Source organism: Bradyrhizobium sp. CCBAU 11430, assembly GCF_028128855.1.
GTDB lineage: Bacteria > Pseudomonadota > Alphaproteobacteria > Rhizobiales > Xanthobacteraceae > Bradyrhizobium > Bradyrhizobium ottawaense.
The window spans coordinates 1-230,686 of the sequence record NZ_LBJV01000074.1 but is presented as its reverse complement, the minus strand read 5'-3'; the positions used below and the strand labels follow the sequence as shown (position 1 = coordinate 230,686).

The 230,686-nt window shown below is 64.8% G+C and carries 192 protein-coding genes and 1 pseudogene (1 of these 193 cut by a window edge); 74 read left to right on the top strand and 119 right to left on the bottom strand.

Translation table 11 applies throughout. The features are described 5' to 3' along the window. The 3 genes in view from XI04_RS37795 to XI04_RS37785 are tightly spaced (each overlapping or abutting the next) and all read right to left on the bottom strand, a layout consistent with a single transcriptional unit that may run on beyond the window. Positions 1 to 2,268, bottom strand: partial view of an error-prone DNA polymerase gene (locus tag XI04_RS37795; RefSeq protein ID WP_271609378.1) — the 5' portion only. The gene continues 1,113 nt to the left of window position 1, outside the view; 2,268 of the gene's 3,381 nt are visible here — the first part of the coding sequence; the start codon lies at positions 2,266 to 2,268; the stop codon falls past the left edge of the window. Next, positions 2,265 to 3,860, bottom strand: coding sequence for a Y-family DNA polymerase (locus tag XI04_RS37790; protein ID WP_271609377.1), 1,596 nt, complete (start codon positions 3,858 to 3,860; stop codon positions 2,265 to 2,267). The genes XI04_RS37795 and XI04_RS37790 overlap by 4 nt, the downstream gene beginning before the upstream one ends. Further along, entirely contained in the window at positions 3,757 to 4,545 is a 789-nt protein-coding gene (locus XI04_RS37785; RefSeq protein WP_038947799.1) for an ImuA family protein, read from the bottom strand. Before XI04_RS37785 ends, XI04_RS37790 begins: the two co-directional genes overlap by 104 nt. A gap of 163 nt (positions 4,546 to 4,708) precedes the next feature. On the opposite strand from XI04_RS37785, the gene XI04_RS37780 reads away from it, so the two are divergent. The 3 genes from XI04_RS37780 to XI04_RS37770 all read left to right on the top strand — a co-directional run bounded on the left by XI04_RS37780 (position 4,709) and on the right by XI04_RS37770 (position 9,113). Next, a complete protein-coding gene (locus XI04_RS37780; RefSeq protein ID WP_038971568.1) occupies positions 4,709 to 5,944 on the top strand; it encodes a putative DNA modification/repair radical SAM protein in 1,236 nt (411 codons plus the stop codon). Beyond that, positions 5,944 to 7,386 (top strand): UdgX family uracil-DNA binding protein, encoded by a 1,443-nt coding sequence (locus tag XI04_RS37775; protein ID WP_271609376.1) that lies wholly within the window; start codon positions 5,944 to 5,946, stop codon positions 7,384 to 7,386. The genes XI04_RS37780 and XI04_RS37775 overlap by 1 nt, the downstream gene beginning before the upstream one ends. Positions 7,387 to 7,484: 98 nt before the next feature. After that, entirely contained in the window at positions 7,485 to 9,113 is a 1,629-nt protein-coding gene (locus XI04_RS37770) for an inorganic phosphate transporter (RefSeq protein WP_028143199.1), read from the top strand. A 150-nt stretch (positions 9,114 to 9,263) separates the two neighbouring features. Here the strand turns inward: XI04_RS37770 and XI04_RS37765 are convergent, their stop codons facing one another. Continuing rightward, positions 9,264 to 10,433: a M20 aminoacylase family protein gene (locus tag XI04_RS37765; protein ID WP_038971549.1), complete on the bottom strand. Its 1,170-nt coding sequence runs from the start codon at positions 10,431 to 10,433 to the stop codon at positions 9,264 to 9,266. Between the two features lie 214 nt (positions 10,434 to 10,647). On the opposite strand from XI04_RS37765, the gene XI04_RS37760 reads away from it, so the two are divergent. The 6 genes from XI04_RS37760 (at position 10,648) to XI04_RS37735 (ending at position 16,064) form a co-directional block, all read left to right on the top strand. After that, a complete protein-coding gene (locus XI04_RS37760) occupies positions 10,648 to 12,267 on the top strand; it encodes a GMC family oxidoreductase (RefSeq protein ID WP_028143201.1) in 1,620 nt (539 codons plus the stop codon). 12 nt (positions 12,268 to 12,279) lie between these two features. Continuing rightward, positions 12,280 to 13,161 carry an alpha/beta fold hydrolase gene (locus XI04_RS37755; RefSeq protein ID WP_038947795.1) on the top strand — a complete coding sequence of 294 codons (882 nt, stop codon included), beginning with the start codon at positions 12,280 to 12,282 and terminating at the stop codon, positions 13,159 to 13,161. 192 nt (positions 13,162 to 13,353) lie between these two features. Beyond that, positions 13,354 to 14,298, top strand: a complete 945-nt coding sequence (locus XI04_RS37750; RefSeq protein ID WP_028143203.1) for a metallophosphoesterase family protein — start codon at positions 13,354 to 13,356, stop codon at positions 14,296 to 14,298. 14 nt (positions 14,299 to 14,312) lie between these two features. Continuing rightward, positions 14,313 to 14,648, top strand: a complete 336-nt coding sequence (locus XI04_RS37745; RefSeq protein WP_038971551.1) for a cupredoxin domain-containing protein — start codon at positions 14,313 to 14,315, stop codon at positions 14,646 to 14,648. Positions 14,649 to 14,751: 103 nt separating this feature from the next. Continuing rightward, complete coding sequence (locus XI04_RS37740) at positions 14,752 to 15,303, top strand: sigma-70 family RNA polymerase sigma factor (protein ID WP_028143205.1); 552 nt, start codon at positions 14,752 to 14,754, stop codon at positions 15,301 to 15,303. Further along, positions 15,300 to 16,064, top strand: coding sequence for an anti-sigma factor family protein (locus XI04_RS37735; RefSeq protein ID WP_271609374.1), 765 nt, complete (start codon positions 15,300 to 15,302; stop codon positions 16,062 to 16,064). The genes XI04_RS37740 and XI04_RS37735 overlap by 4 nt, the downstream gene beginning before the upstream one ends. Positions 16,065 to 16,219: 155 nt before the next feature. Here the strand turns inward: XI04_RS37735 and hpnO are convergent, their stop codons facing one another. Then, positions 16,220 to 17,611, bottom strand: a complete 1,392-nt coding sequence (gene hpnO, locus XI04_RS37730; protein WP_018315705.1) for an aminobacteriohopanetriol synthase HpnO — start codon at positions 17,609 to 17,611, stop codon at positions 16,220 to 16,222. Positions 17,612 to 17,752: 141 nt separating this feature from the next. Here hpnO and XI04_RS37725 point away from each other — a divergent pair, with 141 nt between their 5' ends. Further along, on the top strand, positions 17,753 to 18,391 hold the full coding sequence (locus XI04_RS37725; protein ID WP_028143207.1) for a DUF2147 domain-containing protein: 639 nt from the start codon (positions 17,753 to 17,755) through the stop codon (positions 18,389 to 18,391). Here the strand turns inward: XI04_RS37725 and XI04_RS37720 are convergent. Beyond that, entirely contained in the window at positions 18,359 to 20,947 is a 2,589-nt protein-coding gene (locus XI04_RS37720) for an MMPL family transporter (RefSeq protein WP_095424631.1), read from the bottom strand. The genes XI04_RS37725 and XI04_RS37720 overlap by 33 nt on opposite strands. Before the next feature lie 464 nt (positions 20,948 to 21,411). Between XI04_RS37720 and ispH the strand changes: the two genes are divergently transcribed. Then, complete coding sequence (gene ispH, locus XI04_RS37715) at positions 21,412 to 22,338, top strand: 4-hydroxy-3-methylbut-2-enyl diphosphate reductase (RefSeq protein WP_028143209.1); 927 nt, start codon at positions 21,412 to 21,414, stop codon at positions 22,336 to 22,338. Between the two features lie 36 nt (positions 22,339 to 22,374). Next, complete coding sequence (gene hpnH / locus XI04_RS37710) at positions 22,375 to 23,535, top strand: adenosyl-hopene transferase HpnH (protein WP_038971554.1); 1,161 nt, start codon at positions 22,375 to 22,377, stop codon at positions 23,533 to 23,535. 3,125 nt (positions 23,536 to 26,660) lie between these two features. Here the strand turns inward: hpnH and XI04_RS37705 are convergent. From XI04_RS37705 to XI04_RS37670, 8 genes are all read right to left on the bottom strand, one after another. Beyond that, positions 26,661 to 27,053, bottom strand: a complete 393-nt coding sequence (locus XI04_RS37705) for a type II toxin-antitoxin system VapC family toxin (protein ID WP_028143212.1) — start codon at positions 27,051 to 27,053, stop codon at positions 26,661 to 26,663. Continuing rightward, positions 27,040 to 27,315 (bottom strand): AbrB/MazE/SpoVT family DNA-binding domain-containing protein, encoded by a 276-nt coding sequence (locus XI04_RS37700; protein WP_028143213.1) that lies wholly within the window; start codon positions 27,313 to 27,315, stop codon positions 27,040 to 27,042. The genes XI04_RS37705 and XI04_RS37700 overlap by 14 nt, the downstream gene beginning before the upstream one ends. Positions 27,316 to 27,503: 188 nt before the next feature. After that, positions 27,504 to 28,253, bottom strand: coding sequence for a phosphorylase (locus XI04_RS37695; RefSeq protein WP_028143214.1), 750 nt, complete (start codon positions 28,251 to 28,253; stop codon positions 27,504 to 27,506). After that, positions 28,250 to 30,232, bottom strand: a complete 1,983-nt coding sequence (gene shc, locus XI04_RS37690) for a squalene--hopene cyclase (protein ID WP_271609372.1) — start codon at positions 30,230 to 30,232, stop codon at positions 28,250 to 28,252. The genes XI04_RS37695 and shc overlap by 4 nt, the downstream gene beginning before the upstream one ends. 51 nt (positions 30,233 to 30,283) lie before the next feature. Further along, positions 30,284 to 31,552 (bottom strand): hydroxysqualene dehydroxylase HpnE, encoded by a 1,269-nt coding sequence (gene hpnE, locus XI04_RS37685; RefSeq protein WP_038971559.1) that lies wholly within the window; start codon positions 31,550 to 31,552, stop codon positions 30,284 to 30,286. Beyond that, entirely contained in the window at positions 31,552 to 32,391 is an 840-nt protein-coding gene (hpnD, locus tag XI04_RS37680; RefSeq protein WP_038971560.1) for a presqualene diphosphate synthase HpnD, read from the bottom strand. Before hpnD ends, hpnE begins: the two co-directional genes overlap by 1 nt. Further along, a complete protein-coding gene (gene hpnC, locus XI04_RS37675; protein ID WP_271609371.1) occupies positions 32,381 to 33,265 on the bottom strand; it encodes a squalene synthase HpnC in 885 nt (294 codons plus the stop codon). Before hpnC ends, hpnD begins: the two co-directional genes overlap by 11 nt. Positions 33,266 to 33,458: 193 nt before the next feature. After that, a complete protein-coding gene (locus tag XI04_RS37670) occupies positions 33,459 to 33,692 on the bottom strand; it encodes a hypothetical protein (RefSeq protein WP_028143219.1) in 234 nt (77 codons plus the stop codon). A 459-nt stretch (positions 33,693 to 34,151) separates the two neighbouring features. Between XI04_RS37670 and XI04_RS37665 the strand changes: the two genes are divergently transcribed. Further along, complete coding sequence (locus tag XI04_RS37665) at positions 34,152 to 34,649, top strand: hypothetical protein (protein ID WP_028143220.1); 498 nt, start codon at positions 34,152 to 34,154, stop codon at positions 34,647 to 34,649. Between the two features lie 93 nt (positions 34,650 to 34,742). Beyond that, positions 34,743 to 35,576 (top strand): hypothetical protein, encoded by an 834-nt coding sequence (locus XI04_RS37660; protein ID WP_271609370.1) that lies wholly within the window; start codon positions 34,743 to 34,745, stop codon positions 35,574 to 35,576. A gap of 28 nt (positions 35,577 to 35,604) precedes the next feature. Here XI04_RS37660 and XI04_RS37655 read toward each other — a convergent pair whose 3' ends face one another. The 4 genes from XI04_RS37655 to XI04_RS37640 all read right to left on the bottom strand — a co-directional run bounded on the left by XI04_RS37655 (position 35,605) and on the right by XI04_RS37640 (position 42,091). Then, positions 35,605 to 37,971 carry an efflux RND transporter permease subunit gene (locus XI04_RS37655; RefSeq protein ID WP_028143222.1) on the bottom strand — a complete coding sequence of 789 codons (2,367 nt, stop codon included), beginning with the start codon at positions 37,969 to 37,971 and terminating at the stop codon, positions 35,605 to 35,607. A gap of 207 nt (positions 37,972 to 38,178) precedes the next feature. Continuing rightward, positions 38,179 to 38,964, bottom strand: a complete 786-nt coding sequence (eutC, locus tag XI04_RS37650; RefSeq protein WP_095424914.1) for an ethanolamine ammonia-lyase subunit EutC — start codon at positions 38,962 to 38,964, stop codon at positions 38,179 to 38,181. Between the two features lie 6 nt (positions 38,965 to 38,970). After that, positions 38,971 to 40,557 (bottom strand): B12-binding domain-containing radical SAM protein, encoded by a 1,587-nt coding sequence (locus XI04_RS37645; protein ID WP_271609369.1) that lies wholly within the window; start codon positions 40,555 to 40,557, stop codon positions 38,971 to 38,973. A 151-nt stretch (positions 40,558 to 40,708) separates the two neighbouring features. Next, a complete protein-coding gene (locus tag XI04_RS37640) occupies positions 40,709 to 42,091 on the bottom strand; it encodes an ethanolamine ammonia-lyase subunit EutB (RefSeq protein ID WP_212476226.1) in 1,383 nt (460 codons plus the stop codon). 222 nt (positions 42,092 to 42,313) lie between these two features. Between XI04_RS37640 and XI04_RS37635 the strand changes: the two genes are divergently transcribed. Beyond that, the gene (locus tag XI04_RS37635) at positions 42,314 to 44,053 is read left to right on the top strand and encodes a methyl-accepting chemotaxis protein (RefSeq protein WP_038947784.1); all 1,740 of its coding nucleotides are present in this window, start codon (positions 42,314 to 42,316) and stop codon (positions 44,051 to 44,053) included. A gap of 334 nt (positions 44,054 to 44,387) precedes the next feature. Then, positions 44,388 to 45,740: an epoxide hydrolase family protein gene (locus tag XI04_RS37630; RefSeq protein WP_271609368.1), complete on the top strand. Its 1,353-nt coding sequence runs from the start codon at positions 44,388 to 44,390 to the stop codon at positions 45,738 to 45,740. A 105-nt stretch (positions 45,741 to 45,845) separates the two neighbouring features. On the opposite strand, the gene XI04_RS37625 is transcribed toward XI04_RS37630, so the two are convergent. The 16 genes from XI04_RS37625 to hpaR form a co-directional block, all read right to left on the bottom strand. Continuing rightward, complete coding sequence (locus XI04_RS37625; protein WP_271609367.1) at positions 45,846 to 46,808, bottom strand: alpha/beta fold hydrolase; 963 nt, start codon at positions 46,806 to 46,808, stop codon at positions 45,846 to 45,848. A 139-nt stretch (positions 46,809 to 46,947) separates the two neighbouring features. Continuing rightward, the gene (locus XI04_RS37620) at positions 46,948 to 48,162 is read right to left on the bottom strand and encodes an acyl-CoA dehydrogenase family protein (protein ID WP_271609366.1); all 1,215 of its coding nucleotides are present in this window, start codon (positions 48,160 to 48,162) and stop codon (positions 46,948 to 46,950) included. Positions 48,163 to 48,336: 174 nt separating this feature from the next. After that, complete coding sequence (locus XI04_RS37615) at positions 48,337 to 49,548, bottom strand: ABC transporter substrate-binding protein (protein ID WP_271609365.1); 1,212 nt, start codon at positions 49,546 to 49,548, stop codon at positions 48,337 to 48,339. 111 nt (positions 49,549 to 49,659) lie between these two features. Next, positions 49,660 to 50,235 (bottom strand): HdeD family acid-resistance protein, encoded by a 576-nt coding sequence (locus XI04_RS37610; protein WP_026201537.1) that lies wholly within the window; start codon positions 50,233 to 50,235, stop codon positions 49,660 to 49,662. 128 nt (positions 50,236 to 50,363) lie between these two features. Beyond that, positions 50,364 to 51,887: an FAD-dependent oxidoreductase gene (locus XI04_RS37605; protein WP_271609364.1), complete on the bottom strand. Its 1,524-nt coding sequence runs from the start codon at positions 51,885 to 51,887 to the stop codon at positions 50,364 to 50,366. A gap of 27 nt (positions 51,888 to 51,914) precedes the next feature. Further along, the gene (gene folE, locus XI04_RS37600) at positions 51,915 to 52,541 is read right to left on the bottom strand and encodes a GTP cyclohydrolase I FolE (RefSeq protein WP_028143232.1); all 627 of its coding nucleotides are present in this window, start codon (positions 52,539 to 52,541) and stop codon (positions 51,915 to 51,917) included. 136 nt (positions 52,542 to 52,677) lie between these two features. After that, positions 52,678 to 53,568, bottom strand: coding sequence for an alpha/beta fold hydrolase (locus XI04_RS37595; protein ID WP_271623914.1), 891 nt, complete (start codon positions 53,566 to 53,568; stop codon positions 52,678 to 52,680). A 105-nt stretch (positions 53,569 to 53,673) separates the two neighbouring features. After that, positions 53,674 to 54,501, bottom strand: a complete 828-nt coding sequence (locus XI04_RS37590) for a hypothetical protein (RefSeq protein WP_028143234.1) — start codon at positions 54,499 to 54,501, stop codon at positions 53,674 to 53,676. A 215-nt stretch (positions 54,502 to 54,716) separates the two neighbouring features. Then, the gene (locus XI04_RS37585; RefSeq protein ID WP_212476214.1) at positions 54,717 to 55,595 is read right to left on the bottom strand and encodes a transglutaminase family protein; all 879 of its coding nucleotides are present in this window, start codon (positions 55,593 to 55,595) and stop codon (positions 54,717 to 54,719) included. Continuing rightward, on the bottom strand, positions 55,592 to 58,114 hold the full coding sequence (locus XI04_RS37580) for a circularly permuted type 2 ATP-grasp protein (protein WP_038947775.1): 2,523 nt from the start codon (positions 58,112 to 58,114) through the stop codon (positions 55,592 to 55,594). The genes XI04_RS37585 and XI04_RS37580 overlap by 4 nt, the downstream gene beginning before the upstream one ends. A 27-nt stretch (positions 58,115 to 58,141) precedes the next feature. Next, on the bottom strand, positions 58,142 to 61,411 hold the full coding sequence (locus XI04_RS37575; RefSeq protein ID WP_038971567.1) for a transglutaminase family protein: 3,270 nt from the start codon (positions 61,409 to 61,411) through the stop codon (positions 58,142 to 58,144). 276 nt (positions 61,412 to 61,687) lie between these two features. After that, positions 61,688 to 62,992, bottom strand: coding sequence for a methyl-accepting chemotaxis protein (locus tag XI04_RS37570; protein WP_271609363.1), 1,305 nt, complete (start codon positions 62,990 to 62,992; stop codon positions 61,688 to 61,690). Then, positions 62,970 to 63,533, bottom strand: a complete 564-nt coding sequence (locus tag XI04_RS37565; protein WP_240536380.1) for a PAS domain-containing protein — start codon at positions 63,531 to 63,533, stop codon at positions 62,970 to 62,972. Before XI04_RS37565 ends, XI04_RS37570 begins: the two co-directional genes overlap by 23 nt. Positions 63,534 to 63,716: 183 nt before the next feature. Beyond that, a complete protein-coding gene (locus tag XI04_RS37560) occupies positions 63,717 to 65,240 on the bottom strand; it encodes a UxaA family hydrolase (protein ID WP_028143240.1) in 1,524 nt (507 codons plus the stop codon). A gap of 162 nt (positions 65,241 to 65,402) precedes the next feature. Further along, the gene (locus XI04_RS37555; RefSeq protein ID WP_271609362.1) at positions 65,403 to 66,179 is read right to left on the bottom strand and encodes an HpcH/HpaI aldolase family protein; all 777 of its coding nucleotides are present in this window, start codon (positions 66,177 to 66,179) and stop codon (positions 65,403 to 65,405) included. 363 nt (positions 66,180 to 66,542) lie between these two features. Continuing rightward, positions 66,543 to 67,073, bottom strand: coding sequence for a homoprotocatechuate degradation operon regulator HpaR (gene hpaR / locus XI04_RS37550; protein ID WP_271609361.1), 531 nt, complete (start codon positions 67,071 to 67,073; stop codon positions 66,543 to 66,545). 111 nt (positions 67,074 to 67,184) lie between these two features. Between hpaR and hpaH the strand changes: the two genes are divergently transcribed. From hpaH to XI04_RS37520, 6 genes are all read left to right on the top strand, one after another. Next, the gene (gene hpaH / locus XI04_RS37545) at positions 67,185 to 67,991 is read left to right on the top strand and encodes a 2-oxo-hept-4-ene-1,7-dioate hydratase (RefSeq protein ID WP_038947769.1); all 807 of its coding nucleotides are present in this window, start codon (positions 67,185 to 67,187) and stop codon (positions 67,989 to 67,991) included. A gap of 30 nt (positions 67,992 to 68,021) precedes the next feature. After that, positions 68,022 to 68,420 (top strand): 5-carboxymethyl-2-hydroxymuconate Delta-isomerase, encoded by a 399-nt coding sequence (locus XI04_RS37540; RefSeq protein ID WP_038947767.1) that lies wholly within the window; start codon positions 68,022 to 68,024, stop codon positions 68,418 to 68,420. Beyond that, positions 68,413 to 69,951: a 5-carboxymethyl-2-hydroxymuconate semialdehyde dehydrogenase gene (gene hpaE / locus XI04_RS37535; RefSeq protein WP_038947766.1), complete on the top strand. Its 1,539-nt coding sequence runs from the start codon at positions 68,413 to 68,415 to the stop codon at positions 69,949 to 69,951. The genes XI04_RS37540 and hpaE overlap by 8 nt, the downstream gene beginning before the upstream one ends. A 120-nt stretch (positions 69,952 to 70,071) precedes the next feature. Then, positions 70,072 to 71,055, top strand: a complete 984-nt coding sequence (hpaD, locus tag XI04_RS37530) for a 3,4-dihydroxyphenylacetate 2,3-dioxygenase (RefSeq protein WP_271609360.1) — start codon at positions 70,072 to 70,074, stop codon at positions 71,053 to 71,055. Positions 71,056 to 71,229: 174 nt separating this feature from the next. Next, positions 71,230 to 72,099 (top strand): fumarylacetoacetate hydrolase family protein, encoded by an 870-nt coding sequence (locus XI04_RS37525; RefSeq protein WP_038947764.1) that lies wholly within the window; start codon positions 71,230 to 71,232, stop codon positions 72,097 to 72,099. Positions 72,100 to 72,117: 18 nt separating this feature from the next. Continuing rightward, the gene (locus tag XI04_RS37520; RefSeq protein WP_271609359.1) at positions 72,118 to 73,746 is read left to right on the top strand and encodes a thiamine pyrophosphate-dependent enzyme; all 1,629 of its coding nucleotides are present in this window, start codon (positions 72,118 to 72,120) and stop codon (positions 73,744 to 73,746) included. A gap of 107 nt (positions 73,747 to 73,853) precedes the next feature. Here XI04_RS37520 and alkB read toward each other — a convergent pair whose 3' ends face one another. The 4 genes from alkB to XI04_RS37500 all read right to left on the bottom strand — a co-directional run bounded on the left by alkB (position 73,854) and on the right by XI04_RS37500 (position 77,496). Continuing rightward, entirely contained in the window at positions 73,854 to 74,507 is a 654-nt protein-coding gene (gene alkB / locus XI04_RS37515; RefSeq protein WP_095424974.1) for a DNA oxidative demethylase AlkB, read from the bottom strand. 8 nt (positions 74,508 to 74,515) lie between these two features. Beyond that, a complete protein-coding gene (locus XI04_RS37510; RefSeq protein ID WP_271609358.1) occupies positions 74,516 to 75,262 on the bottom strand; it encodes a 2OG-Fe(II) oxygenase in 747 nt (248 codons plus the stop codon). Between the two features lie 205 nt (positions 75,263 to 75,467). After that, entirely contained in the window at positions 75,468 to 76,154 is a 687-nt protein-coding gene (locus XI04_RS37505) for a DUF2848 domain-containing protein (protein WP_038947760.1), read from the bottom strand. Then, the gene (locus XI04_RS37500) at positions 76,147 to 77,496 is read right to left on the bottom strand and encodes an amidase (protein WP_271609357.1); all 1,350 of its coding nucleotides are present in this window, start codon (positions 77,494 to 77,496) and stop codon (positions 76,147 to 76,149) included. The genes XI04_RS37505 and XI04_RS37500 overlap by 8 nt, the downstream gene beginning before the upstream one ends. A 192-nt stretch (positions 77,497 to 77,688) precedes the next feature. Between XI04_RS37500 and XI04_RS37495 the strand changes: the two genes are divergently transcribed. The 4 genes from XI04_RS37495 (at position 77,689) to XI04_RS37480 (ending at position 81,514) form a co-directional block, all read left to right on the top strand. Then, positions 77,689 to 78,102 (top strand): Zn-ribbon domain-containing OB-fold protein, encoded by a 414-nt coding sequence (locus XI04_RS37495; protein WP_027568974.1) that lies wholly within the window; start codon positions 77,689 to 77,691, stop codon positions 78,100 to 78,102. 3 nt (positions 78,103 to 78,105) lie between these two features. Further along, positions 78,106 to 79,245 (top strand): thiolase C-terminal domain-containing protein, encoded by a 1,140-nt coding sequence (locus tag XI04_RS37490; protein ID WP_271609356.1) that lies wholly within the window; start codon positions 78,106 to 78,108, stop codon positions 79,243 to 79,245. A gap of 125 nt (positions 79,246 to 79,370) precedes the next feature. After that, positions 79,371 to 80,285 carry an SDR family oxidoreductase gene (locus XI04_RS37485; protein WP_038947755.1) on the top strand — a complete coding sequence of 305 codons (915 nt, stop codon included), beginning with the start codon at positions 79,371 to 79,373 and terminating at the stop codon, positions 80,283 to 80,285. A 116-nt stretch (positions 80,286 to 80,401) separates the two neighbouring features. After that, positions 80,402 to 81,514, top strand: a complete 1,113-nt coding sequence (locus tag XI04_RS37480; protein WP_028143254.1) for an SMP-30/gluconolactonase/LRE family protein — start codon at positions 80,402 to 80,404, stop codon at positions 81,512 to 81,514. Positions 81,515 to 81,649: 135 nt separating this feature from the next. On the opposite strand, the gene ppc is transcribed toward XI04_RS37480, so the two are convergent. The 3 genes and pseudogenes from ppc to XI04_RS37465 form a co-directional block, all read right to left on the bottom strand. Next, positions 81,650 to 84,442, bottom strand: a complete 2,793-nt coding sequence (ppc, locus tag XI04_RS37475; RefSeq protein WP_028143255.1) for a phosphoenolpyruvate carboxylase — start codon at positions 84,440 to 84,442, stop codon at positions 81,650 to 81,652. A 460-nt stretch (positions 84,443 to 84,902) separates the two neighbouring features. Continuing rightward, the gene (locus XI04_RS37470; protein ID WP_271623913.1) at positions 84,903 to 85,994 is read right to left on the bottom strand and encodes a phosphatase PAP2 family protein; all 1,092 of its coding nucleotides are present in this window, start codon (positions 85,992 to 85,994) and stop codon (positions 84,903 to 84,905) included. A gap of 310 nt (positions 85,995 to 86,304) precedes the next feature. Further along, positions 86,305 to 86,474, bottom strand: a pseudogene (locus tag XI04_RS37465) (YccF domain-containing protein); the annotation flags it as partial. Positions 86,475 to 86,818: 344 nt separating this feature from the next. Between XI04_RS37465 and XI04_RS37460 the strand changes: the two are divergent. Next, positions 86,819 to 87,736: an NADP-dependent oxidoreductase gene (locus tag XI04_RS37460; RefSeq protein ID WP_271609354.1), complete on the top strand. Its 918-nt coding sequence runs from the start codon at positions 86,819 to 86,821 to the stop codon at positions 87,734 to 87,736. A gap of 80 nt (positions 87,737 to 87,816) precedes the next feature. On the opposite strand, the gene XI04_RS37455 is transcribed toward XI04_RS37460, so the two are convergent. From XI04_RS37455 to XI04_RS37435, 5 genes are all read right to left on the bottom strand, one after another. Further along, positions 87,817 to 88,221 (bottom strand): YccF domain-containing protein, encoded by a 405-nt coding sequence (locus tag XI04_RS37455; protein ID WP_018315647.1) that lies wholly within the window; start codon positions 88,219 to 88,221, stop codon positions 87,817 to 87,819. Between the two features lie 88 nt (positions 88,222 to 88,309). After that, positions 88,310 to 89,401, bottom strand: a complete 1,092-nt coding sequence (locus tag XI04_RS37450; protein ID WP_271609353.1) for a rhomboid family intramembrane serine protease — start codon at positions 89,399 to 89,401, stop codon at positions 88,310 to 88,312. 88 nt (positions 89,402 to 89,489) lie between these two features. Beyond that, entirely contained in the window at positions 89,490 to 90,284 is a 795-nt protein-coding gene (locus tag XI04_RS37445) for an enoyl-CoA hydratase/isomerase family protein (RefSeq protein WP_271609352.1), read from the bottom strand. A 137-nt stretch (positions 90,285 to 90,421) separates the two neighbouring features. After that, entirely contained in the window at positions 90,422 to 91,966 is a 1,545-nt protein-coding gene (locus tag XI04_RS37440) for an acyl-CoA synthetase (RefSeq protein ID WP_271609351.1), read from the bottom strand. A gap of 160 nt (positions 91,967 to 92,126) precedes the next feature. Continuing rightward, entirely contained in the window at positions 92,127 to 92,936 is an 810-nt protein-coding gene (locus XI04_RS37435; RefSeq protein WP_212253815.1) for a crotonase/enoyl-CoA hydratase family protein, read from the bottom strand. A gap of 116 nt (positions 92,937 to 93,052) precedes the next feature. On the opposite strand from XI04_RS37435, the gene XI04_RS37430 reads away from it, so the two are divergent. Together XI04_RS37430 and XI04_RS37425 are read left to right on the top strand one after the other, a co-directional pair. Then, entirely contained in the window at positions 93,053 to 93,925 is an 873-nt protein-coding gene (locus XI04_RS37430; protein ID WP_038947744.1) for an SDR family oxidoreductase, read from the top strand. 171 nt (positions 93,926 to 94,096) lie between these two features. Beyond that, the gene (locus XI04_RS37425; RefSeq protein ID WP_271609350.1) at positions 94,097 to 95,674 is read left to right on the top strand and encodes a fatty acid--CoA ligase; all 1,578 of its coding nucleotides are present in this window, start codon (positions 94,097 to 94,099) and stop codon (positions 95,672 to 95,674) included. A 165-nt stretch (positions 95,675 to 95,839) separates the two neighbouring features. On the opposite strand, the gene XI04_RS37420 is transcribed toward XI04_RS37425, so the two are convergent. Beyond that, positions 95,840 to 97,114: an acyl-CoA dehydrogenase family protein gene (locus XI04_RS37420; RefSeq protein ID WP_212429514.1), complete on the bottom strand. Its 1,275-nt coding sequence runs from the start codon at positions 97,112 to 97,114 to the stop codon at positions 95,840 to 95,842. Positions 97,115 to 97,327: 213 nt separating this feature from the next. On the opposite strand from XI04_RS37420, the gene XI04_RS37415 reads away from it, so the two are divergent. After that, positions 97,328 to 98,107 (top strand): enoyl-CoA hydratase-related protein, encoded by a 780-nt coding sequence (locus XI04_RS37415; protein WP_028143265.1) that lies wholly within the window; start codon positions 97,328 to 97,330, stop codon positions 98,105 to 98,107. A 130-nt stretch (positions 98,108 to 98,237) separates the two neighbouring features. On the opposite strand, the gene XI04_RS37410 is transcribed toward XI04_RS37415, so the two are convergent. The 3 genes from XI04_RS37410 to XI04_RS37400 are packed head-to-tail and all read right to left on the bottom strand — an operon-like array spanning position 98,238 to position 100,390. Beyond that, the gene (locus XI04_RS37410; RefSeq protein ID WP_028143266.1) at positions 98,238 to 98,615 is read right to left on the bottom strand and encodes a DUF6285 domain-containing protein; all 378 of its coding nucleotides are present in this window, start codon (positions 98,613 to 98,615) and stop codon (positions 98,238 to 98,240) included. 3 nt (positions 98,616 to 98,618) lie between these two features. After that, the gene (locus XI04_RS37405; protein WP_271609349.1) at positions 98,619 to 99,605 is read right to left on the bottom strand and encodes a phosphotransferase family protein; all 987 of its coding nucleotides are present in this window, start codon (positions 99,603 to 99,605) and stop codon (positions 98,619 to 98,621) included. Then, the gene (locus XI04_RS37400) at positions 99,602 to 100,390 is read right to left on the bottom strand and encodes an enoyl-CoA hydratase/isomerase (RefSeq protein ID WP_038947737.1); all 789 of its coding nucleotides are present in this window, start codon (positions 100,388 to 100,390) and stop codon (positions 99,602 to 99,604) included. Before XI04_RS37400 ends, XI04_RS37405 begins: the two co-directional genes overlap by 4 nt. A 179-nt stretch (positions 100,391 to 100,569) precedes the next feature. Here XI04_RS37400 and XI04_RS37395 point away from each other — a divergent pair, with 179 nt between their 5' ends. The 3 genes from XI04_RS37395 to XI04_RS37385 all read left to right on the top strand — a co-directional run bounded on the left by XI04_RS37395 (position 100,570) and on the right by XI04_RS37385 (position 103,478). Then, complete coding sequence (locus XI04_RS37395; protein WP_028143268.1) at positions 100,570 to 101,349, top strand: SDR family NAD(P)-dependent oxidoreductase; 780 nt, start codon at positions 100,570 to 100,572, stop codon at positions 101,347 to 101,349. Positions 101,350 to 101,480: 131 nt separating this feature from the next. Continuing rightward, entirely contained in the window at positions 101,481 to 101,861 is a 381-nt protein-coding gene (locus XI04_RS37390) for a VOC family protein (RefSeq protein WP_028143269.1), read from the top strand. 339 nt (positions 101,862 to 102,200) lie between these two features. Beyond that, a complete protein-coding gene (locus tag XI04_RS37385; protein ID WP_028143270.1) occupies positions 102,201 to 103,478 on the top strand; it encodes an acyl-CoA dehydrogenase family protein in 1,278 nt (425 codons plus the stop codon). A gap of 192 nt (positions 103,479 to 103,670) precedes the next feature. On the opposite strand, the gene yghU is transcribed toward XI04_RS37385, so the two are convergent. Then, the gene (yghU, locus tag XI04_RS37380; RefSeq protein ID WP_271609348.1) at positions 103,671 to 104,546 is read right to left on the bottom strand and encodes a glutathione-dependent disulfide-bond oxidoreductase; all 876 of its coding nucleotides are present in this window, start codon (positions 104,544 to 104,546) and stop codon (positions 103,671 to 103,673) included. A 387-nt stretch (positions 104,547 to 104,933) separates the two neighbouring features. Here yghU and XI04_RS37375 point away from each other — a divergent pair, with 387 nt between their 5' ends. Then, positions 104,934 to 106,067, top strand: coding sequence for a nitronate monooxygenase (locus XI04_RS37375; protein WP_271609347.1), 1,134 nt, complete (start codon positions 104,934 to 104,936; stop codon positions 106,065 to 106,067). Positions 106,068 to 106,206: 139 nt separating this feature from the next. Further along, positions 106,207 to 107,715, top strand: coding sequence for an acetyl-CoA acetyltransferase (locus tag XI04_RS37370; protein ID WP_038947734.1), 1,509 nt, complete (start codon positions 106,207 to 106,209; stop codon positions 107,713 to 107,715). Positions 107,716 to 107,862: 147 nt separating this feature from the next. Here the strand turns inward: XI04_RS37370 and XI04_RS37365 are convergent, their stop codons facing one another. The 9 genes from XI04_RS37365 to ltnD form a co-directional block, all read right to left on the bottom strand. After that, positions 107,863 to 109,059, bottom strand: coding sequence for an efflux RND transporter periplasmic adaptor subunit (locus XI04_RS37365; RefSeq protein WP_271609346.1), 1,197 nt, complete (start codon positions 109,057 to 109,059; stop codon positions 107,863 to 107,865). Next, entirely contained in the window at positions 109,046 to 112,225 is a 3,180-nt protein-coding gene (locus tag XI04_RS37360) for an efflux RND transporter permease subunit (RefSeq protein ID WP_271609345.1), read from the bottom strand. Before XI04_RS37360 ends, XI04_RS37365 begins: the two co-directional genes overlap by 14 nt. A gap of 168 nt (positions 112,226 to 112,393) precedes the next feature. After that, on the bottom strand, positions 112,394 to 114,490 hold the full coding sequence (locus XI04_RS37355; protein ID WP_244625830.1) for a methyl-accepting chemotaxis protein: 2,097 nt from the start codon (positions 114,488 to 114,490) through the stop codon (positions 112,394 to 112,396). A 194-nt stretch (positions 114,491 to 114,684) separates the two neighbouring features. Further along, on the bottom strand, positions 114,685 to 116,379 hold the full coding sequence (locus XI04_RS37350; protein WP_038947730.1) for a methyl-accepting chemotaxis protein: 1,695 nt from the start codon (positions 116,377 to 116,379) through the stop codon (positions 114,685 to 114,687). 240 nt (positions 116,380 to 116,619) lie between these two features. Then, positions 116,620 to 118,812, bottom strand: coding sequence for a methyl-accepting chemotaxis protein (locus XI04_RS37345; protein ID WP_271609344.1), 2,193 nt, complete (start codon positions 118,810 to 118,812; stop codon positions 116,620 to 116,622). 173 nt (positions 118,813 to 118,985) lie between these two features. After that, a complete protein-coding gene (locus tag XI04_RS37340; protein ID WP_028143383.1) occupies positions 118,986 to 120,677 on the bottom strand; it encodes a methyl-accepting chemotaxis protein in 1,692 nt (563 codons plus the stop codon). 168 nt (positions 120,678 to 120,845) lie between these two features. Beyond that, the gene (otnK, locus tag XI04_RS37335) at positions 120,846 to 122,120 is read right to left on the bottom strand and encodes a 3-oxo-tetronate kinase (protein WP_271609343.1); all 1,275 of its coding nucleotides are present in this window, start codon (positions 122,118 to 122,120) and stop codon (positions 120,846 to 120,848) included. Continuing rightward, positions 122,117 to 122,899: a 2-oxo-tetronate isomerase gene (gene otnI, locus XI04_RS37330; RefSeq protein WP_028143385.1), complete on the bottom strand. Its 783-nt coding sequence runs from the start codon at positions 122,897 to 122,899 to the stop codon at positions 122,117 to 122,119. Before otnI ends, otnK begins: the two co-directional genes overlap by 4 nt. A gap of 14 nt (positions 122,900 to 122,913) precedes the next feature. Next, positions 122,914 to 123,831, bottom strand: a complete 918-nt coding sequence (gene ltnD, locus XI04_RS37325; RefSeq protein ID WP_028143386.1) for an L-threonate dehydrogenase — start codon at positions 123,829 to 123,831, stop codon at positions 122,914 to 122,916. Positions 123,832 to 123,935: 104 nt separating this feature from the next. Between ltnD and otnC the strand changes: the two genes are divergently transcribed. Beyond that, positions 123,936 to 124,622, top strand: coding sequence for a 3-oxo-tetronate 4-phosphate decarboxylase (gene otnC / locus XI04_RS37320; protein ID WP_271592664.1), 687 nt, complete (start codon positions 123,936 to 123,938; stop codon positions 124,620 to 124,622). A gap of 165 nt (positions 124,623 to 124,787) precedes the next feature. Here the strand turns inward: otnC and XI04_RS37315 are convergent, their stop codons facing one another. From XI04_RS37315 to XI04_RS37290, 6 genes are all read right to left on the bottom strand, one after another. Continuing rightward, positions 124,788 to 125,492, bottom strand: coding sequence for an ABC transporter ATP-binding protein (locus tag XI04_RS37315; protein ID WP_028143388.1), 705 nt, complete (start codon positions 125,490 to 125,492; stop codon positions 124,788 to 124,790). Next, positions 125,476 to 126,207 (bottom strand): ABC transporter ATP-binding protein, encoded by a 732-nt coding sequence (locus tag XI04_RS37310; RefSeq protein ID WP_028143389.1) that lies wholly within the window; start codon positions 126,205 to 126,207, stop codon positions 125,476 to 125,478. The genes XI04_RS37315 and XI04_RS37310 overlap by 17 nt, the downstream gene beginning before the upstream one ends. Next, positions 126,204 to 127,187 carry a branched-chain amino acid ABC transporter permease gene (locus tag XI04_RS37305; RefSeq protein WP_028143390.1) on the bottom strand — a complete coding sequence of 328 codons (984 nt, stop codon included), beginning with the start codon at positions 127,185 to 127,187 and terminating at the stop codon, positions 126,204 to 126,206. The genes XI04_RS37310 and XI04_RS37305 overlap by 4 nt, the downstream gene beginning before the upstream one ends. Further along, entirely contained in the window at positions 127,187 to 128,020 is an 834-nt protein-coding gene (locus XI04_RS37300) for a branched-chain amino acid ABC transporter permease (protein ID WP_240536472.1), read from the bottom strand. The genes XI04_RS37305 and XI04_RS37300 overlap by 1 nt, the downstream gene beginning before the upstream one ends. A 195-nt stretch (positions 128,021 to 128,215) precedes the next feature. Beyond that, positions 128,216 to 129,460, bottom strand: a complete 1,245-nt coding sequence (locus XI04_RS37295) for an ABC transporter substrate-binding protein (protein ID WP_026201530.1) — start codon at positions 129,458 to 129,460, stop codon at positions 128,216 to 128,218. Between the two features lie 88 nt (positions 129,461 to 129,548). Further along, on the bottom strand, positions 129,549 to 130,364 hold the full coding sequence (locus tag XI04_RS37290) for a putative hydro-lyase (RefSeq protein ID WP_028143392.1): 816 nt from the start codon (positions 130,362 to 130,364) through the stop codon (positions 129,549 to 129,551). A gap of 119 nt (positions 130,365 to 130,483) precedes the next feature. Here XI04_RS37290 and XI04_RS37285 point away from each other — a divergent pair, with 119 nt between their 5' ends. The 4 genes from XI04_RS37285 (at position 130,484) to XI04_RS37270 (ending at position 134,924) form a co-directional block, all read left to right on the top strand. Next, a complete protein-coding gene (locus tag XI04_RS37285) occupies positions 130,484 to 131,401 on the top strand; it encodes a LysR family transcriptional regulator (RefSeq protein ID WP_018315615.1) in 918 nt (305 codons plus the stop codon). A gap of 123 nt (positions 131,402 to 131,524) precedes the next feature. After that, complete coding sequence (locus XI04_RS37280) at positions 131,525 to 132,775, top strand: Zn-dependent hydrolase (RefSeq protein WP_038972755.1); 1,251 nt, start codon at positions 131,525 to 131,527, stop codon at positions 132,773 to 132,775. 12 nt (positions 132,776 to 132,787) lie between these two features. After that, positions 132,788 to 133,699 carry an NAD(P)-dependent oxidoreductase gene (locus tag XI04_RS37275; protein WP_028143394.1) on the top strand — a complete coding sequence of 304 codons (912 nt, stop codon included), beginning with the start codon at positions 132,788 to 132,790 and terminating at the stop codon, positions 133,697 to 133,699. Between the two features lie 151 nt (positions 133,700 to 133,850). Further along, a complete protein-coding gene (locus XI04_RS37270) occupies positions 133,851 to 134,924 on the top strand; it encodes a malate/lactate/ureidoglycolate dehydrogenase (protein ID WP_028143395.1) in 1,074 nt (357 codons plus the stop codon). Between the two features lie 134 nt (positions 134,925 to 135,058). On the opposite strand, the gene XI04_RS37265 is transcribed toward XI04_RS37270, so the two are convergent. Further along, positions 135,059 to 136,132, bottom strand: coding sequence for a tartrate dehydrogenase (locus XI04_RS37265; protein WP_028143396.1), 1,074 nt, complete (start codon positions 136,130 to 136,132; stop codon positions 135,059 to 135,061). 154 nt (positions 136,133 to 136,286) lie between these two features. Here XI04_RS37265 and XI04_RS37260 point away from each other — a divergent pair, with 154 nt between their 5' ends. Continuing rightward, positions 136,287 to 137,063 (top strand): SDR family oxidoreductase, encoded by a 777-nt coding sequence (locus XI04_RS37260; protein WP_271609342.1) that lies wholly within the window; start codon positions 136,287 to 136,289, stop codon positions 137,061 to 137,063. Between the two features lie 138 nt (positions 137,064 to 137,201). Further along, complete coding sequence (locus tag XI04_RS37255; RefSeq protein WP_271609341.1) at positions 137,202 to 138,620, top strand: amidase; 1,419 nt, start codon at positions 137,202 to 137,204, stop codon at positions 138,618 to 138,620. A 153-nt stretch (positions 138,621 to 138,773) separates the two neighbouring features. On the opposite strand, the gene XI04_RS37250 is transcribed toward XI04_RS37255, so the two are convergent. Both XI04_RS37250 and XI04_RS37245 read right to left on the bottom strand, forming a co-directional pair. Then, a complete protein-coding gene (locus tag XI04_RS37250) occupies positions 138,774 to 139,880 on the bottom strand; it encodes an amino acid ABC transporter permease (protein WP_038947085.1) in 1,107 nt (368 codons plus the stop codon). A 2-nt stretch (positions 139,881 to 139,882) separates the two neighbouring features. Next, positions 139,883 to 141,067, bottom strand: coding sequence for an amino acid ABC transporter permease (locus XI04_RS37245; RefSeq protein ID WP_097669173.1), 1,185 nt, complete (start codon positions 141,065 to 141,067; stop codon positions 139,883 to 139,885). An 89-nt stretch (positions 141,068 to 141,156) separates the two neighbouring features. On the opposite strand from XI04_RS37245, the gene XI04_RS37240 reads away from it, so the two are divergent. The 4 genes from XI04_RS37240 (at position 141,157) to XI04_RS37225 (ending at position 145,199) form a co-directional block, all read left to right on the top strand. Further along, complete coding sequence (locus XI04_RS37240) at positions 141,157 to 142,029, top strand: MurR/RpiR family transcriptional regulator (protein ID WP_097669161.1); 873 nt, start codon at positions 141,157 to 141,159, stop codon at positions 142,027 to 142,029. A gap of 3 nt (positions 142,030 to 142,032) precedes the next feature. Beyond that, on the top strand, positions 142,033 to 143,382 hold the full coding sequence (locus XI04_RS37235; protein WP_097669162.1) for an aspartate aminotransferase family protein: 1,350 nt from the start codon (positions 142,033 to 142,035) through the stop codon (positions 143,380 to 143,382). Between the two features lie 10 nt (positions 143,383 to 143,392). Then, the gene (locus XI04_RS37230; RefSeq protein WP_028143403.1) at positions 143,393 to 144,406 is read left to right on the top strand and encodes an amino acid ABC transporter substrate-binding protein; all 1,014 of its coding nucleotides are present in this window, start codon (positions 143,393 to 143,395) and stop codon (positions 144,404 to 144,406) included. A 154-nt stretch (positions 144,407 to 144,560) separates the two neighbouring features. Beyond that, on the top strand, positions 144,561 to 145,199 hold the full coding sequence (locus XI04_RS37225) for an aspartate/glutamate racemase family protein (RefSeq protein WP_028143404.1): 639 nt from the start codon (positions 144,561 to 144,563) through the stop codon (positions 145,197 to 145,199). Here the strand turns inward: XI04_RS37225 and XI04_RS37220 are convergent. Next, positions 145,196 to 145,843, bottom strand: coding sequence for a TetR/AcrR family transcriptional regulator (locus tag XI04_RS37220; protein WP_038947080.1), 648 nt, complete (start codon positions 145,841 to 145,843; stop codon positions 145,196 to 145,198). The two genes, XI04_RS37225 and XI04_RS37220, sit on opposite strands and share 4 nt — an antisense overlap. Before the next feature lie 154 nt (positions 145,844 to 145,997). Between XI04_RS37220 and XI04_RS37215 the strand changes: the two genes are divergently transcribed. The 5 genes from XI04_RS37215 to XI04_RS37195 are packed head-to-tail and all read left to right on the top strand — an operon-like array spanning position 145,998 to position 150,750. Next, positions 145,998 to 146,207: a ferredoxin gene (locus XI04_RS37215; protein ID WP_028143406.1), complete on the top strand. Its 210-nt coding sequence runs from the start codon at positions 145,998 to 146,000 to the stop codon at positions 146,205 to 146,207. Between the two features lie 57 nt (positions 146,208 to 146,264). Further along, on the top strand, positions 146,265 to 147,485 hold the full coding sequence (locus tag XI04_RS37210) for a cytochrome P450 (protein ID WP_271609340.1): 1,221 nt from the start codon (positions 146,265 to 146,267) through the stop codon (positions 147,483 to 147,485). A gap of 28 nt (positions 147,486 to 147,513) precedes the next feature. Then, a complete protein-coding gene (locus tag XI04_RS37205) occupies positions 147,514 to 148,836 on the top strand; it encodes an MFS transporter (RefSeq protein ID WP_271592676.1) in 1,323 nt (440 codons plus the stop codon). A gap of 3 nt (positions 148,837 to 148,839) precedes the next feature. Beyond that, on the top strand, positions 148,840 to 149,499 hold the full coding sequence (locus XI04_RS37200; protein WP_271609339.1) for a sulfite oxidase-like oxidoreductase: 660 nt from the start codon (positions 148,840 to 148,842) through the stop codon (positions 149,497 to 149,499). Positions 149,500 to 149,526: 27 nt separating this feature from the next. Further along, positions 149,527 to 150,750, top strand: a complete 1,224-nt coding sequence (locus tag XI04_RS37195) for a bifunctional alpha/beta hydrolase/OsmC family protein (RefSeq protein ID WP_271609338.1) — start codon at positions 149,527 to 149,529, stop codon at positions 150,748 to 150,750. A gap of 10 nt (positions 150,751 to 150,760) precedes the next feature. Here the strand turns inward: XI04_RS37195 and pdxR are convergent, their stop codons facing one another. Then, a complete protein-coding gene (pdxR, locus tag XI04_RS37190) occupies positions 150,761 to 152,191 on the bottom strand; it encodes a MocR-like pyridoxine biosynthesis transcription factor PdxR (RefSeq protein ID WP_271609418.1) in 1,431 nt (476 codons plus the stop codon). A gap of 100 nt (positions 152,192 to 152,291) precedes the next feature. Here pdxR and XI04_RS37185 point away from each other — a divergent pair, with 100 nt between their 5' ends. Continuing rightward, a complete protein-coding gene (locus XI04_RS37185; protein WP_271609337.1) occupies positions 152,292 to 153,206 on the top strand; it encodes a DMT family transporter in 915 nt (304 codons plus the stop codon). Here the strand turns inward: XI04_RS37185 and XI04_RS37180 are convergent. From XI04_RS37180 to XI04_RS37105, 16 genes are all read right to left on the bottom strand, one after another. Next, positions 153,185 to 154,243, bottom strand: a complete 1,059-nt coding sequence (locus tag XI04_RS37180; RefSeq protein WP_271609336.1) for a YeeE/YedE family protein — start codon at positions 154,241 to 154,243, stop codon at positions 153,185 to 153,187. The two genes, XI04_RS37185 and XI04_RS37180, sit on opposite strands and share 22 nt — an antisense overlap. Before the next feature lie 2 nt (positions 154,244 to 154,245). Further along, positions 154,246 to 155,250: a quinone oxidoreductase family protein gene (locus XI04_RS37175; protein ID WP_271609335.1), complete on the bottom strand. Its 1,005-nt coding sequence runs from the start codon at positions 155,248 to 155,250 to the stop codon at positions 154,246 to 154,248. A gap of 77 nt (positions 155,251 to 155,327) precedes the next feature. Continuing rightward, a complete protein-coding gene (gene paaK, locus XI04_RS37170) occupies positions 155,328 to 156,659 on the bottom strand; it encodes a phenylacetate--CoA ligase PaaK (RefSeq protein ID WP_271609334.1) in 1,332 nt (443 codons plus the stop codon). Between the two features lie 38 nt (positions 156,660 to 156,697). After that, positions 156,698 to 157,147: a hydroxyphenylacetyl-CoA thioesterase PaaI gene (gene paaI, locus XI04_RS37165; protein WP_271609333.1), complete on the bottom strand. Its 450-nt coding sequence runs from the start codon at positions 157,145 to 157,147 to the stop codon at positions 156,698 to 156,700. 101 nt (positions 157,148 to 157,248) lie between these two features. Beyond that, positions 157,249 to 158,331 (bottom strand): 1,2-phenylacetyl-CoA epoxidase subunit PaaE, encoded by a 1,083-nt coding sequence (gene paaE / locus XI04_RS37160; protein ID WP_271609332.1) that lies wholly within the window; start codon positions 158,329 to 158,331, stop codon positions 157,249 to 157,251. 2 nt (positions 158,332 to 158,333) lie between these two features. Next, a complete protein-coding gene (paaD, locus tag XI04_RS37155) occupies positions 158,334 to 158,837 on the bottom strand; it encodes a 1,2-phenylacetyl-CoA epoxidase subunit PaaD (RefSeq protein WP_038947069.1) in 504 nt (167 codons plus the stop codon). Continuing rightward, on the bottom strand, positions 158,831 to 159,607 hold the full coding sequence (gene paaC / locus XI04_RS37150; RefSeq protein ID WP_028143419.1) for a 1,2-phenylacetyl-CoA epoxidase subunit PaaC: 777 nt from the start codon (positions 159,605 to 159,607) through the stop codon (positions 158,831 to 158,833). The genes paaD and paaC overlap by 7 nt, the downstream gene beginning before the upstream one ends. Continuing rightward, positions 159,607 to 159,894 carry a 1,2-phenylacetyl-CoA epoxidase subunit PaaB gene (paaB, locus tag XI04_RS37145; RefSeq protein WP_271623912.1) on the bottom strand — a complete coding sequence of 96 codons (288 nt, stop codon included), beginning with the start codon at positions 159,892 to 159,894 and terminating at the stop codon, positions 159,607 to 159,609. Before paaB ends, paaC begins: the two co-directional genes overlap by 1 nt. A gap of 10 nt (positions 159,895 to 159,904) precedes the next feature. Continuing rightward, entirely contained in the window at positions 159,905 to 160,897 is a 993-nt protein-coding gene (paaA, locus tag XI04_RS37140) for a 1,2-phenylacetyl-CoA epoxidase subunit PaaA (protein ID WP_271623911.1), read from the bottom strand. Positions 160,898 to 160,973: 76 nt separating this feature from the next. After that, positions 160,974 to 161,840 carry a phenylacetic acid degradation operon negative regulatory protein PaaX gene (gene paaX / locus XI04_RS37135; RefSeq protein ID WP_271592685.1) on the bottom strand — a complete coding sequence of 289 codons (867 nt, stop codon included), beginning with the start codon at positions 161,838 to 161,840 and terminating at the stop codon, positions 160,974 to 160,976. 311 nt (positions 161,841 to 162,151) lie between these two features. Then, positions 162,152 to 162,922 carry an esterase/lipase family protein gene (locus tag XI04_RS37130; RefSeq protein WP_271609330.1) on the bottom strand — a complete coding sequence of 257 codons (771 nt, stop codon included), beginning with the start codon at positions 162,920 to 162,922 and terminating at the stop codon, positions 162,152 to 162,154. A gap of 188 nt (positions 162,923 to 163,110) precedes the next feature. Next, positions 163,111 to 164,397, bottom strand: a complete 1,287-nt coding sequence (locus tag XI04_RS37125; RefSeq protein WP_038947065.1) for a DUF445 domain-containing protein — start codon at positions 164,395 to 164,397, stop codon at positions 163,111 to 163,113. A gap of 245 nt (positions 164,398 to 164,642) precedes the next feature. Next, complete coding sequence (locus tag XI04_RS37120; RefSeq protein ID WP_028143425.1) at positions 164,643 to 165,098, bottom strand: phasin; 456 nt, start codon at positions 165,096 to 165,098, stop codon at positions 164,643 to 164,645. Positions 165,099 to 165,322: 224 nt separating this feature from the next. Then, positions 165,323 to 165,916, bottom strand: coding sequence for a GNAT family N-acetyltransferase (locus XI04_RS37115; protein WP_161966493.1), 594 nt, complete (start codon positions 165,914 to 165,916; stop codon positions 165,323 to 165,325). Next, positions 165,913 to 166,995: a PHA/PHB synthase family protein gene (locus XI04_RS37110; protein ID WP_028143427.1), complete on the bottom strand. Its 1,083-nt coding sequence runs from the start codon at positions 166,993 to 166,995 to the stop codon at positions 165,913 to 165,915. The genes XI04_RS37115 and XI04_RS37110 overlap by 4 nt, the downstream gene beginning before the upstream one ends. Continuing rightward, positions 166,992 to 167,375, bottom strand: coding sequence for a hypothetical protein (locus XI04_RS37105; protein WP_038947063.1), 384 nt, complete (start codon positions 167,373 to 167,375; stop codon positions 166,992 to 166,994). The genes XI04_RS37110 and XI04_RS37105 overlap by 4 nt, the downstream gene beginning before the upstream one ends. A gap of 168 nt (positions 167,376 to 167,543) precedes the next feature. On the opposite strand from XI04_RS37105, the gene XI04_RS37100 reads away from it, so the two are divergent. Beyond that, complete coding sequence (locus XI04_RS37100; protein ID WP_028143429.1) at positions 167,544 to 168,458, top strand: alpha/beta fold hydrolase; 915 nt, start codon at positions 167,544 to 167,546, stop codon at positions 168,456 to 168,458. On the opposite strand, the gene XI04_RS37095 is transcribed toward XI04_RS37100, so the two are convergent. The 6 genes from XI04_RS37095 to XI04_RS37070 all read right to left on the bottom strand — a co-directional run bounded on the left by XI04_RS37095 (position 168,455) and on the right by XI04_RS37070 (position 176,291). After that, positions 168,455 to 169,129, bottom strand: coding sequence for a spermidine synthase (locus XI04_RS37095; RefSeq protein WP_271609329.1), 675 nt, complete (start codon positions 169,127 to 169,129; stop codon positions 168,455 to 168,457). The two genes, XI04_RS37100 and XI04_RS37095, sit on opposite strands and share 4 nt — an antisense overlap. Before the next feature lie 149 nt (positions 169,130 to 169,278). Further along, complete coding sequence (locus tag XI04_RS37090) at positions 169,279 to 172,515, bottom strand: bifunctional cytochrome P450/NADPH--P450 reductase (protein WP_095426352.1); 3,237 nt, start codon at positions 172,513 to 172,515, stop codon at positions 169,279 to 169,281. Positions 172,516 to 172,629: 114 nt separating this feature from the next. Beyond that, positions 172,630 to 173,625 carry an alpha/beta fold hydrolase gene (locus XI04_RS37085; RefSeq protein ID WP_028143432.1) on the bottom strand — a complete coding sequence of 332 codons (996 nt, stop codon included), beginning with the start codon at positions 173,623 to 173,625 and terminating at the stop codon, positions 172,630 to 172,632. Between the two features lie 10 nt (positions 173,626 to 173,635). After that, positions 173,636 to 175,186, bottom strand: coding sequence for a WS/DGAT/MGAT family O-acyltransferase (locus XI04_RS37080; protein WP_028143433.1), 1,551 nt, complete (start codon positions 175,184 to 175,186; stop codon positions 173,636 to 173,638). Positions 175,187 to 175,233: 47 nt separating this feature from the next. After that, entirely contained in the window at positions 175,234 to 176,034 is an 801-nt protein-coding gene (locus XI04_RS37075; protein WP_038947054.1) for an esterase/lipase family protein, read from the bottom strand. After that, positions 176,034 to 176,291 carry a DUF6489 family protein gene (locus tag XI04_RS37070; RefSeq protein WP_028135213.1) on the bottom strand — a complete coding sequence of 86 codons (258 nt, stop codon included), beginning with the start codon at positions 176,289 to 176,291 and terminating at the stop codon, positions 176,034 to 176,036. The genes XI04_RS37075 and XI04_RS37070 overlap by 1 nt, the downstream gene beginning before the upstream one ends. Before the next feature lie 305 nt (positions 176,292 to 176,596). Here XI04_RS37070 and XI04_RS37065 point away from each other — a divergent pair, with 305 nt between their 5' ends. The 12 genes from XI04_RS37065 to XI04_RS37010 all read left to right on the top strand — a co-directional run bounded on the left by XI04_RS37065 (position 176,597) and on the right by XI04_RS37010 (position 190,508). Then, entirely contained in the window at positions 176,597 to 178,192 is a 1,596-nt protein-coding gene (locus tag XI04_RS37065; RefSeq protein ID WP_038947053.1) for an ABC transporter substrate-binding protein, read from the top strand. A gap of 104 nt (positions 178,193 to 178,296) precedes the next feature. Then, on the top strand, positions 178,297 to 179,277 hold the full coding sequence (locus tag XI04_RS37060) for an ABC transporter permease (protein ID WP_026201522.1): 981 nt from the start codon (positions 178,297 to 178,299) through the stop codon (positions 179,275 to 179,277). 9 nt (positions 179,278 to 179,286) lie between these two features. Beyond that, positions 179,287 to 180,258 carry an ABC transporter permease gene (locus XI04_RS37055; RefSeq protein WP_028143436.1) on the top strand — a complete coding sequence of 324 codons (972 nt, stop codon included), beginning with the start codon at positions 179,287 to 179,289 and terminating at the stop codon, positions 180,256 to 180,258. A 28-nt stretch (positions 180,259 to 180,286) separates the two neighbouring features. Continuing rightward, positions 180,287 to 181,273, top strand: coding sequence for an ABC transporter ATP-binding protein (locus tag XI04_RS37050; RefSeq protein WP_028143437.1), 987 nt, complete (start codon positions 180,287 to 180,289; stop codon positions 181,271 to 181,273). Beyond that, entirely contained in the window at positions 181,270 to 182,259 is a 990-nt protein-coding gene (locus tag XI04_RS37045) for an ABC transporter ATP-binding protein (RefSeq protein WP_028143438.1), read from the top strand. The genes XI04_RS37050 and XI04_RS37045 overlap by 4 nt, the downstream gene beginning before the upstream one ends. An 81-nt stretch (positions 182,260 to 182,340) precedes the next feature. Continuing rightward, the gene (locus XI04_RS37040; protein ID WP_271623910.1) at positions 182,341 to 184,146 is read left to right on the top strand and encodes a gamma-glutamyltransferase family protein; all 1,806 of its coding nucleotides are present in this window, start codon (positions 182,341 to 182,343) and stop codon (positions 184,144 to 184,146) included. 9 nt (positions 184,147 to 184,155) lie between these two features. Then, complete coding sequence (locus XI04_RS37035; protein ID WP_271609326.1) at positions 184,156 to 184,866, top strand: DUF1028 domain-containing protein; 711 nt, start codon at positions 184,156 to 184,158, stop codon at positions 184,864 to 184,866. Next, the gene (locus XI04_RS37030) at positions 184,863 to 185,852 is read left to right on the top strand and encodes an ABC transporter ATP-binding protein (RefSeq protein ID WP_271623909.1); all 990 of its coding nucleotides are present in this window, start codon (positions 184,863 to 184,865) and stop codon (positions 185,850 to 185,852) included. The genes XI04_RS37035 and XI04_RS37030 overlap by 4 nt, the downstream gene beginning before the upstream one ends. A 175-nt stretch (positions 185,853 to 186,027) precedes the next feature. Continuing rightward, on the top strand, positions 186,028 to 187,137 hold the full coding sequence (locus XI04_RS37025; protein ID WP_271609324.1) for an ABC transporter ATP-binding protein: 1,110 nt from the start codon (positions 186,028 to 186,030) through the stop codon (positions 187,135 to 187,137). A gap of 22 nt (positions 187,138 to 187,159) precedes the next feature. Beyond that, positions 187,160 to 188,668, top strand: coding sequence for an ABC transporter substrate-binding protein (locus XI04_RS37020; protein ID WP_038947049.1), 1,509 nt, complete (start codon positions 187,160 to 187,162; stop codon positions 188,666 to 188,668). A 10-nt stretch (positions 188,669 to 188,678) separates the two neighbouring features. Beyond that, positions 188,679 to 189,620 carry an ABC transporter permease gene (locus tag XI04_RS37015; RefSeq protein ID WP_028143444.1) on the top strand — a complete coding sequence of 314 codons (942 nt, stop codon included), beginning with the start codon at positions 188,679 to 188,681 and terminating at the stop codon, positions 189,618 to 189,620. A 3-nt stretch (positions 189,621 to 189,623) separates the two neighbouring features. Next, positions 189,624 to 190,508, top strand: a complete 885-nt coding sequence (locus XI04_RS37010) for an ABC transporter permease (RefSeq protein WP_028143445.1) — start codon at positions 189,624 to 189,626, stop codon at positions 190,506 to 190,508. On the opposite strand, the gene cnbZ is transcribed toward XI04_RS37010, so the two are convergent. The 9 genes from cnbZ to XI04_RS36965 all read right to left on the bottom strand — a co-directional run bounded on the left by cnbZ (position 190,505) and on the right by XI04_RS36965 (position 201,965). After that, entirely contained in the window at positions 190,505 to 191,251 is a 747-nt protein-coding gene (gene cnbZ / locus XI04_RS37005; protein WP_271609322.1) for a 2-amino-5-chloromuconate deaminase CnbZ, read from the bottom strand. The two genes, XI04_RS37010 and cnbZ, sit on opposite strands and share 4 nt — an antisense overlap. A 9-nt stretch (positions 191,252 to 191,260) precedes the next feature. Further along, positions 191,261 to 192,511, bottom strand: a complete 1,251-nt coding sequence (locus XI04_RS37000; RefSeq protein ID WP_038947045.1) for an adenylate/guanylate cyclase domain-containing protein — start codon at positions 192,509 to 192,511, stop codon at positions 191,261 to 191,263. Continuing rightward, positions 192,508 to 192,897: a response regulator gene (locus tag XI04_RS36995; RefSeq protein WP_271609321.1), complete on the bottom strand. Its 390-nt coding sequence runs from the start codon at positions 192,895 to 192,897 to the stop codon at positions 192,508 to 192,510. Before XI04_RS36995 ends, XI04_RS37000 begins: the two co-directional genes overlap by 4 nt. Beyond that, positions 192,894 to 195,476, bottom strand: a complete 2,583-nt coding sequence (locus XI04_RS36990) for a sensor histidine kinase (protein ID WP_271623908.1) — start codon at positions 195,474 to 195,476, stop codon at positions 192,894 to 192,896. Before XI04_RS36990 ends, XI04_RS36995 begins: the two co-directional genes overlap by 4 nt. Positions 195,477 to 195,626: 150 nt before the next feature. Further along, positions 195,627 to 198,722 carry a MexW/MexI family multidrug efflux RND transporter permease subunit gene (locus XI04_RS36985; RefSeq protein ID WP_028143449.1) on the bottom strand — a complete coding sequence of 1,032 codons (3,096 nt, stop codon included), beginning with the start codon at positions 198,720 to 198,722 and terminating at the stop codon, positions 195,627 to 195,629. Between the two features lie 70 nt (positions 198,723 to 198,792). Further along, positions 198,793 to 199,986 carry an efflux RND transporter periplasmic adaptor subunit gene (locus XI04_RS36980; RefSeq protein ID WP_028143450.1) on the bottom strand — a complete coding sequence of 398 codons (1,194 nt, stop codon included), beginning with the start codon at positions 199,984 to 199,986 and terminating at the stop codon, positions 198,793 to 198,795. Position 199,987: 1 nt separating this feature from the next. Beyond that, positions 199,988 to 200,674 carry a TetR/AcrR family transcriptional regulator gene (locus tag XI04_RS36975; RefSeq protein WP_028143451.1) on the bottom strand — a complete coding sequence of 229 codons (687 nt, stop codon included), beginning with the start codon at positions 200,672 to 200,674 and terminating at the stop codon, positions 199,988 to 199,990. 161 nt (positions 200,675 to 200,835) lie between these two features. After that, positions 200,836 to 201,426 carry a thiamine pyrophosphate-dependent enzyme gene (locus tag XI04_RS36970; RefSeq protein ID WP_028143452.1) on the bottom strand — a complete coding sequence of 197 codons (591 nt, stop codon included), beginning with the start codon at positions 201,424 to 201,426 and terminating at the stop codon, positions 200,836 to 200,838. After that, complete coding sequence (locus tag XI04_RS36965) at positions 201,423 to 201,965, bottom strand: phosphonopyruvate decarboxylase (protein ID WP_028143453.1); 543 nt, start codon at positions 201,963 to 201,965, stop codon at positions 201,423 to 201,425. Before XI04_RS36965 ends, XI04_RS36970 begins: the two co-directional genes overlap by 4 nt. Positions 201,966 to 202,070: 105 nt before the next feature. Between XI04_RS36965 and XI04_RS36960 the strand changes: the two genes are divergently transcribed. The 3 genes from XI04_RS36960 (at position 202,071) to XI04_RS36950 (ending at position 206,655) form a co-directional block, all read left to right on the top strand. Next, positions 202,071 to 203,291: a cytochrome P450 gene (locus XI04_RS36960; RefSeq protein ID WP_212476111.1), complete on the top strand. Its 1,221-nt coding sequence runs from the start codon at positions 202,071 to 202,073 to the stop codon at positions 203,289 to 203,291. A gap of 193 nt (positions 203,292 to 203,484) precedes the next feature. Continuing rightward, positions 203,485 to 204,699 carry an ornithine--oxo-acid transaminase gene (gene rocD, locus XI04_RS36955; protein ID WP_271623907.1) on the top strand — a complete coding sequence of 405 codons (1,215 nt, stop codon included), beginning with the start codon at positions 203,485 to 203,487 and terminating at the stop codon, positions 204,697 to 204,699. A 585-nt stretch (positions 204,700 to 205,284) separates the two neighbouring features. Then, positions 205,285 to 206,655 carry a Spy/CpxP family protein refolding chaperone gene (locus XI04_RS36950; RefSeq protein WP_245448873.1) on the top strand — a complete coding sequence of 457 codons (1,371 nt, stop codon included), beginning with the start codon at positions 205,285 to 205,287 and terminating at the stop codon, positions 206,653 to 206,655. 190 nt (positions 206,656 to 206,845) lie between these two features. On the opposite strand, the gene XI04_RS36945 is transcribed toward XI04_RS36950, so the two are convergent. From XI04_RS36945 to XI04_RS36900, 10 genes are all read right to left on the bottom strand, one after another. Then, positions 206,846 to 207,019: a hypothetical protein gene (locus XI04_RS36945; RefSeq protein WP_162832241.1), complete on the bottom strand. Its 174-nt coding sequence runs from the start codon at positions 207,017 to 207,019 to the stop codon at positions 206,846 to 206,848. Positions 207,020 to 207,612: 593 nt separating this feature from the next. Next, positions 207,613 to 208,476 carry a sugar phosphate isomerase/epimerase family protein gene (locus XI04_RS36940; protein ID WP_271609318.1) on the bottom strand — a complete coding sequence of 288 codons (864 nt, stop codon included), beginning with the start codon at positions 208,474 to 208,476 and terminating at the stop codon, positions 207,613 to 207,615. Next, a complete protein-coding gene (locus XI04_RS36935; protein ID WP_271609317.1) occupies positions 208,476 to 209,666 on the bottom strand; it encodes a dihydrodipicolinate synthase family protein in 1,191 nt (396 codons plus the stop codon). The genes XI04_RS36940 and XI04_RS36935 overlap by 1 nt, the downstream gene beginning before the upstream one ends. 136 nt (positions 209,667 to 209,802) lie before the next feature. Further along, entirely contained in the window at positions 209,803 to 210,954 is a 1,152-nt protein-coding gene (locus XI04_RS36930) for a Gfo/Idh/MocA family protein (protein ID WP_271609316.1), read from the bottom strand. Continuing rightward, positions 210,951 to 212,348 carry a hypothetical protein gene (locus XI04_RS36925; protein ID WP_271609417.1) on the bottom strand — a complete coding sequence of 466 codons (1,398 nt, stop codon included), beginning with the start codon at positions 212,346 to 212,348 and terminating at the stop codon, positions 210,951 to 210,953. The genes XI04_RS36930 and XI04_RS36925 overlap by 4 nt, the downstream gene beginning before the upstream one ends. A gap of 130 nt (positions 212,349 to 212,478) precedes the next feature. Next, entirely contained in the window at positions 212,479 to 213,321 is an 843-nt protein-coding gene (locus XI04_RS36920; protein WP_028143461.1) for an ABC transporter ATP-binding protein, read from the bottom strand. A 151-nt stretch (positions 213,322 to 213,472) separates the two neighbouring features. After that, positions 213,473 to 214,465, bottom strand: coding sequence for an ABC transporter substrate-binding protein (locus XI04_RS36915; RefSeq protein ID WP_028143462.1), 993 nt, complete (start codon positions 214,463 to 214,465; stop codon positions 213,473 to 213,475). 54 nt (positions 214,466 to 214,519) lie between these two features. Then, positions 214,520 to 215,329 carry an ABC transporter permease gene (locus XI04_RS36910; protein ID WP_271609315.1) on the bottom strand — a complete coding sequence of 270 codons (810 nt, stop codon included), beginning with the start codon at positions 215,327 to 215,329 and terminating at the stop codon, positions 214,520 to 214,522. Positions 215,330 to 215,696: 367 nt separating this feature from the next. Further along, positions 215,697 to 216,404, bottom strand: coding sequence for a TetR/AcrR family transcriptional regulator (locus XI04_RS36905; RefSeq protein ID WP_173015882.1), 708 nt, complete (start codon positions 216,402 to 216,404; stop codon positions 215,697 to 215,699). A gap of 214 nt (positions 216,405 to 216,618) precedes the next feature. Further along, positions 216,619 to 217,467, bottom strand: coding sequence for a VOC family protein (locus tag XI04_RS36900; protein WP_028143465.1), 849 nt, complete (start codon positions 217,465 to 217,467; stop codon positions 216,619 to 216,621). A gap of 223 nt (positions 217,468 to 217,690) precedes the next feature. Between XI04_RS36900 and XI04_RS36895 the strand changes: the two genes are divergently transcribed. Together XI04_RS36895 and rbsK are read left to right on the top strand one after the other, a co-directional pair. Continuing rightward, complete coding sequence (locus XI04_RS36895; protein ID WP_028143466.1) at positions 217,691 to 218,584, top strand: sugar kinase; 894 nt, start codon at positions 217,691 to 217,693, stop codon at positions 218,582 to 218,584. Between the two features lie 6 nt (positions 218,585 to 218,590). After that, complete coding sequence (rbsK, locus tag XI04_RS36890) at positions 218,591 to 219,505, top strand: ribokinase (RefSeq protein WP_028143467.1); 915 nt, start codon at positions 218,591 to 218,593, stop codon at positions 219,503 to 219,505. On the opposite strand, the gene XI04_RS36885 is transcribed toward rbsK, so the two are convergent. Continuing rightward, positions 219,502 to 220,722: an NAD(P)/FAD-dependent oxidoreductase gene (locus XI04_RS36885; RefSeq protein WP_028143468.1), complete on the bottom strand. Its 1,221-nt coding sequence runs from the start codon at positions 220,720 to 220,722 to the stop codon at positions 219,502 to 219,504. The genes rbsK and XI04_RS36885 overlap by 4 nt on opposite strands. Before the next feature lie 227 nt (positions 220,723 to 220,949). Between XI04_RS36885 and XI04_RS36880 the strand changes: the two genes are divergently transcribed. Both XI04_RS36880 and XI04_RS36875 read left to right on the top strand, forming a co-directional pair. After that, positions 220,950 to 221,744 carry an enoyl-CoA hydratase/isomerase family protein gene (locus tag XI04_RS36880; protein ID WP_212476121.1) on the top strand — a complete coding sequence of 265 codons (795 nt, stop codon included), beginning with the start codon at positions 220,950 to 220,952 and terminating at the stop codon, positions 221,742 to 221,744. Next, positions 221,741 to 222,349, top strand: coding sequence for a histidine phosphatase family protein (locus tag XI04_RS36875; RefSeq protein WP_028143470.1), 609 nt, complete (start codon positions 221,741 to 221,743; stop codon positions 222,347 to 222,349). The genes XI04_RS36880 and XI04_RS36875 overlap by 4 nt, the downstream gene beginning before the upstream one ends. On the opposite strand, the gene XI04_RS36870 is transcribed toward XI04_RS36875, so the two are convergent. From XI04_RS36870 to XI04_RS36855, 4 genes are all read right to left on the bottom strand, one after another. Further along, entirely contained in the window at positions 222,309 to 223,649 is a 1,341-nt protein-coding gene (locus XI04_RS36870; protein ID WP_271609314.1) for a TRAP transporter large permease, read from the bottom strand. The genes XI04_RS36875 and XI04_RS36870 overlap by 41 nt on opposite strands. Continuing rightward, a complete protein-coding gene (locus XI04_RS36865) occupies positions 223,646 to 224,224 on the bottom strand; it encodes a TRAP transporter small permease (protein ID WP_038971864.1) in 579 nt (192 codons plus the stop codon). The genes XI04_RS36870 and XI04_RS36865 overlap by 4 nt, the downstream gene beginning before the upstream one ends. Positions 224,225 to 224,411: 187 nt before the next feature. After that, positions 224,412 to 225,419, bottom strand: coding sequence for a TRAP transporter substrate-binding protein (locus XI04_RS36860; protein ID WP_271609313.1), 1,008 nt, complete (start codon positions 225,417 to 225,419; stop codon positions 224,412 to 224,414). 55 nt (positions 225,420 to 225,474) lie between these two features. Continuing rightward, positions 225,475 to 227,190: an IlvD/Edd family dehydratase gene (locus XI04_RS36855; protein WP_271609416.1), complete on the bottom strand. Its 1,716-nt coding sequence runs from the start codon at positions 227,188 to 227,190 to the stop codon at positions 225,475 to 225,477. A gap of 174 nt (positions 227,191 to 227,364) precedes the next feature. Here XI04_RS36855 and XI04_RS36850 point away from each other — a divergent pair, with 174 nt between their 5' ends. Beyond that, positions 227,365 to 228,048 (top strand): GntR family transcriptional regulator, encoded by a 684-nt coding sequence (locus XI04_RS36850; RefSeq protein WP_271609312.1) that lies wholly within the window; start codon positions 227,365 to 227,367, stop codon positions 228,046 to 228,048. Between the two features lie 21 nt (positions 228,049 to 228,069). On the opposite strand, the gene XI04_RS36845 is transcribed toward XI04_RS36850, so the two are convergent. Next, positions 228,070 to 228,483, bottom strand: coding sequence for a hypothetical protein (locus XI04_RS36845; protein ID WP_212476123.1), 414 nt, complete (start codon positions 228,481 to 228,483; stop codon positions 228,070 to 228,072). A gap of 243 nt (positions 228,484 to 228,726) precedes the next feature. Further along, the gene (locus XI04_RS36840; RefSeq protein ID WP_271609311.1) at positions 228,727 to 229,551 is read right to left on the bottom strand and encodes an NAD-dependent epimerase/dehydratase family protein; all 825 of its coding nucleotides are present in this window, start codon (positions 229,549 to 229,551) and stop codon (positions 228,727 to 228,729) included. Positions 229,552 to 229,640: 89 nt separating this feature from the next. Between XI04_RS36840 and XI04_RS36835 the strand changes: the two genes are divergently transcribed. Next, the gene (locus XI04_RS36835) at positions 229,641 to 230,618 is read left to right on the top strand and encodes an SMP-30/gluconolactonase/LRE family protein (protein ID WP_038947019.1); all 978 of its coding nucleotides are present in this window, start codon (positions 229,641 to 229,643) and stop codon (positions 230,616 to 230,618) included. Positions 230,619 to 230,686: the final 68 nt, after the last annotated feature.

Here is a 230,686-nt window from a genome sequence, read left to right as displayed (position 1 = left end):
CGAGATGTAGACGAGCTGGGCGAAGCTCGCGGCGTGGCTCTCCGGGAAACCGTAGGAGCCAAAGCCCTTGATCTGGTCAAAGCAGCTTCTGGCAAAATTGGCATCGTAACCGCGCGCGACCATGTTGCCGATCAGCTTCTCCTCGTATTGGCCAATGGTGCCTACATTGCGGAAGGTTGCCATCGAGCGGCGCAGGCCGTTGGCTTCCTCGGACGTGAATTTTGCCGCCTCGATCGCGATGCGCATGGCCTGCTCCTGGAACAGAGGCACGCCCTTCGTCTTGTGCAGCACCTTGTAGAGTTCGTCCGCGGGACCATGCTCGGGCGATGGCGAGGGATAGGTCACCTTCTCCAGGCCGTTCCGCCGACGCAAATACGGATGCACCATGTCGCCCTGGATCGGACCCGGCCGCACGATCGCGACTTCGATGACGAGGTCGTAGAAGGTCCGCGGCTTCAGGCGCGGCAGCATGTTCATCTGGGCGCGGCTCTCGACCTGGAACACGCCGAGCGATTCCCCATCACACAGCATGTCGTAAACCTTGGGATCGTCCTGTGGAACGCTCGCCAGCACAAAACGCTCGCCTTTGTGGTCTGCGATCAGATCAAAACATTTCCGGATGCAGGTCAGCATGCCCAGCGCGAGCACGTCGACCTTCATCATGTTGAGCGCGTCGACGTCGTCCTTGTCCCACTCGATGAAGGTGCGGTCGTCCATCGCCGCGTTGCCGATGGGGACATAGGTGTCGAGCCGGTCCTGGGTCAGCACATAACCGCCGACATGCTGGGAGAGATGGCGGGGGAATTCGATCAACTCGGTTGCAAGCTCGACCGCAAGGTTGATCATGGGATTTTGCGGATCGAGCCCGGCCTGCCTGACCTGCATGTCGTTGAGGCCCTTGCCCCAACTGCCCCAGACGGTGTCGGCGAGCGCGGCGGTGACGTCCTCCGTCAGGCCCAGCGCCTTGCCGACGTCGCGGATGGCGCTGCGCGGGCGATAGTGGATGACCGTTGCGATGATCGCGGCACGATGGCGGCCGTAGCGGCGATAGACATACTGCATCACCTCCTCGCGCCGGGAATGCTCGAAATCGACGTCGATGTCAGGCGGCTCCAGCCGCTCCTTGGAGATGAAGCGCTCGAACAACAGATCGACCTTGGTCGGATCGACCGAGGTGATGCCGAGCACGTAGCACACGGCCGAGTTCGCTGCCGACCCCCGCCCCTGGCACAGGATGCTCTGGCTGCGCGCGTAATGCACGATGTCGTGCACGGTGAGGAAATAATGCGCGTATTTCAGCTCGGCGATCAGCGCGAGTTCTTTGTTCAACGTCGCGCGCAGCTTGTCGTCAATGTTCTCGATGCCGCCAAAGTATTTATCGACGCCCGCCCAGGTCAAATCCTCCAGATGCCCTTGCGCGGTCTTGCCCGGCGGCACCGGCTCATCCGGATACTGGTATTTGAGCTGGTCGAGCGAGAAGTCGATCTTCCCCGCAAAACGCATGGTCTCCGCGATCGCCTCGGGGACATCGCGGAACAGCCGCGCCATCTCCCTAGGTGTTTTCAGAAAACGCTCGGCGTTGGCTTCCAGCTTCCGTCCGACCGCCTCGATCGTGGTCTTTTCCCGGATGCAGGTCAGCACGTCCTGAAGCGGACGGCGGCCGGGATCGTGATAGAGCACTTCGTTGGTCGCGAGCAGCGGCACTTTTGCTTTGGCCGCGAGGTCATCGAGCCGTGCCAGGCGGCGCCGGTCGTCGCCGCGATAGATCAGGCTCGCTGCCAGCCACACGCCCTCGGCGCGGCTTGCCCTCAGCTTTGCAAGCACATCCAGCGCCTGCGCCGGCTCGAAGCGATGCGGCAACGTCAGGACCAAAAGCTGCCCCTCGGAGAATTCCAGGAGATCGGCGAAGGTGAGACGGCACTCGCCCTTCTCGATCCGCGTGATGTCGTCGCCGCGCTTGCCTTTGGTCAGGAGCTGGCACAGCCGGCCATAGGCGGCGCGGTCGCGCGGGTAGACAAAAATGTCGGGCGTGCCGTCGATGAAGACGATGCGCGCACCGATCAGCAGTTTCGGCTTGTGCAGCACCTTGTCATTGTCGAGCTCATTCCAGGCCCGCACCACGCCGGCGAGCGTGTTGTGGTCGGCGATTCCGACCGCGGGAATGCCGAGCTTGCTCGCCTGATGCACATAGGCGCGCGGATCCGAGCCGCCGCGCAGGAAGGAGAAATTGGTGGTGATGCCGATCTCGGCATAAGCGGGGCTATTCATGCGAAGAGACCGTGCACATACCAGCCGGGAGAAGCAGGCTCGCCGTCGCCGTCGAACACCTCCCCCTCGTAAAGTCCGTCGCGAAAAATCCAGAAGCGCAGGCCCTCGGCATCCTCGATGCGAAAGTAATCCCGGGTCAGCTGCTTGCCGTCCTGCCGCCACCATTCCATCGCGATACGCTCGGGTCCTTCCACCCGCACCACGGCATGCAGCGCGCGGCGCCAGGTGAACTGATGCGGCGGACCATCCGGCACGGCCGCGAATGGCACCTTGATCGGCTCCGGCTTGTCGAACAGCCTTAAGGGACGCAGCGGTGGCTCGCTTTCGGTCCGTGCCGGCCATTCGGCCTGCATGGCGGCGGCGAGATGATGCTGCGCCGGGGCGACCAGCACCGCACATTCGGGGATATGGGTATCCTCAGGCAGGTGCACGACGACGCGCTTTCCGCCGATGCGCGCGGCAATGCGGTCGATCAGGGCGGCAAGCTCGTCATTGTCGTGGACATGGGCGTCGAGATCGCGCTGCTCCTGCACCACGATCTCGGTGCGGCTCGCCGACAGGCGAACCATATCGAAGCCAAAACCGGGATCGAGGGGATCGGCGAGCGCATCGAGACGCTCGCGGAACAGCCGGTCGATCACCGCGCTTCGCGTCACCGGACGTCCGGTCTCGACCATGATCGCGCGCACCACGCCGTCGGTGCGGAAGAACGCGGCTTCCAGCCGGCGCGCGCCCTTGCCCTGCTTCTCCATGGAGGCAATCAGCGTGTCCGCCAGCCGCGACAGCGTCATCGCGATCATGGTGTCGGTCGCGATCGGCTCGGCGAAACGCTTCTCCACGATATAATCAGGCAGCGGTTTTCGCGGATTGATCGGCGCATCGCCCTGCCCCAGCGCATGCGCCAGCAGCGTGGAGAACCGCGCTCCGAACCGCGCCGTGATCTCGCTCGGCGAGCGCGTGGCGACGTCGCCGATGGTCTTGAGGCCGGCGCGGCGCAGGCCGGTGGTGATGGCCTCGCCCGCACCGAGCGCGGACACCGGAAACCGGCTGATCGCCTCCGCCTCGCCGCCATCGGCAACGATGGTGCCCGTGGTCTGCCGCGTCAGCGTGCGCGCGCAGACCGAGGTGCCGGCGATTGCCGCGCTGACGGCAAAGCCTTGTCGGCCGAGCGCCCGAACCAGCGCTTGCAACAGCGCAGCCTCGCCGCCGAACAGATGCGCACAGCCGGTGATGTCGAGGAACAGCCCGTGCGGCGGATCGAGCGCGACCAGCGGCGTGAAGCGGTCGCACCAGTCGGCGATGTCGCTAAGCGTCTTCGCATCGGCCGCGACATCGGCGTCGAACACGCGCAAATCCGGGCACATCGCCCGCGCATTGGCGAGCGGCTGACCTACGTACAGGCCGAGACGCTCGGCAGCCTCGTCCAGCGCATGGATCACCAGCGCATTGTTGTCCTTGATGACGACGATGCTCGGCTCATTATTGGTTTTACCCAGCCCGGAGCTGTTGAAGAACCGCTGGATCCGGTCGATGGGCAGGCGTGGCAGCCACAGGCTGAGAATACGTCGACGGTTCACTGAACTGGCACTCATCACAATTCCATTCCATGATCCACCGGCCGCAGGGGCCATGACGATTACGCAAGAGTTCGGCATCGAAGCGCGGCGCGCCCCATGCGTCCCACACCGACCCCGGCGGCGAATGCGCCGCGCGCAGCATCCACCTGGTCTCCGCCGTCGAAGGCAGCGGCTGCGCCGCCATCCGCAGCATCAGGCCGGTGACGCCGGAGCCTTGCGCGGCCAGCGTCAGCTTGCGGCTCGCCACGAGATCGAACTGCCTGGTTTCGCCCCAGAGCTCGAGCACGACGGCGCCCAGCGCATCGCAGGCGAGCGCATCGGCCGAGGTACGCAGCGCGCTCTCGACATCGGCGGCGCGCACCATCACCACGCGGCGCGGATCGAGGCCGAGCTCGGCGAGCCCGCTCATCGACAGCGCGCCTGCCTCTATCTCTGAAAAATCCTGCCGTACCCACAGCAGCGGCCGCTGCGCCGAGACGCGCCCGGCAAGCCCCATGACGAAGCCGGTCGCGGCCGTCCCCTGAGACCCAGTGCAAAACACCTCGTGGATCGCCGCGCGCGCGAGCCCGCCCTTCAGCGCGTTGTCGGCTTCGCTGTGACCGAGCGCGACGCGATCGTGCGGATGCACGACCGTCGCCGTCTCGATGCGCTCGATCTGGCCGCGCAAGGTCGCAAGCGCGCTTGTCCGTGCGCCGCTCATGCTCGCCGCTCCTTCAGGGGTGATTGCCGATGGCTCTCAAAAAGAGAACCAGCGGCTGGCTCATTTGTTCATGATATGTTCTAATATAAAGCTAACGGCGCGTAGAGAGTCAATCGAATTGGCGCGCAAGCGGATTCATGAGCTGAATCAAAGGGATTCCAAGATGGACGTACAACGCAAGCTGGAAATCCTGGCGGACGCCGCCAAATACGACGCGTCCTGCGCCTCCAGCGGCACGGAGAAGCGGGATTCCAGCGACGGCAAGGGCATGGGGTCGACCGCACCCGGCATGGGCATCTGCCATTCCTATGCGCCGGATGGACGCTGCATCTCGCTGCTCAAGGTGCTGCTGACCAACGCCTGCAATTACGATTGCCTCTATTGCGTCAACCGCGCCTCCTCCAACGTGCCGCGCGCCCGCTTCACCGTCGACGAGGTGGTGAAGCTCACGCTCGACTTCTACCGGCGCAATTACATCGAGGGTCTGTTTCTCTCCTCAGGCATCATCCGCAGCCCCGACTACACCATGGAGCAGGTCGTGAGCGTCGCGCGAAAGCTGCGCGAGGATCATCACTTCCGCGGCTATATCCATCTCAAGACCATTCCCGAGGCCGACGATGCGCTGATCGCGGAAGCCGGCAAATATGCCGATCGTCTCTCCATCAACATCGAGATGCCCGAGGAAACGAGCCTGCAGCAATTCGCGCCGGAGAAGGACGTGCGCGCGATCCGCCGCACCATGGGCCGGCTGCGGCTGAAGCTGGACGAGGCCGAGGAAGGCCGCAGCGCGAAGACCAAGGCAAAGCCGCAGCGCTTCGCGCCGGCGGGCCAAAGCACGCAGATGATCGTCGGTGCTGATGCAGCCTCCGACCACACCATTCTCCACACCAGCGCCAATCTCTACGGCGCCTACCGTCTGCGGCGCGTCTACTACTCCGCCTTCAGCCCGATCCCCGACGCCAGCCGCGCCTTGCCTCTGGTGCAGCCGCCGCTGCTGCGCGAGCACCGGCTCTACCAGGCCGACTGGCTGATGCGGTTCTACGGTTTCGACGTTGCGGAGATCGTCGACGACAGCGCGATGCTGCCACTCGACATCGATCCGAAGCTGGCCTGGGCGCTGCGTCATCGCGACCGCTTCCCGCTCGACGTCAACCGCGCCAGCCGCGAGGAGCTGCTGCGCGTGCCGGGCTTCGGCACCAAGGCGGTCGAGCGCATCATTGCAACACGGCGCACCACCACGATCCGCCTCGCCGATCTCGCCCGCCTGCACGTGCCCCGCAACAAGGCGCTGCCGTTCATCGTCCTCAGCGATCACCGGCCCTCGCCGCACCGTCTCGATGCCGCGGGGCTGATCGAACGGTTCAAGCCGAAAGCAACGCAACTGGGATTTGGCTTCTGATGCAGTACATCACCCTCGACACCGAAACCGATTTCGACGGCTGGCGCAAAGCCGCGCGCAGCCTCGTGCTTCATCACGTGCAGCCCACCGATGTCACCTGGACCGTGCAGGGCGGCGAGGCGGAGTTGTTCGCGCCGCAAGCACCGTCTCCGATCCTCGAGGCGAACGAAGGCACCTTCAACGTATCAGGCAAATTCGTCGAGCTAGCCCAGGCCGCAATCCTGCACCGCGATATCCAGCGCTTTGCGATCCTCTATCGCCTGCTCTGGCGGCTGAAGGACAACCACGATCTCATCGAGGTCGCGACCGACCCTGACGTCGCGCAGGTCACGGCGATGGCTCGCGCGGTCCATCGCGACGAGCACAAGATGCACGCCTTCGTCCGCTTCCGCGAGATCGGACGCGAGCGCGCAGCGCATTACGTCGCCTGGTTCGAGCCGGAGCATCACATCGTCGAGCTCGCCGCCCCGTTCTTCGCAAGACGCTTTGCCGACATGCCCTGGTCGATCCTGACGCCGGACCTCTGCGCACATTGGGACGGCCACGCGCTCGCGTTCACGCCGGGCGTCAGCAAGAGCGAAGCACCGCGCGAAGACCGGCTGGAGGAGACCTGGCGGCGCTATTACGCCAGCATCTTCAATCCGGCCCGGCTCAAGGTGAAGGCGATGCAGGCCGAGATGCCGAAGAAATATTGGAGGAACCTGCCCGAGGCCTCGATCATTAAGCCCTTGATCGAGGACGCCGAACGCATGACCGGCGCCATGATCGCCAATGCCGCAACCGATCCGCACAAGCCTCAGAAGCGGCCGGAGGCTCCGATGAAACGCAAGCCAGCTGCCGACGATCTCGAAGCGCTCCGCGCGGAGGCCGCGCATTGCCGCGCCTGCCATCTCTACAAGGACGCGACCCAGACCGTGTTCGGCGAGGGCCCGAGATCCGCCAACATCATGCTGGTCGGCGAGCAGCCCGGCGACAAGGAAGACCTCGCCGGCCATCCCTTCGTCGGCCCGGCCGGCCAGATGCTCGACCGTGCGCTGGAGGAGGCCGGTGTCGACCGCAAGAAGGTCTATGTCACCAACGCAGTGAAGCACTTCAAATTCGTGCCGCGCGGAAAGATCCGCCTGCACCAGAAGCCGAATACGCCGGAGATCAAAGCGTGCCGGCAATGGTTCGAACGGGAAGTTTCGGCAATCCAGCCTGATCTGATCGTGGCGATGGGCGCCACCGCCGCGCAAAGCGTGTTCGGCAAGATCACTCCGATCGGCAAGACCCGCGGCCGGCTCATCGACCTTCCCGACGGACGCAAGGCTTTGGTGACGGTGCACCCGTCCTATCTGCTGCGGCTGCCCGATCCGGAAGCCAAGGTTCTGGAATATCAGCGCTTTGTCGACGATTTGAAGATCGTGGCCGGCTTGCAGAAGAAAGCCGCGCGGGCCGCCTAAATATTGGCAGGAAAACGGTTTTCAACCGCCGCTTGTCATCCAGCCTTCAAATCCATCGCGGACAATACCCTTACTTCAAAGTTAAGGGGCGTCCAGACATGACCGATGTTGCATTCGACCGCGCGGTAGCCGATCCCGCGCCGATCCAGCCGGCCTCGCGGCCAAATCTCGACAAGGGCTTCAATCCGCTGACGATGATCCTGTTCTTCGGCATCCTCGCCGCGGGGCTGCTGTTCGTCGCCTACAGCATCTATGTCGACGTCAACGCGACCGGCGCACGCGTGACGAGCTACCTGCCCTACATCCTGTTGTTCGTCGCGCTCCTGATCGCGCTCGGCTTCGAATTCGTCAACGGCTTCCACGACACCGCCAATGCGGTGGCGACCGTGATCTACACCCATTCGCTGCCGGCCGAAGTCGCGGTGATGTGGTCGGGCTTCTTCAACTTCCTCGGCGTGCTCATGTCCTCCGGCGCGGTCGCCTTCGGCATCGTCTCGCTGCTGCCGGTCGAGCTGATCCTGCAGGTCGGCTCCAGCGCCGGCTTCGCGATGGTGTTCGCGCTGCTGATCGCCGCGATCCTGTGGAATCTCGGCACCTGGTTCTTCGGCCTGCCCGCCTCCTCCTCGCACACGCTGATCGGCTCGATCATCGGCGTCGGCGTCGCCAACGCCGTCATGCGCGGCCGCGACGGCACCTCGGGCGTGGACTGGACCAAGGCGACCGAGATCGGCTACGCGCTGCTGCTGTCGCCGCTGTTCGGCTTCATCTGCGCCGCGACGCTGCTGCTGCTGCTCAAGTTCATCGTGCGCAACCCGGCCCTGTATGCTGCGCCCGAAGGCAACAAGGCGCCGCCGCTCTGGATCCGCGGCCTGCTGATCGCGACCTGCACCGGCGTCAGCTTCGCGCACGGTTCGAACGACGGCCAGAAGGGCATGGGCCTGATCATGCTGATCCTGATCGGTACCGTGCCGACCGCCTACGCGCTCAACCGCGCACTGCCGGAATCCCAGGTCGCCCAGTTCCAGAAGGTCTCGGATGCCGCCTCCAAGGTGATCGCGGCCAAGGGTGCCGGTCACTCGATCATCGGCGATCCCCGTCCTGCGGTGACCCAGTACATCACCTCGCACCACATCAGCGAAGGCACCTACCCCTCGCTGTCGGTGCTGGTGAAGGATGTCGGCGACCAGGTCGCGAAATACGGCTCGCTCAACAAGGTGCCGGCGGAAGTGGTCGGCAACACCCGTAACGACATGTACCTGACCTCGGAAGCGATCCGCTTCCTGATGAAGGACAAGGAAAACGACCTCAACAAGGAAGAGGTCGCGACCTTGAACGCCTACAAGGGCGGGCTCGACAGCGCCACGAAGTTCATCCCGACCTGGGTGAAGGTCGCCGTCGCCATCGCGCTCGGCCTCGGCACCATGATCGGCTGGAAGCGCATCGTGATCACGGTCGGCGAGAAGATCGGCAAGAGCCATTTGACCTACGCACAAGGCGCCTCGGCCGAGCTGGTGGCCGCCGCTACGATCGGCGCCGCCGACGTGTTCGGCCTGCCGGTTTCGACCACGCATGTGCTGTCGTCGGGCGTCGCCGGCACCATGGCGGCCAACGGCTCGGGCTTGCAAATGGCGACCATCCGCAATTTGCTGATGGCCTGGGTGCTGACGCTGCCCTGCGCGATCATGCTGTCGGCCACGCTCTACGTGATCTTCTCGCGGATGTTCTGAGAAGAACGACACTCCATCAACGCGAATGGCCGGGCTTGTCCCGGCCATTTGCATTCCAGGTTGTCATTCCGGGGCGGTCCGCAGGACCGAACCCGGAATCTCGAGATCCCGGGTTCGCCTCTGCGAGGCGCCCCGGGATGACGTCGGTAGTTACGCCGCCAGCGATTCCTCGACCAGCTTCACCCAGTAGGACGTGCCGAACACGATCGCCTCGTCGTTGAAATTGTAGGCGGGGTGATGCAGGCCGGCGCTGTCGCCGTTGCCGCAGAAGATGAAGGCGCCGGGTCGCGCTTCCAGCATATAGGCGAAATCCTCGCCGCCCATCAGCGGCGGCATTTCGTGCACGTTGGCATCGCCAGCAACCTGCTTTGCAATGCGGCGCGCAACCTCGGTCTCCGCGGCGTGGTTGTTCACCACGGGGTAATTGCGGTGATAACGCAGGTCGATCTTCGCGCCGGTGATCTGCGCGACGCCCGCCACCACTTCATGCACGCGCTTCTCGACCAGCTTGCGCACCTCGGGCGAGAGCGTGCGGATGGTGCCCTTCAGTGTCGCGGTCTGCGGAATGACGTTGCGGGCGTTGCCGGCGTGGAATTCGCAAATCGAGATCACGGCCGATTCCAGCGGATCGACGCTGCGCGCGACGATCGACTGCAGCGCGGTAATCACCTGCGCACCGACCAGGACGGAATCCACGCATTTGTGCGGACGCGCAGCATGACCGCCGAGGCCCTCGATCATGATGTCGACCTCGTCGGTCGCCGCCATGATCGGGCCCGGCCGGATCGCGAACGAGCCGATCGGAATACCGGGGCCATTGTGCATGCCGTAGACCTGCTCGATGCCGAAGCGCTCCATCAGGCCGTCCTTGACCATGGCTGCGCCGCCGGCGCCGCCCTCCTCGGCGGGCTGGAAGATCACGACCGCATCGCCGGCGAAATTGCGGGTTTCGGCGAGGTAGCGGGCGGCCCCCAGCAGCATCGCGGTGTGGCCGTCATGGCCGCAGGCGTGCATCTTGCCCGGGGTCTTGGAGGCGTAAGGCAGGTTGGTCTGCTCCTCGACGGGCAGCGCATCCATGTCGGCGCGCAGGCCGATCGTCTTCAGCCCCTCGCCGGCCGGCTTGCTGCCCTTGATCACGCCGACCACGCCGGTCTGGCCGAGCCCGGTCACGACCTCGTCGCAGCCGAACTCACGCAGCCGGTCCGCAACGAATGCTGCAGTGCGATGAACATCGTACAGCAGCTCGGGATGCTCGTGGATGTCCCGGCGCCAGGCCTGAATATCGGGTTGAAGGTCGGCGACGCGGTTCACGATGGGCATGGAGGGTCTCGAGCTTTGTTGAAAATGCAGGACTGTCTACCATGCAAGCGCCAGTCCACCCAACTGCCGCGGGCCGAGGGTAACCCCTGTCCTCTCGTCATGGCCGGGCTTGGCGCCAGCTTGTCTTGGCCATCCACGTCTGACTATTAGGATAGAAAGTGCGTGGATGCCCGGGACAAGCCCGGACATGACGCGCTGGTTGGGTGGAAGCAGAATGCCGAGACGGCTCGAAGGTGAATTTGACTACATTGTCGTCGGGGCAGGTACGGCGGGCTGCATCGTCGCCAATCGGCTGTCGGCGGATCCCGGCAATCGCGTCCTCGTCCTCGAAGCTGGCGGCGACGACAACTGGATCTGGTTCCACATCCCGGTCGGCTATCTCTTTGCGATCGGCAATCCGCGCTCGGACTGGATGTTCAAGACCGAGGCCGAGCCCGGCCTGAACGGCCGCTCGCTCGCCTATCCCCGCGGCAAGGTGATCGGCGGCTGCTCGGCGATCAATGCCATGATCTCGATGCGCGGCCAGGCCGCCGATTATGATCACTGGCGGCAACTCGGCATGACCGGCTGGGGCTATGACGACGTGCTGCCGCTGTTCAAGAAGCTCGAGGATCACTTCCTCGGCGCCAGCGAGCATCACGGCGCCGGGGGCGGCTGGCGCATCGAGGCGCCGCGGCTGTCATGGGACGTTCTCGATGCCGTCGGCGATGCCGCCGAGGAGATGGGCATCAAGCGCATCCCGGATTTCAACACCGGCGACAATGAAGGCACCAGCTATTTCCACGTCAACCAGAAGCGCGGCCGGCGCTGGTCGTCGGCACGCGGCTTCCTCAAGCCCGCCTTGAGGCGCCCGAACCTGCGGCTCGAGAAGCATGTGCTGGTCGACCGCGTCATCATCGAGCGGGGCCGCGCCGTCGGCGTGCGCTTCATCCAGAACGGCGAGATGATCGAAGCGCGTGCGAAACGCGAAGTGATCCTGTCGGCCGGCTCGATCGGCTCGGTGCAGGTGCTGCATCGCTCCGGTATCGGCCCCGCCGACTGGCTGTCGCCGCTCGGCATCGACATCGTCATGGACAAGCCCGGTGTGGGGCGCAATCTGCAGGACCACCTCCAGCAGCGTGCGATCTACAAGGTCGAGGGCGTGCGCACGCTGAACGAGACCTATTACAATCTGTTCCGCCGCGGCCTGATGGGGCTCGACTACGCCTTCCGCCGCCGCGGTCCCCTGACCATGGCGCCGTCGCAGCTCGGCATCTTCACGCGCTCCGATGCGACACGCGCACGCGCCAACATCCAGTTCCACGTGCAACCGCTGTCGCTCGACAAGTTCGGTGATCCCCTGCACCGTTTCCCCGCCATCACGGTCAGCGCCTGCAATCTGCAGCCGACCTCGCGCGGCACCGTGCGGCTGCGTTCGGCGAGCCCTGACGAGAAGCCGATCATCGCGCCGAATTATCTGTCGACCGACGACGACCGCCAGGTCGGCGCCGACGCCATCCGCACCACGCGCCGCCTGATGCAGCAGAAGGCGCTGGCACGATATCGCCCGAGCGAATATCTGCCGGGTCCCTCCGTCGGCGATGACGACGCCTCGCTCGCAAAGGCTGCCGGCGATATCGGCACCACCATCTTCCACCCCGTCGGCACGGCGAAGATGGGCGCCGTGAGCGATCCGATGGCCGTGGTCGACGAGCGGCTGCGCTTCTATGGCCTCAGCGGCTTGCGCATTGTCGACGCCTCGATCATGCCGACCATCACGTCGGGCAACACCAACACGCCGACGGCGATGATCGCCGAGAAAGGCGCGGCGATGATCTTGGAGGATGCGAAGTAGCATCCTGTCGCCATGATCAATCCCCACCGCTTTTCAATCGGCCCGGCCGCCGCAGAGATCGCCATGCTGCAATGGGGCGAGAGCGGCAAGCCACCTGCCCTGCTCGTTCATGGCACTGGCTTCGTCGCCGACGTCTGGGACGAAGTCGCGCGCGAGCTTGCATCGACCTACACCGTCTATGCACTCGACCGCCGCGGCCACGGCGCCAGCCACAAGCCCGGCGCCTATCATTTCCTGGACTATGCGGAGGATGTTTGCCGGGTGGTCGATGCGATCGGCCTGCGAGACGTCTACGGCATCGGCCACAGTGCGGGCGCGACCGATCTCCTGCTCGCGGCAAAACTCTTGCCCGGACGCTTCACACGCCTGTTCGTGATGGAGCCGACCATCATGGACCCGCGCGCGGCGCGCGCCGGAGGGTTGGACGAGGAATCCTTATCGCGAGTAGAGGGCACGCTACGTCGACGCGCCGAGTTCGACAGTGCCGATGCCGTCTTCGAACGCTATCGCACCGCGCCAGCGTTTGCAGATTGGACCGTGACCTCGCTTCGAGCCTATGTGCGCCACGGCTTCGTGCCGCTGGAGAATGGCCGGGTGCGGCTCTGCTGTACACCGGAGACCGAGGCGGCGATCCTGCGCCCGATCTACGAAGCGATGGCGCAGGTTTACGTTGGCGATGCCCGCGGTAATCCGTTTGGGTTGCTCGCCGAGATCGACTGTCCCGTGCGCGTCACGACCGCTGCGAAGTCGGGGCCGATCTATTGGGAGATGGCGCGGCGCGCGGTGTCGCTGATTCCGCAGGTCAGCACGATGGTGTTCGAGGACGCCGGGCATTGTGTGGCGCAGGAAGCGCCCACGGCCGTGGTGGAGGCTGTGCGAGAATTCGCGAAGTAGGTCTCGTGCCCCGGCTCACCGCGTAACGTGAGGCCTTCCGGGTCCCGGCTCTGCAACGCATCACCAAGAGGTGCTGCGTTGCGTCCGGGACACGAGCCGCCCTCACGAAATCGTCATCACCTCCCGCGAATAAGTCCCCTCCTCCCCCAATCACCTCTCCGACGCCCAATTCCGGGCAAGCGGAGATGCGCGATGAGCGGACATGATCACGGCGACGACGGCGTCAGCCGCCGCAAGGTGCTGGAATGCATGACCTGGGCCGGCACCGGGGTGCTCTGGACGGTCACCGGCGGCGTGCCGCGCTCGCTCGGCATCATCGATTCCGCGCAGGCCGCGACCGCGGCCGTGCCCGGCATGAGCTTCCTCCAGATCAGCGACAGCCATGTCGGCTTCGACAAGCCGGCCAATCCCAACGCACTCGGCACGCTGGAGGAGGCTGTGGGCAAGATCAACGCGATGCCGGCCAAACCGTCCTTCATGATCCACACTGGCGACATCACCCATCTGTCCAAGGCCGCCGAATTCGACAATGCCGAGCGCATCATCTCGCAGAGCAAGCTCGACGTGCACTACGTACCGGGCGAACACGACTTCCTCGACGAGGAGGTGAAATTTTATCGCGAGCGTTACGGGCGCGGCACCAAGGGCCAGGGTTGGTACTCGTTCGACGCCGGCGGCGTGCACTTCATCGGCCTCGTCAACGTCGTCGACCTCAAGGCCGGGGGTCTTGGCAATCTCGGCGCCGAGCAGCTCGCCTGGCTCCAGGACGATCTGCGCGGCAAGTCGAAATCGACACCGATCGTGCTGTTCGCGCACATCCCGCTCTGGACCGTCTATCCGGAATGGGGCTGGGGCACCGAAGACGGCGGCCGCGCGCTGGAACAGGTGAAAGGCTTCGGCTCGGTCACCGTGCTGAACGGCCACATCCACCAGGTGATGCAGAAGGTCGAGGGTAACGTCACCTTCCACACCGCGCGCTCGACTGCTTTCCCGCAGCCAGCGCCGGGAGCTGCCCCCTCGCCCGGACCGATGAAGGTTGAGGACACAAAACTGCGCTCCATGCTCGGCGTTGCCAGCATCAACTTCAAGCAGAACGAGCAGCGGCTCGCGATCATCGACACGCCGCTCCAGGGCTAGGGTGGAAGCTGACAATGAAGACACTCAACCGCCGCGACTTCGGCGTCGATCTCGGACTTGCTCTGGCCGCGGCCATCCTGCTGCCCGCAACAAAGGCCCGTGCCGACGACATGGACATTCATATCGACAATTTCGTGTTCCAGCCGGCCGAGCTCAAGATCAAGACCGGCACCACCGTGACCTGGACCAACCGGGACGACATTCCGCACACCATCGTGTCGGCCGGCAAGTTCAGGTCCAAGACCCTGGACACCGACGACAAGTTCTCGTTCACCTTCATCAACGCGGGCGACTACAAATATTTTTGTTCGCTGCACCCGCACATGACGGGGATGATCAAGGTTGAGTAACGTCTCCAACCAAGGCATCAACGCCTTGCCCGGCCGGTGGTCCCACGCCGGCCGGGCTCCTGCGTCCCCGGCGACATCAGGCGAAACGGCAAAGCGAGCGGCGATGCCACCGACAAGCGACGATCCAGACAAGGCCCGGCGTTTTCGCGAAGCGGCGCTGCCCCATCTCGACGACGTCTACACGCTCGCGCGCTATCTGCTGCGCGACGCCTCCGATGCGGAAGATGCGGTGCAGGAGTGCTATCTGCGCGCGCTGAAGCACTTCGACAGCTATCGCGGGCCGGCGATGAAGCCATGGCTGTTCGCGATCCTGCGCAACGTCTGCAACGCAGAATACGCCCGTCGTGCGCACAGGCCCAGCGCGTTCGAGGATACGCCCGGCGCCGCCGAGCAGACGCCGATCTGGCAGGAGAGCGAGGCGAGCCCGGAGACCGAAGTGCTGCGCAGCCGCGATGCCGGCGCCATCCGCAAGCTGATCGAGGCGCTCGCCGAACCGTTCAAGGAAACCTTCGTGCTGCGCGAGATCAACAACCTGTCCTATCGTGAAATCGCAGAAGCCGTCGGCGCGCCCATCGGCACCGTGATGTCCCGCCTCGCTCGCGCCCGTGCCCTGCTGCGCGCGGCCTGGACGGCGGAAGAGGAGCAAGCGAAATGACCTGCGACGAAGCAAGGATCATGCTTCACGCGCTGCTGGACGGCGAGCTCGACGCCGGCCATGCGCGCGAGGTCGAAGCCCATATCGCGGGCTGCCCCGGGTGCGCTGCGGAATTGGCCGTACAGCGCGAAATGCAGCGCGTGCTTGCCGACACCAATTTGCGCTACGTCGCGCCCACCAGCCTGCGCAACAAGATCGAGGCCTCGCTGCCGAAGCCGCAGCCCCAGCCGAGCCGCCGCTCCGTGCTGCGCGGCTTTGCGATGGGCTCGGCGGTCTCCGCGCTCGCGGCAACCGGAATCGTCGCCATCGTGCTGCGCCAGGACGACCAGCAGCGCATCCTCTCGGAGGTCGTCTCCGCGCATCTGCGCTCGCTGCAGGCCGGCCACCTCACCGACGTGGTCTCGACCGACCAGCACACCGTCAAGCCGTGGTTCAACGGCAAGCTCGACGTCGCCCCGCCCGTGATCGACCTCACCGCGCAGGGTTTTACGCTGGTCGGAGGCCGGCTCGACTATATCGACGCCCGCGCCATCGGCGCCGTCGTCTACAAGCGTCGCCAGCACGTCATCAACCTGTTCGTGGCACAGACATCGAGCACCGAGCACCAGCCGCCGAAGACCCAGACCATGCAGGGCTTCAACTGCCGCCGCTGGGGCGAGCGCGGCCTGAACTTCTGGGCCGTCAGCGACATCGGCGCCGACGAGCTCGCCGAGTTCGTCGACAAGTTCGAGACAGCGATGAAGGCGAATGTGGAGGGATAGATCTTGCTACACCGTCATTGCGAGGAGCTCGCGACAAAATTGCGAAGCAATTTTGCGCTGGAGCGACGAAGCAATCCCCAGGTTGCCTTCGCAGAGACAGTCTGGATTGCTTCGCTTCGCTCGCAATGACGATTGCCGAAATGGCTCGGCCGAAGTCAGGCCGACCTTCGCACTGCGTTGTCCACCAACGTCTTGCCGAGCGACCAGATCGCGCCGGGGACCTTGTGGCTGCCGGCGATGACGTCGTCGAACGCCTTCTCGATCCAGCTGCAGTCTTCCTCGGTGATGGTGAGAGGCGGCAGCAGCTTGATGGTGTGGCTGCCGTGACCGGCGACCTGGGTCAGGATCTTGTGATCCTTGAACAGCGGCACGGTGATGAGCTGGCAGAACAGGCCCTTGTTGGCGGTCTCCAGCACGTTCCAGGAGGCGCGCAGCCGCAGCGATTTCGGCGGGCCGAACTCGACGCCGATCATCAGACCCTTGCCGCGCACTTCCTTCATCAGCTCATAGCCGGGCACCATGCGCGTCAGTGCGAGGCGCAGCTCGGCGCCGCGCTTGGCGGCAGACTCGATCAGCTTCTCGGATTCCATCACGTCCAGCGTGGCGATGCCCGCGGCCATCGCGAGGTCGTTCTTGGAGAAGGTGGAGCCGTGCACCACCGCGCGGTCCATCTGGTTGAAGATCTTGTCGAAGATGGCCTTGCGCGTCAGCACCGCGCCAACCGGCACGTGGCCACCCGACAGCGACTTCGACAGCAGCACCATGTCGGGCTCGACGTTCCAGTGCTCGACCGCGAGGAAACGGCCGGTGCGGCCCATGCCGGTCTGGATTTCGTCGGCGACGAACAGCGTGCCGTATTTCTTGCAGAGTGCGGCCGCGCCCGGCAGGAACTCGTCGGTGGGCATGTTGACGCCCTTGCCCTGGATCGGCTCGACCACGAAGGCTGCGACCTCACGCGAGGCAAGCGCCTTTTCCAGCGCGGCCAGATCGTTGAACGGGATCGAGGTGCAGCCGGGCAGCAGCGGCTCGAAGCCGGTGCGGAAATTCGAATCGCCCGTCAGCGACAGCGCGCCATAGGTCAGGCCATGATAGCCGTGGGCGCAGTAGACGATGCCCGGGCGGCCGGTGGCGCCGCGCGCGAACTTGATCGCAGCTTCGACGCATTCGGCGCCGGAATTGGCGAAGAACGCCTTGTCCAGATAGGGGACATATTTCAGCAGCCGCTCGGCGAGCACGCCGGCGAGCACGGAGACGTCGAACTGGACGAGGTTGGGCAGGTCGGCATCGAGCACGCTCTTGAGCGCGTCGCGCATGACCGGGTGATTGCGCCCGATCGCGAACACGCCAAAGCCGGACAGCAAGTCGAGATAGCGCGCGCCGTCGCGATCGTACAGATACTGCCCCTGCCCCTTCTGGAAGCCGACATCGTAGCCGATGGTCTTGAGGACCCGAACGAACTGCTCGTTCAGATACCGATTATGCAGGGTGCTGCGCTGGGCCTGACGGTCCGCGAAAAGCTCAGACATGTCTGGATTTGGGCTGTGCATCCGTTACATACTTCGGTTGAGGGCCGTCTCGTCAACTGAAAAGGGACCGTTACTGAAAACGGTCTGTGCGGCCTTTTGCCCTTTTTCGGACCATCTTCGCAAGCACAGCTTTAGCCCATGTTGCACTGCCAAGGAACTATCATGCGTTTAGCCCTTTACACCGGACTAATACTGGCTGGCGGTTACACCTGCCTGACCCCGGCGCTCGCCGCCGATCCCACCGGCGACTGGCGGGTTGCCGACGGCGTCGCCAACATTCGCGTCGCCCAATGCAATGGCAGCATGTGGGGCGCCGTTTCCTGGGAAAAGCAGCCCGGCGGCCGCGACGAGAACAATCCGGATGCCTCGAAAAAGACCAGGCCGACACTGGGCATGGCGACGCTGATCGACATGAAGAAGAAGCCCGGCGCCGATCAGTGGGAAGGGCAGGTCTACAACGCCAAGGACGGCCAGCTCTATAGCGCGACCATCACGCCGGCCGGTGCCGACCAGCTGGAAATCAAGGGCTGCGTAATGGGCTTCCTCTGCGGCGGCGAGACCTGGACGCGAGTCGGACCGCCGATCCCCTCGAGCACCGCCAATGCCATGGCCAAGGGCGCGCCCAAGTCCACCGGCGCGGCACCGAAGGCTCAGGGCACGATGGGCGCGACAGCGGCGCCTGCTCCGGCTGCGGCGGCCCCGAAGAGCGCCACCGCCCCCGCAAAGCCGAGTCAGAAGGGTTCCGCCGACCCGGTCGGCGACATCTGCCTACTCCCTGAGATTGCGGGGTTTGCCCATTAGGGCCGGCTGGAACAGCAACACGGCGGCGAGCGTCGTCACCAGCGAAAGTGCCAGCAGCTTGCCCATGCTGGACGTGCCGGGATGGCTCGACAGCCACAGGCTGCCGAACGCGGTCGCCGTCGTCAGTGCGCTGAAAAAGATCGCGCGCGTCAGGCTGGTCTGGAGCAGATTTGTCCTGCCCGAGCGCCAGGCCACGACATAATAGATCTTGAAGGCGACGCCCACGCCGAGCAGCAGCGGGAACGCGACGATGTTGGCGAAGTTGAGCGGCAGGCCGATCAACACGCAGATCTCGAGCGTCACCGCGCCGGCAACCAGGAGCGGCACCAGCGTCATCAGCACGTCGACGAAGCGGCGTAGCGTGATCCACAGCAAGAGGCCGATCACCAGCAGCGCGTAGATGCCGGCGTGGATGAATGCCTTCACCACGGTATCGCCGGATTTCAGGATCGAGACCGGCCCGCCGATCGCGGTCGGCTCGGCAACCAGCACCGCCGCCGCAAATCTGCGCAGCGTGTCGTTGTCGTTGGGATCGCCCTTGGGCAGCGCCTCGACGCGGATGATGCCGTCCTTGCTCTTCCAGGCGCTGACGAGATCGGATGGCAGTGAACTCAGGGTGACGGGCCCGGCCTGCATCGCGTTCCTGAGCTGGTCAAACACGACCTTCATCGGCGTGACGAACACGTCCTGCGCCTTGTTGCGCGTGGCCTCGTCGCCATTGGCGAGCTTTTCGAGCGCGTCTGCCAGACGGCGCGAGGCGATCGAGCCCGGCCCCTTCGCATCGCCCGCGGTCCGGCGCAGATTGTCGACCGAGGATTTCAGCGCCTCGACGTTTTCCTTGTCGGTCGGCGCCGCATCGATCTGATCAGGGTTGAGTGCGGGGTTCAGCACCTTGGCGCCCTGCGCGAGCAGCTTCAGCTTCGGCGGCTGATCCTGGGGCACGAAGCTGTTGAGCGACATCACCCGGAGCACCTCGGGGACTTTCTCGAGCTTCGCCTCGACCTGCCTTGCCTGCTCCTCGGACGTGGTCATCACGTTGATGGCATTGGCGCCGGTGTTGGGATCCTTGCGCAGGTCGAGGAAGGTCGCGATCGATTCCGCCCTCGGGTTGCGCAGGTTCATCGGATTGAAGTCGAACTTCATGAAATAGAGCAGCGGCAGGCCGGCGAGCGCCAGCAGCAGCGTGCCGCCCACGACCAGCACGCGGTGCTTCTCCAGAAAGTGATCGAGCGGCGCCAGGAAGGCGTAGCCGACCGGCTCCTTCTCGCCGGGCGGGTTCAGCAGCTTCAGCATGGCCGGCAGAACGGTGATCGAGGAGAGGAACGCCACCAGCATGCCGACGCCGGCGATCTGGCCGAGCTCAGCGATGCCCTTGTAGTCGGTCGGCATGAAGCAAAGGAAGCCGGCCGCGGTCGCCATCGCCGCGAGCGACAGCGGCACCGCCGAGCGCTTCGCCGCCAGCACCAGCGCGCCCGAAAGGTCGTTGTGCTTGAAGCGCTCCGAGCGGTAGCGGACGCTGTACTGGATGCCGAAATCGACGCCGAGGCCGACGAAGAGCACAGCGAACGCGATCGACAGCAGGTTGAACGATCCGACCATCATCAGGCCGGCCGCGGTCGTCAGCGCGAGGCCGACGAAGAGATTGACGAACACCGCGAAGATGATCTTCGCCGAATGCAGCGCCAGCCACAGGATCAGCAGCACGACGAGAACCGTGCCGACGCCGTTGACGACGGCGCCTTCCTGAACCGTGGCGTATTCCTCGTTGGCGATCGGGATTGGGCCGGTCAGCCGCACCCGCGCCTGGTATTTGGTCGGAAAATCGAGATCGGCCGCGGCCTTGCGGATCGCGTCGGTGGCATCCTTGCCGGGCTCCAGCGCGTTGTAGTCGAGGATCGGCTTGAACTCGATGAAGGCGCGCTTGTCCGAATCCTTCAGCGGCTCGTCGCTGACGAGCTCGCGCCAGGAGAAGCTCGCATTGCCCTTGTTGAGCACGGTCTCGACCGTCTGCGCGATCAGGTTGAACGGACGCTCGGTGTTGTCGAGCTTGATCTGGCCGCGCTTGACGCCGGCAAGTCCCGTCTCCAGCGCGCCGGTCAGGCCGCGGATCGAGGGATCGCCAGCCATGATCTCGATCAGGGGCGCTGCAGATTCGAATTGGCTGGTGATCTTGCCGACCTCTTCGGTCGGCAGGAACAACAGTCCGTTCTTTTCGAAGAACTCGCCGCTGCCGAGTTGCTGCAGAGACTGGAAGTTGGTCTTGTCGTCCTTCAGCCTGGCATAGAGCGCGTCGGCCGCTGCGCTCGTCATCTCCGGGGTCCGGGCCTCGACCACAGCGAGGATCGTTTCGTTTTGATCGAACGCCTTGTCGAACTGCTGGTCACGCTTGCGCCAGTCGAGATTCTGGGAAATCAGCGAATTGATGTCGGTGTTGATGGCGAAGTGGCGCGCAGCGTAATAGCCCGCTCCCACCGACAGCAGGAGCCCGAGAACGACGACGAGGGAGGCAAACCGGGTGCAGGCCCTGACGATGGCAACGACTACGCTTTGCAGCACTTCTTTTCTTTCTGCGGTTAACAGCTTTGCCGGAAACGCCCGCTGTTTATCGGAGTTCCCGGGCGAAACCTATTGCTGTTTTGAGAGGCTCTCGCCGCCAGAAGGTTCGAGGTAAACGGCGGAAGACCGTGGCAAAATCATGCGGGGCGATCGGTATAGCCGGGGAGTTGAGGCGGGAACGTGACCAAGGGCTGGTCACTGATGTCGATGGCTTGCATACACCCTCATCTCTACTATAATACCGTAAAATTGGCCTAGCGGGGAACCCGGGGCCATTCGGACTTTCCTTATCGCCGATTTTTTGACACAAAGTATTGCGCCTCCATGCGCCGGAGCCCCGACGGGGGTGGGTGGCTACCGCGTGCGCGGACCGATGGTGCGGATATTGCAACGCATTGGTCAGTATCGGGGTGCCGCCGGGAACTTGCGAAACGGATTGGTGCAACTTGCGTGATGGACGTCCAATGGAAGTTTATCTGGCGCAGCCGCGCGGCTTCTGCGCGGGCGTGGTGCGTGCGATCGAGATCGTGGAACGGGCGCTGGAGAAGTATGGCCCGCCCGTCTACGTGCGCCATGAGATCGTGCACAACAAATACGTCGTCGAGAGCCTGAAGAACAAAGGAGCCATCTTCGTCGAGGAGCTGTCCGAGGTCCCGCCGAAGGCGGTGACGGTCTTCAGCGCTCACGGCGTCGCCCGCAGCGTCGAGGAAGAGGCCGCCGCGCGCGACCTTCCCGTGCTCAATGCCACCTGCCCGCTGGTCACGAAAGTTCACAATCAGGGGAAGCGCTACATCACCAGGGGCCGCACACTCATCCTTATCGGCCATGCCGGCCACCCCGAGGTCGAGGGCACGATGGGCCAGGTTCCCGCCCCCGTGCTGCTTGTCCAAAGCGTTCAAGAGGTTACGGCCCTGACGCTGCCGGCCGATACGCCAGTGGCCTACATCACCCAGACCACCCTGTCGGTCGACGACACCAAGGATATCATCGCGGCCCTTCAGACCCGCTTTACAGATATTCAAGGTCCGGATATCCGGGATATCTGCTATGCGACACAGAACCGCCAATCTGCGGTAAGGGACTTGAGCAAGCTGGTCGACGTGATCTTGGTGGTGGGCGCTGCCAATAGCTCGAATTCGAACCGGCTTCGCGAAATCGGCACCGAAGCCGGCGTCGCGAGTTATTTGATTGCCGACGGCAGCGAGCTCAATCCGGAGTGGTTGAAGAATGCCAGGACTGTCGGCATCACGGCCGGCGCTTCGGCGCCCGAGGTACTCGTGGATGACGTGATCGAAGCGATGCGGCGGATCGGACCGGTCAAGGTCCAGGTACTGCCGGGCCGCGAGGAAAACATCGAATTCCGGCTTCCGGCCCAATTGGCTGCGAGCTGACCCACCCGAATTCCAAGCCCAGAAAGAAACTTTGTAATGGCTATCCCCTTCTTCAAGGAAATGCGTATCGGCGCCTATCTGCTCAAGCAGAAAATGCTTGGCCGCAAACGCTATCCGCTCGTGCTGATGCTGGAGCCGCTGTTCCGCTGCAACCTCGCCTGCGTCGGCTGCGGCAAGATCGATTATCCGGATGCGATCCTCAACCGCCGCATGACGGCGCAGGAGTGCTGGGACGCGGCCGACGAGTGCGGCGCGCCGATGGTCGCCATTCCCGGCGGCGAGCCGCTGATCCACAAGGAGATCGGCGAGATCGTGCGCGGCCTCGTTGAGCGCAAGAAGTTCGTCTCGCTCTGCACCAACGCGCTGCTGCTCGAGAAGAAGCTCGATCTGTTCGAGCCCTCCCCTTATCTGTTTTTCTCCGTGCATCTCGACGGCCTGAAGGACCACCACGACAAGGCGGTGTCGCAGAAGGGCGTGTTCGACCGCGCGGTGTCCGCGATCAAGGCGGCCAAGGCGCGCGGCTTCACCGTCAACGTCAACGCCACCATCTTCGACGGCCATCCGGCCGAGGAGATCGCGAAATTCCTGGACCTCACCGTCGAGCTCGGTGTCGGCGTCTCGATGTCGCCGGGCTACGCCTATGAGCGCGCGCCGGACCAGGAGCACTTCCTCAACCGCACCAAGACCAAGAAGCTGTTCCGCGACGTCTTCGCGATGGGCAAGGGCAAGAAGTGGAACTTCATGCATTCCGGCCTGTTCCTGGACTTCCTCGCCGGCAACCAGGAATACGAGTGCACGCCGTGGGGCATGCCCGCGCGCAACATCTTCGGCTGGCAGAAGCCCTGCTATCTGCTCGGTGAAGGCTACGCAAAAACCTTCAAGGAGCTGATGGACACCACCGACTGGGAAACCTACGGCACCGGCAAGTACGAGAAGTGCGCCGACTGTATGGCCCATTGCGGCTACGAGCCGACGGCGGCGACCGCCGCCCTCAACAACCCGCTGAAGGCGATGTGGGTGTCGCTGCGCGGCATCAGGACCTCCGGTCCGATGGCGCCGGAGATCGACATGAGCAAGCAGCGCCCGGCGCAGTACATCTTCTCGGCGGAAGTGCAGAAGCGCCTGTCGGAGATCCGCAAGGACGAGGCCGAGGCCGCGCAGGCGAAGGCCGCGCAGAAGGCTTCGACCGCGGCGTAAGCGGGACAATCAACTCTCACCACGAAGGCCCGGCCGCGATCGCGACCGGGCCTTCTCTTTTGTGGGTCGTTGTGCCGGCGGTCCGTGTCCCGGACGCACTGCAGCGCTCTTTGCGCTGCTGCGCAGAGCCGGGACCCAGCAGCCGCGTGCCGTGTCGATGCATGGGCCCCGGCTCTGCAGCGCATCGTCGAAGGGACGCTGCGCTGCGTCCGGGGCACGAGAGGAGATCGAGTCATTCTCCCTCGCCGTCATTGCGAGCGCAGCGAAGCAATCCAGAATCTTTCCGCGGAGACAGCCTGGATTGCTTCGCTGCGCTCGCAATGACGGAGTGTGCGGCAGCAGCTTGCTCTTGCCGTTCGCGCTCTCCATCGCAGACACACCTTCGCATTCCCGCGGCTTCTTTCGCCCGAGTTTTGCTGATCGTCGCCGCCCTCAACTGGACCAGAGGGCGCAGGGAAGGCCGGGCGCCGGCGGCACCCGCGGTCCGCGTGCATGGAAAACGCACACGGGGTGGACTACAGGTGTTGCCGGTCGCCCGGCCTTCCCTGCGCGGATGGTTTTAACGGTGTCCTTCGTGCTCTCCCCGGGGAGCGTTGCACTATTGCCCCCGTCACCTTGCAGCTGATCGATGTGCGCACCGGTTGGCCGCCACATCACCGCAAGCCTTGACGCCAGAACCCCGGGCGTCAGGACCACACGACTTCTCCGTCCGCGGACGGTTTGACCTGATCGCCGGGAGCTAGCGTGTGCTCGCCCCCGACGACGACCAAAACCGCTGTGACCACGCCGTTCGTCCCGCGTTGCGCATGACTCACGGTCGCCCGCCCTGTCATCGCCTCTCGCGCCGGCGCTGCCGCGTCCACCGCACCCCGGCCCGCATCTCGTGACGATCGCGAAGCGCCCCTATGGGAGGGCCGGGATAACCGCTCTATGCCACAAATCAGAAATTCGGGAAAGTGGAATATTTTTGCCGGAAGGGATTGACGGGCGTTCGCCTGTTTTGCCCGACGGGTCATTTTGACATCTGCCCTCTCCCTCGATCGTCCGGCGTCTGCAAAGATCAAAAAACAACCCCATGCAGAGTAGAACCGTAGCCCGGCATTGCATTTGCCGGCCGTCACCGTAATTGAGATACTCCTCGTCCATGGCGGCGGCGCTGAACCGACCCTACGTTCGCGCTTAGGTGATCACGGCATGGCTGCTGTGGAGGCGCGCGAGCGCACGGCGGAGCCCGTCGACGTCGGACGGCACCAGGATGAGGTACAGTTCGCCGTCCCAGCAGATCGCGATAGAGCGCATAGTAGCCGCCCTCGAAGAACGTGCGATGGCGACTGTTGCCACGCTGGGTGACATGAGATGGCCGGGAGTGACGTCACGGGCAAGACGAGCCAAGCCGCGGCAGCCGTCGGCGTCAATTAATGCACCGTCACCGCAATTCGTAATTACCGCGGGTTGGAAAACGTCGCCAATTCAGCGCTGCAGCGCAAGCCGATCAACGATCGCATACATCCACCAAAGAAGGGATGCCAAACGTTTATCCTCCTATTTGCCGAGCACCGGAGTTTTTTGCGTGTTCGCGAACTTTATGCTGATAGCACGTCAGCGGCGACTATTGGTGCGCCATCAATGCTGGAAGCGCTGGGACGCGAGAAAAGAGTCCACTCCTTGTCGTCAAGATTGTTTGCTGCTCACCCCAGCATAGTTTCCCGGCGCGCGGCCGTGGAAGCTCCAGTGACCATTATTGCGCCAAGTCTTTGGGGAGTGTTCTTCTTGGGCTATGTGATTGGCTTGAGTTAACCCCGCCATCATCGATTTGATTTGGAATCCTGGCGCTGTGACTGAGGTGGCTAAGCTGATGGCCAGCGACCTCGTACTGACAACAATAGGTGCGTCGATCATTCCATTGGGAATCACGGCGTGCGGGCTGTTGCTTTATCGTCTATTTAGAACCCCGCATGTTATGGCTCCGTCCAAATTCGTCTGGTTTGCGATGGGCGCTTGCCTAATCGCTTTTTTCTACTACTTCTTTGCTGGAGTTGCAGTTTACTTTAGCGGAGCGCCGCCATCCGTCGTTCTTATTTTCGAGGGGCTCGCTGTAATGTTTTTTGTTTGCTCCTATCTGATCGCACGACGTACTATATCGTTGCGCCCCGCCCCGACCGCACCGCTCGCTCCTTGGCTATTCTCTGCAGCGCAAGGAATGCAAGGAGCCTAGCCATCCTTCGATGAGACCGCTGGGCTTTACAGGAAGGTCGATAGTGCATCGGCGCGAACGAGATCTCGATTCCTGCCTTCCGTTTCGCTGGCATCTTCGATGATTGCGTCTTCAGTCTCGCGCTGCGTGTCGATGCGCAACGTTGGGCCGGCAGGTCTCTCATTCTTGGTGTTACATTGGATGTCATGGGCCGGCTCTCCTGATCGGCTACGCGCGTCGAGACGGTTCGTTCGTTGACACGTCGAGCAAAACACAGTCCAGTCATCGCCTCTCGCGCCGGCGCTGCCGCGTCCACCGCACTCCGGCCCGCATCGTGACGACCGCGAAGCGCCCTCTGGCAAGACACGGACAACCGCTTGATGCCATAAATCCGAAATTCGGAAAGTGGAATATTTTCGCGTGGAAGTAGAGACAGTATTTCGGTGTTTTGGCCGACGTCTCGCGTGGCCCCGGCCGGACATCAGCGCGATGGTTTTAGTAAAGGCTCGAACCATCCCGCGAACTCACCCTCGCGGCGGACCAGTCGCCATGTGGATCAAAAAGAAAAGCCCGATTGCGGATGGCGACCGCAATTACGGTGGCAGTGCACTAAATATATTCGTCTTCCTCCACAGACGGCTTTGGCCCGCGCTTGGCTGGTTTCAGGACGCGCCCCGTCTGGAGCTCGATGCGGGCGAGGAAGCGGTTATCTCCAAGCGGTCGGCCGATGCTCTCGCTGAACGCAGGGCGCCGAACAGATCGGCTTCCGGTTCGGTTGCCAGCAAATCGGCGAACTCCGGAAAACGATCGCGGATCGGCGCAAGCGCTGTGACGCCGTCGTCCTTGCCGCGCAAAGCGGACGGCGTCAATTTGGTGCACTGTCACCGTAATTGTTTGATTGCGCGAGCGATCAGTCGGACGATGGCCGCAACTACAGTGCTTCACGAACCCCTGCATGCCCCGCCGCTTTCGCCGCCTTGACGAGCTTGCGATCGAACGTGACGAAGGCGTCGCAATGTCCGGATCTCGTCAGATGCAGCGCATCGGCGAAATCCATTGCTCTCTCGGCAAGGTCCAGTGCCGCCGCGACCGTCGCGCCGTCCTCGACGGTCACGGTCGGAAGTCCTGCGAAGGCTCGAAGCGCACGCACGATGTCCGCGGCCTGATAGCCGTACGCGCTTCGCAGCACCCACTCGACTTCGAGCAGCACCGTGGCTGCGACGAAGACCCGTTCGCCGTCGATCAGGGCGCGGGCACGTGCGGATTGGGTGGCGTGATCTCCGGTCAGGTAGCGGACGATCAGGTTGGTATCAATCGCGATCATGCCGCCGCCTGGCTTCAGCAAGGACGCTTTCGTCCATTTCTTCGAGCGTCTTCGGCTTGCCGCGGTAAGCCAGGACCCCGAACACCTGTTCCGGTCGCGTCGCATCAAAGGCCGGCGCCGGCTTCAGCAGGACGCCCTCCGAAGTCTCCTCGACGGTAAGCCGCGTTCCCGCCTTCCACTCCCGCCGTCGGCGGACGGAGCTGGGAAGAATGACCTGGCCTTTGGTGGAAACGATCGTCGTGAGCTTGTCCCTGGCGGCCATTGCCCGACCTTTCCGATGTAAGACAAATGTAAGATAATCGCAGACGGGCCCACGTTCAAGCTGTCAGGTCGCGTGCGGAGGCCGCATCGAGTAGATCCTCCGCCTGTGACGACGATCTCGTGGTTCAAAAAAGAAAAGCCCGGTCGGGCGACCGGGCCTTTTCATTATTCTCGGCTCGAAGCCCCCGCTCAGGCCGCCTTCGACACCATTACCTCGCTCTCGATCAGCTCCGTGCCGATCAGATAATCCCGGCAGCCCCGCAGGCTCCGCAGCGCGCGGTTGAAGTCGATGCCGGTCGAGACCAGGGCATGCAGGGTCGCGGGATTGCGCACGATGCCGCGCAGCACGGCGGCGAGGTCGATCTGGCCGTTCGGCTTGATCGCGGCGCGGGCGAGCGCCGGCAGCGCGCGGTGGGCGGGGTCGCTGATGACGCGAACCGCGGCAAAGGGCAGCCCGGCTTCAGTGGCGTAGGCGGCCGCGATGTGGCTTTCCATGTCGACGGCAGAAGCCCCGGTCTCCGAATGCAGCGCCGCCTTGCAGGCGCGCTTGGTGACCACTTCCTCGGCACCGGCGAGGCTGCCACGCACCACGCGGCGGCGGCCCGAGGTCAGGCGGTCGATCAAATCGTCGCCGAGCGAGAGCCCTGCGGCCCAACGGGTATCGCCGTCGAGCACCTCGGTCGCCAGCACGACGTCGCCGGAGCGCAGGCTCGGGTCGAGCCCGCCGGCCACGCCGAACGAGATCACGCCGCGAATCGTCTCTGGATCCACCACCGTCAGCAGCGCCCGCAACTGGGTCGGGCTGCTGGATGAACAAATAACGGCCATTCCCGGCCCGGCTGCGATGCGGGCCTCCTGAACCAGTCCGGTCACGATCAGTATCGGCCGCGGGTCGATGGCATTACCCACGGTAAAATAGTCCCCCGTCCCCAAAGTCACATTCCGACCCCTACCACCCTGCTGTTGGTGTTCCGCAAGTTCCGATACCGCGCCAGTGCCCACAACGGAAAGAACTTTGGGTAACCATGATACCGCAGATAGAACACGCGGGGGAAGCCTGTGGCGGTGTACCGCTGCTCGTCCCACAGTCCTTTTTTGTTCTGTGTTGCAATCAGGTACTCCACCCCGCGGGCGACGGCCGGGTGATCAACCTCGCCTGCCGCCATCAGGGCAAGCAAGGCCCATGCCGTTTGCGAGGCGGTCGAGGGGGCGGCCTCCCATCCCCGGTAGTCCAGCCGGTAGCTGACGGCGTCCTCGCCCCAGCCGCCGTCCTCGTTCTGGATCGAGGCCAGCCAGCCGGCGGCCTTCCGAATCATGGGGTCCTTGCGGTCGACCCCGGCCATGTTGAGGGCGCAGAGCACCGACCAGGTTCCATAGATGAAGTTCATGCCCCAGCGGCCGTACCAGGAGCCCTCGGGGTGCTGGGTCTTCCGCAAATAGGCGACCCCGTCAGCCACGTGCTTGCTGGTCTTCTCGGTCTCGCCGAGCTGGGCCAGCATCGAGATGCAGCGCGCCGTGACGTCCTCGGTCGGCGGGTCGAGCAGCGCGCCGTGGTCCGAGAACGGGATGTTGTTGAGATAGTATTCGAGATTGTTGACGTCGAAGGCGGCCCAGCCGCCATCGTCGCTCTGCATCCCCTCGATCCACTCCCGTCCCCGGTCGATCGCGACGTCGTAGCCGGGCGCACCGTGCTCCCGGCGCATGCGGTCCATCGACATCACCACCACGGCGGTGTCGTCGAGATCGGGGTAATGCGCGTTGTTGTACTGGAAGGCCCAGCCGCCCGGACGCACGTCGGGCCGCTTCACGGCCCAGTCGCCCTTCACCTCGAGCTCCTGCTTCGGGATCAGCCAGTCGAGGCCCTGCTTGGCCGCCGGCACCGCCTTGTCGCCGCCAGCTTCCAGCAGCGCATGCGCCGTCAGCGTCGTGTCCCACACCGGCGAGACGCAGGGCTGGCAATAGGCCTCGTCGTCTTTGATCACGAGCAGCTTGTCGATGCCCCGGCGCGTGATCGCGCGCGGCGGGAAGTTCTCGTCCTTGCCGAGCGCGTCGTACATCATGACGATGTTGGCCATGGGCGGGTAGATCGCGCCCATGCCGTCCTCGCCGTTGAGCCGCTCCTCGGTGAAGGCGAGCGCCGCATCGATGGCGCGCTTGCGCAAGGCCTTCGGGAACATCGGCTCGATCACGCGCAGAATCGCGTCGAGCGACCGAAACAGCAGAAACCAGGCCATGCTCTGGTGCGGCGCCTTCGCCGTCATGCCGATCGAGCGGGGATCCTGCAGGAACAGCTCGTCGATGCCGACGCCCTTCGGGTTCTTCGCGCGCGGCTTCAGCGCTGCGAGCACCATCAACGGCACCATGGTGGTGCGCGCCCAGTATGAGATCTTGTTGAGGTGGAACGGCGACCAGAACGGCAGCAGCACGATCTCGATCGGCAGCACCGGCACCGCGCGCCAACTCACCACGCCGTACATCGCAAGCAGGAAGCGCGTGAAGACGTTGCTGTTGACGGCGCCGCCGCGCGCGTGGATCGCCTCGCGCGCGCGCACCATGTGCGGGGCGTCGACGGAATCGCCGATCATCTTCAGCGCGAAATAGGCCTTCACGCTGGCGCTCATGTCGAACTCGCCGTCATGCACCAGCGGCCAGCCGCCATGGGCGCCCTGAATGCGGCGCAGGTAATTGGCGATCTTGGCTTCGAGCACGGCATCGACCGGCTCGGCGAGATAGTGGCGCAACAGGACGTATTCGGCCGGAATCGTGCAGTCGGCCTCGAGCTCGAACACCCAATGGCCGTCCGCCTGCTGGAAGTCGAGGACGCCCTGCGTCGCCGATGCAATGCTCGATTCCAGGATGCCCGATTGCAAGATCCCCGATTGAAGGGCTTCGCGGCTGGTCGCGTTCACGGAATCCATCTCGCTCGATTGCTCCGATAGTCGATTGAAATTGGCCGGGACGTCTGCCCGTCAGGGCCGCTTTGCGGCGAGAACCAGATCGGCGGCGCGATCACCGGACCGGACCGATCCCTCGATGGTTGCAGGCAATCCCGTAGCAGTCCAATCACCCGCAAGGAACAGGTTTTTCAGCGCAGTGACCGGCCCCGGACGCAGGGCATTCTGCGCCGGCGTCGCCGCAAATGTGGCACGGCGCTCGCGCACGATCTGCCAAGGGGGCAATTGAGTGGACAGCTCGCCGGAAACGCCGCCGGCCTTGCAGACGTCGTTCCAGATCGTCTGCGCGAGTTCCTCACGCGGCATGTCGACCAGACGGTCGCTGTTGCTGATGGTCACCGAGAACCGGTTCGGGAACGCGAACAGCCACTCCACGACGCCGCCGATCACGCCGAGGATGGGCGCCGAAGCCGGCGGCGGTGTGATCCGGAAATGCGCATTCACGATGGCGCGATATTCGGTCGGCGTCTTCACGCCCGGCAGCAGGCTCGCAGCAGCCCGCGGCGGCACCGCCATCACGACGACGTCGCCCTCCCCGATCTGAACGACATCCTCGCCGCCGAAATTCAGCGCGCTGGCCTTGCCGTCAGTGCTGGTGAAGGACCGCAGCTCATGGCCGAGTTGAACGGTGTGGCCGCGCTCCTGCAGGAACTTCACGGCCGGCTCGATCAGAACGGCGCTAAGGCCGTCGCGCGCGATGAGGGGACGGCAGGCCTGTCCGCCGGCAAGCAGCGTCTCGCGCACGATGGCGCCGGCAAGCCCGGCCGAGCCCTCGGGCGGATCGACGTTGAGCGCCGCGAGCAGCAGCGGCTGCACCAGACGCTGATAGAGCACGCCTTCGCAAGGAATCGATTTGCCGACCAATGTGTCTTCCGACGCCCAGATCAGCGGCGCCAGCTTCAGATAATCGGTGAGGCCGGTGTCGGGCACGCGGCGGCCTTCGTCGAGCACCCAGGTCGGCAGACGACCATTGCCGAGATCGATCTGCCAGCGCTGCCCGGTCTTGATGTCGACGAAGGGAAACTGCGCACTGTCAGGGCCGACGAGGCCGGCCTCGCTGCCGATCGAACGCGCATAGGCGCGCGCATGGCTGTTGCCCGACAGCAGCAGATGATTGCCGTTGTCGATGGTGAGATTGGTGGCGCCGTCGAAATAGGAACGGCAACGGCCGCCGGCCTGCTGCGTCGCCTCGTGCACGGCGACCTTGAAGCCGGCATTGGCGAGCCGCACGGCGGCGGAGAGGCCGGAAATTCCGGCACCGATGATATGAGCTGTCTTTTGCATCAGATGAAAGCGTAGCGAAGCAGGATCAGGATACGTGTGACCTTCGACACACGCACCGGCTGGCGCGGCGCGTTGAAGCCGCGCGCAATCAGCAGATCCAGAATGGAATGATAGTATTTCGACATGATCCGCGGCGCGCGCACCGTGCGGCGCTTGTTGCGGTTCATGATCTCGTCCGACTTCTCGAAATGCGTCTTCGCACGCTGCGTCAGCGGCAGGCAGACCTTCGGCAGCGCGCGCTCGGCGATCACGCGGTTCGGATCGTCGGAGGTGATGCCGGCATGCAGCAGCGCCTCGCGCGGCAGATAGAGCCGGCCGAGGCCAGCGTCCTCGTCGATGTCGCGCAGGATATTGGTGAGCTGAAGCGCGCGGCCCAGATGATAGGCGAGCTGGATGCCGTCTTCCTCGGGCAGGCCGAACACCCGCACCGACAGCCGCCCCACCGCGCTGGCGACGCGATCGCAATACAGATCCAGCGTCGCCATGTCGGGCGCGCGGATGTCCTGCGGGACGTCCATCTCCATACCGTCGACGATGGCGAGGAAATCCTCGCGCTTGAGGCCGAAGGTCTTGACCGAGCCGACGTAGTCCTTCAGCCGCGGCGGCGGATTGCCCTGATAGAGCGCGTCGATGTCGTTGCGCCATTCCTGAAGCGCGGCGAGCCGCTCCGTGCGCGGACCGTCGGAATCGGCGATGTCGTCGACCTGGCGGCAGAAGCTGTAGATCTGGAACATCGCTTCGCGCTGGTCATGCGGCAGGATGCGCATCGCGGCGTAGAACGAGCTGCCGGATGCGGTCGAGCCATAATTGGCGCCGGGCGAGGTCGCCTCAAGCGTCATGTGCAGTCCCCGGTCTGGAAATGGCCTTGCGTCCAATTGCGCGGCGGCCGACCTCGCCGATCATTCCGGCAAGGCTGAAGATGAGCAGTTCGAATTTGTTCAGGTGCACCCGCTCGCGCAGGGGATCGCGCACCTTCAAGAGGCGCACGATACGGTCGGCATAGGCCTGGATCACCGCGACGTCGACGCCGAGGCGGAAATCCCGGATCTCCGCAGCGAGCGCCCTGCCCTCGTCGAGCAGCGCTTCATTGCGCACGGCCAGCGCCTGCAGGCAGGCCAGCATCGCCGGCGGCGACTGTGTCAGCCCGAGCTGCTCGACCGAAGCACCGTGTGCTGCCAGTGCATCGCGCGGCAGATAGACGCGGTTGAGCTCGCGAAAATCCTTGCCGCAATCCTGCAGGTGATTGTTGATCTGCAAGCCTGCACAGAGCGCATCCGATGCGGCCCAGGCCGAGGTGCTCTCGCCGTGGACATCGAGCATGAAGCGGCCGACGGGCATCGCCGAGTAACGGCAATAGTGGATGACCTCGTCCCAGTTCTCGTAGCGCAGCTTGGTCACGTCCATGCGGAAGGCGATGAGCACGTCGAGCGCATGGCGCGGCGCCATGCCGCGCTCGGCCAGTGCACGGCGCAAAATGACGGCCTCAGCCTGGGTGTCGCCCTTGCCGAGCAGCTCCGCCTCGAGCAGGTCGAGATAAGCGAGCTTCTGATCGGGCGGCAGGGTCGCGTGATCGGCAATGTCGTCGGCGGTGCGGACGAAATTGTAATACGCCAGGATCAGGGCGCGATGACGCGGATGAATGATCCAGGACGCGACGGGAAAATTCTCGTCGCGGTCACCTTTACCGGATCGCAATTCGCTCGCAGAGGTCATCGAGGGCTGGTTTACAATCGTTTGGACAGGAAGGGCTTCTTCGCTCGCGCGGGCTCATGCCGGCGATCCGCCGCGGCCCCCATATAGGGGAATACGGCCGCAAAACCAATCCTGTCTCTCGATGGCTGCCCTTCCGCGGATCGGGCCCGAAAAGGCGGCCCGAAGGCCGCCTTTTGTGGGCCAGTGGCCGAGCTTACTGGTTGTGGGTCTTCAGGACCTGGTCGCAGGCCTGCGAGATCTTGGCCCGGTTCTCCTTGAGGCAGGCCAGGATGGTGAAATCGCCCTGGTCGATGACCGGGCGGCAGAACTTCTGCACGTCGCGCGTGCAGGCCTTCTGCTCGGCGTCCGTGCCGCGCCCTGCCTGGGCAAAGGCCGCCGTCGAAAGGGATGCCGACAGCAGGGTGAGAGCGACGAGAAGCTTACGCATTGTATTCCTTCATTCTGACGGCAGAATCGCACCGGACCCGGACTGCACAGGGCGGAGGACCGGAACGGATTGTTCTGATGGCAAGTCGCCGCGACAGGTGCGGCCTCAGAGAAGGCACAAGCACTGGCAAATGCGGCCAAATTGGCGCCACGCCCACCAAATCAGGTCTTCCCTGCGCCTTCATTGGCAGATGTAAGAGATTGATACTACGTCATAATTCGGAAGCACTGCGTTTTACTGCATACCTGTTGCAGAGCTGCATCTGTCCGCCCCGCCTTTCCCGCCGGAAACACGCAGAAACACGGCAAATCGACCGGCCGGGTCTGGCGAGAGGCGTCGTGAACCGCCATCTCTGGCGGCCGGGCTTTGAACCTGACACTGGCTCGGAGCACTAAACTTTCGATGTGGCGAGACGTTATCACGCGTAAGCGGGCGTCGTTCCAAAACGGGATATTTGAGATGAAATTCTTTGGGCGATCTGGACTGGCAATCAAAGCGGCCGGCATCGGGGCGGCGCTGCTCTTCTCGGTTTCGGCAGGCCACGCTCAGTCGTCCGGCCCGTTTGCCGGTTTCGACGGCGCGTGGACCGGCACCGGCACGGTGTCGCTGTCCGACGGCTCCACCGAGCGGATTCGCTGCAAGGCCGACTACAAGGTCGCCGGCAGCGGCCTCAATTTGAAGCAGGCTCTGCACTGCGCCTCCGACAGCTACAAGTTCGACCTCACCAGCGACGTGACGAGCCAGGGCGAGCGCATCTCCGGAAATTGGAGCGAGTCCAGCCGCAACATCTTCGGCAATCTCCAGGGCACCGCCGGCGGTGGCCAGATCGACGTGTTCGTCGAGGCCAACGGCTTTGCCGCAAATCTGTCGCTGCGCACCAACGGCACCAAGCAGACGGTGCAGATCAGCTCAAAGGGCGAGATCCGCGGCGTCAACATCACGATGACGAAGGGCTGATTTCGTTCAGCGTGAATGGAATCATTAGCCCCCGGTTCTCGCGAGCCGGGGGCTTTTTGCTGGCATGAACTCACCCGGAACGGACTTGCCGAGATGGACCCGATACGCAGACATCTGCTCAAGGCCGCCGGGCTCTTCGTCGCCACTCGCGCCTTCGCCTATGATCAGCAGGGAGCGAACATGCAGCCTTCGTCCGTGAAGCCGCGTCACGTGCTCTGCTTCCTTGGAAAGAATGAAAGCCTGCTGCGACCGCCGAAGGCGGTGGCCGAGACGATCGCCGATTTAGGCTTCGAGATCGACCGCACCCATTCGCAAGCAAAGCCCGATCCGCACATGGAGCGGTCGTTCGGGGTGTGCTGGGACCGCGTCTTCCCGAAGGCATGGTCCGCATCCGACGAAGCGGCCGTGGCCAACCACAAATCAGTCCTCTACGTGCTGGGCCCGCCGATGGCTCAGCAGAAGACGGCCGCCTTTTCAGCCGCGGCCCTGCAGATCGTGGACGAGATGCTCGACGCGGGCGCCGTCGCGGCGAAGGGCGAGAGCGCCGGCGTCGCTCACGGCATCGCGCGGTGGCGAGGTCTCATGGATCAGGCGCGCAAGGGCGCCATAACCAGCCAGGGCCTCAGCATGACCCCCGCCGTCACCAGGGCCTGCCGCCTTGCCTTCGCCAAGCGCCCGCTCGCCGGTAACAGCTATTACGAGACCGTCGGCTATCACCTCGTCGGCCTACCGGAGGTTTACGTCGCGAAATCGCGCGGCAACGAATGGTCCGCGGTGATGGCGATGGAGGAGATCGCCAACGCCATGGCGGAGCGCGGCATCGAGGCGACGCTGCGCGAGCGCAAGCTCACGCTCTCGCACGAGCAGGACTACGCCGAGAGCGACTTCAAGTTCAATCCGTACGGGATCGTCCGGATCGAGGCGTGAGGCAGGGCAGCCTTAGCTGCCTCGCCGCTCAGATTGCCGGCTTGTCGGTCCCCTGCAGCTTGGCGTGCAGGTTGATCAGCCACATCGCCGTCGGCCGCAGGATGAAGAGGTCGGCGACCAAGGCCATCACCATCGAGAAGGCGCTGAGCCAGCCGAACAGCCGCAGCGATGGCAGGTCGGAGAACACGGTGACGACGAGGCCGCAGGCCAGCACCACCGTGGTCAGGATCAGCGCCGGGCCGACCAGCACGGTCGCGCGCTCCACCGCGAGCGCCGAGCCGACGCCCGGCTTGCTCTCGAGCCGGAGGCGGTTGAGGAAGTGGATGGTGGCGCTGAGGCCGAGACCGAACGAGACCGTAAGCGCGACGACGCTGGCGAATTGCAGGCCCTCGCCCATCGCCCACAGCACCGTTCCCGACATCACCACCGGGAAGATGCCCGGCAGGATGCAGGCGAACATCACCACCCAGGAGCGGAAGGCGAGGCCGATGAAGATCGCGACCAGCGCGAATTCGACGGTGAGCCCGCGGTTCAGCTTCTCGATCATGCTGGCCGAGTTGCGCGCCGCGATCGCGGCAAGGCCCGTCACCGCGACCTCGTAGCCCGGATGCTTCTTGCGGACGGCGTCGAGCTCGGCATCGAGCTTGTCGACGATCGGCAGGAGCTGGCTGGAATCCTTGTCCGGCACGCGGCCGGCGACCACGACCGCGTCCTGCTCGGCGTCAATGAAGCGCCGCACCAGATGCTCGGGAATTACGCTGACATATTCCTTCAGCGTCGCGACGTCGGCGCTGCCGGCCTTTTCCGCAAGCCAGCGGCGCAGGGTCTCGACCGACCAGACATTGCCGACACCGGCCGCCTTCTCCACGGTCGCATGCACGTCCGCGATGGTCTGCAGCGTCTCCGGCGAATAGAGCGATTCACCCTTGGGGAACTGGATCAGCACATTGACCGGGTTGGCGCCGGTGAGCTTGGCGTCGAGCCGGTTGCTGGCAGCGACCGCCTGACGCTTGTCCGGCACCTGGTCGGCAAGCCGGTAGCGCGGCTCCAGATTGGCGTAGATGACGCCGAGGCCGCCGACGAACAGCACTGCGATCAGGCTGAACAGGCCGGGCCGGCCCACCATCCGCACCGCGATCCAATAGCAGAAATTGCGCAGCGCCTGGACGCCGGCATCCGCACTCTGGAACTTGACCGCGAACGTCTTCTCGTTGCGCACGAGCAGCACGCCGAACACCGGCACCAGCGACAGCACCGCGACCAGCGCGATGATGGTGGCGGCGAGGCCCGCCTCGCCGAACTTGCGGATCAGGTCCGAGTTGGAGAACTGCAGCGCGATGAAGGAAATGCCGGCGGTGCCGTGCGTCAGCACGCAGGCCGGGCCCACCACCAGCACCGCGTTCTTGAACGCGGTGAACTTGTCCTGGCCCGCGATCAGCCGGTCGCGCGCGGCGAAGGTGAGCTGCATCGAGTCCGAGAAGCTGATGACCATGATGAGCGGCGTCATCACGTTCAGGAACATGTTGAGATTGAAATTGGCCCAGCCGAGCGCGCCGAGCGCCAACAGGATCGCGATCATCGGCGGAAACGCCGCGGCGACCATGAACGAGATCTTGCGGAAGAAGATGATGGCGATGATGCAGCCGGCGAGAATGCCGAGGATGTTGTAGGTCAGCCCGTCGCGTTCGACGGCATTGCGGATCTCAAGCTGCATGACCGGCACGCCCGAGAGCTGCACGTTGAGACCGGTGTCGCTGAGATCCTCCTTCATCAGGGCGCGGATGTCGCCCACGGTCTTGGTCAGCTTGCTGGACGCCACCACCTCCGGATCGAGCGACAGCACGATCAGCGCCAGCGTGCCGTCTTCCGACAACAGCTTGCCGCGGATGATCTCGTTGTTTTTGACGGTCTCGATGAACTTGTCGTAGTCGGCGCCCTCGGGCAGTTCGGCCGGAAACAGCGCCGCCGGCAGCTTGCCCGGTGCCGGCGCCTGGCGTGCCGAGAAGAGCGAGACCAACCCGCGCGTGCCTTCGACCAGTTGCAGGTCGGTGACGAAGTCGCGCAGCTTCTCCAGATTGTTCCGGGCCAGCAGGTTCTTGCCCTCGACCACGACGAGGACGTCGAATTCCTCGGCCGGGAACTTCTTCGTGACCTCTTCATATTGATGGAATTCGCGACTGTCGGAGCGAAACAGCTGCGACAGCGAATCGTCGATCTTGATCCGGTGGATGCCGAACACGGCTCCGACGATCAGGACGAGCAGGACGATGCAGGAGACGATCGGCGCCCGGACGGCGATCAGCCCGATGCGCTCCAGCCCGAAGGCGATCGAGGACGTAGGTCCCTGCTCGACCTTGTCGACATGAACCTCATTCTCGCTGTGCTTTTCGAGCATGCCTTATCCAGTTCCTAAATCGGCTCGGGCTGAGAGCTTATTGCGCCCCGCGAACGGCTTGAAAACGCCATACCAATGGGAGGCTTGCCCTTTGAAAATGCGCGGAAAATCGCCGCGAGGGGTTTAGCAGGTGAACCGGTCTTTTCGCAAGCAGGCGAAGTGTGGCCGAATCGATCAAGAAGTGGCGATCTGGGCCGGGGATGCCCGTCATTCGGGCAATGCCGTGCCAATTCGACGCGGCGCGCGGTCCGCGCTCTCGTCCTTCAGCGCCACGCCGCTGACCTGCCGGGCCAGCCCCTCGCGGACCAGCCAGGCGATCTTGAAGGCGCCCTCGTCGTAGCTCAACCCGGCGTGATGGATATTGGACACGCAATTTCGCTCGGCGTCGGTGCGGCCGGGCTTCGGCGCAAAGGTCAGATAAGCGCCGAGGCTATCGGGCGCCGACAGGCCCGGCCGCTCGCCGATCAGCATCAAGGCCATGCGCGCACCGAGAATGGCGCCGATCTCGTCGCCGAGCGCGACGCGCGCGCCTGACGCGACGACGACATGGCCGACCGCGACGTCGTCCCCTTCCGCGAGCAGCGGCAGCAGGCGCCTCACCAGGGCCACCGCATGGGCGTGGACCGCCGCCGCGGACAGGCCGTCGCCAATCACGAGCGCAAGCCGGCACGGCGCCGAGGCCGCTCGCGCCAAAACCTCGGCCGAGCCAGGGTCGAGCCGCCGTCCCAGATCCGGCCGCCGCAGATAGTCCCTGCGGTCGACCGCCTGGCTCCTCACCTCGGTGACGGCAAGCCCCAGCGCGCCGAGATCGGCGACCATACGCGCTGCATCGAAGGCGGCATGCACGGCATCGCGGGCGCGGGCATGATCGAGCGTGAAATCGAGCAGCGCCTTGGTCGGCACGCTAGCGCCGCTGCGCCCGAGCGCCACGCGCGCGGGCGTGAACGCCCGCAGATCGAGGGTCGGACGGCGCGGCAGGGCCGGATCAGACATGTCGCATCATTCGGCGGGAACGGCGGCCTCGCGCAGCCGGATCGAGTAATTCGAGGCGTTCTGCCTGCCGCTGGAGGCCGCGCGCGCAAAGGTGATGAGATGGTGCGCGATCAGGGTGCATCCGATCAGGCCTTCGACATCGCCGCGCTTGAGGCGCCCCAGCGCGAACTTCCAGAACACGCGCTTGTAGTCACCGAGCACGCCGACCTTCCAGAAGATGTTGCGCAGCATGACGAGGCCACGCCTGATGTTGGCCCAGGTCTTCATCTCGTCCGGGGTCGGCACCTTGAGGCGGTGAACATAAACGTGGTCGCATTGATACTGGAAGCGCGCGTAGACCTTCTCGGGCGCATATGCGACCGCCATCGCGTGCTTCCAGGACGCGACGACCTCGTCATAGGGCAGCAGGAAGTCGACGTTGGAATCGCGGCCGTCGTCTTCGACCAGGCGCCCCTCGCGCTCCAGCCGGTCCCACAGCGGCGTCTTCGGCAGCGCCTGAAGCAGGTTGATCGTGAGCAGCGGAATCCGGGACTCCTCGACGAAGCCGAGCAGCGCCTCAGACGTATTCGGCTTGTCGGTGTCGAGTCCCATGATGATGCCGGAGACGACCTCCATGCCGTAGGAGTTGATGGTGCGCACGCCCTCCAGGATCGGGACCATCATGTTGTGGTCCTTCTGCATCGCCTTCAGCGCGTCGGGATCGGGCGTCTCGATTCCGCAGAAGATGGTGATGAAATAGGCCTCGCGCATCTTCTCGAGGATCTCGGGCCGCTTGGCGATGTTGAGCGTCGCCTCGCAGGCGAGCCGCACCACGTAGCCGGTCCGCTTCTGCCATTCGATCAGATGCGGCAGCAGATCCAGCGCCGCCTTGCGGTTGCCGATGAAATTGTCGTCGACGAAATAGACCGTGTCCGTCATGCCGCATTCGCGCAGGCGGTCGAGCTCGGCGATGATCTGCTCCGGCGCTTTAAGGCGTGGATTGCGGCCGTAGAGGCCGGGGATGTCGCAGAACTCGCACTGATAGGGACAGCCGCTGGAATACTGGATGCTGCCGAGCATGTATTTCTTCACGTCGGCAAGCTCGTAGGCCGGGATCGGAAACTCCGTCATCGGCACGCGGTCCTTGGTGGTGAGCACCACCTGGCTTTCGGGGCGAGAGGCGTCGCGCGACAGGATCTCGATCAGCTGGTTGGTGGCATCGCCGAGCTCGCCGACATGGAGATAGTCGAAGGACGGATAATAGTCGGGACAGGCGCTGACGGAGGGACCGCCGAGCGCGACCGGCAGATCGAATTCATGAGCGCGGCGGCAGATGTCGTTCATCTGCTGGCGCTGGATGTGCATGCCGCTGACGAAGACCACCTCGGCCCACTCGAACTCCTCCCTGGTCGTGCGACGCAGGTTCTCGTCGACGAATTTGACCTGCCAATCCTGCGGCAGATAGGCCGAGATCAGCAGCAGCCCCTGCGGCGGCATGAAGGCACGGACACCATCGGTCAGGGGATAGGAATGCTCGAACGTCCCGAACGACGAGGTGTAGCGCGGAAACACACAGAGAATCCGCCGCGACGTTCCGTTACTTTCAGCTCGCATCAAAGCTCCCCCGCCACGCTCGATCTGGTTGCGGAAATAGCCAGCCAGACACATAGCGTAATGCCGTCGCCGGAATTTCTCAATATTGTGGCACAAGCATAATTCGGAGAGGGACCAATGGTTTCCTGAAGGCCTTAGGGAGCTTCCAGCCTCAGGCGATCAGCCGCGAGGCAAAATCGGGCAGCAGGCCTGCATCGCCGGCAAGACGGAAATCGGCGCCAGTAATCCCTGCCTGCACCAGCCAGTCGTCGAATTCCGGCGCGCGGCGCAGACCGAAGACGTCCCGGACATAGAGCGCGTCGTGAAAAGACGTCGACTGGTAGTTCAACATGACGTCGTCGGCGCCGGGGACACCCATGATGAAGGTGACGCCGGCGGCTGCGAGCAGCGTCAGCAGATTGTCCATGTCGTCCTGGTCCGCCTCGGCGTGATTGGTGTAGCAGATGTCGATCCCGAGCGGCAGGCCGAGCAATTTGCCGCAGAAATGATCCTCCAGCCCGGCGCGGATGATTTCCTTGCCATCATAGAGATATTCCGGGCCGATGAAGCCGACCACGCTGTTGACCAGCAGCGGGGCAAAGGCGCGGGCGACCGCATAGGCGCGCGCCTCGCAGGTCTGCTGGTCGACGCCGTGGTGGGCGCCCGCCGACAGCGCCGAGCCCTGGCCGGTCTCGAAATACATCACGTTCTGCCCGACCGTGCCGCGCCCCTGCGACAACCCGGCCTGCTGCGCCTCCTTCAGAAGCGCAAGGTCGATGCCGAAACTGCGATTGGCGGCCTCGGTGCCGGCGACCGACTGGAAGACAAGGTCGACCGGCGCGCCCTGCCCGATCAGCGCCAGCGTCGTCGTGACATGGGTCAGCACGCAAGCTTGCGTCGGGATCTTCAGCCGCGTGATGATCTCGTCGAGCAGTCGCAGCAATTGCGCGATGACGGCCGGATCGTCGCTCGCGGGATTGATGCCGATGCAGGCATCGCCGGCACCCAGCAGAATGCCGTCGAGGATCGAGGCGGTGATACCCCTGGCATCGTCGAAGGGATGGTTGGGCTGCAGCCGCGTGCTCATCCGCCCCTTCAGGCCGATGGTGTTGCGGAAGGCGGTGGTGACCTCGCATTTCCGCGCCGCCAGGATCAGATCCTGATTGCGCATCAGCTTCGACACTGCGGCTGCCATCTCCGGGGTGATGCCGCCCGCCAGCTTGCGCAGGATTTCGGGCGTTGCGGCATCCGACAGCAGCCAGTCGCGGAAGGCACCAACCGTCAGCGACGCCACCGGCGCGAAGGCCTTCGCGTCATGGCTGTCGATGACGAGGCGGGTGACCTCGTCGGCCTCGTAGGGAATCACGGCTTCCTGCAGGAATTGGCCGAGCGGGACGTCGGCGAGCGCCATCCGCGCCGCGATCATCTGCTCGGCGGTGTCGGCGGCGATCCCGGCCAGCCGGTCGCCGGAGCGCGGCGGCGTCGCCCTGGCAAGGAGGTCGCGCAGGTCCGGGAAGGTGTGGGTCGTTGCGTCGATGGTATGGCGGTAGACCAAGGGTCTCTCCGGGGTGCGTCGGCCGGTGGCCGACCTAAGACTATCCTGAAACTCTACCTTCGGATCAAGACGCTGAAATAACTTGCCTTTCCTACGACCAAGGACGGAGGCAGCCAACGGCCGTGTTAACGCCGCATCCATCTTCGTTCTGCATAGTTTTGCATCAAATTCGAACCACCCCGCTCACCGGCCGCTTCAGGCCATTCCGGGCCCCTGAACACCATGACATCAGACCGATCTGGGAATGCCGCCAAGCTGGCTGGCCGTTTCACGCTTGCCACCAAGCTCTATGCGATCTTCGCGCTGTTCGCGCTGCTGACGGCTGCGATCGCGATGCTGTCCGACTACAACAGCCGCCGCGGCGCCGACCTGACCAGCGCGATCGAGACGGCGAACGCCGCAGCTCTGAACGTCGAGCGCGTCAACTCGCTGGTCTATGCGGTCGTGATGGAATCGCGCGGCGTCTACATGTCGACCGAGCCCGCCGTGGTGAAGAAATACGGCGAGGGCCTGCTCAAGTTCAACGCCCAGATCCTCGACGTCGTGAAGCGCTGGGAGACCATCGTCAAAGCCGACGATGCCGAGCAATTCGCCACCTTCAAGAAGCGCATCGAGCAGTTCGTCGAGTTCCGCAAGGAACTGGTGCGCCGCGGCGTCGAGATCAATGCGGCCGCGGGCCGCGAATGGGGCGACAACGATGCCAACCGCACCGTGCGCTCGGCGCTGAACAAGGATCTCGAGGCGCTGTCCAAGGTCTATGCCGAGCGCGCCAAACAGATCGCGCGCGAGACGGAGACCAATCGCACCCTCTCCTTCGTCCTGACCTGCCTCGGCGGCGTGGCGCTGGCCCTGGTCGTGATCGGCATCGTCATCATCGCCCGCTCGGTCGCCCGGCCGCTCGCCGCGATCACCGCGACCATCAAGCAGGTCGCCGACGGCACCGAGGATGTCGTGGTGCCGCACTCCGACCGCGCCGACGAGATCGGCGCGCTGGCACGCGCGATCCAGGTCTTCCAGGAGGCCATGGGCCGCAACCGCAACCTCGCCGCGCAGGTCTCGCAGGGCTCCGCCGCGCGCGAGGAGCGCGCGCGCCACATCGAACAGTCCGTCGAGGAGTTTCGCGGGGCGATCGGCGCGATCATGCGCGGCCTCAGCGACAACGCCTCGGTCATGCGCGAGACCGCGCAGACCATCACGCGCGTCACCGCGGATGCCTCCAGCCGCGCCGGCACGGCGGCCAATGCCACCGAGCAGGCCTCGCACAACGTCACGGCGGTGGCCGGCGCGGCCGAGGAACTGTCGGCCTCGGTCGTCGAGATCGGCCGCCAGGTGCGGCAGAGCGCCGGCGCGGTCGAGCAGACCGGCCAGCGCACCGAGAAGTCGATCTCCGAGATCGAGAGCCTCGCCGCGGCGACGCAACGCATCGACGGCGTGCTCAATCTGATCCAGGCCATCGCCGAGCAGACCAATCTGCTGGCGCTGAACGCGACCATCGAGGCCGCGCGCGCCGGCGACGCCGGCCGCGGCTTTGCCGTGGTCGCTCATGAAGTGAAGACGCTCGCGGGCCAGACCGCCAAGGCCACCGCGGAGATCAGCGAGAACGTCTCGATGATCCAGGCCTCGACCCGCAACGCGGTCGATGCCGTGCGCGAGATCGGCGGCGCGGTGCGCGAGATCAACGAGGTCACCTCCGCAATCGCCGGCGCCATCGGCCAGCAGGACGCCGCCACGCGCGAGATCTCGTCCAACGCGCAAAGCGCGGCGCAGGGCAACGAGACGCTGGTCGCAAACATCACCTCGCTGCGCGACGCCATCGGCGAGACCGATACCGCCGCATCCTCGGTGTTGACGGCGGCGGGCAGCCTGACCGAGACCGCGGACACGCTGTCGCGCGAGGTGGAGAAGTTTTTCCAGAATTTGCGCGCGGGATCGGCGGACGGCCGCATCGCCAGAGCGGGATGATCAAGGCCGGATGATTGGCGCGTCCGCCGCTGCAGGGGCCGCGGCGAGCCTGCTCCAGACAAAAGTGCGAAAACAACCCCATGCACAGTAGACGGGGTCAGCACTATCAATGGCCTGGCGCGGCCTGCACGATGACTGCTGATTTTTCGAAGTCGTTCCCAAGCGGAAATGGACAGCGATGCTGAGCTTGTGCCCTTCGCCACGCCGGCGACGGCTCACAGCATCTAACAACGCCTAACGAGCTATCGGCCGGCCTCCACGCCATGTTGCAGAGCCAGACGAAGGAGTGTCCTGCCCCGCAGGCGCCGATCGCCTGAAGCCAGGAGGCACTCCGATGCCCATGTCATCCAATTTGCCATCCAATTCGTCATCCAAATCCGCAATCATCATCGACAGAGATCGACGCGCGCTTCTCGGCACCGCTGCGATTGGAATTGCAGCGGCGATCTCCGCGAGCGTGTTTTCCGTTCACGGCGCGCTGGCGGCCGACGAGAGCGTCATTCGCCCGTTCCGTATCGACATTCCCGAGCAGGATCTCGTCGAGCTCCGCCGTCGTGTGCTGGCGACACGCTGGCCCGACCGCGAGACCGTTTCCGATCAGTCGCAGGGCATCCCGCTGGCGAAGCTCCAGTCGCTCGTGCACTATTGGGGCACGGGCTACGACTGGCGGAAGATCGAAGCAAAGATGAACGCGCTTCCGCAATTCGTCACTGCTATCGACGGGATCGACATTCATTTCATCCATGTCCGCTCCAGACATCCCAATGCGCTCCCTGTCGTGATCACCCATGGCTGGCCGGGATCGGTGTTCGAGCAGCTCAAGGTGATCGATCCGCTCACGGATCCAACGGCCCATGGCGGACGGCCTGAGGACGCGTTCGACGTGGTGATCCCCTCGATGCCCGGCTACGGATTCTCCGGCAAGCCGCGCGATACCGGCTGGGGCCCCGAGCACACCGCGCGCATCTGGGCAGATCTCATGAAGCGGCTGGGTTACACCCATTACGTCGCCCAGGGCGGCGATTGGGGTTCGCCCGTCTCCAGCGCGATGGCGCGGCTGGCGCCGGCAGGCTTGCTCGGCATTCACATCAACTTGCCGGCGATCGTCCCGCCCGACATCGCCGCGATCCTCGCCGCCGGCGGGCCTGCCCCGGCGGGACTGTCCGAGAAGGAACGCACCGCGTTCGAAGCATTCAGCGCGGCTGCCAGGATGGGCAACCGGTCGTATGCGGTGATGATGGGAACGAGGCCGCAGACGGTCGGCTACGGCTTGACGGATTCTCCTGCGGGGCTGGCAGCCTGGATGCTCGGTCATCCAGGGTTCTCGCATTGGAATTACGATGGCACCGACCCCGAGAAGTCCCGCGACGAGGTGCTGGACGACATCACGCTCTACTGGCTGACGAACAGCGCGGTTTCGTCGGCGCGACTTTACTGGGAATACAGCGGGCGCAGTCCGGCTCTCGCCGCCCCCGAGAAGACCGCGGAGATCTCGCTTCCCGTGGCCATCACCGTCTTTCCCGGCGAGAGCTATCAAGCCCCGGAGACCTGGGCCCGGCGCGCCTATCGCAACCTGACCTACTTCCATGAGGTCGACAAAGGCGGTCATTTTGCGGCCTGGGAGCAGCCTGAGCTTTTCTCCGCGGAGCTGCGCGCCGCATTCAGGCCGCTTCGGCGCGCGAGCTGACGCACTCCTGCGCTTTGGCGCGCATGATGCAGCGGACGACGGGCGTCCGCTGCATCATCGCAGTTCGGCTGGACAGGCCGCCGATAGAAGCCAATCAGCTCGCCGTCATTTCCCGTCGAGGAAAGCACGCACCTTGCTCACGGTCTGCGCCGGCTGCTCTTCCATGATCCAATGTCCGGAGCCGGTGACGATACCACCGTCAACCTTCGTGCCGACTTCGCGCATGATCGCGGCCTGCTGATCGCCAAAGGACTTTTCAGCGCCAAGGGCGAGGATCGGCATGTTCAACTTGGTGCCGGCAAAAACCTTGTTGTCCTTGGCGTCTTTCCCGAACGCTGCGAACTGCTCGAAGGCGTAATGCATGTTGCCTGGCCGGGCGTAGAGTTTCGCATAATGGTTGCGGGTCGCTTCGTCGATTGCCTTGGGGTCGGCCGACAGCTCATTGTAGAACCGGTCGAGATAGATGCGCTCGCGGCCCTTGACCAGGCGGTCGACGTCAGGGCCGCGGAAGTTGAAATGCCACAGCATGGGGCTTTTCAGGATTTCGTCCCAGGGACCGATGCCGGGCAGCGGCGCGTCGATGACGACCCATTTGGTGATGCGGTCGGGATATTGCGCCGCGAGCGCATAGCCCACCATGTTGCCGATGTCGTGCGTCACCAGATCGGCTTTCTGGACGTTGAGCTTGTCCATGACCATGGCGATGTCGACGCCCTGGTTTTTCTTGTCGTAACCGGCTGCGGGTTGCGACGAAAGCCCCATACCGCGCAGGTCCGGAACGATCACGGTGTGGTCCTTGTAGAGTGCCTTGGCGAGCGGCGCCCACATGTCTCCGGTGTCGCCGAAGCCGTGCAGGAGCACGACCGCCGGTCCCTGTCCGCCAACGCGGACATGCAGGGTGACGCCGTTGACCGAGATGCGCTGGATTTTGAAATCCGCGGGAAAGGGCTCCACGGCGGCAAGCGCGGATGGGCCGCTGCAGATGATCAGGATCGTCAGGATAGAGGCGAAGATTGCCGCGATGGATCGCGCGCCGGACGTCCGGCGGCTCGGGGCGAAACTGCACATTGTTGACCTGCTCGCTCTTGTGCCGAGCGCAACAACGTCGGCAATGCACGCATTGAAGTGATCCCGTCATCCAAGCATACCATGCTACCTATGACCAGATACTTCCGCGCATTGGGCCAGTCCCGGAGAAACTGTCTGCCTATCCCATCACCCCGCCGCGCTTGATTAGCTCCTTGCCGACAGCAGCCAGATGCACCTGGTCCGGCCCGTCGCCGATGCGGATGAAGCGGGCGTAGACGTAAGCACGCGCCAGGAACGTGTCCTGCGAGACGCCGGCGGCGCCGTGGATCTGGATGGCGCGGTCCATGACACGGGCGGCCATGCTGGGCACCACGATCTTGGCCGCCGCGATCAGGTCGCGCGCGGCCTTGTTGCCTTCGCGGTCCATCTTGTCGGCGGCTTGCAGCGTCAAGAGCCGCGCCTGCGCGATCTCACAGAACGAGTTTGCGATGTCCTCGCGCACCGAGCCCTGCTCGGCAAGCGGCCTGCCGAAGGCCACGCGGGAGACTGATCGCTGGCACATCAATTCGAGCGCGCGCTGGGCGCAGCCGATCAGCCGCATGCAATGGTGGATGCGGCCGGGCCCGAGCCGCCCCTGCGCGATCTCGAAGCCGCGGCCCTCGCCGAGCAGCATGTTTTCCGCGGGCACGCGGACGTTCTCGTAGACGATCTCGGGATGGCCGACCGGCGCGTCGTCATAGCCGTAGGTCAACATATCGCGGACGATGCGCACGCCCGGCGTGTTCCTGGGCACCAGGATCATGGATTGCTGGCGGTGACGGTCGGGATCGTCGGGCGCGGTCTTGCCCATCACGATCAGGATCTCGCAATCCTCGTTCATCGCGCCTGATGTGAACCATTTGCGGCCGTTGATGACGTAATCGTCCCCATCGCGCATGATGGCGCACTGGATGTTGGTGGCATCGCTGGAGGCGACCTGCGGCTCGGTCATCGAGAAGCCGGAGCGGATGCGGCCCTCCAGCAGCGGCTTCAGCCAGCGCTCCTGCTGCGCCCTGGTGCCGTAGTTTGCGAGCACCTCCATGTTACCGACATCGGGCGCGGAGCAATTGAAGACCTCGGGTGCCCAGAGGATGCGGCCCATGATCTCCTTCACCGGCGCATATTCGAGATTGGTGAGACCGGGGCCGTGCTCGCCCGACAAGAACAGGTTCCAGAGCCCCTGCTCCCGCGCCAGCCGCTTCAGGTCCTGCAGGACGGCCGGCGTCCTGTAGCGCGCGGCCTCCGGCTTCACCTGCTCGTAATAGAGCTCCTCGACCGGCTCGACATGTGTCCGCATGAACTGCCGGACGCGCTCCTGGAGCTCCAGCGAACGGGCGGAGTGTTGAAAGTCCATTGGGTTCTCCTCTTCCCTTGTGGGAGAAGGTGGCGCGAAGCGCCGGATGAGGGGTTGTTTCAGCGAATGCCATTGTTAGAGGAGTGCGCGGAGATAGACCCCTCACCCGGCTTCGCTTCGCGAATCCACCCTCTCCCACAAGGGGAGAGGGTGCACCGTCTCTGCGGCTGCTCCTCACGTCCCCTTCAGCAGCTCACTCGCCACCACCCAGTCGTTGCCGTCGAACTGCAGCATGTAGCCGTCCTTGATCGGGCGGAAATCCTGCGGCGTGGTATTGAGCGTGATGCCGGGCATCAGCAGCGACAGCGGCACGCTCTTCAGGTTCGCCGCCTGCGCCATGATGTTCTCGCGCGTCAGATTGTCCTTGCACTGCTTCAGCAGCACCACCAATGCCTCGGCGACGGTGTAGCCGTAGAGGCCGGCGACGTTGTTGACGTCGGCATTGGGCAGGCGCTTCTTCATGAAGTCGATATAGGCCGTCATCGCCGGATCGTCCTTCGGCGTCTCGTCGAACGGCTTGAGCGCGCCGAGCGAGAGCACGCCCTTGCCGGCCTCGAGACCCGCAGGGACCATCACGGTCGCCTTGTTGGCGCAGCCGGAGGCGAGGAAGCGCGTCGGCTGCCAGCCGACCTCGTGGGCTTTCCTGATCGCCTGCGCGCAGGCGCGCGGCGTCACCGAATAGATCATGAAGACGTCGGCCTTGGTGTTCGCTAGCGTCAGCACCTGGGAATCGACGGTGGGATCCGCGACCTCGAAGCTCGAGGCCATCGCGATCGCCTTGTCGGCGTCGGCGCCGAGCGCCTCCTTGACGCCGCGAAGATATTCCTTGCCGGCATCGTCGTTCTGGTAGAGCACGGCGAAGCGCGCGTTCGGGTTCTTGGCGCGGGCATAGGCGACGTCGATCGCGGCCTCGCTGGTGTAGTTCGGCGCCCAGGGCAGCGCCATCGACCAGGGCATGTTGGCCGGATCGTTCCATTTCGAGGCCGAGCTGATCAGAAAGAGCTGCGGCACCTTGTTGCTGTTGAGATATTTTGCGATCGCCGAGCTCGGCGCCGTGCCCATGGTCGCGAAGATGAAGGCGACGCCGTCGCCTTCGACGAGCCGCCGCGCCGCCTCCATGGTCTTGGGCGGCGAGAACGCATCGTCCAGCGAGATCAAATTGAGCTTGCGGCCGCCAACCCCGCCCTTCTCGTTGACCTCGTCGAAATAGGCCGCGATCACCTTGCCCGTGATGCTGAGCGGCGAGGCCGGCCCGCTATAGGGCATGGTGTTGCCGATCTTGATCTCGGTGTCGCTGACGCCCGGACCGTAGGATTTTTGCGCGGAGACGGATGTGGACAGGCAGGCGGCAGCGAGCGCTGCGGCCAGGGCCAAGGCGGCTTTCATGGTTTCTCCCCGGTGATCTCCGCGCGAGGCGGCCGCGCGGCGTGCTGCTTTTGTCAGCGCGTCAGATCAGCGGAGTTCCGCAAGATGGTCTTGCGTCGAGTTGCTGATGGCTCAGCCGCGCCGCTTCAAGCTGAAGCCCAGGCTGATCCAGCCCGCTCCCGCCATGATCAGATCGATACCGAGGAACAGGCCGAGGATATAGACGCTGTTCACCGGCCAGCGCGCGACGATCAGCAGGCCGAGCAGCAGCGTGATGACGGCCGACAGCGCCACCCAGACCCACGGGCTCTCGCGCTTCATGCTGAAGGCGAGAAACAGCCTGACGGCGCCCGAGGCGATCAGCGAGGCGCCGAGAAACAACGTCAGCAGGACCGCCGCGAACAGCGGATTCTCGAAGGTCAGGAAGCCCGCGATCACGTAGAGCACGCCGAGCAAGGCCCAGATCAGGAACTTGCCCCAGCTCTTCATCTGGAACGCGCCGATGATCTCGGTGACGCCCGCGACGATCATCATGGCGCCGACCACGATCACGCTCGCCACCGTCGCCATCACCATGCTGCCGAGCGCAATGAAGCCGGCGATGAGATAGACGACGCCGAGCGCGACGATCCAGCCCCATTTGGCATGCAGCGCCGCGATGCCGGAGCCGAGACTTGGGTGATGTGACGTGTCCGAAGCACTGGTCATGACGGCCACTCCTGCTTGCGTAGCCCGGGGGCGCGCGCCAGAATAGCACGCATCGTGCCGGGACGACAGCCAGCAGAGCACCCGTACCGGCAGTAACATTGACGCAAATCAAGATCGACTGCGGCGCGTCAGCCGCGCGACCGCTCCATCTCGAGCTCGGCCTTGAGGTTGTCGAGATCGCGGTAGATCGACGCAACCGCCAGCACGCGGCCGTCCTTGCGGTACTTCAACAGGCAGTCCTTGCCTCCGATGCTGCCGTCGATCGCGATCTCGTCAAAGCTCTCGGCGTGGCCGACATAGTTGATCGGCACGTCGTAGTGTTGCGACCAGAAGAACGGCACCGCGTCGAAGCGCTCGCGCTTGCCGAGCATGTTGCGCGCCGCGGTCTGGCCCTGGCGTTCGGCAACGACCCAATGTTCGACGCGGATGGTTTGCCGGGAATGCGGATCGGGCCAGCGCGCGATGTCGCCGGCCGCGAAAATGCCGGCGACACTGGTCTCGAGATATTCGCTCACGCTGACACCGCGATCCGCCGCAAGCCCGGCGTGCTCGGCCAGCGCAAGGCGCGGCTTGACGCCGATGCCGACCACGACGAGGTCGGCTTCGATGACAGCTCCACTCTTCAGCGTGGCGCGGGTGCCGTCGAGCTTTTCGACTGTGTCCTTGAGATGAAAGATCACGCCGTTCTCTTCATGGAGCGACCGCACGAAGTCGCCCATCTCGGAGCCGAGCACCTTCTGCATCGGCCGCTCTTCCGGCGCGACCACGTGCACCTCGATCTTGCGTGCCCGCAAGGACGCCGCGACTTCGAGGCCGATGAAACTGGCGCCGATTACCAAAGCGCGCCTGGCACTCTCCGCGGCCTTGATGATGGCGCGGCTGTCGGCGACGGAGCGCAAGGTGTGGACATGCGGCTGGTCGGCGCCCGGGATCTGCAGTTTGACGGGCTCGGCGCCGGTCGCGAGCAGCAGCCGGTCGAACGGAAGCCTGTCGCCATTGCCGAGCGTGACGTTGCGCGTCTTCGCATCGATGGCGGAGACGTCGGTGTTGAGCCTGAGATCGATGCCCGCGTCCTGATAATAGTCCTGACCCCGCAGCGGCAGCCAATCCTCCGGTGCGTTGCCCGCGAGATAATCCTTGGAGAGGTTGGGCCGGTCGACCGGCATCGCGCCGTCATCGCTGAGCATGGTGATGGCGCCGGCAAAGCCCTCGCGCCGGAGCGTCTCGGCGGCCGCGAAGCCGGCTGGGCCGCCGCCGACGATGACGAATTTCTCCGGTGTCGGCGCGTTGCGATGAGCGGTCGACGGCTTTGGCGCCTCGCGCTTGCGCCGAACGATGATGTCGTCCCGATCGCGCGCGACCTCCCACACCGCCAGCGCGTTCAGGGCCGGCGGGCGGGTGGCTTCGCCCGTGCGCAAGGAGAAGCAGGCGTGATGCCAGGGGCAGCGGATGGTGTCTCCCACCACCAGGCCCTCGGCGAGCGGCCCGTGGTAATGGCTGCAGGCCGGCTCGATCGCAAAGATCTCGCTGCCGGCCTGCACCAGCAGGACGTCCTCCTCGCCGACATGACCGAGCAGTTTGCCATCCCTGAACGCGGTCAGCGACACGCCTTTGCTCAGGTCGGGTCCGCTCGGCTTGTTGTTCTCGGTCATGGCGCCGTCTCCTTGAGCAGTCGCGGGTCAATCGTCCGAATTGGCGAGCCCCAACAGTTCCTGGCGCGTCAGCGCATTGTCACGGAATACGCCCAGCATGCGGCTGGTGACGAGATCGGTCCCGGGCTTGTGCGCGCCGCGCGTCGTCATGCAGTGATGCGTCGCCTTGATGATGACGCCGACGCCTTCAGGCTTGAGCACGTCGTTGATGGTATTGGCGATCTGCGCGGTCATCTTCTCCTGGATCTGGAGGCGCTTCGCGTAGATGTCCACCACGCGCGCAAGCTTGCTGATGCCGACGACACGGCCCTGCGGGATATAGGCGACCCAGGCGCGGCCGACGATCGGCGCTATGTGGTGCTCGCAATGGCTCTCGAAGCGAACGCCGCGCAGCACGATCATCTCGTCATAGCCTTCGATCTCCTCGAAGGTCTTTTGCAGGATTTCCGTCGGATCCTGCGCATAGCCGGAAAAATACTCTTCGAAGGCACGTGCGACCCGGTCCGGCGTGTCACGCAGACCGTCGCGCGCGGGATCGTCACCGGCCCAACGGATCATGGTTCGGATCGCCTGCTCGACCTCCGGCCTGTCAGGCCGTTCGACCGGCGCCTGCGCCACCGCGACACGTTCCAGCTTGCGCACTTGTGACTTCATCGAGATCCTCCCCTGCAACGCGCCGCATACAGAAGCGGCTCCTCAGCTTGGACGGCTGCAGTCGCAAAAGGTTCCCAGGATCAGGAAAAATCGGAGGGATGGCAGACAAGCCGGCTGGCCGGGCGAGAAACGACCTTTATGAGGCCGCTTTCCGGACCTCGACCACCGCCTGCGCCCATTCGGCCGGCCGCTCCTGCGGCAGGTTATGGCCGGCATCGGCGAAGACACGCCGCTCGAATGGGCCCTCGAACTTGCGCGCGTGATGAGCGGTGCCGGGATTGACGCCGTCGCTGTCGCCGTCGATCGCGATGGTCGGGACGCGGATCGGCGGTTGGCCCGCGAGCTTCGCCTCGATCGCGGCATAGGCGGGGTCGCCCGCGACCAGCGCGTAGCGGTGGCGGTAGGAGTGGATCACGACATCGACGAAGTCAGGATTGTCGAACGACACCGCGCTCCGTTCGAACGTCGTGTCGTCGAACGCCCATTTCGGCGACCACATCGCCCAGAACTGGCGGGCAAAGCCACGCCGGTTGCGCTCCAGCGCGCGGCGGCCGCGCTCGTTGTGAAAGAGATATTGATACCAGAGTGCCGCCTCTTCCGGCGGCGAGGCCGGCTCCATGGCGCGGGCGATGTTCTGGATGTTGTAGGAGTTGCCGGAGACGAGGCCGACCACGCGCTCCGGATAGAGCGCAGAGACCACGCAGGCCGCGCGCCCGCCCCAGTCATAGCCGCCGACGACGGCACGCTTGATGCCGAGCGCGTCCATGAAGGCCAGCAGATCCGCGCCGAGCGCCGCCTGCTCGCCGGAGCGCGGCGTGTCCGCGAAGCGAAACCGCGTCGGCCCGTAGCCACGCAACCAGGGCACCAGCACCCGCGCGCCGGCTTCGGCAATGATCGGCGCGGTCTCGGCATAGGCGTTCACGTCATAGGGAAAGCCGTGGCCCATGATGCAGGGCCAGCCGTCGGGCGCACCGTATTCGCGATAGGCGATGTCGAGGATGTCCGTGGTGACGGTTTTTTGTTGCATGATTTGCTCACGGAGTTGTGCGGTCGTAGGCCGGATGAGCGAAGTGATATCCGGAATCTGGCGCGGCCGGCCACGGATGTCGCTACGCTTATCCGGGCTATAGGGCTATCTCTGCGGGCCTGATAGCGAGATGTCGCGCTCGGCGCGGAAGACATTGCTGTAGAGGTTGGCGATCCATTGCCGGCCGATCTCGGTCTTGTTGAGGTAACCGATCTCGGTCTGGATGTGCGGTGCGACGCTGTTCCAATAGAATTGTGGATAGCGGTTCACGATGTCGGCCGGTGAATCGTAGCCGAGCTGGCGATTGATGCCGACTTCCTCGAACTCGTAATAGAGCGCGTTGGCCTTGCGCAGATAGTTGGGATCGCCGAGCTGGCCGATGAAATCGGCAGCGCGCAGGATCGAGGCATCGACGTCATACTCATGGCCTTCCTGGGCCGGAAAGCGCGTTCCCTCGATAGCGCGGGCGATGCGTTCAGGATCGAGACCGGGAATGTGCTGCAGCCGCCGCGAGACATAGAGCTTCGAGCGGTCGACGTGATACATCATCAAGCTGGCGTCGGAGGCACCACGCGGCAACGAGATCTTGGTGTCGGCGGCATCGATGACGAAGCCGTCGATGTCATCCTCCTCGAACAGCCCGCGGACATAGCCGATATCGTGGGCGAGGCAGGCGATCAGGACATGGACGTAGTCCTCGGCCGTCAGGTGGGTATGGAGATTTCGGCCACTGAGGATCGAATGGCCCGCCAGCGTCACCAGCATCGTATGTTCGATATTATGGTAAAGGGCATCGCTGTTACCGATGCATTCCATCGCGGTGCGGGTTGCGCTCTCGACCATGCTTGCAGCGGTCTCGCCGTACCGACGCCGCATAAACGTACCCAGCAGCTTCTCCAGGGATTCAGCCGCCAGTCTCGGCAACGTCATCATGGATGCAGCCCCGCGTGTCGGTGGTGTACCATGTCAGCTCCCGAAGTCTCGTTCTTGTCCTCGACGCAACGACCCAGCATAGCCCATCTTGGGCCGAGTGACCAAACCCCCGGGAACGCGATTACGGAAATATGTTACCGTTGTGCTATGCAAGATCGCGGTTGCGGTGAAGGCGCGGCACACCCCGGCGGCGAGCCCGGCCGACGAGGCCGCGTTTATTCCACCATCACCACGTCCACGGCGACGCCGAGCTTCTGCTTCGGCGAGCCGACGATGATGCCGTCGACCGGCGAGACGTCCGAAAAGTCGCGCCCGACCGCAAGCACGATATGGTCGTTGGCAATCAGCAGATCGTTGGTCGGGTCGAAATCGACCCAGCCAAGCTCCGCCCCGCACCACAGCGACACCCAGGCATGGGTGGCATCGGCGCCTTGCAGGCGGGCCTGGCCCGGCGGCGGAATGGTGCGTAGGTAGCCGCTGACATAGGCCGCCGGCAGACCGAGCCCGCGCAGCCCTGCGATCATCACATGGGCAAAGTCCTGGCAGACGCCGTGTCGCTTGTCGAAGACCTCGTCCAGCGGCGTCGAGATCACCGTCGCCTTGGGGTCGTAGCGAAACTCGGCGCGGATGCGATGCATGAGATCGACCGCGCCCTCGAGGATGCCCGCGCCCGGCGCGAAGCTCATCCCCGCATAGGCGCTGACCGGACGCAGCACCGGCACCAGCGGGCTCGCGAAGACATAACCGACCGGCGAGGACGGCCCCAGGCTGGTCGCCTCGAAGGCGATGTCGCGGATGCTCTCCCAGCTCGGGCTGCCCGCATCGCGCGTCGGCGGCTTACGTGACACGGAGACACGCGAACGCGAGTCGATCCGCAAATTGCGATGCGCCGCTTCGATCACCACACTCTCCGTCAGAGTGCCGAAGAAATCGCGCCGGACGTGGCGCTCGGCGGGACGCGGGCGGATATCGACCTTGTGCGAGATCAGCTCCTGGCCGCCGCCGCTCCTCGGCTCCAGCCGCAGCGTGCAGCGGGCGAAGCTGACCGGATTCTCGTACTCGTAGGTGGTGACGTGACGGATGTCGTAGATCACGCCAGCCCCGTCAGCTTTTCCGGCCGGGCGGCATTGGGGCCGTGCGGGAAGTAGTGCTGACCGATAGCCTCGGCGAGGCTGAGCAGGTCCTGCTCCAGCGCGAACAGCGTCTTGACCTCGAGCTTCTCGGCCTCCGCGGTCGCCAGCATCGCCTGCATCGCCACCGCAAGGCGCTGCGGCTTCTCGATCAGGCCGTGCTCCTTCAGGCTCGGCAGCGCGGCGATGTGCTCGTTCAGCGTCGTCACCTGGAACGCCACCGAACGTGGATTGTAGCCGTCGAGCACGGCAAGGTCGCGCACCGGCGCCAGGATCGGCGCCAGCAGATAGCGCGAGCGATAGGTGATCTGGCAATCCACCAGCGTCAGCAGGATGTCGAGATCCTCATCGCCGGCCTCGTCATAGGCGAACTGGCGGGTGAAGCGCGTGGTGTTGATGGCGCGCTCGGTGCGGCGGCCGATGTCGAGAAAGCGCCAGCCGGCGGCGCGGTTCATGTTCTCCTGCGCCAGCCCTGCGAGGCTCGCGAGTTCCTGCAAGGTCAGCTCGGCCGCGCTCAGCACGCCGTCGTCGCCCTCGACCTGGTAGGCTAGGCGCTCGGCCATCTCGGTGATGACCTGCCAGGCATCGGGCGACAGCCGCTCGCGCAAGGAGGTCGCCGTGCGCTGCGCCGCGCGCACCAGCGACAGCGCCGAGCCGAAACGTTCCGCGCTCTGCAACGCTTCGGCGGTGATCCGCCCGGGCGCGGCGCGCGAGGTCTGCGAGATCGCGCCCCAGGCCACCAGCAGGCGCTGGATGCGTTCGCCAGATTGCAGCGAGGCCGCGGTGCCCTTGTTGGGCCCGCTCGGCGAGCCCAAAGCGCGCACCAGCCGCAGCGTCGCCTCGGCGCGTTCGAGATAGCGGCCGAGCCAGAACAGATTGTCGGCGGCGCGGCTCGGCAGCACGCCGGCGATGCGGCGGATGCGGACCTTGTCGGTCGCCGGCAGCAGCGTCGCGGTCGAGACCTGCTTGTCGGAGACCACCCAGACGTCGGCCGCGCGCGCGCCGTCGCCCATCGACACCGCGCGCGCATCCGGCTGCTCGGCGATGCGGCAGAAGCCGCCGGGCATGATGGCCCAGCCGTCGGGCGTCGCCGCCGCGAACACGCGCAGCACGAAGGGCCGCGGCGTGATCTGGCCCTGCTCCCACACCGGCATGGTCGACAGCCGCACCACCTCCTGGCCGACATAATCCATGCCGCGTGCGGCGATGGCGTCGATCAGGCGCTGGCGGTCGCTCGCATCCAGCTCGCTCGCGAGCACCGGTCCCGCGCTGTCGAAACCGGGCACGCCGCGCCGGTAGGCGCCTTCGATCGCGACCTCGTCGAGCCGCGACAGCACCTCCTCGCGCGCGCTGCGCTGGCCGCACCACCAGGTCGCGATGTGCGGCATCTTCAGCTCTTCGCCGAGCAGGCGGCGGCTGAGCGCCGGCAGGAAGCCGAGCAGCGCCCGCGCCTCCAGCACGCCCGAGCCCGGCATGTTGGCGACGACGACGCCGTCCTTGCGCAGCACGTCGATCAGGCCGGGCACGCCGAGATGCGAGGAGGCATCGAGCTCGAGCGGATCGAGCGAATTGGAATCGACCCGGCGCAAGAGCACGTCGAGCCGCTTCAGCCCGGCGACGGTTCGGATGTGGACGCGGTTGTCGCTGACCGCGAGATCGTCGCCCTCGACCAAGAGGAAGCCGAGATAGCGCGCCAACGTCGCATGCTCGAAATAGGTCTCGCTGAAGCTGCCGGGGGTGAGCACGCCGATCCGGGGCTCGTCGCGGTCGGCGCGCGCGCGCAGGCTGTCGCGAAACGCCTCGAAGAACGGCGCGACGCGCGGCACATTCATCGACTTGTAGAGGTCGGAGAAGGCGCGCGAGAGCACCAGACGGTTCTCCAGCGCGTAGCCCGCCCCCGACGGCGCCTGGGTGCGGTCGCCGAGCACCCACCAGCGGCCGTCGGGTCCGCGGCCGACGTCGGCGGCATAGATCGACAGATAGCGCCCGCCCGGCGGCGGCACGCCGCAGACGGGGCGGAGATATTCGGGACTGCCGGCAATCGCGGCCGCCGGCAGCGCGCCTTCCGCGACCAGCCGGCCCTCGCCATAGATGTCGCGCAGCACCAGTTCGAGCAGCTCGGCGCGCTGGGTGATGCCGGCGCAAAGCTGCTGCCAGTCGGCCTCGTCGATCAGGAGCGGCAGATGGCTGATCGACCACGGCCGGTCGGCGCTGTCGCCGGGCGCACGGTAGGTGACGCCGGCCTCGCGCAGATGGCGGTCGGCCATGCCGAAGCGACGCTCGATCTCGTCGGGCGCGAGCGCGCCGAAGGCATCGAAGAAGCGGCTCCAGACCGCACGCGGGGCGCCGTCGGGGCCCAGGAACTCGTCGGGGATGCCAGGCAAGCGGCGATAGTCGCGGACCCATTGGGCAAAGCGGCGCTGGCCCTCACGCTGGCCTTGCGCCCTACCCGCCTTGTCCTGCTCGGCTGCGCCCTCGCTCATGCGCCTCTCCCTGCCCCACCATCATACTCATTGCAGGAGCGGGGTCCGCAAGTCGAGGGTCAGCGGAAACTCATTTGTGCGTTCCTCGGGCGGCGGCTGGACCGGCCCCGGCGTATGGCCGTGGTCCTGGAAACGCGCCAGCCGCCGCGCCTCGGCCTCGTAGGTGTTGACCGGCTTGGTGTCGTAGCTGCGGCCGCCGGGATGGGCGACGTGGTAGACGCAGCCGCCGATCGAGCGGCCGTTCCAGGTATCAATGAGATCAAAGGTCAGGGGCGCATGCACCGGAATGGTCGGGTGCAGGCCGGAGGCCGGCTGCCAGGCCTTGAAGCGGACCCCGGCCACGGCCTCGGCGGAGCGGCCGGTCGAGGTCATCGGCAGGCGGCGGCCGTTGCAGGTGACGATGTGGCGGCCCTCGACAAAACCCTCCGCCTTGACCTGAAGCCGCTCGACCGATGAATCGACATAGCGCACGGTGCCGCCGGCCGAGCCCTCCTCGCCCAGCACGTGCCAGGGCTCCAGCGCCTGACGCAGCTCCAGCGTCACGCCGCCATGATGGACGCGGCCGAACGCGGGGAAGCGGAATTCGAGCTGGGCCAGATACCATTCCGGCTCGAACGGATAGCCGAACTGCTTCAGCTCGGTGAGAACGTCGAGAAAATCCTCCCAGATGAAATGCGGCAGCATGAAGCGGTCATGCAGCGCCGTGCCCCAGCGCACGAACTTGCCGGCCTGCGGCTCGCGCCACATCTTCGCGATCAGCGCGCGGATCAAGAGCTGCTGTGCCAGCGACATGCGCGGATCGGGCGGCATCTCGAGCGCGCGGAATTCGACGAGGCCGAGCCGGCCGGTCGAGCCCTCCGGCGAATAGAGCTTGTCGATGCAGATCTCGGCGCGATGGGTGTTGCCGGTGATGTCGACGAGCAGATGCCGGAACAGCCGGTCGACCAGCCATAGCGGCGTCTGGGTGCCCGGTGGCGGCACGTGCGCGAGCGCGATCTCGAGTTCGTAGATGCTGTCGTGGCGGGCTTCGTCGATGCGCGGCGCCTGGCTGGTCGGGCCGATGAACAGGCCGGAGAAGAAATAGGACAGCGACGGATGCCGCTGCCAGTGCAAGACCAGACTCTTGAGCAGATCAGGCCGGCGCAGGAACGGCGAGTCCTGCGGCGAGGAGCCGCCGACCACGACGTGGTTGCCCCCGCCGGTGCCGGTGTGGCGGCCGTCCACCAGGAAGCGGTTGGCACCGAGGCGAATCTTGGCGGCATCCTCATAGAGCCCGACGGTGATGTCGACCGCCTCACGCCAATTCCTTGCCGGCTGGACGTTGACCTCGATCACGCCGGGATCGGGCGTCACCTTGATGACCTCGACCCGCGGATCGAAGGGCGGCGGATAGCCCTCGACATGGACCTGGAGCTGCATCTCTTCCGCCGTGGCTTCGAGCGCCGCGATCAGCTCGAGATAGTCTTCGATCCGCTCGACCGGCGGCATGAAGGCGCAGAGCACGCCGTCGCGGACTTCGATCGACAGCGCAGTACGCACCGGAACAGACGTGTTGAGATGCTCGGGCTCGACCCGCGGCGGCGATTCCGGGCGCGCCGGAAGGCTGAACACCGGCAGCTTGCCGCGCGCCTCCATCGGATCCCGCTCGATAATGTAGGGATATTGATTGGGCGGGACGTAGCCGAGCGAGCCGAGCGGCAAGCGCAGGCCGAGAGGCGAATCGCCGGGCATCAGGAACAGATGATTGCGCCGGAGAGCCCAACGCTCGCTGCGCCAGCGCGGCGGCGCGTTCCAGCGCTGCACCGGCAGCACGAAGCCGCGCGGCGTGTTGAGGCCCTGCTCGAACACGCGCGCCATCCGCGCGCGCGCTTCCGGATCGGACAATTTGGAGTCGGACGGATCGACGTTGACGGGCAACTCGGCTTCCTTCTGGAGCCAGTAGGCAGTGTCCTCGTAAGCCGGGATGATGTAGCCGGGATCGAGCCCGAGCCGTGCCACCGTACCCTCCATGAAGGCCTCAGCATCCTTCGTCTCGGCGCGCCGCGGATTCCCGATCCTGGCGATCAGGTCGGCATTCTTCCAGATCGGCACCCCGTCCTTGCGCCAGTACAGGCCAAACGCCCAGCGCGGCAGGCTCTCGCCCGGATACCATTTGCCCTGGCCGTAATGCAGAAGGCCGCCGGACGCGAAGCGCGTGCGCAGGCGGCGGATCAGATCGTCGCCCAGCGCGCGCTTGGTCGGGCCGACGGCCTCCGTGTTCCACTCCGCAGCTTCGAGATCGTCGACCGAGACGAAGGTGGGCTCGCCCCCCATGGTGAGCCGCACGTCCTGCGCGGCGAGATCGCCGTCGACCTGCTCGCCGAGATCGTTGAGCCGCGCCCAGGATTCGTCGGAGAAAGGCTTGGTGATGCGCGGCGCCTCGCGGATGCGGCGCACGCTCATGTCGAAGGCGAACTCGACCTCGGCAAAGCCGGCGCTGCCGGAAATCGGCGCAGCCGAGCGGTAATGCGGCGTGGCGGCGACCGGGATGTGGCCCTCGCCCGCGAGCATGCCGGAGGTCGCGTCGAAACCGATCCAGCCGGCGCCGGGCAGATAGACCTCGGCCCAGGCGTGCAGGTCGGTGAAGTCGTTCTCCACTTCCGGCGGTCCCTCGATCGGATCAATGTCGGGGCGGATCTGGATGAGGTAGCCGGAGACGAACCGCGCCGCGAGCCCCAGATGCCGGAAGGTCTGGATCAGGAGCCAGGCGGAGTCGCGGCAGGATCCGGCGCCCGAGGCGAGCGTCTCCTCCGGCGTCTGCACGCCCGGCTCCATGCGGATGATGTAGCGGACCTTCTTCTGAAGTTCGCGATTGAGCTCAACCAGGAAGTTGACGGTGTTCGGAGCGTCCTGCGGGATCGAATCGAGATATTTCGCAAACAGGCGATCGGGCTTGATGGTCTCCAGATAAGGCGCCAGTTCGGTCTTCAGGTCGTTCGGATAGTCGAACGGAAAGCTGTCGGCATAGGGCTCGACGAAGAAGTCGAACGGGTTGACCACGGTCATCTGCGCCGTGAAGTCGACCTCGATCTTCAATTCGGTCGTCTTCTCCGGGAAGACGTAGCGGGCGAGCCAGTTGCCTTGCGGATCCTGCTGCCAGTTCACGAAATGGTTTGATGGCGTGACCTTGAGCGAATAGCTCATGATCGGCGTGCGCGTATGCGGCGCCGGCCGCAGGCGGATGGTCTGCGGGCCGACGTCGATCGGGCGATCGTATTTGTAGTGCGTGACGTGGTGTAATGCGACGTAGATCGACACGGGGTGCGATGCTCCAGCAGCTTTTTTGAGCAGAACACCTGATGTCAGCGCGATCAAGCACTAACAACGGGCAGAGCGTGCCTAGGAAGTATCCCGTCAGCCCGGCGGGCGAACTACGATGTCGGAGTTTGGCGCTCTGAACCTTCCGGCGTCATGGCCGGGCTTGTCCCGGCCATCCACGCCCTTCGCTGCAGTATCAAAGAACGTGGATGCCCGGGACAAGCCCGGGCATGACGACCTCTTGTGGGGCCACGCAATTACCCTCTTCACGCGGCCCTACGCCGCCGACGTCAGCCGCTGCAAGAACTGCGTCACCTCGCGCCGGAGCGTCTCGACTTCGCCGTGGACGCGTTCGGAGGCGCTGTTGACGCGGCTGGCGACGCGCCCCGTATCGGCGGCGGCTTCGCTGATGCCTGACACGTTGGAGGACACTTGCGAGGTGCCGACTGATGCTTCCTGGACGTTGCGGGCGATCTCGCGGGTCGCGGTGCCTTGCTGCTCGATCGAGGCAGCGATGCTTGCGGTGATACCGTCGATCTCTGCGATGGTCTGCGCAATCGCCTCGACGGCTGCGACCGAGTTGGTGGTCGATTGCTGCATCTCGCCGACCTTGGCGCTGATCTCCTCGGTGGCCTTGGCGGTCTGGTTGGCGAGGCTCTTGACCTCGGAGGCCACGACGGCGAAGCCGCGGCCGGCCTCGCCTGCCCGCGCCGCCTCGATCGTGGCGTTGAGGGCCAAAAGGTTGGTCTGCTCGGCAATTTCGCTGATCAGCTTGACGACGTCGCCGATCCGCAGCGCGGCATCCGCGAGGCTGCGAATCTCGCTGCCGGCACGATTGGCTTCGTCGACGGCGCGCCCGGTGCTCGTGGTCGAGCCGGCCACCTGGCGGCTGATCTCGGCGATCGAGGATGCGAGCTGTTCCGCGGCGCTCGCCACTGTCGCAACGTTGTTCGACGCCTGATCGGACGCACTGCGCATGCCGGAGGTCTGGCGGTTCGTCGTCTCCGCCGCTGCCGCCATCTGGCCGGCATCGGATTCGAGGTCGGTTGCGGCGCTCATCAGGCTGCCCGCGACTTCGTCGAGATGCGTGCCGAACTGCTTTGCGAGGCCGGCGATCTCGACCACGCGGCGACCGAGGCTGTCGGTGCCGGCATTGATGACGGTGGCCGAGCGGCGGAACGAGCCGGGCAATCCGCGCGCGAGGATCTTGCGGAAATACTTGCCGCGGCTGGCATAGTCCATCGATGCCGAAGCCTCGCGGACGAAGGCGTCGGCGATGTCGAGCATGTCGTTGACCGACTTCTGGATGGCGCCGATCCGGCCGGCCTGGCGCTCGCTCAGGATCCGCGCCTCGAGATCGCCGCGCGCCGCCTTGCGGCAGACATCGGCGACCTCATCGACGGCCACCGCCGTGCGATGCTGACACCAGAGCGCGTAGCCGAGCAGCAGGATCGCCGCGCCGAGCGGCGCTGCACTGATGATTCCGGTCCAGCCGAGCAGCGAGAGGACGAACGCGATGCTGGCGAGAAGGCACGCGACTGCGGTCGCTCCCTGCGCCTTAGAGAGAGAGCACAAATTCATCGTAACCGACACCGTTTTGCTTGAGCAGACCGACCATCATTTCGAAGCTCGCACGCATGCCGTCCTTGGCATTGGCGTGGCGCGCCTCTTCCGCGCAGAGCGCCTTGTAGATCGGTTTGATTTTCTCGACCGGCGCCGGATCGGGCCTGCGTCGATTGGAATGATAGCCGATGATGTTGCCGTGATCGTCGAGCGTCGGGGTGACATGGGCGAACACCCAATAGTGGGTGCCATCTCCCGCGAGATTGACGACGTAGGCGAAGATTTCCTGCTTGGCCTGGAGCGTATCCCACAGCAGCTTGAAGACGCAGCGCGGCATGTCGGGATGGCGGATCAGGCTGTGGGGCGCGCCCATCAGCTGCTTCCAGGGGTATTTCGCCATGCGGAGAAAGACGTCATTGGCGTAGGTGATGCGGCCTTTGAGATCGGTCTTCGATACAATCAGCTCCTCCTCACCGAGGAGATTTTCCACCCCCGTGGGACGTATCGCTTGCATCGGTTCGATCCTTAAAGGCCGGCCCACCACGCTGTGGAGCCGCATCGCCCCCTGTCTACGGCAACAGTGTTAATCAGGTGTAAGCCGCGGATCCCCAGCGAAGAAACCTCGCCTCCGTATCATTACGTAGCGAACGATCGGTGCAATTCGCGCAACCACACGCGCTACCCATCGGCCGCGCGTATCCCCCAATGACACGCAATTGCATGTGTGCTGCGCGAAGCGCCGCTACATCGTCGCGCCGAGCACCCAGGGCGCGAACTCGGCACCGCCGAAATCAAAGCTCTCGCTCTTGGTCGGCTGTCCCGAGGCCGTCTTGAGGATGAGATCGAAGATGCGCTGGCCGCATTGCTCGACGCTCTCCTCGCCTTCGAGGATGGTGCCGCAATTGACGTCCATGTCCTCTTCCATGCGCTTGTACATGGGCGTGTTGGTGGCGAGCTTGATCGAGGGCGCCGGCTTGCAGCCGAACACGCTGCCGCGGCCCGTGGTGAAGCAGACGAGATTGGCACCGCCGGCGACCTGCCCGGTTGCCGCGACAGGGTCGTAGCCGGGCGTGTCCATGAAGACGAAACCCTTCTTGGTGATGGGCTCGGCGTAACGCAGCACCTCGACGAGGTTGGTGGTGCCGGCCTTCGCCATCGCACCGAGCGATTTTTCAAGAATGGTGGTGAGGCCGCCGGCCTTGTTGCCGGGGCTCGGATTGGCGTTCATCTCGGCGCCTTCGCGCTCCGTGTATTCGTCCCACCAGCGCATCAGGTCGACCAGCTTCTCGCCGACCTCGCGGCTGACGGCGCGTCGCGTCAAGAGATGCTCGGCGCCGTAGGTCTCCGGCGTCTCCGACAGGATCACGGTGCCGCCGTGGCGCACGATGAGGTCGCTCGCAGCTCCGAGCGCGGGATTGGCCGATACGCCAGAATAGCCGTCCGAGCCGCCGCATTGCAGGGCCACGGTGAGTTCGCTCGCCGGCACCGTCTCGCGCTTAACCTTGTTGGCGTCAGCCAGCGCTTCGCGCACGAAGGCGATGCCTGCCTCCACGGTCTTGCGGGTACCGCCGACCTCCTGGATGTCCATCGCGCGCAGGCGTCCTGCGAGCTTCTGCTCCTCCATCAGACCACCGATCTGGTTCACCTCGCAGCCGAGGCCGAGCACGATGACGTGGGAGAAATTGACGTGGCGCGCATAGCCGCCGAGCGTGCGGCGGAGCAGCGCCAAGGGCTCGTTCTGCGTCATACCGCAGCCGGTCTTGTGAGTCAGCGCGACCACGCCGTCGACATTGGGGAAATCGGCCAGCGGATTGTCGCCGGTGAAGGGATTCTTCTTGAAGACGTCGGCGACGAGGCTTGCGACATGCGCGCTGCAATTCACCGAGGTGAGGATGCCGATATAGTTGCGCGTGGCGACGCGGCCGTCCGGGCGGCGGATGCCTTCGAAGGTCGCCGGCAGGTCGAAATTCGGCGTCGGCTTGACGTCGGCGCAATAGGCATAGTCTTTTGAAAAGTCGCCCATGCCGATGTTCTGCACGTGCACGTGCTGGCCCGGCGCGATCGGAATGGTCGCAAAGCCGATGATCTGGCCGTAGCGGATGACGGGCTCGCCCACCGCGATCGGCTTGATCGCGACCTTGTGCCCGGAGGGGATGCGCTCGACCGTGGTCACGCCGTCGGCGACGACGGTGCCGGGCGGCAGGCTGGCACGCGCGATCACCACGCCATCATCGGGATGCAGGCGGATGACGGGGCTGATGGTCATGGATATCTCCTGTATCGAAATGATCGTGCCCCGGACGCAGCGCAGCGTGAAACGATGCGCTGCTGATCCGGGGTCTGGTTGTTGCGTCATGCGCTTCGTTAGCGACTGGGTCCCGGCTCTGCGCTGCAGCGCTTTGCGCTGCAACGCGTCCGGGACACGAGATCAGGCCTTCCCGCCCGAATCCTTGCGGGTCGCGTTGACCTGCATCTTGGCGTAGGTCGTCATCAGGCCGACCTCGTTCGACAGCGTCACCAGCTTGAAGCCCATGTTGATGGCGCGCGCTGCGCCTTCGGCGCCGCTGCAATGGATGCCCGGGTTGAGGCCGCGCTTGCCGCATTCCTTGATGATCTTCTCGTAGATCGCGAGGATCTCGGGCTCGCTGCGGTCGAGCTTGGGCTCGAGGCCGTAGGAGAAGCCGAGATCGGAGGGTCCGATATAGACGCCGTCGATGCCTTCGACGTCGAGGATCGCTTCCATGTTCTCGACCGCGGTCTTGGTCTCCATCATCGGCAGCAGGATGGTGTCGGCATTCGCGGTCTTCTGATACGAGCCGGCGGTGCCGTACATGCCGGCGCGGATCGGGCCGTTGGAGCGCACGCCCTGCGGCGGATATTTGGAATAGGAGACGAGGTTCCTGGCTTCCTGCGGCGTATTGACCATCGGGCAGATCACGCCATAGGCGCCGCCATCGAGCACCTTGCCAATGATGCCGGGCTCGTTCCAGGGCACGCGGACCATCGGCGTGACCGGATGCTTGTCCATGGCCTGGAAGCACTGCACCATCGAGAGATAGTCCTGCACGCCATGCTGCATGTCGACGGTGACGCTGTCGAAGCCGCATTGCGCGATCGTCTCGGCCGAGAAGCCGGAGGGTATAGCGAGCCACGCGTTGACCACGGCCTTGCCCGACTTCCAGATTTCCTTGACCTTGTTCGCCACGTTGCCTTCCTTCTTTGTTGTTTGGACCGTGTTATTTGGACCTTCGTCACCATGACGAGCGCCGCGACAGCACGACCCGCTGTTAGCGCGAACCGGAGCGCCGCGCTACGCTCGCAATGACGCAACGCCTATGCGCTCGCGCGCTGGATACTGACTTCGCTGACGCCGACCCCGCTAGCGGCGCTCACTATTGCCGCCCGGGTGTCGCCCGGCAAGGGGACGCCGTTTCGAGGCCGCTCTGTCACGATTTTCCGCCCCGGATCGCCCGGAATCGGCCGACCCCGATCCCACCGCCAGCGTCGTCCACCTTCGAATCGACGTCAAACCGTCGCCCGACGCCCCCGGTTCCGGCCGTCATGCCGCTCACTCCTCGGCATTGGCCTCCTCGCTTGCGCCAAGCTCTGCAAGACTCTGTTCGAGCGCGCCGAGCATCTCCTGCAATGCGGCGAGCTTGCGTGCACCGAAGCGTCGCGTGATCTCGGCATAGATCGCCTCCGATGTCGGCGCCACCGAGGCCATCAGCTTCACGCCCTCTTTCGAGATCGAGACCATGCTGCGACGCTGGTCCGTCTTGGCGGTCTTGCGCTCGATCAGATTGCGCGCCTCGAGATCGCGCAGGATGCGCGACAGGCTCGGTCCGAGCAGGAACGCCGTGCGCGCGAGTTCCGTGACCTCGACGGCTTCAATGGCCGCCAGTGCACGCAGGATGCGCCATTGCTGCTCGGTCAAGCCGTGCTCGCGCAGCGAGGGACGAAACTGCCGCATCACCGCTTCGCGGGCCCGCAGCAGCGACATCGGCAGCGAGCGCGAGAAATCGCGCATCGGCACCTGTCTTGCGGTAGGTCCTGCGGCAGGCGCGCTTCCGTTGGCCGGATCAGTCGGTCTCTTCACCATGATGCCCTTTCAAACCGCAAAACGTTTGCAGTGCAGCAAGCCGGAATTGTGTTTGACGCATTCACTTAACATGTTAAGTATCTCCCGGCACCCCAATTTGTAAGATCACAAATGGCGCTTTCCAACGACGATATCCAAGCTTGCGCGAGGCGTCTGCACGAGGCGGAGAAGACCCGCGTGCAGATCCGGCAGCTGTCGCAGGATTTCCCCGGCATCACGATCAACGACGCCTACGCGATTCAGAAGGCCTGGGTCGACGTCAAGATCGCCGAGGGACGCATCGTCAAGGGCCACAAGATCGGCCTGACCTCGAAGGCGATGCAGAGCGCGCTCAATATCGACGAGCCCGATTCCGGCGTGCTGCTCGACGACATGTTCTTCGCCGATGGCGGGATCATTCCGACCGAGCGCTTCATCGCGACACGCGTCGAGGCCGAGCTCGCCTTCGTCATGAGCAAGCGGCTCGCGGGGCCGGGCTGCACGCTATTCGACGTGCTCAACGCCACCGATTTCGTAGTGCCGGCACTTGAAATTCTGGACACCCGCATCGAGCGCGTCGATCCCAAGACCAAGGCGACGCGAAAGATCTTCGACACCATCGCCGACAATGCGGCGAATGCCGGCATCGTGCTCGGCGGGCGGCCGATCCGCCCGCTCGACGCAGACCTGCGCTGGATCGGCACGCTCTGCTTTCGAAACGGCCAGCTCGAAGAGACCGGCCTTGCCGCTGGCGTGCTCAATCATCCGGCGACCGCCGTCGCCTGGCTCGCCAACAAGATCGCGCCGCTCGGCCTTGCACTGGAGCCTGGACAGGTCGTGCTGGCCGGCTCCTTCATCCGCCCGATCGAGACCCGCAAGGGCGACACAATTCAAGCCGATTATGGCGCCTACGGCTCGGTCAGCTGCTACTTCGCTTAGACGCATAAAAATACAGGGAGTGAAATCGCGGTGCCGCATTTCACGATTGAATATTCGGCCAATCTCGATGGCCGCCTCGATATCGCAGCGGTGTGCGAGATCGTGCGCAAGGCGGCGGTCGAGACCGGCATCTTCCCGCTCGGCGGCATCCGCGTCCGCGCCATCAGGTGCGAGCACTATGCGATCGCTGATAACAGGCAAGACTATGGCTTTCTCGACATGGTCCTGCGCATCGGCGAAGGCCGCGACCTTCCCACGCGCAAGACAGCCGGCGAGCATGTCTTCCAGGCGCTCTCTCGCCATCTCGATCCCGTCTTCGCTGCCAGCAAGTTCGCTTTGTCGTTCGACATGCAGATCAACGACAAGGACACCAGCTGGAAGCGCAACAACATCCACGACGCCCTGAAAGCGGAAGCCGCCCATGGATAAGCCCAGCCCGAAAGCCGATGTGTTCCAGGCCAACCGCGACCGCGTCGCGCCGCTGCTGAAGAAGCTGCGCACTGAGGGCATCGGTCACATGATCGACGGCAAGACCGTGGCCTCGATATCAGGCGAGACGTTCGAGACGAAGTCACCGGTCGACGGCACGACGCTCGCGAGCGTCGCGCGGGGCACTGCCGAGGACATCGACCGCGCCGCAACGGCCGCGGCGCTCGCCTTCAAGTCCTGGCGCGACATGGGCCCGGCGATGCGGAAGAAGCTGCTGCATCGCGTGGCCGACGCGATCGAGGACAATGCCGACGACATCGCGGTGCTCGAATGCATCGACACCGGCCAGGCCTATCGCTTCATGGCCAAGGCCGCGATCCGCGCCGCCGAGAATTTCCGCTTCTTCGCCGACAAATGCGCGGAGGCGCGCGACGGCCTGAGCACGCCGAGCGACGAGCACTGGAATATCTCGACGCGCGTGCCGATCGGCCCGGTCGGCGTGATCACGCCGTGGAATACGCCGTTCATGCTCTCGACCTGGAAGATCGCCCCTGCCCTCGCTGCCGGCTGCACGGTCGTGCACAAGCCGGCCGAATGGTCGCCCGTCACGGCCAGCATCTTGTCGAAGCTCGTCAAGGAGGCCGGCGTTCCCGACGGCGTGCTCAACACCGTCCACGGTTTTGGTGAAGAGGCCGGCAAGGCGCTGACCGAGCATCCCGCGATCAAGGCGATCGGCTTCGTCGGCGAAAGCGCGACGGGCTCGGCGATCATGATCCAGGGCGCCCCGACGCTGAAGCGCGTGCATTTCGAGCTCGGCGGCAAGAACCCCGTGATCGTGTTCGACGACGCCGATCTCGACCGCGCGCTCGATGCCGTCGTGTTCATGATCTACTCGCTCAACGGCGAACGCTGCACGTCATCGAGCCGTCTCCTGGTTCAGGCCGGCATTGCGCACAAGTTCACGGAGAAGCTCACCGCGCGCGTGAAGGCGCTGAAGGTCGGCCATCCGCTCGATCCCTTAACCGAGATCGGACCGCTGATCCACGAACGGCATCTTGCAAAAGTCTGCTCCTATTTCGACGTCGCGCGCCAGGATGGCGCTGTGATCGCCGTCGGCGGCAAGGCCCATGACGGCCCGGGCGGCGGACATTATGTCGAGCCCACCCTGGTCACCGGCGCGCACGGCAAGATGCGGGTGGCGCAGGAGGAGGTGTTCGGCCCGTTCCTCACCGTGCTGCCCTTCAAGGATGAAGCAGAAGCCATCGCGATCGCCAACGACATCCGCTATGGCCTGACCGGCTATGTCTGGACCAACGACGTCGGCCGCGCACTGCGCGTCGCCGACGCGCTGGAGGCCGGCATGATCTGGCTGAATTCGGAAAATGTCCGCCATTTGCCGACGCCGTTCGGCGGCATGAAGGCCTCCGGCATCGGCCGTGACGGCGGCGACTACTCGTTCGATTTCTACATGGAAACCAAGCACGTCTCGCTGGCGCGGGGCACGCACAAGATTCAGAAACTGGGAATTTGAGTCATTCCGGGGCGTGCGAAGCACGAGCCCGGAATCCATAACCACAAGCCGGGGTTATGGATCCCGGGCCTGGCCCTACGGGCCATCCCGGGATGACAAGCCGAAAGAGGGGAAACGCAAATGCCCGTACCGCAACACATCTTCGAGCCGCCGTTCAACATCATCCGCTCCAGCCACGTCGTGCTCGACGTGACCGATTTGAAGCTGAGCCGCGAGTTCTACGAGACCATTGTCGGTCTGAATGTCGAGGACGCCGACGACAAGGTCGTGTACCTGCGCGCCGCCGAGGAGCATCAGCATCACTCGCTGGTGCTGCGCAAGGCGGCCGTGCCCGCCTGCGCGCGGCTCGGCTTCAAGGTCGGCAACGACGGAGATCTCGACAAGGCCGCCGCGTTCCTGTCCGAGAACGGCCTTGCCTACGCCTTCGTCGACCAGCCGTTCCAGGGCCGGACCCTGCAGTTCACCGATCCCTTCGGCTTCCAGATCGAGCTCTATGCCTCGATGGACCGGCGGCCGCATCTGCTGCGCCGCTACGACCTCTACCGGGGCTGCCATCCGCAGCGGCTTGATCATTTCAACGTCTTCGCCGCCGAGGTGCAGGACACCGTGGAGTTCTACGCCCGGCTCGGCTTTCGCCTCACCGAATACGCCGAGGAGGATGGACCGAACGGGCGCATCGCCGCGGCCTGGATGCATCGCAAGGGCAATGTCCACGACTTCGCGATCACCAACGGCAAAGGTCCTCGCCTGCACCATTTCGCCTACTGGACGCCGACGGCGATGAACATCATCCATCTCTGCGACGTCATGGCGTCCCAAGGCTTTGTCAAGAACATCGAGCGCGGCCCCGGGCGCCACGGCATCTCGAACGCATTCTTCCTCTATGTCCGCGATCCCGACGGACACCGGCTCGAACTCTACACCAGCGACTATTTCACGGGGGATCACGACCACGAGCCGCTGCGCTGGTCGCTGCGCGATCCCCGCCGCCAGACGCTGTGGGGCGCCCCCGCGCCGCGCTCCTGGTTCGAGCAGGGCTCGCCGTTTAGCGGGCAGGCCGTGCGTGAGCCGAAGTTTGTCGCGGACGTGCTGGTGGCGGACTGATGCCCATGACCAGCCGAGCTTCTCTTCCTGTCGTCCCTGCGAACGCAGGGACCCATAACCACAGGGAGGAGTTTTGCGAAATTTGGTCGTTCGGGATCGTCACCGTGCGCTATCGATGGATCACGCGGTTTGGGTCCCTGCGTTCGCAGGGACGACAAGAGAGATAGACTGCCTATGAAACTCCCTCGCCTCGCTACCTATTCCGTCAAGGGCGATGCCCGTTATGGGGCCGTCCTCGAGGGCGGCATCGTCGACCTCTCCACACGTTACGCAAAACACTATCCGACGCTGCGCGAGGTGATCGCGGCCGGAAAGCTCGCGAGCCTCGCCGAGGAAGCCGCCAGCCGCGCGCCGGACCACGCGCTCGATGACATCACCTGGCTGCCGCCCGTGCCCGCGCCGGAAAAGATCATCTGCATCGGCGTCAACTATCCCGACCGCAACGCCGAATACAGGGATGGCCAGGACGCACCGAAATATCCGAGCATGTTCATGCGCTCGCCCCGCTCCTTCGTCGGCCACGAGACGCCGCTGGTGCGCCCGCGTGCGTCCGCGCAGCTCGATTATGAGGGCGAGATCGTGCTGGTGATCGGCAAGCAAGGGCGGCATATTCCGGAAAGCGCTGCGCTCGATCACATCGCCGCGCTGACGCTCTGCAACGAAGGCTCGGTGCGCGATTGGCTTCGGCATGCCAAGTTCAACGTGACACAGGGCAAGAACTTTGATTCCAGCGGCAGCCTCGGCCCATGGCTCGTGCCCTACCTGCAGGAATCGCAGATCGCCGATGTCAGGCTCACCACGCATGTCAACGGCGAGCTCAGGCAGGACGATCGCACCAGCCGGCTGATGTTCTCCTTCCGCTACCTCATCAACTATATCTCCACCTTCGCAACGCTCGTTCCCGGCGATATCATCGTCACGGGCACGCCGACCGGCGCCGGTGCCCGATTCGATCCGCCGCGTTACCTGAAGCCGGGCGATGTCATCGAGGTCGCGGCCGAAGGCATCGGCAGCTTGCGAAATGGCGTCGTCGACGAGGCCTAACAGGATTGGAATGATGCAATGACCACCCTCACCGGCGGCGAAGCGATCGTAAGCGGCCTGGTCGCCCATGGCGTCGACACCGTGTTCGGTCTACCCGGTGCGCAGGTCTACGGCCTGTTCGACGCCTTCCATCAGGCCCAGCTCAAGGTGATCGGCGCGCGGCACGAACAGGCCTGCGGCTACATGGCGTTCGGCTACGCGCGCTCCAGCGGCAGGCCCGGCGTGTTCAGCGTGGTGCCCGGCCCAGGCGTGCTCAATGCCAGCGCGGCGCTGCTCACCGCGTTCGGCTGCAACGAGCCGGTGCTGTGCGTCACCGGCCAGGTGCCGACGCAATTTCTGGGCAAGGGCCGCGGCCATCTGCACGAGATGCCGGACCAGCTTGCGACCTTGCGCACCTATGTGAAATGGGCCGACCGGATCGAATATCCCGGCAATGCGCCGACGGTCGTCGCGCGCGCCTTCCAGGAGATGATGTCGGGACGGCGTGGCCCGGCCTCGGTCGAGATGCCCTGGGACGTCTTCACCCAGCGCGCGGACACCGCCGCGGCGCAGGTGCTGGAGCCGCTGCCCGCCCCGCAGCCTGATCCCGATCTCGTGAAGCAGGCGGCCACGCAGATCAAGGCCAGCAAGGCGCCGATGATCTTCGTCGGCAGCGGCGCGATCGAGGCCGGCGAGGAGATCCTCGAGCTCGCTGAGATGATCGATGCCCCCGTCGTCGCCTTCCGCAGCGGCCGCGGCATCGTCTCCAACGCGCATGAGCTCGGCCTCACCATGGCCGCAGCCTACAAGCTGTGGCCGACAACCGACCTGATGATCGCAATCGGCACGCGCGCCGAGCTGCCGGCATCCGGCTTCCGCTGGCCCTATCAACCGAGCGGACTGAAATCCATTCGGATCGACATCGATTCGGTCGAGATGCGCCGGCTCGCCGCCGATGTCGCGATTGTCGCCGACGCCAGCGACGGGACCGCCGATCTCACTGCAGCCGTGAAGAGGGCCGGCTATGCGAGGAGCCATGGCCGGCGCGGAGAGATCCGCGAGGCCACCGCGGCCGCGCAAGCGGAGATCCAGCGCATCCAGCCACAGATGGCGTATCTGAACATCCTGCGCGAGGTGCTGCCGGCGAACGCGATCGTCACAGATGAATTGTCGCAGTTCGGCTTCGCGTCCTGGTACGGCTTTCCGGTCTATGAGCCCCGCACCTTCATCACCTCGGGCTACCAGGGCACGCTCGGCTCGGGCTTTCCAACTGCGCTGGGGGCCAAGGTCGCCAATCCCGACAAGCCGGTGGTGGCCATCACCGGCGATGGCGGCTTCATGTTCGGCGTGCAGGAGCTTGCCACCGCCGTGCAATTCAACATCGGCGTGGTGACGCTGGTGTTCAACAACAACGCCTACGGCAATGTCCGCCGCGACCAGCGCGAACGTTTCGACGGCCGCGTGGTGGCATCCGATCTGGTCAACCCGGATTTCGTCAAGCTCGCGGAGTCCTTTGGCGTTGCCGCTGCGCGCGTCACAGCGCCCGATCAGTTCAAGGCGGCGATGGAAAAGGCGCTCAGCCATGGCGGGCCGTATCTGATCTCGGTCGAGGTGGCCAGGGATTCGGAAGTGAGCCCCTGGGCGTTCATCCACCCGCCGAAGCCGTAATTGCTGTCGTTCCGGGATGCGCCGTAAGGCGCAGGCCCGGAATCCATACTCCCGATCGTTGTTATGGATTCCGGGCTCGCGCTACGCGCGCCCCGGAATGACGAAGACTACCGCGTCCTGCGAAACGTCAGATTGATCCGCTTCCGCCCGAGCAGCGCATGCTCGCCCTCCGCGAGCGGCGCAACGCCGTGATAGGCGAGCCGGCTGGCCCCGCCCCAGACCACGACGTCGCCATGCACCAGGCGGAAGCGGCGCGGCTTGTCGCTGCGGACGAGGCCACCGAACAGGAAGGTCGCGGGCAGGCCGAGCGAGACCGAGACGATCGGCGCCGCATAATCCAGCTCGTCCTTGTCCTGATGCAGCGACAGCCGCGTGCCGGGCTCGTAGCGGTTGACGAGGCAGGCATCGGGCGCGAAGTCTTGAAAGCCGCCCTGCTCCGCGGCGTGGCGCGCAAGATCGCGGAGCACCGGCGGCATTTCGGGCCATGGCGCGCCGGTGCGCGGATCGATGGGATCGTAGCGATAGCCGGTGTGGTCGGTGATCCAGCCACGCTCGCCGCAATTGGTCATCGCCACCGACATCAGATGGCCGCCGGGCGTGGTCATCCGGCGGAATGGCGATTGTGCCACGATGGCGCGCACGGCGGCGATCAGCCCGGTCTCGATCGGCTTGACGAAGCCGCGCAGCAGCACGGCGCCGTCCGCGATCTCCTCGCGCGACGGCTGCGCTTCGGCAACGCTATCGAACAAATCAGCCGTCAACGCTCCGCTCATTTGGCATCGTGAAAAATTACACCCAGTGTGTGGCGCTGGCCTGACCTGATCCGGCTGACGCCATGGCGCAGATTAACGCGGTAAGTGCCGCGTGTCCCCTGCACCGGGCGGTGATGCACAGCGAAGGCAACCGCATCACCCTGCGCCAGCGGCACGACCTCGGCGCGGGACTGCATGCGCGGCCGTTGCTCGGTCAACACGAATTCGCCGCCGGTGAAGTCGCGGCCCGGCTCGGAGAGCAGGATGGCGACCTGGAGCGGGAACACGTGCTCGCCATAGAGGTCCTGATGCAGGCAGTTGTAATCGCCCCCCTCATATTGCAGCAGCAGCGGCGTCGGCCGCGCCTGCCCCGCCTCGTGGCAGCGCTTGAGGAACGCGGCATGCGCTGTGGGATAGCGGATGTCGATCCCCATCGCCTCGTTCCAGCGATTGGCGACGCCTTGCAGATGCGCATAGAGCGCCGGGCGCAATTGCGCGATCAGATCGGGCAGCGGATAGGAGAAATATTTGTATTCGCCCCGGCCGAAGCCGTGACGGCCCATGACGATGCGGCTGCGGAAGTGCGTGTCGTCGGCGTAGAGCGCGGCAATCGCGCGGCACTGGTCCGGCGTCAGCAGGTGCTTGAGGACGGCGCAGCCCTGGGTGTCGAGTTCGGCCGTGATCTGCGGCCAGTCGAGGCCGTCGACGTGGGCGGTGAGGTCGGGAACGGAGGATTGGGCCGTTTTGCGTGCGGTCATTGTCATAACAATCACCCTGGCGGCCCGACGTTCACCCCGCCACCCGATTTCCGAGAACCGTCTCCGCGTCATTGCGAGCGAAGATCGATACCGAAGTCAAGCAGACCAGTTTCGTAGGGTGGGCAAAGGTGCTCTTGCGCCGTGCCCACGACTTCGTAAGACGTGGGCACGCTTTCGCTTTGCCCACCTTACGGGACCGTCGCTCGCGGACCTAGCCCCGCACCGGCAGTGTCACCACGTCATATCCATGCCTGATCGTCCGCTTCAGCACGGGATCCTCGAGCTCGAACTCGAAGCGCTCCGCTGGGCGGATGCCGCCCTTGGCTGCAAACGTGCCGCCGAACATGGCGCAACCGTCGGGGAATTTCCCTCCTTCGAAGCCGCGCGCGATCAGGTCGTTCACCGGCAGCATCGCGTCGAGCGTACCCTCCTGGTAGAGCACGCGCTCGCCCTTGATGGTGGCGTAGGAGCGCAGGATCATCTTGTCCCAATGACCGATGACGTCCTCCAGCTCCCACAGCGTCAAGGCGATCGGCTTGTCGCACATCTGCTTGGACACCGTGACGTTGTAGGCCTCGACCTTGCGGTCGGTGTGGTCGGAGCCGCAGCCAACGAAGATGCGGCCCTGCCAGCCGATCAGCACGAACTCGACCTCGCCGGAGGAATCCCCGCCAGTGCATTCGATGCTGTCTTCCTGGGTCAGCCGCCGCGCCGAGGCGCGGTAGTAGATCGGCGTCGAGGCCGGCGGGGCGATGCCCATCTCCTGCAGCTCTTTGATGTGCTTGTCGCGCGCGACGGGATCGCGGCCGGTCCATCCGGCGATGACCATCTGGTCGATCGCGAGCGTCAGCGGCGTGGTGGTATCCTGGGCATCGACGGTGAAAGTCAGGTCAAACACGAATGACGGCCTCCATGCCGGCAGCAAGTTCAAAAATACGATGGTCCGATCCGCCCGCGCCCGCCAGCATCAGGCCGACCGGGACGTCGCCTTGGCGATGTGCCGGCAGCGAGATGGCGCAACCGTCGATCATGTTGATCAGGGTGCAGTTGCGCAGCGCGCGCAGGTTTTCTCTGGTGAATGCCTTGTCGTCGACGAGGTCGGCGATCTTCGGCGGCGTGTTGGCGGTGGTCGGCAGCACCAGCGCGTCATAGGGCGCGATGCGGGCGTTGACGCGGGCGATCAGCGAGCGGCGCTCGTTGAGGAGATCGATGTAATCGGCCGCGCTCTGCGCCTCGCCGCGCATGATCCGCACGGAGACGCGGGGATCATAGACATCGCCCTTGGAGGTGATGAGATAGCGGTGCCAGGCGTAGCTCTCGGACGCGGCAAAGCCGCCCTTGGCGTTCATCGGGCCGATGTCGTGGAACTCCGCCATCTCGATGCGCTCGATGATGGCGCCATGATCGGAAAGCGTCTTCAGGGCGCGTTCGAACGTCTCGGCGACTTCAGCATCGAGGTCGTCGAGCGCGATTGTGGTCGGCACCGCCAGTCGCATGCCCTGGATCGGACGCGGCTTCAGCGGGGCGATCGGCTCGTTCGCGAGCACGGCGTCGAGTATGGCACAGCAACTGACTGATCGTGCCAGCGGCCCGATGCTGTCGAGCGAGAACGACAGCGGCACGGAGCCATCGAGCGGCACGCGCCGCTGCGTCGGCTTGTAGCCGACGATGCCGTTATAGGCCGCCGGAATCCGGCACGAGCCGCCGGTGTCGGTGCCGAGCGCGCCGTGGGCCATGCCATCGAGCACGGACACCGCCGCGCCGGCGGAGGAGCCGCCCGGCACATGGCCTTGGGCCCGGTTCCAGGCGCCCTTCGGCGTGCCGTAGTGCGGATTGATGCCGATGCCGGAATAGGCGAACTCGGTCATGTTGGTGCGCCCGATCACGACGAAGCCGGCCCTGCGCAGCCGCGCCACTGTCACCGCATCCTGCTCGGCCGGCGGCGAATCGTCGAGCGCGCGGGAGCCGGCGCGTGTCACCTGGCCCTTGATGTCGAACAGATCCTTGATCGAGATCGGGATGCCGGCATAGCGCGATGGCGCCGCCTTGGCCTTGCGCAAGCCGTCCATCGCATCCGCCGCCGCGAGCGCGGCGTCCTTGTCGACATGGAGGAAGGTGCGCTGCCCCTCCCCGGCGGGATCGGCGATCCTGGCGATGCACGCCTCGACCAGCTTGCGGGCGGTGGTGCGGCCGCTTTCGAGGTCTTCGGCGAGCTTCGCCAGCGTCGGAAATTCGGGCATGTCTGTCTCACGGAATATTGTCGCGCGCAATCTATAGCGCTGCCTCAGTTCGACACAAGCATTGTGCGCATGATGGCATGCATGCGTATTGCTGGACCGTTGACGCACCATGGTCGATTGTCGCATCAAGCTTGAAACGGGCGGGCGTGAGCCTGCCTTATCAAGATTTGCTTTCTGGGAGGGCGTTCCGACATGGCCGAACCGCAGCGCGCGCGACCGAAACCGACGCCGGAAACCCAGCATTTCTGGGACGGCACCAAAGCGGGCGAATTGCGCCTGCAACGCTGCGACGCCTGCGCGCATGTCTACTTCCCGCCGCGCCCGTTCTGCCCGTCCTGCGCCTCGCGCAAGGTCAGCATCTTCAAGGCGAGCGGCAAGGGCTTCCTCTACAGCTACGTGATCAATCACCGTCCCGCTGCGCCCGGCTTCACGCCGCCTTACGCGATCGCCGTGGTGGAGCTTGCCGAGGGGCCGCGGATGATGAGCAACATCATCGACTGTCCGCAGACGCCCGAGGCGCTCGAGCTCGACATGAAGCTCGAGGTCGCCTTCGAGGCGCTCGACGACAAGATCACCCTCCCCGTGTTTCGTCCGGCGAAGGGATAAGCCATGCGCAAGAATCAGGTTGCCGTCGTCGGCGCGGCCGAGACCACCGAGCTTGGCGTCATCCCGAACGCCTCGCAGCTCCAGCTGCACGCGGACGCGGCGCTCAACGCGATCGCCGATGCCGGACTGAAGCTCTCCGACATCGACGGCTTTGCCACCGCGGTCGAGACGCCGCAGCAGGTCTGCCACTATCTCGGCATCAAGCCGACCTGGGTCGATGGCACCTCGGTCGGCGGCTGCTCGTTCATGCTGCACGTCCGCCATGCCGCCGCCGCGATCGAGGCCGGCCTGTGCAAGACCGTGCTGATCACCCATGCCGAGAGCGGCAAGTCGATGATCGGCAAGGCGCCGCGCTCGATCCCGGCGGACAGTCTGCAGGGCCAGTTCGAGGCGCCCTTCGGCGTCTACGGTCCGCCCAGCATGTTTCCGATCCCCGTGCTGCGGTTCATGAAGACCTACGGCATCACGCACGAGCAGCTCGCCTCCGTGGCGGTGGTGCAGCGGGAATGGGCGGCGAAGAATCCGCGCGCGATGATGAAGGACCCGATCACGGTCACCGACGTGCTCAATTCGCGCATGATCGCCTATCCGTTCCGCCTGCTGCAGTGCTGCCTCGTCACCGACGGCGGCGGCGCGCTGATCCTGACCTCGGCCGACCGCGCCAGGGATTTTCCGCGCAAGCCCGTCTACATCATGGGCACCGGCGAGAGCGTGGAAACGCCGATGGTCAGCCAGATGGAGACGTTCAATTCCTCGCGCGCGTTCAAGACCGCGGGCCCCCTTGCGTTCAAGGAGGCCGGCATCGCCCACGGGGACGTCGACCATCTCATGATCTACGATGCCTTCGCGCATCTGCCGCTGTTCGGCCTCGGCGATCTCGGATTCATGCCGCATGAGGAGACAGGCAAGTTCATCGCGGACGGCAATACGCGCCCGGGCGGCAAGCTGCCGCTCAACACCAATGGCGGCGGATTGAGCTATATGCATTCGGGCATGTACGGCATGTACGCGCTGCAGGAGAGCGTGCGGCAGATGCGCGGCATTGCGCCGGCACAAGTGCCGAACGCGAAGATTTCGGTGTGTCATGGCGTCGGCGGCATGTTCGCGGCGAGTGGCACGATCGTGTTTACGAACGAGAGGTAAGCGGCTGTCATTCCGGGGCATCGCGTCAGCGACGAGCTATGATGCGCAATTGCGCATCATAGCTCGCGCCAAGGGGCGCGCCCCGGAATGACGGCGGAAATTGGAACGGCAGCGGAGAAACCCCCATGAGCAAATCACTGCAAGACAAGGTCATCATCGTCACCGGCGCAGGCCGCGGCATCGGGCGCGAGATCGCGCTGCTCTGTGCGGCGGAAGGCGCAAAGGTCGTGGTCAACGATCCCGGCGGAGCCTCGGACGGCGCCGGCTCGAACGCTGCGCCTGCCGAGGAGGTGGTCGAGGAGATCAAGAAGCGCGGCGGCACGGCCGTCGCCAATTTCGAAAGCGTCGCGGAAGCCATTCCCGCCAGCAAGATCGTGAAGACCGCGACCGATCATTTCGGCCGGCTCGACGGCGTCGTCAACAATGCCGGTATCTTGCGCGACATGATCTTCCACAAGATGAGCGTGGAAGCGTTCGAGGCCGTCATCAAGGTGCATCTGATGGGCTCGTTCTATGTCAGCCACGCCGCGGCGCGCATCTTCCGCGAGCAGGAGTCGGGCTCCTTCGTGCACTTCACCTCGACCTCCGGCCTGATCGGCAATTTCGGCCAGGCCAACTACGCCGCCGCCAAGCTCGGCATCGTCGGGCTGTCCAAATCCATCGCGCTGGACATGGGCCGTTTCAACGTCCGTTCGAACTGCGTCTCGCCGTTCGCCTGGACGCGCATGATCGGCACCATCCCGACCGAGACTGAAGCGGAGAAGGCGCGGGTCGAAAAGATCAAGCAGATGGGGCCGGAGAAGATCGCGCCGCTCTGCGGCTATCTGATCTCCGATTCCGCCAAGGACGTCACCGGCCAGATCTTTGGCGTGCGCATGAACGAGATCTTCCTGTTCAGCCAGAACCGTCCGATCCGCTCGGTGCAGCGGAGCGAAGGCTGGACGCCGCAATCGATCGCGGAACACGGCATGCCGGCGCTGAAGGGCTCGTTCTACAAGCTCGACCGTTCCGCCGACATCTTCACCTGGGATCCCGTCTAGCCGCATTTCCGGCATTCCTGCCCTGCGATCTCCGGTTGTCTTGTCCGGAGATCGCCCCGGTTTACGCCTGATTGCGGGCGAATGGTCGCCTCCCAACGAAACTTTGGGAGGAAACCATGACAAGAATACTGACCAACTCCGACGACACGACTGCAGGCGGCGGTCTCGGCCGCCGCGCGCTGCTGCAGGGTGCAGCGACACTCGCCGCATCGACCCTGCTCGCCTCCAATGCTGACGCCCGCGACTTCGGCGCCAATGCCGAGCCGCAGCGCTATCCCGACCCCGACATCATCGCCATCGATCCCAAGCGCTTCAAGGCCAAGGTCGGCAACACCGCAATCAAGCGGCTCTACACCGGCTGCCTCTGGGCGGAGGGGCCGGCGTGGAATGCGCAGGGACAATATCTCGTCTGGAGCGACATTCCGGCCAACCGGCAGCTGCGCTATCTCGACGATGACGGCCATATCTCCGAGCAGTTCCATAAGCCGTCCAACGAGGCCAACGGCAATTCGTTCGACACCGAGGGCCGCCAGCTCAGCGCCGAGCGCACCCGCCTCGTCCGCTACGAGCATGACGGCTCGGTGACAGCGCTGGCCGAGCAGGCCGGTGGCAAGCCGCTCAACGGCCCGAACGATATGGTCGTGCATCCCAACGACAAGGCGATCTGGTTCACCGATCCCGGCTACGGCGCGATCAGCATCTACGAGGGCAAGCTCGCCAATACCGGCTCGCTGCAGCCGCACCAGAAGGAAGCCGTCTATCGCCTGGACACCCAGACCGGACAGGTGGCGAAGGTCGCGGACGAGCCGTTCAAGCCGAACGGCATCGCCTTCAGCCACGATTACAAGAAGCTCTATGTCTGCGACACCGGCATCACGCACTATCCTGAAGCCAAGAACGTGGTGTGGGCCTACGACATCGACGGGGCCAAGCTGTCCAATCCGAAGAAGCTGATCGACATGACGCTCGACGGCAAGTCCGGCTTCCCTGACGGCTTGCGCGTCGACACCGAGGGCAACATCTGGGTCGGCGCCGGCTGGGTCGGTCCCGGCTATGACGGCGTGCAGGTGTTCGCGCCGACCGACGGCGCACGCATCGGGCAGATCCTCTTGCCCGAGACCTGCGCCAATGTCTGCTTCGGCGGCAAGAAGCGCAACCGCCTGTTCATGACTGCAAGCCAGTCGCTCTATGCGGTCTATGTGGAGACGCAAGGCGCGCATTTCTGTTGAGTGCCCGACTCTCTCCGCGTCATGGCCGGGCTTGACCCGGCCATCCACGCCTTACCGCGCGATGCCAAGAACGTGGATGCCCGGGACAAGCCCGGGCATGACGGCTGAGTATCGGGCAGCAACGCGGCCCGGTAGCTACCCCGTATTCCTCAGCCCCGCCGAAATCCCGTTGATCGTCAGTTGAATCCCGCGCAGCACCTGCTCGTCGGGGTTCTGCGCGCGATGCTCCTTCAAGAGCTCGACCTGCACGTGGTTGAGCGGGTCGAGATAGGGAAAGCGGTGGCGCACCGAGCGCTCCAGCAGCGGATTGCCCTGCAGCAGCCGGTCCTGCCCCATGATATCCAGGAGCGTCTCGATGCAGGAATGCCATTCGCGGCGAATGCGGCCGAATATTTTTTCGCGCAAGGCTTCGTCGGGCACCAGCTCGGCATAGCGCGAGGCGATCGCGATCGAGCTTTTGGCGAGCACCATGTCCATGTTCGAGAGCAGCATGCGGAAGAACGGCCATTCCCTGTAGAGCTCCTTCAGGAATGGCATGCCCTTGTCGGGATGTTCAGTGATCCACTGCTCGACCGCGCTGCCAAACCCGTACCAGCCCGGCAACATCAGGCGGCATTGCGCCCATGAAAACACCCAGGGGATGGCGCGAAGATCCTCGATCGCCCGGGTCTTCTTGCGCGAGGCCGGACGGCTGCCGATGTTCAGCGTCGCGATCTCGTTGATGACGGTCGAGGACCAGAAATAATCGACGAAGCCGTCGGTCTCGTAGACGAGGCCGCGATAGGCTTTGAAGGCGAGGTTCGACAATTCGTCCATCGCGGTCAGATATTCGCGGCGCGGCGCGCTCTGGCGCGGATGCAAGAGACTTGCTTCAAGCGTCGCCGCCGCGAGGATTTCCAGATTGTTGCGGCCGACTTCGGCGTTGGAATATTTCGACGAGATGATCTCGCCCTGCTCGGTGATGCGGATCTGGCCGTTCACGGCGCCGCCGGGCTGCGCGATGATGGCATCATAGCTCGGACCGCCGCCGCGGCCGACCGAGCCGCCGCGGCCATGGAACAGGCGCAGTCGCACGTGATGCCGCTCGAACACTTCGACGAGGTTGATCTCGGCCTTGTAGAGCTCCCAACCCGAGGTGACGAAGCCGCCGTCCTTGTTGCTGTCGGAATAGCCGAGCATGACCTCCTGCACGCTGCCGCGGCTGTCGACCAGGCGGCGGTAATCGTGCAGCGACAGCATGCGGTCCATGATGCCGCTGGAGGCCTGCAGATCCTCGATGGTCTCGAACAGCGGCACGATGTTGATGGCGCTGCGCCCGGAGGGATGGACGAGGCCAACCTCCTTCAAGAGCACCGCGACCTCGAGCATGTCGGACATGCCCTTGCACATCGAGATGATGCATTGGGGAATGGCGTCCGAGCCGAACATCGCATGCGCTTCCGCGGCGGCATGGAACACGTTGAGCTCGCCCATGGTCTCGTCGCTGTACTTGACGAAGGGCGAGACCAGCGCGCGCGTCGAGCGCAGCTCGTTGGTCAGCAGCGAGATGCGCGCCTCCTCGCCGAGCGCGAGATAGGACATGCCGGGGTTGGCGGCGTCCATCAGCTCGGCGATGGTGCGTTCGTGCACCGCCGAGTTCTGGCGGATGTCGAGCCGGGCGAGATGGAAGCCGAAGCAGTCCACCGCGCGCCGCAGCAGCCGCAGCCGGCCGCGGGCGATGACGCGGGCATTGTTGGAGATCAGCGAGCGGTGCAGCACGTCGAGATCGGCCTGCAGCTCCTTCACGCTCGCATATGGCGCGCCCTTGCCGACCGGCCGGCGCGTGATCTCGACCGCGAGCTTTTCGGCCGTCGCGGTCAGGCGCGCGTAGATGCCGGAGACTGCCAGACGATAAGGCTCGCCGCTCCGGTGCGGCGAGGTATCCGGCGAGCGTTCCGCCAGGTTGCGCAGCTCTTCGGAGACGTCGGCAAGATGCGCCGCGATCGACAATTCCGAGCCGAGCACGTGCAGCTCTTCCAGATAGAACTGCATTACCCGGCTCGACTGCAGCCGCAGCGTGCCGCGCATGACGTCGGCGGTGACGAAGGGATTGCCGTCGCGGTCGCCGCCGATCCAGCTGCCCATGCGCAGGAACGAGGCGAGCTCGGAAGCCGCCTGCTCGCCGCCCTCCTCCAGCCGGTCCTCGAGGGCGTTGACCAGCCGCGGCACCTCGCGCAGGAAGGTGTAGTCGTAGAACGACAGGCCGTTGGCGACCTCATCGAGCACGGTGAGCTTGGTGCGGCGCAAGAGATTGGTCTGCCAGAGCGTCAGCACCTCGCGGCGCAGCTGCTCGTCGCTGGCATCGGCCTCCTCCGCGGTCAGCGCCACGCGCTCGCGGCGGTCGAGCAGGCCGGCGACCTCCATCTCGCGGTCCATAGTGCTCTTGCGGCGGACTTCGGTCGGATGCGCGGTCAGAACCGGGCTGACCAGCGCGGACTTGAAGAAGCTGCGGAGCTGATCGGGCTTGATGCCGGCGTCCCTGGCATGGGCGAGCGTTTCCGCCAGCACGCCGGAGCTCTTGCCTGCGCTGCGAGCCCGCATCTGGCGGATGTTGTTCTGGTCCTCGGCGATGTTGGCGAGGTGGGAGAAATAGCTGAAGGCGCGGACGATCCGCACCGTCTCGGAGGTCGACATGCTGTCGAGGATCTGCTCGAGCTCGCGGCGGGCGAGCCGGTCCTCGTCGCGGTGGAAGCGGATCGAGGTCTGGCGGATGCGCTCGACCAGGTCGAACAATTCGGCGCCCTCCTGATCGCGCACGGTGTCGCCGAGGATGCGCCCGAGCAGGCGGATGTCGTCCCGCAGCCGCGCATCGGCCTCCAGCGCCTGGACGTCCTCAGGGCGGTTGGCGCGATGCTCGGCGCTGTCGGATGGTGCGGTCTGGAGGGACATGGCTCGCTCCTCTTCAAGAGCTCCTTGCGGCTCCTCAGTCCGGTGGAGTGTGCGATATTTTTCTACCGCAGTGCAAGACGAAGTTGGAGGCGGTGCAAACTGCCGGCCACGCTCGCGTCCCGGACGCGCTGCAACGCCCTTCAGCGTTGCTGCGCAGAGCCGGGACCCAGGAGGCCGTGTCCCTGCCGCGTTCTGGGCCCCGGCTCTGCAGCGCATCACGCCGCGAAGGCGCGACGCGCTGCGTCCGGGGCACGAGAGCTCTCTTCAACTGATAAAACACGCCTTCGCCTTCTCGCGGCGTATTCCGCCCGAGCTTTGCTGTCCGTTTCGCCCTCATCGAGAACAAAGGGCGCAGGGAAGGCCGGGCGCCGGCTGGCACCCAGGGTCCGCACGCGACAAGACGCACGCAGGGTGAACCACAGGTGACGCCGGGACATCCCGGCCTTCCCTGCGCAATGGTTCATGGGCGTATCGCATGCCGGGACATATTCCGCCGGAACGGCCGCACGAACATGGCGGCGAAGGCAAGAGCGACCAGCCGACCCGGTGTCGCCGAGCTCGGCTGCGTCGAGACCACCAGCGGACTTGCAGCGACGACCGCCGTCAGGCCTTTCGACGCCTGGATCGTCAGCGCAGCCACCGACACGCCCGCGATCACATCCACGAAGTAATGCCCTCCGACCAGCGGGGTCGCGACGAGCATTCCCCCATTCAGCACCAGCAGGGCGGGACGCAGCCACCAAATGCTCCATAAGCTCCAGATGCTGAGAAGCGCCGTGGCAGCGTGAAAGCTCGGGAAAGTGAGGATGCCGCCGAGCTTCACGATGTTGAGAGCTCGCAACGTGCCATCGCGCAGCATAGGTATGTCGCTCGCCTGTCCTCCATATCCGTTCGCCTTGAACAGCTCGGTGTCGGAGGGCAGTCCGAACTCGAAATAGGTGCCGATCGCCGGAAGCAGGGAGGAGACGACAATCACCACGCACAACGCCAATGTCGACGCCATCACGAACTGCTGCAGACGGATATATTGACCCATCAACCCCAGTACGACCGGAACGCAGAAGGCCGGCACGAGGATCATTGCGTAGAAGAAATTGGCGTACAGCAGCAATTCCGGATGGGCCATCGCAAAATGGAAATATGCAGGCCAGTCCAGGCCGAGCAATCGGTCAAGCTCGGCAAATCTGGCGTCCTGCAGCGGCATCGCGGCGCCCAAGCCGATATACGACAGCGGCGCCGCACAGATCGTGACAAAACCCATCTGCGCAAATGCGAGCATGGTGAACGCCGGCCGCTCGCCCCAGCCCCACCGCATGAGCCACAACCCGGCAACCGCCAGCGCCGGCGCTGTGACGACCTCCGTCGTCATCAAGCCTTCCAGCGTGAAGGTTGTTACGGCAAGCCCGACGCAGAGCGCCAGCGCCCATCCAACCACAAGACTCCAGTTGACCAGTTGCAACCTGTTCGCGATCCGTCGTTCCGTGTGACCGACCAAGCGCAGCTGTTCCTTGACAGCACAATTTGCTCTCGCAAAAGGCGGCGCACTGAACATTCCAATTCCCATGCCGGCCCACGTGCAATTTCGGGCAATGCTCCCAGAAGTTTAGCTCCCACACCGTCCGGTTGCATCTCGTGACTCACGCCATCGTTATTATTGGTAAAAATATTGTTTCCAAGCGTTGCTGGCAGCGTTCCGATAATGGGAATCGGCCTGGCGCAGGACGAGGCGCGGTCTCGGCGCTAGGGTCAAACGGAGTTGAGATACTGTTGAGGTGTCTGCTCAGGGGTCATCAGCCGACGACTCCGCAAGCTATGCCGGCTTCCCCTCTACGCGCGGAGGCGGACATTGACGGATCCCCACCTCACGCCGGCACGATCACCTTGCCGATCGGCCACAGCGCGATGCCGGCGAGTTTCAAATGGGCCCAGGCGAAGGGGATGCCGATGATGGTGATCGCGAGCGCCAGCCGGTCAATAAGTGGCCGAGCGCCGGCCACCAGCCGGCGAGCACGAACCAGATGTTGCCGATCAGCGCGTAGGATGGGTGGAGCCCTTGCGAAACCCATCATGCCTCGTCAACGGTCGGGTTGATGGGTTTCGCTCTCGCTCTACCATCCTACGAGCTCAATCTGTTCGCCGTCTCAATGGCCCTTGGTACAGCCGAATTTTGCAATCTTGGTACTGGTTTCATGACCAAGCGTAACGCATCTAACTCCTAACACCACGACCGAAGCGATCCCGATCGGCAGTTTCAGTGGGAGCCCCGGTCAATAGATCGCGGACACTTCCACACTGTCTGGCAGTTTGTGGATAGCCGTCGCGCTCACGCTGACTGCAATCGTTGCATCAGGAGACAATGACTGAGGAGATGATCCAATGAAGGCGATCGTTGTAACGGAACAGGCCGCGGGAACGGCGGGGATGAAGCTGGTGGACCGGCCCGAGCCGCAGGCTGCGATAAACGACGTCGTGGTTCAGGTTCATGCGTCGGGATTTGTCCCGACTGAGCTGACGTGGCCTTCGACCTGGACTGATCGCCTCGATCGCGACCGAACACCGTCGATCCCTGGACACGAGCTGGCCGGAGTGGTCACTGCTCTTGGCTATGGAACGACAGGGCTGGTGTTAGGACAGCGGGTGTTCGGCCTGGCGGACTGGTATCGCGACGGCACGCTGGCCGAGTATGTGGCAATCGAGGCGCGCAATCTTGCGCCGCTGCCGGGCGACGTCGACTTCACAGTGGGGGCGAGCCTGCCGATCTCGGGGCTGACCGCATGGCAAGGGCTGTTCCAGCATGGCCGTCTCAAATCGGGGCAGAGCATCCTGGCACAGGGCGCGGCCGGCGCAGTCGGGTCGATGGTGACGCAACTCGCACGAGAGGCCGGCGCCTACGTCATCGGCACCGGACGCGCCGCCGACCGTCAGACGGTGCTCGACTTCGGCGCAAACGAGTTCGTCGACCTCGACAAGGACTCGCTGCAAGACGTCGGCAAGGTCGATCTGGTGTTCGATGTCATCGGCGGTGACATACAGAAGCGGTCGGTAGAACGCATTCGAGCCGGAGGAACACTGGTGACCATCGTCGGGCCGGCCGAGGCGCGGCCCTCCGATAGATTGGCGGTCGACTTCGTCGTCGAGTCGGATCGCGCCCAACTCAGTGAGATCGTCCAGCGGGTGCGGGATGGACGACTGCGGACGAACATCGGCAAGGTCTCGACCTTCGACGATGCGGTCGCCGCCTTAAATCCGACCGGGCGACGCAAGGGAAATACGATCATTCGCGTTCGTCCCTGAGGGAGCATGCTCATTGATGTCCGCAGCGCGTAGGATGGGGTGCACTTGCGAAACCCATCCTACGCGCCACGAGTTGGGCCTCACGCCGGCACGATCACCTTGCCGATCGGCCAGAGCGCGATGCCTGCGAGCTTGAGATGGGCCCAGGCGAAGGGGATGCCGATGATGGTGATCGCGAGCGCCAGTGCGGTCAATAAGTGGCCGAGCGCCAGCCACCAGCCGGCGAGCACGAACCAGATGATATTGCCGATCACGCCGAGCGGGCCCGTACCGATATCCTCGACACCGGTCACATCGTAGCGGCTGACCGCCCGAGAGCCGAACGGCAGCAGCGTGTAGACGGCGATGTTGAACGCTGCCCGCGCCCAGGGCAGGCCGATGATGGTGATCGCCATGATGACCGCGGCGATCACCCAGCCGAACGCCATCCAGGCGCCGCCGAAGAGGATCCAGAGGATGTTGAGCAGCATGGAAACGGGGGTCATGGGATGATCCGGGGGTGGATGATCCCGTGCATATAGGCATGAAATCTGTCTCTGCTAAGACGGCCCCGATTTCCGCTCCCCTCCAAGCTCATAATCCGTGACGCCGGCTGCGTTCGGCGCGCAGCGATGTGCCGACAAACCCAACATCCTCGATCCCGCGCGAGATCTCCTTTGAGCAGAGCCAAAGCGTCAGCGCGGCGGCGCCGATCGCGGCCAGCCCCGAGATGACAACAGGACTAGGGCAGAATGTGGCGAGTAAGTTGTCGAGCGGAACGGAGCCGGTGGGCCGGCGCGGGCTGCAAGACGATGCCAGGGCCCAACCGGACAGCATCACGGCGGCCGCGTTCACACCGGCCAAAATCGCCACGACGATCGCAAGGCCCTTCCTGACGGAGAGTGCGAGATCAATCGTCTTCACGACAGCGCAATACGCGGCCACGGCGACGAGAGCCGGGACCCATCCAGAACCCCCGGCTGCGATCGCCTGGGCCTGACCGCTCCAGGCCCACAGCGCAACGACGCACCCGAGCAGTGTCAGATTGACCTTCACGGCTTCGGGAAATTTGCAGCGAAGCACCCACACATTCGCTTTCTCGATCAGGTCCAGCACTGCGCAGGCGATCAGCCCGGCCGCAAAACCACCGAGATGCACGCCCCAGTCGATCCGCGAATTGCCGAGCGCAAACGCGACGTTCAATCCGATATTGATCGCGAAGAAGTCGAACCCGACCTCGAGCTTGCCGAGGATCCACAGGCAGAGCAGCGCGCCCAGGATGCCCGAGGTGGCGCCGGACGCGCCGACCGTCAAATAGGGCGTGGAATGGATACCGTTGCCGATGACGGCACCGAACACCATCGCGCAGAGATAGATGAGGAGGAAATAGGCCGGCCCGACCCGCCGCTCGAGATGGGCGCCCCACAGCACCAGGCACAACATGTTCATGGTGAGGTGGATGAAATTGACGTGCAAGAAGCCATAGGCGACGAGGCGCCAATATTCGTGCCGCGCGATCGCGGTCGCATACATGCCGCCGTAGCGATACAGCAACTCCGCCGGCGCCGCCGGACCACCCGCCTGGATGAAGCAGAAACCCGACGCGAGGACCGTCACCGTCATCAGCGTATAGACGGCGGCATGGGGGACTTCGAAAAAGCCAGGACTGGCACGGTATGAGGGCATGGACGATCGCAGGGGATTGGCGTGGGAACGCCAAATCTAGCCGAGCCGCTCGATGATTGCTACTCCAACGCGTACCAGACGGCCCCGGCTACCGCCCCTCGAATTTGGGCTCGCGCTTCTCCATGAAGGCCTTCATGCCCTCGGCCATGTCCTGGGTTTTGAACAGCGGCAGGAGCTGGAGATAGACGTGGTGGACATGGTCGTGGAAATTCTCGTTGAGGCCCATCCGCATCATGCGCTTGGAGGCCTGCACCGCGAGCGGCGCGTTGGCGGCGATCTCGCGGGCGACCGCCGTGGCGCGGCTCATCAACTCGGCGTCCGGCACGACCTCGTTGGCAAGGCCCCATTCCAGGCACTCGCGCGCGCCGAGCGTGCGGCCGGTGAAGATCAGCTCTGAAGCCTTGGCCCAGCCGAGCATGCGCGGCAATAGCCAGGTGCCGCCGGATTCCGGCACCACGCCGCGCTTGACGAAGGCGGCGGCGAGCTTGGCGGATTCCGCCATGATGCGGATGTCGCAGCCGAGCGCGGTGTCCATGCCGTAGCCGGCGGCGCCGCCGTTGACGGCGCAGATGGTCGGCTTGTCCATCGCCTGCAGCACCGTCGGCGGCGTGTTGCGCAGGTTGATCGTGGTCGGCGAGGACGCCGCGCTGAGGCCGTTGCCGTCACGCTCCTTGCGCAAGTCGAGGCCGGCGCAGAACGCCCTGCCCCTGCCGGTGAGGATCACGACGCGGACGTCCTTTTCCTCGTTGGCTTCGGTCAGGAGCCGCGCCAGATCGTTCAGCATCGGGCCGGAGATGGTGTTCATGCGCTCCGGCGCGTTCAGCGTGATGGTCGCGATGTGATCGGCAACTTCGTAGAGGACTTCGTTCGCGGCGTCGGTCATGACAAATGTTTCCTCGTCCCTGATCTCGTAGGGTGGGCAAAGGCGCGCCTGCGCCGTGCCCACGGTCTGTCAACGTATTCTGATCGAGATGGTGGGCACGCTCCGCTTTGCCCACCCTACGGGTCCTCGTCGAATTGTCAGATCTTCCGCCCCGCCTGCTCCCAATAGGGATCGCGCAGGCGGCGCTTGAAGATCTTGCCGGAATCCTCGCGCGGCAGGCCGGTGCGGATCTCGATGTGCTTGGGCACCTTGTAGTCGGCAAGATGCGCCTTCAGCGCGGCGCGAACACCTGCAGCATCCAGCGTGACGCCGGCTTGCGGCTCCACCACCGCCATCAGCGCCTCGCCGAACTCGGCATCGGGGATGCCGAACACGGCGCAATCATGCACGCCTGATACGGCGTGCAGCACGGACTCGATCTCGGCGGGGTAGATGTTGACGCCGCCCGAGATCACCATGTCGCGCTTGCGGTCGCAGATGAAGACGTAGCCGTCCGCGTCGATATAGCCGACGTCGCCCGAGGTGATGAAGCCGTCGCGGTCGATCTCGGCGCGCTTCTCCGGCTTGTTGTGGTAGGTGAAATCGGCGAGATCGGTCATGCGCGAATAGATCTCACCGATCTCGCCGACGCCGAGCACGCTTCCGTCCTCACCAAGGAAGCGCAGCTCGGCGCCGGGCGAGATTTTGCCGACGGTACCGGGCTTCTTCAGCGCGTCCTCGGAGGTCGCGAACGTCACCGCGCTGGATTCGGTCGAGCCGTAGAATTCGTAGATCACCGGCCCCCACCATTCGATCATGGCGCGCTTGACGTCGGCCGGACAGGGCGCGGCGGCATGGATGACGTGGCGCAAGGAAGAGACATCGTACTTCCTGCGCACCGCCTCCGGCAGCTTCATCAGGCGGATGAACATGGTCGGCACCATGAAGATCGTGTCGATTCTGTAGTGCTCGATCAGTTCGAGGAATTCCTCGGCCTCGAAGCGCGGCATCAGCACCAGCGCGCCGCCGAGCTTGCCGGCGCGGATGCCGAAGGAATTCGGCGCGGAGTGATAGAGCGGCCCCGGCAGGATCGCGCGGGCGCCGGGCTTGAGCCCGTAGATCATCGCGCGCATGCGCTCGCCGGCGGCCTGCTGCTCCGGCGTCGGCGCGTTGCGCCGCACGCCCTTGGGATGGCCTGTGGTGCCCGAGGTGTAGATCATGTTCATCGGCTGCGGCACCACGGGGCCGTCATAGGGCTGGAACTGCGCAAGCCAGGATTCGAAATCGATGGCGAAGTCCGGCGTCTTCAGATGATCGGGATCGATCTTGTAGCTGGACAGGATCTCCGGCGGCGTCGGCACGCTGAGCACGGTGACGCCCTCAGGGATCGCATCGCGCAAGGCGTGCAGCATGTCGGCATGTCCGATCAGCACGGACGTGCCGGTGTCATCAAGGATGTAGGTGATCTCCTCCGGCTTGAAGTGCCAGTTGATCGGAACGCCATAGGCCCCGAGCCGCATCGCGGCGTAGGCGGCCTCCAGGAAGGCGATGTCGTTGCGCATCAGCATGCAGACGCAATCGCCTTGGCGGACACCGATCTTGGCGAGGCCTGAGGCGATGCGGTCGGCGCGGTTGGCGACCTCAGTGTGGGTTCGGCGGCGCTCGCCGGAGACGATGCCGAGGAATTGGGGCGTTTCGCTCATTGTTGTTTTCCGATCTTTCGTCGGGTTGAAGGGCATCGAACCAACCACGATCGTCATTCCGGGGCGCGCCTCTTGGCGCGAGCCCGGAATCCATACTCCCGATCGTGGTTATGGATTCCGGGCTCGATGCTTCGCATCGCCCCGGAATGACGGGGAACTGCTAATCCGCATACTTCGCCGCGCGCTTCTCCAGATTGGAGCGCACCGCCTCGGTCTGGTTCGCGCTGCCGATCAGCTTCTGCTGCTCGACCGACTCCGCGAGCAGCGCCGGACCCGGATCGACCGAGAGATTGTTCAGCAGTCGTTTTGCCGCGCGGATCGCATCGGGGCTCTTGCCGGCGATCTCGCGCGCGGTCTCCAGCGCTGCCGCGCGCGGGTCGTCGCAGATGCGCGTGGCGAGGCCGTAAGCCATCGCCTCCTGCGCGGAGAAGATGCGCCCCGTATAGGTGAGATCGCGCAGGATGTCGTCGCGCACGAGGCTCGCAAGGATCGGCGTGCCCGCCATGTCAGGCACGAGGCCCCATTTGATCTCCATGATCGACATCCGCGCATCCGCCGAGAGGAAGCGCATATCGGCGCCGAGCGAGAGCTGGAAGCCGCCGCCGAAGGCGACGCCGTGCACGGCCGCGATCACGGGAACCGGAAGCTGGCGCCAGCCCCACACCGCCTGTTGCGGGAAGTTCGCCTGGCCGTGCGTGCGCTTGGTGAGATCGCGATTTTCGCCACCCGGAATTCCGTTGCCGCCCTTCTCCTTCATGGCGGCAAAACGCCCCATGTCGAGACCGGCGCAGAAGGCGCGGCCTTCGCCTGAGAGCACGACGACGCGCACGCTCTTGTCCTTCGAAAGCCGGTCCGTTGCGGCGACAAGCGCCTCGAACATGGCCTGGTCCAGCGCATTCATCTTGTCCGCACGCACCAGGCGCACGTCGGCGACGCCTTCCGAGATCGAGATCGAGACGCGCTCTTCCATGGATGAATTCTCCCTTAGTTCTTGCCTGTTCTTGTTCAGTGCCGCTTTACAGGACGCTGGCGGCCGGATTTAGTCAATCGACCAATTAACTGACAATCCGTACGGGAGAAACAGCCATGTTCAAGGAAAATCTTCTCGCTGGACGGCGCATTCTCGTGACCGGCGGCGGCACAGGTCTCGGCAAGGCGATGGCAGCGCGCTTCCTCCAGCTCGGCGCCGAGGTGCACATTTGCGGCCGGCGCAAGATCGTGTGCGACGAGACCGCAACCGAGCTGATGGATCTGTATGGCGGCCGCGTCACCAGCCACGGCGTCGACATCCGCAACGCGCTCGCGGTCGAGGAGATGGTGGAGACCATCTTCCGCGACGCGCCGCTGACCGACCTCATCAACAACGCCGCCGGCAATTTCATCTCGCGCAGCGAGGACCTGTCGCCGCGCGGCTTCGATGCCGTCGCCAACATCGTCATGCACGGCACGTTCTACGTGACGCAGGCGATCGGCAAGCGCTGGATCGCCTTGAAGCAGCCCGGCAACGTGGTCTCAATCACCACGACCTGGGTGCGTAACGGCTCGCCCTACGTCGTGCCGTCGGCGATGAGCAAGTCGGCGATCCATGCCATGACGATGTCGCTCGCGGCCGAATGGGGCCGCTACGGCATCCGCCTCAACACCATCGCGCCCGGCGAAATCCCGACCGAAGGCATGAGCAAGCGCATCAAGCCCGGCGACGAGGCCGGCGCGCGCACCAAGGCGATGAACCCGATGGGCCGCGTCGGCACCATGGAGGAACTGCAGAACGTCGCCGTGTTCCTGATCTCCGGCGGCTGCGACTGGATCAATGGCGAGACCATCGCCATGGACGGCGCGCAGGCGCTGGCGATGGGCGGCAATTTCTACCAGCTCCGCGACTGGAGCGACGACGACTGGAAAACCGCGCGCGAGAGCATCATGGCGCAGAACGAGAAGGATCGGGCGAAGCGGGGGTGATGTCGCGTTGCAACAGCGTGGGGGTGTAAGGGGCTGACGCTGCGGCGTATGGGTCCCGGATCTGCGCGCGCTTGGGGCGCGCTTGTCCGGGACGACAACGGGGCCACCTTGTCTTCCCCCGCGGATGACGCCACACTCCCGGGCATAAGAACAAGACGCCACGGGAGAAACATGTCCACACAGCCATTGGCAACTCTCGCCGACATGGTGCGCGAACGCGCCAAGAGCCGCGGCAACGCCATCGCCTACGAGTTCGAGGGCCGCCTCACCAGCTTTGCCGAATTCGACGCGAGGACCAACAAGGTCGCCAACGCGCTGATTGCGATGGGCGTGAAGAAGGGTGACCGCATCGCCTATCTCGGCAAGAACAGCGACCTCTATTTCGAGCTGCTGATGGGCGCGATGAAGGCCGGCGTGGTGACGGCGCCGGTGAACTGGCGGCTCGCGGGGCCCGAGGTCGCCTTCATCGTCGAAGATTGCAAAGCCGCGGTGCTGTTCGTCGGGCCGGAGTTCATCACGCAGGTCCGCCAGATCAGGGATCAGCTGCCGGGCGTGCGCACGGTTATCACCACCGAAGGCGGCGCGCCGGAATGGCAGGACTTTGCGGCGTGGCGGGATGCGCAGAGCGGCGACGATCCCGGGGTGCCGATCGACACGAAAGACATCGCGATCCAGCTCTACACGTCCGGCACCACGGGCAAGCCGAAGGGTGCGATGCTGAGCCACGCCAACTTCCTCAACCTCGTGCAATCAGGCAATGCCGAGGACAAGCCGGAGTGGAACCGGTGGTCGACCGACGACGTCTCGCTGGTGGCCATGCCGGTCTTCCACATCGGCGGCTCCGGCTGGGGCGTGATGGGCCTCTATCACGGCGCCCGCGGCGTGATCGCGCGCGAGTTCGATCCGACCAAGGTTTTGGATTTCTTCGAGCTATCAGGCATCACAAAACTGTTCATGGTGCCGGCGGCGATGCAGTTCGTGGTGCGGCAGCCGCGCGCCAGGACGGTGGACTTTTCACGATTGAAATACATGCTCTATGGCGCCTCACCGATACCGGCGGCGCTGCTGAAGGAGTGCATCGAGGTCTTCAAATGCGGCTTCGTGCAGCTGTATGGGATGACCGAAACCACGGGCACCATCGTCGCGCTGCCGCCGGAGGATCACGTCGAGGGGCTGGAGCGGATGCGCTCGGCCGGCAAGGCGCTGCCGGGTATCGAGCTTGCGATCCTCGACGTCGACGGCAAGCCGTTGCCGCCACGAGAGGTCGGCGAGATCGCGACGCGCTCGGGCTCCAACATGGCGGGCTACTGGAATTTGCCGGAGGCGACGGCGTCGACGCTGCGCAGCGACGGCTGGCTGCGCACCGGTGATGCCGGCTATATGGACGAGGACGGCTATCTCTACATCCACGACCGCATCAAGGACATGATCATCTCCGGCGGCGAGAACATCTACCCCGCCGAAGTCGAGAGCGCGCTGTGCGATCATCCAGACGTCGCCGAAGCCGCGGTGATCGGCGTGCCCGACGACAAATGGGGCGAGGCGGTGAAAGCGGTTGTCGTGATGAAGCCCGGCAAGGAGGCGACGGCAACGGACATCATCAACTTCACCCGGACGCGCATCGCCGGCTACAAGACGCCGAAGAGCGTGGAGTTCTTGCCGGCGCTGCCGAGGAATCCGAGCGGCAAGATTTTGCGGCGGCAATTGCGGGAGCCGTATTGGGCGGGGAAGGATAGAAGGGTGAATTGATCCCGCTGTCGTCCCGGACAAGCGAAGCGCAGATCCGGGACCCATAGCCCCAGGGAGAAGTTTGGCGACGACTCGGAGTTACCAGTTCGCGACAAACTTCTCCCTGAGGTTATGGGTCCCCGCGTACGCGGGGACGACTCGCGGAGAGATAACGCGCGATAACAGTCAATGCTTCCCCGGCCCCATATAGCCGAACAGGAATCCCGCGACCTTCCGCATCTGGATCTCCTCGCTGCCTTCGGTGATCCGATAGCGGCGGTGGTGGCGGTAGATGTGCTCGAACGGCTTGTGGCGTGAATAGCCCATGCCGCCGTGGACCTGCATGGCGCGGTCGGCGGATTCGCAGCAGAGGCGGTTTGCCCAGTAATTGCACATCGAGACGCGGTCCGAGAGCGTGCGCTCGATCTGCTCCTCGGTGAGCTGGTCCATCTCCCAGGCGGTCTTGCGGATCAGAAGGCGCAGCATCTCGGCCTGCGTCGCAAGCTCGACCAGCGGGAACTGGATCGCCTGGTTCTCGGCCAGCGCCCGGCCAAACGGTTTTCGCTCGCGCGCATACTTTACACTCTCGTTGATGCAATAGACCGCCGCGCCGAGCGAGCTCGCAGCCTGACGGATACGGTTCTGGTGGACAAAGCACTGCGCCAGCGACAGGCCGCGGCCGACCTCGCCGAACAGCGCGTCCTCCGGCACGAACACGTCGGTGAAGCTGACGCGCGGATGATCCGTCGGCATGTTGAAGGTCCACATGTACTCCTCGACCTTGACGCCGTGGCTCTTGGCCGGCACCAGGAAGCAGGTGATGCCGCGGGCATCGCCGTCATTGCCGCTGGTGCGCGCAAACAGCGCGCAGTGCGTCGCGACGTGCATGCCTGTGGTCCACATCTTCTCGCCGTTGATGATCCAGCCCTTGACGTTGTCGCGGGTCGCGGGCACTGCGCGCGTCTCCATGTGGGTGGCGTCGGAGCCGTGATGCGGCTCGGTGAGGCCGAAGGTGATGCGGTACTTGCCCTTGATCGAACCGTCGATCATCGCCTTCTGGTCGTCGCGGCCATAGCGGTCGAGCATGGTGACGACGGGGAAATTGCCGACGATGGAGTGCTCGTTCTGGAGATCGTTGTGCAGGCCGAGGCCCTTCGCCGCAAAATGCTCGCGGATCACCGCCATCCAGAGATTCGAGCCGTCCTGGCCGCCATATTGCTTCGGCACGGGAAAGCGCAGATGTCCGGCGGCATCGGCGAGATCCTTGGCCTTGCGCAGCAGCGCCTCCCATTCGTGGCGCGGCAGGCCGCCATTCTCGAAATCGGTGCGCGCCCATTCGCGGCGATGATCGAAGAAGCGGATGCTGTCGTCGGCCTCTTCCAGCGGCTTGATCTCGCGTTCGATGAAACGATCGAGCTCTGCGAGATAGGCGACGAGATCGGCAGGCAATGAGAAATCCACAGGTTCTCTCCCGGATTGATTTTATCGTTTTGCGTTAAGGCGCTAGGCGCGTTTCGGCTTCGTGCGATTAAGCTGAGAAGAGCGCGTGCAAGTCAAGCAAAGCGAGGCGTGTGACGCGCGCAAGGCGCATCAGCGCAATTCGATGGTGCTCCAGCGCCGACGCGCGGTAGTATGCGGTCAATATTCCTTGACGAGAAAATGCGGGAGCGCGCGATGGAGCTGAAATTCTCAAAAGTGGAACGCAAGGGGCCGGTCACGATCGTCACACTGTCGCGTCCCGAGGTCTACAACGCGCTGCACACCGACGCGCATTTCGAGCTGCAGAAGGTATTCGACGATTTCTCCGCGGATGCCGAGCAATGGGTCGCGATCGTCACCGGCGCCGGCGACAAGGCGTTCTGCGCCGGCAACGATCTGAAGTGGCAGGCGGCGGGGGGCAAGCGCGGCTGGGACAAGGGCGGCTTTGCCGGCCTCACCGCGCGCTTCGACTGCGACAAGCCTGTTATCGCAGCGGTGAACGGCGTCGCCATGGGCGGCGGCTTCGAGATCGCGCTGGCGTGCGACCTCATCATTGCCTCGGAGAATGCGACCTTCGCCCTGCCCGAGCCGCGCGTTGGACTAGCCGCACTCGCCGGCGGCCTGCACCGGCTGCCGCGGCAGATCGGGCTGAAGCGCGCCATGGGCATGATCCTCACCGCGCGCCATGTCAGCGCCAAGGAAGGTTTTGAGCTCGGCTTCGTCAACGAGGTCGTGCCGCAGGGCGAAGCGCTGTCGGGCGCGCTGCGCTGGGCGGACATGATCACCAAGAACTCGCCGATGTCGATCCGCGCGTCCAAGCAGGCGATCCAGAAGGGACTCGGCGTCTCGCTGGAGCAGGCGATCGAGGAACAGCGGGAGTATCCGGCGGTGAAGGCGATGGTGGCCTCGCAGGACTACATCGAAGGCCCGAAGGCGTTCTCGGAGAAGCGGCCGCCGAAATGGGTGGGGAAGTGACCGCGCTTTGCGCGGTCATTCCGGGGCGCGCCGACAGGCGCGAGCCCGGAATCCATCGGGCGGCAGAACGCGCGGATCAATGGATTCCGGGCTCGTCGCTACGCGACGCCCCGGAATGACGGGGCGCCGCCTACCCGCCCCGCCCCAGCTCACGCTTGTACGACGCGTAATTCGGCTGATCGACGGCGAGCTTGTCCATCGTGGTCGCCCACAGGTGCTCGGCAAGACCCGGCGTTGCGAGGTCGACCTCGCCCTTGGCGATGCGCTCGGCGAGCGCGTGGTTGAGTTCGGTCACCGAGCCGTCGATGCCCAGCAGCGCGCGCAGGCGCGCCACTTCCTCAGCATCACTCCCCTCCTCCCGCGTCAGCTGTCGCGTGACGAGGTCGAGGATGTTGATGGCGACGCGCAGCTTGAAGGCCTGGTGACCGCTGATCAGCGGCGTGATGTCGTTGCGCAAGAAATCGGCGACCGATTTGGTCAGCTCGATCGGGGTCGGTTCGTCCTGCATGCGTCAGCTCCCGCGCGGCGCCAAGAGCCGCAACAGATCGATTTCGGTCTCGCTCGCGCGGCGGCCGATCATGGCACGTTCCATGGAATGGTCAGGTCCCTCGCGAAAGCGCTGCATCATGCCGCCGCACATGATGCCCCAGCGCAGCGTGCCCATCACTTCCCAGAATTTGACGCGCACCGGATCGACCTTGCGGCCGGCAGCCTCGTAGCCCGCAAACAGCTCCTCGCGTGTGCCAAAACCGCCGACGGGCTTGTCGATCTCGCCGAAGCGCCAGGAGTTGACGCAGACCCAGCCGAGATCCTCCATGGGATCGCCGAGATGGGCGAGCTCCCAGTCGAGCACGGCGCGCACGCCATCGCGGCCGATGATGAGATTGCCGTTGCGGAAATCGCCGTGCACCAGCGTTTCCTCGGCCGACGGACCGGGATCGTGGTCGCGCAGCCAGCGCAGCGCCAGCTCGAACACGGGCTTCGGCCAGTTCAGGCTGTGATAGTCGCGCTCGAACTCGGAAATCTCCTGGGTCGCCGACCTGCTGCGCAGCTCGGGCAGCCTGTCCTTTGGCAGTCGATGCAGGCCTGCGAGAATGCCGCCGATCTGCCGCGCCAGATGCGGCCGCGCGGCCGCATATTCGTCATCGCGAAGAATCTTGCGCGCGATGGTCTCGCCCTCGATACGCTGCATGATGAAGCCGGTGCCGAGATTATCTTCCGGCACGAGCACATGCATCACCCGCGGCGACGGCACGCCGGCCTCATAAGCGAGCTGCATCAGCTGCGCCTCAGCCGCAAGGCCCGCCGCGCGCGTCGGCGCTGCGCCATACCCCTTCGGCGAGCGGCGCAGGATCGCACCGATCACGCCATCGGAATGCGTGATGTCGAAGCGCCAGGTTTCCTGGCTGGCACCGCCCGACAGTTTGGCCGCAGAGGTCGCGCCGGTCGCGCCGTTGCACCAGCGTTGGACGCTGCGCGAAAGCTCAGTCTCGATCATTTGCCTTTGAACTGCGCGGGACGCTTCTCCAGGAACGCGCCCACGCCCTCGCGGAAATCCTGGGTGTCGCCGGCGCGGAGCTGGCACTGGAATTCGAGGTTGAGCTGATCCTCGAAGGAATTTTCGGGGCTGTCCCAATAGAGCTTGCGGATCAGCGACAGCGCCACCGTCGGGCCGCTGGCGAGATCGCGCGCGAGCTTCATCGCCTCCTCCATCAGCACACCGTCGTCATAGACGCGGTTGACGAGGCCCCATTCCAGCGCCTTCTCGGCCGGCAGCCGCTCGCCCATCAGCGACAATTCGATCGAGCGCGCCCGGCCGACGAGGCGCGGCAACAGCCAGGTCGAGCCGCAATCCGGCACGAGACCGATGCGGCGGAAAGCCTGCAGGAAGTACGAGGACCGCGCGCACAAAATCATGTCGCCGAGCAGCGCGAAGCTCATGCCGGCGCCCGCCGCCGGACCGTTGACCGCGGTGACGATCGGGCAATGCAGATTGCGAATGCGGCGCAGGAAGGGGTGAAAGCCGGTCTCCAGCGTCAGGCCGGCCTTGGTCTTCTTCGACTGGTTGTTGCGCCCTTGCAGATTGGCGCCGGTACAGAAGGCGCGGCCCGCGCCGGTCAGCACCACGCAGCGCACCTCATCCTTCTTCTCCTCGATCGCATCGAGCGCCTCGGCAAGACCGCCCAGCATATCCACGGAGACCGCGTTCATCACCTCCTGATGGTCGAGCCTGAGGACCGCGACCGAGCCATCGAAATCGAGCGTGACGTGTTTGAACTGCATGGTTTCCTCGTGAGTTGCGGCCTGCGTCAGTTTCGCAGACCGGAATTCGTTTTGTCGGGGCGCATATTTGATTTTTGGCGCGGTCTTGTCCATGGTGATCAGAGCATAGCAAGCAATCTTGCGCGCAGCGGCTGATGCGCCGCATCCCAAGATGTCTCGCCCAAAAACAGGAAACGCGCATGAACCTTTTCGACCTCTCCGGCCGCGTCGCCGTGATCACCGGCGGTAATGGCGGTATCGGCCTCGGCATCGCGCAGGCGCTCGCCGGCCAGGGCTGCAATGTCTCGATCTGGGGCCGCAATGCCGACAAGAACAAGGCTGCGGCCGCGAGCATGGCGGGGCTATCAGGCAAGGTCGATGCCCGCGTCTGCGACGTCACCGATCCGGCCTCGGTCAACGCCGCGATGAAGGCGACGCTCGACATTTTCGGCCGGGTCGACGGCTGCTTCGCCAATGCCGGCATCGGCGGCGGCGGCCGGCGCTCCTTCATCGAGCGCACCGAGGACGAATGGCGCAGGATGTTTGCGACCAATCTCGACGGCGTGTTTCACGCGTTCCAGGCCGCGGCGAGACACATGACCGATCGCGCCAATGCCGGCGATCCCTTCGGCCGGCTGGTCGCGACCTCGAGCCTCGCCTCGATCTTCGGCACCGCGCGCAACGAGCATTATGCGGCAACCAAGGCCGCGATCAACGCGCTGGTGCGCGCGCTCGGCGTCGAGCTCGCCCGCCACGGCGTCACCGCGAATGCGATCCTGCCGGGCTGGATCAAGAGCGACATGACGTCGGGTCTCATGGCCAACGAAAAATTCGTCGCCAACGTGATGCCGCGGATTCCGGTGCGGCGCTTCGGCGAGGCATCCGATTTCGGCGGCATCGCGGTCTATCTGATGAGCAAGGCGTCGTCGTATCACACGGCCGATACGTTCGTGATCGACGGCGGCTATACGGCGTTCTGAGATTTCGCAGGGTGGGCGAAGGCGCTCTTGCGCCGTGCCCACCGTGAGCATTTTCGAATGTCGTGGTGGGCACGCTGCGCTTTGCCCACCCTACGGCTTCTCGTTTTGTCAGCGCAGAAGGGAATGGGCAAATGTTCTCACACATCATGATCGGCACCAACGACCTCGACAAGGCCAAGTCGTTCTACGACGACCTGCTGAGCACGCTCGAAGTGCGGCCGGCCAGGGTCGACGGCCACCGCATCTTCTACATCACCAAGACCGGCGTGTTCTCGGTGTCGAAGCCGATCAACGGCGAGCCGGCGACTTGCGCGAATGGCGGCACCATCGGCTTTGCCTGCAATTCACCGGAGCAGGTCGACAAATGGCATGCAGCCGGGATCGCGGCGGGCGCAAAATCGATCGAGGATCCGCCCGGCATCCGCCAGGGCCCCGGCGGCAAGCTCTATCTCGCCTATTTGCGCGACCTCGACGGCAACAAGATCTGCGCGATGCATCGGATGCCGAGCTGAGCTACACACTCGGTGTCGTCCCGGCGAAAGCCGGGACCCATAACCACAGGGAGAAATGAGGGCACGAAGCTCTCAACTCCGAGTCATCGCCAAACCACTCCCTGTGGCATCGCGACGAGCGCCAAGCGCTCGCGCGGAGGTCCCGGATCTGCGCTTCGCTTGTCCGGGACGACACCGGCGAGGGAGCGCCGCCCTCCACGCCATTCAAACAACATTTCAAACGACCCAGCGATATTCCATCGCGTGGCATGGCTGCGCGTGAAAAATGCGCGCTCGCACTTTGGCCGCGCTGCGACTATTCTCGTGACCAGAACGATCTCAGCGTCCCCGGGAGGAACAATGACAAAACACACCTATATTCCCCGCACCACCAACTACACCCTCAACCCCGGCGACGAGCTCAACGACCTCCGGATGTCGGACCAGGTCCGGCCGCTCTATGATCACGTCAAGAAGTTCATCCGCGACACCGTCGAACCGATGTCGATCGAGTTCGCCAAGGCGGGCGAAGGCAAGGAGGATCGCTGGAGCTTCACGCCGAAGCAGCTCGAGGTGCTGGAAAAGGCCAAGAACAAGGCCAAGCAGGAGGGCCTCTGGAACTTCTTCCTGCCCGACGATGAGACCGGCCAAGGCCTGAAGAATCTCGATTACGCCTATATCGCCTCCGAGCTCGGCAAGAGCCCGCTGGCGTCCGAGAGCATGAACTGCTCGGCGCCCGACACCGGCAACATGGAGGTGCTGGAGCGCGTCGGCACCAAGGAGCAGAAGGAGAAGTGGCTGAAGCCGCTGCTCAACGGCGAGATTCGCTCGGCCTATGTCATGACCGAGCCGAACGTCGCCTCCTCCGATGCAAAGAACATCTCGACGACTGCAAAGCTCGTCGGCGACGAATGGGTCATCAACGGCGAGAAGTATTACATTTCCGGCGTGGGTGATCCCCGCTGCAAGATCCTGATCGTGATGGTGAAGACCAATCCGGACGCGGCGCCGAGCAAGCAGCAGTCGCAGATCCTGGTGCCGCGCGACACGCCCGGCGTCGAGGTGCTCGGCCCGATGTACGTGTTCGGGCAGGACCACGCCCCGCGCGGCCACATGCACATGCGCTTCAACAATGTGCGCGTGCCCAAGGAGAACATGCTGCTCGGCGAAGGCCGCGGCTTCGAGATCTCGCAGCTCCGCCTCGGCCCCGGCCGCATCCATCACTGCATGCGCACCATCGGCAAGGCCGAGAAGGCGCTGGATCTGATGGTGCAGCGTGGCCTCACCCGCGAAGCCTTCGGCAAGAAGATCGCCCATCTCGGCGGCAACATGCAGATCATCGCCCAGGCGCGCTGCGAGATCGAGGCGATGCGGCTGATGGTGCTGAAGGCGGCCAAGGCGATGGACGTGCTCGGCAACAAGGAGGCCCGCGTCTGGGTCTCCATGGTCAAGGCCATGGTGCCGGAGCGCGCCTGCAAGATCATCGACCAGGCGATCCAGATGCACGGCGCCACCGGCATCTCGCACTGGACCCCGCTCGCCGAAATGTATCAGGACGTCCGCCATCTGCGCTTTGCGGATGGCCCGGACGAGGTGCACTGGATGGTTGTGGGACGCCACGAGCTGAGCATGGCGTGATCAGATGCCGTGGGTGGGCAAAGGCGCGCTCTTCGCGCACCGTGCCCACCATTGGGGCCTACGCGAGAGATGGTGGGCACGCTTCGCTTTGCCCACCCTCCGGAAGATCGTAGGGCGGATTAGCGAAGCGTAATCCGCCGACTTTCTTGCGAGATGGCGGATTACGCCTTCGGCTAATCCGCCCTACGAGACCTACGTCACCGCCTCGACCTTGTCCTGCGTCTTCGTCTCGAAATCGCTCGCATCGTGCCGCTCGTGCAGCTGGCTGGCGGGATCGCCCGAGACGCGGTTGACCATGCGGCCGCGCTTCACGGCGGGGCGCTGCGCGATCTGGTCGGTCCAGCGCTGCACGTTCTTGTAGTCCTGCACCGAGAGGAATTCGCCGGCGCCATAGACCAGCCCCTTGGCGAGCGCGCCGTACCAGGGCCACACCGCCATGTCGGCGATCGTATACTCCTTGCCCGCGAGATAGTCGTTGTCGGCAAGGCGCCGGTCGAGCACGTCGAGCTGGCGCTTGGTCTCCATCGCGAAACGGTCGATGGCGTATTCGATCTTGGTCGGCGCATAGGCGTAGAAATGGCCAAAGCCGCCGCCGAGATAGGGCGCGCTGCCCATCTGCCAGAACAGCCAGGACATCGCCTCGGTGCGGCTCTTGATGTCCTTCGGCAGGAAGGCGCCGAACTTCTCGGCGAGATAAAGCAGGATCGAGCCGGACTCGAACACCCGGATCGGCTCCGGACCGGAGCGGTCCATCAGCGCGGGGATCTTGGAGTTCGGGTTGATGTCGACGAAGCCGCTGCCGAACTGGTCGCCGTTGCCAATTCTGATCAGCCAGGCGTCGTATTCGGCCCCCTTGTGGCCGAGCGCCAGAAGTTCCTCCAGCATCACCGTGACCTTCACCCCGTTCGGCGTCGCCAGCGAATAAAGCTGGAAGGGATGCTTGCCGACCGGCAGCTCCTTGTCGTGGGTGGGACCGGCGATCGGGCGGTTGATGCTGGCGAACTGCCCGCCATTTTCCTTGTTCCAGGTCCAGACCTTGGGCGGCACGTAGGCGGGGGTGTCGGTCATGCGAGGGGCTCCGGCGGAAAGATGCGCCTGCATTAATTAGCCCGCGAATGGCCGATGACAAGCCCTCCGAGCTGCATTGCCGGGCGGGGCGTCTCACCGTTTCGTCATGGCAAGCTTCCTCCCCGTCATGCCGGGGCCGCAGGGGCGAGCCCGAAAATCCATCGCGCCGCCGGGAATGCTCTGAAAAATGGATTCCGGGTTCTCGCTGACGAGAGCCCCGGAATGACGGCGTCACCCAGGACGCCGCGGCCTGCGGGTGGAGCGCGACGTCTACACACAAGATGCCTCGCCGAATCCGGCCTGTCATCGTGAGTGACGATCAGCTAGCGTCACCTTGCTTCGCGCGCGAAAGCAACGAGAACGCGAAGGCCGCCGGGAGAGAGAGCCATGAAATCGCCGATCTGCGACATGCTGGGCATAGAATTCCCACTGCTGGCCTTCAGCCATTGCCGCGATGTCGTCGCCGCCGTCAGCCGCGCCGGCGGCTTCGGCGTGCTCGGCGCCACCGTGCACACGCCCGATACGCTCGAACGCGAGCTGAAGTGGATCGACGATCACGTCGACGGCAAGCCCTACGGCATCGACGTGCTGATCCCTGAGAACATCTCGACCGCGGGCGAGAAGGACGTCACCTGGAAGAGCCTGGAAGCGCGCGTGCCGCAGGAGCACCGCACCTACACGCGCGAGCTCCTGAAGAAGTACAATATCGAGCTGACGACCACGGAGGTCGCAGCCGATCAGCCGCAGCCGTTCGACGGAAAGACAGCGCTGCAGCTGCTCGAGGTGTCCTTCAATCATCCGATCCGCCTGATCGCCAATGCGCTGGGCGTGCCGCCGAAGGCCATGATCGAGATGGGCAAGAAGCACGGCGTCCCCGTTGCGGCGCTGGTCGGTGCCAAGGAGCACGCGCTGCGCCAGGTCGCGGCCGGCGTCGACATTCTCGTGCTGCAGGGCACCGAGGCCGGCGGCCATTGCGGCGAGGTCTCGACCATGGTGCTGGTGCCCGAGGTGATCAAGGCGATCAAGCCCATCCGCGACGTGCCGGTGCTGGCGGCCGGCGGCATCATGACGGGGCGGCAGATGGCGGCGTGCATGGCGATGGGCGCGGCCGGCGCCTGGACCGGTTCGGTGTGGCTTGCGACGGTCGAAGCCGAGACCACGGAGATCTTTCGCGAGAAGATGATTGCGGCCTCTTCCCGTGATGCAGTCCGCTCGAAAGGCCGCACCGGCAAGCCGGCGCGCCAGCTCCGCTCGGTCTGGACCGATGCCTGGGATCGCGCGCCGGACAGCCCCGGCGCACTGCCGATGCCGTTGCAAAGCGTCATCAGCCGCGACGCCTTCAACTCGATCGACCGCGCGGCGGCGAGCGGTAACGCCAAGGCGCGCGACCTCGTCAGCTATTTCGTCGGCCAGGGCGTCGGGCTGGTCGACAGCGTGAAGTCGGCGGGCGCGGTGGTGCAGGAGTTCAAGGAAGATTTCGCCGAAGCCGTCGAGCACATGAATGCGCTGGTGGCGGAGTAGGTGTAGACCCTCATGGTGAGAAGGCGCGCAAGTGCCGTCTCGAACCATGAGAGCCCGCGGCCCATCCTTCGAGACACCTGCTTCGCAGGCTCCTCAGGATGAGGTCTGAGATGTCTGAGAGAGTGAAGAAGCAAGAACAATGGCGACCGTTTCCCCTGACCGCATCCCCGTCATCGTCGGCATCGGCGAGATCGTTGACCGTCCCAAGGAGATCACCGACGGCCTCGAGCCGCTCGACCTGCTGGAGCAGGCGCTGCGGCGCGCGGAAACAGATGCCGGCGCAAAGCTGCTGGGCGAGGTGCAGTCGCTCGATGTCGTCAACTTCCTGAGCTGGCGCTACCGCGATCCGGAGCAGCTGTTGGCGCAGCGCCTCGGCATCACGCCTTCGCATTGCTATTACGGCCCGGTCGGCGGCGAGAGCCCGATCCGCTACATCCACGAGGCGGCCAAGCGCATCGCACGCGGCGAATGCACCGTGGCCGCGGTCTGCGGTGCCGAGGCGCAGTCGACTGCAACCAAGGCCGAGCGCACTGGGGCAAAGCTGCCGTGGACGCCGTTCGCCCATGATGTCGAGGAGCCCAAGCGCGGTGCGGCGTTCCAGAAGCCGCTGGCGGTGAAGCTCGGCGTGTTCCGCCCCGTCACGGTCTATCCGTTCTACGAGGCCGCCTCCTCCGCGCATTGGGGCCAGACGCCGCGCGAGGCGATGGCGGAATCAGGCACGCTATGGTCGCGCTATTCGGAAGCCGCCGCGCAAAATCCCAATGCCTGGCTGAAGCGGCGCTATGCGCCCGAGGAGATCACGACGCCGACGGCGGACAACCGGCTGATCGCCTGGCCCTACAACAAGCTGATGGTCGCCAACCCCAGCGTCAACATGGGCGGTGCGCTGCTGGTCACCAGCCTCGCCAAGGCGCGTGCGCTCGGTATCGCGGAGAGCAAGCTGGTCTATCCGCTCGGCGGCGCCTCGGCGGAAGAGCCGCGCGACTATCTCCTGCGCGACCAGTTCTACGAGAGCCATCCGCAGAACGCGGTGCTGAAAGCGGTGATGGACCTTGCCGGCGGCGATGGCAAAAACTTCGACGCCATCGAGCTCTATAGCTGCTTCCCCTGCGTGCCCAAGATGGCGCGGCGGACGCTTGGTCTCGGCGCTAACGTGCAGCCGACCGTGACCGGCGGCCTCACCTTCTTCGGCGCGCCGCTCAACACCTACATGACGCATGCGGCCTGCGCGATGGTGCGGCGTGTGCGTGACGGCGCAAAGCTTGGCCTGCTCTATGGCCAGGGCGGCTTCGTCACCAAGCATCACGCACTGGTGGTGGCGAAGGCGCCGCCGCGCGAGGCGCTGGCGCAGGAGACGAGCGTGCAGACCGAAGCCGACCGCAACAAGCGCGCGGTGCCGGACTTCGTTGCGGAGGCCTCGGGCAAGGGCAAGGTCGAGAGCTTTACGGTGCTCTACGGCCGCGGCGGCGATGCCGAGCACGGCGTGGTGATGCTGCGGACGGAAGATGACCGGCGCACGCTGGCGCGGATCCCGGCGAGCGATAGCGCGACGCTGGCGCATCTGCTGAATATGGATCGTACGCCGGTGGGATCGCTCGGGGAGATCGCCATGGCTGCGGACGGCGTGCCGGAGTGGCGCGTGGCGTGATCTCTCGTGTCCCGGACGCGGTGCGGCGCGAAGTGCCGCTCCGCAGAGCCGGGACCCAGAAAGCGACACTGTACTCTGAGGAGAGATGGGCCCCGGCTCTGCAGCGCATCACTGCGTGCGGCGCTGCGTCCGGGGCACGAGACCGCCCTACCCCTTCGGCGCCTGCTTTTCCGACGCGGTCGCCGGCTTGGCCTTGGCGCCGACCACGCGCACCGCATCGCCGTCCGAGAGGCCGTCCGGCGGCGCGGTGATGACGCGGTCGTCCGCTGATATGCCCGAGGCGAGTTCGATCTCGCGGCCGAGGTCGCGGGCGATGGTCACCGGCTTGAACAGCACCTTGTCATCAGTCCCGACGGTCGCGACGCGCAGCCCGTTGCTGTTGAAGATCAACGCGCTGGCGGGGATGCTGAGCGGCGCGGAATCGCGCTGGAGGTTGAGCTTGACGCTGGCATAGCCGCCGGGCATCAGCTCTCCGTTCGAATTGTCGAGCCCGAGTTGCATGCGCGTGGTGCCGGAGGCGACGTCGACGGCCTGCGAGGACGCCTCCACCGTCGCCTGGAACGTCCGGTTCGGATACTCCGGCAGCGCGATGGTGGCCTTGGCGCCGATCTTGATCGCCGGCACGTAGTTCTGGGGCACGTTGACGTAGACGCGCAGCTTGGTGATGTCGGAGATCACGAACATCGCCGGGCCCGAGCCGCCACCGGCATTGATCAACGCGCCGACATCGGTGTCGCGCGCGGTGACGACGCCGTCGAACGGCGCGGTGATCTTCTTGTAGCCGGCCAGCGCTTCCAGCCGCTCGACATTGGCCCTGCCCGAATTGACCGCGGCGTTCTTGTTGGAGAGATCGGCAGTGCGCTCGTCGATCTCCTGCGCCGAGACGAAGTTCGAGGCGACCAGCGTCTTGCGCCGGTTCAGCGTTGCTTCCGACAGCCTGGCGCTGGCCTGCTGGCTGGCGAGGTCGGCTCTAGCCTGCAGCAGTTGCTGATCGAGGTCCGGCGCCTCGATCTCGGCGATCACCTGCCCGGCCTTGACGCGGGCACCGATATCGGCGCTCCAGCTCTTCAGATAGCCCGACACGCGGGCGAAGATCGGGGCGCGATAATAGGCTTCCAGCCGGCCCGGCAGATCGATGGTAGCATTGAGCGCCTTGGCGCTGGGCTGGGTTACCGCGACGCTGGGAACGGCCTGATCATCGGTCCATTCCTTCAATTGGGAGCCCTGCTCCTCGCGCGCGCGGATGCCGGTGCCGACGACGAGGCCGGCCGCGATCAGCGCCACCACGCCGAAGATGCCCAGTTTCCGGTGCGACACCGGGGGGCGGGGTTCAGTGGGCGACATGCGGGGTCTCCAATGGGGCGGCGGCTTTGGCGCCTTGTTTCTTGTGGACCATGCTGAACACCACGGGAACAAACATCAGCGTGGCGAAGGTTGCAAAGATCAGGCCGCCGATCACGGCGCGGCCGAGCGGCGCATTCTGCTCGCCGCCCTCGCCCATCCCCAGCGCCATCGGCGCCATGCCGATGATCATGGCGAGCGCGGTCATCAGCACCGGGCGGAACCGGACGAAGCCGGCTTCCAGCGCGGCGGCAATGGGATCACCGAGTTCCTCGTAGCGTTCGCGCGCGAAGGAGATCACGAGCACGCTGTTGGCGGTGGCAACGCCCATGCACATGATGGCGCCGGTGAGCGCGGGGACCGACAGCGTCGTCCCTGTCGCGAACAGCATCCAGACGATGCCGGCGAGCGCGGCCGGCAGCGCCGTGATGATCACGAACGGATCGGACCAGGACTGGAAGTTCACAACGATCAGGAAGTAGATCAGCACGACGGCACCGAGCAGACCGAACAACAGGCCGGTGAAGGCGCTGTTCATGGTCTGCACCTGCCCGAGCAGCACTACCGAAGAGCCCTTCGGCACTTCCTTGGCAGTGTCGGCGATCACCTTGCGGATATCGGCGGCGACCGCGCCGAGATCGCGGCCCGAGGTCGTCGCAAAGATCTGCACCATCGACTGGATGTCGTATTGCGAGACAACCGCGCTCGAGCTGGAACGCCTGATGTCGGCGATGCCGCCGAGGATCGGCGACTGCGCATTGCCGGCCGCGGTGATCGGCAGCGTCTGCAGCGCGCTGAGCGAATCGATCTGGTACTGCGGCGTCTGCATCACGATCGAGTAGGACACGCCGTTCTCGGGGTTGAGATAGTAGGTCGGCGCCACCTGCGAGGAGCCGGCGAGATTGACCACGAGGCTGTTGGTGACGTCGCGCTCGGTCAGGCCGACATATTGCGCGCGGGTCCGGTCGACATCGATGTTGAAGGTCGGCGCGTTCGGCGACTGCTGGATCCGTGCATCGGCAACGCCGGGAATCCTGCGGACCTTGGCCAGCAGATTGTTGGCGTAAACGAAATTGGCACTGAGATTGGCGCCGCGGATCTGCAGGTCGATCGGCGCCGGCGCGCCGAAATTCAGGATCTGGCTGACGATGTCTGCAGGGAGGAACGCGAAGCTGACGCCGGGGAATAGCCGCGGCAATTGCTCACGCAGCACGCGTACGTGTTCCTCGGTCGGCTTGTGGCCTTCTCTCAGCTTGATCTGGATGTCGCCGTCCTGCGGGCCGATCACGCCGGTGTTGTTGTAGGTCATGTTGATGCCGGAGATCGGCATGCCGATGTTGTCGGTCATGGTCTCGATCTCGCCCGGGATCAGCTTGCGGACCGCCTTCTGCACGTCGGCGAGCTGGTTGGCGGTCTCCTCGACGCGGGTGCCGACCTGGGTGCGGACATGCATCAGGATGTTGCCGGCATCGACCGCGGGGAAGAAGTTGCGACCGAGGAACGGCACCAGCGCGAAGGACGCGCCGACCACACAAAGGAAGCCGATCACGAACACCGCGCGGTGCGCCAGCGCCAGCCCGAGGAAGCCATGGTAGCCGCCGCGGATGCGCTCGAACCGTGCCTCGAAGCCACGCTGGAACCAGACGAGCGGATTGCGCGATTTCGGCGGCCCGCCCTCGTGATGGACATGCGCCTGCAACAGATAGTTCGCCATGGTCGGCACCAGCGTGCGCGACAGGATGAACGACCAGATCATCGCGAACATCACGGCTTCCGCCATCGGCACGAACAGGAAGCGCGCGACGCCCGAGAGGAAGAACATCGGCACGAACACGATGCAGATGCAGAGCAGCGAGACGAAGGCCGGCGTCACGATCTGGTTGGCGCCGTCGAGGATCGACTGCTCGACCGGCTTGCCCTGCTCCAGGTGGTAGTTGATGTTCTCGATCGTGACGGTGGCGTCGTCGACGAGGATGCCGACCGCGAGCGCGAGCCCGCCGAGCGTCATGATGTTGAGCGTTTCGCCGATCGCCGACAGCATGATGATGGCGCCCAGCACCGACAGCGGGATCGAGACCGCGATGATGATGGTCGAGCGCCAGCTGCCGAGGAACAACAGGATCATGACGCTGGTGAGCAGGGCCGCGATCACGCCTTCGACGGCGACGCCTTGAATCGCGCCGCGGACGAACACCGACTGGTCACCGATGAAGCCGATCTTGAGCGCGTCGGGGAGCTGGTCCTTGACGTCGATGACCTTCTGCTTGATGCCGGCGATGATGTCGAGCGTCGAGGTCGCGCCCGCCTTCAGCACCATCATCAGCACCGAGCGGTTCCCGTCGACATGGACGATGTTGGTCTGCGGCGGATTGCCGTCGCGCACGGTGGCGACGTCGCGCACATAGACCATGGCGCCGTTGACGGTCTTGATCGGGAGGTTACCGAGCTCGTCGATCCGAAGCGGCGAGTTGTTGAGCTGGATGTTGTACTCGAACTGCCCGATCTTCTGGGTGCCGACCGGCGTGATCAGGTTTTGCGCGGCGAGCGCATTGGCGACGTCCTGGCCGGACAGGCCGCGAGCCTGCAGCGCGGTGGGATCGAGGTCGATCTGGACCTGGCGCTGCTTGCCGCCGAATGGATAGGGGATCGCCGCGCCGGGCACGGTGACCAGCGGCGTGCGCAGATTGTTGATGCCGATATCGGCGAGGTTCTGCTCGGTCAGGCCGTCGCCCGACAGCGCCACCTGGATGATCGGCACGGTGGAGGCCGAGTAGTTCAGGATCAAGGGCGGCGTCGCGCCGGGCGGCATCTGCTTGATCAGCGTCTGCGAGATCGCGGTGACCTGGGCGTTGGCGGTACGGATGTCGACGTTGGGCTGGAAGAAGATCTTGATGATGCCAAAGCCGTTGTAGGAATTGGCCGTGATGTGCTCGATGTCGTTGACCGTCGTCGTCAGCGCGCGTTGGAACGGCGTGGTGATGCGGCCCGACATCTGGTCCGGCGGCAGGCCGGTGTACTGCCAGACCACGCCGATCACGGGAATGCGGATGTCCGGAAAGATGTCGGTCGGGGTCCGCAGCGCCGCGAGCGGTCCGATGATCAGCAGCAAGAGTGCCAGCACGACGAACGTATAGGGCCGGCTCAGGGCAATACGGACCAGAGCAATCATGCGCCAGGCAAATCCGGGTCAGATGAGAATACGGAATCTGCCCCCACGGCGATCCCCATTCCCCTTTACCCGAGCACCGCCGGAAACGCTAATAAGCAGAACTATCCTGCATTCACTTCCCTGCTACCGCACTGCGAAATCGACATCGCAGCTATGCGGCGGCCTGTCTCAGGCGGCGCGGACCGCGTTCAGGAACTTGCCGACCTCGAGCTTGAGGCGATTGGAGTCGCGGGACAGCATCTGCGCCGCCGACAGCACCTGCGAGGACGACGCGCCGGTCTCGGCGGCCCCCCGCTCGACCTCGCCGACATTGGACGAGGCCTGCTGGGCGCCCTTGGCCGCCTGCTGCACGTTTCGTGTGATCTCCTGCGTCGCCGCCCCCTGTTCCTCCACCGCCGCGGCAATGGCCGCAGCGATTTCGGACAGCCGCGCGATGGTGCCGCCGATGTCGCGGATCGCCGCGACGGATTCCTGGGTCGCCGACTGAATGCCGGTGATCTGCTGCGCGATCTCACCGGTCGCCTTCGCGGTCTGCGCGGCAAGGGCCTTGACCTCGGAAGCCACCACCGCGAAGCCGCGACCGGACTCGCCGGCCCTCGCCGCCTCGATCGTTGCGTTGAGCGCGAGGAGATTGGTCTGCCCCGCGATCTGGTCGATCAGTTCGACGACGTCGCCAATCTTCGCGACCGCTCTCGACAATCCGTCGATATGCCCGTCGGTCAGCCGGACCTGATCAACGGCTTCGTTGGCCATTCGCGCCGAATCCTGCACCCGGCGGCTGATCTCGTTGACGGACGACGACAGCTGCTCGGTCGCCGACGCGACCGACTGGACGTTTGCGGAGGCTTCCTCCGAACCGTCGGCGACGGTGACGGCGAGCTTCTGCGCCCGCGCGGCCGTCACGTTCATCGCGCCGGCAGAGGCTTCCAGCTCGGTCGACGCCGAACTCACCGCGTCCACGATCTCGCCGACTGCAGTCTCGAATTGACCGGCAAGCCGGTGCATGTCGGCACGGCGCTGTTCGGCCGCGATCTGGTCCTGCCTGATCTTGGCGTCCGCGACCTCGTGCGCCTTCTGCTCGGCCTTGACCTTGAACGTCTCCACCGCGTGAGCCATGTCGCCTACCTCGTCCTTGCGGCCAAGCCCGGGGAGAACCACTGCGAAATTGCCGCCGGCCAATTCGTCCATCGCGGCCGTCAGTGCCGAGAGCGGACGCACGATCCTGGAAACCGCGACCCAGAAGCTCAGCAATGTGAGGCCGAGGCTCGCAAGCAGGATTGCAACGCTGATGATCAGGTTGGAGGCGCTCGCCTTCGCCTGTTCGGCGGCCTCCGTACCCGCCGCCGCGCCGATTGCATCCGCGAGCCCAAGAATGGAATTGATGGCCGTCGTCGCGCGGCTCACATAATCGCGGCTGCCGATCTTGTACTCGCCGCTCGGACCTGCGGCGAGGATTTCGGCACGCAGTGCGCCATAGGTCTGAAAGTAATCCTCATTCACCGACTTGATGGCTCGCGCGAGTGCTGCCGGAACGTCGGTGCGGTCGGCGATCGGGGCAACCGTCTCCCAGGCGAGCTCCACGTGGCCGCGGAAGGTCGCGATCCGGCCGATGCCGTCCGCGGCGAGCTTCGCGTGCGAACTGATCAACCCGCCGAGAAGCGCACGTTCGCGCCCGGCGTTTTCTGCCATCTCCGCTGTCAGGTGCCGGAGGCCGACGAGGCGTGCCATGGCCGCCGAAGGCGAACTGGTCAGCGTTTCCTGCGTCAGGCGCAGTCTGTTGGCGGCGACCTCGATCAAGTCGGTGATCGCCGGGGCAAAGGCCTTGACCACCTCGGCGTCCCGCTCCGACCCAGGCTTGGCCAGATTCGCATCGACCCTGCGGCGCAGGCTCTCGAAGCTTTGGAATGCCCGTTCGGCTTCCGAGATGCGTTGTTCGGCGCCCTTCATGGCCGTGACGCCACGCAAGCGCTGCACGGCATCGCGGAAGGCCCGATCCGACGTCGCGCGCACAGCATCGATTTCAGAGCGGCGATCGGCCGGAAGCACCTCGGGCGAATTCAGCGCCGCATTGGTCATGCCCCGCTCCTTCGCCCACTGCCCGGCGCTGTGCAGCAACGATTGCGAAATGCCGTTGAGGCCGACGAAGATCTCGGCCTCCTGACGGTCGTGGTAGGCGTGAATGGCCGTGTAGCCGGTGGCCGCCACTCCCATCAAGGCAAGCGCCGAAATGATGACCGGTAGGACCGTGCCAATTCTGAGATGCACCGCTGGCTTCCTTCTCCCGAGTGCCGCTTCCTCTGGACGAAGGAATCGACCCTCACGAGAGATACAAGAAGCCCGCAACGCGATGTTGTCTCACGTCAAAGTGCGGCCGCGCTGCCGGGGGCGCCACCGCATATGCTTATCAAAACGTTGCCCGCGATAACGCGCGCGTGCAACGCTGGTACGTCGTGCTGTCCTCAGGCGGCGCGGACGGAGTTGAGGAACTTGCCGACCTCGAGCTTGAGACGATTGGAATCGCGGGACAGCATCTGCGCCGCCGACAGCACCTGCGAGGACGCCGAGCCGGTTTCGGAGGCGCCGCGCTGGACGTCGCCGACATTGGACGAGACCTGCTGGGTACCCTGGGCGGCCTGCTGAACGTTACGGGCAATTTCCTGGGTGGCCGCGCCCTGTTGCTCCACGGCCGCGGCGATCGTTGCGGCAATCTCCGACAAACGCGCGATGGTGCCGCTGATCTCGCCGATGGCACTGACCGAATCCTGCGTCGCCGCCTGAATGCCGCCGACCTGCTGGCCGATCTCTCCGGTGGCCTTCGCCGTCTGCTCGGCGAGCGCCTTGACCTCGGAGGCCACGACGGCGAAGCCGCGACCCGCCTCGCCGGCCCGCGCCGCCTCGATCGTGGCATTGAGCGCCAGCAAATTGGTCTGGCCGGCGATCGCATTGATGAGCTCGACGACGTCGCCGATCCGCGATGCGGCCCGCGACAATTCGCTGACACGTTCGGTGGTGGCATGCGCCTGGCTGACCGCCTCGCTCGCGATCCGGGAGGAGTCCTGCACCTGGCGGCCGATCTCGCGCACCGAGGACGACATCTCTTCGGCGGCCGACGCCACCGAGTGGACATTGGTGGACGCTGCTTCCGAGCCAGATGCGACCACCGTGGCCAGCTCCTGCGCCCGGCCCGCGGTCGAGGACAGCGTCGAGGCTGACGCCTCGAGCTCGGTTGCGGCCGACGACACCGTCTCGACGATCTCGCCGATCGCGGCCTCGAAGCCGTCGGCAAGCTTGGTCATGTCGGCCTTGCGCTGCGTCTCGGCACGGCGCTGCACCGCCTGCACCTCGTCGCGGCTGAACCGGATGATGGTCTGCACGGTCTGAAGGTTGCGCAGTGCCTCGCCGATCTCGTCGTCGCGCTCGATCACGATGCGGTTGTCGAGCTTGTCCTGCACGAGGTTGACCAGGGTGTCGTTGAGCTGTTGCATCGGCCCCTGGATCGCACGCATGGTTGCAAGGCCCGCGAAACCGACGACGACGGCACCGACGACGGCCAGCGCCGACAGGATCAGGCTGGCCGAACCACCGGAAGCGAGCGCGCCGCCGATGCCGAGCCCGAGCATGAACAGCGCCTGGAGCGCCATGGTCGTGACGAGACGCGCCTTCAACGTCCTCGTGAAGACGCTGAAACGGTCGAGCCACGAGCGGCGGCGGATGATGCCGGCGTCGACGCGATAACCATGCGCCGTCTTCTCGCGGATCGCGGCGTAGACCTCCTCGGCGAGCTTGCGCTGATCGGCCGGCAGTTTTGTGCGGATCGAGGTGTAACCCTTGAGCTGGCCGTTCTCCCGGATCGGAGAGGCCGTCGCCAGCACCCAGTAGAAGTCGCCGTTCTTGCGGCGGTTCTTCACCGCGCCGAGCCAGGGCTTGCCGGCCTTCAGCGTGTTCCAGAGATTGTCGAACGCCTCCGACGGCATGTCGGGGTGGCGAACGATATTGTGCGGCTGGCCCATCAGCTCCTCGGACGTGAACCCGGCGGCCGCGATGAAGTCCTCGTTGAAGTAAGTCAGCTTGCCCTTGAGATCGGTGCGCGAAACGATCAGCGTCTCGTCGCTGACCGGATATTCGACATCGGTGACGGGAAAATTCTTGCGCATTGGGGCCCCCAAATGAATTGACTATTCGTTCATTCCAATTCGGACGGCCGCTGTTCGAGTCGTCTTGGCGTCATTCTCATAAAGCGAGTTTAACCAACGATGAAACGGAACCACCGTGCGTCTACGGGTGCTTCCCCTTGATGCTACCTGTAGGCAACATCATGCTACCGGCCGCAAAAAAGGAAACGAGCGGCGCTTTTGACGCCGCTCGTTCCTGGAGCGATAGCTGTGCGCGCGAACTTATGCCGCGCGCACGTTGGTCAGGAACTTGCTGACCTCATTCTTCAGCCGGCCCGAGTCGTTCGACAGCATTTGCGCCGCCGACAGCACCTGCGAGGACGCCGTGCCGGTCTCGGTCGCTCCGCGCTGCACGTCGGTGATATTGGAGGAGACCTGTTGGGTACCTTGCGCGGCCTGCTGCACGTTGCGGGCGATCTCCTGCGTCGCCGCGCCCTGCTCTTCCACCGCCGCCGCAATCGCCGACGAGATCTCCGAGAGACGCTCGATGGTCGAGGAGATTTCCTTGATGGCGCCGACCGAGTCGTTGGTCGCCGCCTGGATGCCGGAGATCTGCTGACCGATCTCACCGGTGGCCTTCGCGGTCTGCTCGGCGAGCGCCTTCACCTCGGAGGCCACCACGGCGAAGCCGCGGCCGGCCTCGCCGGCACGTGCGGCCTCGATGGTCGCGTTCAGCGCCAGCAGGTTGGTCTGGCCGGCGATGGTGTTGATCAGCTCGACCACGTCGCCGATGCGGGACGCCGCCTTGGAAAGCTCGCTGACCCGCTCGGTGGTGGCGCGCGCCTGGCCGACGGCATCGCCCGCCATCCGCGCCGATTCCTGCACCTGACGGCTGATCTCGCCGACCGACGAAGCCATCTCCTCGGTCGCCGAGGCTACCGACTGCACGTTACCAGATGCCTGGTCGGATGCGGTGGCGACGACGGAGGCGAGCTCTTGCGCCCGCTCGGCGGTCGAGCTCAGCGATCCGGCCGAGCTTTCCAGCGCGCCGGATGCGGCGGACACCGTTTCCACGATACCGCCCACCTGCGCTTCGAAGCTGTCGGCCAGCTCGTTCATGGTGCGCTTGCGTTCGCGATCGGCAGCGGCCTGGTCCTGGGCACGCTGCTCGATCCTGCGCTTGATGTCGTCCTGCATCGAGCTCAGCGACGTCGCGAGCCTGCCGACCTCGTCGGCCTGATCGATCTTGAGCTGCTGGTTGAAGTCGCCCTTGGCGATGCCGTCGGCGAAATTGGCGCAGTCCTGGATCGGCCGCGCGATCTTGCGTGCAGCGAACGAGATCAAGAAGATCGCCGCCAGCACGATGACGAGGCCGACACCGAGCTGCCAGAACGTGCTCGACGTCGCGCGGGCACTGAGCGAGGCATCCAGCTGCCGTGCGGACGCCAGCACGACCTCGCGCGGGACCGAGATCACGACCGACCACGCATTCTCGGTGAGCCCGAAGCGGATCGGCGCATAGATATCGATGTTGGCGAACTTCGGATCGTCCTGCACTGCGCTTTTGCCGGCCTTGACGATGGCGAGGCTCTCGCTCCAGCGCGGATCGGCTGCCGAAGCGTTCTTGCCGATCACGTCCTGATTGGCGCTGTTGGCCACGATCAGGCCGGTATCGTTGAGGATCGCGACCTTGCCCTTGCCCTCGAACAGCGAGGCATTGATCTTGAGGGCCAGCTTCTGCACGAAGTCGAGATTGTAGTCGGCGCCGGCAACGCCGCGGAACTTGCCGCCGATCATGACCGGCACCGACATGGTCGCCAGGAAGACGGCCTTGCCCTGCACGATGTAGGGCAGCGGACCGAGGATGTTCTCCTTACCCGTCGTGTTCGGATTGATGTACCAGGCGCCCTTCACCAGACCGTTGGGATGCCGCTCGCTGCTGTCGTACTCGACCAGCGGCTGAACGGCGATGTCGCCGTTGGCATTGCGCGTCCAATAGGGCAGGAACCGGCCGGTATTGTCCGATCCAACCTCCTTGCGGCCCTTGAACGCCGCGTCATCGCCATCCAGCGCGCCGGGCTCCCAGGCAGAATAGGTACCGTTGAAAGCAGGATTGAGCTCGAGCACGTGGCGGAGCAGCGCGTTGAACTGGGCGCGCCGGGCTGCGATGGGGGTGCCGGTCTTCTCGTCTGCCAGCGTCGCGAACGCATGCGCGATGGTGCGCGCGGCATCAAATCCGACCTCCAGCTCGGCCTTGATGGCGCTGGCTTCGGTGGCAGCGCGGTTCGTCAGGCTTTCCTTGGTCTGATTGTCGACCAGCTGCATGACCTCGTGGGTCACGTACTGGTTCATGCTCTGCGTGGAGAAGAGGCCGTAGCCGATCAGCACGACGCAGGTGACCGCGAGGCAGAGGCCGGCGATCAGGGCAATCTTCAACTGGATGGAGCGAATGGCAGAAAACGAAAACAGCTTCACGATGGGCCTCCGAAATGCTGCGAGGACTTAAAGTTCCCCGCGTTCGGAACCCGTAAAGATTTGGAACCGTATGACCCACGTGAAAAATAAGTCCGGGGCCGGGCGGTGCGCCAAAAGCAAAGAGCGGCGCCGATGACGCCGCTCTTGCGTAGTTTGATACCTGTCCCGAAGGATCAGGCCGCGCGCACGTTGGTCAGGAACTTGCTGACCTCATTCTTCAGCCGGCCCGAATCGTTCGACAGCATTTGCGCCGCCGACAGCACCTGCGAGGAGGCCGTGCCGGTCTCGGTCGCCCCGCGCTGCACGTCGGTGATGTTGGAGGAGACCTGCTGGGTACCTTGCGCGGCCTGCTGCACGTTGCGGGCGATCTCCTGGGTCGCCGCGCCCTGCTCTTCCACCGCCGCCGCAATCGCCGACGAGATTTCCGACAGGCGCTCGATGGTCGAGGAGATTTCCTTGATGGCGCCGACCGAGTCGTTGGTCGCCGCCTGGATGCCGGAGATCTGCTGACCGATCTCACCGGTGGCCTTCGCGGTCTGCTCGGCGAGCGCCTTCACCTCGGAGGCCACCACGGCGAAGCCGCGGCCGGCCTCGCCGGCACGTGCGGCCTCGATGGTCGCGTTCAGCGCCAGCAGGTTGGTCTGGCCGGCGATGGTGTTGATCAGCTCGACCACGTCGCCGATGCGGGACGCCGCCTTGGAAAGCTCGCTGACCCGCTCGGTGGTGGCGCGCGCCTGGCCGACGGCATCGCCCGCCATCCGCGCCGATTCCTGCACCTGACGGCTGATCTCGCCGACCGACGAAGCCATCTCCTCGGTGGCCGAGGCCACCGACTGCACGTTGGTCGAGGCTTCCTCCGAAGCGCTGGCAACGGTGGTCGCCAGCCTCTGGGAGCGGTCGGCGGTCGAGGTCAGCGTCGAGGCGGAGGCTTCCAGCTGGGTCGAGGCCGACGACACGGTCTGGACGATCTCGCCGATCATGGTTTCGAATTCGCGGGTGATGTTGTCGACGCGGCGGCCGCGCTCGATCTTGGCTTCGGCATCCGTGGCCGCAGCCTCGTCGGCGGCTTTCTTGGCGATCAGCGCCTCCTTGAAGATCTGGAGCACGTCGGCCATGGCGCCGATCTCGGTCTTCTCGCCCCGGTGCGGGACTTCGGCGGAGAGGTCGCCCTTGCCCAGCGCCTGCATCGGCTCGATGATCGAGTTGATGCCCTTCGAGACGTCCTGGACGAGATAGAAGCCGACGCCGATGCCGATGATGACGGCGGCGCCGAGAATGATCGAGACCAGCATAAAAGCATAGGAGTAGCTGTCCGCGGCATCCTGAGCCGCCTGATCGCCACCCTTGGTGTTGAGCTCGATGTCCTTCATCAGGACCTCATCCGACGCAAGACCGATCTTGTTGACCGTCTTGCTGTTCAGTTCCTGGGCTTCGTGCGGGACCTTGCCGGCCTCCTTGCGCGAGAGCGCCATCACCTCCTCGGTGCCCTTCTTGTAGTCGTCCCAGAGTTTTGCCCACTGGTTGTAGAGCGCCCGCTCCTCCGGCGAGGTGATCATTGGCTCGTACCGGCCGCGGATCTTGGCGAGCGCCTCGATCACCGTCACACCCGTCTTCTCGTTGGCGAGCTTCTCGTCCAGTGTTTCGGAAAGCATGTGCTGGCGGACCACGTTGCGATAGGTGATGACGCTCGCACGCAGCTCGCCAAGCACTCGCACACTGGGCATCCAGCTCGTGGTGATGTCGATCGTGTTGGCGTTCATCGACCGCATTTTCATGACGGCCAGGAGACCCATGCCGGCCATTGCGACCAGCAGGAACGCCACGACACTGATGATCTTGGCGCGGATGGAAATGGTGGCAAGCATAATCGGGTCTCTTTGTGCTGGCGCGGTGCGCGTCCGGAGGTATTACGAATCAACCAAAGGGAGCAGCACCAACATCCAACACCAGAGCACCTGCGCAGATGTTAACTACGACTCCGTACGAGTACGGAGCCTCAAAGAGATGAACACGTCGCTAAAAATGCTCTGCGCTCAGCGCATGAGCCTAAGCGCGTCGGAGAAAAATTCACCGCCGCCGAAGTTTCCGGACTTCAGAGCGAGCAGCATGTCGGCTTGCGCGCCCACCGCATGCAGCACCGGGACACCTGCCGCGATTTCCACTCCGACGAGAAATCCGGGAATCTTCAACCGATCGACCACCGCACCGGAGGTCTCGCCGCCGGCAACGATCAGTCGCCGCACGCCTGATTTTACAAGGCTTTCCGCGATGTCGGCCATGGTCTGCTCGATCGCGTGGCCGGCCGCGTCGCGACCGTGCCGCGCCTGCAGTGCGGCGACCTGATCGGGCGTCGCGCTCGAGGCGATCAACACCGGCCCCTCCGCAAGCCGCGGTCTCGCCCAGTCCAGCGCACGCTGTGCTTCGCCGCCCCCCGTAACGATACGGTCCGGATCGAGGTGAAGCACCGGCATGACGCGTTCGGCGTTGGCGATCTGCTGAAGCGTCGCCTGAGAGCAGCTCCCGGCGAGGCAGGCCGCCGGTCCGCCGACGGCAATGCCGGTCTCGCCGTTCGCCCCGGCCGATTTGACTTTACCCGTTGACACCAGCGCACACGCGAGCCCGAGGCCGATGCCGGAGGCGCCGACCGACAGCCGATGTTCGGCGGCGACGAGGCCGATGGTCTCGAGGTCGCGGTCGAAGACCGCGTCGATGATGGCAGCGCCAATGCCCTTGCCCGCCAGCTCGGCCAGCCGCGCCCGCACGGCATCTGCGCCGCGCGTGACGGTGGCGAGATCGACGAGACCGATCTGCGTCCCGCTCTGGCGCGCCAGCACGCGCACCAGGTTGGAATCGTGCATCGGGTTGAGCGGATGGTCCTTCAGCGGGCTCTCGTTGAGCGGCACGGCACCGACGAAGAGGTTGCCCTGGTAGACGGTGCGGCCGGTCTCCGGGAAGGCCGGCGTCACCAGCACGGCACCTTCGCCGCTATCGGCACGCAGCGCGTCCATCACCGGGCCGATATTGCCGGCGTCCGTGGAATCGAAGGTCGAGCAGATCTTGAACAGCACGTGGCCGGCGCCGCGGCCGCGCAGCCACTGATCCGCCGCGCGCGAACGCGACACGGCAAGGCCGGCCTCGATCGAGCGGCTCTTCAGCGACACCACGACGGCATCGACCTCGGGCAGTGCGAGATCGTCGGCGGGCACGCCGATGGTCTGCACGGTGCGCAGGCCCGCGCGCGTCAGCGTGTTGGCGAGATCGGAAGCGCCGGTGTAATCGTCGGCGATGCAGCCCAACGCAAGTGTCACGGCTTCACTCCAGCGTAAGGCTTGAACCAGGCAAGGCCATCCGTGGTCTTGCCGCGCGGATTGTACTCGCAGCCGACGAAGCCGGCATAGCCGAGGCGGTCGAGCTCTTCGAACAGGAACGGATAGTTCAGCTCCTCCCCGTCAGGCTCGTTGCGCGAAGGGATGCTGGCGATCTGGATGTGGCCGATGATCGGCATCATCTCGCGCAGCCGCATCGTGACGTCGCCATGGATGATCTGGCAGTGATAGATGTCGAACTGGAGCTTGAGGTTCGGAAGCCTCAGTTCCTGGATCAGATCGCGCGCAAAGCCGAAATCGTTGAGGAAGTAGCCGGGCACGTTGCGCGCATTGATCGGCTCGAGCACGATATCGATGCCGTGCGGGGCGAAGAACTCCGCAGCCCATGCCACCGATTTGTAGAATGCCTCGATCGCGACGCGCTCGCCGCGGTTGGCGATGCCGGCCATCAGGTGCAGGCGCTTGACGCCGGTCGCCTTGGCGTAAGGCAGCGCCGTCTCCAGGCCCGCCTTGAGATCGGAGAAGCGCGAGGGGAGCGCCGCAAAGCCCTTCTCGCCGGCGTTCCAGTCGCCCGGCGGCAGGTTGAACAGCGCCTGGGTCAGGCCGTTGCGCTTGAGGCGGTCGCCGACCGCCTCGGCCGGATGCTCATAGGGAAAGAGAAACTCGACCGCGGTGAAGCCAGCCTGGGCTGCGGCATCGAAGCGATCGAGGAACGGCACCTCGGTGAACATCATCGAGAGATTGGCGGCGAAACGGGGCATTGGCGTCCTCTTCGTTACTTGTCGCCGGGCAGCTTGACGCCGGTGACCTGCGCATACATCCGCGCCACCGAGGCGTCGTCGTCCCGGCCCATGCCCGCGGCCGATGTCATCAGGAACATCTGGAGCGCGGCGGCGGAGACCGGCACCGGGAATCGCGCGCTGCGCGCCATGTCCTGGATGATGCCGAGATCTTTCACGAAGATCTCGACGGCGCTGCGCGGTGTGTAGTCGCCGTCGAGCACGTGCGGCATGCGGTTCTCGAACATCCAGGAATTGCCGGCGGAGGCCGTGATCACCTCATAGACCTTGCGGATGTCGAGGCCCTGCTTGGCGGCGAATGCCATCGCCTCCGAGGCGGCGGCGATGTGCACGCCGGCGAGCAGCTGGTTGATCATCTTGAAGGCGGCGCCCTGGCCGGCGGCATCGCCGAGCTCGTAGAGCTTTGCGGCCATGGCATCGAGCGCAGGCCGCGCCTTCGCGAACGCTGTGGGGCTGCCGGAGGCGAGGATCGTCAGCTCGCCTTGCGCGGCGCGCTGCGCCCCGCCGGAAATCGGTGCATCCAGATAATGCCGGCCGGTCGCCTCCAGCTGCTTGGCAAGGCGTCGTGCCACGTCGGGGTCCATCGTGGCGGAGGATACGAAGACGCTGCCTTCAGGCATGGTCTCGGCGGCCCCATCCTTGCCGAACAGGACGGCTTCCGTCTGCGCGGCATTGACGACGACGCTGACGACGATGTCCGCGCTCTTGGCCGCCTCGGCCGGCGTTTTGGCACCCGCACCGCCATCCTTGACGAAACGCGCCACCGCCTCGGCCGACACGTCGCAGCCGGTGACGGCGTGGCCGGCGCGCTTCAGCGAGGTCGCCATGCCAAACCCCATCGAGCCGAGCCCGATGACCGCGATGCGCTGATTTTGTGACGTGGAGGCGGACATGCAACTAACCCTTGCGAACGTTTCCCGGACGGCCGGCTTTTGCGGCGGCTCGGCGAACCGATATCACGCCTTGGCCGCGCTGCCAAAGCGTGAGACAAGCGGGCATGACGGCCATGAAACCTGAAGCGAGCAACGAGACGCGGCTGCGCGAGGACATCTGCCGCTTCGGACGGTCCCTGTTCGAGCGCGGGCTGACGCCCGGCTCCTCCGGCAATATCAGCGTCAGGCTGGACGGCGGCGGCTGGCTGGTGACGCCGACCAATGCCTCGCTCGGTTTCCTCGATCCTGCGAAGCTGTCGCGGCTGGACGAGAAGGGCCAGCTGGTGTCGGGCGATGCCCCGACCAAGGAAGTTCCGCTGCACACCGCGCTCTATGACACGCGCGGCAGTGCCCGCGCCATCGTGCATCTGCACTCGACACACTCGGTCGCGCTCTCGATGCTGCCCGAGATCGACCCGCGCGCCGCGCTGCCGCCGATGACGGCCTATTATCTGATGAAATGCGGCGCCACCGCGCTCGTGCCGTACTACCGCCCCGGCGATCCCGCGGTCGCGGATGCGATCAAGGGCCTGGCGGGGAAATATTCATCGGTGCTGCTCGCCAATCACGGCCCGGTCGTTGCCGGCGACACGCTGGAAGCCGCGGTGTTCGCGACGGAGGAGCTGGAGGAGACGGCGAAGCTCTATCTGCTGCTGCGGGGGATGAACCCGCGCTATCTGTCACCGGAACAGGTGGCGGATCTGGTGAAGGTGTTTGGGGTGACGTTGCCGGAGCATGGGAACGGGCATTGAACCACACCCACCGCCGTCGTCCTGAGGTACGAGCCTTGCGATGCGATGCATCGCAAGGTGAAGCCTCGAAGGATGGGCTCCAGGCGCTCGCGGCTCATCCTTCGAGGCGCGCGAAGGGTGCGCACCTCAGGATGACGGTTGCGATTGTGGAGACAATCGCCGCAGCTACAGCCCCAGATACGCCTTCCTCACGTCGGGATTGCCCCTGATCTCAGCCGCGGGCCCCTGCATCAGCACGCGGCCGGTTTGCAGGATGTAGGCGCGGTCGGCGATCTCCAGGCACTCGGCCATGCGCTGCTCGACGATCAGCACGGTCATGCCGGCGTCGCGGATGCGCTTCACCGCCTGGAAAATCTCGTCGACAAGCTTTGGCATGATGCCCTGCGAGGGCTCGTCCAGCATCAACAGACGCGGGCGCGTCATCAACGCGCGGCCGATCGCGAGCATCTGCTGCTCGCCGCCGCTTAGCGTTTCGGCGCGCTGCTCCAGGCGCTCGGCCAGGCGGGGAAACAGCTGGAAGACGAGATCGAGCGGCCCCTCGCGGTTCGCGTCACCGCGGTAGAGATAGCTGCCGAGACGCAGATTGTCGCGCACCGACAGGCGCGGGAACAGGCGGCGATTCTCCGGCACATAGGCAATGCCGGTCGCCGTGATGTGGTGCTGCGCCATGCCGTCGAGGCGCTTGCCGTCGAACGTCACCGTGCCGGAACGCGGCCGCTCGGCGCCGGCGATGGATTTGAGCAGCGTCGATTTGCCCGCGCCGTTGGCGCCGGCGACGCAGACGATCTCACCCTTCTGGACCTCGATCGAGATCGCGGAGATCGCGACCAGGCCCTGATAGGCGGTCGTGACTTCACGCACGCTGAGCATGACGATCTCCCAGATATGCGCTGATCACCTTGGGATCGCGAACGACATCGGCGGGCTTGCCCTCGACCAGCACCTTGCCGAGATCGAGCACGATGGCGCGATCGACCAAGGGCATCACGATCTCCATGACGTGCTCGACCATCAACACGGTGATGCCGGCATCGCGCACCTTGCGCACCAGCGCGACACCAGTCTGCGCTTCGGTCGGCGTCAGGCCGGTGAGGACTTCGTCGAGCAGCAGCAGTTTCGGTTCGGTCGCGAGCGCACGGGCGACTTCGAGACGGCGCTTCTCGGCGGGCACGAGGTCGCTGGCAAGCACGTCGGCGCGCGCGGCAAGGCCGGTGAACTCCAAGACCTCGTGCGCCTTGCGACGGGCCTCGCGCATCACAGTGTTGCGCACCAGCGCGCCAACGATGACATTGTCGATCACCGTCATGGTCTCAAAACTCTTGACGACCTGGAAGGTGCGGCCGACGCCGCGCTGGCAGCGTTCGGCCGCCGGCATGTGGGTGACGTCCTCGCCGTCGAAGAGAATCGAGCCTTGCGTCGGCGGCAGAACGCCGGCGATGAGATTGAACAGCGTCGACTTGCCGGCGCCGTTGGGGCCGATCAGGCCGACGATCTCGCCGCGGCCGACCGAGATCGAGACGTCGCTGTTGGCGACGAGGCCGCCGAACCGCTGCCAGACGCCGCGGGTTTCAAGAAGCGCGGTCATCGTGCGGCCCCCGTCTTCTTCCGGCGTGAAAACAGGCTGAGCAGTCCCCGCGGCAAGGCCAGCGAGATCAGGACGATCAGCGTACCGTAGACGATGAGGTCGACACCGCGCCCGGAGCCGCCGAACTTGAAGCGGGTCAGCTCCGTCAGCGGGATCAGGATGGCGGCCCCTAGCACCGGACCCCACAGGGTGCCGATGCCGCCGAGCACGGCGGGCAGCGCCATCAAGAGCGAGAACTGGAAGCCCATGACGCTTTCAGGATCGATGTAGGAGACGAACTGGGCATAGAAGCTGCCACCCACCGCGACCAGGAAGGCGGAGACGGCGGCCGCGCCCATCTTGGAATTGAACACGTCGACACCGAGGCTCTCGGCCGCGTCCGGATTGTCCTTTACCGCACGCCACCAGAATCCCCATTTCGAGTTCTCCAGCCACCAGGTAACGAACCAGGCGAGGCAGCACAGCGCCAGCGCGAAATAGAAGTACGGCAGCTTGGTGCGCAGGAACTGGAATTTCAGCCAGCTGTCGCCGCGGATTGGAATGGTGATGCCCATCGCGGCGCCGGCCCATTCCCAGTTGTGGAACAGAAGCAAGCCGATCTCGGCGATGACGATGGTGGCGATCACGAAGTAATGGCCGCGCAGGCGGAAGAAGGGATAACCGAGCCCCATCGCGATCAGCGCCGACACGACGCCGCCCGCCAGCATGCCGAACCAGGGCAGCACGCCGAACTTCGTGAACAGCAGCTCGGTGGTGTAGGCGCCCAGGCCGAAATACAGCGCGTGCCCGAGCGAGATCTGCCCGCAATAGCCGGACAGGATGTTCCAGCTCTGCGACAGGCCCGCATACATCAGCGTCAGGATCAGGATGTTCTGGACGACGACGTCCTTCACGAACAATGGCGTCGCTGCGGCAATCGCGGCGAGCACCGCGGCGATGATGAGGTCGCGGCGGCGCCGCGCTGCAAAATCCTTGTCCATCAGATCGATCCGAACAGGCCGCGCGGCCGGATGAAGACGACCAGCAGATAGACCGCGTAGATGCCGACCGATTTCAGCGACGGCGGCAGCACCAGCGCGGTGGTCGCTTCGACGAGGCCGACGATGATGCCGCCGGCAAAGGCGCCGAACACGCTGCCGAAGCCGCCGAGCGCCACCGTGACATAGGCGATCAGCGCAAAGGACGCGCCGACATCGGGATAGATATAGAAGAAGCTCGCCATGATCGCGCCAGCGAGACCGACCAGCGCGGCACCAAGGCCCCAGCCGAACGCGAACACGCGGTTCTTGTCGATGCCGACCAGCGCGACCGCACCGGGATCTTCGCGGGTGGCTTCCAGCGCGCGGCCGAAATCGGTGCGATGGATGAAGAAGTAGAGGCCGGCAAAGGCGAGGATCGAGACCAGCGCACCGACCAGCTGCGGCTCCGGCAGGAAGATGCCGGCGACCGAGATGGTTTTGCCACCGAGCCAGGATTGCGGAATGCTGCGATAATCAGGCGTGAAGAAGAACTGCGCCAGGCCCCGCATCACGATGGCAAGGCCGAACGTGGTGAAGATCTGCACCATGCCGGCGTTGGCCTTGGCCCGCATGGCGAAGCGTACAATGAGCAAGTAGACCACCGCTCCGAAGATAAAGAGCGCCGCGGCGACCAACGGCGCCGAAAGCAAGGGGTCGATCGCGAAGAACGCGAACAGGAAGAAGGACAGGTACATCGCGATCATCAGGAACTCGCCATGAGCGAAGTTCGTGACGTCCATCAGGCCGAAGATCAGCGCGAGGCCGACCGCGATCAGTCCGTACAACAGCCCCATGAGGAGGCCGCTCGCGAGACTCTGGATAATGGCTTGCGCTGTCAAAAGTCCGTCCCCCGAAATAGATCCTCATCCCGAGGAGCGCGCTCAGGCGCGCGTCTCGAAGGATGGCCAGCCCTCGTCCTTCGAGACGCGGACTACGCCCGCTCCTCGGGATGAGGGCGGGAGCTGCATCTGAGCTCCCGCGTCCCAGTCTTACTTCATCGGCCAGACCGCCTCGGCGATCGCGGCCTGCGGCGGGAAGATGGTGACGAACTTGCCGCCGATATATTGCAGCAGCACCGGGTCGGCGTCGTTGTTCTGGCCCATCTCGTCGAACTTGACGCGCTTCCAGGGCATGATGGTCTGCTCGCCCGGGATGTCGGTCGCGGCCAGCGCATCGCGGATCTTCTCGCCGTCGGTCGACTTGGCGCGGCTGATGGCGTCGGCGAGGATGATCAGGCCCATGAACTGGCGCGAGGTGAGGTCGTTGAAGTCCTTGCCCGACCGCGTCTTGAACATCTCGTTGATCTTGCCGACCATCGGGCGCTTCTGCGCGAGGTCGAGCGAGAAGGTGCCGCGCGAGATCACGCCTTCGAGCTTGTCGCCGACGGCATCATAGAGCGCCTTCTCGGAGAAGCCGGCGTCCTGCGCCACGATCGCATTCGGCTTGTAGCCGAGCTCGGCCATGGTCTTGACCAGGAGGATGCCGTCGGTGGTGTAGCTCGAGGGCATCAGCACGTCGGCATTCGCGGACTTGAGCTGCTGCACCTCGGCCGAGAGCGAGGGCGAGTTGGCGCGATACTTGATGTCGGTGACGATCTTGTAGGCGCGCTCGCCGGCGATCTTGGCCTGGGCGTTGCCGGAATCGGTACCGAAGATAGTGTCCTCGTGGAACAGCGACAGCGTCTCGATCTTGGTGCCCTTCTTCTTCATGGCGTCGAAGAAGTCGAACATGGCGGCCGAATACATCTCGTCATGCGGCGCGGCGCGGAAATAGTACTTCAGGCCGCGGCGATGCAGGCTGGGCGAGGAATTGTCGGCGGACACAAACGGGACCTGGTAGCGCTCGCAGATCTGGCTCACCGTGACGGCGACGGCGCTCTGATAGGTCCCGATGATGGCTGAGACCTTCTCCTGCGTGATCAGGCGCTCGGCTTCGGCGCGGCCCTTCTGCGGATCGGCCTGGTGATCGGCGAACACGAGGCGGACCTTGGCGCCGCCGAGGCCCGGCAGGCCCTCGCCCTTCGCCAGCGGCAGGTCGAAATCGGTGTCCTTGTTGATGACCTCGAGCGCGGTCTCATAGGCCTTCTGCGCATCGACGCCCTGCTGCGCGCTGCCGCCGGAGAACGGATAGATGACGCCGATCACGACTTCGGAAGTCTGTGCGCGCGCCGCCAGCGGCACCAGTGCGGCAGTCGCGGTGGCTCCCAACAACACGTCGCGGCGAGTGATCGTCATGGCAAAGTCCCCTGTACTGAATTTCGGCTGATCGAATGAAGCGATTGATGGATGCAGTAAAGCCCTAACATGCAGCATACGCTGCCCATTAAATCACGGCCATGGTCCTGTTCTTGAGATCCGTCACCAGCATCAGGCCGGGCGAATGCGTGATCGCGAACGGGAGCTTGGCGGCGTTGATGACGGATTGCGGCGTCACGCCGCAGGCCCAGAACACCGGAATCTCGTCGTCGGCGACCGGCACCGGATCGCCGTAGTCCGGCTTGGCGATGTCCTTGATGCCGATCAGATGCGGATGGCCGAGATGGACGGGCGCGCCGTGCACGGCGGGATAGCGCGAGGTGATCTGCACCGCGCGGATCGCATCCGAAGGCTTGAACGGACGCATCGACACCACCATGGGGCCGGCGAACGGACCGGCCTCGCCGCAGGCGATGTTGGTACGATACATCGGCACGCGCACATTGCGCTCGATGTGCCGGATCGGCATGCCCTCGTCGAGCAAGGCTTCTTCGAACGAGAAGGAGCAGCCGAGCACGAAGGTCACGAGATCGTCGCGCCAATGCTTCGTCACATCGGTCGGCTCGTCGACGACCTCGCCGTCGCGCCAGACGCGGTAGCGCGGCACGTCGGTGCGGATGTCGAGATCGGCGCCGAGCGAAGGGATGTGCGGACTGCCGACATCGGACATGCCGATGATCGGGCACGGCTTCGGATTGAGCTGGCAGAAGCGATGAAAGGCGCTGGCATATTCCGCCGGCAGGATCGCCAGATTGCCCTGGACGAAGCCGGGGGCGACGCCTGCGGTGGAGGCGACCAGCCCTTGCCGGTAGGCAAGCCGCGCCTTGCGGCTCGGAAGGGCGTCGGGCGTTTCAGTTTGCTGCACTGCCACCAAAACAGTCATGTAATCGACCTGCCTATAAACTCGACAAAGACAGCCAACACCAAGCGTGCTATAAAGTCTAATCGTCCTTTCTAATCGATATCGATAAATCTATTTTATCGGCAAGGAAAATCCTTTCAATGCTGGACTTCAGGTCGATCGAGACTTTTCTCTGGGTCGTAAAGCTCGGCAGCTTCCGCGGCGCCGCAGCACGGCTCAATACGACCCAGCCGGCGATCTCCCAGCGCATCGCCCAGCTCGAGCGCGAGATGGGCGTCAAGCTGCTCAACCGCGACCACCGCGTCGCCTCGCCGACGCCGAGCGGCCGGCAGATGATGGTCTATGCGGAGAAGCTGATCGGCCTGCGCGCTCAGATGATGGCGGAGATCGGCGACCGCTCGGCGATGCGCGGCGTGATGCGGCTCGGCGTCGCTGAGACCATCGTGCACACCTGGCTGCCGCGCCTCGTGAAGAGCGTGAACCAGGTCTATCCGAATCTATCGCTCGAGATCGAGGTCGACATCACGCCCAACCTCACCGCGCGCCTGCTCGCGCAGGAGATCGAGCTTGCCTTCGTGGTCGGACCGTTGTCGGCGTCGGGCGTGCATAATCGCGTGCTCGCAGATTACCCGATCGGCTTCCTCGCAAGCCCTTCGCTCGGCCTCGGCAAAGGCCGGGTGACACCGGCGGAGCTTGCGCGGTTTCCGATCATCACCTTCCCGCGCAAGACCAAGCCTTACGAGGTCGTGCGCGAGGTATTCGACCGGCCGGAGCTGCCGCCGATCCGGCTGCACGCGTCCGCATCGCTAGCGACCGTTATCCACATGGCGGTCGAAGGCCTCGGCGTCGCCGTGATCCCCGACGCGATCGTCGAGAACGAGCTCGCCGACGGGCGGTTACAGCTGCTCGACACCGATCTTGCGATCGCACCGCTGACGTTCACCGCTAGCTGGCTCGCCTCGCCCGACGTCGTCGCCGTGGAGCGCGTCGCCGAGCTTGCACGGCAGATTGCGCAGAGCAGCCTCGCAGTTGACGCGCCCGCGCTGGCGCGTCATTGAAAAAGGCGCCGGACAACCTTCAACGTCATTCCGGGGCGATGCGACAGCATCGAACCCGGAATCTCGAGATTCCGGGTTCGGCTCTTCGAGCCGCCCCGGAATGACAACTGAGAGACTGACCGCATGAGCCGAGCCGCCACCAATCTGCAAATCGATTCCGCCCGCCTCTGGGGCTCCATCCACGAGACCGCGCAATTCGGCGCGACGGCCAAAGGCGGTGTGCGGCGGCTAACGCTGAGCAGCGAAGACAAGCAGGTACGCGACTGGTTCCGCCAGGCCTGCGAGGACGCTGGTCTCGAAGTGCACACCGACGCACTCGGCTCACAATTCGGCCTGCGCAAGGGCCGCGACATGTCGAAGCCGCCCGTCGGCATCGGCTCGCATCTCGACACCCAGCCGACCGGCGGCAAGTATGACGGCATTCTGGGCACGCTCGGCGCGCTGGAGGTGATCCGCACGCTGAACGATGCCGGCATCGAGACCGAAGCGCCGATCTGCGTCGTCAACTGGACCAACGAGGAAGGCTCGCGCTTCGCGCCCGCGATGATGGCCTCCGCCGCCTATGTCGGCGACTTCACCACCGACGACATTTTGTCCCGCAAGGACGCCGAGGGCACGACCGTCGGCCAGGCGCTGGACAGCATCGGCTATCGCGGCGACAAGCCGGTCGGCTTCCAGAAGCTTGGCTGCTTCGTCGAATTGCACATCGAGCAAGGCCCGATCCTGGAGGCCGAGGGCAAGACCATCGGCGTGGTCGATTCCGGCCAGGGCGTGCTGTGGTATGACGGCAAGATTTCCGGTTTCGAGAGCCATGCCGGATCCACGCCGATGCCGCTGCGGCGCGACGCGCTGGCGACGCTGTCGGAGATCGTGCTGGCGATGGAATCCATCGCGAAGAAGCACGGACCGAATGCGGTCGGCACCATCGGCGAAGCCGTGATCGCAAACCCCTCGCGCAACGTCATTCCGGGCGAGATCGCCTTCACCATGGATTGCCGCAGCGCGGACGGCGCCATCATGGACGCGCTCGATCGCGATCTGCGCGCCGCAATTGCCGAGATCGCCGCGCGCCGCAAGGTCGAGGTCAAGATCGACCTGGTCTGGCGCAAGCCGCCGACGCATTTCGATCCCAAGCTGATCTCGGCGGTCGAGAACGCGGCAAAGACGCTCGGCTATTCCTCGCGCCGCATCACCTCCGGCGCCGGCCACGACGCCTGCAACCTCAACACGATCATGCCGGCGGCGATGGTGTTCGTGCCCTGCAAGGACGGCATCAGCCACAACGAGCTGGAGGATGCGACGCAGCCGGACTGCACTGCTGGCACCAACGTTCTCATGCATACCGTGCTGGCGATCGCCGGCGTCGCGTCCTGACCGGAGAGAGCCATGCGCGGAGTTTTCGTCGACGCCAATGAAGCGCTAGCCGTGATCATGGAACGGCTGGAGAAGCCCGGGGATCCCAAGGTGCGGATCCACCGGGATCCCGACATCAAGCCCGAGCAATATCCTGACATCCTCGATGGCGCCGAGATCGCCATCGTCGATCACACCGCGCTGCCGACCGAGGTGGCGAAGAAGTGCACCGGCCTCAAGCACGTCGTGTTCCTCGGCACCGGCGCGCGCAGCTACATGAACCCTGAGGAGCTGGCGGAACTCGGCATCTCCGTGCATCTGATCAAGGGCTATGGTGATACCGCGGTCGCCGAATCCGCAATCGCGCTGATGTGGGCGTCGGCCCGCGGCATCGCGATGATGGACCGCGAGATGCGCGTCGGCAACTGGCTGCGCGAAGACGGCATGCAGCTCACCGGCAAGACACTCGGCCTGATCGGTTTCGGCGGCATCGCCGCCGAGGTCGCGCGCATTGCGTCCGGCAGCGGCATGAAGGTGATCGCCTGGAATCGCTCGCCGAAGAGCCATCCGGGCGTGGAATTCACCGATCTCGACAGCGTGCTGGCAAGGAGCGACGTCGTGTCGCTGCACCTGCTGCTCAACGACGAGACGCGCGGCATGATCACGCGCGAGAAGATCGCAAAAATGAAGCGTGGTGTCATCCTCATCAACACCGCCCGCGCCGCTGTCGTCGACGAGGCCGCCATGATCGACGCGCTGAAATCCGGCCACATCCGCCATGCCGGCCTCGACGTCTTCAACATCGAGCCGCTGCCCGGCGATCATCCGCTCACAAAACTGCCGAATGTGACGCTGTCGGCGCATTCGGCGTTCCGTACACCGGAGGCGAGCGAGAACCTGATTGGCGCGGCGTGGGAGCACTGCCGCCGGATCGTGAATTCGTAGGGTGGGTTAGCCCTGCAGTACGCGAAGCGCATCTGCAGGGCCTAACCCACCTCTGTCTATTCCGCGGAGACTGAAGAGGCGGGTTACGGCTTCGCCTAACCCACCCTACGTCCTCCCCCCGCCAAATTGTGAAGGGATAAGAGCAATAACAATGGCCGACTATCGCACCATCAAGGCAGAGCCGCTCACCAACGCCATTCGTGCCATCGTCAAGGCGGGCGGGTCTTCGGACCGCGAAGCCGAGCTCGTGGCCACCAATCTGGTCGAGGCCAACCTCAAGGGCCATGACTCCCATGGCGTCGGCATGATCCCGCGCTATGTCCAGAGCGTCACCAATGGTGGCCTCGCGGTGAACGCGCACGTCAAGATCGTGCTCGACACCGGTCCGCTCCTCACTCTCGACGGCCTCACCGGCTACGGGCAGGTGATCGGTCATGAAGCAATGGAGCTGGCAGCCGAACGCGCTAAGCGAAACGGGGTGTGCCTCGTCGGCCTCTCCAATTCGCATCACATCGGTCGCATCGGCCACTGGGCTGAGCAGTGCATCGACCACGGACTGGTCTCGATCCACTTCGTCAACGTCATTTCCCGCCCGATCGTGGCGCCCTGGGGCGGCAGCGATGCGCGCCACGGCACCAACCCGTTCTGCGTCGGCATCCCGCGCGCCGGCAAGGACCCGATCGTGCTCGACTTCGCCACCAGCAGGATCGCACAAGGCAAGACCCGCGTCGCCCACAACAAGGGTGTCGCGCTCGAGCCTGGCACCATCATCGACAATGAAGGCAAGCCCACCACCAACCCGCGCTACACCGTGATCCCGCCGCACGGCGCCATCCTCCCCTTCGGCGAGCACAAGGGCTCCGGCCTCGCGCTGGTCTGCGAAATCCTCGGCGGCGCGCTCTCCGGCGGGCAGGTGGTCAAGGGCCCCTCCGACGGCAAGTACAACGTCCTCAACGGCATGCTCTCGATCGTCATCGATCCCGGCAAGCTCGGCACCGGCGAAAACCTCGCGCGCGAAGTCGAGAGTTTTGTTGCCTGGCAAACCGGCTCGCCGCCTGCCCCCGGCGTCGACAAGGTCAGAATCGCCGGCGAGCCCGAGCGCGAGACCAAGAAGAAGCGCCTTGCCGAAGGCATTCCGGTCGATCCGACAACCTGGCAGGAGATCATCGAGGCCGGGAAGAAATTCGGGCTGGATCAGACGGCGATCGAGGACATCGCTGGCTGATCGAGAACGAAATAGAAATCGTAGGGTGGGTTAGCCGCAGGCATAACCCACCACCTTCTTCGCCGAGAGGTGGGTTACGCCAAGCAGATGCGCTTTGCGCATCTGCAGGGCTAACCCGCCCTGCGCATTCTCCGTCAATCCACCATATCCGCGACGGCCTTGCCGCAGGCCGTGGTGTCGGCGTTGCCGCCGAGGTCCTTGGTGCGGAGCGTGCGTTCGGCCAGCGTGCGCTCGATCGCCTCGACGATCGATTGGCCGGCTTCCTTCTCGCCGAGATGCTCGAGCATCATGGCGCCCGACCAGATCGCACCGATCGGGTTGGCGATGCCTTGGCCGGCGATATCAGGCGCCGAGCCGTGCACCGGCTCGAACACCGAGGGGAAATCGCCCTCGGGGTTGATGTTGCCTGACGGCGCGATGCCGATCGTGCCGGTGCAGGCCGGACCGAGGTCGGAGAGGATATCGCCGAACAAATTGGAGCCGACCACGACGTCGAACCAATCCGGATGCAGCACGAAGTTCGCGGTGAGAATGTCGATGTGGTACTTGTCCCACTTCACCCCCGGAAACTTCTTGGCCATCGCCTCCACGCGCTCGTCCCAATAGGGCATGGTGATGGAGATGCCGTTGGACTTGGTCGCCGAGGTCAAATGCTTCTTCGGCCGCGACTGCGCGAGCTCGAAGGCGAACTTCAGGATGCGGTCGACGCCGGTGCGGGTCATCACCGTCTGCTGGGTGACGAACTCGCGGTCGGTGTCGGGGAACATGCGGCCACCGACGGAGGAATATTCACCTTCGGTGTTCTCGCGCACCACCCAGAAATCGATATCGCCGGGCTTGCGGCCCGCCAGCGGCGACGGCACGCCGGGCATCAGCCGCACCGGGCGCAGGTTCACATACTGGTCGAACTCCCTGCGGAATTTGATCAGCGAGCCCCACAGCGAGACGTGGTCCGGAATCTTGGCCGGCCAGCCGACCGCACCGAAATAGATCGCATCGTGCTTGCCGATCTTGTCCTTCCAGTCATCGGGCATCATCTGGCCGTGCTTCTCGTAATAGTCCCACGACGAGAAGTCGAAATGGTCGAAATGCAGGGAGACCCCGTGCTTCTTCGCCGCCGATTCCAGGACGCGCAGGCCCTCAGGCATCACTTCCTTGCCGATGCCGTCACCGGGAATGACCGCGATCCGGTATTGTTTCTTGCTCATCGAGAACGTCCTTGGTTGGTCCGGCAGCCGCCGCCTTTTGACCGCACTGCAATGGACCAAACGCAGCGGCAGCGCAACGCTGCACTGCAATGTTGACCATGGCGCGGCCAAGCGCCTACTGATTTTATCCTGTTCCTATCCTGCGAGTACCCTCATGGATCTGCATCTGCGTGGCAAGCGCGTCCTGATCACGGGCGCGTCCAAGGGCATTGGCGCCGCAGCCGCCGAAGCGTTTGCCGAGGAAGGCGCACACCTCCTGCTCGCCGCCCGCAACGGCGACCAGCTCAAGGCGCTGGCCGAGCGCCTGCGCTCCGCCCACCAGATCGATGCCGCAACGAGCATCGTCGATCTTCGCAAGGCTGAGGATCTGGCGCGGCTCGCGAAGGAAGCGGCCGACATCGACGTGCTCGTCAACAATGCGGGCGACATCCCCGGCGGCTCGATCGACAAGATCGACGAGGCGACCTGGCGTCACGCCTGGGAATTGAAAGTGTTCGGCTATATCAACCTGACGCGGCAGATCTACGCGCAGATGAAGGCGAAGGGCGGCGGCGTCATCGTCAACGATATCGGCGCGGCCGGCGAAAAATTCGACGCCAACTACATCTGCGGCAGCGCCGGCAATGCCGCGCTGATGGCCTTCACCCGCGCGCTCGGGGGAAAAAGTCTCGCCGACAACATCCGCGTGGTCGGCATCAATCCCGGCCCTGTCGGCACCGATCGCCACGTCACCCTGCTGAAGACGCGGGCCAAGCACCAGTTCGGCGACGAGAACCGCTACAAGGAATTCCAGAAGAGCCTGCCGCTCGGCCGTCCCGCGCATGCGCGCGAGATCGGCGACCTCATGGCGTTCCTGGGGTCGGACCGCGCCGGGTATACGTCGGGTGTGATCTACACGGTCGACGGCGGCATCAGCGCTGGATGGGGTTAACTGACCTCGGGGACCGTCGTTCCGGGGCGATGCAAAGCATCGAACTATGGTGCGCGATTGCGCACCTGAGAACCTCGAGATTCCGGGTTCGCCCTTCGGGCGCACCGGAATGACAATCTAGAGCTAGGAGTACAATAATTGCCTCAAGACCTGATCCGTGAAACCGCCTGCGCCGTCGTCGACAAGCTGCGGTCCGGCGATGTCTCGCCGCTCGAACTGCTGGATGTCGTGGAGAAGCGCATCAGTGAAGTCGACGGCAAGGTGAACGCGCTGCCGATCCTGTGTTTCCAGCGCGCGCGGGACAGCGCCAAGGCCTTGATGCGGAAACCCGCCGGCGCGCGGGGGCTGCTCGCGGGCCTGCCGGTGCCGATCAAGGATCTGACCGACGTTGCGGGCGTACTGAACACGCAGGGCTCGCCGATCTTCAAGGACAATATCCCTGCCAAGTCCGACCTCATGGTCGAGAACCTCGAGGCCAACGGGGCGGTCGTCTACGCCAAATCCAACACGCCGGAATTCGGCGCCGGCGCCAACACCTTCAACGAGGTGTTCGGCGCGACCCTCAATCCCTGGGATACTTCAAAATCCGCGGCGGGCTCTTCCGGCGGCGCGGCCGTGGCGCTGGCCACCGGCATGGCTTGGCTGGCGCAGGGCTCCGACATGGGCGGCAGCTTGCGCAGCCCCGCGGCTTTCTGCGGCGTCGTCGGCATGCGCCCGAGCATCGGCCGCGTCGCGCATACCCCCAAATCCGGCATCGATCGCAATCTCGGCGTGGTCGGCCCGATGGCGCGCAACGTCGAGGATCTCGCGCTGCTGCTGGATGCGATGAGCGGCGACTACGCGGACGATCCGCTGTCGCTGCCGGCGCCCACGACCTCGTTCCTGTCGGCGGCTCAGTCCGGCAGGAAGCCGAAGCGCATCGCCTATTCGCCCGATCTCGGCATTACGCCTGTCGATCCCGAGGTGAAGGCGATCACGCGAAAGGCGGCGGAACGCTTTGCCGAGGCCGGCGCCATCGTCGAGGAAGCGCATCCGGACTGGCGCGAGGCGCATGAATGCTTCCACGTGCTGCGCGCCTTCGATTTCGCGATCACCAAGGCCAATCTGCTGCGCACCAAGCGTGACCTGCTCAAGCCCGAGGTGATCTGGAACATCGAGGAAGGCCTCAAGCTCACGGTCGAGCAGCTCGAACGCGCCGAGGCCCAGCGCGTCGGCATGACTGCGCGGGCGGTCGAGTTCTTCAAGTCCTACGATTTGTTGCTGACGCCCACCACGATCGTGCCGCCCTTCCCGATCGAACACCGCTATGTCGCCGAATGCGCCGGCAAGAGGTTCGACAATTACGTCGAGTGGCTCGGCATCGTCTACGCCATCACGCTCGCCTGCTGCCCCTCGCTGTCGTTGCCGTGCGGCTTCACGGCGTCTGGCCTGCCGGTCGGCGTGCAGGTCGTTGGCGCACCAAGGGGGGATGCGCAGGTGCTCGCGGGCGCGAAGGTGCTGGAGGATATTCTGGGCCTGCGCAACACGACGCCGATCGATCCGAAGGTGCAAAAGTAATCTCACTCTCGTGCCCCGGACGCAGCGCAGCGCCTCTTCGGCGGTGCGCTGCAGAGCCGGGGCCCATCCTTCCACGACTTCCCGTGCATCTTCTGGGTCCCGGCTCTGCGGCACAGCGCTGATGCGCTGCGCCTTGTCCGGGACACGAGATCCTCACGTTCGACTCGTCGCCTCGAGGCTGCGGCTGTAGCGCGACATTGCGAAGCAGAAGATGAAATAGATCGAGGCGACGAAGATGTAGACCTCGACCGAGAACTGCTGCCAGGCGGGATCGATGATCGCCGTCTTCGCCGTCGTCAGCAGATCGAAGATGCCGATGATCAGGACGAGGCTGGTGTCCTTGAAGAAAGCGATGAAGGTGTTGACCAGCGGCGGAATGACATGGCGGATCGCCTGCGGCAGGATGATCAGCCGGTTCTTGCGCCAATAGGACAGCCCCAGCGCATCGGCAGCCTCGTATTGCCCGCGCGGCACGGCCTGAAGGCCGCCGCGGATGACTTCGGCGAGATAGGCACCCGCAAACAGGATGATCGCGATCTGTGCGCGGAGCAGCTTGTCGATATTGAATCCACTGGGCATGAACAGCGGAAACATCACGCTTGCCATGAACAGCAGGCTCACCAGCGGCACGCCGCGGATCAGCTCGACATAGAGCACGCTGAGCGAGCGGATCGCCGGCAGCTTCGAACGCCGGCCGAGCGCGACGAGAATGCCGAGCGGAAACCCGAATGCAAGGCCAAACGTCGCCAGGATCAGCGTGACCGGGAGGCCGCCCCAACGATCCTGCGAAACGAAGGAAAGGCCGAGCACGCCGCCCCACATCAGCACGCTGATCAGCGCGAGCGCTCCGATCCAGAGAAGGACCAGCTCGCGCCGCCACAAAGCGCGACGGGTGGAGAGGTAGAACAGCGCGATGAACAGCAATACCGACAGCGCCGGCCGCCACTGCTCGTCGAACGGATAGGTGCCGAACAGGATGAAGCGGTACTTTTCGGGAATGATCGCCCAGCAGGCGCCGAGGCCACGCACCGCGCGGCAGGCACTGGAATCGTTCGCCGGGGTCAGCCACACGGCATTGGCGATGCCCCACTGTACGAAACTGAAGATGCCCTTGGCGAGGATCGCCAGCAGCACGACGGTGAGGATACCGTTCGGGATCGACGAGAACAGATTGGTGCGCAGCCAGCGCAACGCCGGATTTCCCGTCTGCGGACGGCGGGCGGCGCGCGGCACTTCCGGCATGTCGGCGATCGCGGTCATGTTCAGCGCTCCACCAGCGCGATGCGCGAATTGTACCAGTTCATGAAGAAGCTGATGGAAAGGCTGATGGTCAGGAACACCGCCATGATTAGCGCGATCGCCTCGATCGCCTGCCCGGTCTGGTTCAGCGTGGTGTTGGCGATCGAGACCACGTCCTGGTAGCCGATCGCGACCGCGAGCGAGGAATTCTTGGTCAGGTTGAGATACTGGCTCGTCATCGGCGGCACGATGACGCGCAGCGCCTGCGGCAGGATGATCTGTCGCAGCATGAAGCTGCGGCGCAGGCCAAGCGCGTTGGCAGCATCCCACTGTCCGCGTGGCACCGACTGGATGCCGCTGCGCACGATCTCGGCAATGAAGGCCGAGGTGTAGGTGACGAGCGCGATCAGCAGCGCAAAATATTCCGGGGCAAGCGTCAGCCCGCCGACGAAATTGAAGCCGCGCAGCTCCGGCCATTCGATTGTCCAGGACACGCGAAGCAGTACTGACACCAGCACGGGCAACGCGAGGATGAAGCTCACCGCAAAGGGCCATACCGGCCGCGGCTGGCCGTCGCGCATCTGCTGCGCGATCAGCCATCGCCGGATGAGATAGACCACGGCAAGGCCGAACACCGCCGTGCCGAGCACCCAAAGCTGCGGCGGGCCAAGCGGAATTGCCGGTAGGATCAGGCCGCGATTTGACAGGAACACGCCCTCGATCGGCCGCCATGCTGCGCGCGCGGCCGGCAGCGCCTGCATCAGCACGTACCAGAACAGGAGCTGAAGCAGCAGCGGGATGTCGCGGAGCGTTTCGACATAGACGGCGGCGAGTCGTGACAGCAGCCAGTTGGCCGACAAGCGCGAGATGCCGATCAGCGTGCCCAGGATGGTCGCGAGCACGATGCCGATCACGGCGACGCGCAAGGTGTTGCCGACGCCGACGACGAAGGCCCAGAGATAGGTGTCTCTCGGATTATAGGCGAGCAGGCTGTCGGCGATCGGCATGCCCGCCTCGCGGCCGAGAAAGGCAAAGCCGGTGGTGATGCGGCGCGCCGAGAGGTTGGTGACGGTGTTCGACCAGAGAAACGCGATGACCGCGACCGCGATCCCGACCACCAGCACCTGCCAGAACAGGCCCTGCAGCTCGCGGCGTCCCCATGCGCCGAACAGGCGGCGGCGCGGCGGTCTCCGAGCGTCCGTGGTCACAGCGCAAAAATCCTTCTTGAAGAGCGACGATTTCCGGCCAGCGCACGTCAACTGTTGCACCAATCTATAATTCGTGCAACAAATGTTTCATGGCCGAGCTCGCAAAATCCTCGCCGCTGAGCGAACTGCGCATTGCATTGCCGTCGCTCCCGATGCGGCTGCAGGAAGTCGGACGCTTCGTCGCCGCCAACGATTACGACGCCACCACCCGTTCGATGCGCGACCTCGCGGCCGAAGCCGGCGCCGATCCCGCCGCGTTCACGCGGCTCGCCAAGGCGATCGGTTATTCGGGCTGGGACGAATTGCGCGCGGCGCTGACCGAGGCGCGGCGACCATCGCAGACTTCGCCCTTCTCCGGCCGCGCCAGAAGCCGCCGGCCCGGCCCAAATGCCGATGTCGCGCTGGTCACCGACAAGCTCGAGGCCGAGGCCGCCGGCCTGCCGCGCATTCCGGCGCAGCCGATTGCGGAGGCCGCGCGCTCCCTGCATGAGGCCAAGCGGATCTGGATCGCCGGCTATCGCAGCTGCCGCAGCGTTGCCGAGCTGTTGAACTACGAGCTGCGGCTGTTCCGCCCCGAGCAGGTGCAGCTCGTCGGCGTATCCGGTCCCGACGATCTCGATCTCGGCGCCTTCCGGCCAGGCGAGGCCGTCATCGTCATCGGCTTCCTGCCTTACACGCATGCGAGCGTCCGCGTCGCGCAAGCCGCCCATCACAGCGGCGCAACCCTGATTGCCATCGCGGACAGTCTCTCTGCGCCGATGGCCGAGGGCGCTGACCACGTGCTGCTGTTCGAGGCGGCCTCCTCTCCCGGTTTCTTCCCGAGTCTCACCGGCGCCATCGCGATCGCGCAGTCGCTCGCCGCGGTGACGTTCTCGCTCGGCGGCGTGGCCGCGAAGAAGCGCCTGGAGACTACCGAGGCGCGGCTCACTGCTGCCTCCATCTACGTCTCAGAGAAAGGTTGATCCATGGCCGCTCGCACCAGCCGCGTGCTGCACCGCTCGCTCCGCGAGACGCCGCCCAAGGCGATCGGCGGCGAAGGCGTCTATCTCTTTGCCGAGGACGGACGCCGCGTGATCGACGCTTCCGGCGGCGCAGCGGTCTCCTGCCTCGGCCATCAGCATCCACGCGTGATCGCGGCGATGGCGAAGCAGGCCTCGACGCTGGCCTATGCGCATACTGCTTTCTTCTCGTCCGAGCCGGCCGAAGCGCTCGCCGAGACGCTGGTCGGCCACGAGCCCGGCGGTCTCGCTTACGCCTACTTCGTCAGCGGCGGGTCCGAGGCGATCGAAGCCAGCATCAAGCTCGCGCGGCAGTATTTCATCGAGCGCGGTGAGCCGCAGCGACAACATTTCATCGCACGGCGACAGAGCTACCACGGCAACACGCTGGGCGCCCTTGCGGCCGGCGGCAATGCCTGGCGCCGCGCGCCCTATGCGCCGCTGCTCTCGGCCGCCTTCAGTCATGTGACGCCGGCGTTTGCCTATCACGAGAAGCGCGACGGTGAATCCGATGCGCAGTTCGTGGCGCGCCTGGCGGCGGAGCTCGAAGCGGAATTTCAGCGGCTCGGTCCCAACACGGTCGCGGCGTTCCTCGCCGAGCCCGTCGTCGGCGCCACCGCCGGCGCGGTGACGGCACCGGACGGCTACTTCAGGGCGGTGCGTGAGATCTGCGACCGGCACGGCGCGCTGCTCGTCCTCGACGAAGTCATGTGCGGCATGGGCCGCACCGGCACCACGCATGCCTGGGAGCAGGAAGGGGTCGCGCCCGACATCCAGGCGATCGCCAAGGGCCTCGGTGGCGGCTACCAGCCGATTGGGGCGATGCTCGCGAGCGGCAGGATCATCGACACCATCCGCGCGGGCTCAGGTGCCTTTCAGCACGGCCACACCTATCTGGCACACCCCCTCGCCTGCGCCGCCGCACTGGCGGTGCAAGAGGTGATCCGCGAGGACGGCCTGCTCGAGCGCGTGAAGGAGCGCGGCAAGCAGCTCGAACAGCGCCTGACCGAGCGCTTCGGCAATCACCGCCATGTCGGCGATATCAGGGGCCGTGGCCTGTTCTGGGCGATCGAGCTCGTCGCCGATCGCGCCAGCCGCGCCTCGTTCGATCCCGCGCTCAAGCTCAATCAGAAGATCAAGGCGGAGGCCTTCGCCAATGGGCTCGGCTGCTATCCCGGCGGAGGCACCGTGGATGGCGTGCGCGGCGACCACGTGTTGCTGGCGCCGCCCTATATCGCCTCCGCAGAGGAGATCGACCTGATCGTCGACAAGCTCGGCACGGCCGTCGACAACGTGTTGCGTAGTGTCAATCACTGAGGGGAGTAGCATGATGAGGAAAGTGGTTATCGCAGCGAGCGTCCTCGCTGCATCGACGGTTGTCGCATCCGCCGCGACGCTCGATACGGTGAAGAGCCGTGGCACGCTGGTGTGCGGCGTCAGCGCCGGCTTTGCCGGCTTCTCGGCGCCCGACTCGCAAGGCAATTACAAAGGTCTCGACGTCGATTATTGCCGCGCGCTCGCTGCCGGCGTGCTCGGTGATGCCAGCAAGGTGCGCTACGTCTCGCTGACAGCGCAGAACCGCTTCACCGCCCTGCAATCGGGCGAGATCGACGTGCTCTACCGCAACTCGACGCAGACCTATCTGCGCGGTGTGACGCTCGGCCTGCGGCAGGGCCCGGTCAACTTCTACGACGGCCAGGGCTTTGTCGTGAAGAAGGACCTGGGCGTCAAGGACATCAAGGACCTCAAGGGCGCCACCGTCTGCGTGGCGCAAGGCACCACGCACGAGGTGACGCTCGGCGATTACGGCCGCGCCAACGGCATCGACTGGAAGCCGCTGGTATTCGACCGCGTCGACACCATGTACCAGACCTTCTTCGGCGGCCGCTGCGATGCCATGACCCAGGACGCCTCCGCACTCGCCGGCGCCGTGACCACCGCGGCGCCGAACCCGGCCGACTACGTCGTGCTGCCGCAGACGATCAGCAAGGAGCCGCTCGGGCCCTTCACCCGCAACGGCGACGAGGTCTGGAGCGACATCGTCACCTGGCTGCATTACGGCCTGATCGAGGCCGAGGAGCTCGGCGTGACGCAGGCCAATGTCGACGAGATGGCGAAGTCGCAGACGCCCGCGATCCAGCGCCTGCTGGGCGCCTCCGGCGACCTCGGCTCGCGGCTCGGGCTCGACAACAAATGGCTGGTCACCGCGATCAAGGTCACCGGCAATTACGGCGAGATCTACGAGCGCAATGTCGGCAAGGCGAGCCCGCTCAAGCTGGACCGCGGCCTCAATGGCCTCTGGAGCAAGGGCGGCTTGATGTACGCGGTGCCGTTCAAGTAGGGAGTTCACCTCTCCCCGCCTGCGGGGAGAGGTCGACCGCGCAGCGGTCGGGTGAGGGGGACTCTCCGCGAGTCCAACTCTCATCGTCCCCGCGGAGACTCCCCCTTACCCCGACCCTCTCCCCGCAAGCGGGGCGAGGGAGACGAGACATCCCATGCGCATCGCCCTGATCCACGCCCTCAAGCATTCCATCGCCCCGATCGAAGCCGCGTTTGCAAAAGCGTGGCCGGAGGCGCGGCTGATGAACCTGCTCGACGACAGCCTGTCGGCGGATCTTGCCCGGGACGGTGCGCTCAACGATGCCATGACCGATCGCTTCCTCGCACTCGGCGATTATGCGGCGGCGACCGGGGCGAACGGGATCCTGTTCACCTGCTCGGCCTTCGGCCCCTGTATCGAGGCGGTCGCACGCGCGCATGCGCCGATGCCGGTGCTCAAGCCCAACGAAGCCATGATCGAGCGCGCGGCGACGATGGGCAGGCGCATCGGCCTGTTGTCCACTTTCCCCCCGACCCTTGTGTCGATGCCGCCGGAGTTTCCGGCCTCCGTCCAAATCGTGTCGAAGCTTGCCGAGGGCGCGCTGGCGGCGCTCGACCGCGGCGACCGCGCCACCCACGACCGGCTGATCGTCGAAGCGTCAAAGGACCTGCGAGATTGCGACGTCATCGCGCTGGCGCAGTTCAGCATCGCAGCAACGGCACCGCTGGTCTCGGAAGCGACTGGCCGTCCCGTCGTGACCACGCCTGACAGCGCGGTCGACAAGCTGATGAAGCTGCTGAAAGCGAAGGCTTAGGCACCTGTCGCTTTCCGACGCCGCACGTCCTTGATGGCAGCGGCGAGCGCGGCCTTCGTTTCGCTGACGAAATCCTCGACCAGTTCCTCGCGGGTGGCATGCGCGGCCTCGCCGGTGAACAGGCCCTGCTCGGCCAGCATCACCACGCCGTGCAACGCCGCCCAGATCTTGAGCGCCTGGCGCTCGCGCAAATAGCCGACGGCGGGCACTTCCAGGGCTTCGATCACGAGCGAAAAGGTCTCGCGCGTAGCCTCGTGCAGCTCGCTGCCCTTGGCGGCGCATGCCACCGTGCGGGACGCGAACATCAGGCGGTAGATGCCGTTCCGTCGCAATCCGAATTCGAGCATGGCCTGCGCCAGCCGCGACAGTTTAGATTGCTTTGACGGTTTCGCCATCGCCTCCCGAAAGATCGCGCTGAGCTGCCGGAATGCCTCCGCCGTCACCGCCGCGAGCAATGCCTCGCGATCGGCGAAATGCCGGTACGGCGCCGGCTGCGAGACGCCGAGCTGCTTCGCCAGCGCCTTGATGCTGATCGCCTCGGCACCGCCCTGCTCCGCCTCGCGCAATGCGGCCTTGATCAGAGCATCGCGAAGGTCGCCATGATGGTAGGTGTTCGCAGGCTTGCGGGCGAGTTGTGAGCGCATGGTGTGGCGAACCTATAAGTTTGCGCTTGACAGGGAAAGCCTGCCGCGAATGTAATAGCATATAACTTAAAGCCCACGGCAAATGCCGCGGATAAAATCGACATGAGGAACGCGCCGCCCTGCGGGCCCCGCGCATACGACCGAGGATGCCGCCATGACAGAGCGACTGAGGGTTCACGTGGATCCCGACAAATGCCAGGGCCACGCGCGCTGCAAGGCACTCGCGCCGGAACTTTTCGAGCTGGACGAATACGGCAACGCCCACGAAGCCCGCGACGGCACGGTCCCGCCGGGACTCGAGGACAAGGCGTGGCTTGCCAAATCCAACTGCCCGGAAATCGCGATCGATGTGATCGAGGAGTAGTGCGGCCTTTGCCGCCCCGCGTCCTTTCAGCGAACACGAGCCAAGGGATTCCCTGCCATGTCCGACGCCAGTCCGCCCGCCGCCCATCCGCCCGTCACCGACTGGGTCCATGATTTCGACCATACCGATCCGCAATGGACGGAGGATCCCTTCCCGATCTGGGACGAGCTGCGCGCAGCGAGCCCGGTTGTGCACACCGAGCGTTTCCTCGGCTGCTACATGCCGACGACCTATGAGGCGGTACGCGAGATCGCCAACGACACCGAGCATTTCTCCTCGCGCCGCATCATCGTGCGCGACGTCCGTCCCGAGGTGGCGAGGAACGCCGCACCGCCGATCACTTCGGACCCGCCCGTGCACAAGCCGGCCAAGCAGCTGCTGCTGCCGCCTTTCACGCCGGACGCGATGAAGAAGCTGGAACCGCGGATGCGCGCGATCTGCAACGAGCTGATCGACGGCTTCAGCGCCGATGGCAAGGTCGACGCCGCCGCACGCTACGCCAAATATATCCCGGTTCGGGCCATCGCCCACATGCTCGGGATCCCCGAGAGCGACAGCGATGTCTTCATCAACTGGATCCACATGATCCTCGAGCTGGGCATCAAGGACGAGAGCAAGCTGCTGCAGGCCGTGCAGGAGATGAGCGCCTATTTCAGCGCGCATATCGAGGCGCGCAAGGACAAGCCGACCGACGATCTCATCTCCTACCTGATGAACGCCAAGGACAAGGAGGGCAACCCGCTCGAAGACTCGCACGTCCTGGGCTCGCTGCGCCTGCTCCTGATCGCCGGCATCGACACCACCTGGAGCGCGATCGGTTCCTCGCTCTGGCATCTTGCGAAGACGCCGGCCGACCGCGAGCGGCTGATCGCCGAGCCCGCATTGATCCCGACTGCGGTGGAGGAGCTGCTGCGCGCCTATTCTCCGGTGACGATGGCCCGCGAGGTGGTCAAGGAGACCACGATCTCGGGCTGCCCGGTCAAGGCGGGCAACATGGTGCTGCTGTCCTTCCCGGCCGCAAATCGCGACCCCAAGATGTTTCCGGACGCTGACAAAGTCGTGATCGACCGTCGCGAAAACCGGCACGCCGCCTTCGGCCTCGGCATTCACCGCTGCGTCGGTTCCAACCTGGCGCGCATGGAGATGCAGGTTGCGCTGGAGGAATGGCTAAAACGCATTCCAGATTTCCGACTCGATCCGGCAGGCGCCGTGACCTGGTCACAGGGCACGGTGCGGGGCCCCCGCCAGTTGCCATTCTTGCTCGGAAAGGCGATGTAGGCCTTTCCAGACAACGGAGAGGCCGGGCATGACCGAACAAGCAATCGAGCCGGCCTCCGACTACATCGACATCGCCGACGCCAAGCGGCGGATCAAGGCAATCTTCATCGGCTCCATCGGCAATCTGGTCGAATGGTACGATTTCTACGCCTATACGGCGTTCGCGCTCTATTTCGCTCCCGCCTTCTTCCCTGGCAACGACCCCGTCGTGCAGCAATTGAACGTCGCCGTCGTCTTTGCGGCGACGTTCCTGATGCGCCCCCTGGGCGGCTGGTTCTTCGGCTATCTCGCCGACCATTTCGGACGGCGCATCTCACTCACGCTCTCTGTCGTCTTCATGTGCTTCGGTTCGCTGATCATCGCGCTGACGCCGACCTATGCCACGATCGGATTCGCCGCGCCGGTCATCCTCGCGCTTGCACGCGTCATCGAGGGCCTGAGCCTCGGCGGCGAATATGGCGCCAGCGCCACCTATCTCAGCGAGGTCGCAGATCCCAAGCACCGCGGCTTCTATTCGAGCTTTCAATACGTCACCCTGATCGGCGGCCAGCTCACCGCGATCATCGTGCTGCTGCTCCTGCAAAAGGTCTTCCTCACCCCACAGGAGCTGAAGGACTGGGGGTGGCGTATCCCCTTCGCGATCGGCGCAGCGCTGGCGATCTTCGCAGCGGTGATGCGGCGCGGCCTGCACGAGACGGAGGCGTTCGAGGAAGCCAGGAAGGTGGTGAAGCCGACCGGCTCGATCACCAATTTGCTGCGTTATCCGCGCGAGCTGCTGCTGGTGGTCGGCCTCACCGCCGGTGGCACTGCAGCATTCTACACCTTCACCACCTACATGCAGACCTTCGTCAAGCTCTCGGTCGGGCTGACCGAGGACCAGACCACTTTCGTGATCTTCGGCACCTTGGTCTTCGCGACCATCCTCCAGCCGATCTACGGCGCGATCTCCGACAAGATCGGGCGCAAGCCGCTGCTGATCTTCTTCGGTGTCGCCGGCACGCTCGCGACCGTACCGCTGTTGATGACGCTGAAGGAGACCAAGTCGCCCTTCGTCGCGTTCGTCCTGATCTGCTGTGCCTGGCTGTTCGTCGCCGGTTACACCTCGATCAACGCCGTGGTGAAGGCCGAGCTGTTCCCGACCAATGTCCGCGCGCTCGGCGTCGGCCTGCCCTATGCCATCACGGTGTCGGTCTTCGGCGGCACGGCGCCGGCGATCGCGCTCTATTTCAAGAGCATCGGGCACGAGGAATGGTTCTATTTCTACCTCAGCGGCATCATCTGCCTGTCCTTGATCATCTATGCTACCATGCGCGACACCAAGCACACTTCGGCAATGCATCGGCACGAGTAGACCATGGCTGACGAGACGCCATCCGACAGCAAGCTGACGCGCACCAAGGAGAAATGGGTGCGCGAGGGCCGCTTCCTCACAGGGAAGATCACGCGGCCGGAGGACCAACGGCTGCCGCCCGGCCAGCACCTCACCAAGGACTGGCCTGTGCTCGATCTCGGAGTCGTGCCGCCGGTGTCACGCGAGCGCTGGCGGCTCGACGTCTACGGCGCGATCGAGAGCCCCGTGTTCTGGACCTTCGACGAATTCATCGCGCAGAAGCAGGCCCGGTTCACCTCCGACATCCATTGCGTCACCACCTGGTCGCGCTACGACAATGAGTGGGAAGGGCTTGCCACGCGCGAGCTGCTCGCGGCCTGCCAGCCGCGCGAGGATGCACGCTTCGTGACGCTGCATTCCCATGACGGCTACACCACCAACCTCGCGCTGGAAGACTTTGCCGCCGAGGATGCGCTGCTCGCCCATAGCTGGTCCGGCCAGCCGCTGACGGAGGAGCATGGCGGCCCGGTGCGGCTGGTCGTGCCGCATCTCTATTTCTGGAAGAGCGCGAAATGGCTCCAGGCCATCGAATTCCTGACCGCGGACGCGCCCGGCTTCTGGGAGGTCCGCGGCTATCATAATCGCGGCGACCCCTGGGCCGAGCAACGCTATTCCGACGATTAGAATTCAAGCAGGAACGAGGGGAAGCCCATGTCGACGGAGCGCTTTCAATTCACGGGCGAAGGCGGACATCAGCTTGCCGCCGCGCTGGAGTTGCCGGACGGCGAGCCCGCGGCCTACGCGCTGTTTGCGCACTGCTTCACTTGCGGCAAGGATACGCTCGCCGCCAAGCGCATCTCGGTCGCGCTGGCAGCCAAAGGCATCGCGGTCCTGCGCTTCGACTTCACCGGGCTCGGCTCGAGCGAAGGCGATTTCGCCAATTCGACGTTTTCGTCCAACGTCGCCGATCTCGTTCGCGCAGCCGACCATCTGCGCAACGCCCGCAAGGCGCCGTCGCTCCTGATCGGCCACAGCCTCGGCGGCGCTGCGATCCTCGCGGCAGCCGGACATATCCCAGAAGCCAGGGCAGTTGTGACCATCGCGGCGCCATCCGATCCGGCGCACGTGACCGGCCTCTTCAGGGAGCATCTCGACAACATCCGCGCGCAGGGCGAGGTCGAGGTCTCGCTCGCAGGACGCCCGTTCCGGATCAAGCGCGAGTTCCTCGACGACATCGCCGAGCACGAGCTGATGAAGGACATCACGGGGCTGCACAAGGCGCTGCTGGTGATGCACTCGCCGGTCGACGACACCGTCGGCATCGACAATGCGACCAAGATCTTCGTTGCCGCCAGGCACCCCAAGAGCTTCGTCTCGCTCGACCATGCCGATCATCTGCTCGCCAAGCCCGCCGACGCGCTCTATGCGGCCGATCTGATCGCGGCCTGGTCGAGCCGCTACATCGACACGGCAAAGCCCGCGAAGGCGATGGATCTGCCTGAGGCGCCGCGCCAGGTCGTGGTACGGGAGACCCGCAAGAGCAAGTTCAACCAGGTCATCAGCGTCGGCCCGCATCGGCTTGTGGCGGACGAGCCGGTGGCTGCCGGCGGCGAGGACGCCGGCCCCGGGCCCTACGATTTCCTGCTCGCCGGCTTGGGCGCGTGCACTTCCATGACCATGCGTCTCTATGCCGACCGCAAATCGCTGCCGCTCGACCGCGTCACCGTTACGCTGAAGCATTCGAAAATCTACGCCAAGGATTGCGCGGAGTGCGACACGCGCGAGGGCATGCTCGACCAGATCGAGCGCGACATCGCAATCGACGGCGCGCTGGATGCCGAGCAGCGCAAGAAGCTGATGGAGATCGCCGACAAGTGCCCGGTGCATCGGACACTGACCTCGGAGATCCGCATCGTGACGAAGGCCGTGGGCTAGCGCGACTGCGCTAGAAGCACGATGCCATCGTCCGCAATGCCGCGCTGATCTCGTTCTCACGCCAGGCCGCAAAACCGAGCAGCAGGCCATGATCCCGCGGCCGGTCCAGCGCCAGGCTGGACAGCGCCCGCGTTTCAACGCCCGCGGCAGCCAGTCGTTTGACTGCCGCCCGATCGGCGGTGCCGCGTTTGAGACGGGCGACGAGCTGGATGCCGCCCGCAGGCACTTCGACCGAGAGCATCTCGCCCAGATGGCGCTCCAGTCCTGCAACGAGGTGGTCGCGGCGCGCGTGATAGAGCCGGCGCATCCGGCGCAGATGCGCGAGGAAATGCCCGTCGGCGATGAACTCGGCCAGCGCTTCCTGGATGTGGCTCGCGGCAATCAACCCGATGTGCCGCTGCGCGATTTCCAACGTGCTGACCAATGCCGACGGCACGACGAGATAGCCGAGTCGGATATCCGATGTCATCACCTTCGAGAAGGTACCGACATAGAACACGCGGCCATGGGCATCGAGGCCTTGCAAGGCAGGCACCGGCCGGCTGTCATAGTGGAATTCGCCGTCATAATCGTCCTCCACGATCCAGGTCTTGCCGGGCATGCACAGCCCGAGAAATTCGGTGCGGCGCGCCAGTGACATCATCCGTCCGGTGGGATGCTGGTGCGATGGCGTCATGAAGATCAATTTCGGAGCCGCGAGACCCGGCATCCGCTGCATGCCCTCCGTGTCCAGCCTCATGCCGGTCACGCGCGCGCCGGAGGCGCGGAAAGCGGCGGCCGCGCCGGGATAGCCGGGATCCTCGACCCAGACCTCGTCGCCGGGGGAGATGAGAACTGCCGCGATCAAGGTCAGCGCGGTCTGCGCGCTCGGCAGGATCATGACCTGCTCTGCCGTGGCGCGAACGCCTCTGCTCGCGGCCAGATAATGCGCGAGCGCCTCGCGCAGGCGCGTTCGGTTGACGGGTCCGAGCTCGCGTTTGGCCGCACGCACGGCGCTGCGGCGCAGGCAGCGAGCCCAGATCTCGTTCGGAAACTCCCGCGCATCTCCAAGCCCTGGCCGCAACGGTCTGAGCGGCACCTGATAGGACATCGGCCAGTCGGTCTGCTTGAGCTGCGAGGCCCAGGGTGAAAGCCGCGGCTTGCCGGTGCGCACGCGCGCCGCAACGGCCTCCGCTCCTTGACGCCGTTCGCCGCCGTCGACGGTGACCACCGGACGGCGGCCGTGCGACGCCGCGAGATATCCCTCCGCGGCGAGCTGCTCGAACGCATAGGTGACGGTGTTGCGGGAAACGCCGAGATCGCTGGCCAGCCGGCGGCTTGAGGGGAGCGTGCGGCCTTTGCCGAGGCGGCCGGTCGCGATCAAGCCTCGGAGCTGGCTCGTCAGTTGAGCCACCAGCCCGTCGTCGCCGGCCCGCTTCAGGTCGATCAGGGCCGAGATCATATCGTCCGAAACTGGCACCTTGTTCCTTTCCGATCTGGCGCTTTTGTGGGTATCAGTGCGGATGCTATCGGCCGGACCGGACTGCTTCAAGGATCTTGCGATGAACTCCCTGTCCCCCCGCGCGGCCGTCGGCCTGTTCCTCATCGTCGTGCTGGCCTGGGGCGTGAACTGGTCGGTGACGAAGCAATTGGTGCAGCTCGTCCCGCCGCTGTTGAGCTCGGCGATCCGGAGCTGGATCGCGCTGGCAGGATTGTTTGTCATCCTCGGACTGAGCAACAATCTCGTGATTCCGGAGCGGCGCGACGTGCCGGTGGTCCTCAGCGTCGCGCTGCTGCACATGACGCTCTTCTCCATTCTGGTCGCGGCCGGCCTGCGCTTCCTGCCCGCGAGCAAGGGCATCGTGCTCGGCTACACCACGCCGCTCTGGGTCGCGATTGCGGCACCCCTGCTCGGGAAGGACATGCTGACCGCACCCAAGCTTGCCGGCGCCCTGCTCGGACTGATCGGCCTTGCCGTGATCCTGAATCCGTCCTCAATAGACTGGGGCAATGCCAACGTCGTGCTCGGCGCCGGCATGGTCATCCTGGCCGCGATCTCGTGGGCTGCGAACATCATCTATATCCGCGCGCATCGCTGGATCGCCTCCCCGCTCCAGCTCCTGTTTTGGCAAGTGCTCGTGGCCACGGTCGTGCTCTCGACCCTGGCGATGGTCATCGACGGGCTGCCACATGTGGAATGGTCGTGGCGGCTGGCTATGCTGTTCCTCTACTCCGGCCTGATCGGAACCGCGCTGGCCTATTGGGCGATGTCGATGGTCAACAAGAGCATCTCGGCGCTGACGACGTCGCTTGGCACCACCGGGACGCCGCTCGTCGGTATCGCCAGTGCGGCGATCCTGCTGGGCGAGCCCCTCGACTTGAGCCTCGCCGTCGCGGCCGGATTGATCGTCACCGGCATCGGACTTGCGACGCTCGGCGACCGGCTGTTGCGCGGTCAGGCCATCGCGAGCGGTTGAACCCGCAGCACGCCACGCAGACCCGCGGTCGTGCCGAGCAGGATGCCGGCGAGCGCGACGAACGAGCCCAGCGCCAGCGTCGACACGCCCGTGAGCCCCTGCCCGATCGAGCAGCCGAACGCCATCACGCCGCCGATGCCCATCAGCGCGGCGCCGCTGCCCGAGCGCAGCATGTGGCGCGGCGAGGAATAGCCTTCGAGCTTGAAGCGGCCGGTGGCGAGCGCGGTGATGAGGCTGCCGGCGAGGACGCCGGCGACCGTCGCAATGCCGAAATTGAGCGTCAGGCCGGTCGAGAGCATGGCGTATTGCAGCGCGTCCGCGATCGGCGCGATGAAGGTGAGCGAGGTCACCGGCACCGGATTGAAGTCGTCGGCACCGAGATAGCCGGTGACGAGCCAGCCCGCGGCAACGAGCAGGCCGACGATGATTCCCGCTGCGATCTGACCGGGCGAGCGGCGGAAGGCCGGATGCGCGAAGGCAAACAGGATCAGCACGACGACGAGCACGGCGGCAGCCAGCGCGCGCGAAAGAGCTTCAGCTGGACCAAGCGTCGCCAGCAGGGACGGCAGCGAATTGGCGCTGACGGTGGTTTGCGAGGCCTGAACCAGCGCGATGCGCGCCGGTGCGATCAGACCCTTGAGCGTCATCTGCGCAGCGATGGCGAGCACGATCACGACGACGAAGGAGCGGAGATTGCCGCGGCCGAGCAGCACCAGGGCGCGCGAGCCGCAGCCGTTCGACAGCACCATGCCGTAACCAAACAGCACTCCGCCGAGGAACAGCACCGGCGCCGAGAACGTCTGCTGCAGGTAGATCGACTTGCCCAGATCGGCCACGCCGTTGCCGGCAAGGAACTGGCTGGCGGCGATCGCGACGGCGATCGCCAGCGCATAGGTCCGCACCAGTCGCCCGTCTCCTTGCGCGAGCCAGCCGCGCATGCTGCTCATCAGGCAGAAGCCGCTGAGCAAACCGACGGCGCCGTAGACAAGGCCGATGGCGAGGCCGGCGAAGATGACGAGTGCTGCGGACGAATCCATGATTACGGCTTCAGGACCACGCGATCCCGCGAAGAGCCGGCGACCGCGACATACGCCTCCTTGGCGCGCTCCAGCGGATAGACGGCATTCGCCTTGATCGGGAACGGCTTCAGCTGGCCGCTCGCAAAGCCCGCGCCGAGATCGCGCAGCACCGCGCCAGTCGCGGCCGACGACAGGCCGAGCGTGTCGATGCCGACATAGGTGTGCTGGCCCCGGTAGAATTCGAGGATGTTGAACTGCACGATGCGGTCGATCGCGGCGATCAGGATCTGACGGCCACGCAATGCGAGCGACTTGTGCGCGGCCTGGAAATAGGGATCTCCGACGGTATTGAAGACGATGTCGGCGCCCTTGCCGCCGGTCAATTCGCGTACGCGCGTGGCGACGTCGGTCGCGGACGCGCCGATCACCTCGATGGGGGCGTTGGTGTGGCCTTCGTAAGCTTCCGCCTTGCGCACCACGCCGATGACGCGCGCGCCCTGCCAGGTCGCGATCTGCACCGCGGCCTGGCCGACCTTGCCATTGACGCCGAACACCAAAACGGTCTCGCCGTTCTTCGGCACGCCCGCGCGGCGAAAACCTTCCATCGCGGTAACGAAGGGCACGCCGATGCCGGCGGCCTCCTCCCAGGACACCGTCTTCGGCTTATCGACGACGGCGTCAGCTTCGACGACGAGATGGGTTGCGTGAGTGCCGTCGCGGCGGATGCCGAGATCCCCGGAGGAGCCGAACACCTCGCGGCCGACCGTGCCGGCCGGCCCGTCGATCACCACGCCGGAATAGTCGCGGCCCGGCGTGCGCGGGAATACGGCATAGGGCATCAACCCGGTCGCGGCCTTCACGTCGGAGGGATTGACGGCGGCGGCCTTCACCTCGATCAGGAGATCATTGGGGCCGCGCGTTAGCGTGTGGCGCTCGACCACCGGCGCGACCGCGGCGGCGTTCTCGGCCTTGGCATTGAGGCGCACGCAGCGCGCTTCGACGGTTTTGGTATCGGCTGGCGACATGAAAAGACCCGCGATTTCTCGCGGGCCTTGTCGCCTTTGGGGCCGATCAAGTCAATCGGTCAGGTCAGTCCTTCAAATCAGTCCTTGGGCCGCTTGTCGTAGAGGCGTTTGGCCTTGCCCAGCGAGCGTTCCAGCGTGGCGGGCGCGACCACCTGCACTCTGGAGCTGATGCCGATGGTGTTCTTGATGTGCGTCGAAATCCGGTCGGCGTGGTCGAGGAGACCGCGGCCGTCCCAGCTTTCGGATCGCGCCTCCGCGATAATGGTCAGCTCGTCCATACGGCCCTCGCGGGTGAGCTCCAGGATGAAGTGGCCGCCGCACCAATCGGTCGCGAGCAGCACCTCCTCGATCTGGGTCGGGAACAGGTTGACGCCGCGCAGGATGATCATGTCGTCCGAGCGGCCCGTCACCTTCTCCATCCGCCGCATGCCCGGCCGCGCCGTACCCGGCAGCAGCCGCGTCAGGTCGCGGGTGCGATATCGGATCACCGGAAAGGCTTCCTTGGTGAGCGAGGTGAAGACCAACTCGCCCTTTTCCCCGTCGGGCAGCACGGCACCCGTTTCAGGGTCGATCACCTCGGGGTAGAAATGATCCTCCCAGATGTGCAAGCCATCCTTGGTCTCGATGCACTCCTGGGCGACGCCGGGGCCGATCACTTCGGACAGACCATAGATATCGGTCGCGTCCATGTCGAAGGCCTCTTCGATCTCACCGCGCATCGCATTGGTCCAGGGCTCGGCGCCGAAAATGCCGACCTTGAGCGAGCACTGGCGCGGGTCGAGCTTCTGACGCTTGAACTCGTCGAGGATCGCCAACATGTAGCTCGGCGTCACCGTGATGATGTCGGGCCTGAAATCGTTGATCAGCTGCACCTGCCGCTCGGTCATGCCGCCGGAGATCGGCACCACGGTGCAGCCGAGTTTTTCGGCGCCGTAATGCACGCCAAGGCCGCCGGTGAAGAGGCCATAGCCGTAGGCGTTGTGGATGATCATGCCGGTGCGGCCGCCGGCCGCGCGGATCGAGCGCGCCATCACGTCCGACCAGGTGTCGATGTCTCCCTGCGTATACCCCACCACGATCGGCTTGCCGGTCGTGCCGGAGGACGCATGCACGCGCACCAGCTTTTCGCGCGGCACGGCGAACATGTTGAAGGGATAGTTGTCGCGTAGATCCGTTTTCACCGTGAACGGGAATTTCGCGAGATCGGAGAGCTCGCGAAAATCGGACGGATGCACGCCGGCCTCGTCGAAGGCCTTGCGATAATGCGCCACGTTGTCATAGGCGTGCTTCAGCGACCAGGTCAGCCGCTGCTTCTGCAGCGCCATGATCTCGTCGCGCGAGGCGCGCTCATGCGCGTCCATCTCGGCGCTATAGGCGCTGCCGCCTTCCTTGAGTCTCGTCAAAGCCATCTTCGCTTCCCACCATTGATTAGTTTTTTCTTGATTGATTATTGGTTCTGCGTCGGCAGCCACGTGCCGGGAATGACACGCGAGTGTCCGCGGAATTCGGCGATGACGGTATCGCTTGCGGTAACTCGCACGTCATAGATGCCGGAGCGGCCGCCGCGGGTGACCTCGCACGCCTTCGCAACAAGGCGATCGCCGAGCCTGCCCGGCTTGATGAAGGTGATCTGCCCCTGCGCTGCGACCACGCGTTCGTTGTGCGAGTTGCAGGCAAAGGCGAAGGCGGAATCGGCGAGTGTGAAGATGAATCCGCCATGGGCAATGCGCTGGCCGTTGACCATATCCGGCCGCACCGTCATCGCGAGCGTTGCATAGCCGGGGCCAATCTCCACGATCTCCATGCCGAGCCCTTTGGAGGCATCGTCCTCCGCCCACATCGCCTCAGCGCAGGCGCGGGCAACATCCTCGGGCGACAGGGCAGCTTTGACGTTCACGCGCTTCTCCCGGCCAGATGGTTTTCCATGATGTTCTGCTGGTTGGCCAAAACTGTCAAATAATGCGACGCATTTGCATCGCCGGCGTCTGAAGCACCTGCTCAGACATGGTCATAATCGACCACGACACGCTCCGACGACGGTTTCGCCTGGCAGGTCAGGACGAACCCGGCCTTCAACTCCCAGGGCTCCAGCGAATAGTTGATGTCCATCGGCGCCTCACCTTCGACCAGCTTGGCGCGGCAGGTCGAGCACATGCCGCCCTTGCAGGCGAAGGGCAGATCGACGCCGGCGCGTAGCGCCGCATCGAGGATCGCCTCGTCCTCGGCGACCGGAACGTCGCGGCGCTTGCCGTCGATGATCAGCGAGGCGATCGCCTTCGGCGGCGCGTCGGGCGCGACCACCTTCTTCGGCCGCGGCTTGCCGCCGAACTCGGAGACGAAGCGCTCGACGTGGATACGCTCTTCCGCGATGCCGAGCTCGCGGCAGGTGGTCTCGATGTCCTCGCTCATGCCGAGAGGGCCACAGATGTAGAGATGATCGACGCTGGCCGCCGGCACCAGCGAGCGCAGCAGCACCCTCACCTTGTCGCCGTCGAGCCGGCCATGCAGGATCGGGATGTCCTGCTCTTCGCCGGAGATAACGTGGAAGATGGAGAGGCGGTCGATGAAGCGATCCTTGAGCTCCTCGAGAGCCTCGAGAAACATGATGTTGTCGGTCGTGCGGTTTCCGTAGAACAGGAAGAAGCGACTGCCTTGCTCACGCGCGAGCACGCCCTTCACGATCGACAGGATCGGTGTGATGCCGGAGCCCGCGGCAAAGCCGACATGGATGCGTGCAATATCCGCCGGCGGGACTGCACCGAAGCGCCCGGTCGGCGTCATCACGTCGAGCTGGTCGCCGCATTTCAGCTCGTCCGCCGCCCAGTTCGAAAACGCGCCGCCGTCGATCTTCTTCACGGCGATACGAATCTCGCCGTCATCAGGGCCGGAACAGATCGAATAGGAGCGGCGCACCTCCTCTCCGTCGAGCGTCGTGCGGAGCGTGAGGTACTGGCCGGGCGTGAAAGCGTAATCGCCGGCGAGATCGCCGGGGATGGCGAAGGTCATCGAGACGGCGTCGGACGCCTCGCGACGAAGGTCGCTGACGGCCAGGCGATGGAAGCGCGGTGCGGCTGCTGACATGATCAATGACACTTGAAATAGTCGAAGGGTTCGCGGCAGGACTTGCAGCGCCACAGCGCCTTGCAGGAGGTCGAGCCGAATTCAGACAGCAGCTCAGTGTTTTCCGAGCCGCATTGCGGGCAGCCCACCGCCTGTTCACCAAACAGCGCCCGGCGTGAGCTTGATGCCTGCGGCGGCGCGATGCCGTAGGCGCGCAGCTTTTGGCGGCCCTCCTCGCTCATCCAGTCGGTCGTCCAGGCCGGCGACAGCACGGTGCGGACTTTTGACCGGCGAAAACCGGCGCGCTCCAGCGCCAGCTCGATTTCCAGCGCGATCATGTTCATCGCCGGACAGCCGGAATAGGTCGGCGTGATCGCGACCTCGACGTGATCGCCGTCGAGGGAAACCTCGCGCAGCACGCCGAGATCGGCGATGGTCAGCACCGGAATTTCGGGATCGACCACGCTCGCCGCAGCGTCCCAGGCGCGCCGGCGCAGTTCGCTGTCACGATCGAGCAGGCTCACCATGTCAGGCCCGGAAAGGTGCGCTGCATCGATTGCAGCTCGGACAGGAGATGGCCGAGATGTTCGCTGTGCCGGCCCACGCGGCCGCCTTGCTGCATCCAGTCATTCTGCGGCAAGACCAGCGTGGCTTCGCTGACGACATCGGAAAGCGTCTGCAACCAGCGACCACGCAAGGTGCCGGGATCGATCGCGATACCAGCATGGATCAGCGCGCGCTCGCCGTCGTCGACGGCAAACATCTCGCCGGTGAAGGCCCAGAGATGATCGATCGCGGCTTGCGCGCGGGCATGACTCTCATCGGTGCCGTCGCCGAGCCGGATGAGCCACTCCGAGGCGTGGCGCAAATGATAGGCGCTCTCCTTCTCCGACTTGGCGGCAATCGCTGCCAGTGTCGTGTCGCGCGAATTCATCATCGCGCGCCAGTAGAGGTCGGCGAACGCGGAATAGAAGAACTGCCGCACCAAAGTCTGGGAAAAATCGCCGTTGGGCTGCTCCACCAGCAGCAGATTGCGGTACTGCCTGACGTCGCGCAGATAAGCGAGCTTGTCCTCGTCGTTATCCCTGCCCTCGGCCTTGGCAGCGTAGGTGTAGAGTTCGCGCGCCTGACCGATCAGGTCGAGCGCGATGTTGGAGAGCGCCATATCCTCTTCCAGCATCGGCGCATGCCCGCACCATTCCGACAGCCTGTGGCCGAGGATCAGCGCATCGTCGGCGCGGCGCAGCGCGTAGAGCACCAGCGGCGTTTCGGAGACATCGATGTTGGCGACCGGCATCACATATGTCCCACTTCTTCCGGCACCTCGTAGAACGTCGGATGCCGGTAGATCTTCGATTCCGCCGGTTCGAACATCATGGCCTTCTCGGCGGGATCGCTCGCAGTGATCGCGGTCGACGGCACGACCCAGATCGACAGGCCCTCGCCGCGGCGGGTGTAGATGTCGCGGGCGGCTTGCAGCGCCATGTTGGCATCGCTCGCATGCAGCGATCCCACATGCTTGTGCGCGAGCCCATTGCGGCTACGAATGAAGACTTCCCACAGCGGCGTGTTCGGAGTGGCCATGTTGATCTCCCTATTCCGCGGCTTGTGCGGTCTGGCGATGCGAGCGCTTGGCGGCGTAGGCGGCGGCGGCTTCGCGTACCCAGGCCCCCTCCGCATGCGCCTTGCGGCGCGCGGCCATGCGGTCGCGATTGCAGGGGCCGTTGCCGGCGAGCACCTGCTTGAACTCGGTCCAGTCGATCTCGCTGTAACGCCAGTGCCCGTCGGCATCCTGAATCACGCCGGGATCGGGGATGGTGAGGCCGAGATATTGCGCCTGCGGCACCGTGGCATCGACGAACTTCTGGCGCAGCTCGTCGTTGGAGAAACGCTTGATCTTCCACTTGGTCGAGGTGTCGCTATGCTGGCTCGTGCTATCTGGCGGGCCGAACATCATCAGCACCGGCCACCACCAGCGGTTCAGCGCATCCTGCGCCATCGCCTTCTGCTCGTCCGAGCCGCGGCACAGCGTCAGCATGATCTCGTAGCCCTGGCGCTGATGGAACGACTCCTCCTTGCAGACCCGGATCATCGCGCGCGCATAGGGGCCGTAGGAGCAGCGGCACAGCGGGATCTGGTTCATGATCGCGGCGCCGTCGACCAGCCAGCCGATGGTGCCGATATCAGCCCAGGTCAGCGTCGGATAGTTGAAGATCGAGGAGTACTTGGCTTTGCCCGCGAGCATGGCATCGACCAGCTCCTCGCGCGATGAGCCGAGCGTCTCGGCCGCAGCATAGAGATAGAGCCCGTGGCCGCACTCGTCCTGCACCTTGGCGAGCAGCGCGGCCTTGCGGCGCAGGGTCGGCGCACGGGTGATCCAGTTGCCCTCAGGCAGCATGCCGACGATTTCGGAATGGGCGTGCTGGGAAATCTGGCGTGTGAGCGTCTTGCGATAGGCCGCCGGCATCCAGTCGTTCGGCTCGATGCGCTCCTCGGCATCGATGCGGGCCTGGAACTGCGCAGCCTTGGCTGCGTCCTCAAGACCGCGGTCGTCGGTCTCGGCCGTATTCAGCGCTTGGGTATACATGCGCATCCTCCCGATTTATTGGGAGGCAATATATAACAAAAGTTACGTCATGCAAGATATTTCTGTAACATAAAACTCAGGCCTCGAACCTCCTTTCCAGAAGCTTTCGCGCCGGCGGCAATGGCCCTTTCTCGTTGGTTCCATGTCCATCAAGCCATTGTTCGGAGGAGGCAAGCAGCGCGCGATAGATTTCGCCGCACAGGTTCCGTGCCGCCCTGCCCGGCCAGTTCGTCGGCAGCAGGCTTTCGGGCAATAGCGGATCGCGCAGCACGACGCGGCGATAGTAGTGGATCAGGAGGATGCGCGCGGTAAATGCGTCGGCCTCGGACAAATCGGTGCCGCGGCCGATCGCGGCGCGCAGCGGCTCGAACGTCTTCATGAATTTCAGATAGGCATCCGCGGTGCGGTCCAGCGGCCAACTCGCACTGAGCAGGCGACGCCCGCTGTCATCCTCAGCCGAGACTTCGAGACGGATCGCGCCCGCGGCTTCATCCGGCACCGCCAGGCCCGACGGCGCGACCCAAACCCCCGGCAGCGGACTGCCGAAGCCGGCGTTACGGAGCGCTTCGCGCGAGACGTCGCGATCTCCGCCATTGCCGATCAGGAGCAGCTCGAAGCGTCCGGTCCAGTCGGATGGCGGCGGATCGTAGATGTGGCGTGTCGCGGCCTCGAAGGTCTGGCGGCCCTTCTCGGCAAGCCGATAGAAGCTGTTGCGGCCGACCTTTTCCCGCGTGAGCCAGCCATCGGCCGCAAGCCGCGACATCGTGGTGCGCACCACGCCGCTGTCGATGTCGAGACCGTCGAAGAATTCGAGCAGCGTGCCGAGCCACACCGAACCGCCGCGGGGCACGATGGCATCGCCGAACACGGTGATGACGATGGAGCCGGTGCGCGACGGTTCACGCTTGAGCTGGTCGATGATGCGGGAGAGCGGATGCGCCATGCGCGAGGCATAGCGCGTTTGATGCGGGCGCGACAATGGACGGGTGCGACGCCTTCTCTTCTCCTCCTCGCTTGCGTGGCCGCGACGAGCTTCGCTCGCGCTGAGAAGGTCGGGATGAGGGGGAGGCTCCGCGGGGACGGAGGGAGTCGGACTCGCGGCGTACTCACAGCGTCATGGCCGGGCCTGTCCCGGCCATCCACGAGCCTTTCACGCAGCACAAGAACGTGGATGCCCGGGACAGGCCCGGGCATGACGACCTCTGCTCAATGTTCAAATCCGATTGCCCTGCCGCACGCGGAAAGAGGCGAAGATCACCGATGCGGATCGGGATAGGCCAAGCTGCGCCAGCCGCTGCGGTCGAATGGCCGCCACTGGCCTTCCTTCTGTGCGAGCCGATCGGCGACCGCATAGACCACGGCGGGATGATGGCCCATGCCGCAATGGCTGCTCTCGACCTCGATGCTCTCGGTCTGCCCGCCCGACTTCTCCATGCAGCCCTGCCAGGCGCAAACGCCGTCGGTGCGGCTGAAGATGGCGGTGGTCGGCACCGGCGGCGGCGCCGCGAGCTCGCCGCCGAACCGCGGATCGACCTCGTCGGACCTCCGCCCGCTCGCCCATTCATAGACGCGCCAGGCATTGGTCGAACGAGGATTGCCGGCAAAAGGACTGCCGAGCGTGATCACCTGCCGCACGCGCTCGGGCATCATCTTGGCGAGCTGCCGCGCATAGAGGCCGCCAAGGCTCCAACCGACCAGGCTGATCTTGCGGCCATGGGTGTCGCTGAGCTTCTCGACCAGATCGACCATGGCATGCTGCACGCCCTCGCGAAGGCCATAGTTGCGGCCCTGGCGCCAGCCGCTCACCGCATATCCCTTACTGGTCAGAAACGTGCGCAACGCACGCGTGGATGCATCGGAGGCCACGAGGCCCGGCAGCACCAGCACCGGGTGCCCATCACCGCGCGGCGCAAGGCTCAGCAGCGGCAGCGCGCCGAGGAATGCGCCGAACTCGTGGATCGCGCGCCCTTCCATAAACATCAGAGTTCTCGACGGCGGACGCAGCGTCTGGGCAGTAGCGGTCATCAATGTTTCCCCTGAGAAGGCGCCGGGCGCGATGCCGGCAAATGGGCATGAATTCCAATACGCCGGCTTCTTGATCGTTCCGCAGCGCAGCATGAATCAGCTAGGCGGCCGGTTCCCGACATTCAAGCGGGAGAGTGGCGGGGCGACAATAGGCCCGCGCGTTAATGCTAACGTCCGTGGCGCAAAAGTCACAGCAATCGGAGCAGGAATTCTACGGAGTAGAGCGCGAGCCCGGCGAGCCCACCGATCAGCGAACCGTTGAAACGGATGTATTGCAGGTCGCGCCCGATGTTGATTTCGATCAGCGAAATCAGCTGCGCCATGTCCCAGGCCTTGACCTGGTCGGAGATGAAGATCGAGACGCCGCTCTTCTGGTCGGCGACGAAGCTGCGCAGCACCGTCACCAGCCCCTTGTTGATCTCGTCGCGCAGCTCGGCATCGCCGGCGAGCGCATCGCCGGCGGAAACGAACATGCCGGCGAGATGATGCTGTAGCACCTGCGTCTCGCCGCTCGCGCTGCGTTCGATGAAGGAGCGTGTGTTGGCCCAGACGGTGCGTGCGAGATCGGCAAGCTCGGGCCGCGCGAGGAGGTCGCGCTTCAAGCCGGCGATGCGGTCGATATAGGCCTGGTCAGTGCCGAGCCGGTCGACGAAGCTCAGCACCATGCGGTCGAACTCGCCGCGGAAGGGATGCTTGGGATCGCTGCGCACCTCGTTGAAGAAGGCGGTCGCGGACGCCACGATCTTGTTCACCAGAAACTTGTCGGCTCGGTAGAGCCGCAGTAGGGTCGGCAATTCCGCGCGCACCTTCTCGCGGATCATCCCCATCGTCTCTTTCTGGTTCAGCGTCTCGTGCATCACGCGCAGGAGATCGTCGAACAGGATCTGATGGCGCCCCTCCGCCACGAAACCGCGCAGCGTGCCGGCGGCGAGTGGCGCAAGGTCGATCGCCTGGAGCTGCGATGACATGCGGCGGATGATGAAGGTCATCAGACCCGAGCTCTCCGTCGCCGAGACGGCCTCCGGCAACAGGCGGAGCGCGAAGCGCGCGAGATCGTCGCTGCGCTTGCGGTCGCGCAGCCAGTCGGCGACGAAGGAGCCGAAATCGATCTCCTTTAGCTTGGCCTCGACCGGTCCCGCCTCGAGGAAATGCACTTGGATGAATTCGCCGAGCTTGTCGGCGATCCGGGCCTGGTTGCTCTGGATGATCGCGGTATGCGGGATCGGCAGGCCGAGCGGCCGCTTGAACAGGGCAACCACGGCATACCAGTCGGCGAGGCCGCCGATGGTCGCGGCTTCCGCGAAGGCGGCGATGAAGCCGAACACGGGATGCGCGTTCAGCAGCAACTTCGCGACGACGAACAGGGCAAGCGTCGAAGCCAGCACCAGCGTCGCCAGCGCTTTCACGCGGCGCAGCTCGGCCGCGCGTTCGGCATCGCCGGGAGTATCGAAGGAGAAGGCGGCGGGTGGGGTCATTGTAGATACTTAGCGTGTCGATCTCCGCGTGTCCCGGACGCGGTGCAGCGCAGAGCGATGCGCCGCAGAGCCGGGACCCAGCAAGCATCCGATGCAGGATGGCCCCCGGATCAGCAGTGCACCACACCCCTGGTCGATGCTTCGCATCGCCAGGGGCGGCTGCACTGCGTCCGGGGAACGCAAGAGGCAAAAACAAAGGCCCGCCGAAGCGGGCCTCAAATTGAGTTTTGACTCAGGGCGCCGGATCAGGCGGTCTTGTTGTAGACCTTGGCAAAATTGTCCTGAGCGGACTTCGCACCGTTGGCGGCGAGCTGGCCGAAATAGTCGGCGGTCGCCTTGGCGCGCGAGACGAACACTTCGCCGCGGGCGCGGAGCAGGCTCGACTGGATCTCGACGGCTTCGCTGACCGACTTGGCGGAAGCAAGCTTGTCGATGCTGGCGAAGAACGCCTGGGCGTCGTCATAGATCGCCTGCTGGATATTGCGGCTGATCTTGCCGGCCTCGGTGACGGACTCGGTCACCGCGTTCTCGACGGCGGCGGTCACGCGCTCGGAGCCAGCGAACACCTCTGCAGCACGGTCCTTGGCGGTGTTGGCGGTCTTCTTGACGAACTCGCGGGCGGCCTCGGGAACTTCCAGGTTCTGGATGTTCTTGAAAGCGTCCTTGAAGCCCTCGAAAGCGGTGTTGGTTTCAGTGGTCATGGGGTTCTCTCCATCCTCATTGGTTGAGCTATGGGCTCACCCCGTCCTCGATGGCCCGGGGCACGGCTTATATGGCATAGTTAATTGTGCGATGCAATATTATTATTGCACTGCGATATCACGAAACTGTGAACAGCCTTAACAGGAGGCATATGATGCCTCCCTGGCCAAGCAGGTTCCCGGAGAGCGGTCGGACCATCTCCCCAGTGCTGGAGACGGCGGTCCTAGTGCTGGACGGCGCCTGGGAGCCCGTAGGCCTCCATCTGGGCCTGGACCTGCGCGATGTTATGGCCGAGCACGACGATGTCGTGGGTCTTGCCGTCGACGTCCCGGACGTGATCTCGCAGCAACGCTTCGGCCTTGAAACCGAGGCTCTCGAACACGGCGATCGCGGCCTGCTGGTCGACCGTCATCTGAACCGAGAGTTTTTCCAGGCCCGCGCCGAGCGCGAGCGCGAAGGTCTCCTGCGACAGCGCCCGCCCTACCCCCTTCCCGCGCACATCGAGCGAGACGACCATGCGAATCTCGCCGACATGGGGCGACCAGGAGTGCGGATCGCGCACCAGCGTGCCGCAGCCGACGACCTTGCCGTCCCTGACCGCAAGCAGGCTCGTAATCGCGCCACGCTCGATCTCCTTGACCCAGGCCGACAGCACCTTCGGCTCGCTGATATTGCGCGGCAAAAACAACAAATCGTGGGTCGGCAGGCCCTTGCCGAAGGCGAGCACCGCGGCTTCATCCGCAGGCGACATCAAGCGAATCTCGATATCGCCGGCGTCGGTCTTGACGTGACGCGGATACGAACGCTGCTCGCTCATGTCGATCTCTTCCCTAGCCAGGAATCCAGTTTCGGCCATAGCCGCTTCACGGCGTTGGCTCCCGCGACGAGCGAGACGTGACCGCCCTTCAGCATCACCTCTTCCTTGTCCGCAGATCCGATCTTCGCGATCAGGTGCTTGGCGGCGTCATACGGCACGATGTGATCATGCTCGGCGACCGCATGCAGAATCGGCACCTTGATGTTGTCGAGCTTCGCAGGCCGGCCGCCGACCGACATGGTGTCGTTGAACAGCTTGTTGTCCCACATCAGGTCTTTGGTGATGGCGCGGAAATACTCGCCCGCCAGCGGCAGGGTGTCGGTCGCCCAACGGTCGAACATGCGGTAGGACTTGACGAACTCGTCGTTCCAGATGTTTTCCCAGAGCTGGATCTGGCTCACCGTGCGCGAGGCCGGACGCAGCATCTCGAACGAGGACAGGATCATCTCCGGCGGCACGTTGCCGACGCTGTCGACGAGGCGGTCGACGTCGAAATAGCGACGGTCGGAGAAATTCGAGAACAGCTTCATCTCGCGGAAGTCGATCGGCGTGGTGAAGCAGATCAAATTCTTCATCGGCCCATCCTTGTGGATCGCGCCGTAGAGCAGCGACAGCACGCCGCCGAAGCAATAGCCGATCACGGAGACGTCCTGCTCGCCGGAATCAGCTTGCACCCGGCGAACACAGTCCGGAATGAAGTCGAGGACATAGTCCTCCATCCGCAGGCTCTTCTCCTCCGGCCGCGGCGCGCTCCAGTCGAGCATATAGACGTCGTAACCGCGCTTGAGCAGGAATTCGATAAAACTCTGGCCGGGGACGAGGTCGAGGATGTAGCCGCGGTTGGTGGTGGCCATCACGATCAGCACCGGCACGCGGTAGATCTCGTCCGACATGGGGCGATAATGATAGAGATTCATGGTGCCGCGCGAATGCAGCACGTCCTTGGGCGTCGATCCAAGTGATGGACCCGAGGTCGAGAAATATTCGACGCCCTTGATGCTGCGCTGGATGGCGCGCTGCACCTCGCTCTGGATGCGTTCCGGGATAGAAGCGAAATCAAGTCCGGGAGCTGCATTCATGCCTGCTCTCCGCCCTCAGACGGCGGGCGCTTGGTGCGCGGCGGCCGCAATGCGGAATCGCCCCCCTGAGACACGCCGGCACTTGCAGCCATCTGGTTCAGCAGCGACTTGATCTCACCGATCTGGACTTCGATAGCTTGCAGCCTTTCGGCAAGGCCTGTGACCTGCTCCCGACTCGGCAGGTTCATGGAGACCAAGTACTTCTCCATGAGTTCGCCGAGCTGCTTCTGAGCACCTGCAGCAACTCCCCCCGCACGGTTCATCGCCTGCGAAAACTCGGGCGACGACATGGCCTGGTTGGCGAAGGAGTTGAACCCCTTCTCCATCTCACCAACCATCTTTTGCCACATGGCGACCGGGTCATTGGTCTTGTCGGTCATCGGTGTCCTCCAGATGTCGAGAGCTTCGATGCTCTTCTTTTTCGCCATACCACACCGTTGCGCCGTGCCGGTCAACCGGCAAGCAGCGGCTCGGTGCCGCGCGCGGCTTTCATTGCAACGGGAAACCGTGCGATACAGCATCAGTCAAACGCTTGAGGGAACGCGCCCGTGAACGCCCATCAGCCGCCCCAGACAGTCCGCGCCAATGGCATCGAGATCTGCTACGAGATTTTTGGCAACGACAATGCCGAGCCGCTGCTGCTGATCATGGGATTAGGCGCCCAGATGATCCACTGGGACGATGCGTTCTGCGAGCAGCTTGCCGCACGCGGCTTCCGCGTGATCCGCTTCGACAATCGCGACATCGGCAAGTCGAGCCATCTGACGGGCGGCAAGCGGTTGACCCCGCTCGAGCTGCTTAAGCTGCGATTCTTCAGGATTCCCGTCGCGGCAACCTACAGGCTGATCGACATGGCCAAGGATACGATCGGGCTGATGGATGCGCTCGGCATCAAATCGGCGCATCTTGTCGGTGCCTCCATGGGCGGCATGATCGCGCAGGAGGTCACGCTGTCGTTCCCGCAGCGCGTGCGCTCGCTGACCTCGATCATGTCGACGACGGGCAGTCCGCGCGTGCCGCCGCCGACGCGCGAGGCGGCCGCAATGCTGATGGCGCCGCCGCCGCGCAGCAAGGAGGAGTTCATCGTCCGCTACGGCCAGACCTGGAAGGTGTTGCGCGCCGGGCATTTTCCGGAGGAGGAAGCGCTCGACCCGGAACGCGCCGAGCGCGTGTTCGCGCGCGGGCTCAATCCGGCCGGCGTCGGCCGCCAGCTCCGCGCGGTGCTCGCGTCCGGCAGCCGCAAGGAGCGGCTGCATGCCGTGCAGACGCCGACGCTCGTGATCCACGGTACCGTCGATCCCTTGGTGCGGCCTGAGGGCGGCAAGGACACGGCGGCGTCAATCCCGAACGCAAGATTGTTGATGATCGACGGTATGGGCCATGCACTGCCGATGCGGTTCTGGCCTGAGATCATCGGCGCCATCGACAAGCACGCGCATGGCGCGGCGGCGCAGGCAGCTTAACAGTTCTTCGCCATCCAGATCACATGGCGCGCACCGCCGCCCCTGCCGGTCGCGCGGACATTGACCTCGTTGACGTCGAAACCGGCGCTGCGAAGTCGCTTGGTGAAGGCCGGGTTGGGTCCCGACGACCAGACCGCGAGCATGCCGCCCGGCCGCAGCGCCGTCTTCGCCGCCTTCAGCCCGCTCGAACTATAGAGCGCATCATTGCCCTTGCGGGTCAGTCCCTCCGGCCCGTTGTCGACGTCGAGGAGAATGGCGTCGAAAGCCGACCGCTGCGCCCGGATGATTTCGCCGACATCGGTTTCCCGGATGCTCACCCGGGCATCATCGAGGCTCTCGCCGAACACTTCCGCCATCGGGCCCCGCGCCCAGACGACGACCGCCGGCACCAGCTCGGAGACCACGATCTTCGCCTTGGCGCCAAGCACCGCCAACGCCGCACGCAGCGTAAAGCCCATGCCCAATCCGCCGATCAGGACAACGGGCTTGGCGACCGTCTCGATCTGCTTCGCCGCGAGCGTTGCGAGCGCGGCTTCCGAACCCGACAGGCGGTTGTTCATCAGCTCGTTGGTGCCGAGCTTGATGGAGAACTCCTTACCTCGCCGCATCAGGCGAAGCTCTTCGTCGGAGCCGGGGATTTTGGCGGTGCCGATTTTTTCCCAGGGAATCATGAGGGACGTTTAGCATGATCGGGATTCGCAGGGTGGGTTAGCCGAAGGCGTAACCCACCTCTTTACTTTCCACGGGATCAGAAGCGGTGGATTACGCCGGCGGACTGCGCTGCGCGCAGCCGCGGGCTAATCCACCCTACGATCTCTGCCTACCCTCCCGCCCAGACGTCCAGCACATAGCGGTTCTTCGTCCCCATCTCCTCGATCCAGCGCGCACTGACGGCGGCGTCGCTGCCGCTCTTCTCGCGGTGGATCGCGACCAGTGCCGCTTTCACGTCCGGCTCCATCTTGCCGCCGTCGCCGCAGACATAGACGATCGCGCCCTGCTCGATCAGCGGCCAGACCTTGTCCTTCTGCGCGGCGAGCAGGTGCTGCACATAGGTCTTCGGTTCGTCCGCGCGCGAGAACGCAGTGAAGAGTTCCGTGATGCCGCTCGCCGCCAACGCCTTCAGCTCGTCCGCGTAGAGAAAATCCTGGTCGGGATGGCGGCAGCCGAAAAACAGCATCGCGGGTCCGAGGCTGGCGCCCTTCGCCTTGCGTGCGGCCCGTTCCTGAAGGAAGCCGCGGAACGGCGCAAGGCCCGTGCCGGGGCCGATCATGATGATAGGCACCAAGGGATCGTCGGGAAGCCGGAAGCCGGCCTTGGTCTCGCGTACGGTGGCGTAGATCGCATCGCCCGCGCGACGGTTGGCGAGATAGTTCGAACAGATGCCCTTGTAGGTGCCGCGGCCGGAGGCGGCCGGCCCTTCGACCACGCCGACCGTGACACTGCAGCGCGCCGGGTCGACCGACGGCGAGGACGAGATTGAGTAATAGCGCGGCGCCAGCAACGAGAGCATTTCGAGATAGACATGGAACGGCAACTCGCAGGCCGGATATTCGAGCAGAAGATCGAACACCGATTTGCGCCTGGCCAGGATCTCGCCCCGGTAACGCTCGAGCGGCTCAGCTTCCTCGCCGACGAAAGCCAGCAGCTTCGGCTTGGTGACCGGACAGCGGGTGTGCTCGGCCATGATCTGGATCTGCTTGCGCGTCGCCACCTGCTGCAGCTCGACGAACTCGCTGAGCAGGCGGCCGACGGACACGGCATCCCCCACCGGCAATTGCGCGCGGCGGCCCTCGGCGACCTGCAGCCTGATCTGATCGGCGGGCAGGAAGCCGAAGCGGCGCGCGACCGAATCCACTAGCGTGGGATCGTTGCGTGGCACGACACTCAAATGATCGCCGACGCGGTAGCTGGCGTTGGACGGCAGTTGCACCTCGATGTGGCGCGTCGAACGCTCGGAGGGCTTGGACCCGCCCTTGTTCTGAAGCTCGTCATTGACCAGCACTTTCATCGCCACCGCGCCGCCCTGGGCCACGATGGTGTTGACGGCGCTCACCGCCACCGGCTCGATCGCATAGAGCGGATCGTCCTCGGCGGTGCGGGTGAAGTTCCAGTCGATGCCGAATTCCTTGGTCGCGACCTGTGCCGCCGCCGGAAACCATTTCTGGAACTGGCCGTCGAGATCGCTGCGCGCATCGCCCTCGCCGCGCGGATAGACCGCGCGCGCGCCATGCGCCGACAATTGCTCGTCGATCAGACGCGGCACCGATTGATAGGTCGCGGCCCAGTCGCTGTTGCCGCAGCCGAACACGGCGTAGCGCACGCCGGCAAAGGCATCCTTCGGCAGGTCGCCGCCGAGCCATTTGACGAACTGCGTCGCGTTATCAGGCGGCGCGCCGTTATAGGAGGCGCAGATGATCAGAACGCCGCCCTCCTGCGGCAGCTTGCCGACGTAATCGTCGAGCGGGCCGAGATGCACGGCAAAGCCATTGATCTCGGCGAGATCAGCCATGCGCGTCGCCAGCTCCTCGGCGGTGCCGAGATTGGAGCCGTAAAGCACCAGCATCGGCGTGTTGTGGCCGGGCCGGGCGGTCGGCTGGCGCGGCGCCTTCGGCGCCGAAGTAGCGGCCGCGACTGGCCCGCCATAGGCGCCACGCTCGCGATCGACGCGCGGGCGCACCTTGATCTTGAAGCCTTCCGGCTTCATCGTCAGGGTTTCCTTCAGATGCATCTGGTAGCGCTGGTGGTCGATCAGCTTGAAGCGCTGCAGGATCATGCCGAGCGCGAGCGCGGCCTCGTGCATGGCAAAGCCGCGGCCAATGCAGGCGCGCTGGCCGTTGCCGAACGGCTTCCAGGCATTGACCGGCCGCTTGGCTTCCGCCTCGCGGCTGAAATTATCGGGATCGAACGCATCCGGATTCGGTCCCCAGACGCTGGGATCGCGATGCAGCGCGGTTACCAGAATGGTGGTGAAGGTGCCCTTGCGAAGCTTGTACTTGCCGCCGCCGAGCGTCTCGTCCTTGAGCGGCGAGATGCCATAGGCCGGCGCCGGCGGCCACAGCCGCAGCGCCTCTTTCAGGATCTGCGTGATGTAGGTGAGCTGCGTCACCTGCTGGTAGGTCGGCTTCGCGTTGACGTCGGGGCCGAAGACGCGGTCGACCTCGTCATAGGCCTTCTTGAGGATGTCCGGATGCTTGAGCAGCGCATAGAGCGTGTAGGACAACAGGCCGCTGGTGGTCTCGTGGCCGGCGATCAGGAACGTGTTGATCTGGTAGCGGATGTTGACGTCGTCGAGCTGCTCGCCGGTCGAACGATCGACGCCGGTCATCATCGCGGCGAGCATGTCCTTCTTGTCGTCGATCCCCTCCGCGCTCTTGCGGCGCTCGGCAATGATCTCGTCGACCATCTTGTTCATGAAGGCGACGTCTTCGGCGAGCGTCTTGCGCCGCTTCTGCATCCAGATCTGCTCGAACGGCAGGCCGCGTGTCATCATGATGGTTTCGAGCGAGCGCACCAGCGACTCGACGAAGGGATGGTAGTCGCGCCGGTAGAACGAATTGAAGCGATACTCGAAACCGCACAGGCCGATCGTATCCAGCGTCAGCGCCGTCATGTCGTGGACGACGTCGATCTCGTCGTCGGCGTTCAGCCGCTCCCATTTCTGGACGAGCTGCTCGGCGATATCGACCATGCTCGGATGGTAGGACTGCATGGCCCGGTTGCCGAACGGCTGGAGCAGGATGTTGTGCGCCTTGCTCCAATTCGGCTCTTTGGTGTCCGCCGTGAACAGCCCGTCGCCGCCAACCGCGCGTACGCGCCGCAGCGCACCGCGCACGGTCTTGTCGAAGCGCTTCTCATCAGACAGTTCATCGACGAGATCGTGGCCCGAGACGACCACGATCGGCGAGCCCATCATGTCGAGCCAAAAGATCGGACCGAGCTCCTTGGCGAGCCGCGTCAAATGCTGCACGGGGGCGGCCGAGTCCAGCGAAAGCATGTTGCCGACCACCGGCTTGGTCGGCGGATGCGGGATCGGGTCCAGACGGTTCTTGGATGACATTGACGTGCGTTTCCCCTGCCTTGCGTCATTCCGGGATGGTCCGAAGGACCAGACCCGGAATCTCGAGATCCCGGGTTCGACGCTACGCATCGCCCCAGGATGACGACTGCGTCGTCACCCAAACCGCCTTCTACGCCATTCGATCAGCTTGGCGCTGACCTCCTCCGGCTTCTCCTGCTGCGTCCAATGGCCACTGTCGCGGACCAGATATTTTTCGAGATCGGGGATCAGCTTGTCCATGCCATCGGCGGAAGACGGCGGCAACACCGCGTCGTTCTCGGCCATGATCATCAACGACGGCACCCGCACCGTATGATCGAGCCCTTCGGCGCGCGTCCAGTTGCGCGACATGTTGCGGTACCAGTTGATGCCTCCGGTAAAGCCGGTTCTGGTGAAATTGTCGACGAACACCTTCTTCTCTTCCGGCGACAGGATCGGCGTACGCGGATCATGCTTTGCGTCATAGCTGGCGATCATCTGCGGAAACGCCAGATTGACCCGCGGAGAAGCGCCGACGCCGGCAACCACCTCCTCTGCCGGCGCGTCGGCCGGGCGCGGCGCCGGCTTGCGCATGAACGCGTCAAAAGTCTGTTCGACGCGACTTCCGAAAATCCTGTCGGGCTCACGCGCCGGGTCCTGGAACTGCACGATGTACATCTTGTCGCCGAAGCGGGCGCGTAGGAGCTCGATCGGATCGGCCCAGGCACGGTTGGTATGCGGCGTGTTGATGCCGACCACGCCCGCCACCCGGTCGATGTGCCGCAACGGCATCTGCCAGACGATGAAGCCGCCCCAGTCGTGACCGACGAAGACCGCCTTGTCGATCTGCAAATGGTCGAGCAGCCCGACGAGATCACCGGTCAGGTGCTCGATGTCGTAATCCTCGACCGCCTCGGGCCGGTCGGTCGCGCCATAGCCGCGTTGGTCGGGCGCGATCACGCGGATGCCGGCCTCGCTCAGCGCTTTGATCTGGTGGCGCCAGGAGAAGGCCAGCTCGGGCCAGCCATGGCACAGCACGATCGGCGGCGTGTCCGTGATCGGGCCCGCCTCGTAATATCCCATGCGGATTCCGTTCGTGTGCACGAACTTGAGCTGTGGCATTTCAATCATCGAACCATTCCTATTCCGCAGCGCCCTTGATGTCGGTCGCCGGCGGCGCGTAGGCCGCCTCCAGCGCGGCGAACTCCTCCGGCAGCATGTCGCACATCACCTGCACATGCGGAATGATGTTGGCGCCGACGATGAAGCCGAAATCGAGCTGGTCGCGATAGCTCTGCACGGTAATGTTGAGCGCCTGCCCGTGCGTCGAGATCGACACCGGGAAGATGTGCAATAGCTCCGCGCCGGCAGCGTAAAGCGTCTGCCGCGGCCCCGGCACGTTGGACACGGTGATGTTGGCAGCCGGCGGCAGCACGTCCGACAGGTTCGAGCGGCTGTAGAGCAACGCCAGGATCTGCACCATGATCGGCGCGCCCAGCATCGAGATGTTGGAGACCTGGGGCATCAGCGCGCGCAGGGGATGCGACATCTCCTTGGACTTGGTCGATTGCGCGATGATGGCTTCGAGCCGCGCCTTGGGATCGTCGATGTTGGTCGCGATCGCGCAGATCATGCCGAACACCTGGTTGTTGGCTTCGGTGTTGCCCTCCTCGCGCAGCGAGATCGGTACCGCCGCGGTCAGCGATTTCGCCGGCAGCGTGCTGTACTCCTTCAGGTAACGCCGGACCACGCCGGAGGCGAGCGCCAGCACGACGTCGTTGAGCTTGCCGCCGGCCTGCTTGGCCAGCGCCTTCGCGCGAGACAGCGGGATCGACACACCGGCGAAGCTTCGCTCCGACGAGATGGTCTTGTTCAGCATGGTCGGCGGCGACACCATGCTGGCAAGGCTCTCGCGCGATTTGGGATCGGCGACCTTGCCGAGCACATCGGAGACGCTCTTGACCATGGTCGGGATATTGCCCGCGAAGCGCACCGCGCTCTCGATCTGGTACATCGCGTTGTCGAACAGGATCGAGCCGATGTCGCTCTTGCCGGTGCGCGGCAGTTGCAGGTTCTGGGCGGCCTTGCCGGCGTCGAGCGGCTGGTTGAAAAGCTGCTGGTAGGAATCCAGCAGGTTCGCCGCGATGTCGCGCGGCTCCTGTCCGGGCTTGCTGCCAGCCGCCGGCGGATCGACCTTCCGCGGGATCGGCGAGATGTCGTAGATCATGTTGGTCAGCGCCGCACCGGCACCGCCGTCGATGGCGGCATGGTGCATCTTGGAATAGAGCCCGACCTCGTTGTCCTTCATGCCCTCGAACACGTAGAACTCCCAGAGCGGGCGGGCGCGGTTCAACAGCTTGGCGTGCATCCAGCCGACGATGCGCTCCAGCGTGGCACGGTCGCGCGGCTGCGGCAGGCTGGCACGGAAGATGTGACGGTCGATGTCGAACTGATCGTCCTCGACCCAGGAGGGATGATCGATGTCGAGCGGCGCCTTCTCCAGCCGCGCCTTCAGGATCGGCGCGATATGCAGGCGCGAGACGATCATCGCCTTGAAGTCTTCGAAGAAGTCGCCCTTGTAATCGTCGGGCAGGCGAAAGATCGCCATGCTCCCGACATGCATCGGCATCTCCGGCGTTTCCAGATAGAGAAACGACGCGTCCAGCGACGACAGCTTCTTACCGTCAGCCATAATTCCCTCCCGCAACAATTTTGACGGGCGCCTTCTGGCGCTTCTCGTCAGGCCGATATTGCCTGTTCCGGCGGGGCATATGCAATGGCAAACGGCCCGGCCCGGTCAAATGGCGAGAATTCCCCTTCCGGTTGCGCCAGCCGGTCCGCCACGGCCCATAGCGCCGCGGGGTTCACCCCGAGCCCGATATGGCTCGCCAGGAGCACTTCGATGTTCTCGGCACGGTCGGAGGGACGGAGCAGGCAGGTCCGCCAGTTCACGACGCCGTCGGCCCGCGAATAGATCGACGTCGCCGGCACCGGCAGATCGCCGGCGATCGCCTCGCGCGCCTCAGCAAGATCCTCGACCCGTTCGCCGGACAGCGCTTCGTAGAGCCGCGTCGCGTTGGTCGCCCGCACGTCATTGGCAAACGGGCTGCCGAGCGTGATGACATAGCGAACCATGTCGGGCGCCTGGAGCGCGAGATCGCGGGCATAGACGCCGCCGAGGCTCCATCCGACTAGGCTGACCTTGCGTCCGCTCGCAGCATGGATTTCGGCAAGACGGGCGCGCAGCGACTCCCGAATCCGCCCGAGGCCGCCGAGATTACGGCCCATCCGCCAAGCCTGTGCCTCATAGCCGAGCTCGCTGAGATAGCGCCGCATCGGGGCCATCGAGAGGTCGCTGGCGAGAAAGCCCGGCAGCGCCAGCACCGGATGGCCATCGCCCCTCGGCGCTCGCATCAGGATCGGCGACAGCAACAGGCTTGCATTGAACTCGAACAGGCCGCGCGCTTCTGCAAGCAGCAGGGCGAGGCCCGGCGGACGAAGCCCGCCCGGGGCCTGCCGCCCGTCTGGCCCGGACGGCATTATTTCTTCTTGTCGCTGCTGCGCGTGCCGCCGAGGCCCGCCATCGTGACGAACATGTCCTGAAACCGCTCCGCGATCTTGGGATCGAAGGTGAACCAGCTCTGGATCAGCGATTCCGGCGAGACCTTCTCGATGTTGCTGAGCACCTGCTGCTGCAGCTTGTCCATCACCGCCGTCTGCATCGGTCCCACGTCAGGCAAACCGAAGAACTGGCGGGCCTCGAGGGGGGTGCAGTCGATTTCGATATTAACTTTCATGTCCCCTCCGGATGAGATTCGAGCGGCCTGCCGGCAGTATCGCCGCGAGTTGTGGTGCGACGCAAGCGGCCTGATGCAGGCGCGACATGCCGCGTCCCGCAATCGGCCGATATAGTCAACCAAAGTCGAAAGACGCGGTCCCCCATGCCAGGCGGCACGGTCAGCATTGCTGCACAGCGGTGCAACTTGGCGCGTTCCTTGCTGGAATGGCGCTTGCACCGGTCGAGAACTCTGGGCAACATGGATCAATCAGCCCTGCCGAACAATCAAAAATCATCGGCACGGCAGAGTGGAGAGGGTCAAGAATGTCAGTCGGTCGAAGTCTGTTTGCGGCGACGCTCGCCGGTACGCTTGCGTTGACGGTCGCGCCGGCGTCGAGCCAGACGCTGCGTTATGCCAACCAGGGTGACCTGAAATCCCTTGATCCCTATACGCTGAACGAAAGCACCACCCACGCCCATCTCGGTCACGTCTATCAAGGCCTCACCGCGCGCGACAAGGACCTCAAGATCATTCCGGCGCTGGCGGAAAGCTGGGAAACTCCGGAGCCGACCCGCTGGCGCTTCCATTTGCGCAAGGGCGTGAAATTCCATAACGGCGATCCCTTCACCGCCGACGACGTCGTGTTCTCCGCCGATCGCGTCCGCAAGAAGGGGTCCAATATGCAGACCCGCCTTGCGCCCGACGTCAAGGTCGTCAAGGTCGACGACTACACCGTCGACTTCGTCTTGCCATCGCCCAATCCCATCCTGCATAACTCGTGGGATGTCTGGTACATCATGGACAAGAAATGGGCCGAGGAGAACAACGTCGTCGATCCGACGCCGGTGGCGGCGACCACGCCGAGCTACGCCTCGCTCCACGAGAACGGCACCGGTCCGTTCACCATCGAAAGCCATCAGCCCGGCGTGAAGACGGTTTTCAAGGCCAACCCCAACTACTGGGGCAAGGTCGAGGGTAACCTGAAGGAGATCGTCTTCACCCCGATCGCTTCAGACGCAACCCGCGTCGCTGCGCTGCTCTCGGGCGAAGTCGACGTCATCGAGCCGGTGCCGATCCAGGACATCTCCCGCGTCGATTCCAGCCCCAACGCCCAGGTGCTGAAAGGGCCGGAGCTGCGCACCATCTTCATCGGCTTCGATCAGATGCGCGATGAGCTGCTCTACTCCAACATCAAGGGCAAGAACCCGTTCAAGGACGTCCGCGTCCGCGAAGCCTTCTACAAGGCGATCGACATCGAGCTGATCAAGAAGCGCGTGATGCGCGAGCTGTCGACACCATCGGCGCTGATGATCGCTCCGGAGTTGTTCGTGCTGTCCAAGGAGTTCACGCGGCCGAAATTCGACCCCGATGGAGCCAAGAAGCTCCTGACCGAAGCCGGCTATCCCGATGGCTTCGAGGTCACGATGGATTGTCCGAACGACCGTTACGTCAACGACGCCGCGATCTGCCAGGCCGTCGTCGGCATGCTTGCCCGCATCGGCGTCAAGATCAACCTGCTGGCGCAGCCGAAAGCGCAGTACTTCGCCAAGGTGTTGAAGCAGGGCGGCTACCAGACCTCGTTCTACCTCCTGGGCTGGACGCCGAGCACGATGGACTCCCACAACGTGCTCTATGACATCATGGGCTGCCGCGACGACGCGAAATCCTCACGCGGCGAGGCCAATCTCGGCGGCTACTGCAACAAGGAGTTCGACGCCATCACCGACAAGGTGCTGGTCGAAACCGATACTGCCAAGCGCAACCAGCTGATCAAGCAGGCCTACGAAATCGGCAACAAGGACTGGTCCTACATCCCGCTGCACCAGCAGGCGCTGGCCTGGGGCGTGTCGAAGAAGGTCAACCTGCCGCAGCGCGCCGACAATCTGGTCATGTTCCATTGGGCGACCAAGAAGGAATAGCACCAGTTGAACACGAGGTCCCGGCGGCGTCAGGCATCCGGGACCTTTCCTTTTCCGGCTGACAAAGACGTCGACCGCACGCACACCCAAGGATAGTGGAAGGCATGCTCGCTTTCACTCTTCGCCGCGCCGTTCAGGCCATCGGCGTCATGTTCGCCGTCGGCATCATCGCCTTCTCGATGTTCCGTTTCGCCGGCGACCCCGTCAATCAGATCGTCTCGATCGACACATCGGCGGCCGAACGCGAAGCCGTGCGCAAGTCGCTCGGCCTCGACGATCCCGTGCCGGTGCAGTTCGTGCGTTATTTCGCCGACGCCGCGCAATTCAAGTTCGGCGTCTCCTACCAGTTCCGCCAGCCGGTCTCGACCCTGCTGATGGAACGCATGCCGGCCACGCTGGAACTTGCGATCTGCGCCACCGTGTTTGCAATGGTGTTCGGCATTCTGATGGGCGTCTATTCGGCGCTGAGGCGCGACACCGTGCTGGCCAAATTATTCCAGGCGGTTTCGCTGATCGGCATCTCATTGCCGACTTTCCTGATCGGCATTCTCCTGATCTATCTGTTCGCGGTGACATTGGGCTGGCTGCCCTCGTTCGGCCGCGGCGAGGTGGTCAAGCTCGGCTGGTGGAGCACGGGCCTGCTCACGCTGTCGGGACTGAAGGCATTGATCATGCCCTCGATCACGCTCGGCCTGTTCCAGATGACCCTGATCATGCGACTGGTGCGGGCGGAGATGCTGGAAGTGCTGCGAACCGACTATATTCGTTTCGCCCGCGCCCGCGGGCTGACCACCCGCGCCATTCATTTCGGCCACGCGCTGAAGAACACGCTCATTCCCGTCATCACCGTGGCCGGCCTTCAGTTTGGCTCGGTTATTGCATTTTCGATCATCACCGAAACCGTGTTCCAATGGCCGGGCATGGGACTGCTGTTCGTGCAGGCCGTGCAAAACGTCGATATCCCGATCATGGCGGCCTATCTGCTGATGGTCTCGCTGATCTTCGTCACCATCAACCTGGTGGTCGACATTCTCTACACCGTAGTCGATCCGCGCCTGCGCGCGACCGTCGGCCGCGCTACATAAGGCCCCTGCATGTCCGACGCCGTCGCCTCCAATTCCGACAAGCAGAGCGCGCCGCCCGCGCATGCCGGTCGCAGCTGGCTCAGCCGCGCCCTCGACAGCGACATCTTCTACTCGTTCCGCCGTTCCAAGCTGACCATGGTGGCGGCGGCCATTACCGTGCTGCTCTTCCTGCTCGCGATCTTTGCATCGGCGCTCGCGGTGCAGAACCCGTTCGATCCGGCGCAGCTCCAGTTGATGAACTCGCGCATCTCGCCGCTCTGGACCGCCGACGGCCAAAGCCCGTTTCTGCTCGGCACCGACGAGCAGGGCCGCGACGTGTTCTCCGCCATCCTCTACGGGATGCGCATCTCGCTCGCCGTCGGCGTGGCCGGCGTGATCTTCGCCGGCGCGCTCGGTATCGCGCTCGGCCTGATCGCCGGCTATTTCGGCGGCGCGGTCGATGGCGTGATCATGCGGATCGCCGACGTGCAACTGACCTTTCCCGCCATTCTGATCGCGCTGCTGGTCAATGGCATTGCGAAATCGATCCTCGGCAACCGTCTGGATGCCACCAGCATGCTGGTGGTGCTGGTGATCTCGATCGGCCTCAGTTTCTGGGTCGGGTATGCAAGGACGGTGCGCGGCTCCGTGATGGTCGAGAAGAACAAGGACTACGTGGCCGCCGCGCAGCTGATCGGCCTGCCCGCGCCAAAGATCATGCTGCGGCACGTGCTGCCGAACACGATGGGCCCGATCCTGGTCATCGCCACCATCAACCTCGCACTGGCCATCATCACCGAGGCAACGCTGTCCTTCCTCGGCGTCGGCCTGCCCGACACCATGCCCTCGCTCGGCACGCTGATCCGCATCGGCAACAATTATCTGTTCGCGGGCGAATGGTGGATTGTCGCTTTCCCCGGCCTCGCGCTGGCCGGCTTGATCCTGTCGATCAACCTGCTCGGCGACTGGCTGCGCGACGCGCTCAACCCGAAGCTCCGATGAGCAAAACTTCGATAAGAGCGCCTCACCCATGACCGAGCCCATCCTCTCCGTTCGCAACCTTCAGGTGGAGTTCGCCTCCCGCCGCGGCACGCTGCGCGCCATCGACGGTGTCTCCTTCGACATCGCCAAGGGCGAGGTGCTGGGCGTGGTCGGCGAATCCGGCGCCGGAAAATCCGTGACCGGCCTCGCCGTGATCGGCCTGATCGACCCGCCCGGCCGGATCGCGGGCGGCGAGGTTCGCCTGGCCGGCCTGCGCATCGACAATTTGCCGCCGGAGGAGATGCGCCGCATCCGTGGCAAACGGATCGGCATGATCTTCCAGGACCCCCTCACCTCGCTCAATCCACTCTACCGGGTCGGTGACCAGATCATCGAGACGATCCGAACCCACCTGAACCTGTCCGAGACGGCCGCCCGCCGCCGCGCCATCGACCTGCTTGCCGAGGTCGGCATTCCCGCGCCGGAAAAGCGCATCGACGGCTACCCGCACGAATTCTCCGGCGGCATGCGCCAGCGCGTCGTCATTGCGCTGGCGATCTGCGCCGAGCCCGAGCTGATCATCGCGGACGAGCCGACCACCGCGCTCGACGTCTCCGTGCAGGCGCAGATCATCTCGCTGATCAAGCGGCTCGGCCGCGACCACGGCACCGCCGTGATGCTGGTGACGCACGACATGGGCGTGATCGCGGAGACCTCCGACCGGGTCGCCGTGATGTATGCCGGCCGTGTCGCCGAGATCGGTCCGGTGCAGGATGTCGTCAGAAACCCGCTGCATCCCTATGCCAAGGGCTTGATGGGCGCGATCCCGACGCTGGCCGGCGACGACAAGCGTCTCATGCAGATTCCCGGCTCGATGCCGCGGCTGTCGGCGATCCCGCGCGGCTGCTCGTTCAACCCGCGCTGCGCCTTCGCGTTCGACCGCTGTCGCGTTGATCGACCGGAGCCGCTGCCGCGCGGTGCGCAATCGGTCGCCTGCCATCTCTATGACAGCGTGCCGGCGGAGAGCGCGGCATGAGCGCTTCCTTCGTCCAGGCCACAAATCTGCGCCGGGTGTTCGACGTCTCGAAACCCTGGCTCAACCGCATGCTCGAAGGCGGGCATCTCGAATATCTCAAGGCGGTCGATCACGTCACCTTCGACATCAGGAAGGGCGAGACGTTTGCGCTGGTCGGCGAGTCCGGCTCGGGCAAGACCACGGTGGCGCGGATGGTCGTGGGACTGCTGCCGCCGAGCTCCGGCGATGTCTTGATCGACGGCGTCTCGATGACGGATCCGCGGCAGGCGCCGGCGCGCAGGAAGCTGCGCCGCCGCATCCAGATGATCTTCCAGGACCCCTATGCGAGCCTGAACCCGCGCTTTCGCGTCGATGCCATCATCTCCGAGCCGATCCGCGCCTTCGACCTGATCCAGGGCGAGCGCGACATCCAGGCCCGCGTCGGCGAGCTGCTCAGCCTGGTCGGCCTGCATCCCGACGACCGGCTGAAGTTTCCGCACGAGTTCTCCGGCGGCCAGCGCCAGCGCATCGCGATCGCCCGGGCGCTCGCATCGGACGCCGAGTTCATCGTCTGCGACGAGCCGACTTCGGCGCTCGACGTCTCGGTGCAGGCGCAGATCCTGAACCTGATGCGCGACCTCCAGGACAAGTTCGGCCTGACCTACATGTTCATCAGCCACAACCTCGCCGTGGTCCGCCACATGGCGAGCCGCGTCGGCGTGATGTATCTCGGCCGCATCGTCGAGATCGCTGAAGGCAAGGAGTTGTTCGCACGTCCCCGCATGCCCTACACCAAGATGCTGCTGGGCGCCGTGCCTGATCTTGCCATGAGCGGCCGCCAGCGCATTCCGGTGAAGGGCGAGATCCCGAACCCGATCAATCCGCCGCCCGGCTGCGCCTTCAATCCGCGCTGCCCGCTGGCGTTCGATCTCTGCCGCAAGGAAACGCCGGAACTGATCGACGGCGTCGCCTGCCACGCCGTCAACACCGCGCCGGTCCCGGCGTGACGCGCGCGTGCCATGCCGGCAGCGCATTGGCGGCGCGACATCGCCTGTGATCAATTGCGCGCGCCGCAAATGAGGTAATCCATGGCCAGCATCGTCAATCCCGATCCGTTCACGACCCGCCCCGAGATCGAAGGCACGTTCGGGGTCGTCGCCACTACGCACTGGATCGCGACCGCCGTCGGCATGGCCATCCTGGAAAAGGGCGGCAACGCCTTCGACGCCGGCGTCGCTACCGCCTTCACGCTCCAGGTGGTCGAGCCGCATCTGAACGGCCCCGGCGGCGATGTCCCCATCATCGTCCACGACGTGAAGCGCGGCCGCACCGAGGTGATCTGCGGCCAGGGCCCGGCACCGGCACGCGCCACCATCGCGCATTACAAGAGCGAAGGCCTCGACATGGTGCCCGGCACCGGCCTGCTCGCGGCCTGCGTCCCCGGCACCTTCGAATCCTGGATGATGTTGCTGCGCGATTACGGCACGATGCGCGTGCGCGACGTGCTGGAACCCGCGATCGCCTATGCCCGCGACGGCTATCCGCTGGTCGAGCGCGCCTGCGCCACGATCCAGACCGTCGAGCAATTATTCCGCAAGCACTGGCCGACCTCCGCCGCGGTCTATCTCCCCAACGGCGAGGTGCCGAAGCCCGGCACACTCTTTACCAACGAGACGCTGGCCGCGACCTACGCACGGATTCTCAGCGAAGCCGAGAGCGGCGGCGGTGGCCGCGACGCCGAGATCGAGCGCGCGCGCAAAGCCTGGTCGCAAGGCTTCGTCGCGGAAGCCATCGACAAATTCTGCCGCACCCAGGAGGTGATGGACGTCAGCGGCTCGCCGCATCGCGGCGTGCTTTCCGCCGACGACATGGCGCGCTGGCAGCCGACGGTCGAGGCGCCGCTCACCTACGACTATGGCCGCTACACCGTCTGCAAGGCCGGCGTCTGGAGCCAGGGTCCGGTGACGCTGCAACAGCTCGCACTGCTGAAGGGCTTTGCCCTCGACGGGCTCGACCCGACCGGGCCTGAGTTCATCCATCTTCAGATCGAATGCGCAAAACTCGCCTTTGCCGACCGCGAGAAATTCTACGGCGATCCCAAGTTCAGCGAGATCCCGATTACGACGCTGCTATCGGACGCCTATAACGACGAACGTCGTAAGCTAATTACCGAGAAGGCCTCGCTCGATCTCCGGCCCGGCGCGATCGAGGGCTTTGGCGGCGTCGTCAAGCTGCGCCGCGCTGAAGGCCAGCGCGAGGCCGTTGGCGCGCTAGGCGCCGGTGAACCAACCGTGGGGCGCTTCGGCGAGGTGCGCGGCGACACCGTGCATTTCGACATCATCGACAAAGCTGGCAACATAGTGTCTTCGACGCCGTCGGGCGGCTGGCTGCAATCCTCGCCCATCATTCCCGAGCTCGGCTTCTGTCTCGGCAGCCGCGCCCAGATGTTCGATTTGGAGGAGAACCAACCCGGTTCGCTCGCACCGGGCAAGCGGCCGCGCACAACGCTGTCGCCGACCATGGCGCTGCGCGACGGCGAGCCTTACCTCGCCTGGGGTTCGCCCGGCGGCGACCAGCAGGACCAGTGGATCACCCAATTCTTCCTACGCCACGTCCATTGCAATCTCAATCTCCAGGAAGCGATCGACGCGCCGGCCTGGCATTCCGAGCATTTCCCGATCTCGTTCTGGCCGCGTACCGCTCGCCCCGGCGTGCTCGTGGTGGAAAATCGCATACCCAAGGCGACGATCGAGAACCTTCGTGAGCGCGGGCATATCGTGGAAGTCGGTCCCGACTGGTCCGAAGGCCGGCTCACCGCAGCCTCGCGCGTGGGTCGGCGCCGGCGCGCCGCCGCCAATCCGCGCGGCATGCAAGGTTACGCCGCGGGACGCTGAAGGCAGCACATGACCTGGTCGATCATCGCGCGAGACCCTTTCACCGGCCAGTTCGGCATCGCTGTTGCGACACGTTTTTTCGCCGTCGGCGCACGCGTGCCGTATATTGCCGCCGGCGTCGGCGCCATCGCGACGCAGGCCTTCGTCAATCCCTATTACGGCATCGACGGCGTCAAGCTGTTGCGGGAAGGCCTCAATGCGCGCGACGTGCTGGCCGCGCTACTCGCGACCGACGGTGGCCGCGAGAGCCGTCAGATCCACATCATGGATGCGAGCGGCGAGATCGCCGCACATACCGGGCGCGACTGCGTCGACTGGTGCGGGCACATCGCAGGCAGCGGCTTTTCCATCGCCGGCAACATGCTGGCCGGCGCCGACGTGCTCGACGAGACCGCAAAGACCTATATCGCCAACGACAGCCTGCCCTTCCCGCGCCGCCTGCTCGCCGCGATGCGCGCCGGGGAAGCCGCCGGCGGCGACAAGCGCGGCAAGCAGTCTGCCGCGCTGTTGATTCACGGCGAGGAGGAATGGCCGGCGCTGGACATTCGCGCCGACGACCATCCCGATCCGCTCGGCGAACTCGAGCGACTCGAACACGTCAGCCACGAGCTCTGGGTGCATTTTCGCGATTCCATGCCGACGCGACGGAACCCGGCCGGCAATACCGACCGCGGCGTCATCGACGCCAGCATCCAAGCAGCGCGTGCAAGGCAATCATGAGCGCGAGCCCTCTCATCGAGATCAGGGACCTCCGCATCCGCTTCCACGGCGACGACGGCCGCATCACCCACGCGGTCGACAGTGTCGACCTCAGTGTCGCCAACGGCGCGACCCTCGGCCTTGTCGGCGAATCCGGCTGCGGCAAGAGCGTGACCTCGCTGGCGATCATGGGCCTGCTGCCGAAACAAAGCGCGGAGATATCGGGCGCGATCCGCTTCGACGGCCTCGACCTCCTGAAGACGCCGGACCAGACCCTGCGCAATCTGCGCGGCAACCGGCTCGCGATGATCTTCCAGGAACCGATGACCTCGCTCAATCCGAGCTTCACCATCGGCGACCAGATCATCGAGACCATTTTGCGCCACCGCGGCGGCTCGCGGAAAAGCGCGCGCGAGCGGGCGATCGAGCTGCTGCGCCGGGTCCACATCCCCTCGCCCGGGCGGCGCATCGATGAATATCCGCACAAGCTCTCCGGCGGCATGCGCCAGCGCGTGATGATCGCGATGGCGCTGGCCTGCGACCCGCGCCTGCTGATCGCCGATGAGCCGACCACTGCGCTCGATGTCACCTTGCAGGCGCAAATCCTGGAGCTGATGCGGGAGTTGAAAGCGGCAAGCGGCGCCGCGATCATCCTGATCACGCACGATCTCGGCGTGGTCGCCGAGGTCTGCGACGAGGTCGCGGTGATGTATGCCGGCGAGATCGTCGAGCGCGCGCCGGTGGACGAATTGTTCTCGGCGCCGCAGCACCCCTACACCGTCGGCCTACTCGGCTCGATCCCGCGACTCGACCATCGGGCCGAACAACTTGCCACGATCGAGGGTATGGTGCCGAGCATGGCGCAGCCGCCGGCAGGCTGCCGCTTCGCCGCGCGCTGCCCGTTCGTGCTGGACGCCTGCACCACGGCGCCGCCACCGCTGATCGAAGTCAGCCCCGGCCACCTCTCGCGCTGCATCCGCGCGCCGCTCGAACGCCTGGTGTCGTGATGACCTCGTTCTCTCTTCCCGTTCCCCGGGCGCAGCGCAGCACAAGCGCAGCGCGGTGGTGCGCTGCTGAACCGGGGCCCATGTGGCGGCAGACTGGCTCCCGGTTCAGCGTCGCAACACTTCGCGTTGCGCCGCGCCCGGGACACGAGACTGAGTTTCGTCGGGATCACGAACGATGACCGCTCTGCTCGAGGTTACAGGCCTGGTCAAGCATTTCGTCGCCGAGCGCTCGCTGTTCGGCCGGGCGCTGGCGCATGTCAAAGCCGTTGATGGCGTCTCCTTCTCGCTCGAGGCCGGCAAGACGCTGGCCCTGGTCGGCGAATCCGGTTGCGGCAAATCCACCGTCAGCCGCCTGGTGCTGCGGCTGATCGAGCCGGATGCGGGCACGATCCGGTTCGACGGCCGCGATCTCCTCTCGCTCGATCCCTATGCGCTCCGCGCCTTCCGCCGCGAGGCCCAGATCATCTTCCAGGACCCCTACGCCTCGCTCAATCCGCGCATGACGGTCGGCCAGATCCTGACCGAACCGCTGGCACTGCACGATCTCGTGCCGCCGGCAGAGCGGCGTGCGCGCGTCGCGGAGTTGCTGCGGCTGGTCGGGCTGGAGCCGAGGCTGGCGCGGCGCTATCCGCACGAATTCTCCGGCGGCCAGCGCCAGCGCATCGCCATTGCTCGCGCGCTCGCGGTCGAGCCGAAGCTGATCATCTGCGACGAGCCGGTCTCGGCGCTGGACGTCTCGATCCGCTCGCAGATCCTCAATCTGCTGCGCGAGCTCCAGGACCGGCTCGGCCTCGCCTATATTTTCGTCTCGCACGACCTCGCCGTGGTCAAGCACATCGCCGACCACGTCGCGGTGATGAATCTCGGCCAGATCGTCGAGACGGCGGAGGCGGACGCGCTGTTCGCCTCGCCGCGCCACCCCTATAGCCGGGCGCTGTTGTCCGCGATCCCGCTGCCGCAGCCGAAGGTGAAGCGCGCGACCGTCCTGCTCGAGGGCGAGATCCCGAGCGCGCTCAATCCGCCTTCTGGCTGCCGCTTCCACACCCGCTGCCCGTTCGTGATCGAGCGCTGTCGCAACGAGGCGCCGGCGCTTCTAGCTGACGGCACGGGCCACGCCGCCGCCTGCCACCGCACGGCGGAACTGCCGTCTGCCGACGCCATATTGCCGGCAGCCGGCGGGTTTTCGCCGGCGCTTGCAAAATTGGTCGCCGCCTTCAGCCAAAAGACGGAAGGCGCTGCCACCGCCGGGGTTGGTATACAAGGCACCGCGCCCACAACGACGTAGCCGAAGCAATGGGGACTGTCCGATGAAGATGTTTCGCCTGGCCGCAACGGCCGCCGCCGTCCTGCTGTCGCTTGGAGCCGCGCAGGCCCAGACCACGCTGCGCATCGGCCTCGCCGAGGACCCTGACATCCTCGATCCCACGATGGCGCGCACCTATGTCGGCCGCATCGTGTTCTCCGCCTTCTGCGACAAGCTGTTCGACATCGACGAGAAGCTCAACATCGTGCCGCAGCTCGCGCTGTCGAGCGAAACCGCCGACGACGGCAAGGCGCTGGTCATCAAGCTGCGGCCCGGCGTGAAATTCCACGACGGCGAACCGTTCGACGCGGAAGCCGCCAAGTTCTCGCTGGAACGGCATCTGACGTTCCCCGGATCCTTCCGCAAACCCGAGCTCGCCTCGGTCGATCACATCGAAGTCGTCGATCCCCTCACGGTCAAGCTGGTGCTGAAGTCACCGTTCTCGCCGCTGCTCGCTCAGCTCACCGACCGCGCCGGGATGATGGTGTCGCCTAAGGCGGCGAAAGAGGCCGGCGACAAATTCGGCCTGCGCCCGGTCTGCGCCGGCCCGTATAAATTCGTCGAGCGCGTGCAGCAGGACCGCATCGTGTTCGAAAAGTTCGCGGACTATTGGAACAAGGACAACGTCTTCATCGACAAGATCGTGTTCCAGCCGATCGTCGATGCCACGGTGCGGCTTGCGAACTTGAAATCCGGCGGCCTCGATTTGATCGAGCGCGTGCTTGCCACCGACCTGAAGGAAGTCCGCGCGGATTCACGGCTGAAAGTCGCGACCGCCATCGAGCTCGGCTATCAGGGCATCACGCTCAACATCGGCAAGGACAAGGCCAAGGGGCCGCTCAGCCAATCCGCAAAGGTGCGACAGGCGCTCGACCTCGCGATCGACCGCGACGCCATCAACCAGGTCGTGTTCAACGGCGAGTTTCAGGTCGGCAATCAATGGGTCAACCCTGATCATCCCTACTATCAGAAATCCCTTCCGGTCCGTCCCCGCAATGTCGAGAAGGCCAAGGCGCTGCTGAAGGAAGCCGGCGCGACACCGCCGGTCAGCGTCGATTTCCTGGTGCCCAAGGGCGCGGAGACCGAGACGCCGGCGCAGGTGATCCAGTCGATGGCGGCCGAGGCTGGGTTCGACATGAAGATCCGCCTCACCGAATTCGCGACCGGGCTGAAGCAGGCCGAGGCCGGCGACTACCAGGCCTATATGCTCGCCTGGAGCGGGCGCGTCGATCCCGACGGCAACAGCTTCGTGTTCCTGCACAGCGGCGCGCCGCAGAATTACGGCGCGTGGAACAACCCGCAGGCCGACAAGGCACTGGAAGACGCGAGATCGGTCACCGATCCCGCCAAGCGCAAGGCCAGCTATGAGGCCCTGGCCAAGCTGGTCCAGGACGAAGAGCCGCTGCTGTACCTCTACCACCGCCGCATCATCATCGCGCACACGACCAAGCTCGAAGGCTACAAGCAGATGCCCGACGGCCTCGTGCGTGTCATCGGACTCAAGCTGAAGTGACGCCGCGAGAATGCTGAACTTCCTCGCCCGCCGCCTTGCGCAGATCGTGCCGACGCTGTTCTTCGTCTCGGTGCTGATCTTCTCGCTGCAGCAATTGCTGCCGGGCGATCCCGCGCTGGTGATGGCGGGCGAAGAGCGCGATCCCGCCGTGATCGAGCAGATCCGTCATCAGTACCGGCTCGATCAGCCGGTCCCGGTGCAGTACGCCTACTGGATCAAGGGCGTGCTCTCGGGCGATTTCGGCGAGTCGCTGCGCAACAAGATGCCGGTGCGCGAGCTGATCGCGCAGAAGCTGCCGGTGACGTTGCAGCTCGGCGGCATGGCGATCGTGATCGCGTTCCTGATCGGCATCCCCGCCGGCATCGTCGCGGCCGTGAAGAAGGGCTCGGCCTGGGACTACGGCGCGAACCTGTTTGCGCTGTGGGGCATCTCGACGCCGAACTTCTGGCTCGGGATCATGCTGATTTTCCTGTTCTCGATCGAGCTCGGCTGGCTGCCGGCGTCCGGCTACGTGCCGCTCACCGAGAACTGGCGTGCGAGCCTGGCGGCCACCATCATGCCGGCTTTCGTGCTCGGCAATGCCATTGCCGCGGTCCTGATGCGGCATACCCGCAGCGCCATGCTGCAGGTGCTGGAAAGCGACTACGTCCGCACCGCCCGGGCCAAGGGACTCCTGGAGCGCTCGGTGATCCTGAAGCACGCCATGCGCAACGCGCTGACGCCCGTCATCACGCTCGGCGCGCTCGAGCTCGGGACGCTGTTGTCCGGCGCAGTCCTGACCGAGCAGATCTTCTCCATCCCCGGCTTCGGCAAGCTGATCGTGGATGCCGTCTTCAACCGCGACTACGCCGTCGTGCAAGGCGTCGTGCTGGTGACGGCCACGATCTACATCACGCTGAATCTCGTTGCCGACATCGCCTATATCCTCGTCAATCCACGGCTGCGGGGCTAGAGCATGACCGACGCCGCGCTGCCCGGCCCTCTCACGCAAGCCGACGAGCTGGATAGCCCGGCCCGCCGCGCGCGCCGGCGGCTGTTCAAGCGCAAGGCGGCGATATTCGGGCTCGTCGTGCTCACGATGTTCATCGTGCTCGCCGTGCTGGCCCCACTGATCGTGCCCTATGATCCCATCGCGACGAGCTGGAGCCTGGTGCGCAAGCCGCCCACCTCGGCGCACTGGTTCGGCACCGATGAGCTCGGCCGCGACATCTTCAGCCGGATCGTCTACGGCGCGCGCGCCTCGCTGCTCGCGGGCCTCATCTCGGTGGCGATCGCGCTCGGCATCGGCGTGCCGCTCGGTCTCGTCGCTGGCTATCGCGGTGGCTTCGTCGATGCGCTGATCAGCCGGATCACGGATGCGATGCTGGCCTGCCCGTTCCTGATCCTGGCGATCGCGCTGGCGGCGTTCCTCGGGCCGAGCCTCGGCAATGCCATGATCGCGATCGGCATCTCCGCAACGCCGATCTTCATCCGCCTGACCCGCGGCCAGGTGCTCGTCGTCAAGGCCGAGGACTATGTCGAGGCCGCGCGCGCGCTCGGCAATCCGCCATGGCGGATCGCGCTCTCGCATATCCTGCCGAACATCCTGCCCGCGCTGCTGGTGCAGGCGACACTGTCGATTGCCGCCGCCATCATCGCCGAAGCCGCGCTGTCGTTCCTCGGCCTCGGCCAGCAGCCGCCGGCGCCGTCCTGGGGCAGCATGCTCAACGCCGCGCAGCGCTTCCTGACCCAGGCGCCGTGGATGGCGATCTGGCCGGGGCTTGCGATCTTCCTCGTGGTGCTGTCGCTGAACCTGCTCGGCGACGGCCTGCGCGACGCGCTCGACCCGCGGCAGCGCTAGATCACCGCTTCCCGCATCACGCGGCGGCAATCCATCTCGTATTCGAGATCGACCACCGGCGGGCGGGCGAAATGCCAGGTCAGGCCGGAGCGCAACGCGCCGCGGCGGACCAGTTCGTCGACGAGCGTATGGTGGAAATCGTGCACGGAATAGGCCTGCACCGCAGTGGTGTCGTTCCAGCCGAAGCCGAAAGCCGCCATCCGGCTTTCCATCTGCGACGTCGCGGTGAAGCGCACCTTCTCCCGCAGCCCCTCAGGGCTGAGGTCGCGATAGCGCACGGTGCGCTCGACATAGGTGCCGCTGCCCTCACGTGCCTCGGCGCCGCCTGATATCACGAAGGACGGCGCTTTCGAGCGGGTCGGACGCGTAAACGAGAACGCATAGAACGACGGCTCGGACGGCGGATCGATCTCGGGACAGACATTGCTGCGCGCCACCGGATTGGTGGTGCCGTCGAAGATGCCCCATTCGGACAGCGTCTTCACGTAGTGCAGGTTGAACGCGCGAAAGCCCTCTTCGCTGAAGGCTGCCGGTGAACGCAGCTCGCAGGCACAGAATGCCGTCAACGGCCGCCCGGCCTCCTGGATGAATTTCGCCGCCAGCGCAAACCCTTCCGCGAGCGGGACCACACGGTCGAAGCGGACGCGTTCGATTTCGTAGCCGTCATCCGCGGCGGCGCCCGCCGAATACTGGAACACGGACGGAATGAAACGATAATTGCCGGCAGAGAAGTCACGTATCATGTCGAACCCCTATTCCAGTTGCATGCGAATGCCCTTGGCGCCGTTGAGCAGGCGCTTCAGGTGAAAGCCGGCCAGGGAATCGTCGGCGTGCATGCCGACCAGCGCGGCAAAGGCCGGCATGGCCGCGGCATCGCCGGCCTCCATCTTGGCGAAAGCCTCCGAATACAGTGCCGTTTCCGGGGCTTCGAACTTGCCCGGTGGCAGCGGCTCGAAGGCGCGCAACGGCTCGCTGCGTCCGCGCAGCATCAGCTCCCCCACGGGGCGGCCTTGAAAATTCTCGGCCGCCTCGGCGACGCTGGCGCTGACGCAAATGCGGGTGCCCAGATGCTTGTTGGCGGCCTCCAGCCGCGCCGCAATGTTGATGGAGTCCCCATAGGCGGTGTAGTCGAAGAAGCGATTGCCGCCGAAATTGCCGACCAGCGCGGGACCGGCGTGAATGCCGATGCGGGTGGCACCGAAGGTCACACCCATGGCGCTCTGGCGCGCGCGAAAGTCCTGCGCCCAGGCGTCGAGCTCATGGGCGCAGGCGACCGCACGCGTGGCATAATCCGGCTGATCGCCGGGCGCATTGAAGAGCACCTGGATCGCATCGCCGATGATCTTTGCGACCGTGCCCTCATGGACGAAGACGATTTCGGTCATGCCGCCGACATACTCGTTGAGCAGCTTGCCCAACGTCTCGGGCGGCGCGCTCTCGACCAACGAGGTGAAGCCGGTAATATCGGTGAAGATGGTGGCGACATCGCGCCACTGAACTTCGATCCCCTCTCCGTCGCCGCTGGCGGCCAGACGCTTGGCGAGCTCGGGCGAGAAATGGCGCGACAGCGCGGCGTGGGCGCGCTCGGCTTCCATCTGGCGCCGCCGAACCTCGCGCAGCATCTCGATATGGCGGATGGTCTTCTCGATCGTGGCCTCCAGATCGGCGAAGTCGATCGGCTTGGTCAGGAAGTCGAACGCGCCGCGGTTCATGGCGGTGCGGATATTGCTCATGTCGCCATAGGCCGAGACGATGATGGTCGATTTCTTGTCCTCGGCCTCCTGGAGTTTCGCGAGCAGCGATAGCCCGTCCATCCTGGGCATGTTGATATCGGAGACCACCATGTCGACCTGCGGATTCTGCTCGAGCGAGGCCAGCGCCTCGAGACCGTCGCGAGCGAATATGATGACGACCTGTCCGTCGCGGATCTGCCTGCGAAATTTTTGCAGGACCAGCGCCTCGAGATCCGGCTCGTCGTCGACGAAGAGGATGGTCGCGCTCATGCGGCTTGCTCGAGCCTCGTGTCGATCTCCTGCCGCAGCAAGGCAAAGTCGATCGGCTTGGTGAGGAGCCCGACGGCGCCGCGCTCGATCGCCTTTCGCCGCGTCTCGGCGTCGCCATAGGCCGTGATCATGATGACGGGAACGTCCGGATGCGCGGCACGCACCTTCGGCAGCATGTCGAGCCCGCTCATGCCGGGCATGTTGATGTCGGACAGGATCAGGATCAGCGAGGGATCGCGAACCTCGGCGGCCAGCTTGAGCGCATCGGGCGCGGAGGAGGCGAACTCCATCTGGAAGCGGCCGGCGCGCAGCTCGCGCCGGAATTGCTGCCGGAATAGCGCCTCGACGTCGGGCTCGTCATCGACGACCAGGATGTAAACGTTCACGACTTGCCTCCGGAAGTGCCCTCCGCCGCCATCGTACGCGGCAGGGTGATGATGAACTCGGTGAATACACCTTGCATGGTGTTCACGTCGATGGTGCCGCCGTGCTGCTTCACGACGATATCGTGGCTCATGGACAGGCCGAGCCCGGTGCCCTCGCCGACCGGCTTGGTGGTGAAGAAGGGGTTGAACATCTTCTCCTTCACCTCGGGCGGAATTCCGGTGCCATTGTCACGGATCCGGATCTCGACCCTGTCGCCGAGGTCCTTGGTTGCCGCGCTCAAGGTCGGCTCGAAGGCCTCACCCGCGCTCTCCCTGCGTTTGGCCGTGGCATAGAAGCCGTTCGAGATCAGGTTGAGGAAGACGCGCGTGATCTCCTGCGGATAGATCTCGACCATACCGGCAGCGGGATCGAACGTGCGCTGAAGCGTAACGTTGAAGGAGGGACGTTCGGCCCGCGCGCCGTGATAGGCGAGATTGAGGCTCTCCTCCACGACCGCATTGATGTCGACGGCCCGATGCTCGCCCGCCCCCTCGCGCGAATGCAGCAGCATGTTCCTGACGATGGAATCGGCGCGCTTGCCGTGCTGCACCACCTTCTCGAGATTGCTCCTGAGCATGCCGGTCAGCTCGTCGACCTCCTCCCTGGTCTTGCCGTCGAGCGCAGCCGATCGCAGGGCCTCCTTGAGCTCGTCGATCAGCTCGGTGGAGACCGCGGAGAAATTGTTGACGAAGTTGAGCGGATTCTTGATCTCGTGGGCGATGCCGGCGGTGAGCTGACCGAGCGAGGCAAGCTTCTCGGTCTGGATCAGGCGATCCTGAGCGGCGCGCAGGTCGTCGAGGGATCGCGACAACTCTGTCGTGCGTTCCTGAACCTCCTCGAACAATCGAACATTTTCGATCGCGATAAGGGCTTGGTCTGCAAAGGTCGTGGCGAGTTCGATTTGCTTCTCGCTGAAGGGACGCACCATATGTCGCGTCAAGACGAACACGCCGATTGGCGATCCTTCTCGAAGCAGGGGGACACCGAGCATCGTACGCACATTGGACCGCCTTCGCGCGGATGAGGGTGCATAGTCCGGATCGGCCTGCACATCGGGGACGTGAACCGTCTTGGCTTCGAGCAGCGTACGCCCGACCACACTTCCCCGTTCTGGTAAAGAAGCAAAGGTCCGAAGCTTGCTTTCCTGCTTCGCATCGAGGCCGCAGCTTGCCGCCAAATAGAAAACGCCATCGCGCGGTCGAAAGATCGTTCCCTCGTCGGCGTCACACAAGCGGGCGGCCGATCCGACGAGCGTATTCAGCACGGTTTGCAGATCGAACGCCGAGCGGCTGATGACCTTCAGCACGTCGGCGGTCGCCGTCTGCTGCTGGAGAGACTCGCTCAATTCCGCTGTTCGCCGTTCGACCTTGTTTTCGAGATCGGCATAGGATTCCTGCAAGCGCGCGCCCATGTCGTTGAACTGGTCGGCGAGCCCTTCGAGCTCGTCGCCCGTCCGGATCGAGATGCGCTGGGAGAAGTCGCCACCGCCGATCCGTTCCGCGCCGCTGCGCAGCGCCTGGATCGGCCCGACCATGCGGCGCGCCAAAAATATCCCCGCAAGCACCGCGAAGATCGACGCCGCGAGCAGCACGATCGCAAGCCGCTGCAGCGAGGCGTAGAGCGATGCATAGGCCTCCTCGACCGGCAGCTCGACGAACATGGTCCAGTGCAACGGCTCGATCGGCGCCGATGCGGTCAAGACCTTCTGTCCCTGGATGTTGCGCGCTTCCTCGAGCGCGTTCGGCATGGTGCCGCCGGCAGCCTGGGCGGCGCGCACCTGCGCGAGGCCGGACATGTCGGTGTTGCGCAGCACGAGACTGATATCGGGATGCGCGATCAGGCGCCCTTCCGGACCGACGACATAGGCGTGCCCGTGCTGGCCGACCTTGATCTGCGAGACCACGTCCCAGATCAGCTTGAGATTGACCTCGGCAATGCTGACACCGGCATCCCTGCTCGCGCCGGCCAGGGCCAGCGTCATGTAGGGCTCGGACTCCCGGCGGAAATAGACCGGGCCGTAATAGACCTTGTGCGCGACCGCCTCGGTGAACTTCGGATCGTTGGATAGGTCGATCCCGCTCTCGATCGCGTCCATCGCCAGCCGCGAGACACGCAACCGTTCCTTGCCGGTCGAGTCCACCTGGGCAAGCTCGGTAATCCCGGGCACCTGGCGCAACAGCCGCAGCGCGTCGAACCGGCGCTGCTCGATCGAGCCCGCCGACCAGGGCAGTTGCGTGGTCCAGCCGAGCTGGCTCTCGATCTCCTTGACGAACTGGCCGATCTTGGCCGCGGCCGCCTCGGCCTGCTCATGCTGGACCCGGATCAGCGAAGCCTTGTGCTCGCGATAATAGAAGAAGACCTCGAACAGACCGTTGGCCAGCAGCGCGATGGCGACGACAGCCACGAACAGCGCGACATATTTGGTGAACAGCCGGGTCCTGATCCCTCGTCCCGTTCCCCCGCCGGCAGCGACGCCATCCGAGGCCACGCTCGGCAGCGTCCTGGCTTGCGGGGTGTCGGGATGGAGGGAAAGGCTCATCACCCGAAACCTAGCAAGAAGACGGGACCTTGTCTTTCGCAAGCGCGGGATAAGGCCCTCGCCCATCGAAACCGGCGCCCGGGCGCAACGAAAAAGGGCGGCAGCGGACCCGCCGCTGCCGCCCTCTGGATCGCTTGCGAGCCAGCGGCTTCAGGTCGGCCGCAGGGCCTTGGAGCCGAGGTCGAGCTCGTTGACCTGCTTGTTCCGCTCGGAATCGGCCGCCGCGCGATGGTCGGTCGCCAGCACCACGTAGACCGCGGGCAGCACGAACAGCGTGAACAGCGTGCCGATCGACATGCCGGCGACGACGACCAGGCCGATCGAGAAGCGGCTGGCCGCCCCCGCGCCGGTTGCGGTCAGGAGCGGGATCAGGCCGGTCACCATCGCGGCCGTCGTCATCAGGATCGGCCGCAGGCGGATGCGGGCTGACATTTCGATGGCAGAGCGGCGGTCGAGCCGCTCGTTGACCTGGAGCTCGTTGGCGAACTCCACCATCAGGATGCCGTGCTTGGTGATCAGGCCGACCAGGGTGAGCAGACCGACCTGGGTATAGATGTTCATGGTCGCCACGCCGAAGAACAGCGGGATCAGCGCACCGACGATCGCCATCGGCACCGAGATCATGATCACCAACGGGTCACGCAAGCTCTCGAACTGCGCAGCCAGCACCAGGAAGATGATGATCAGCGCGAAGCCGAAGGTGATCGCGAGCTGATTGCCTTCCTGCACGTACTGCCGGGAGTCCGCGAGATAGTCGTGGCTGAAGCCGGCCGGCAGCTTCTTCGCCTCGCCCTCGAGGAAGTCCACCGCCGCACCGACCGTCACGCCGGGCATCGGCACGGCCGAGAACGTCGCCGAATTGAGCTGGTTGTAGTGGGTCAGCGAATTCGGGGCGGTCTTGGTCTTGACTGAGACCACGGTCGACAGTGGCAGCTGCTGGCCCGTGTTGGTCGTCACGTAATAGCCACCGAGCGATTCCGGCGACAGCCGGCTGCTGCGCGGCACCTGCGGGATCACCTGATAGGAACGGCCCTCGAGATTGAAGCGGTTGATGTAGTTGCCGCCCAGCAGCACGGCCAGCGTGCTGCCGAGGTTCTGCATGTTGACGCCGAGATCCTGCGCCTTGGTACGGTCGATCGTGACCTCCACGTTCGGCTGGTTGTAGGCGAGATCGCTGTCGGAGACGATGAACATGCCGCTCTTGCGCGCAGAGTCCTTCAGCTTCTCCATCTGCTCGAAGACCGTCTGGAAACCCGCGGTGGAATTGATCACCATCTGCACCGGCAGACCGCCCGGTCCGCCCGGCAGCGGCGGCAGGTTGAACGCGAACGCCTGCACGCCCTCGATCTTGGAGAGTTCGGCCTGCACCAGCGGCTTCAGCTGGATCGCCGAACGTTTGCGCTCGTCCCAGGGCTTGAGCAGCATGCCGGCGATGCCGCCCTGCGGACCGTTGATGCCGTTCAGCACGAAGCGCAGATCGGTCTCGGGGAATTTCTCGAATTCCTTGTCGAGCTTCTCGCCATAGAAATCGACATAATCGATATTGGCGTATTTCGGCGCCTTGGTCACCGCGAACACGATGCCCTGGTCTTCTTCAGGCGCCAGCTCTTTCGAGGTGTGCATATAGAGGAAGCCGACGAGCCCGAGGATCGTGATCGCGAACAGGCCGGTAATCGCCTTGTAATCCAGCGAACGGTCGAGCCTGCGGCCGTACCATCGCGTCAGCGCGCCGAACACCTTGTTGACGAGCTTGGCGAAGCGGCCTTCTTCGGTGTTCTTGAGCAGCACCGAGCACATCATCGGCGACAGCGTCAGCGCGATCACGCCCGACACGATCACTGATCCCGCAAGCGTGAAAGCGAACTCGCGGAACAGCGAACCGGTGAGGCCGCCAAGGAAGCCGATCGGCGCGTACACCGCGGCGAGCGTGATGGTCATCGAGATGATCGGGCCGACGATTTCACGCGCCCCTTCCAGCGACGCCTGGACCGGCGTCTTGCCCTCCTCCAGATGGCGATGGATGTTCTCCACCACGACGATGGCGTCGTCGACCACGAGGCCGATCGCCAGCACCATCGCCAGCAGCGTCAGCAGGTTGAAGCTGAAGCCTAGCGCCAGCATCAGGGTGCAGACGCCGATCATGGACAGCGGAATCGTGACAACCGGAATGATGACCGAGCGGAGCGAGGCCAGGAACAGGAAGATGACCACGATCACGATGATCACGGCTTCGCCCAGCGTCTTCTCGACCTCGTCGATCGAGGACTGGATGAACTTGGTCGAATCGTAGGCAACCTTCATCTTCATCGACGGCGGCAGATTGCGCTCGAGCTCCGGGAACAGCGCGCGCACGCCCTTGACCAGAGTCAGCGGGTTGCCTTGCGGCGTCGCGTTCACGCCGATGAAGATCGCATGCTCGCCGTTGAAGGCGACGCTCGCATCCGTGCTCTGCGCGGCCAGCTCGACCGTGGCGATGTCCTCCATCCGGACGAAGCCGCCGTCCTTGGCCTTGACGATCATCTTCCGGAACTGGTTGACGTCAGTGAGGCTTGTGTTCGTGGAAATGTTGGAAACGATCAGATAGCCCTTGGTCTGCCCCGCCGCGGACTGGAAGTTGTTGGCCTGGATCGCCGCGGCGACGTCGGCCGGCGACACGTTGCGGCCCGCCATCTTCAAGGGATCGAGCCACAGCCGCATTGCAAAGGTCTGGCCGCCGAGAATGTCGGCCGAGGCGACGCCGTCGACCGTCGACAACACCGGCTGCACCACGCGCGTCAGATAATCCGAGATCGCCGAGCCCGACAGCTCTTCGGACGAAAAGCCGAGATACATCACGGCCGTGGTCTGGCCCGTGGTCTTGGTCACGATCGGGTCGTTGGATTCCTTCGGGATCAGATATTTGACCGAATTCGTCTTGGCCAGCACCTCGGTGAGCGCCTGGTTCGGATCGAAATTCAGCTTGATGTACACCTGGATCGTCGAGGTACCGAGCACCGAGGACGAGGTCATGTAGTCGACGCCTTCAGCCGAGGCGACGGCCTGCTCGATCGGCGTCGTGATGAAGCCCTGGATCAGGTCCGCGGACGCGCCGGGATAGACGGTCGTGATGTTGATGACCGTGTTCGAAAGCTTGGGATATTGCCGGATCGGCAGCACCATCGCCGCGCGCAGGCCGATCAGCAGGATCAGCAGGCTGACGACGACCGACAGGACCGGTCGCTTGATGAAAATGTCGGTGAAGCGCATCGCGGCGATCTCGATTTCTGTATCTCAAGGAAAGTGATCCGGCCGAGCCGGATCACTTGAATGCAGAGGGTCAGTAGCGCGGCGGCTGCGCCGGGATCTGCGGAGCCGGGTCGGTCGAAATCGACACCGCCGCGCCCGATTGCAGCTTGAGCTGGCCGACGGCGACGACCTTGTCGCCCGCCTTCACGCCCTTGATGATTTCGACGCGACCTTCGACCCGGTTGCCGGTCTGCACGAAGGTGCGCACCGCGGACAGGCTGGTCTTGCCGTCGGCTTCCTTCTTCTCGGTGATCACGAACACCGAGTCGCCGTACAGCGTGTAGTCGACCGCCGTCTCCGGAACGGTGATCACGGCCGGCTTGTCCGGCAGCACCACCGTGGTGGTCACGAACATGCCGGGCTTCAGGATCTTCTCCGGATTGGCGATCGTCGCCTGCACGCGGATATTGCGGGTGTCGGTCGAGATTTGCGGTTCGATCGTGGTGATCTTGCCTTCGAAGATGCGGCCCGGATAGGCATCGACCTTCAACTTGACAGTCTGGCCGACCTTGAGGCTGCCGGAATCCTTTTCCGTCACGGTGAAGTTGGCCCACAGCTCCGACAGATCGGTCAACGACACGATCGCCGTACCCGCCGTCAGATACTGACCGACCTCGACCTTGCGGACGCCGAGATCACCGGAGAACGGTGCGCGCACCAGCTTCTGCGAGATCAGCGCCTCGGTCTTGGCGATGCCGGCCTGCGCCTGGTCGTAGGCGGCCTGCGCGGTATCGACGGTCGCCTGCGGACCGAACTGGCGCGCGGCCAGCTGCTTGGCACGATCAAGCGACAGCTGCGCGACGGTCGCCTGGGCCTTGTAATTGGCAAGGTCGCCCTGCTCCGGCGCGTCGAACAGCTGGACCAGCGGCGTGCCGGCTTCGACGCGCGTGCCCGGCGCGAACTTGATCTCGGTGACGCGGCCGTTGACGTCGGCACTGACGTCGACCTGGTGCACGGCGACGAGGCCGCCGACCGCGGTGAGCAAGTTCGGCACCACCTCGGACTTGGCCTCTGCCGCGCTGACAGCGGTCGGCGGCGGCTTGTTGTTGGCGAAGAACTGCTTGATCATCTGGCCGCGGAAATAGTTGAACCAGACGAGGCCGCCGACCAGCACCGCCAGGAGCGTGCCGACGATGATGAACCAGAGCACCGGCCGGACCGGACGCTTGGGAGCCTTGTTGTCGATCGGTTCGCCCGAAATCTTGTGTTCGGTTACGATGTTCATGTCATGCACTCTCTGCAATCGCCGCCTTACCGGCATCCGCGGCCTGATTGTGGCCCAGATGCGAAGCAATTGCGGCGTCGTTAAGTCCGATACCCCTCAGGAGAAACTCACACAGCTGCCGCTCAAGGTCTTCAGCCTTGCCGTAAGCGAGGCAAGGCGTGGCCGGCAGCCTGGTCAGCGCCGCAGTCATCACCGAGTGATGCGCAAACCAGAACAGATTGAGCGGATCGCCGCTGCATAGCCGCGCGTCCCCGGCGGCAACGGCACGTTCGAGCGAGGAAACGAAGATCGCCCCGATCAGCGTCTCGATCTTGGCATACAGCAAACGGGCGAATTCGCCATCATCCAAGTGGCTGGTGGCCATCAGCCGCAGGCGCTGGGCCTCTTCCTGATCGGGACCATCAGCGATGTGCAGGAAATGCTCGACCATGCCGCGGATCACCTCGACCAGCGTGGCGGTCGAAGGCTCCCGCTCGAGAAGCTCGGTGAGCGCCGGGTCCGCCTCGCATTCGTCGCTGAGGATTTCGGCGTAGAGGGCCGCCTTGGACGGGAAATGCTTGAACAGCAACGCCTCGGAAATGGCAGCGGCGGCCGCCACGCTCTTGGTCGTGGTGCCGGTATAGCCATGTCGGGCAAAGCAGCGTTTCGCGGCTCCGAGGATCAATTGACGCCTCAGGTCGCTCGTCATACGCAATGAGCTCATGCTAGTGAGTAAGCACTCACCCACGCAAAAGTCAAGCACTATGTTGCATCGCAACCTGAATGCGTTGTTAATTTAGTCGAAATTGCCCCCGCCTGCACGGCCCGCGCGCAGGACTTGGGCGCCGGTGGGACTGGACAGGGCCCGCCCTAGATTGGCTGGAAGCCGAGGTCGCCGCGGATCCGGTTGAGGATGTAAGTCCCATCCCGGCTTGGCAAAATCCGCTCCAGGCTGGCGCTGTCGATCTTCATATTGGCAAAACGCGGCCCGGCAGAGACGTCGTGAACGGCTTTGGCAAAGGCCTCGACCTCGGCCATGGTCGTGACCGCCCGGCTATCCCCAATGCCGCAGGCCCTGGCGACGCCGACGAGATCCGCGGCGGCCGAGGTGTGGCTGGTCTGGCCGCCCGTCTCGCCGTAGGCCTCGTTGTCGAGCACTGCGATCGAGAGGTTGGGAGGCTTTTGCAGCCCGATGGTGGCCAGGCTGCCCATGCCCATCAGCATCTCGCCGTCGCCGGTGATGACCAATACCGGCAGTTTTGGCTGCGCTAGGGCGAGCCCCAGCCCGATCATCGCGGCGCCGCCCATGCCGCCCCAAAGGTAGAAATTGCGGGCGTGGTCGCCGGCCGCGCACATGTCGTTGGTCGAGGCCCCGAGGCCGCCGATCGCGACGACGTCCTTGCGGTTCGCGAGCAACGTGGACACCACCTGCCGACGGTCGAGGAGATTGGCCTTGCTCATTTGGTGAAAACCTTGGCGCCGATCAGGCGCTGCGACAGAAGGACGGCGGTAGGCGTGAGCGCGTTGTAGGCTTGCGACGCAGCGGCTTCGAGCACGGCCGGCACCTCGGCTGCGTTCGAGGCCCGCAGCACTTGGACACCCGACAGTTCGAACACGCCCTGCGTGGTCGATCCCATCGGCACCTGCCACGGATTGAACTCGCCCCACTCGCCGCGCATGGTCACCAGCGTGAGGAAGGGGAAGCGCAGGATCGGGATCAGCGACAGCATGTTGATGCAATTGCCGACGCCGCTCGACTGCATCAGCAAGACGCCGCGCTGTCCGCCGGCCCAGGCGCCGGCGAGAAGCGCCACGCCCTCCTCCTCCGTCGTGAGCGGAATGCCGCGCATGGTGGATGAGGCCAGCACGCGCTGGATCAGCCTCGAATGGCCGGCATCCGGCACGTAAGGCACCTGCCTGATATCGAAGCGTTGCAGGGTCGCGAAAATATCGTCGGGCCAATTCGGCGCCGTGTCGGCAGCGTCAGCGCGTGCGTGCATTTTCCTGTCCGGTCGGCTAGCAAGGTGGGAAGACTGTAGACGCATGCATGCGCCGACCAGAACAACAAAAACGGCATAACGGCTTTAACCGGCGAGTATAACGGGATGAACGCAGATGCGAAGGCGCTGGCGGCAAGCTTCGACCTCGAGAAGCTGACGCCGGAATTTTACGACGACCCCTACCCGACCTATCGTGCACTGCGGGAGAACGAGCCGGTCAAGCGCCTGCCGAACGGCACCGTGTTCCTGACCCGTTATGACGATCTCGTCACCACCTACAAGAACACCAAGTCGTTCAGCTCGGACAAGAAGCGCGAGTTCGCGCCGAAATACGGCGACACCCCGCTCTACGAACATCACACAACCAGCCTCGTCTTCAACGATCCGCCGGCACATACCCGCGTACGTCGCCTGATCATGGGCGCGCTGTCGCCGCGCGCGATCGCCGGCATGGAGTCTGACATCGTCAAGCTGGTGGACGGCTTGCTCGACGCCATCGCGGCCAAAGGGGCTTGCGAGCTGATCGAGGATTTCGCGGCGTCCATCCCGATCGAGGTGATCGGCAATCTGCTCGACGTGCCTCATGAGGAACGCGGGCCGCTGCGCGACTGGTCGCTGGCGATCCTTGGTGCGCTCGAACCTGTGGTGTCGCCCGAGGTCGCCGCCCGCGGCAACAAGGCGGTGACGGATTTTCTCAGCTATCTCCAGACGCTGGTGGCACGCCGGCGCGACAAGCCGGGCAATCCCGAGCGCGATGTGCTGACGCGCCTGATCCAGGGTGAGGAGAATGGCGAGCGGCTGACCGAGAAGGAGCTGCTACACAATTGCATCTTCCTGCTCAATGCCGGCCACGAGACCACCACCAATCTGATCGGCAACGGCCTCGTGGCGCTGGACCGCAATCGCGACCAGAAGCGGCGGCTGATCGGCAGTCCCGACATGATCAAGACCGCCGTCGAAGAGATGCTGCGCTACGAGAGCTCCAACCAGCTCGGCAACCGCATGACCACGGAAAAGGTCGAGCTCGGCGGCGTCACGCTCGATGCCGGCACGTCGGTGACGCTGTGCATCGGGGCGGCCAACCGCGATCCTGCGCAGTTTCCGGACCCTGAAAGCTTCGACATCGCGCGCACCCCGAACCGGCATCTCGCCTTCGCCACCGGCGCGCATCAATGCGCCGGCATGGCGCTGGCGCGGCTCGAAGGCGCGATTGCGATCTCGCGCTTCCTGGCGCGCTTCCCGGACTACGCCGTGAGCGGCCAGCCGGTGCGGGGCGGACGGGTGCGGTTTCGAGGCTTTTTGAGCGTGCCGTGTGCGCTTCGCTGAGGACTCGACACCAAAAACTGCGAAAACAACCCCATGCACAGTAGAGAACCCTCTGATACTTTTGGCAAATCAGATCGGGCTTCGCCACCGGAGGGATGAAGACTTCCAAGGCGGCAAGTTGATACCCAGATCAAGCTGAGGCCGGCGGTGCAGTCGGTTGGCACCGCCCCGTGCAGCAATGGAGTGACGACAGATGAGCGCGTCGGTCATTGATTTCGTCGCAACGGAAGCACGCTTTGGGGCCCACAATTACGAGCCGATCGGGGTCGTCCTGTCGCGCGGCGAAGGTGTCTGGGTCTGGGATACCGAAGGCAACCGCTATCTCGATTGCCTCTCGGCCTATTCGGCGGTCAGCCAGGGCCACTGCCACCCCAAGATCCTGGCGGCGATGGTGGAACAGGCGCACAGGCTGACGCTGACCTCGCGGGCCTTCCACAACGACCAGCTCGCCCCCTTCTACGAAGAGATCGCGGCGCTCACCGGCTCCCACAAGGTGCTGCCGATGAACAGCGGCGCCGAGGCGGTCGAAAGCGCGATCAAGTCGGTGCGCAAATGGGGCTATGAGGTGAAGGGCGTGCTGGACGGCCACGCCGAGATCATCGTCTGCGCCAATAATTTCCACGGACGCACGCTGGGCATCGTCGGCTTTTCAACCGACCCCGACACGCGCGCACATTTCGGGCCGTTCGCGCCGGGCTTCAAGATCATCCCGTTCGGCGACGCCGCGGCACTGGCGGAGGCAATCACCCCAAACACGGTCGCCTTTCTGGTCGAGCCGATCCAGGGCGAAGCCGGTGTCATCCTTCCTCCGGCCGGCTATTTCAGTGAGGTGCGGGAGCTCTGCACCACCAACAACGTGATGCTGGTGCTCGATGAGATCCAGACCGGGCTCGGCCGCACCGGCAAGCTCCTCGCCGAACAGCACGAGGGAATCGAGGCGGACGTGACGCTGCTAGGCAAGGCCTTGTCCGGCGGCTTCTATCCGGTGTCGGCCGTGCTCTCGAACAACGACGTGCTCGGGACATTGAGGCCCGGCCAGCACGGTTCGACGTTCGGCGGCAATCCGCTTGCTTGCGCGGTGGCGCGCGCGGCGCTGCGCGTGCTGACCGAGGAAGGCATGATCGAGAACGCGGCCAGGCAGGGCGCGCGCTTTCTGGAAGGTTTGAAAGACATTCGTGCCAACACGATCCGCGAGGTGCGCGGACGCGGCTTGATGCTGGCGGTCGAACTGCATCCCGAGGCCGGCCGCGCCCGCCGCTACTGCGAGGCGCTTCAGGGCATGGGCATCCTCGCCAAGGATACCCACGAGCAAACGATCCGCATCGCTCCGCCGCTGGTGATCACAAGCGACCAGGTCGACTGGGCGCTGGAGCGGCTCGCCACCACCCTGACGCAGGATTTCTCCTGAGCGGCCTGCGTCGGAAGATCGCAATGCCGGCCGCGGCCAGCAACGAACGATTCCGCCAGCTGCGCGTTGAACGTCGTGGGCGATTACGAGCTGGGAGCGACAATCATGCTTCCGCATGGCGCTTGCCTTACGGCTGCTTTAGTTGGTGTCTCTGTGCTGGCGACGAGCGTCGGCGCGTTCGCCCAAGGACCCGGCCAGGGACATGGAAGGGGCGGACCTGCCGGTCCAGCCGCAGCGCCTGCACGGCCAGCAGCACCACCAGCCATGGCACGTCCGGCGGCGCCGCCAGCCATGGCACGTCCCGCCGCCCCGGCATTCCATCCACCGGCCATGCCGCAGCGACCGGCCATGGCGCCGCACCCGGCGCCCCACATCGCCGCACCGCCGCCGCGTCCGGGCCCCCGTTTTGCAGCACCACCGCCGCGAGCAGCCCCGCACGTGGCGGCGCCGCGACCTGAATTCCACCGGGCGCCGGCAGCGCCACAACGTCCGGCCATGGCCCCGCGGTCGACGCCGCATATCGCCGCCCCCTCGCGTCCAAGCGCGCCATCGGCTGTGAGCGCGCGGCCGCCGCGACAGGAGCGGATGGAGCAGCGCGCGCAGCAACATCAGCAGCAGATCCAGCAGCGAGAGCAAATCGTGCAGCAGCGGCAGCGCGAGATGCTCACACGCCAGAGCTCGGAACGGCAGAGCCGCATCGATCGGATGCAACAGCGCGTGCAGCAATTGCAGTCGCAGAAGCCGGAAGGCGTGCGGGCGCAACGTGCACAGGAGCGGACGCTGCAGACGCAGAACCGCCTGCTCCAGCGCGAACAGGGCATGCAGCAGCGCGATCAGGCGCGCCTGCAGCGGCTGGGCCCCGAGTCCACCACAGTTGGGCGAGCCGCCACTGCCGCCGCCGTGCAGGCGGCCGAGCGCGGGCGATTTGCCGAGCGCTTCCGCGAGCAGGCCCCTGCGCAAGCGCAGGCAGCGCTCACCACCCGCCAGAGCGGCTGGGCTCCCCGGCAGGCCTGGCGACACCGCCATCCCGCGGTGTTCGTGGCGTGGCTTGGGCCCGTGTTCTGGCCTTACGCATACTCCGACATTTTCAACTACACGTTCTGGTCCTATGGCTACGAGCCCGGTTATTGGGCATACGCCTATGACGACTTCGTCGACACCGTGTTCTGGGGTGGTGACGGCCCCTATTCCGCCTATGCCAGCACCAACCCGTATGACTATCCGCAAGCCGGTGGCGGCAGCCGCGCCCGTCCGCGCGCGAGCGTGAGCCCGCAAACGCTACAGCAATTGTGCGGTACACCGGACAAGGGCGTCACCGCCTGGCCGCTTGCCGATATCGCGAAAGCGGTGCGGCCGGCGCCGGAGCAACGCGCACTGCTCGACGAATTGAAGACCGCGGCGGCCAACGCCGCCGGCGTGTTCAAGGACTCCTGCGCGGAGACTTATGCATTGACTCCCCCTGGTCGCTTGCGCGCGATGATGAACCGCATCAGCGCGACGCTGGAAGCCGTCAAGATCGTGCGACCGGCACTGGAGAATTTTTACAACTCGCTCAGTGACGAGCAGCAGGCCAGCTTCAATGCGCTCGGTCCGAATGTCGGCGAACACCCGCCGCAGCAGCAAGCGAACGTCGAGGGCTGCGGCGATCCGAAATCCGGCCTGACCCAGCTGCCGATCCAAAGGATCGAGGCTGTGCTCCACCCAGCCGGCAAGCAGAAGGAGGCGCTCGACCGCCTCAGTGAAGCGACAGCCAAAGGCGTTGAAGGCCTGCAAGCGGCTTGCCCGAACGATGTGCCGCTGACGCCGGTCGGAAGGCTGGAGGCGATGCAGCACCGGCTCGAGGCGATGCTGACGGCCGCCAAGCTGGTAGAGCCTGCGCTGGACGAGTTCTATGCCACGCTGAGCAGCGAGCAGAAGGCGCGCTTCAACACGCTGCAACAGGTCGCGGGGCCGTGAGGACGGCATCGCGTTCTCTCGTTGCAATTTGCGCCGCGGTCGAACGAGCGGGGTGACGTAATCGTCCTGCTTCAAAGCTCGACGAGACCATGCATGTCCCTGCCGCGCACTCTCTGTGAGGGTGCAGCGGCACGTAACGCAAGCGACAGCCTCGTTTCCGACCTCACGAGGAAATCGTCTTCCGCCCAGCCTAGTTCGCGCTTGGGATCGCGTTGCATTGCTGGAAGTGAGAAGACAACTCGAGATTAGCCAGATGATCCCAGTATTCCGCTTCTGCGAGCAGCTTCCATTTGTTCATGCTGTTGTACGCGGCCTGTTGGCGGCACAGTGAGCTCATCGCACGCAAACGCTGCACCTTATCCACTGCGGACCCTCCTTCACGCTTGCTTGTTTGCAAGCGCATTTGTGTTGTCACAGCTTCGCAGATCGAATTGACGGGTGATAGTCCGGTGTTTGACGGTGAATCAATGATAGCGCAATCGTCCGACTTTTCAGCGCCCGGCAAATTCGATCGCAAACCAGTTTGGCCCCGCGCATTGAATTTCAGATTGTCCTTGGCGGTCTTTCGCCGCAATAAAGCACGCTGGTGCCTTCGCAAAGCTCGCCAGCTATGTCACGCCGATCACGGCAATGGCCCCGACGGTTGCACGTCGGGGCCATTCAAGATCAACAGGCATGGGTACATCCGCCGTCCCTGCTGATCGTTGATGCCACTGATTACCGCATCCGATCCGGCACAGACTGTGGCGAGGCTGCGGCATCGGCATGATGACATTCTGCCTGAAAGCTGATGGTAGTCCACCACATCTTTGGTGGTACTCCGACCAGTTCGCTGCTTCGCCAGCGGGGCGAACTTGCGCTGGACGAGTTCTATGCGACGCCGACAGCGAGCAGAAGGCCCGCTTCAACGCGCTGCAACAGCTCGCAAGCCCGTAGGGGCCGGCACTCGTGGTAACTCTACACCACCGTCTTATGACGCGCGATGCAGGTCTGCAGCACCTCGCCCATTGGCTTGCTCCACCAGGCGTTGGAGAAGATCTCGATCTCGGAATAGCCAGCAAAGCCCTCCGCCTCGACCGCCGCACGCACTGATTTGATGTCGATGACGCCGTCGCCCATCATGCCGCGGTCGTTGAGGATGTCTGTTGTCGGCACCAGCCAGTCGCAGACATGGAACGCGAGCAGGCGATCCTTGCCGGCGCGCGCGATCTGGCTCATCAGCTCCGGGTCCCACCAGACGTGATAAACGTCGAGCGCGACGCCGAGCATGCCGCTGCGTGCGGGATCGAGCCGGTCGCAGATATCGAGCGCCTGCTTCGTGGTGTTAACGCAGGCCCGGTCGGCCGCGTAAGCCGGATGCAAGGGCTCGATCGCCAGCGGCAGGTTTGCCTGCCTGGCATAGTCGAGCATATCGGCGAGAGCTTCCTCGACCTGCCCGCGCGCTGCCGCGATGTCCTTCGACACCTCGCTGCCCGGCCTGGAATATTGCGGCAGGCCACCGACGACAAGGACGATGCAGGGCGCGCCCAGCGCCTTGGCTTCATCGACGCAGCGCCTGTTGTCGTCGCGCACCTCGCCTCTGCGCGATGCGTCCGAGGTGAACATGCCGCCGCGGCAATAGCCTGAGAGCTCGAGGCCGGCATCGCGCACCGCGCGCGCGGCGCGCTCGAGACCGACGGATGCGACCTGATCGCGCCAGGGATCGATCGCGGGGATGCCTTGCTTTGCACAGGCGTTGATGATCTCAACCAGGTCACCCTGCTTGCGGACGGTCGCCGTGTTCAGCGACAGCCAGCGGTGGTCGGACGAAAAATCGCGCATCAGGATTCGATACCGTGGGTGGCGAGCACGGTCTTCATCCGCTGCGTCGCGAGTTCAGGGTTGGCGAGCAGGCCGGCCTTGTCGGCCAGACGGAACAGCTCGGCCAGATGCAACGTGGAGCGCGTACTCTCCTGTCCCCCGACCATGGTGAAATGGTCCTGGTGGCCATTGAGATACGCCATGAATACCACGCCGGTCTTGTAGAACCGCGTCGGCGCCTTGAAGATGTGACGCGACAGCGGCACTGTCGGCCCCAGCACGTCATGGAAGCCGGCCTCGTCGCCAGCCGCCAGTCGCGACAGTGCGTAGGATGCCGCCGGCGCAATGGCGTCAAAAATACCAAGCAGCGCGTGCGAAAAACCCTGCTCGTCGCCGGCGATCAGCTCCGCATAATTGAAGTCGTCGCCGGTGTACATCTTGATGCGCTTGTCGAGGCGCCGGCGCATGTCGATCTCGCGCTGCTTGTCGAGCAGCGACACTTTTACGCCGTCGACCTTGGCGGCGTTGCCGTTGATGATGGCGACCGCAGTGTCCATCGCCTTGTCGAGATCCCCGGTGCCCCAATAACCCGTCAGCGCCGGATCGAACATGTCGCCGAGCCAGTGGATGATCACGGGCTGCGCTACCCCCGACAGCACGCGATTATAGACCTTGGCGTAGTCATCGGCGTTGCGGCCGAGTTTCGCCAGCGCGCGCGATGCCATCAGGATGATGCGGCCACCGACCTTCTCCACCGCCGAGATCTGTTCCTCGTAAGCGCGGATCACGTCGTCGAGGCTACTGGCATCCTCGACCGCGAGATGGTCCGTGCCCGCGCCGGAGAACACCAGCGCGTTGCGGCGCTTGGCGGCGGCGACCGAGCGCGTGATCAGCTCCAGCGAGGTTGGCCAGTCCAGCCCCATGCCGCGCTGAGCGGTGTCCATGGCTTCGGCAACGCCAAGACCGAGGTCCCAGACGTGCTCGCGGAAGGCGATGGTCTTGTCCCAGTCGACGGCAGCCGACAGCCAGGGATCGTTGTCCGCGAAGGGATCGACGACCGTGTGCACGGCCGAGAAGGCGATGCGGTTCAAGGGGCCTTCGAGCTTTGCGGGGAACGTGCGCGAGGCCGCGAGGCGGTAGGTCTCGATCGAGCGATCGGCCTTCGGCAATTTCAGCGACAATGATGACATGGGTTGGACGGGCTTGTTCATGATTTCGGACCTCTCCCCGTCATTGCGAGGAGCGGAGCAACGAAGCAATCCAGGCTCCTCTGCGGAAAGACTCTGGATTGCCTCGCTCCGCTCGCAACGACGGCTTGGCAGACATCGGGACTCTATCTATTCGATCTCACGCCTTGATCGGCGCGACGTCGATCCAACGCCGTTCCTTCCAGCTCTTGAGCGCGCATTCGGCAAGCTGCACGCCCTTGACACCTTCGAGCAGCGTGAACTTGTAGGGCGCGTCCTCGTAGACGTGGCGGATGAACATCTCCCACTGCTCCTTGAAGCCGTTGTCGTAGCTGACGTTGTCAGGCAGCTTCTGCCAGTCGCCGTAGAAATCGTGCAGCCGCTTCTCGTCGGGATTCCAGACCGGCCTCGGGGTAGCCTGCCGCGCCTGGATCATGCAGTCGCTGAGCCCGGCGACCGCCGAGCCATGCGTGCCGTCGACCTGGAAGGTGACGAGGTCGTCGCGATAGACGCGCGTCACCCAGGACATGTTGATGTGGGCGATGACACCGCCTTCGAGCTGGAAGGTCGCGTAAGCGGAATCATCCGCGGTCGCCTGGTACTTCTTGCCCTGCTCGTCGAAACGCTCGGGGATGTCGGTGTTACCGATGCAGACCACGCTCTGGACATTGCCGAAGAGGTTGTCGAGCACGTAGCGCCAGTGGCAGACCATGTCCAGAATGATACCGCCGCCGTCTTCGTCGCGATAGTTCCAGGACGGCCGCTGCGCTTCCTGCCAACCACCTTCGAACACCCAATAGCCGAACTCGCCGCGCACCGAGAGGATGCGGCCGAAGAAACCGGAATCGCGCAAAAAGGCGATCTTCTTCAGGCCTGGCAGGAACAGCTTGTCCTGCACCGTGCCGTGCTTGACACCCTTGGCATTGGCGAGCTTGACGACTTCGAGCGCCTCCTCGAAGTTCGTCGCGATCGGCTTCTCGCAATAGACGTGCTTGCCGGCACTGATCGCCTGGGTCAACAGGCCCGGGCGCGCCTGCGTGGTCGCGGCGTCGAAGAACATGGTGTCGTTCTTGTCGGCGAGCGCCGCATCGAGGTCGGTGGTCCAACGTGTGATGTTGTAGCGCTTGGCAAGCGCCTCGACCTTCTCGGCGCTGCGGCCGACCAGGATCGGATCGGGCATCACGCGGTCGCCGTTCTTCAGCCGTACACCGCCCTGCTCGCGGATCGCGACGATCGAGCGGATCAGATGCTGATTGAGCCCCATGCGGCCGGTGACGCCGTTCATGATGAGGCCGAGGCGTTGGGTGGTCATGTCAAATGCTCCTGAAGTGATCTTGACTGTTCGAGCGGGAGAAGCGCCGACCAGTCCGGATGGACCGACGTCGCAAAGCCCGTTGCATGAAGCGATCCCGTCAGGAGATCGCCGTCGTGAATGGAGAGCCGGATGCCCTGCCCGGTATCGGCGTAGAGATCGGGATCCGCGGCGGCGAACGCCTGCGCTTCAGCGAGAGGCGTGTCGCCAAAGCCGTCGACATAGTGATGGCCGTTGCGTTCGGCGTGGGTGACACCGAGGAAGGCGCCGAGCGCGAGGTCCTGCTGCACGGCGAGGCCGGCTTGGCAGGTGAGGTCCTCGCCGGTGACGAAGAACCTCTCGCCGTTCGCGCTCCATTTCGCGGCGCGCGTCGCGTTGATAATGGACTTGTAGAGCCCCTTGCAGGATTTCGAGGAAATGCCGCAATAGCCGAGCGCCCGCGCTGCCGGGAAGGCATCGTAGGAATCGTCGGCCTCGTCGATGATGAAGCCGTGCGCGGCCAATGCGCCAAGCGGCGATTGCCTCGTGATGTCGCGCGGCATCGGCTGCTCGACATAGAGCAAGCGCGTGGCGATCGGGCGTAGCGCTGCGTCGTGATCGAGCCGGCCCATCAGCGCCTGCAACGCAGCGAGGTCGGCATATTGCTCGTTGGCGTCGAGCGTCACCTTGTAGTCGTGTCCCAGCGTAGCGAGCTCCTTGCCGATGCGGGAGAGCCGCGCCGCGTCGGCTGCGGGATCGCCCGACAGCTTCAGCTTGAAGTATCGTGCACCGGAGTTCTCGCGGGCATCGGCGACGCCGCGCTCGCCTTCGACGGCATCATCAAGGCCTACGGTATGCCTGATGGCAACACGCTCCAGCGGTACCCGGCCGGAGAGAAAGGTGGTGATGTCCAATCCCACGAGGTCAGGTGAGAGTCGCGCATCGATGCCGGCGATGTTGCCGGCCATTCCATCGAAGAAGCTGGTTTCGGCGGCGCGCAGCAACGCATCGAGGATCGCCTTGTCGATCTCCGCCGGACCGTAAGCCGCGGCGAGCGGCGGAATGTTCTTTTTCGCACACGTCGCGACCTGCGCACCGATGCACGAGGCATGCAGATCGAACGCCGTCAAGAATCCGGTCCGTGCCAAATAGAGCCCGCGCGCAATCTCCAGCGAGCGGCGCAGGCCATCGACCGTCTGCGCCGGCGACAATTCCGGCCGCTTGTCGAACCATTTTGGCACCAGCAGCTCGGCGCTGGCGCCGACCGCGACGCCCCTGCCCTCGACCTCGATCTCGGCGCGCACGAACAGCTGCGGCGTCGCGTTGATCGTGATCGCGCCGAAGCGGAACGGCCGCGCGAACTGCACGGGACGTTCGAAGAAGGCGATGTCTCGCAGCTTCAGGCGCACGGGGATGGTCCTGGAAAGGTCGTCATGCCCAGGCTTGTCCCGGGCATCCACGTTCCTCGTCGCGCGGGGCAGGACGCGGATGGCCCGGACAAGCCCGGCCATGACGCTCTGGGAAGTAGAGCTTCTCCCATCGTCTCTAGTCCAATGCCCCTTGCGAGAAGAAATGCTTGCGGATGCGCTGCACGAGTTCGGTAAACACCGGATCGGCCATCACGTCGAGCGAGCGCGGGCGCGGCAGCGGCACGTCGTAGATCGCAGCGACCGCGCCGGGACGCTCGGTCATGACGAGGACGCGGTCGGCGAGGAACACGGCTTCCGGAATCGAATGCGTGATCAGCAGCACCGTCTTCCTGGTTTCGCGCTGAATCCGCATCAACTCGACATTCATGCGCTCGCGCGTCAGCGCGTCCAGCGCGCCGAACGGCTCGTCCATCAGCATAATCTTGGGGTCGTGCACCAGCGCGCGGCAGATCGAGGCACGTTGCTGCATGCCGCCGGAAAGCTGCCAGGGCAGCTTCTTCTCGAAGCCTTCGAGCCCGACGAGCTTCAACAGCGCCTTGGCACGGGCAAGATATTCGTCCCGCGGCAGCCGCTTCATGTCGATCGGCAGCATGACGTTGGACAGGATGTTGCGCCAGGGCAGCAGCAACGCGTTCTGGAAGACGATGCCGACATTGCCGTGCGGCGTCGTCACCTTCTCGCCCTCGACCAGGATCTCGCCCGCGGTCGGCGGCAGCAAGCCCGAGATCAGCTTGAGCAGCGTGGACTTGCCGCAGCCGGATGGCCCGACCACGACGAAGAACTCGCCGTCATTGATGTGGAAGTCGAGCGGACGCAGCGACGGCACATCGCCGTCGCGCGTCCGGTAGGTTTTGGACACGCCGGAGAGCTTGATGCCCGAGGCATCACCGGCCCGGTCGTTCACCAGTCTCAGATGCGCGGCCGGCTGGACGTCGATTGGTTTGGTCGCAGGGTTCATCGCAGCGCTCTCCCCCCGTCGTCCCTGCGAACGCAGGGACCCATACGCCGTGCCGGCGCGTCCGGGCACGCGGAGTGAGACCTTTCGTAACAATCGAGGCCGGTGGTAATGGGTCCCTGCGTTCGCAGGGACGACGGCGAATATTGATCGCTCACGAGCCGCTCTTCGGCAGATAGTCGTTGGTGTAGAAGGCCTTCGGGTTGTCCTTGGCCTTGGCATCGAGGCCGCCATATTCGACCATCAGATTGACCGAGTCCGTCATGTTCTGGTCGGTGACCTGGAACGGCCGCTTGCTCTTGGTCTCCGCGGTCCGGTACAGCGGAATCGTCAGCTCAAAGCCCTGCGTCAGCGTGTCGATCTTGCCGCCCTTGGGGTTGGCATCGAGGATCGACTGTGCGGCGGCCTTCGGCTCCTTCTCGGCGGCTTCGACCGCCTTGGTCGTCGCCGACATGAAGCGGCGGACCAGATCGGCATTGGCTTTCACATAGTCGGCATTGGCAATGATGCCCGAGGAGACCATGTTGATGCCGTAGTCGGCGAACTTGATCGGGTAGACGTCCTTGCCGGTGGCGTCCTTGATCTTCATCGACTGGTCCATGACGTAGCCGAGCAGCAGATCAGCCTGGCCGTTGATGACCGCGTTGAGCTTGGTCTGGCCGTCGCCTGCGACGGTCTGGAAGTCGCTCTCCTTCAGGCCGGTCTTCTTCAGGAACAGCGGCCAGATCTGGGTCATGGAATCGGCCGGCGTGATCGCCACCGTCTTGCCCTTGATGTCCTCGGGCTTTTTGATGTTCTTGTCAGCAAAACCCATGGCGGACATCGGTGAGGTCTGCAGCAGCACGCCGGTTGCAACGACAGGCGCGCCCTTGATGGCGGCGCGCATCATGGTGGGAACGTCGACATAGCCGAAATCGGCGGTCTTGGCGGCGACGGCCTGTGTGGTCGCAGCCGAGCCCCGGCCTTCCTGGATTTCGAGCTCGATGCCTTCGGCTGCGTAGATGCCCTTGGCCTTGCCGTAATAGAACGGCGCGTGCTCGCCGTAGACGTACCAGTTCAACATCAGCACGACCTTGTCGGCCGCCTGCGCCGGCACGGCCGCAAAAACCATCAGCGCCACTGATGCAGCCCCAATCAACCGCTTCATCGTCACTCTCCCTTGCCGTTGTTGTTTCGGCCGTTGGTGGCCGTTGTGCTTTAGTTAAGAAGCGAAAATCACGTCCTCGCGCTGGCTGACATGCCAGGGAATGACCAGCTTCTCGATCCTGTCGACGATCCCGAACAGGATCACGCCGAGCAGCGCGAGGATCACCAGGGCCGCGAACATCGTCGGCAGATCGAACGTGCCGATCGAGCGCTGCATCACATAGCCGATGCCGGAATTGGACCCCACGAACTCCCCGACGACGGCGCCGACCACCGCGAGCGTCACCGACACTTTGAGACCCGAGAAGATCGCCGGCAGCGCGTGCGGCAGATTCACCGCACAAAACACCTGGAAGCGGCTGCCCTGCATGGCGCGGGCGAGATCGACCATGTCAGGATCGACCGACTTGAAGCCCTGCACCGCCGAGACCACCACCGGGAAGAAGCCGAGCAGGAACGCCGAGATGACCTTTGGAATGATGCCGAAGCCGAACCAGACCACGAACAGCGGCGCGATCGCGATCTTGGGCACGGATTGCGAGAACACCAGCAGCGGATAGATGTAGCTCTCCACCGTCTTCGAACCCGCAATCAGCATCGCGACGGGAATGCCGAACAGAGCGGATAGCGCGAAACCGCAGACCGTCGCATAGGTTGTCGGCCAGGACTGGCGCAGCAATTCCGGCCAGTCGGTACGCAGCACCGCGACGACGTCGAGAGGCGACGGGATCTGGTAGGCAGGGATTCGGAACAACCGGATGGCCAGATCCCAGGCCACGACGATGAAGACGAGGAACAAGAACGGCCGAACCCAGGCCGCATTCAGCACCTTGGAGATCGCATTCTGCGGCTTCGGCTCGGCCAATTTTCACTCCCGGCAGTCTTCTTCATTGTGGAGAGAAATTAACCCGTTGGATAAATACTGTCTAGAGGATTTACTGTGACGTTTTGCGGCGGCGGTTCCCAGGTGCTTTGGAAATGGAACGGTCGCCTCCGTGTCCCGGACGCGCTGCAGCGCTCTTGCGTTGCTGCGCAGAGCCGGGACCCAGGAGCCACGCGTCCCGTCGATCCATGGGCCCCGGCTCTGCAGCGCACCGCGAAGACGCGCTGCGCTGCGTCCGGGGCACGAGACCGCTCCACTCTCGACGTCATATCAGTGAAAGCGGGCAATAACGGCGGAGATTGAGAAAACGACGGACGATCCGTCCACCAATGCGCGGGACCAGACCGCCCTAAACCGTTTGCGCCACCGTGGCGCGCGACTTCGGCGCCTTCGCGATCTCGAACAGCGCGACCGACTGCCCGGTCAGCGCGGCCAGCACCAGGCCGACCATGTGCGCCAGCCGCTCGTCCTTGGCCTTTTTGTCCAGGAGGTCGCGGCCGAAGATCACGCTGAGGGTCGCCGAGTTCGAGAGATAGAAGAAGCAGAGCCCTGCGATCGAGATGTAGAGCTGCACCGGATCGACTGCGACTTGGAAGTCGCCGCTGTCGACGCCGCGCCGGACCACGGTGCGGATCATCTCGACGAAGGGCGAGTGCATCGACTTGACCTTGGTCGAGCGCTTCAGGTGCTTTGCGCGCGCGAGGTTCTCGGTCTGAAGCAGCGACAGGAATTCGGGATTGCGCAGGAAGTAATTCCAGGTGAACTCGATCAGGCGCCGGATCGCCTCGGGCGGCTCGAGGTGCTCGAGATCGAGCCCGCGCTCCTCGCTGCGGATCTTGTCATAGGCGCCTTCGAGCACCGCGAGGTAAAGCTCGTCCTTGTTGCCGACGTGGTAGTAGAGCATGCGCTTGTTGGCGCCGGCCTTGGCCGCAATGCGGTCGACGCGAGCGCCGGCGAGCCCGTGAGCGGAAAACTCCTGCTTGGCGGCTTCGAGAATGCGCAGTCGCATCCCCTCGGGATCGCGCTGCCATTTCAGAGTTCGCTTTGCCTTCGCCAAACCGGGTGCTCGCTGGGTGCTGTCGGTACGCGTGTAACACGCGGGCAGCCCGCCGCATAGTTTCGCGACAGTGAAAGCCAAGCAAGCCGGTTTCGTAGGGTGGGCAAAGGCGCTCTTGCGCCGTGCCCACGTCTTCGCATCAATTGGGCAAAGACGTGGGCACGCTTCGCTTTGCCCACCCTATGGGAGTCTTCGAACGGAGAAAGCGGCGCTTTCACTCCACCGGCTTCGGCGAGCGCTCCAGCAGGACCGTCTGAATGCCGCAGGTGCCGTTGCGCACCGTCATGATTCGCGTGCCGGGCTTGCGGCCGTTGCGGACCTCGGTGACGTCGAGGCCGGCGGCGATCAGGCGGGCGCGCGTGGCGTCGATGTCGGCGACCCGCCAGCTCAGGCCCCAGAGCCGGTCATGCGCAAGGTCGCCGCCGGCGACCGGCCGTCGGACCACCTCGACGATCAGATCGCCGCAGCGGAAGAACATCAGCTGGCCCCAATCCTGGTGCGAACGGTCGAGCGCCAAATCGAGCCCGAGCCGTGCGCCATAGAGCGCGGCAGCGCGTTCGGAATCCTCGGTGGTGACCACGACGTGGTCGAGTGCGTCGATCGGCGCGATGTCGGTCGCGGGGGAGAGCGGACGCTCGTCGGCCAGTTCGAGGAAGAACATGCGCACGCCGCGCGTGAGTTCCGTGGCGGCGCGCGTGCGCTTCCAGTGCAGGACGGCGCCCGACTCGTCATCGCTGCTTTCGACCTCGGCAACCGGATCCGGGCTCAAGGCCACCCGCTGCAGCCGCCGCTGCATCCTGCTCATGTCTGCGACACGAAAGCACAGGCTGGCGAGCACGCCCTCCTGGTCGTCGAGCAGCGCGCGCATGCGATCGGCCGTCACGCTGAAACCGCTCGGCGCCATCAATTCGATCGTCATGTTCTCGAGGGTGAACAACACGCGGTCGGCGCCCTCGCCGGAGTTCTGCCAGGCCGGCGCGCGGGCGAGCAGCGTCTGGTAGGCCGCCTTGGCTGCACCGATATCCCTGACCAGAGCGACGACGTGATCGAGGCCGGTGATCATATGTCCCCCTTTTGATCGACCCTTTTATTGACCTGGAACCAATGCGCCGAAACACGGCGTTTGTCCGGGCTTGGCATTGCCCGGTGATGGTCGTATTCCGGCCTCATGCTGACCTCAAGCGCTTGGGGCGGCAGATTTGCGAATAATTTCAGCGATCCCTGAGCGGAACCGGTGCTACAGTAAGCGCGCCGGCCTGGACCACAAAGCGCATGACGGACAAGCAATGCAGGCTCTCTTCATCGGACAGACCTATATCGACGTCGTCTTCATCACCGACCATATGCCGACCGGGGACGAGAAGCACGTGGCCTCGGACTACGCGGTCTCCTTCGGCGGCAACGCGGTGACGGCGGCGTTCTGCTGCGCCAAGCTCGGCATCGTGCCTGACCTGATCGCTACCGCGGCCAATGACTGGCTGGGGCGCATGTTCCAGGACATGTGCGCGAAATACGCGATCTCGCTGCACGGGCGGAAGGTGAACCAGTCCTCGCTCTCCTTCATCATGCCCAAGGACGGCAAGCGTGCCATCGTCCGCTGCCGCGACGACGAGCACATCCATCCCTTTCCGATGCTCAATCTCGGCGGCTGCCGCGCGCTGCACGTGGATGGTCATCAGCCGGATGCCGCGATCCACTACGCCAAGGTCTGCCGCGAGGCCGGCATCCTGACCTCGCTCGACGGCGGCGGCCTGCGCACCAACACGCATGAGCTGCTGGAATATATCGACGTTGCCATCGTCGCCGAGCGCCTGTGCGAGCAGATGGACCTGACGCCGGAGAAGATGCTCGACTATCTCAAGAGCCGCGGCTGCAAGATCGGCGGCATCACCATGGGCGAGAAGGGCCTGCTCTGGTACAACGAGACAGGTGCGGTCGAGATCATGCCGGCGATGCCGATCCCGCGCGAGCGCGTGATCGACACCAACGGCGCCGGCGACGTTTTCCACGGCGCCTATGTCTATTCCTACCTCGCTCATCCCGGCAAAAGCTGGCGCGAGCACTTTGATTTTGCCCGAGCCGCCTCGACCTTCAAGATCCAGCGCCTCGGCAACGAGGCCGGCTTGCCGACGCTCGTCGATATCGCCAAGGTTCGGCACGAGTTCGAGGTCAGGGTTTAGATCCAGATGGGGCGCGTTTTCGTCGCCGGCAGCATCAACATGGATGTGGTGGCGACCGCCGATCGCCACCCGCGCGTCGGCGAGACCGTCGCCGGCCGCGAGGTACTGTATTTTCCAGGCGGCAAGGGTGCGAACCAGGCGGTGGCGGCGTCACGGCTTGGCGCGCGGACCACGCTGATAGGGCGGCTGGGGAAGGATTCCTTTGGCGCTGAGCTAAAGACGTTCCTCGGCGCGCAAGGCATCGATCTCGGCTCGGTGCGCGACGCCGACACCCACACCGGCACTGCGATCATCACCGTCGCGGCCTCAGATAACACCATCGTCGTCATTCCCGGCAGCAATGCGCAGGTCGGCGCGGATGATGTGGCGGACGTGCCGCTGACGAAGGGTGATGTCGCGGTCAGCCAGTTCGAGATCCCGCTGCCGACGATCGCCGCGTTCTTCCGGCGCGCACGCGAGGCCGGCGTCGTGACCGTGCTCAACCCGGCGCCGGCGCAAAAGATGTCCGGTGAGCTGCTCGCGCTGGTCGACATCCTCGTGCTGAACGAGACCGAACTCGGCTTCCTCGCCGGTGAGGAATTGTCCGACGGCGACGAGGCCGCGAAGATCTTCGATGTCGCGCGAAAACTTCAGGCGCGCGCGGACCAGAGCATCTGCGTCACGCTCGGCAGGCGCGGCGTGCTTGCGCTTGCGGGGCGCGAAGAGGCCGCCGTGCCCGGGCGTGCCGTGAAGGCGGTCGATACCACCGGGGCCGGCGATTGTTTTGTCGGCGCGCTCGCCGCGCAACTGGCTGACGGTGTGCCCTTGCGTGCCGCCCTCGCCTTCGCCAACGCCGCCGCCTCGATCAGCGTGCAGCGCATGGGCGCGGGGCCGTCGATGCCGACGGCCAGGGAAGTTGCTGCTGTGTTGTCGGCGCCCTAAGCCAGCGCGCTCTTCAGGTCAAAGCTTTCGTCCGCAGCCTGCGCCGGCGTGATCGAGCGATTCATGCCCTGCAACCGCCGGCCGAACATGTGGTCACCGGCGCGGTTGATCGATTCGATGCCGAGCAGCGTCTCACCCTTGTAGCAGAACGCGGAGAACGCCTTGTTCGCGGCGCTGCCACGCAGCACGACGCGGTCGTAGCCGGTGGTGAGGCCTGAGATCTGGAGCTTGTCGTCGCCCTGGTCGCTCCAGAACCAGGGATGGCTGTCGTACGGCTTCTTGTCGCCCGTCAGCCGCGCGGCGAGGCAGCGGGCGTGGTCGGTGGCGTTCTGAACTGATTCGAGCCGCAGCGATCCGCCGAAGCGGGGGCTTGCGAACAGCGCGCAATCGCCGATCGCGGAGATGTCAGGGTCAGCCGTCGACAGATATTCGTCGACGATGATGCCGGCGGCGACCGGCAGCCCGGCCTCAGCCGCAAGCTCGATGTTCGGCAGCACGCCGACGCCGACCACGACGAGATCGGCGGGCAGATGCCGTCCGTCGCTCAGGGAGACCCCTGTGACCTTGCCGCCTTCTGCCTCGATCGAGGTCGCCTGCACGCCGAGATGGACGCGGATACCGGCCTCGCGATGGCGTTCCTGAAAATACTCCGACACCTCCGCCGTCACCGCACGCGCCATCACGCGCGGGGCAAGCTCGAGCACGTCGACCTCGAGGCCCTTGATCCGGGCGGTGGCCGCGAATTCGAGACCAATGAAACCGGCGCCGATCACCACGACCCGTGTCTTCGAGGGCATGATCGCACGCAGCGCATCGCTCTCGTCGAGGATGCGCAAATATTTCACGTCGGGCAGATTGGCGTTGGGCAGGTCGAGCAGCCGGTTGCGTGCGCCGGTGGCCAGCACGAGGTGAGCGTAGGCCAGCGTCTCGCCCGAGGCGAGCAGCACCTTGTGGCCAGCGCGATCGATCGACACTGCGCGGCCCGCGATCAGCTCGATCTTCTGGTCCTGATAAAATTTCTCCGGCCGGAACATCAGGCTCTCCGGCCCGGCCGAGCCCTTGATATAGGCCTTGGACAAGGGCGGCCGCTGATAGGGCAGATGCGCCTCGTCATTGATCAGGCAAATGCGCTGCGAAAAGCCCGCCTGGCGCAGCGATGCCGCGACCTGATAGCCGCCATGGCCGGCACCGACGATGATCACCGGACCGTCGCTCATTGGACAGCCCATTTCCGGAAGACACGAGCGTGACCCATGTCGTCTCCTCTCTCGCTGATTTTGGTTGCTGGCCTTACGAGGAGCCGGCGCTCGTGTCCGTCCCTTGGCGAAGGCGGCCCCATTTGAGCCTATCGTTTCGCCCCGCGCAAGGGCGGCGGTCGGGGATTGTCACTCCTCCGCTTCTGCGATTTAGTCGCACGAGCCACCTCATGCCGGGGATATTCCAGATGCCAGCTCCCATCTCCCTGCCCGATGATCCCGCCCTGCTGCGGATCGACGGCCCGATCGCGACCATCACGCTCAACCGTCCCGCCGCGTTCAACTCCATCAATCTCGCCATCGCGCAGAAGCTCGAGCAGCTCGCGGCCTATATCGAAGCCGCTGACGACATCAGGGTCGTCGTGCTCGAAGGCGAAGGCCGTGCCTTCTCGGCCGGCGGCGACCTGCAGACGATTGGTGCCGCCGCCGAAGCGGGCACGGTGACGCCCGTGGTCGGCGAGCTCTTGAAGCACTATCACGCCTTCATCGAGATCGTCAGGCGCATGCCGAAAATTTCGTTATCCAGCGTGCACGGCTCGGCGGCCGGCGCCGGCATGGGCCTCGCCTTCGTCACCGATCTCTGCATCGCCGCTGATGACGCCAAGTTCACACCCGCCTATGCCAAGATCGGAGTGTCGCCGGACGGCGGTTCGACGGTCGGCATCGTCGGCACGGTCGGCTCCCGCCGGGCGCTGCAGATCTTCCTGTCCGAGGACAACTTTACCGCGCAGCAGGCCTATGAATGGGGCCTCGTCGCCAAGACGGTTCCGGCCACCGAACTGAAGGCGGCCACGCGAAAACTCGCCGAGCGTCTGGCGCAGAACCCACCGGCTGCAATCGCCGGCACCAAATCGCTGGTCTATCAGGCCGCCACCACGCCGGTGAAGCAGCAGCTCGATGCCGAGGAACACAAGATCATCATGGCGATGAACACGGAGGAATTTCGCAGCGCCGTGAAGAAATTCACGAGCAAGTCAAAGTGACGACACCAGCGCGTACGTTCTACGGCCTTCGTCACGGCGCGACCGACTGGAATCGCGAGGGACGATTCCAGGGGCGGACCGACAATCCGCTGAACGAGGACGGCCTCCGGCAGGCGCACGAGGCCGTGGACATGCTGCGCGGCGCCGGCATCAGCCGAATCGTTGCAAGTCCCTTGGCCCGCGCGGCACGAACGGCCGAGATCATCGCGGCCGCGATCGCGGTGCCGCTGGCGATCGACGACGGCATCATCGAGTTCGACTTCGGAAGCTTTGAAGGCCTGCCTGTCCGCGACCTCATGATCAAGCACGGCGTCACGTCGGCGACGGGCCTCGTCTCGATCCTGCCGGCCGACGGCGAGAGCTGGGACGCCATGACGGAACGGTCGCTGGCTTGCGTCGCCGCGTGGCTCGACCGTCATCCCGGCGACGATCTCCTGTTCGTCTGCCATGACGCGGTGATGCAGGGGATGGCCAACGCGCTGTCCGGCAGCTACTTCAAGAACAGCCACGGCACGCCGTTTCGCTACGTCTGCGACGGCGCGCATTGGCGGGTCGAGCAAGTCGTTACTTTGGACAGATATAGCCCGTCCCCGCCGGCGACTTGAAGCAGCCGACCGATTCCGGCAGCACCTTCTGCGGCAGCCACAGCACCACGCTCGGGAAGTAGATCGCGAATGCGATCGTCCCCAGGAACACCAGATAGATCGGCAACGCAGCGCGTAGCGCTTTCGCGAAACTTATGCCGACGAATTTCGACGCCATCAGCAGCACCAGCCCGTAAGGCGGCGTGATCAGGCCGAAGGCGAGCGTGGCGATCAGCACCACGCCCATATGGACGCTATTGATGTCACCGGCCTCCGTCAGTGTGTTGACCAGCGGCATGAAGATGATGATGGTCGGCACCGGTTCGATGAAGTCGCCGACGATGGTGAAAAGCAGCACCATCAGCAGCATGATCAGATGCGGATCGTTACCTGCCATCGAGGTGATGATTTCGGCGATGTAGCTCGCACCCCGCAGATAAGCGAGCATCCAGCCGAAGGCATTGGCTGCGCCGATGGTGACCAGCGGCAGCGAGAAGATCAGTCCGGCAATGCAGAAATCGTAAGGGATTCTCTTGATGTGCCCGCGATTGAGCGCGGGGATCACGACCAGGACGATCCAGACCACGGCGACCACGCCGGCTTCGGTCGGCGTGAACCAGCCGGTCAGGATGCCACCGAGCAGGATCACCGGGATCATCAGCGGCAAGGCCGCATCGCCGGCCGCGAACACCACCTGCCGCAGCGGCGCGCGCGGCTTGCGCAGGCCGGAGGGGCCGAAGAAGTAGCAATAAAGCATCAGACCGAAGCCGATCATCAGGCCGGGCACCACGCCCGCCATGAACAGGCCGGCGATCGAGACGTTGCCGACCGCGCCATAGACGACGGCGGTAATGCTCGGCGGCACCAGCGCGGCGATTGTGGAGGCCGAGGCGATGATGGCGGCGATGAAGGCCGGATCATAGCCTTCGCGCTTCATCGGGCCGCCCAGCGCCCGGCTCATCACGGCGACGTCGGCGGTGGTCGAGCCCGACATTTCCGAGAAGAACATGCTGAAGACGACCACGACCTGCGACAGCCCGCCCCTGATGTGACCGACCAGCGATACCGAGAGATTGGCTATTCGCACCACCACATTCGCCGAACTCATGAGCTCGCCGACCAGCAGGAAGAACGGGATCGCCAGCAGCGCCTCGGAATCGACGCCGTCAAAGATCTTCTGGATGATGGCGGCGAGCGAGACGTCGGACAGGATCGCGCCGATGAAGACGCCGGCCATCAGCGAGAACGGCACCGGCACGCCGAGATAGCCGAACGACAGGAAGCAGACCGTCATCAACGCCAGGACAACAGGAGCGCTCATAGCTGCGCCCTCGCCTGCGCGTCGGTGACGATGGGCGCTCCATCTTCCTCGGGCGGCTCGGGATGATCAAAGCCGTTGCGCAGGCCGTTGACCAGCTGCTCGATGGTGAACAGGCCGATCAGCACGCCCGAGAGCGGAATGATCGCGTAGAGCGAGGCGATCGGGGTGCCGGACGGCAACCGAAAGCTGCCGAAGCCGCGCAGATAATTCTGATAGCCGTACCAGATCAGGCAGAACGCAACCCCGAGCACGACGATGCGGATGATGACTTCGACGATCATGCGCGACGTGCCGTGCATCGCCTCGGAAATCGCGGTGAGATAGAGGTGGTCGTTGCGCCGGGTCGCAGCCGCCGTGCCGACGAAGATCGCGTAGATGAACAGCGTCGAGGTCACCTCCTGGAGCCACAGCCAGGGATGACCGATGGTCCGGGTGACGATGTCGGCGGTGACCGACAGCGAGAAGCCAAAGCAGAGCACGCCGCAGAGGATCATTAGCGCGAGCTCGAGCCAGTCGAGCCCGCGCCATTTCAGGTGGCGTTGGCGATGCACAAGCAGTTTGTCGGCGATGGCCATTAGTCCCCCGTCCCAAAGCTATCGGATGTGACAGCTGCGAAGCTGCCGATCACGCTCGGCCTGCATGGTTCGAGGCGCCCGCTTCACGGGCTGCTCACCATGAGGGTCTAAAATCTCGCCGCGAAACGAGACCTCATCCTGAGGGCCCGCCGCAAGGCGGGCGTCTCGAAGGATGGCCGCAAGCGCCCTAGTTAATCGACCGGATCAAGTCCTTGACCTTCTCGGCGTGCGGGCCAAGCTCCTTGGCGAGCTTGTCGAGATAGGGATCGGCGACCGCCGTGAAGCTCTTCTTGTCGACGTTGTCGACGATCTTCACGCCCATCTTCTTCAGCTTTTCGGCCGCGGTGCGCTCCAGCTCGAATGCCTTCGCCGGCTCTTTGGTGCTGATCTCGTTGGCCGCGGTCTGCACCCAGCCCTTTTGCTCGGCCGAGAGGCTCTGCCAGAGCTTGTCGGAGATGAACACCAGCGCGTTGTTGGCCTCGTGCTCGGTGATGTTGAGGACCGGCGCGACCTCGTAATGCTTGTTGACGAGGTAGACGTTGATGCTGTTCTCGGCGACGTCGACGACGCCGGTCTGCAGGCTCGTGTAGACGCTGCCGAACGGCATGTGCACGGTCTGGGCACCGTAGGCCGGGAACATGGTGTCCTCGGTCGAGGTCGCCTGCACGCGGACCTTTGCGCCCTTGATATCAGCCACATTGCGGATCTCCCGCTTCGCGTACATGTGGCGCACGCCCTGCGAGCCGGTCGCGATCACATGCAGGCCCTGGGTGGTCTCGTCGATCATGGCCTTGAGCGCTTCGAACACGCGGGGATCCGCGAGGCCCTTGACCACGTGGTTCTCGTCGCGGAACAGATAGTGCAGCGACATCACACCGGCTTGCGGCGAGATCGTGGCGGTGTTCGCGGAGGAGATGATGGAGAATTCGACATCTCCGGCTTTTACGAGCTGGAGCACTTGCGGCTCCTGCCCGAGCTGCGCGCCCGGATACTGGTCGATGATCATGGTGCCTTTGCTCAACTCCTTGAGCTTTTCGGCAAAGATGTCGCCCGCGATGGAATAGCCGGTGTTGCGCGGCTGGTCGTAGGCGAAGCGATAGTGCTTCGCCTCCTGCGCCCCCGCCCCGGTCACGAACAGCACGGCGGCCGCAGCCGCCAACCCATGTAAGAATCCTGGCATGGATCGTGCAATCATCGTTTCCCCCTGTGTTATGCCCGCCGCTTGTGCGGTCTGAGCGTTCGTCGTTCGGTCAGCTTGTCTCGGTCTTCCCAGTCCTCTGCATGAAATCGAAGTCGCAGCCCTCGTCGGCCTGCATGATGGTCTCGTTGAACAGCCAGGCATAGCCGCGCCGCGCTTCATCGGGCGCAGCCGCCGGCTTCAATCCAGCGCGCCGGCGCTCCAGCTCGGCCGCATCGACCAGTAGCTCGATGCTGCGCTTGGCCACATCGAGGCTGATCATGTCGCCGTTCTTCACCAGCGCCAGCGGCCCGCCGACGGCGGATTCCGGGGTGATGTGCAGAACGATGGTGCCGAACGCGGTACCGCTCATGCGCGCATCGGAAATGCGCACCATGTCCTTGCTGCCGCCGCGCGCCAGCTTCTTCGGGATCGGCAGGTAGCCCGCCTCCGGCATGCCCGGCGCGCCCTTCGGGCCGGCATTGCGCAGCACCAGCACGTCGTCGGCGGTCACGTCGAGATCGGGATCGTCGACCCGCAAGGTCATGTCCTCGACGGATTCGAACACGACGGCGCGGCCGGTGTGCTTCAACAGCTTCGGACTCGCGGCCGATTGCTTGATCACCGCGCCGCGCGGCGCGAGATTACCGTACAGGACGGCGAGGCCGCCTTCCGTCTTGATCGGATTGTCGCGCGGACGGATCGCATCCTGGCCCGGCACGTCCTCCGCATTGGCGACGACGTCGCGCAGCGTTTGGCCCGAGATCGTCTTGGCATCGAGATCGACGAGGTCGCCGAGTTGCGCCAGCAGCTTCGGCACGCCGCCGGCGTGATGGAAATGCTCCATATAGTGCTCGCCCGACGGCTTGAGGTCGACCAGCACCGGCACCTCCCGGCCGATCTGGTCGAACACTCCGAGATCGAGCCGATGCGGCGAGCGATGCGCCATCGCGGTCAGATGGATCAGGCCGTTGGTGGAGCCGCCAATCGCCTGGAGCACGACCTGCGCGTTCTTGAAAGACGCGGGTGTCAGAAGCTCGCTCGGCTTCGGCCCCTTGGTCTTGGCCATTTCGGCGGCAACCTTGCCGCTCGCTTCCGCAAGTCGGAAACGTTCGGCATGCGGCGCCGGGATCGTCGCGCTCATCGGCAGCGACAGGCCCATGGCTTCGATCATGCAGGCCATGGTCGAGGCCGTGCCCATCACCATGCAGGTGCCGACCGACGGCGCGAGGCGGCCGTTCACTGCTTCGATTTCGACATCGTCGATTTCGCCGGCGCGATACTTGCCCCAGAGACGGCGGCAATCGGTGCAGGCGCCCAGCACCTCGCCCTTGTGATGGCCGACCACCATCGGCCCGACCGGAATGACCACGGTCGGCAGGTCGGCGCTGATCGCGGCCATCACCTGCGCCGGAAGCGTCTTGTCGCAGCCGCCGATCACGATCACCGAATCCATCGGCTGGGCCCGGATCATCTCCTCGGTGTCCATCGCCATCAGGTTGCGCAGATACATCGAGGTCGGATGCGCAAAGCTCTCGGCGATCGAGATGGTCGGAAACACGAACGGCATCGCGCCCGACAGCATCACGCCGCGCTTGGCGGCTTCGATGATCTGCGGAACGTTGCCGTGGCAGGGATTGTAGTCGCTATAGGTATTGGTGATGCCGACGATCGGACGCTCCAGCGCGTCGTCGGAATAGCCCATGGCCTTGATGAACGCCTTGCGCAGGAACAGCGAGAAGCCGGCATCGCCATAGCTCGTCAGACCCTTGCGCAACCCACTCGTCATCATGCCACTCCTCAAGTTGCCATTGTGGTACAGCCTGAACGTGGATTGTCAATAAGCTTGGTCCATATTGTCGCATTCTCCGCCCATAAGCACCTTCTTCGGCACAAATTATTGACAATCCGTCCCTTGCCTGCTCCACAGGGCGAGCCGGCCAGACGCCGGGAGGCCGAAGGCATGTCCGACATTCGCACCGCAGACAGCACGCCGGTCCGGCGCGACGATCCGGACGACGTCGTCGCGCGGCTGGAGGAGGACATCATCTTCGGTCGCCTGCCGCCGGGCGCGCGCCTGACTGAAGACGCGCTGATGTCGCGCTACGGCACCTCCCGCCACTTCGTGCGGCAGGCCTTGGTGGATGCGGAGCGGCGCGGCATCGTCCGCCGGGAGAAGAACGTCGGCGCCACCGTGCGGTTCTACTCGGCCGAGGAAGTCCGGCAGATCTACGAGGTCCGGGAGATGCTGACGCGGCAGGCCGCGTTGATGATCCCGCTGGCCGCGCCGCGAGTGCTGATCGACGAGCTCTCCGCGCTGCAACGACAATATTGCGCGAAAGCCGATGCGCAGGATCTGCGCGGCATCCACGAAGCCAATGACGCCTTCCACCTCGCGCTGTTCTCGGCCTGCGGCAATCCCTATCTGGTCCGCTCGCTCCAGGATTACATGAACCTGACCCTGCCGATGCGCGCCAAGAACCTCGCCGACCGCGAGGGGCTCGCGCAATCGCGGCGCCAGCATGAGATGATGATCGAGCTACTCAGGGGACGCGACAGCTGGGCGCTGGCGCAGTTGTGTGTCGATCATATGCAGTTCAGCAAGAGTGATTACCTGGCGAGGATTGGAGGGGAGACGCGACGCTAGCGTGTGACGCCACACGAATATTCAGTACCGCCTCAGTAGCCCGCGATCTATGCTCGCCTCGCCATAATCGGCGCAAGCCCTTTTCGGGTTTCTGATCAGATCTGTGCGGACGCGCCTGAAGGTTTTGCGGGCCGCATCGGACACCTCGGGGCGGAATTTGCGGGGATCGTAGCTCTCGCCATCGCGGGCCTTGATGGCCGCAGCATAGGCGTCGATCATGGCCATCGCCGCATCCGGACTGCCGAGCAACCGGGCGCCGAGCTGAACGCTGCTGCTGCCATCAACCTCGTAACCGTCGCACCGCTGCTCGAGCACCACGGAGGCGATGACCAGCTGGTCGAGGAACAACGCCTCGGCTTCGGTGAGCGCTGCAGCTTGCGCTGGGCCTGATACGGTCGTCGCGATCATCGCGACGGCTGACAATTTGATTCTCATTGTCGTGGCTCTCAAATTGCGATCGCACGAAACGAGAGCCGGATGATGTCCGCAGTGAGGTTGATCTAGATCAATGGCGGTCGCCGCGAGTCACATGCTTGCTGACGAGCATCATTCCTTCAACACGTCATTACGAGCGGTACTGCGCCCCCGACTTTCACCGTCCTCGCGGAGACGCCCCTCACCCCAACCCTCTCCCCGTAAGAACGGGGCGAGGGAGCGCACCTGCGTGGGCGTCGGGCGTCAGCGCTTATTCCAATCGATAATCCGGCTCGGGTCCGCATCGAACTCCATGCTGCAGAACGTGCCGCCCTGGAAATAATCCCCGACCGGATCCGGCTTCAGCTTGGCCTGCTCGGCCATCGCGTGCTCGCGGAAATCTTCGGCGCGGCCGGTGGGGCGATAGCCGAGTTCATAGGCGCGGTGGTTGTCCCACCAGGCGCGCTCGTTGAGGGAGGCGCCGTAGAACACCTCGAAATGGATGTCGGGATGCTCGAGCCCGATGCGGCAGAGCTGCACGAGGTCATCGGGCTTGAGCCAGATGGCGAGCCGGCGTTGGTCGAGCGGCATGTCGCCGAAATTGCCGATGCGCAGGCACGTCACCTTCAGCCCGTGCTTGTCGGCGTAGAGCGCGCCGACGGCTTCGCCGAACACCTTGCTGACGCCGTAGCGCCCGTCGGGGCGCGGGGTCACCTCGGCGCCGATCCTGTGGTGTCGCGGATAGAAGCCGACGGCGTGGTTCGACGAGGCGAACACCACGCGCTTGACGCCCTTGCGGTACGCGGCCTCGAACAGATTGTAGCCACCGATGATGTTGGCCTGGAGGATCTGGTCCCAGGTGCCTTCGACCGAATAGCCGCCGAAATGGATGATGCCGTCGACGCCCTCGCATATCGCCTCGCACTGCGCGAGATCGGCGAGGTCCGCTGCCTTGAACTTCTCGTTCGCGCCGAGATCGGCGGGCGGCTTGATGTCGGACAGCAGGAGGTCCGAATAGATCGGCGGCAGCAGTTTTCGCAGGCTCGTGCCGATTCCGCCCGAAGCTCCCGTCATCAAAATACGCGGCATGTCTTCCCTCACCGTTGGTGACCAATTTGCCGTCACGTGTCCCTAATGATAGCAGGATTGTCCAGAGGGAACGAAACGTGAGAACCGACATGAATGAGGCATCGTCCCACACCCAGGAACGGCCAGGCTGGCGGCCGGCGACCTATTACCCCGACCCCGCGATCATGGCGCTCGATCCCCGCTTCGAAAAATACTGGTTGAAACTGTCGGCGGTGGAACGGCTGGCGACCGGCCTGCGCTGGGCCGAGGGACCGGTGTGGTTCGGCGACGGGCGTTATCTGCTCTGCAGCGATATCCCAAACCAGCGCATCATCAAATGGGAGGAAGAGACCGGCGCGGTCTCCGTGTTCCGCAAGCCCTCCAATTTCGCCAACGGCAACACGCGCGACCGCCAGGGCCGGCTCGTCACCTGCGAGCACGGCGGGCGGCGCGTGGTGCGCACTGAATACGACGGCAGCATCACCGTGCTGATGGATCAATTCAACGGCAAGCGGTTGAACTCGCCGAACGATGTCGTTGTTAAATCGGACGGATCGATCTGGTTCACCGACCCGACCTTCGGCCTGCTCGGCAATTACGAGGGCTACAAGGCCGAGCCCGAGATCGACCCGAACGTCTACCGGCTCGATCCCGCGACCGGCAAGGCGACCATCGTCGCAGAGGGCGTGCTCGGGCCGAACGGGCTGTGCTTCTCGCCGGACGAGAGGATATTGTACGTCGTGGAATCCCGCGGCGTGCCGAACCGCAAGATCCTCGCCTATGACGTTTCGCCCGACGGCACCAAGATTTCCAACAAGCGCGTCCACATCGACGCAGGTCCCGGCACGCCGGACGGCATGCGCTGCGACATCGACGGCAATCTCTGGTGTGGCTGGGGCATGGGCGATCCCGAACTCGACGGCGTCGTGGTGTTCGCGCCCGACGGCGTCATGATCGGCCGCATCGCGCTGCCCGAGCGCTGCGCCAATCTCTGCTTCGGCGGCGTCAAGCGCAACCGCCTGTTCATGGCGGCGAGCCAGTCGATCTACGCGTTGTATGTGAACACGCAGGGTGCGCTCGGCGGCTAGCGCCGCACTCGTAGCAACCATTAAAGCACGCCCGATTTCCGCGAGCATGACGCCGTGCTTGCGGCCGT

Coding starts and splice junctions, on each gene's coding strand:
- XI04_RS37790 (WP_271609377.1), bottom strand. CDS start 3,860: ATGAGTGCCAGTTCAGTGAACCGTCGACGTATTCTCAGCCTGTGGCTG.
- XI04_RS37785 (WP_038947799.1), bottom strand. CDS start 4,545: ATGAGCGGCGCACGGACAAGCGCGCTTGCGACCTTGCGCGGCCAGATC.
- XI04_RS37780 (WP_038971568.1), top strand. CDS start 4,709: ATGGACGTACAACGCAAGCTGGAAATCCTGGCGGACGCCGCCAAATAC.
- XI04_RS37775 (WP_271609376.1), top strand. CDS start 5,944: ATGCAGTACATCACCCTCGACACCGAAACCGATTTCGACGGCTGGCGC.
- XI04_RS37770 (WP_028143199.1), top strand. CDS start 7,485: ATGACCGATGTTGCATTCGACCGCGCGGTAGCCGATCCCGCGCCGATC.
- XI04_RS37765 (WP_038971549.1), bottom strand. CDS start 10,433: ATGCCCATCGTGAACCGCGTCGCCGACCTTCAACCCGATATTCAGGCC.
- XI04_RS37760 (WP_028143201.1), top strand. CDS start 10,648: ATGCCGAGACGGCTCGAAGGTGAATTTGACTACATTGTCGTCGGGGCA.
- XI04_RS37755 (WP_038947795.1), top strand. CDS start 12,280: ATGATCAATCCCCACCGCTTTTCAATCGGCCCGGCCGCCGCAGAGATC.
- XI04_RS37750 (WP_028143203.1), top strand. CDS start 13,354: ATGAGCGGACATGATCACGGCGACGACGGCGTCAGCCGCCGCAAGGTG.
- XI04_RS37745 (WP_038971551.1), top strand. CDS start 14,313: ATGAAGACACTCAACCGCCGCGACTTCGGCGTCGATCTCGGACTTGCT.
- XI04_RS37740 (WP_028143205.1), top strand. CDS start 14,752: ATGCCACCGACAAGCGACGATCCAGACAAGGCCCGGCGTTTTCGCGAA.
- XI04_RS37735 (WP_271609374.1), top strand. CDS start 15,300: ATGACCTGCGACGAAGCAAGGATCATGCTTCACGCGCTGCTGGACGGC.
- hpnO (WP_018315705.1), bottom strand. CDS start 17,611: ATGCACAGCCCAAATCCAGACATGTCTGAGCTTTTCGCGGACCGTCAG.
- XI04_RS37725 (WP_028143207.1), top strand. CDS start 17,753: ATGCGTTTAGCCCTTTACACCGGACTAATACTGGCTGGCGGTTACACC.
- ispH (WP_028143209.1), top strand. CDS start 21,412: ATGGAAGTTTATCTGGCGCAGCCGCGCGGCTTCTGCGCGGGCGTGGTG.
- hpnH (WP_038971554.1), top strand. CDS start 22,375: ATGGCTATCCCCTTCTTCAAGGAAATGCGTATCGGCGCCTATCTGCTC.
- XI04_RS37705 (WP_028143212.1), bottom strand. CDS start 27,053: ATGATCGCGATTGATACCAACCTGATCGTCCGCTACCTGACCGGAGAT.
- XI04_RS37700 (WP_028143213.1), bottom strand. CDS start 27,315: ATGGCCGCCAGGGACAAGCTCACGACGATCGTTTCCACCAAAGGCCAG.
- shc (WP_271609372.1), bottom strand. CDS start 30,232: ATGGATTCCGTGAACGCGACCAGCCGCGAAGCCCTTCAATCGGGGATC.
- hpnE (WP_038971559.1), bottom strand. CDS start 31,552: ATGCAAAAGACAGCTCATATCATCGGTGCCGGAATTTCCGGCCTCTCC.
- hpnD (WP_038971560.1), bottom strand. CDS start 32,391: ATGACGCTTGAGGCGACCTCGCCCGGCGCCAATTATGGCTCGACCGCA.
- hpnC (WP_271609371.1), bottom strand. CDS start 33,265: ATGACCTCTGCGAGCGAATTGCGATCCGGTAAAGGTGACCGCGACGAG.
- XI04_RS37670 (WP_028143219.1), bottom strand. CDS start 33,692: ATGCGTAAGCTTCTCGTCGCTCTCACCCTGCTGTCGGCATCCCTTTCG.
- XI04_RS37665 (WP_028143220.1), top strand. CDS start 34,152: ATGAAATTCTTTGGGCGATCTGGACTGGCAATCAAAGCGGCCGGCATC.
- XI04_RS37660 (WP_271609370.1), top strand. CDS start 34,743: ATGGACCCGATACGCAGACATCTGCTCAAGGCCGCCGGGCTCTTCGTC.
- XI04_RS37655 (WP_028143222.1), bottom strand. CDS start 37,971: ATGCTCGAAAAGCACAGCGAGAATGAGGTTCATGTCGACAAGGTCGAG.
- eutC (WP_095424914.1), bottom strand. CDS start 38,964: ATGTCTGATCCGGCCCTGCCGCGCCGTCCGACCCTCGATCTGCGGGCG.
- XI04_RS37645 (WP_271609369.1), bottom strand. CDS start 40,557: ATGCGAGCTGAAAGTAACGGAACGTCGCGGCGGATTCTCTGTGTGTTT.
- XI04_RS37635 (WP_038947784.1), top strand. CDS start 42,314: ATGACATCAGACCGATCTGGGAATGCCGCCAAGCTGGCTGGCCGTTTC.
- XI04_RS37630 (WP_271609368.1), top strand. CDS start 44,388: ATGCCCATGTCATCCAATTTGCCATCCAATTCGTCATCCAAATCCGCA.
- XI04_RS37625 (WP_271609367.1), bottom strand. CDS start 46,808: ATGTGCAGTTTCGCCCCGAGCCGCCGGACGTCCGGCGCGCGATCCATC.
- XI04_RS37620 (WP_271609366.1), bottom strand. CDS start 48,162: ATGGACTTTCAACACTCCGCCCGTTCGCTGGAGCTCCAGGAGCGCGTC.
- XI04_RS37615 (WP_271609365.1), bottom strand. CDS start 49,548: ATGAAAGCCGCCTTGGCCCTGGCCGCAGCGCTCGCTGCCGCCTGCCTG.
- XI04_RS37610 (WP_026201537.1), bottom strand. CDS start 50,235: ATGACCAGTGCTTCGGACACGTCACATCACCCAAGTCTCGGCTCCGGC.
- XI04_RS37605 (WP_271609364.1), bottom strand. CDS start 51,887: ATGACCGAGAACAACAAGCCGAGCGGACCCGACCTGAGCAAAGGCGTG.
- folE (WP_028143232.1), bottom strand. CDS start 52,541: ATGAAGTCACAAGTGCGCAAGCTGGAACGTGTCGCGGTGGCGCAGGCG.
- XI04_RS37595 (WP_271623914.1), bottom strand. CDS start 53,568: ATGCAACAAAAAACCGTCACCACGGACATCCTCGACATCGCCTATCGC.
- XI04_RS37590 (WP_028143234.1), bottom strand. CDS start 54,501: ATGATGACGTTGCCGAGACTGGCGGCTGAATCCCTGGAGAAGCTGCTG.
- XI04_RS37580 (WP_038947775.1), bottom strand. CDS start 58,114: ATGAGCGAGGGCGCAGCCGAGCAGGACAAGGCGGGTAGGGCGCAAGGC.
- XI04_RS37570 (WP_271609363.1), bottom strand. CDS start 62,992: ATGAATTTGTGCTCTCTCTCTAAGGCGCAGGGAGCGACCGCAGTCGCG.
- XI04_RS37565 (WP_240536380.1), bottom strand. CDS start 63,533: ATGCGGCTCCACAGCGTGGTGGGCCGGCCTTTAAGGATCGAACCGATG.
- XI04_RS37560 (WP_028143240.1), bottom strand. CDS start 65,240: ATGACCATCAGCCCCGTCATCCGCCTGCATCCCGATGATGGCGTGGTG.
- hpaR (WP_271609361.1), bottom strand. CDS start 67,073: ATGGTGAAGAGACCGACTGATCCGGCCAACGGAAGCGCGCCTGCCGCA.
- hpaH (WP_038947769.1), top strand. CDS start 67,185: ATGGCGCTTTCCAACGACGATATCCAAGCTTGCGCGAGGCGTCTGCAC.
- hpaE (WP_038947766.1), top strand. CDS start 68,413: ATGGATAAGCCCAGCCCGAAAGCCGATGTGTTCCAGGCCAACCGCGAC.
- hpaD (WP_271609360.1), top strand. CDS start 70,072: ATGCCCGTACCGCAACACATCTTCGAGCCGCCGTTCAACATCATCCGC.
- XI04_RS37525 (WP_038947764.1), top strand. CDS start 71,230: ATGAAACTCCCTCGCCTCGCTACCTATTCCGTCAAGGGCGATGCCCGT.
- XI04_RS37520 (WP_271609359.1), top strand. CDS start 72,118: ATGACCACCCTCACCGGCGGCGAAGCGATCGTAAGCGGCCTGGTCGCC.
- XI04_RS37510 (WP_271609358.1), bottom strand. CDS start 75,262: ATGACAATGACCGCACGCAAAACGGCCCAATCCTCCGTTCCCGACCTC.
- XI04_RS37500 (WP_271609357.1), bottom strand. CDS start 77,496: ATGCCCGAATTTCCGACGCTGGCGAAGCTCGCCGAAGACCTCGAAAGC.
- XI04_RS37495 (WP_027568974.1), top strand. CDS start 77,689: ATGGCCGAACCGCAGCGCGCGCGACCGAAACCGACGCCGGAAACCCAG.
- XI04_RS37490 (WP_271609356.1), top strand. CDS start 78,106: ATGCGCAAGAATCAGGTTGCCGTCGTCGGCGCGGCCGAGACCACCGAG.
- XI04_RS37485 (WP_038947755.1), top strand. CDS start 79,371: ATGAGCAAATCACTGCAAGACAAGGTCATCATCGTCACCGGCGCAGGC.
- XI04_RS37480 (WP_028143254.1), top strand. CDS start 80,402: ATGACAAGAATACTGACCAACTCCGACGACACGACTGCAGGCGGCGGT.
- ppc (WP_028143255.1), bottom strand. CDS start 84,442: ATGTCCCTCCAGACCGCACCATCCGACAGCGCCGAGCATCGCGCCAAC.
- XI04_RS37470 (WP_271623913.1), bottom strand. CDS start 85,994: ATGTTCAGTGCGCCGCCTTTTGCGAGAGCAAATTGTGCTGTCAAGGAA.
- XI04_RS37460 (WP_271609354.1), top strand. CDS start 86,819: ATGAAGGCGATCGTTGTAACGGAACAGGCCGCGGGAACGGCGGGGATG.
- XI04_RS37455 (WP_018315647.1), bottom strand. CDS start 88,221: ATGACCCCCGTTTCCATGCTGCTCAACATCCTCTGGATCCTCTTCGGC.
- XI04_RS37450 (WP_271609353.1), bottom strand. CDS start 89,401: ATGCCCTCATACCGTGCCAGTCCTGGCTTTTTCGAAGTCCCCCATGCC.
- XI04_RS37445 (WP_271609352.1), bottom strand. CDS start 90,284: ATGACCGACGCCGCGAACGAAGTCCTCTACGAAGTTGCCGATCACATC.
- XI04_RS37440 (WP_271609351.1), bottom strand. CDS start 91,966: ATGAGCGAAACGCCCCAATTCCTCGGCATCGTCTCCGGCGAGCGCCGC.
- XI04_RS37435 (WP_212253815.1), bottom strand. CDS start 92,936: ATGGAAGAGCGCGTCTCGATCTCGATCTCGGAAGGCGTCGCCGACGTG.
- XI04_RS37430 (WP_038947744.1), top strand. CDS start 93,053: ATGTTCAAGGAAAATCTTCTCGCTGGACGGCGCATTCTCGTGACCGGC.
- XI04_RS37425 (WP_271609350.1), top strand. CDS start 94,097: ATGTCCACACAGCCATTGGCAACTCTCGCCGACATGGTGCGCGAACGC.
- XI04_RS37415 (WP_028143265.1), top strand. CDS start 97,328: ATGGAGCTGAAATTCTCAAAAGTGGAACGCAAGGGGCCGGTCACGATC.
- XI04_RS37410 (WP_028143266.1), bottom strand. CDS start 98,615: ATGCAGGACGAACCGACCCCGATCGAGCTGACCAAATCGGTCGCCGAT.
- XI04_RS37405 (WP_271609349.1), bottom strand. CDS start 99,605: ATGATCGAGACTGAGCTTTCGCGCAGCGTCCAACGCTGGTGCAACGGC.
- XI04_RS37400 (WP_038947737.1), bottom strand. CDS start 100,390: ATGCAGTTCAAACACGTCACGCTCGATTTCGATGGCTCGGTCGCGGTC.
- XI04_RS37395 (WP_028143268.1), top strand. CDS start 100,570: ATGAACCTTTTCGACCTCTCCGGCCGCGTCGCCGTGATCACCGGCGGT.
- XI04_RS37390 (WP_028143269.1), top strand. CDS start 101,481: ATGTTCTCACACATCATGATCGGCACCAACGACCTCGACAAGGCCAAG.
- XI04_RS37385 (WP_028143270.1), top strand. CDS start 102,201: ATGACAAAACACACCTATATTCCCCGCACCACCAACTACACCCTCAAC.
- yghU (WP_271609348.1), bottom strand. CDS start 104,546: ATGACCGACACCCCCGCCTACGTGCCGCCCAAGGTCTGGACCTGGAAC.
- XI04_RS37375 (WP_271609347.1), top strand. CDS start 104,934: ATGAAATCGCCGATCTGCGACATGCTGGGCATAGAATTCCCACTGCTG.
- XI04_RS37370 (WP_038947734.1), top strand. CDS start 106,207: ATGGCGACCGTTTCCCCTGACCGCATCCCCGTCATCGTCGGCATCGGC.
- XI04_RS37365 (WP_271609346.1), bottom strand. CDS start 109,059: ATGTCGCCCACTGAACCCCGCCCCCCGGTGTCGCACCGGAAACTGGGC.
- XI04_RS37360 (WP_271609345.1), bottom strand. CDS start 112,225: ATGATTGCTCTGGTCCGTATTGCCCTGAGCCGGCCCTATACGTTCGTC.
- XI04_RS37350 (WP_038947730.1), bottom strand. CDS start 116,379: ATGCGCAAGAATTTTCCCGTCACCGATGTCGAATATCCGGTCAGCGAC.
- XI04_RS37340 (WP_028143383.1), bottom strand. CDS start 120,677: ATGCTTGCCACCATTTCCATCCGCGCCAAGATCATCAGTGTCGTGGCG.
- otnI (WP_028143385.1), bottom strand. CDS start 122,899: ATGCCCCGTTTCGCCGCCAATCTCTCGATGATGTTCACCGAGGTGCCG.
- ltnD (WP_028143386.1), bottom strand. CDS start 123,831: ATGTCCGCCTCCACGTCACAAAATCAGCGCATCGCGGTCATCGGGCTC.
- otnC (WP_271592664.1), top strand. CDS start 123,936: ATGACGGCCATGAAACCTGAAGCGAGCAACGAGACGCGGCTGCGCGAG.
- XI04_RS37315 (WP_028143388.1), bottom strand. CDS start 125,492: ATGCTCAGCGTGCGTGAAGTCACGACCGCCTATCAGGGCCTGGTCGCG.
- XI04_RS37310 (WP_028143389.1), bottom strand. CDS start 126,207: ATGACCGCGCTTCTTGAAACCCGCGGCGTCTGGCAGCGGTTCGGCGGC.
- XI04_RS37305 (WP_028143390.1), bottom strand. CDS start 127,187: ATGGACAAGGATTTTGCAGCGCGGCGCCGCCGCGACCTCATCATCGCC.
- XI04_RS37300 (WP_240536472.1), bottom strand. CDS start 128,020: ATGGGGCTGTTGTACGGACTGATCGCGGTCGGCCTCGCGCTGATCTTC.
- XI04_RS37295 (WP_026201530.1), bottom strand. CDS start 129,460: ATGACGATCACTCGCCGCGACGTGTTGTTGGGAGCCACCGCGACTGCC.
- XI04_RS37290 (WP_028143392.1), bottom strand. CDS start 130,364: ATGACTGTTTTGGTGGCAGTGCAGCAAACTGAAACGCCCGACGCCCTT.
- XI04_RS37285 (WP_018315615.1), top strand. CDS start 130,484: ATGCTGGACTTCAGGTCGATCGAGACTTTTCTCTGGGTCGTAAAGCTC.
- XI04_RS37280 (WP_038972755.1), top strand. CDS start 131,525: ATGAGCCGAGCCGCCACCAATCTGCAAATCGATTCCGCCCGCCTCTGG.
- XI04_RS37275 (WP_028143394.1), top strand. CDS start 132,788: ATGCGCGGAGTTTTCGTCGACGCCAATGAAGCGCTAGCCGTGATCATG.
- XI04_RS37270 (WP_028143395.1), top strand. CDS start 133,851: ATGGCCGACTATCGCACCATCAAGGCAGAGCCGCTCACCAACGCCATT.
- XI04_RS37265 (WP_028143396.1), bottom strand. CDS start 136,132: ATGAGCAAGAAACAATACCGGATCGCGGTCATTCCCGGTGACGGCATC.
- XI04_RS37260 (WP_271609342.1), top strand. CDS start 136,287: ATGGATCTGCATCTGCGTGGCAAGCGCGTCCTGATCACGGGCGCGTCC.
- XI04_RS37250 (WP_038947085.1), bottom strand. CDS start 139,880: ATGACCGCGATCGCCGACATGCCGGAAGTGCCGCGCGCCGCCCGCCGT.
- XI04_RS37240 (WP_097669161.1), top strand. CDS start 141,157: ATGGCCGAGCTCGCAAAATCCTCGCCGCTGAGCGAACTGCGCATTGCA.
- XI04_RS37235 (WP_097669162.1), top strand. CDS start 142,033: ATGGCCGCTCGCACCAGCCGCGTGCTGCACCGCTCGCTCCGCGAGACG.
- XI04_RS37230 (WP_028143403.1), top strand. CDS start 143,393: ATGATGAGGAAAGTGGTTATCGCAGCGAGCGTCCTCGCTGCATCGACG.
- XI04_RS37225 (WP_028143404.1), top strand. CDS start 144,561: ATGCGCATCGCCCTGATCCACGCCCTCAAGCATTCCATCGCCCCGATC.
- XI04_RS37220 (WP_038947080.1), bottom strand. CDS start 145,843: ATGCGCTCACAACTCGCCCGCAAGCCTGCGAACACCTACCATCATGGC.
- XI04_RS37215 (WP_028143406.1), top strand. CDS start 145,998: ATGACAGAGCGACTGAGGGTTCACGTGGATCCCGACAAATGCCAGGGC.
- XI04_RS37210 (WP_271609340.1), top strand. CDS start 146,265: ATGTCCGACGCCAGTCCGCCCGCCGCCCATCCGCCCGTCACCGACTGG.
- XI04_RS37205 (WP_271592676.1), top strand. CDS start 147,514: ATGACCGAACAAGCAATCGAGCCGGCCTCCGACTACATCGACATCGCC.
- XI04_RS37200 (WP_271609339.1), top strand. CDS start 148,840: ATGGCTGACGAGACGCCATCCGACAGCAAGCTGACGCGCACCAAGGAG.
- XI04_RS37195 (WP_271609338.1), top strand. CDS start 149,527: ATGTCGACGGAGCGCTTTCAATTCACGGGCGAAGGCGGACATCAGCTT.
- pdxR (WP_271609418.1), bottom strand. CDS start 152,191: ATGATCTCGGCCCTGATCGACCTGAAGCGGGCCGGCGACGACGGGCTG.
- XI04_RS37185 (WP_271609337.1), top strand. CDS start 152,292: ATGAACTCCCTGTCCCCCCGCGCGGCCGTCGGCCTGTTCCTCATCGTC.
- XI04_RS37180 (WP_271609336.1), bottom strand. CDS start 154,243: ATGGATTCGTCCGCAGCACTCGTCATCTTCGCCGGCCTCGCCATCGGC.
- XI04_RS37175 (WP_271609335.1), bottom strand. CDS start 155,250: ATGTCGCCAGCCGATACCAAAACCGTCGAAGCGCGCTGCGTGCGCCTC.
- paaK (WP_271609334.1), bottom strand. CDS start 156,659: ATGGCTTTGACGAGACTCAAGGAAGGCGGCAGCGCCTATAGCGCCGAG.
- paaE (WP_271609332.1), bottom strand. CDS start 158,331: ATGTCAGCAGCCGCACCGCGCTTCCATCGCCTGGCCGTCAGCGACCTT.
- paaD (WP_038947069.1), bottom strand. CDS start 158,837: ATGGTGAGCCTGCTCGATCGTGACAGCGAACTGCGCCGGCGCGCCTGG.
- paaC (WP_028143419.1), bottom strand. CDS start 159,607: ATGCCGGTCGCCAACATCGATGTCTCCGAAACGCCGCTGGTGCTCTAC.
- paaB (WP_271623912.1), bottom strand. CDS start 159,894: ATGGCCACTCCGAACACGCCGCTGTGGGAAGTCTTCATTCGTAGCCGC.
- paaA (WP_271623911.1), bottom strand. CDS start 160,897: ATGTATACCCAAGCGCTGAATACGGCCGAGACCGACGACCGCGGTCTT.
- paaX (WP_271592685.1), bottom strand. CDS start 161,840: ATGGCGCATCCGCTCTCCCGCATCATCGACCAGCTCAAGCGTGAACCG.
- XI04_RS37130 (WP_271609330.1), bottom strand. CDS start 162,922: ATGACCGCTACTGCCCAGACGCTGCGTCCGCCGTCGAGAACTCTGATG.
- XI04_RS37125 (WP_038947065.1), bottom strand. CDS start 164,397: ATGACCCCACCCGCCGCCTTCTCCTTCGATACTCCCGGCGATGCCGAA.
- XI04_RS37120 (WP_028143425.1), bottom strand. CDS start 165,098: ATGACCACTGAAACCAACACCGCTTTCGAGGGCTTCAAGGACGCTTTC.
- XI04_RS37115 (WP_161966493.1), bottom strand. CDS start 165,916: ATGAGCGAGCAGCGTTCGTATCCGCGTCACGTCAAGACCGACGCCGGC.
- XI04_RS37110 (WP_028143427.1), bottom strand. CDS start 166,995: ATGAATGCAGCTCCCGGACTTGATTTCGCTTCTATCCCGGAACGCATC.
- XI04_RS37105 (WP_038947063.1), bottom strand. CDS start 167,375: ATGACCGACAAGACCAATGACCCGGTCGCCATGTGGCAAAAGATGGTT.
- XI04_RS37095 (WP_271609329.1), bottom strand. CDS start 169,129: ATGATTCCCTGGGAAAAAATCGGCACCGCCAAAATCCCCGGCTCCGAC.
- XI04_RS37090 (WP_095426352.1), bottom strand. CDS start 172,515: ATGTCATCCAAGAACCGTCTGGACCCGATCCCGCATCCGCCGACCAAG.
- XI04_RS37085 (WP_028143432.1), bottom strand. CDS start 173,625: ATGATTGAAATGCCACAGCTCAAGTTCGTGCACACGAACGGAATCCGC.
- XI04_RS37080 (WP_028143433.1), bottom strand. CDS start 175,186: ATGGCTGACGGTAAGAAGCTGTCGTCGCTGGACGCGTCGTTTCTCTAT.
- XI04_RS37075 (WP_038947054.1), bottom strand. CDS start 176,034: ATGCCGTCCGGGCCAGACGGGCGGCAGGCCCCGGGCGGGCTTCGTCCG.
- XI04_RS37070 (WP_028135213.1), bottom strand. CDS start 176,291: ATGAAAGTTAATATCGAAATCGACTGCACCCCCCTCGAGGCCCGCCAG.
- XI04_RS37065 (WP_038947053.1), top strand. CDS start 176,597: ATGTCAGTCGGTCGAAGTCTGTTTGCGGCGACGCTCGCCGGTACGCTT.
- XI04_RS37060 (WP_026201522.1), top strand. CDS start 178,297: ATGCTCGCTTTCACTCTTCGCCGCGCCGTTCAGGCCATCGGCGTCATG.
- XI04_RS37055 (WP_028143436.1), top strand. CDS start 179,287: ATGTCCGACGCCGTCGCCTCCAATTCCGACAAGCAGAGCGCGCCGCCC.
- XI04_RS37050 (WP_028143437.1), top strand. CDS start 180,287: ATGACCGAGCCCATCCTCTCCGTTCGCAACCTTCAGGTGGAGTTCGCC.
- XI04_RS37045 (WP_028143438.1), top strand. CDS start 181,270: ATGAGCGCTTCCTTCGTCCAGGCCACAAATCTGCGCCGGGTGTTCGAC.
- XI04_RS37040 (WP_271623910.1), top strand. CDS start 182,341: ATGGCCAGCATCGTCAATCCCGATCCGTTCACGACCCGCCCCGAGATC.
- XI04_RS37035 (WP_271609326.1), top strand. CDS start 184,156: ATGACCTGGTCGATCATCGCGCGAGACCCTTTCACCGGCCAGTTCGGC.
- XI04_RS37030 (WP_271623909.1), top strand. CDS start 184,863: ATGAGCGCGAGCCCTCTCATCGAGATCAGGGACCTCCGCATCCGCTTC.
- XI04_RS37025 (WP_271609324.1), top strand. CDS start 186,028: ATGACCGCTCTGCTCGAGGTTACAGGCCTGGTCAAGCATTTCGTCGCC.
- XI04_RS37020 (WP_038947049.1), top strand. CDS start 187,160: ATGAAGATGTTTCGCCTGGCCGCAACGGCCGCCGCCGTCCTGCTGTCG.
- XI04_RS37015 (WP_028143444.1), top strand. CDS start 188,679: ATGCTGAACTTCCTCGCCCGCCGCCTTGCGCAGATCGTGCCGACGCTG.
- XI04_RS37010 (WP_028143445.1), top strand. CDS start 189,624: ATGACCGACGCCGCGCTGCCCGGCCCTCTCACGCAAGCCGACGAGCTG.
- cnbZ (WP_271609322.1), bottom strand. CDS start 191,251: ATGATACGTGACTTCTCTGCCGGCAATTATCGTTTCATTCCGTCCGTG.
- XI04_RS37000 (WP_038947045.1), bottom strand. CDS start 192,511: ATGAGCGCGACCATCCTCTTCGTCGACGACGAGCCGGATCTCGAGGCG.
- XI04_RS36990 (WP_271623908.1), bottom strand. CDS start 195,476: ATGAGCCTTTCCCTCCATCCCGACACCCCGCAAGCCAGGACGCTGCCG.
- XI04_RS36985 (WP_028143449.1), bottom strand. CDS start 198,722: ATGCGCTTCACCGACATTTTCATCAAGCGACCGGTCCTGTCGGTCGTC.
- XI04_RS36980 (WP_028143450.1), bottom strand. CDS start 199,986: ATGAACATCGTAACCGAACACAAGATTTCGGGCGAACCGATCGACAAC.
- XI04_RS36975 (WP_028143451.1), bottom strand. CDS start 200,674: ATGACGAGCGACCTGAGGCGTCAATTGATCCTCGGAGCCGCGAAACGC.
- XI04_RS36970 (WP_028143452.1), bottom strand. CDS start 201,426: ATGAGCAAGGCCAATCTCCTCGACCGTCGGCAGGTGGTGTCCACGTTG.
- XI04_RS36965 (WP_028143453.1), bottom strand. CDS start 201,965: ATGCACGCACGCGCTGACGCTGCCGACACGGCGCCGAATTGGCCCGAC.
- XI04_RS36960 (WP_212476111.1), top strand. CDS start 202,071: ATGAACGCAGATGCGAAGGCGCTGGCGGCAAGCTTCGACCTCGAGAAG.
- rocD (WP_271623907.1), top strand. CDS start 203,485: ATGAGCGCGTCGGTCATTGATTTCGTCGCAACGGAAGCACGCTTTGGG.
- XI04_RS36950 (WP_245448873.1), top strand. CDS start 205,285: ATGGAGCAGCGCGCGCAGCAACATCAGCAGCAGATCCAGCAGCGAGAG.
- XI04_RS36940 (WP_271609318.1), bottom strand. CDS start 208,476: ATGCGCGATTTTTCGTCCGACCACCGCTGGCTGTCGCTGAACACGGCG.
- XI04_RS36935 (WP_271609317.1), bottom strand. CDS start 209,666: ATGAACAAGCCCGTCCAACCCATGTCATCATTGTCGCTGAAATTGCCG.
- XI04_RS36930 (WP_271609316.1), bottom strand. CDS start 210,954: ATGACCACCCAACGCCTCGGCCTCATCATGAACGGCGTCACCGGCCGC.
- XI04_RS36920 (WP_028143461.1), bottom strand. CDS start 213,321: ATGAACCCTGCGACCAAACCAATCGACGTCCAGCCGGCCGCGCATCTG.
- XI04_RS36915 (WP_028143462.1), bottom strand. CDS start 214,465: ATGAAGCGGTTGATTGGGGCTGCATCAGTGGCGCTGATGGTTTTTGCG.
- XI04_RS36900 (WP_028143465.1), bottom strand. CDS start 217,467: ATGATCACCGGCCTCGATCACGTCGTCGCTCTGGTCAGGGATATCGGT.
- XI04_RS36895 (WP_028143466.1), top strand. CDS start 217,691: ATGCAGGCTCTCTTCATCGGACAGACCTATATCGACGTCGTCTTCATC.
- rbsK (WP_028143467.1), top strand. CDS start 218,591: ATGGGGCGCGTTTTCGTCGCCGGCAGCATCAACATGGATGTGGTGGCG.
- XI04_RS36885 (WP_028143468.1), bottom strand. CDS start 220,722: ATGAGCGACGGTCCGGTGATCATCGTCGGTGCCGGCCATGGCGGCTAT.
- XI04_RS36880 (WP_212476121.1), top strand. CDS start 220,950: ATGCCAGCTCCCATCTCCCTGCCCGATGATCCCGCCCTGCTGCGGATC.
- XI04_RS36870 (WP_271609314.1), bottom strand. CDS start 223,649: ATGAGCGCTCCTGTTGTCCTGGCGTTGATGACGGTCTGCTTCCTGTCG.
- XI04_RS36865 (WP_038971864.1), bottom strand. CDS start 224,224: ATGGCCATCGCCGACAAACTGCTTGTGCATCGCCAACGCCACCTGAAA.
- XI04_RS36860 (WP_271609313.1), bottom strand. CDS start 225,419: ATGATTGCACGATCCATGCCAGGATTCTTACATGGGTTGGCGGCTGCG.
- XI04_RS36855 (WP_271609416.1), bottom strand. CDS start 227,190: ATGACGAGTGGGTTGCGCAAGGGTCTGACGAGCTATGGCGATGCCGGC.
- XI04_RS36850 (WP_271609312.1), top strand. CDS start 227,365: ATGTCCGACATTCGCACCGCAGACAGCACGCCGGTCCGGCGCGACGAT.
- XI04_RS36845 (WP_212476123.1), bottom strand. CDS start 228,483: ATGAGAATCAAATTGTCAGCCGTCGCGATGATCGCGACGACCGTATCA.
- XI04_RS36840 (WP_271609311.1), bottom strand. CDS start 229,551: ATGCCGCGTATTTTGATGACGGGAGCTTCGGGCGGAATCGGCACGAGC.
- XI04_RS36835 (WP_038947019.1), top strand. CDS start 229,641: ATGAATGAGGCATCGTCCCACACCCAGGAACGGCCAGGCTGGCGGCCG.